This window comes from Roseovarius sp. EC-HK134 (genome assembly GCF_902498815.1).
GTDB classification, from domain to species: domain Bacteria; phylum Pseudomonadota; class Alphaproteobacteria; order Rhodobacterales; family Rhodobacteraceae; genus Roseovarius; species Roseovarius mucosus_A.
This window is the reverse complement of sequence record NZ_LR701543.1, coordinates 1-224,343: the sequence shown is the minus strand read 5'-3', so window position 1 is coordinate 224,343 and position 224,343 is coordinate 1. Positions and strand designations below refer to the sequence as shown.

Sequence of the window (224,343 nt, the reverse complement as noted above, 5' to 3'; positions counted from 1 at the left end):
GACGTTATGACAGCCGCAACCGATCTCCACCCGATCACCAGGGCTTGCATGGGTTTTCACCTCTGGAGTCTGGCAGGCCTCGGACAGTACGGCGACCAGATCGAAGCCGCCGTCACCGCGTCCAGGATCGCGGCCAGCGATGGAAGCGGCGCCGTCTTCGCACCGCTCGCCATGGGCGGGGCAGGGGGGCTGCGTGCCTCGGGTTTGCCAACCGAACGCTTGGCACGCTGGTTAGATGGGATGAACAGCGCAATTCTAACGGCGATGTGTCATCTAGACGATACCGAGAAATGGAGTGCTCGGGCGGAAGGCGCCATGTCTCAGCTTTCGGGGCGAACTCCGGCGGCTCTTCGTTCGGCGTTGACAGAGTGGCCTTTGGTGTCAGCCCCGATGGCAGGGGCCTTAACAGGCGCAAGCCGCGCGGCGCTTCAAAGGAACCTCGCCTGGATGGAAAAGAGAGGCCTGATCCGGGAAGTGACGCAACAAGGACGCTTCAGGATGTGGCGGATCGCCATCTAGAGGCCTTGACGAACCATTCGCCAGCGCGGTTCTGCGGGAAAGCCGCCATTAGTTCTGAATGCGGTGAGCGACGGCAGAGAGCCCAGAGCGCCGGAGGCTGTGTGGAGTGCCAATTTCCGCTTCCACTGAACCGGCCAAAAAAGCGTCAAGACCAAAGCCAGTTCATCACCGATGCGACGGCGGGGCATCTCCCGGCGAACCTGGCGTCGCCTCAGGTGTCAGCCCCGCGCGCGATCAGAAGATCTGTGGGCGGGGTGCGTAGGAGTTCGGCCGTGAACGAGCCGAGACCGGTGAAGGACAGGCTTCGGGTATTGGCCCCGACCGCGATCAGGTCCGGTGCAAAGCTTCGGATTTCTTGGTGGCATCCAGATCCTACCCCACCATGCACCAGATCGACCTTGGGCAGGGACGTGGCAAACCCTTCAGTCCAAGCCGCTGCCTGAGCCGCGGTTTCTCGCCGCACTTCACGTGCGAAGTCCGACGATGGCCCGCCGGTCAGGCCCTCGAACGATGCCATCCATAGATGGAAGAGCCGGAACGCCGCCTGGGGGGCAATGTGGAGGGCAGTCTTGACCGCGTGTCGGCACGCGGATGAGAACGCGACCGGCGCCAGCACACGATTATAGCTGCCATGGACCGGGTCGGTGACGAGCAGCACTGGAGTGAGAGACCGGGCGACCAAGCTCTCCACAGTCGTCGGCCTGAGCCCATCGAGAAAGCCCCTGTCACGGTGCCGGCCGGCGACGACGAGGTCGAACTCGGCGGAATTCACCAAATCAACCAAGCGCGTGATCGGATCGCCGGTCTCGACCAGGACCTCGTAGGAGACCTCCCCGGCCAGGCTCTGTGCGGACGCCTCCAGATGGATGCGATATTTCTCGGCAAGATCCGTCGTCAGGCTTTCCGGAACGCTGTCATCGACGATCGACACGACGCGCACGCGCGCGCCCAACTCGCCGGCAAGGAGGAAGCCGCGTTGTAGGGCGCGATCCGATCGCGCCGAAAGATCCGAGGCAATCAGGATGGACTTGATCTGCATGAATTGTGCTCCTTTCGGTCCGGCGAAGTGTGGTGTCTCGCACCGAAGTGCTGCCTGTCCGTGTCGGCACGGCGTGGGCAGAGGGGCATCTGCGGTCCTGGGACCACGTGGCGCCGTCGCCCCGGCTTCGTCCTGGGCCCCTCGATGACGGCGTCATTAAAACACGACCAAACCGTGCGATATTTGACCTAGATCAAACTCAACGGCCCAAAAGTGGGTATTCTGCATCTATCGAGACCAAACAGGCATATCCGATGCCACGTGAGCTGTATCAGACCGTGAAAGAAATCGGCGACCGCCTGGAGGTCAGCGAGGCGACGGTGCGCGGTTGGATCAAGGACGGGGCCTTGCGCGCGATCGACATCGGAAAAGGTTGGCGAATCGCCGACCGGGATCTCGAAGATTTCCTGACGCGCCGCGAGACCCGCGCGCGCGATGAGGCGTTCGAAGACGGCGCCGCCGCCGCGGACAGCACGCCAGACCACGGCGGCTGATTATGAGCGGACAGACGCGCGCTTCGCGGTGGCGCGTCCGTTCGGCTGCCCCCATCACGCGCGTCGGGATCGGACGCGCGCCAAGGATCCAAGCCGCGATTTGGCACGCTCGGCGCCGGAAAGGAATAGGAGCAAATGACCCACCCAGACATGGCCGCCCGGTATCACGCCCAACATGCCGGCGACGCGCTCGACACGCTCGACACGACCCACGCCGGCCTCTCGACCGAGGAGGCCGCTCGCCGCCTGTCGGAGTACGGCGCCAACCGCCTGCCCGAACCGCCGAAACCCAGTCCGGTGCTGCGGTTCCTCGCCCATTTCCACAACGTCCTGATCTACGTGCTGCTTGGCGCGGCGGTGGTCACAGCGGCGCTCCAGCATTGGATCGACACGGGGGTGATCCTCGCGGTGGTCATCGTCAACGCGGTGATCGGCTACATCCAGGAGGGCCGCGCCGAACAGGCGATGGCGGCGATCCGGGGCATGCTCGCGCCGCACTCCGCCGTGCTGCGCGACGGCAAACGCGTCAGCGTCGACGCAGCCGACCTCGTGCCGGGCGACATCGTGCTCGTAGAGGCGGGCGACCGGGTGCCGGCCGACCTGCGACTGATCGAGGCGCGCGGGCTAAAGGCCGAGGAGGCAATCCTCACCGGCGAATCTGTCCCCGTCGACAAGGGCACCCGGCCGGTCGACGCAGACGCCGATCTCGGCGACCGGACGCCGATGCTGTTCTCCGGCACGCTGGTCGCCGCCGGCACCGGGCGTGGCGTGGTCACCGCCACGGGGGGACACACGCAGATCGGGCGGATCAGCGGGATGCTGGCGGAGGTCGAAACGCTGACGACGCCGCTCGTGGCGCAGATGGACCGGTTTGCCCGCTGGCTGACAGTGTTCATCCTGATGCTGGCCGCCGTGCTGCTCGCTTACGGGTATTTCGTGGGCCACATGGCGTTCTCCGAGCTGTTCATGGCCGTGGTCGGCCTTTCGGTGGCGGCAATCCCGGAAGGTCTGCCGGCGGTGCTCACCATCACCCTCGCAGTCGGTGTGCAGGCGATGGCGCGACGCAACGCCATCGTCCGCCGGCTGCCGGCGATCGAGACCCTGGGCTCGGTCTCGGTGATCTGCTCCGACAAGACCGGCACGCTTACCCGAAACGAGATGACGGTGGCCTCGCTCGCCGCCGCCGAGCACATATATTCCGTGAGCGGCAACGGCTACGCGCCCGAGGGCGCGGTGCGTTGGCGCGAGGCCGACGCCCATCCGGAAGACCACGCGGTGCTGATGGAATTCGCCCGCACGGCAGCGCTGTGCAACGATTCCGTCCTGCGTGTCCGCGGCGAAGACTGGCATGTCGAGGGCGACCCGATGGAGGGGGCGCTGCTGGCGCTCGCGGGTAAGATCACCGGCGACGGAGCTGAGCCATTCCAGAGCTGGTGCCGCGACGACGCGATCCCCTTCGACGCCGCGCATCGCTACATGGCCGTATTGCACCACAGCGAAGAGGGGGCCGCGCGGATCCACGTCAAGGGTGCGCCCGAGGCGGTGCTTGCGCTCTGCCGCGACCAGCGCGCTGCCGGTGGCGGCACCGAGCCGCTCGATCCCGGCTATTGGCACGAGATGGTCGACACCCTTGCGGCCGAAGGCCAGCGGGTGATTGCGGTGGCGGTGCGGATGGTGCCGGGCGGACATGCCGCGCTGAGCACCACCGACCTCGACGGCACGCTCACGCTCATTGGCTTGATCGGCCTGATCGACCCGCCGCGCGCCGAGGCGATTGCGGCGGTGGCCGAATGCCGCGCCGCCGGCATCCGGGTGAAGATGATCACCGGCGACCATGCCGCGACGGCCCGCGCCATCGCCGGGATGATCGGGCTCGAAAACCACGAACGGGTCCTGACCGGCGCGGATGTCGAAGCGATGGACGATGCCGCGCTTACCGATGCCGTGGTCGAGACCGACATCTTCGCCCGCACCTCGCCCGCCCACAAGCTGCGCCTCGTCACCGCGCTTCAGTCCCATGGGCTGACCATCGCGATGACCGGCGACGGGGTGAACGACGCCCCGGCGCTGAAACGGGCCGATGCCGGCATCGCCATGGGGCTGAAGGGCTCGGAGGCGGCGAAGGAGGCGGCCGAGTTCGTGCTGGCCGACGACAATTTCGCCTCGATTGCCGCCGCCGTGCGCGAGGGCCGCACCGTCTACGACAACATCAAGAAGGTGATCAGTTGGACCCTGCCCACCAATGCCGGCGAGGCGATGACCATCATTGTCGCCCTGTTCGCGGGCATGGCGCTTCCGATCACCGCCGTGCAGATCCTCTGGGTCAACCTCATCACCGCGGTGACGCTCGGGATCGCGCTGGCCTTCGAGCCCTCGGAATCCGGCACCATGCGCCGCCCGCCGCGTCCGCGTGACGAGCCGCTTCTGACCGGCGAGCTGGTCTGGCACATCGTGCTGGTCTCGACCCTGTTCCTGACCGCGGTCTTCGGGATGTATTTCTACGCGATCGACAAGGGTTACGACCAGGCGCTGGCGCAGACCCTGGCGATGAACATGCTGGTGGTGCTGGAGATCTTCCATCTGTTCTTCATCCGCAACATCCACGGCACTTCGCTCACCTGGGCTGCGGTGCGCGGCACGCGGATCGTCTGGGCCTGCGTGGTCGCCGTTACCGCCGCGCAATTCGCCATCACCTACGTGCCACCGTTGCAGAGGGTGTTCGGCACGCAGGCCGTGACCCTTGCCGACGGCCTGCTGATCGTCGGCGTCGGCGCTGTGTTCTTCGCCCTGATCGAGACCGAAAAGCAGATGCGGTTGGCGTTTCGGGGGCCGCTGGCGGAACGCGGGAACCAGCGGTGAAACCGGGGCGTCTTGGTGTGGGATGCCGGCCCTTGTGCAAGTCGCGTGTCCCGTCCGCGTTCCAATGTCCCGGGGACACAAAGGAGTCCATTTGTGAAGCTCAGTGGTCTGTCGGTCCGGCTAGGCTGCCCTTTCCCAAATCTCCGATGGCGGGCGGAGCGTGCCCAGGGTTTGTGTCTCCGGCGAAACCCACCGTTCTCGTCAAGCTGCCCAAAGCCGACTTTCGCGTCGATGTGTCCAACGACAGCATAGTCCGCATTGCGTTGGTTCATGTGCCGCGAGGCGAAGGTCTGCTTCGTCAATGCTCGCAGGCACTGTAGGCTGGGAAGATGATGTCGTGGCGGCTGAAATTTCCACGCATGTGACGCAAAGTTCACCGCGAAATCTCCCCTGCCAACACCGCTCTTCCGTGCACCGCCAAAGTTGCTGAAAACCTCTGGCACCCAAACTTGCGGATCACATCGAGCACCCGCGCTTCGTAGGCAGCGTGTCCGATCAAGCGACACAAGTCGGACGCGTGGAACTGGCGGTTCGCAGTTGGTGCGGCTTGCATCTGTCTCAGCAATTCGCGCTCTTTGGGGTCCGTTATTGGTCTCGCGGGCGGCTTGACCGCGGGACGATCTGGAGATCATCCATGCCCGCCGCCGTCCGCACAATCGCTTCGGCTTTGCCCTGCAACTCTGCGCGCTGCGGTATCCCGGGCGGCTGCTGGTGCCGGGCGAGGTCATTCCACTGGCAGTCACGCGCTTTCTGGCAGCGCAGCTTGGGATAAGGCCTGATGACCTGGCCGGATATGCCGCGCGCGAGGAGACCCGGCATGAGCACCTGGCCACCTTGCGCGAAATCTATGGTTACAAGATGTTCGCGGGCCGTGGGGCGCGCGATCTGAAAATCTGGCTTGAAGGTGCGGCCGAAACCGCCCGGTCGAACGAGGATCTGGCACGGCGCTTCGTCGAGCAATGCCGGGCGGCCCAGACCGTCCTGCCCGGAATCACGGTCATCGAGCGGCTTTGCGCGGATGCGCTCGTCGCGGCTGAACGGCGGGTCGACGCCCGGATCGCCAGTCGGCTGGACGATGACATGCGAACGCAGCTCGATGCCCTTCTGACCGAAGATGCGGGCGGCTCGGTTACGCGGTTCGTCTGGCTGCGTCAGTTCGAGATCGGGCGGAACTCGGCTGATATGAACCGCCTGCTGGACCGCCTGGAATACTTGCAGGCTTTGGAATTGGACCGGGGCACTCTGGCGAATGTACCGCCGCACCGGGTTGCCCGCCTTCGCCGGCAGGGCGAGCGATACTTCGCGGGCGATCTGCGGGATATCTCGGGTGACCGCCGTCTCGCCATTCTTGCGGTCTGTGCTCTGGAATGGCGCAGCGCCATTGCCGACGCCGTGGTCGAGACCCACGATCGGATCGTCGGCAAGACCTGGCGCGAGGCGAAATCGCGATGTGACGCCCGGATGGACGATGCCAAATCGGCGCTGAAGGACACCCTGCAATCCTTCGCCACCCTCGGTTCCGCCCTCCTGGAAGCGCATGAGGACCGGGCCTCCCTCGAAGAGGCCGTCGGCAATGCCGGAGATTGGCTATCGCTCAAGGGGCTTGTCGCCACGGCGACCCAGCTCACAGACACCCTGGCCGCCGATCCGCTGGCGCATGTCGGTCACGGTTATCATCGGTTCCGGCGCTACGCGCCGCGCATGTTGCGGGCGCTCGACATTTGCGCCGCGCCCGTGGCGGAACCGCTGCTGGCGGCGAGCGCGATCATCGCGGGCACGGAGACGGCGACGGTCCTGCCACTGACATTCCTTCGTCGAGGCTCGAAATGGTTGCGGCATCTGAACGCGGATGCTGACGAGGCAAGCAGACTCTGGGAGGTCGCGGTCCTGTTCCATCTGCGCGAAGCCTTCCGTTCTGGCGATATCTGGCTCGGGCATTCGCGCAGATTTGGCGATCTGAAGGAAGCGCTGGTCCCGGTCGAGGTCGCACGCGACACGCCAAGGCTGGCCATGCCCTTCGAACCTGAGGCCTGGCTGGCGGATCGTAAGCTGCGCATGTCCGATGCCATATGCCGACTGGCGCGCGCGGCAAAGGCCGGGGCGATCCCCGGCGGCTCCATCGAGGACGGCACCTTGAAAATCGACCGGCTGACCGCGGCGGTTCCCGAGGAAGCCGACGCCCTGGTGCTCGATCTCTATGGCCGCCTGCCGGAAGTCAGGGTCACGGATCTTCTGCTGGAGGTGGACGATGAGATCGGGTTTACCGAGGCCTTCACGCACTTGCGCACCGGCGCGCCCTGCAAGGACAGGATCGGCCTGTTGAATGTGCTGCTTGCCGAGGGATTGAATCTCGGCCTCAGCAAGATGGCCGGGGCCACGAACACGCACGACTTTTTCCAGCTTTCCCGCCTGTCACGCTGGCATGTCGAGAGCGAGGCGATGGCGCGCGCCCTGGCCATGGTGATCGAAGGACAGTCGGCGTTGCCGATGGCACGCTTCTGGGGCGCCGGGCAGACCGCGTCGAGCGACGGCCAGTTCTTCTCGACGACACGTCAGGGCGAGGCGATGAACCTGATCAACGCCAAGTACGGCCATGAACCCGGGCTGAAAGCCTACACCCACGTCTCCGACCAGTTCGGACCCTTCGCCACACAGACCATTCCGGCTACCGTGAACGAAGCGCCCTACATCCTTGACGGCCTGCTGATGACCCGCGCCGGCCAGAAGATCCGCGAGCAGTATGCCGATACCGGCGGCTTCACGGACCACGTCTTCGCTGTCACCGCCCTGCTCGGATTCCAGTTCATCCCCCGCATCCGCGACCTGCCATCCAAGCGCCTCTACCTCTTCGATCCGGCCGCTTGCCCGAAAGAGCTGAAGGGGCTGATCGGCGGCAAGATCAGAGACCGTCTCATCGCCGCGAACTGGCCGGATATCCTGCGCAGCGTGGCAACCATGGCGTCAGGGGCCATGCCGCCGAGCCAACTCCTGCGGAAGTTTGCCTCCTATCCCAGACAGCACGAGCTGGCGGTCACCTTGCGAGAAATCGGACGGGTCGAACGGACGCTCTTCATCATCGATTGGCTGCTCGATGCCGACATGCAGCGCCGCGCACAGATCGGGCTCAACAAAGGTGAGGCCCATCATGCCCTGATGTCGCGTAGCCCTTAATTGGGCTCTGCCTCAATCTGTGTGGCGGAACGGTAGCATTCTCGCCCGCAACAATTCTGGACCGGCTCGACCGTACATGGCGCGTTTGAGCGTCTTCAGGCGATTGATCTNCGCTCGAAAGCATGGCCGCACCCCTGGGCGCCCGCCATTGCAACCCGAGACAATCTCAGCCCTCCAAGATCTCGTCGGCGCAGGTAAATCCGTCGCTCAAGCCGCAAAACACCTCGGCATAGGCAGATCAACAGCTTACAAGGCGATCAGAAATGCCACGCTGTAAGCCATGTTCAGGCTTCGTTCTCCCTTAGCGTGGTTCTACGAAGAAACCTTCCGATGGGGCCAGTGTGCTGTCAAAGCCCTCTGCGGATGGTATGCTGGACATTCGTTATCCTCCTGTTTGCTTTCCCGTGCTCAGGCCCCGTTCAGCCTTTCTGTTCGCGGTGCGGAAGTGGCCCCGAAAGAGCAGTGCCGCTTCGAAGGAAATCACTGCATCCGCGCTCAAAACATCTTTCACCGCTGGATTAGCTGCGGCGCATCCACATCCCCAAGGGACATTTCAGGCAACCAAGTGATAAGCTGAGGGAACGAGATCAGGGCTGCGATCAATACGATCTCGATGGCGACAAGCGGTACCGCGCCGCGATAGATATCGGAAAGGTTGATACCCTTAGGTGCCGCCATCTTGGCAAAGAATAGGGCATAGCCGAAGGGAGGCGTCAGAAAAGACGTCTGCAAGGCCAGTGCTATCAGGCCAGCGATCCAGATTTGCGCAAAGTAGGCAGAGCCGACGTGATCTGCGAAGTCGAGTTCCGAAAAGATCGGCATCAACACTGGTACAAAGACCAGCAGCACCTCGATCCAGTCAAAAACAAACCCAAGTATGATGATCACGCCAAGGAGGATCGCCAACAGTTCCCACCGGGTGAGATCGAATGCGGATATCCACTCGAAGATGACGTCCGGTCCACCGACCAGGTGGAAACTAAGCGAGAATACCGATGCGCCCAATACGATGAAGTAGACCATCGACGTCATCGTGCTTGTCTGCACCGTGACAGAGTTCAACGATGAGAAAGACAAGCGCTTTCGCGCCAGCGCGACCAATAGCGCGCCAAAAACCCCTACTCCAGCCGCCTCTGTTAGTGTCGCAAAGCCCAGAATGATGCTGAGCGGAATGGATGCGATGACCGCGACAGACGCGAGTACAAACAAGAGGTCTGACACAAGATTGGTCTTGGGTGTGTCCAGCGGGATTTCGACCGTTTTTCTCAAGGTGACCGCAAAGTAGACCGCGAAGGCCATGACCATCAGAAGCACAGGTACGATGAGGGCCACATACATCAATCCGATGCGCAGATAGAACACGTTCGAGATGAAGAACAGCATCACGGCTGGCGGGAACACGACACCCAATGCTCCAGAAGCTGCGACAGCGCCTCCTGCGGTTCGCGGTGCGTAGCCCGACGCCATCATCGGGGCATAGGCCACCAACGCCACAGTTATGACGGAAGCACCGATCACCCCGGCGGCGGGCGCAAGAACGAGGCCGATCAGCAAAGTCGCAATGGCGTAGCGACCGGGAACGCCTGTCAGAAGACGCCCCAGCAAGCGAAACATGGTTTCGGCAATCCCGCTGGCATTCAGGATCAGGCCAAGAAAAATCAACATTGGAACGCTGGTGAATTGGACTGATTCATTGGTCAGTACACCACGGGCCCTCAGGTAGATCAGCCCCAGATGCTGAAAATCAGTGATCCCCACCCAAACCGCAGCGACAAACCCCAAGAAGCCTGTCCCCGCGAGCACCAGCGCCACCGGAAAGCCACTGAAAACCCCAATCGCCATCACGACAAGCATGGCAACCGTGAGGACCTCATTCACCATTGTGCAGGCCGCTTGCTTGTTCCGGTGCACCTTGCGCACGTCTCCCTGTCAGAAAGGCGATGTTGCGAAGGGCTACGATCATCCCGGCAAGAGCCAGCAGGATGGGGCCGATGACCCCGGCAATGCGTTGTGCCCACAACTGGGTTTCCGCGTATTTCGTGGTGCGCATCAGACCGTCCCATCCGTAGTAGGTCAGGATGGCGGCGAGCGGCAGAAGGACAAAAAGGCCGCCAATCAGTTCGATCCAAGCAATGCGGCGGGCGGACCAATGTCTGCGAAGAACATCAACGCGCACGTGACCGTCGCGCAGATAGGTATACCCAAAGGTCAAGAAAATTAGGATGAACAGCAGTGACGTGGACAGGTCCGGCAAATAGCTCGACACGCCAAGTTGTAGCTTGCGATCCAGCATCTGAAGCGCGCCATAAGCAGCAATCGAAACAACTGTCAGCCACGCAGTCACGACGCCGATGCCGCGAATGCCACGGTCAATCCAATCCAAAAATCTCAAGCCGAATTCCCTCCCAAAGTTCTTTGCCTGTTAGCTGTTATCCCCCCGTGACATCTCCCTTGCGATTGTCTTGTTCCCGATTTTCCGGCCTGACTTTCGAGGTGCGAAAGCTGTCCCAGAACAGCAATGCTGCCCCACAAAAGATCGCCACGTCAGCCAAGTTGAAGGACGGCCAGTGGTATGACCCGTAATGGAAGTCGAGAAAGTCAGGGACGGCCTGATAGCGCAGACGGTCAAGGATATTGCCAAGCGCGCCTCCGATGATCAGACCGAGCGCCGCACCTGTCAGCCCGTCCGGAGCCTTCCATAGCCAGATCAGCAGCCATGCCACGACCACGGCAGCAAGTGCGACCAGACCCCACCAGGGTACGACCCCGCCGAGCATACCGAAGCTGACCCCATCGTTCAAAACCCGCACGAGGTTGAGAAAGGGCAGAACCTCGACCCCGTTCTCAAGCGCCGGGGAGTTCAGGGCAAGAGCCTTGGTGCCCTGATCAACACCAAACGCGGCGATGGCGCAAAGCCCACCGAGAACGCGGCTGTTCATGCCACCGCCTTCAGATCGGCCCGCGCGTCGCGGATGATCGCCCATGACGAGTGCAGGAACAGTCCGGCGATCCCGAACGCGACGATAAGATCGGGCCAAGCGCTGCCCAGCCAAACCACTAGCCCAGCGGCGATAACGACTGCGGCGTTGCCGATGGCGTCGTTACGCGAGAAAAGCCAGACAGCGCGCATGTTCGCATCGCCCTTGCGGTACCGCAACAACGGCAGCACGGAGATGACATTTATCACAAGAGCAATCAGGCCCAGAATCCCCATCAATGTGGCGTCTGGGGTTGTCGGCTCGAATGCCCTTATGATGGTCGTGCTAAAGACCCCAAGGCCAAGCAGGCCGAGAAAGATGCCCTGGATCAGGGCAGAGCGTGCCCGCCAGAGAAGGCTCCATCCGATGGCAAGAAGCCCCAAGAAAGTGATCGCGCCATCGCCGATGAAATCCAGCGCGTCGGCCTTCACCGCCTGTGACCCGGCAATAAACCCACCAATCATTTCCAGAACGCCGTAACCGACATTTAGAATCACGACGATCCAGAGCGCGCGGCGGTAGCCCGGGTCCTGATGGGCCGCACTTTGCTGAAGGTCCTCGTCGCTCTCGATGCGGTCGAACCCATATCCCGTTGTCTCAACGGCTTTTTCAATCTCCGGCAGGCTTGCTTCAGGGACTTTCAGAGTCATGATATGGGTCGCCGCTGATACTTTCACTGCGTCGGGCGCGACACCCGCAGACTGCGCCGCCCGCTCGATCTGGGCGGCATCCTTTGCGCAATCCATTCCGGAAACCCGGTAACGGACGGGCGACGTATCTGCTGTCGATCCGGTGCTTTCGGTGTTGGCCATCGGTGCAATACTCCTGCTAAAGTGGATCAAGTTCAAACATATCAGCAAGGAGTGATATGATGCAAGTCTTCGCCGACCGCAATGCTGCGGCCGCTGGCATCGAGCGTAGGGCAAAGCTCTTTCGCGGTCTTGCCGACCCGAGCCGACTGGCGATACTGGGCGTGCTGTGTGAAGGACCGTTGGTTGTTCACGAGATCGTCAAACGCACAGGGCTATCGCAGCCCAACGTGTCAAATCATTTGCGATGCCTTCTGGATTGCGGACTTGTCGCCAGCGACCGCGATGGGCGCTTCATTCGCTACCGGATCAGCAGTCCGCGCATAGCAGCTCTTTTAAATGATGTAGACGCCCTGCTTGATGTGGTCGCAGAAGGTGTTGGGGCTTGTGACAATTATCGCGAAGCGTGAACGATAATATCCCAATGCACGTCATCACGACCACTTCCGCGTGAGGCAAAATTTTATATGGGGCTTGCTGCCAAACGTGTTGAAAAGACCCATTATTGAAAGCGCTCAATTTAACTGCTCGGCATAGCGAGTTAAGGATCACAATTGAAGCGAAGATCAAGACGAGGCCCGGCATCGTGGCAGTAGCCTGGTTTCACCCCACAGATCGTGACAGCGCTTAGACTGATAAAGAAACGAACGGGCCCGAAGTATTACCGAGATCGTCTGGCATCAAAATTTCTCTTGAACCTCTAGTAGCTTTAGGAGTTAAGCCACCGACATAGAACGGCACCATGGAGCAAGTTGCCAATAACGCCTCACTCTTTCCCGGGCGAACAACACTGCGTTCGGGGTAAGGTTCGGTTTGCCGTCCAATGCGTGAACGGAGCAATCTATATGCTGACAAGACGACACTTCATCCAGACGACTGCCGCATTGTTCTCGGCGTCTATCTCGAGTCCGCTCCTCGCTGACACCTGGCCCACTGAAGCGGAAAAGGCGGCTTGGGATGCACAGATTACACCGCCGGGCTATAACCCAGCCACATCAAACCCGTGGGGCCTGCACCCGCGCTTTCTGCCGCAGCGGGTTATAACTAAAGATGGGCTTATTCCCGGCGACGTCCACGTGGACGCCGTCGCACGCTATCTGTACCATATCGAGGGTGGTGGCACTGCGATGCGCTACGGCGTAGCGATCGCTCGTGGCAGACTTTATGAGCCGGGCGTCTACACGATCAAGCGCAAGGTCAGGTGGCCACATTGGCAGCCAACACAGAACATGATTGACCGCGACCCGGAGCTCTACGCCGACATCGCTGACGGTATGGAACCCGGACCTGAGAACGCGCTCGGGTCACGGGCGCTTTATCTCTATGTTGGGGACCGGGACACTTATTTACGGATCCATGGCACTCCGCAGCCGCGAAGCATCGGCGGCCGAGCAAGTTCCGGTTGCGTCCGGATGGTCATGGCGCACATAAACGATCTTTACCCGAATGTGGAGATTGGCTCGACTGCGTTCCTGTATTCGGCCGAAGACAGCGTGACCCCGCAGAGTTGATCCAAGCCTCGTCGTCAGTCTGACGCTCGAACGAGCCAATCAGGTTTGGCGCGCGACGCAGATGGGGCTGCCCCCTGTCGATCGCAACGGCACCAAGGTCGTTTCCACCGGGCCACTGTGCTCATACCAATAACATCCATCCTCGGGGCGAAGTCGCGCCGTGGTGAGATCCTGATCAGGCGCGGCAAGGTCGGCGACAGCTTCTGGAACATTGCCGATCCTCGTCGGATCGTTGTTTTTCGTCAGAGGCACCGCGCAGCCAGCCAGGGCCAGTGTTGCAACCATGATCGCCACATATTTTTGATGCATATCTATCGCACTCTCTGGCAGGTCAGCCGCGTTTTCGGACGTGGCGGCGCGGTTCAGATTGCCGAAAGCCGAGCTGGGCGTATCGCCAAAACACGGCGGAGTTGGCTTCATGGGATTGCAGCGGCTATACGCCAAACTCAGCATTAAGCAAACAAGAACTAATAAGAGTGAACAGTTTTCAAAGGATGGAAACGTTGACAGAAGGGTTTCCATGCTACATTTAATTTATCATGAGGATCGCGCTCACCATTTCAAGGCTGCGTCAGATGATGCTCGGCATCATCTGTGTACTTGCATTGGCTACAGTTCCGCCGTCTGCGCTACATGCTCAGATGGGCGGACATGGTGAGCCGATTGGCACAGAGCATACCACCGAAACAATGTCTGACTTAAGCGGTATTGGCCATGATCATTCCATTGCAACTCATTGCGATGAAAGCGGAGGGGTTGCCAACGCGGATGACGAACATGGCGGTATTCAGTGCTGTAGCGGCTTATGCTTTTCGGGTGTTCTTGATGCAAGTGACGTGATCAGGTCGCGTGACGAACCAAACGCGCGTTATGCGGCTATCGACCGCCTGATCGTATCGTTCGACCCGGACAGCCCACAACGCCCTCCACGAGTCTGACTTAGTCGCTGATCCGTGATGCGGATCATCTGAGTGTGCCTGTACTGCATGCTCGAATTGATCAATAAGTCAGGTCCAAAACAATGAAAATTCATATCTCTATGGGCGCTGCTGCGCTCCTGCTTGGGGCGTGCGCCTCTGAGCCCACGCCGCTTCCGAACGTTGCCAGCCAACAGGATACGGTCAATGGCACCATCTCATCTCCATTGTCTTACAGCAATCCTCTGGCCGGATACACGTATCGCGGCCCAACTGGCCCGCGCGACTGGCGCGAGGTCAACGAAGAGCAATCGGAGGCAAACTGATGGTAATGACGAGACTTTCACTCGCGCTTGGCCTGCCACTGACACTGGCAGCGTGCGCCACGGCTATTCCAGATGCCTACACGGATCAGAAGGCAGGGTTTGCAAACGTGTCAAGCCAGACTGCAGCAGCGATCGGCAAAAGAACGACTTTCGCGCAGACCCAAGCGGAGAACGCGGAACTGAAAAAGCAGGTTCATGCGATGGTCCATCAACGTACGATTTCTGCAGACACCGCGGTGCAGGTCGCGCTCTTGAACAACAAAGGGTTGCAAGCGTCCTATGCCGATGTTGGGCTCTCGGCAGCCGAGGCCTGGCAGGAGGCGACGCCGGAAAACCCGGTCGTATCGATCGGAGTATTGGGTATCGGGGCGGCGGAATTGGGGGCCTATCGGGCGATCGAAGGGTTGTTTCGCGCGAACATCCTAGACGCACAAACGCGCAAGCAACGCGTCGCGCTGGCCGACGTCAATTTTCGGACAGCTCAGATGAGCGCGGTGAACGACACGCTCGCACTTGCCAACCAGACCCGAACCGCGTGGATCAACGCCGTGGCTGCGTTCGAAACCGTCACGTATCTCAAGCGTGCCAAGGCCACATCGGACGCCGGGTCAGAACTTGCGGCCCGGTTGGGCGAGACCGGTGCGCTTAACAAGGCCGGGCAAGCCCGTGAACAGGCATTCAACGCCGAATTGGCCGGGCAACTGGCACAAGCGCGCCTCAACGCTGCCTTAGCAAAGGAAGAGTTGACTCGGCTGATGGGGTTGTGGGGCACCGAAGTGAATTATTTCGTGCCCGATGTCCTGCCGACCCTGCCACGGTCGGTTGGACCAATCACCAACCTGGAAGCCAAAGCCCTTCGAAACCGGTTCGACCTGCGGGTCGCGAAATTGGGGCTTGAAGCGCAGGCGGCGGCGTTCGGGTTGACCGATCAAACGCGGCTTGTGACCGATCTCGAACTCATCGCTGGTTTCGAAGCAGAGCGGGAAAGAGAAGACGGTAACCTAGAAACTGAGACTACCCCGCAGATTGAGCTGGAGTTCGCCATCCCGATTTATGACACCGGCAAGGCGCGGATGCGCAAAGCCGAGCTGATGTATCTTCAGGCGGCAAATGTTCTGGCTGAACGCGCAGTCAACGTGCGGTCCGAAGCACGTTCAGCTGAGACCGCTTATCACGCATCTTACAAGATTGCGCGTCACTATCGCGACGTTCTGGTGCCGCTGCGCAAGACCGTCGAAGAAGAGGGACTGCTATCCTATAACGGCATGATTACCAATACATTCGAATTGCTCACGGATGTGCGCGAAAAACTTGGATCCTCGCTTGAGGCGGCCAATGCCAAGCGCGACTTCTACCTGGCCCAGGCGAACTTGACTGCCGCCATCTATGGCGGTGGCGCAGGCGGAATGGGCGATGGAGAGGGCGTATCACTTGCCGCCGGTGGCGGCGCAGGACACTGAAAGGAATATGACATGATCAATAGACGTCAATTACTTGGGGCCGGCGCCGCCGGAGCGGCGCTCGTCTCCTCTCAAGCTTGGGGCAAGACCACAAACATGGGTTTGCCAGAAGCGGCCCAAATGGACAGTGCCGCGACAGCGATTACTCCGCGGCCCTCGGCCGGTCCGGATTACAATCCCGTCGTGACGCTCAACGGCTGGACCCTGCCGCACCGCATGAATGGCGGCGTGAAGGAGTTCCACCTCGTGGCCGAACCCGTCGAGCGCGAGCTTGCCGACGGGATGATCGCGCACCTTTGGGGGTACAACGGTCAATCCACGGGGCCGACGATTGAGGCCGTCGAAGGCGACAGGGTGCGGATCTACGTGACCAACAAGCTGCCGGAGGCGACCTCGGTCCATTGGCACGGCTTGATCCTTCCGTCTGGTATGGACGGTGTTGTTGGACTGAGCCATCCGGGCATCAAACCCGGCAAGACCTTCGTCTACGAGTTCGATCTGATCAAGTCGGGCACCTTCATGTACCACCCGCATGCCGATGAGATGACACAGATGGCAATGGGCATGATGGGTATGTTCGTCGTACACCCCAAGGACCCAACGTTCATGCCAGTGGACCGCGATTTCCTGATCATGCTGAACGCCTTCGACATCGATCCAGGGACATACGTGCCGCGCATCATGACAATGACGGATTTCAACCTTTGGACCTGGAACAGCCGGATCTTTCCGGATATCGATCCGCTGGTGGTCAACCGGGGCGACAAGGTTCGGGTGCGGGTAGGAAACCTCACGATGACCAACCACCCTATTCACATGCACGGCTATGACTTCAAGGTGACCTGCACCGATGGCGGGTGGGTGCCAGAATCGGCGCAATGGCCGGAAGTGTCCATCGACATCCCCGTTGGCGCGATGCGGGCTTACGAATTCGTGGCGGACCACCTGGGCGATTGGGCGATCCACTGCCACAAGTCGCATCACACGATGAACGCGATGGGCCATGACGTGCCCACGTTCATTGGCGTGAACAAGGGGCCGCTAACCCAGAAGATCCGCCAGTTTCAGCCGGAATACATGCCGATGGGCACTGCGGGCATGGGAGACATGGGCAAGATGACCATGGAACTGCCAGATAACACCATCCCGATGATGAATGGCTGGGGTCCGCATGGCCCGCTCGAGATGGGCGGCATGTTCTCGGTCGTAAAGGTCCGCGAAGGCATTGGCACAGACGACTATTCCGATCCGGGCTGGTACGAGAACCCCCCCGGCGAACAGGCATATGAATGGACCGGGGAGTTGCCGGAGTTTGCGACCAACAATAGTCCCAGAACCATCCTGACGCCGAAAACGACTTCGAAGGGCTAAGACAACCCTTCGTTTCCCAAATCAACCAAAACCACAGGAAAAAACAATGAAAAACATTCTTCTGACAACAGCGATGGCCTTCGCCATGACAACTCCAGCCTTCGCGGCTGGCACCCATTCGGGTGGTCACGGCCATGACGAGGCGGAAGTGGGTCACGGTCACGCCGAAATGGCGGCAGGCACGCCAGGCAATGCGGAGGGCGTGACCCGTACCATCGACGTGACCATGCGCGAGACCGACGAAGGCGCAATGATCTTCGAACCCGCTAGTTTCGAATTCGAGAGGGGTGAGACCATCCGCTTCAACGTCAGGAATATGGGCGAGATCGAGCATGAGTTCGTGATCGATGATGTCGAGGGCAACGCCAAGCACAAGGAAATGATGGCGGCCATGGATATGGAGCACGACGATCCCAACTCCGTACGCCTCGACGAGGGTAAATCCGGGGAGGTCATCTGGACCTTCTCAAAGGCGGGCACATTCGAATTCGCGTGCCTGATCCCGGGACATTATGAATCCGGCATGCATGGCCCGATCACCGTGAGTGAAACGTCCGCCCAAGAGGAAGTGATCCAGGCACAGGCCGAGATCGAATACACCCAAGGGACTATCAAGAAGGTCGATGCCGACGGCGGAAAGGTGACCATCAGCCACGGGCCGCTGGTCAACCTCGACATGCCCTCGATGACGATGGTGTTTCGTGCCAACCCTGAGATGATCGCGCGCATGTCCGAAGGTCAGGATATCGAGTTCGTCGCCGAGCCGGTGAAGGGAAAGCTCACCGTAACTCAGATGAGATAGCGCATCTAAACGTTCGGGTGGCGCTGTAGCCACCCGAACGCTGCTACCACCCGAGCGCGAAGGCCTTGATTGGCATCCAGATGCCCATAAGCATCATCATCAGGTTCTCGGTCAGCGAGATGAAGCCGAGCGGCACGTTGCTGTTGCCGCCGACGCAGGCGCATTTAAGCTCGCGCTTGTCGACATAGACCGCCTTGAAAACGCTGACCGCGCCCACCGTTCCGATGAACAGCGCGACCGGTGCCGAAAGCCAAGTGAGCACACCGGCAAGCATGAGGATACCAGCAAAGGCTTCCCCAAACGGGTAGAGATATCCGTAACGGACCCAGCGGCGGGCCAGTAGGTCGTAGTTCAGGAACATGGTCGAGAAGCTCTCGACATCCTGAAGCTTCTGGACCGCCAAGAAGCACATCGAGATCGCGATGAACCATTCTGCGCTCCGCAGCGTCACGATCGAGCCGAACATCGCCCAGCTTAGCCCAAGGGCCATCAAGAACGCGACCACGAAGATGGCGATCACGGGCTGGTAGCTGGTTTTATCCGGATCCTGCGCCTCCTTGCCGAAATGCTCTCGCAATTCGTCGTAGCCTCCGACCCGTTCCTCTCCGATCCAGATTTGCGGCGTGGTCTCGACGCCATGCCTTTCCATGAAGGCATCCGTTTCCTCGCGGGTGGTCAGGTGGTTGTCCTCAACTTCGTAGCCCTGCCTTTCCAGAAAATCTTTGGACTTCAGGCCGTAAGGGCAGAGGTGGTCCGACATAACCATGCGATAGAGCGTCGCCGTTTCTGTGTTTGCTTGCTCGTTCATGTCAGGCCCCGCAATTGTAGAAGCCGCGGTATCCGGCGGAGAGACCGGCATCAAGCTCCAGCGTCATTGTTGCCTCGACCGGTTCGGTTCCGGCGGCTTCAAGTGCCTCACCCTCCTCGGCGGTAGCGAGACGGAGCGCCAAGCCTTTGGTGATCAGTTCACCGGGCGCATTCTGGTCGATGCGGACAAGATCACCACTCAGCTTCACGAGACCGACGGTGTCGCCATCCACTTCGCCCAAGGCCAAAGAAGCCGGACTGCCGGTAGTGTAGTTAAAGGTGCAGGCCACGCCTTCCGGCAACAGCTGCCTGATCTCGTCCTCGGTCAGGAAACCGGGGTCGAGCACAGGTATGTTCGCGGTCGACAGGGCCTCGTCGATGCTAACGATGCGGGGGCTTGCGGGCTTCTCGGGCTCAGACGCGTCACCCGATGCCTCGATTTCGTTGACGAGATAGCGCATCTCGGCAATTTCTTTGTCCTGCGCATAGATGATCTCGTCAGCCAGCTTGCGTACACGGCGGTCGGAAATATTGGCGCGGCTGGAGGTCATAATCGCGATCGAATGGTGTGGGATCATTGCGCGCATGAAGCTGGTGTCCCCGACCGTGGCCTGGCTGCGCACCAGCCAGAGAGACCCGGCGAATGCGATGGCAGCACCTGCGAAGATCGCGGTATTGATCGCCTTGCTGGAATACATTGAGAGCATGAAGCTCAGCATGATGATCGCCATAGCCGCACCCATCAGAAGTGCCATGTAGGCCCGTGTTTCAGACCAGAATATATGCGAAATCAAATAAGTGTTCAGATACATCAGCCCGAACATCACAACCGTGGAGGTCGCGATCATTGCGGCAAATCTCCAATATGACATGTCATACTCCTTTTGCTTTGGCCGTCGCCCGACACGATAAATCGACGGCTTTCTAGCAAGCCAACGACCTTCCAGCGCTGGAATGTTCCAATTTTCGCACGCGAGAATGCAGCGTTCCTATTCTTTCGCTCTCGTAACCACGAGAAAGATGGTGGAGGCCGAGCAACTAATTAGGAGAAAGCCGTTCAGGGCCTCGACACCGGCCAGAAAACGCAGATGGTCCGTAGGATAGATATCGCCAAGGCCGAGGGACGAATAGTTGACCAAGGAAAAGTAGAAAACGTCCATGAACGTGTCGACGTTCTCCTGTTCAAAGCCGCCGATACCCATCAATTCACCAACACTGAAACCGAGGGCGTAAACGCCGACTTCGACTATGTGGGCGGTCGCAAGGGAATAGAGGGCAAACAAAAAACGCACGGGCTTTGCGAACGGCGCGTGCCCGGTACCATTCATCACTAAGGTCATCGCGCGAACATGCACGAGCCCGCTCAGGCCGAAAAGGATGATCGCCAGAAGAAGAGCCCAAGCCAAGGCTGCTGATCCGATTACGCCGATTTCCGGCGCATGTCTTCGTCGCGCCGTTTCATGGACAGATCGGCCAGGATCGGACAATCCGGGCGATGATCTCCGGCACATTCCTCGACAAGATGGGCGAGCGTTGCGCGCATTTCCTTCAACTCTTTGATCTTGCCGTCGATTCGCTCAAGATGTTGCTTGGCGATCTCCTTTACCTCGGCGCTGGCACGCTCTTCGTCTTCGTAGAGCGCAAGAAGATTGCGGCAATCTTCAATTGTGAAACCGAGCGCACGGGCGCGTCCCAGAAACGCGAGCTTGTGCGCGTCACTTTCACGGAACGTGCGATAACCGTTCGAACTGCGCAAGGGCTTGACCAGCCCGATATCCTCGTAATAGCGGATCGTCTTGGCTGGCAGGCCCGAAAGGGTGGCGACATCTCCGATATTCATGTCATGATCCTCCTTATTGAGCGGCGACAGGGGCAGGGGACAGAGAACCCGCCCCTTCAGATTTCAAGCTGCTGGCTTCATCCATGGCTGGGCGGACCCGGCGCAAGCGCAGCGCGTTCGTCAGTACGAAGACCGAGCTCAGCGCCATTGCCCCGGCGGCCAGCACCGGCGACAGCAAAAGCCCGAAGGCCGGGTAGAGCACACCTGCCGCCACCGGGATCAGCGCGACATTGTAGCCGAAGGCCCAGAACAGGTTCTGGCGGATGTTGCGCATGGTCCGCCCGGACACATTGAGCGCGTTCACTACGCCGCGCAAATCACCCGACATCAGCACGACATCGGCAGATTCGATGGCAACATCGGTGCCGGTGCCAATGGCGATGCCCACATCCGCATGCGCCAGCGCGGGCGCGTCGTTGATGCCGTCCCCAACGAAGGCGATCTGTTGGCCGCCTTGCCGCAGTTCATCCAGCGCCGCCACCTTGCCATCGGGCAGGACGCCCGCGATCACGTGGTCGATGCCGATCTCCCGCGCGATGGCCTCGGCCGTTTCGCGCTTGTCGCCGGTGATCATCGCGACCTTCAGCCCGAGACCATGCAGCGCCTCGATGGCGGCGGCGCTGGCGGGCTTCACCGGGTCGGCCACGCCGATGACCGCCGCGACCTTTCCATCTACGGCCGCGAAAAGGGCCGTCCGGCCCTGCTCCGCGAGCCGGCGCTCGGTATCGGCCAGCGCCTCGATGCTCAGTTCCTCGAGGGTCATCAGGCGATCCGCGCCGACAAGCACGTCGTGACCCGCGACCTTGGCGCGCACGCCGTAGCCGGTGATCGAGTCGAAGCTTTCGACGTCACGCCGTGCCGCGCCCTCGGCCTGAGCCGCGCGCATGATCGCCTCGGCAATGGGATGTTCGGACTGCGCCTCGACAGCCGCGACTAGCGCCAGAACCTCGGCCCGCTCAAATCCGTCGGCCAGAACGAGGTCGGTTAGTTCGGGGCGGCCCTCGGTCACGGTGCCGGTCTTGTCGAGCGCGACCATGTCCACGCCAGTCAGCTGTTGCAAAGCGTCGCCCTTGCGGAAGAGCACGCCCATTTCCGCGGCGCGCCCGGTGCCGACCATGATCGAAGTGGGCGTGGCCAGCCCCATCGCGCAGGGGCAGGCGATGATCAGCACCGACACGCCCGCCACCAGAGCGTAGGACAGCGCGGGCGACGGCCCCAACAGCAGCCAGACCAGCACAGCCAAGGCCGCCAAAGCCATGACCGCCGGCACGAACCAGAGCGTGATCCGGTCCACCATGCCCTGGATCGGCAGCTTGGCGCCCTGGGCTTGCTCGACCAAGCGGATGATCTGAGCCAGCGTCGTGTCCGCCCCCACGCGGGTCGCGCGGAAGTGGAAGCTGCCGGTGCCGTTCACCGTGCCGCCGGTCACCGGATCGCCCTCAGCCTTGGCCACAGGGACCGGCTCACCGGTGATCATGCTCTCGTCGACATGCGCGCGGCCTTGCGTCACCTCGCCATCCACCGCGATGCGCTCACCCGGCCGCACGACGAGGGTGTCGCCCACGCGGATGCGCTCGATGGCCACGTCCTGCGTCTCGCCGTCCACCAGCACCCGCGCCGTGCGGGCCTGAAGGCCCAACAGCTTCTGGATCGCGGCCCCTGTGCGCCCCTTGGCGCGCGCCTCCATCCAGCGGCCCAACAGGATCAGCACCACAATGACCGCAGCAGCCTCGAAATAAACGGCGCGAGCCGCCTCGGGCAGTACGGACGGCGCGAAAAGCGCGGTGATAGAATAGACATACGCAGCCCCGGTCCCCACCGCGACAAGGCTGTTCATGTCGGGCGCGCCTTTCACCAGAGCGGGGAACCCCTTGGTGTAAAAGTGGCGGCCGGGCCAGAAAAGCACGATGGTCGTCAGCACGAACTGGATCATCCAGCTGGCCTGATGGCCGATCGTGCGGCCGATCATCTCGTGCATTCCCGGCACGAGATGCGCCCCCATCTCAAGCAGGAACACGGGCAAGGCCAGCGCCGCTGCGAAAGCGGTCCGGCGGGCGAGCGCACGGGCCTCGCCTTCCTCGCGCGCGCCGCGATCCTCCGCGATGCCGTCGTCGGCCAATTCGGCCGGATAGCCCGCCGCCTCGGCGGCCTTCAGAAGTTCGACCGGGCCGGTCGCGCCCTCGACATAGGTGACGGTCGCGGTTTCCAACGCGAGGTTGACATTGACTTCGCTCACCCCTGCCACTGCCGCGAGCGCCTTGTCGACGCGACCGACACAGGAGGCGCAGGACATGGAAGAGACGTTCAGGCGCGCCGTCTGCGTTCGGGCGGGATAGCCGGCATGCTCCAGCGCCCCGATCACCTCGGGGATCCGGGCATCCGAGTCGATCCGGGCCTGCGCCGTCTCGGAGGCGAGGTTCACATTCACCTCGTCGACCCCGGGCAACGCCGAAAGCGCACGCTCGACTCGGCCGACGCAGGACGCGCAAGACATGTTCTGAATAGAAAAACGCAAATCTCTTGAGCCCGGCATGAACGTCTCCTTCATCTCCTGAAAGATATCTAAGGGCTCCCCCCGCTGGAAGGTCAACAACGTCGGGACATTTTTTCGCCCTTGACCTTCCCATGCGGGAAGCAGGCATCTAATGCCGAGAACTGGAGGAAACAGATATGCGCAGCTTCAAGGTTCCGGATATGAGTTGCGGCCATTGCACCGCAACGATCGAAAAGGCGATCAAGGCGATAGACCCAACAGCGTCCGTGACCTGCGATACGGGTACGCGGCAAGTCGAGGTTGATAGCGTGCTGAACGAGCACGCCCTGACGGAGGCGATCCGAAATGCCGGTTACGGTGTCACGGCTGCTTCGACGACCTGAAGATAATCGGTGCCGGGCAATTCCGGCGCCAGTTCTCCATCGTCGCATGAGGTTCATTCCTTTTCGCGGGCCTCATCGACCAAGGCTTCCAGTTGGTCTTGTTCGACCAAACCGGGAACCAGGTTGTCGCCGATCACGAATGACGGTGTGCCGCTGAAACCCAACGCCTGCGCCAGCCGCATCGATTCGTCGATGTGCGCCTGGACCTCCGGCGCCTCCATGTCCGAAAGCAGCTGGTCCACGTCAAGGCCGATTTCTTCTGCGATCCGCAGGACAGAGGCCTCTTGCGCACGTTCCTCCATGCCCATCAACGCCCAGTGGAATTCCTCATACTTGTCCTGATTGCGTGCCGCCAGGGCTGCCTTCGCCGCAAAGACCGACCCGTCGCCGAGTATCGGCCATTCGCGAAAGACGAACCGCACATTCGGGTCGGCCTCGATCAAACCTTCCACCTCCAACATGGCCCTGCGGCAATAGGGACAGTTGTAGTCGAAAAACTCCACAACAGTGACGTCGCCGTCAGGATTGCCCAGCACCGGCACGTTCGGGTCCTGTTCCAAGAGCTGGCGTTGTTCCTTGAGCACGTCCGCCGTGGCCTCGGCCTGCGCAGTCGCTTCCTGCTGTTCGAGAAGCTGCACCGCTTCCATGATGATCTGGGGGTTTTCAAGAATCGCTTCCAGGGCCAGTTCCTTGACGCGTTCCTCGCTCAGCTCCTGTGCGAACGCGGAAAGCGGCAACAGGATGCTCACGGCGAGCACTGCCAATCGAAGCGATTTCATTTTTAGTCTCCTCTTTTCTGCTGTTCCGCTTCGCTGCGGGCGGCCTGGACCTCCCGCTGACGGTCGGGCCATGTGGATTTGATGAAGGCGAGGATGTTCCATATCTGCGCGTCGGTCAGTTCATCACCGAAACCGGGCATGCCGCTTTGGAAATCAACGCCTTGCTTCGCGAGGGTCTTCTTTCCGCCAAGCTTGGTATAGTAGAACAGAACACTATCAGGATGATGCCAGGTGTGACCGGTTTCGTCATGCGGGGGGGCGGGCAGGATGCCATCCTCTCCGGCCGAGCGCCATCCGGCCTGTCCCTCGAGATCGGATCCGTGGCAAGAGGCGCAATACTCCTGATAGAGTTCTTTGCCCTCGGCGAGATCGACAGACTGCGGCGGTTCCAGCGTGGCGGATGTGCCGGATGTCCCTCCCGCCATCATCCAGGCGCCGACTCCAGCCGCGCCGGCCATGAGCAGAAAGAGGATCAGCCAGCGTCGCATCATGTCACCTTCATCCAGGTCATCATGCCCGAGGCCGCGTGGCTGAGCATGTGGCAGTGAAACAGCCAATCGCCGGGATTGTCGGCCACGAAACCGATCGTGCGGGTCTGGCCGCCGAACATCAGGATCGTATCGCGCAAGGGACCGAGCCCGCCATCCTCGTCGATCTCGCGGAAATGCATCCCGTGGAGGTGCATCGCGTGAGGAAAGGAAGTGTCGTTGTAGATCTGCAACTTGACCGTTTCCCCTTTCGCGACATCGACGAGCGGCGCATCGGTCATGCCAATCGTCCCATTGAAAGACCAGAACTGGTTGACGTTCACCAACTCGCGAAAGCTTTTCTTCTCGCCATTCAGGATCGCGCTGTCGAGCCTGCCCATTGCGCCGCCCTGCATGTCGAGCCGCACGGTCCTTGCGTCATTGAGCCCGGTCACGTCCATCCCCGGATTGGGCGGCAGCGCGTCCGGGGCATCCCGGAACATGGCCGAGGCTTTTCCTGTCACGGGGAAAGCCACCTGCGAGGCAGCCTCCTGATCCTCAAGGCGAACGAGATGGGCGGATTCCTCCTGCGCGGCGGTCACGTCGACGATCAGATCGGCTCGCTGGCCGGGGCCGAGGATCAGCACCTCGGCCAACGGCTCGGGCCATGGCAGCGGCATGCCGTCCAGCGCAATCGTCCAGCCCTCCATGCCCTTGAGTGCCAGCACGAAAATCCGGGCATTGGCGGCGTTCACAAGGCGCAGACGCAAACGTTCGTGCTGGCGCACATCCAAGGAAAGATCATGCAGGCCGTTAGTGGCGACAAAATTGCCGCGGCGCCCGGCATGGCTGCGATCATGGCGCGAGGTGAAGTCCGGATCGATCTGCGCCGTTTCGGGGTTGAGCAACCAGTCATCGAGGATCAGCACCTCTTCCCGATCCACGTCCGGCGGCTCAAATTCCTCGACGATCAAAGCGCCATAGAGGCCGCGCGCCACTTGTTCGGTCGAGCGGTTATGCGCGTGATACCAGTAGGTTCCGGCATCCGGCGCGATGAAATCATAGTCGAAGCTCTGGCCCGGCTCGACCGCGGGCTGGGTCAGCCCCGCAACGCCATCCATCGCATTGTCTATGCGAACCCCGTGCCAGTGCACCGTGCTTGCCTGGGGTAGGTCGTTCATGAAGCGGCGTTGTAGCCGCGCGCCCTGCTGCAGACGCAGTTGAGGGCCAGGCATCGCGCCGCCATAGCCCCAGATTTCGGTCTTGGGATAGCCTTGCGGCGCCAATTGAACGCTGGCCGTGCGGGCGTCGAGGGACTGGAGTTCTGACGTCGCGGCATAAAGCCGCTTTGGAAAGGTAAGGCCCGCAGTGGCAGCCGCCCCCTGCATGAGAAAATTGCGTCGCGTCGGCATGGAGAGTCCTGTGTATTAATCGCGGCGATCGCGGTGTCGGCAATCGGGTTCGAAGATCTGGGAAACAGGCCGGAAAGCGACAGTATGCGCCCGGAACCTGCCCAAGGCTCAGTTGATCCCGTTTTCCCTCTGCAGTTCACGCACATAGCGGGCGATCAGCTTGACGTCGCCATCGGTCAACCCTTCAACCGGTGGCATGTTTCCAAATTTCCAGTGATGCGCGCGCACGCCATTTTTCGCGGCCATCACGAACGCCATGTCCGAATGGTGGTTCGGTTCGTAGATCTTGTGAACGAGCGGCGGTGCAACCCCGTTTTGGCCTGCGGCGTTCTTGCCGTGACATTCCGCACATTTCGCCTCGTAGGCCCGCTTACCCATCTGCGCCTGGTCCGAAAGCTCCGCCGGCAGCGAAACTTCGACGATAGGTGCGCCCGATTCCAGATCGCTGGTGTCGGGCGGTACCATCGAATGGCCCATCCTCTGCTGGGGTTGCTGCGCGATGTTCCAGTAGACGACTGCGCCACCGAACACGAAGAAGGCCAGAATGGCCAGAACTGTCTTGTTCATTTGATCCTTACTTTAGATAAGTTTGACTTGGGTGCCGATTGGCGTCCTGTCGAAAACTTCGATGATATGCTCGTTGTAGAGACCGATGCAGCCACTGGAGGATCTGCGACCGATCTTGCGCGTGTCACCGGTGCCATGGATGCGGTAGTACTGCCAGGTCAGATGCATGGCACGGACGCCGAGCGGGTTCTCGGGGCCGGGGGCGACATAGGACGGCAAGGATGGATCGCGCTCGCGCATGGACGGGGTAGGCACCCAATCCGGCGCATCGTCCTTGTAGACGATCTCGCTATAGCCGCGGCGTGTCAACTCATCGCTCATCGGCACTGATGTTGGGTAAATGCGCATCTCCCCGTCCGCAGTCCAGTGCTGAAGAACCCGCGTCGTGGTATCCGACAGCAGAATGCCTTTGCCCAGGGAATCGAAATGATCCTGCCAGTCATGCAACCGGAACGACGAAATGTTCCGACGAACCGGCGCAGCCTCCTGAGCGCGCAGCACGGTTGGTGCCCCGAGCGACACCAGCCCGCTGGCCGAAGCGAACAGAAAAGCCCGCCGACTCACTGCCTTACAAGGCATATCGCCCATGGTCTGCCTCCGTGATTCTGGTTATATAATTGAATGGCTTTAACCACCTTCCCCCACTGGAGGGTCAAGGATGGTTAGGATGACAAGAGCGTGAAGTTCGTATCGGTTTGTAATGTTGACCTTCCCGTTGGGGAAGCCTTTAGCAAGGACAAAACAACCGAGAGTCGGAACCATGAAGAACACTGAAAGGCCGGATTTATACGAAACCACCGGCAAGTTAATGAAATACGGGATGTGGGCTTGCTGCGCGATCATGTTGGCACCCATCGTGCTCTATCTTGCGGCGGGTGGCCTTTCGAGCGATCTGACGAACAACGCAATCTTGTTCGCGCCGCTGGTTGTCTGCCTAGGAGCCCATTTCGCGATGCATCGTGTCTTGGGCAAATCCTGCCATGGTGACGAGAAGAAAAACACCTCCGAGGCCGCGGACAAGCATGCGGCGATTGGCCGGACGATTGCTCCCGAGTAGGCACCTGCAGATGTTCGCCGTTCGCGCCGCGGCACTCGTCTCATTGCTTGCGCTCGGGGCCTGTTCGGAGGCGCTCGGTGCGTGTCGGCAAGATGGTTCAGCGGTGCTGGCAACCCAGGACTTCCAAGCCCATCTTCCAAATGGGTGCACGCTGAACAGATCGCGCCCTGATGGCGTTGCGGCGATTACCTGTTCCGATGGCCGCGAAGGGTTTCTGGTCGTGCCACCAGAGGGCAACTGACACGCCTATGGCGCGGCGCGATAGACGAAAGCATTGGCGAGGGCGGGATACAATATGATGAAAGCGTGCCATACTGTGTGGCTGTTCGGGGGCGTATTGCTGGCCTTGGCAATACTTCTCGTGCTGCCGTCGCAATACGGATTCGCAGCAAGTTCCGATGAATTTTCCAGCACATCCGTCACCGCACGTCTGATCTCGGCCGAGAACGGGGTCAGCCCGGATACCCGTTCGATCTCGGCGGGGCTGCACTTGGAATTGTCGAAGGGCTGGAAAACCTACTGGCGCTCGCCCGGTGAGGTGGGCATCCCGCCGTCGATCGACTGGGCGGGATCGGAGAACATCGAGAATGTCGAGTTTCTGTGGCCCGCGCCGGAGCGCTTTACCGCCTTCGGGATCGAGAATTTCGGCTACTCCGATGAGGTGGTCTTTCCGCTGCGGATAACACTTGCAGACCCTGGCGCCCCGGTCCGGTTGAAGGCCGGCGTGAACGTCCTGACATGTTCGACCGTTTGCGTCCCGGAGGATTTCGAACTGCAGTTGGCGCTACCAAGGGCCAGCGGAATCGATGCCGACGCCGCAACCCTGATTTCGGCCTATGCGGGCCGCGTGCCCGACGAGGGCGCGGCGAGTAGCATTTCTGTCGAAACCGCGTATCTGGACGGTGAGATGTCCGCGCTAACCTTAACCGCCCGCAGCGACCGCCCCTTCGGCGAGCCCGACGTGTTTCCCGAATTGGGCAAGGGCACGGCTTTCGGTAAGCCGGACATTCGTTTGGGCGAGGGAGGCCGATTACTATGGGCCCGTCTGCCAATCCTCTCCGCCGCCGATGACCCGCCACCACTCGATGTGACGGTGACGGATGGAGACCGCGCCGCAACCTGGATGCCCGCCCTGAGCGATAAGGCCGCAGCGCCGCCCTTCACCCTCGATCGCGTTTTGCCGGGGTTGGCCGATCTTGCCTGGATTGCGGCGATTGCCTTTCTCGGCGGCCTCATCCTGAACGTGATGCCCTGCGTGCTGCCGGTGCTGTCGATCAAGCTCTCCTCGGCCATGAAGGCCCACGGTCAGTCGCGGCAACGGGTTCGGGCTGGATTTGCCGTTTCGGCCTTCGGTGTTCTGGCCTTCATGTGGGTTATCGCTGCCGGAACGCTGGCGGCGCGGGGAATCGGGATGACGGTCGGCTGGGGGCTGCAGTTCCAAAACCCGGTCTTTCTTGCACTGATGGCCGTCATTCTGGTGGTCTTTTCGGCAAACCTTTTCGGGCTGTTCGAAATTTCTTTGCCGTCCGCGGCGCACACCCGGCTGGCGAAAGCGGGCGGCGGGCGCGGCTATGTTGGAGATTTCGCAACAGGGGCCTTCGCGGCCGTTCTTGCCACGCCCTGTTCCGCCCCGTTTCTCGGCACGGCCGTGGCGTTCGCGCTGGCTGGCCGCCCGATCGACATCGTCGTGGTTTTCACTGCCCTTGGCCTGGGGCTGGCCTTGCCTTATCTGATCGTGGCGGCTTTTCCGGGCATGGTGGTCCGGATGCCGCGGGCGGGACGGTGGATGATCTGGCTCAAGATCGTCCTTGGGCTGGCCCTGCTGGCGACCGCAGCTTGGCTTTTCTGGGTGCTCGGTGGCGTCGCCGGGACACGGTCGGTCTGGGCGGTTGCCGCGACGAGCGGCGGCATTGTCGCCATTCTGAGCTTGCCGCGCATGTCTTCTGTCCTGCGCGGGTCTGCCGCCTTGGCCCTGACAATCGTTGCTCTTACCCTTTCCGGTCTCCTGTCGCAAAGTGACGAGCCGACAGACCGTGTCGCCGCGAATTGGACCGCATTCGAACGCGCGGCGATCGCCCGGCACGTTTCGCAAGGGGATGTTGTGTTTGTGGACGTCACCGCCGACTGGTGTCTGACCTGCAAGGCCAACAAGACCCTCGTGCTGGACCGCGAACCGGTGGCGTCAGCCTTGCGTGCGCCCGTCGTTATCCCAATGCAGGCGGACTGGACGCGGCCCGACGAGACCATCTCACGCTATCTGGAAAGCTTCGACCGCTACGGCATACCGTTTAACGTGGTCTACGGCCCGGAAGCCCCCGATGGCATCGTTCTGCCCGAATTGCTTACAGCGCAAGTGGTCATGCAGGCACTGGAGGACGCTGCCAATACACGTGTGGCAGAGGATTGATGAGGTTAACAAGAAACCGCAACCTTACCCACTTTTCTGGCTTACGGGCGAATGGCGCGACGCAAGCAGGGGCCTGATGGCTCAACCTTGAAGTTGCTGCTTCCGACGCTGAAACTCGTCTTCGTCGATCTCACCGCGTGCAAAGCGTTCCTTGAGGATATCGATCGCGTCGCGGGTCTCGCCAACGCGGTTGCTGGTGAGCATACGGAAGACGAAGACGGCAACGGCGATAATCAGCCCCCAAAAAAGGATCATTCCCAAGCCTCCCCACCAACCGTGGGCACCTCCCCACATCATGTGCCCGAAGGTGTCATTGCCATTGCTGCCCGGATCCGCGAGCGCCGGAACTGTTCCCGCCAACAGAGCGGCCACGCTGGTTTTGACGGTCATATAGGTATTCATGATCTTGTCCTTTCTTGCTGGTTGGAACTTTGTGAGAACGGCAAATCGAGTCGCACAAGAAGCCCGCCGTCCGGGTGGTTCCGCAATGTGATGTCGCCACCATGCGATCGCAAGATGGTGCGTGCGATTGACAGGCCGAGACCGGTGCCACCTGTCTCGCGTGAGCGTGACGTCTCGACCCGGAAAAAAGGTTCGAAAACCTCTTCAAGCTGAGTATCAGGGATGCCGGGGCCATGATCGCGAACCCAGATCGAGGCTCTGTCGTACTCCCGGGTATAGGTGACCTCGACACCTTCGCCATAGCGCACTGCATTATCCACGATGTTCCGCAGAGCTCGGCGCATGGATTGAGGTCGAAGCCTTATCTGAAGCGGTGCGCCTGTTTCGAGTTGGAAGGCGTCCACCATGTCCCGTTTCAGCTCTGTGAGAAATTTTCCCAACTCTACCGTTTCCGGGGATTCACTGATTGCCATGCCGCGAGCAAACGCCAGCGTGCGTTCGACCATATCCTGCATCTCCTCGATGGATTTCACCAAGGCGTCGCGCGTCTCCTTCTCATCAACCATTTCTGCGTGAACCCGCAAAGCGGTCAGTGGCGAACGCAGATCATGACCCAGAGCGGCCATTATACGCGTCTTGTCCGCAACCGTGCGCATCAGTCGTTCCTGCATGCGATTGAAGGTAGCCGTCAAATCTCTGACTTCGCGCGGACCAGCGACCGGAAGCGGCTCTCTTTCCTCTCCACGACCTAGACTATCAGCGGCTTGGCCTAAACGCCTGAGCGGCCACGTTAGGCGGGCAAGCAGGTACCAGCAAGCCACTCCAATCAGCACGGCTGCCGTTAAGCCAAAGCTCACCGCAGAAAAGACCGGCCATTGCAACGGCGGGCGCTGAAAGCGCGTGTCGACATTCAGCCAGGTGCCATCTGCAAGTGCGATTGAGAGCGTTAGTTCAAGCCCCGAGATCTTGTCGTGCATCATCTGCTTGTGCTCGGCGACCATCTGCGGTGGCATCATCTTCATTGGCGGGAATGCGCGCTCTACCTCATGCAACTCCACGCGAATCTCGCGGCTGTCTTCGTCCCCCAACAACGACCTTATACGCGCTTCAACCGCTCCTCTTGCACGGTGATCAAGATGATCAACACCTGCCTGCGGGTCGACCCGAAACCTTGCAAGCGGGGAGTCAGCGGCCCGGAGGATAGAAGCATGAAGGTTCGATGGTGCCCGTTCGAGGAGAAGCGCAACATTCGCAGCGCGTCCGGCCGCCTCTGCCCCGATCGCAGCGCGCACGGCGAGGCCGCGTTCATCCAAGAACAGCCACAGGCTTATTGTCTGCGCCACAAGAAGGCTGCCTATAATGAGCAGCAAAAGTTGGACACGCAAGCTATCCAGACGCTTGCGGATCACTGCTGCACCTCGACATTCGTTGCAAGGCAATAGCCGCCGTTTCGAACCGTGGTGATGATTCTTGGCCGCCCCGGGTTGTGCTCGACCTTTCGCCTCAGGCGGCTGATCTGATTGTCGATGGTCCGGTCAAAAGCGGCGGGAGTTCCGCCTATTGTCAGGTCAAAAAGCTGCTCGCGGCTCATCACGATGCGCGGACGTTCCAGCAGGATTGTCAGCAATTTGAACTCTGATGTTGTCAGGACGTCCTCTCGGCCGTCTGCCGCGACAAGGCGACGTGTGTCGGTTTCGAGCATCCAATCCGCGAACCTTACAAGGCTGCCTGTAAGACTTCCCGCCAGGACTTCCGGTTTCTGCGCCCGCCGCAGAATTGCCTTTATCCGCGCAAGCAACTCGCGCGGATTAAACGGTTTGGGCAAGTAGTCATCCGCACCGACCTCCAAGCCGATGATACGATCCATTTCCTCACCAAGCGCTGTCAACATCAGGATTGGGACCACCCCCTTGCCGGACAAACGGCGACAGACCGATATCCCGTCTTCGCCAGGCATCATAACGTCCAGGACGATGAGGTCATAGCGGCCGACCTTCAGCAGGTCATCCATCTGGGCTGCATCGACCGCACTCGTGACGCGCATGTCGTTCTTTTCCAGATATCGCGCAACAGCTTTGCGAATTTCGACACTGTCATCGACCAACAGTATGTGGGGCGGGTTTCTCATGACCCTTATCTAAGCGCTCAAAGGATCGTTGCCGAGAAAATTTGTCGCGAAACGTAACAAAGTCAGGCTTTGCGACAGATCGATACATATCCACCATCGATAGCTTCCGGTCGCCGACCTATCGTCTCACGATGCAAAACAAAACAAAAGGAACGAACCAATGGTTCAAACGAGACGCACTGCTGGGAAAAGTTTTCTTATCCAGGGCCGTAGTTGCGAAATCTTCCGGCCAAGGGGCAGGGTGGCAAGTTTGATAGGAGCATGATCCAATTCGGTCGATGCTGGCACCCCACTTGATGTGGGACGCTTCCCCAGGCGGCAGCGCCAAGTAGGACCGCCATTGTTTTATTCTCAGTTTGATAGGGTCGACCGCCGTGGTCTTAGTACGAGATACTCGAATGCATAAGTCGACTGCGGCAAAGTGGGGTGTATTGTCTTGTTGGGTTGCTGTGATAATTTATGCGGCATCCAATTCCGTTGTGACCATGTTGGTGAGCATTGGAGATGCGAACCGCATCAACGGCCACAATGTGATCACTTTTGCAAACCTTTTGGTTCTAGGATCTTTGATCTCGCTCATCCCAATGCTCCTATTCTTTGGTAGGGACTGGAAGCTTGAAAAGCTTCGTGGTCTTTCCTCCCGCGAATGGGTGCTTTTGACCTTATCCGCTGTGCTGTCCTCCGCCGTTACACCTGGGCTGTATTTTTTTGCCTTGGAAAACACCAGCGTAACGAACGTCGTCATAGCTAGCCGGATTGATCCTCCCATTTTCCTTATTCTTGCTGCAACCTTCCTGGGTGAAAAGTTTGACTTCAGAGCGATGGCGGGAAACCTGATCATTCTCTTAGGGGCAGTTGTCATCCTGGCTTTCAAAGATCGCGATATTGGATACGCGATTGGTGTGGGAGAGGTCGCAGCCGTCGCTGCTACCTTGTCGTTTACTCTTTCAACGATCATCACCAGGACAAGTCTCGAGACGGTTCCATTTGGAGTCTTCGCCATTTTCAGAACGGCATTGGGCACCTTAATCTACGTCAGCTTCCAGCTCACCTTTTCTGGTCACCACCATTTTAGCGAAATGTTCCAACCGATACTGCTCAAGTGGATATGGGTTTACGCAATTCTCATCATCATTATCGGACAGCTTGCGTGGAACTTCGGATTGAAACACTCGAAGGCAGGTGATGTTTCGTTAGCCACTTCCTTTTCACCACTGGCTGCTATCGCGATAGCGATGGTGATCCTAAATGAAGACCCTGGATCGGGTTTGATTCCAGGAGGGGTTTTGATGGTTTTTGGTATTTGGGTGGCCAGATCTGGACGAAAAAGCGCAGTTCGCAAAAGGGAAAGTGCCCGAAAGAAGTCCTTGGAACTCGAGAAAGATGTCAACTTTAAGGGCGTATAATTGTAGGCAAAAATGTGTTAACCGGATGAAGTTTGACCCATCGGCTGATCGGTGCGGTGGCAGGTACGTTTACGCCCGCCACCTTGGTTCGCTTCGTCTATGGCATAGGGACGAATTGATGCCCGGTGCTGTCCGTCTCGACAATCACGAGCAGATCAAGCGTTTTCGGATCGAGAACCCATAGCTCGTTCTTGACGGCGCTGCTCACCATAAGCGCGTCGCCGACGCGCGCCATATGATAGGGTTCAGGTCCGACTTTAACTTCAAGGCGTTCACCTGTGTTGCAATCAATGCGCACCACCCGGTCGCGTTCGCGTGCGCTTGACCAGATTGCGCCGTTGTCGGCCGCGACGCCATGAAGGTCGCCGCCAATTTCGAACGTATCAAGAGTTTCGCCATTGTCGGGATCGACTATGGAAACCCTGCCGGTATCAGACTCGCTGACAATCAGTTGACGGGCTTTTGCAAGCAGCAGCATGTGCTTGGGTGGGCCTTGCAATTTGAAGCTCCGAGTTACGATCCCGTCGTCTGGATCGAGTTCGCTGATTGTGTTGTTTCCCGCATTCGAAACGAAGAATCTCCCAGTCTCCGGATCCGCAACCACATATTCGGGGATCGGTCCCGTAGCGATTGTGCCCGTTACGTCGCCGCTGTCGAGGTCTATCAACGATACGGCATCAAGGCCGGGATGCGTCACTGCCGCAAAGCGCTCATCTATAGAAATGCCAACATGGTGAACAATGCCGGGCACTTCGGTGCGGCGCAGTATTTTGTGGCTGTCGGCATCGACCAAGGTGACCAGACTCGCCGCGGTTGGCTCAGCCATTTCTCCGCCGCCGTGATGGGCTTCGTGATCTTCCTCGGAAACTTGGGAGGGCTTGGCCATCTTATCGCCTCGGGTCTCCGAAAGACTGCCGGCCACCAGAATGCCCCGTTTTGGTGCGCCTGCCAGCCCGTGAACATTGTCAAGCCCTTCTATGCGGCCCGCCACCTCGTAATTTTCGTCCAGATGAAGAACCGTTCCGAGCTCTCCCTCAGGAATGTAGACATCGGCTATTGCAGCGCTGCTAGCCACTAATGCAGCCCCAATAGTCATGAGCGGAGTTCTCATAAGATCGTTTCCTCTTTCGGACTTAGCTTTTCTGTGTCGGCGTTGATCCCAGTATGCCGCTAAGACGGGCGCGCAGTGTTGATCGTGCGCCATTCGAACGGAGCCAATGCTTGGAAGACATCATGGTCATTATCCGCTCGATGTCGGCCCTGACTGCGGCGCATATCAAGCGCCGCAGCCATTTCCCACTTGCAGACACGATGGCTCTCGATTTTCAGCCAGAGCGGCTGTTCGGTAGCCTCATTGGCCTCTCTGCGGATTGCCAAAACGCTCTTCGAACATGCTCTTGAACTCTGATGCCGCCTCCATGTGCGCTTCCATTTCCGCGCGCGTGACCTTGCCGTCATCGTTCTGGTCTGCGTGATCGAAATGTCCGCGCATCGTGTCATTCATGTGAACATTGTTGTCGCGGTCGGGCAGTTCGTGATGCCCGGTTACATACCCCATGTCTGCGAGTGCGGCTCCGCCGAGCGCTGTGGAAAACAAGGTTGCGAGGATAAGTGTTGTGTTGCGTTTCATAGAATGCCTCCTTTTGGCTTTTTGCCTGACAAACATGGCAAATCGGATGTGCTATGCAACGGGCTCATGGAGTGGTCGTGTAACGTTCTGTCGCAAAACCCCAACTGGTTACATTTGGTGACAGATTTCCGCGGCAAGCGGCGCTTTATCCTGTAAATGCAGCTGAGGACGAAGGTGTTATTTTTTGACGTTGGGACTACCCATGACACCAGTTGCGACTTTGAAGATTGTCTTTGCCATGGTGCTTTGGGCGTTGTGTTTTCCCGTCATCGTGGCCGGACTCGAATACTCGCCCCACCTGACCTTCGCAGCTATGAGGGCGGCCCTGGCAGGCATTATTCTTACGCTTTTGGCGCTTGTCCTGGGTCGACCCTTTCCGCGCGGATGGCGGGTTTGGATGACGCTTTCAGGAGTTGGCCTAGGTGCGACAAGTCTCGGCTTTCTTGGGATGTTTCATGCGGCAGAGTTCGTCTCGCCCGGTCTTGCTACAGTGATAGCGAATACACAACCTCTCCTGGCAGCTGTTCTCGCGGCGCTTTGGCTGGGAGAAAAGTTGTCTATCCTAGGTAGCTCGGGTTTGTTCGCGGGCTTCGCGGGAATCGTGCTGATTGCGTTGCCAGATTTCCTTGCGGAACGAAACGAGAGTTATGCAATTGGCGTTCTCTACATCATTCTTGCAGCCGCGGGCGTTACGTTCAGCAACGTCATGATAAAATCCATTGCTGGAAAGGTTGATAGCCTTTCGGCGATGGGATTGCAGATGCTGTTGGGTAGCGTACCACTGGCCATTGCGGCTTTGGTCACGGAGGAGCCTACCACAATAAATTGGACGTTCACGTTTATAGCTTCACTTCTTGCCTTGGCCTTGGCAGGTTCCGCTCTTGTTTATTGGTTATGGTTTACGGCGCTTGAAACGGTTCCCTTGAACCGGGCCAACGCCTTCAGCTTTCTCATTCCAGTCTTCGGGTTGACCTTGGGTTTCGTGATCTATGGCGAGCGTTTATCGCCGTTGCAGATCATCGGGATCGTTATGATATTCTTGGGTATAGCGCTAGTTCACCGGCGGAAAGCGATGCTTGGAAATGAAGTTGATAGCGAGCGGCCAGCATCTCAATCAGGAGGCGGCGAAGTATGACGGGCACAGAAAATAATTCGTGCGGAGTCACGCATGACCACGACACAGCCAGAATGGCGCTTTCAGAAGGCAGGTAGGCTTTTGGGGGCTTTCTGATGTGCCGTTTGGGCAACAAAGCGGATGCCGAGGATGTTTTGCAGGAATTCTGCGTCCGCGTGCTTACGCGCAAGGAACACTTGCGCGATGTGGAGCGGGTGGGTTCTTGGCTCTACGCGATATTGCGTTCGACGATGAACGATCATTTCCGCAAGGCGGCACGTCGGGGGCGCCTGACCGAAGCATATGGCGGAGAACCCGAGGAACTAGCTCATGATGCCCCCGAACAGATGGCGCAATTTTGCCGTTGCGTGAACGGTCTGATATCCACCTTGCGCGATTCGGATGCCGATCTGATCCGTCGGATCGACTTCGGCGAGGAGGACCGCGCCGCTGTTGCCACCGACATAGGCCTTACGCGGAACGCGCTTGGAGTACGGCTTCACCGAGCCCGCATGGCCTTACGTGATGCGTTGACGGGCCATTGTGGAAAGTGCTGCAAGACAGGATGGGACGATTGCTACTGCCCTCCGATCGGATGTGAAAGCCCAGAAGACGAGATGCATTGTGCTCCAAGGGACTTAGCCAAATAGGCGAGTACTGACTCGACTACTTGTAATGGTTTACGTCAGGGAGCGTCCACTCCTGTGAAAAGCCCGTTTTCGGGCACCACGACGGGAGACCCCGAAATGATATACCGAGGGGGTATATGTCGGATCCGGCAACGCCCGAGCGTCTCGTCACCTGGGAGGAAATGCTTGGCCTTGTTCAGGGTTTGAGTCGCACATGCGCCGCGAGTTCGCGCCATGTCGATGCGCCGATTTCACAGGAACTGTTTCTGCGGGTAGGAGGCGAAGTCCGGACCTTGGTTGAAGCCGCGATGCTTCTGGGCCTCTGGTCCATAGACGGCGCGTATCTCTCTGCCGGATTACGTCGCGACATAGCGACCGAACTTGTGAGCTGCTGCTGAATTTCCAGACGTCGTAACAGAATTTTGCAGACCACAAGAGCGATTCAAAGCCGCCAGATTGACGCCTTGGCAGCTAAGAAACAGGGTCGCCACGAGGCCTCTGATTGTCGCGGAACCGACCAAAGGCAAGCGAAGGAGAGCACGATGCCCTTTTACAACAAACTGCTGACCGTGTAGAAGCTACCAACCGACGCGACTTTCTTTACTATACAACCGCAGCAGCAGGAACAGTTGCCGGAGGGGCCGCGGTCTGGCCATTGGTCGATTCCATGAACCCCTCGGCCGATGTGATCAGTCAGTCAACGATTGCCGTAGATTTGACCGGCGTACAATTGGGGACGCGGATAACCGTTAAATGGGCTGGCAAGCCAGTCTTCATTTGGCGTCGCACGCCTGAGACCGTCGCAAAGGCAAGGGCCACACTGCTTGATGATCTTCCTGATCCGATTGATGACAGCGAGGGGGATCCCAATATCAGTGAACCCTTGCCTGCCCTTGACGGGAACCGAGCGGCCGATGAAGCTGGCGAGTGGTTGATCGTGATAGGCATCTGCACGCACCTTGGCTGTGTGCCGATCGGTCAAGATGGGTCCAGCGTTGGAGAATTCGGCGGGTGGTTCTGTCCGTGTCACGGATCGCATTACGATCTATCAGGCCGAATTCGAAAAGGTCCCGCACCGCGCAACCTCGATTTTCCGCCTTATAGTCTCGGGTCCGATCTGCTGCTGAAGGTTGGAATTGCATGATCTAGCAGAAAATACGCGAAATCTACAGTTTTCCCTGTAATGGAAGGTCGTGGTGGGCGTCTCCGATCTGAAACCTTAATTGAAGGAGGCCTAAATGGACCAGAAAACCACCCAAAGCGAAAACTCTCAAACCGAAAGCCCAAAATCTGGCGGGTGCTGTGGCAGTAATTCCGTCACCTTGGCCGCCGATGTCAAGCCCGTGGCCCGGGCGACTGCTTCACGGTCCAAGGGATGCTGTTGCAGCAAAACCTGAAGCTAATCGCGAAGAAACCTTACATGGCGAGAAGGTCAGGCCAGTAATTCGGCAATGAAAGGAGATCACAGTCATGATTACGCTAAGCGCAATTGTAGGGCTCTCTACCCTGCTTCTAATCCACTCATCTCGCTCGCTGCGAAATAGCGAAATTGCCATCCCGATTTTCCTCGACCGGCATCCTAAAACGGCCGATTTCCTCGAGGGTTATTGCGACAAAACGATACAGAAAACCTCGTGACACTCGCGCGTCTGTGGGTGCATCCACCTCTATAACAGGATCGCTCCAAGTGGTTTGAAAGGAGAAATCATGTCGGATTTCGCATCTATTCGCATTGTTCCCATAGGCATGGCGCTTGGGACCCTGCTGGCGGTCAGCTTCCTGCTGTGCGTTGTCTTCGGCCTCGTGTTTCCCGGTGCCACAATGTATCAGGCTTGGCTGCCGCTGCTGCCCGGCGTGACCTGGATCAGCTGGTCCAGCGCCGTTTTGGGCTTGGTCGAGAGCTTTGCCTATGGCTGGTATATCGCCGTGATCTTCGTGCCGACATTCAATTTCTTTTCGGCAAAGAAAGGAGCGTGAAGTGCCGATATTGTCCGACCCGCCCCGGCATCGACTGCAACCGAGGAACGGGGCGGCGCGGCAGATGGAAAAGCTGAAAGACACGCCTGTCTGAATACGGGTCAGCGAAGACACCTGATTTCCGCCGGGCGCCGGCACATTTTCGAGTTCTCGGTCCGGCGATAGACAGCATCTCGCCGGAACGGGACAGGAAAGGACGCAAGATGAACGACAGCAAAAGCCAACCAGCCAGGAAGACCGAAGGCCACGAAACCTTGGACACAGTTCCGGAAGGCTACGCCGGGACGGTCTACACCTGCCCGATGCACCCCGAGATACGCAGCACGGAAGAAGGTAGTTGCCCGAAATGTGGCATGTTCCTGGCCCCCGAGGGCGAGTCCATGGACCACGCCCACCACGGCCATGATCACTCCGGTCACAGTCACGCCCACGGGGCCGCGACCGTGGGGGTCAAGGGGGGTGAATACGACACCGTGCCCGAAGGCTACACCGGAACGATTTACACCTGCCCGATGCACGCCGAAGTCAGGCATCCCGGCCCTGGCTCCTGCCCGATCTGCGGTATGGGGCTGGAGCCCGCGACCGTCAGCGCAGAGGACGAAGGCCCGAACCCCGAACTGGTCGACTTCACCCGGCGGTTCTGGGTTGGTGCCGTCCTCACCATCCCGGTCCTGATCCTTGCGATGGGGCCGTTCGTCGGCTTCACCTTTTTCAAGGAACTGCTGGGGGAACGCACATCTCTCTGGCTGGAACTGGTAATGTCGACGCCGGTCATCCTGTGGTCGGGCTGGCCTTTCTTTGTGCGCGGCTACCATTCCTTCCGGACGATGAACCTGAACATGTTCAGCCTCATCGGCATGGGCGTGGGCGCGGCCTATGTGTTCAGTATCCTCGCGGTCGTCGCGCCCCAGATATTCCCCGAGGGCTTTCGCGACGAGAACGGTAATGTCGGAGTCTACTTCGAAGCCGCCGCCGTGATCGTAACGCTGGTTCTTCTGGGCCAGGTTATGGAACTGCGCGCCCGCGAAGGGACCGGAAAGGCGATCCGCGCCCTGCTCGACATGGCCGCGAAGACAGCGGTGGTGATCCGCCCCGATGGAACCGAGGAAGAGATCGAACTCGACCAGGTGCAACTGGGCGATCACCTGCGTGTCCGGCCCGGCGACAAGGTGCCGGTCGATGGGGTCGTTGTCGAAGGGCGCTCGTCGGTGGACGAGTCGATGATCACCGGCGAGCCCGTTCCCGTCGAGAAAGTCGCAGGCGAACCCGTCACCGGCGCGACGATCAACGGCACCGGCAGCCTCGTGATCGAGGCCACGCGCGTCGGCGCCGACACAATGCTCAGCCAGATCGTTCAAATGGTCGCCGATGCGCAGCGCAGCCGCGCGCCGATCCAGAAATATGCCGATCAGGTGGCAGGCATGTTCGTGCCGGCTGTCATAGCGATCGCCATCGTGTCTTTCGTTGCGTGGTCTATCTGGGGACCAGACCCGGCCATGGCCTATGGCCTTGTATCGGCCGTCGCGGTGCTCATCATAGCGTGCCCCTGCGCGCTTGGCCTTGCCACGCCAATGTCTATCATGACTGCGACGGGTAGGGGCGCGCAGTTGGGTGTGCTTATCAAGAACGCTGAAGCGCTGGAGCGATTCGAGAAGGTCGACACGCTGATCGTGGACAAGACGGGAACCCTGACCGAAGGCAAGCCAAGACTGGTCGCGGTGCTGCCCGAGGACGGCCATGACGAGGCTGAGGTGTTGCGCCTCGCCGCCTCGCTCGAACGCGGGTCGGAACACCCGCTGGCCGAGGCAATCGTGCGCGGCGCTGAGGAGCGCGGCGTGGATTTCGCCAAGGCCGAGGACTTCGAGGCCGTCACCGGCAAGGGAGTTAAGGGGCGGGTCGATGGCAAATCGGTCGCACTCGGCAATGCGGCTCTGATCCGCGACATGGGGCTGGACAGCGGTGCGCTGGTGGATGCCGCCAATGCGCGGCGTGACGAAGGTGAGACCGTCATGTTCATTGTGCTGGACGGTACGATCGCCGGGCTGGTCTGCGTGGCCGACCCGGTGAAGGAGACCACGCCCGCCGCACTCAAGGCGCTGCACGAACTGGGGTTCCGCATCATCATGGCCACCGGCGATAACGAGCGCACCGCGCAGGCCGTCGCGAACCGCCTTGGCATTGACGAAATCCGTGCCGATGTCCTTCCCGAGGACAAGGCCCGGATCATCAAGGAATTGCAGGAGCAGGGTCGGAAAGTCGCGATGGCGGGAGACGGGGTCAATGATGCCCCGGCGCTGGCACAGGCCGATGTCGGCATTGCCATGGGCACCGGCGCAGACGTCGCAATCGAGAGCGCGGGCTTCACCCTCGTCAAGGGCAATCTTGACGGCATCGTGCGCGCCCGGAAGCTGAGCCAGGCCACGATGCGCAACATCCGCCAAAACCTGTTCTTCGCGCTGATCTACAACGCCTCGGGCGTGCCGATCGCGGCCGGCGTGCTCTACCCATTCTTGGGTATCCTGATCGGACCGATCTTCGCCGCCTTTGCCATGAGCGCGTCTTCACTATCGGTCGTTGTGAACTCGCTTCGGCTGCGGCGACTGAAATTCTGAACCGCTTATCGCGGACAATTCCACCATTCAACCTGAGTAGGGCCAGACCAAATGACAGAGCAGCATCATGATCAGGACAATCATCACGACAATCGCGAAAAGGGTTTCTGGAAGTCCCGCACGGGCATCTACCTCTTGATTGCTCTCGGGATCGGTGCGGCCCTACTCGCGTTCGAACACCGTGTCCACATTTTCGGAGGCAACGGGTTTCTCGCGCTGCTCCTTCTGGGATGTGTTGTAATGCATGTTTTCATGCACGGTGGCCACGGTGGTCATGGTGGGGGTGACAAGTCATGATGCACGAACCTGGTTATGGGCTATGGTTTTTTGCCCTGCTGAATGCGGCCATTTTCATCATGTTTGCATTCAGCTTCTTCAAGCCGCAAACGGCGCGCGACTGGCGCAGTTTCGGGGCCTTCAGTGCGTTTCTAGTGGCGTTGTTTGCTGAGATGTACGGCTTCCCTCTCACGATTTTCCTGTTGTCCGGCTGGTTGCAAACGACCTACCCGGGAATTGACTGGTTTTCGCACGACGCCGGACATTTGCCGGAAATGCTCTTCGGTTGGCAGGCAAACCCGCATTTCGGCCCGTTTCACATCCTCAGTTTCGTCTTCATCGGTCTCGGCTTCTGGATGATCTCAGCCGCATGGCGCGTGCTCTATCATGCCCAAAGGAGCGGAAGGCTGGCCACCAGCGGTCCCTATGCGCGCGTGCGTCATCCGCAATATGTCGGCTTCGTTCTGGTTTTAACCGGCTTTCTGGTCCAGTGGCCCACACTGCTAACACTGGCAATGTATCCGGTGCTTATCTGGATGTATGTGCGGCTGGCCCGCGCGGAAGAGCGCGAGACACGGGCCGCGTTCGGAAAGGAATTCGACGCCTACGCAGCCAGTGTACCTGCCTTCGTTCCGGCACTGAGACCCACGCAAGACTCCACTCAATGAACACGGAGGGAGAAAACCGATGAGTGATCTGAACACCCATTCGAAGCCCGAGGCAGATGGCATGGCGGCACGGTTTCCCACCGCCTATTCCATCCTGTTCGGGCTCATCATTGTTGTCGCGGCGCTGACCTGGATTATCCCTGCGGGCCAGTATGACCGGGCCATGAACGAAGAGGTCGGACGCGAGATCGCGGTGCCGGGCACCTATCAGACGGTCGAGCCCAATCCGCAGGGTTTCGTCGATGTGATGCTTGCGCCCGTCGCCGGGTTCTACGATCCGGACAGCTATGCGGCCAATGCGATCGACGTTGCGTTGTTTGTGCTCCTGCTCGGCGGGTTTCTGGGTGTGGTGAACGCCACCAAAGCCATCGATACTGGTATCCAAACAGCCATGGGGCGCATGAAGGGGCGCGAGATCTGGATGATCCCGATCCTGATGTCACTGTTCGCCGTGGGCGGCACGACCTATGGTATGGCCGAGGAAACACTGGCTTTTTATGCGCTGCTGATCCCGGTAGTCATAGCCGCGGGATTTGACGCCGTTACCGGCGTCGCGATCATCCTGATCGGGGCGGGCATCGGCACCCTCGGCTCCACGATCAACCCGTTTGCAACCGTAATCGCATCTAACGCGGCGGGGATACCCTTTACCCAGGGCATGGCGTTGCGGCTGGTCATCCTGATCGGCGGGCTTCTGACATGCATCGCCTACGTGATGCGCTACGCCTCAAAGGTGAAGGCCGATCCGTCCCGCTCGGTGGTCGCCAAGCAGCACGATGCACATCGTCGGATATTTCTGGGCGCTGACGATGCCGAATTCACCGAACCGAAGCTGACAGGAACTCAGAAGCTGGTGCTGGTCCTTTTCTTCGCCACCTTCGCGGTGATGATCTGGGGAGTGTCGAGCCAGGGTTGGTGGATGGCACGGATGGGGGCGCTCTTCTTCGGCATGGCCATCGTCGTAGGCCTGGTCGCGCGGATGGGGGAGAAGAAACTGACCTCTGCTTTTGTGGACGGGGCGAAAGACCTGCTTGGCGTGGCGCTGGTGATCGGCTTGGCGCGCGGAATCGTTGTGATCATGGAACAGGGCCTGATCGCCGACACCATCCTCAACAGCGCTGCAGAAACGTTGGGTGGCCTATCCGAGATAGCCTTCATAAATCTGATGCTCTGGATCGAGATCGGGATGAGCTTTCTGGTGCCGTCCTCTTCGGGGCTCGCGGTCCTGTCGATGCCAATTCTGGCCCCGCTGGGGGATTTTGCCAGCGTCAGCCGTGATCTTGTGGTGACAGCATATCAATCGGCGAGCGGCCTTGTGAATCTGATCACGCCGACCTCGGCCGTCGTCATTGGCGGTCTGGCGATCGGCCGCGTATCCTTCGACCGCTGGGTGGTGTTCGTCTGGCCGCTTCTGCTGATGCTCGCGATTTTCATCATGGCCGCGCTCAGCGTTGCCGCGACCCTCTGATCCAAAGGAAAATATCAATGACAGATCATGCCCTTGGCGTAAATTCTGAAACCGGCAAGCTGCGGCAGGTTATCGTCTCGCCACCCGGCCTAGCCCATCGGCGCCTGACCCCAGACAATCGCGAGGAACTGCTGTTCGACGATGTGTTCTGGGTCAAGCAGGCGATCCGCGATCACGATGTCTTCGCGGCGATCATGCGCGAGAGGGGGGTCGAGGTTCTGGACGCCATGACCCTGCTGGCCGAGACTCTGGACGTCGAAGACGCGCGGGCCTGGATTTTGGACCACCGCATCACTCGTAACGATGTGGGGGTCGGCATGCGTGACGACCTGCGCGCCTGGATGGAAGAATTGCCCGGAGAAGAACTTGCTCGCTACCTCGTTGGCGGGTTCACGGTAGATGATCTACCCTTCACCCCTTCAGGCATGTTCGGTAGCTATCTAGGGCAGCACGGTTTTGTGCTCCCGCCACTACCGAATTTCATCTTCACACGCGACAACTCTGCCTGGGTCTATGGCGGCGTGTCACTGAACCCTATGCATTTCGCGGCACGCCGACCCGAGACGCTGCTCATGGCCGCCGTCTACCGGTTCCATCCGACATTCACGGATCGGGTGCGGGTCTGGTTCGGTGATCCGACGCGGGATTTCGGTGCGGCCACGCTGGAGGGCGGGGATATCATGCCGATCGGGCACGGCGTGGTCATGGTCGGTATGGGCGAACGCTCGACGCCCCAGGCTGTCGGACAGCTTGCCGAGGCATTATTCGCCAGCGGCGACGTGCAGCGCGTCATCGCCTGTCAGATGCCGCGGTCGCGCGCGGCGATGCATCTTGATACCGTTTTTACCCATTGCGGGGGGGATGTCGTGACCACGTTCAAGGAAGTGGCTGACGCGATCACCTGCTATGACCTGCGCCCCGGCGAAGGAAAGGCGCCGCTCGATATCCGGCGGGATGCCCGGCACCTGTTCGAGATCACGGCCGAAATCCTGGGCTTCAAGCGCCTGAACCTCGTTCCCACGGGCGGCAGCGACCTGGCCGAGCAGTCGCGCGAGCAGTGGAACGACGGCAACAACGTGCTGGCACTCTCGCCGGGGGTCGTCATCGGCTACGATCGCAACGACGATACCAATGCCGCACTCGAAAAGGCCGGCATCGAGGTGCTGGCCATTCCCGGGGCCGAGCTTGGCCGGGGGCGTGGCGGCAGCCACTGCATGAGTTGCCCCACCATTCGGGACCCTATCTGACGAAAGGAGACCCCATGTCCTACAATCTGCGAAACCGCCATTTCCTGACGCTGCGCGATTTCAGCTCTCAGGAGATCGCCTTTTTGCTGAAGCTCTCAGCCGATCTCAAGGCCGCCAAATACGGCGGCTACGAGGTCCCGCGCCTGACCGGCAAGGAAATCGCGCTCATCTTCGAAAAGGACAGCACCCGCACCCGCGTGGGCTTCGAGGTTGCGGCCCACGATCAGGGCGCGCATGTCACCTATCTTGGTCCTTCTGGGTCGCATCTGGGCAGGAAGGAAACCGTGAAGGATACCGCCCGCGTTCTGGGGCGGGTCTATGACGCGATCGAATATCGCGGTTTCGGCCAGCCCATTGTCGAGACACTCGCGAGATATGCCGGCGTGCCGGTCTACAACGGGCTGACGGACGAGTTCCACCCGACGCAGATCCTCGCGGATTTCCTGACCATGCAGGAGCACTCGGACAAGCCGCTGGGTCAGGTCGCCTTTGCCTTTCTGGGCGACGTGGGCAACAACATGGGCGACAGCCTGCTGATCGGTGCGGCCAAGATGGGCATGGATGTGCGTTTGTGTGCGCCGGAAAACCTCTGGCCAACGGAAGCAATACGCAGCGAGGCCACAGAAATTGCTGATCGAACCGGTGCTCGGCTAATGCTGACCGATGCGGTAGACGACGCTACGCAGGGCGTCGACTTCATTTACACTGATGTTTGGGTCTCAATGGGCGAACCAAAAGAAAAATGGGCTGAGCGAATAGAACTGCTCAAACCTTACCAGGTGACAAAGCAGGTAATGGCGCAAACCGGCAATCCGCACACCAAATTCATGCATTGCCTACCGGCGTTCCACAATGCCGAGACCGAGCTTGGTGCCGAAATCGCCAGCCAATTCGACATCACGGCGATGGAAGTCACCGAGGAGGTGTTCGAAAGCCCGGCCTCCATCGTCTTCGACCAGGCCGAGAACCGGCTCCACACCATCAAGGCAGTCCTCGTCGCCACGCTGGGAAACTAGCCCATGCTTGTCGTTGCAGCCCTCGGGGGAAATGCCCTTCTGCGCCGTGGCGAACCTCTGACCGCGGAGACCCAACGCACCAACGTCGCCACCGCGGCCGCATCGCTGGCACAGATCATCGAGGCCGGCCACCAACTGGTTGTCACTCATGGCAACGGGCCGCAAATCGGCCTGTTGGCACTTCAGGGTGCCGCCTACAAACCCGATGAGGTGTTCCCGCTGGATGTGCTGGGGGCGGAAACCGACGGCATGATCGGCTATCTCATAGAGCAGGAGCTCGAGAACGCCCTGGGCCATGACCGCCCGGTCGCGACACTGCTGACCCAGGTCGAGGTCGACCCCAAAGACCCTGCCTTCGCCAGACCGACCAAGTTCATCGGCCCGGTCTATGACAAGGCCGAAGCCGAACGGCTTGCGCAGGCGCGGAGTTGGAGCATCGCCGCGGATGGTGCGCACTGGCGGCGTGTCGTCCCCTCACCAATGCCGATGGACATTCCGGATTTGCGGGTGCTTCAGCTCCTGCTCGAGCAGGATGTGACGCTGATCTGTGCAGGTGGCGGCGGCATTCCGGTCGTCCGTCGGCCGGACGGATCGCTGATCGGGATCGAGGCGGTGATCGACAAGGATCACGCGACAGCCCTTCTGGCGCACAAGCTGAACGCCGACGCGCTGTTGCTGCTGACGGATGTCGAGGCCGTGTTTCGCGATTTCGGCACCGAGGCGCAATCGGCCATCGACAGGATAACGCCGGAAGACGCCGGGCATCTCGATCTGCCCGACGGGTCGATGGCACCCAAGGTGGCCGCCGCCGCGACTTTTGTCTCGGGCCGAAACCGTTTCGCCTGCGTCGGCCGCCTGGAGGATGCGCTTGCCATGCTGCAAGGCCGCGCAGGGACGATGATCGCCGAGGCGGACTGAGGGCGAACACAGCACCACCGGCGGGGTGGCGGGCGGCTGGGGCAGCCGCGCCCCGAGCCAACACCGACACCGGCCGACCGGAAGGTCAGGCGGTTCGGTCCACCCTCTGCGCGGCGTTCCGTGTCGGCGGTCTGAAAGCCCACCAGATCAGTCCCAACCCGATCAGGACCATCGGAAAAGACAACGCCTGCCCCATGGTCAGACCCCAGTCTCCGAAATGCAGAGCATGCCCAACTGGGTTTCCCACGCTCACGAACTGCATGTCCGGTTGCCTGAAGAACTCGACGAAGGCCCTGGACAGGCCGTAGGCGACAAGGAATATTCCCGTAAGGGCGCCGGGCCTTTTTAGCCAACCTTTTCGCCATGCCAGAACCAGCAGCAGGATGCCCAGCACCAAGCCTTCGAGAAGCGCCTCGTAGAGCTGTGAGGGATGCCTTGCGCACAGTCCTTCAACCCCCGGGCAGGCCTGGGCCATATCGCCGGGAAAGATCACGCCCCAGGGCATCTGCGTCGGACGTCCCCAAAGCTCGTTGTTGGTGAAATTGGCGAGGCGCCCGAGAAAGAGGCCCGGAGGTGTCGCAAGCGCAAGAAGGTCTGCCGTACCAAGCATCGGGCTCTTTTCCCGAATGCAGAATGCAATCGCCGCGATCGCTACGCCAAGAAAGCCGCCATGGAACGACATGCCGCCCTGCCAGACCATCAGGATTTCCAGGGGGTTTTGCAGGTAGTATTGCGGCTGGTATAACAGGACGAAGCCGAGGCGCCCGCCAAGAATCACCCCCAGTATCACCCATGTCAGAAAGTCTTCGAGCTGCTTCGCGGTCATTGGCGGTCCCGACTCCGGCCACAGCGCAGCCCGCCTGACCGCCCGGACGCAAAGCCGCCAACCGATGAGGATACCTACGATATAGGCCAACGCATACCAGCGCAGCGCGAGGTGAAAGCCACCGATATCGACCGAAAAAAGTTCGGTGCCGATATCCGGGAACGGGATAGCAGCGGTCAGCATGTCTTGTCCTTCTAGGTTTTAGCGTGAGAGTCATGGTGGGCATCGCCGTCCCGCAGGTGGCGCAGGTAGAACCGTTCAAAGGCGAAGACAGCTGCCATCAACACGAGGGAGATTACTACGATCAGCGGGTCGCTTTGCCATTTCAGCACCGCGAAGGCCGACAGCACGACGATATCCAGGGTGATCGCTGTCACCAGGACGGCCCCCGCGGCGCCGATCTCGTGCCGGAGATGGCGGAACACGCCCCAGTGAATGATGATGTCCATGACAAGGTAGAAGAACGCCCCCAGCGACGCGATCCGGCTTAGGTCGAAAAATACGGTCAGGAAGCCCGCGATCACCACCGTGTAGATAAGGGTGTGATCGCGGATCGCACCCTTCATTCCGAAATGGCTGTGAGGGATCAGCTTCATGTCCGTCAGCATGGCCAGCATGCGTGACACCGCGAAGATGCTCGCGATCAGACCCGAGGACGTGGCGACGATCGCCAGAAGAACCGTCAGGTAAAAGCCCGTCCGGCCCAAGGTCGGCCCTGCGGCCTCGGCCAGCGCATAGTCCTTGGCCGCGATGATCTCCTCCAGGGTCAGGCTGGAGCCGACGGCGAAGGCGACCAGAAGGTAGACGATCACACAGATGCCGATGGAGGCGATGATCGCCCGGCCGACATTGCGGTTTGGGTCGGTCACTTCCGCCCCGCTGTTGGTGATCGTGGTGAACCCCTTGAAGGCCAGGATCGACAGGGCTACGGAGGCGACGAAACCGCCGATCTGTGTCGATTGACCGTCCGTCGCCGCCTCGAACGAGACGCCACCCGCCCAGAGCGCGGCCGCGCCGAACAACGCGATGCCGCCGACCTTCAGGATGGCCATGACGATGGAGAACAGGCCAACGGATCGGTTGCCTGCCGCGTTGATGAAATAGGAAAAGACGATCAGCCCTACGCCGAGGGCCGGCACGGCCCATCCCGTTCGCTTGAGCCCCATGCCTTCCAGCAGGTAGGTGGCGAAGGTCCGTGCCACCAAGCTTTCGTTGATGACCATTGACAACGCCATCAGAAGCGCGGCGGCCGCGGCGATGGTCGTGGGGCCATAGGCCTTTTGCAGGATCATCGCAATGCCGCCGGCCGAGGGGTAGGCATTTGACATCTTGACATAGGTGTAGGCACTGAACGCGGTGACGAGCGCACCCGCGATGAACGACAGCGGAAAGAGCGGTCCGGCAAGCTGCGCGATCTGCCCGGTCAGCGCGAAGATGCCCGCTCCGATCATCACGCCCGTGCCCATCGCAATCGCGCCAGCCAGTGTGATGCTGTTCGCCTTGTATTCCGACTTCATTTCAATGCCTCCGCCTGATCATGGGTATCGCCGGATCGGGCCGACGGCCTCGCGCCGCGCGCGCGCCAGCACATGTCACAAACCGGATCACCGGCCGAGAGCGTCCTGGGCCTGCGGTAGTGTCCCCGCCGGCCGTCGCCGGCGATGATATCCGCGCCGGGCCAGTCATAGAGGCACCAGCTCTGTCGGAACGCCTCCAGCAGTTCGGGGTCCGCGCGGCGCGTCGCCACCTTGCGCGCGAAACTCTGCGGAGGACAATGGGTGAAATGCGTTTGCAGGTCGTCACCCTCCCGGAAGACGCGCGTTTCGTAGCCGGGTGCGCCGACCGGGCGGAACGGAAAAACCAGCAGGGTTCGAATCGTCCAGCGCAGCCTGCGTCCGGGATTGCGGCTGACGACCCGCGCAGGTAGCGATGACAGGCGCAGCATGCGGCTGTAGAGATCCCAACCGATATCGGCCACGACCGAATGCGCGCAATCCGTTCCGACCCCGTGCCGTCGCAGCGCCGCATCGGCGGCGAGGGTATAGACGGCGAGTTCGACCATCAGACGGCTTCCGCTGTTGGGGAGGGCGTGCAGCCCGGCGATCTCCCGCATCTCTTCAACGACCCGGTCCAAAGTCTCGAGAAACCTGTCCCTGTCCTGCCGCAGCCAGCGCATCGTGCCGCCGTCCTCGTCGTAAAGCGTCCGGTTCGCCAGATGCCAGCGACAGGTCCGGCGCAGTTCCCGCCTCAGGCACCAGCGCACCGTCCTCCAGTGGAACGGCGCGGGTTGCTGCGGTGATGTGCGCGGGTCAGTCATGCGCTGCCTCCTTACGGCGCTGCTCCCTGATTGCCACGACGACAAGCGGGGTCAGGGTCAGCACGCCCAGTCCGACGGCCGCCCAGGCGGCCCGCCCGGGCTCGCCGCTGACCGCTTCGTTGCCGAAATGGGCCAGGATGAAACTGGCCGGGATGATTCCGGCGAGGGTCGCGAGGGCGAACCGCCAGAAGTGGAGGCAGCTCAGCCCGGCGGCGTAGCTCACGATATCGAACGAGATGAAGGGCATCAGCCGACTGGCGAACACCGTGAACGTCAGCGCGTTCTGCGAGCCCAGCCACCCCCTGTCCACGCTGTCGCCGAGCCACCTGGTCAAAACGTCCCGGCCGAGGAGCCTCGCCAGCGCGAAAGCCACCATCGCGCCCAGCTCGGCCCCGATGACGATGTAAATGGTGCCGATCGTATGGCCATATGCCGCACCCGCCGCGAGGGCGATGGGGGCGCTCGGTATCGGCGTCGCGACGATGGCGACCGTCATCAGCAGGATGATGACGGTGGGCCCCCATGCACCTGCGGCATTCACCCAGGCCGAGACCCGTTCGCCGCTCAGGCTTTCGACGAGCCCGGAGAGTGGGCCGAGAAACAGCGCCGCGACGGCCGCAATTAGTACGGTCGCCACGGCGATCTTCACGATGGTTCGGACGGGGATGCCATGCGCCAACAAACGGGCCTCATTCCAGATAAAGTACAAGAAAGAACGCGGCGGCGAGCAGGTCGAAGACGACGCAGAAGGGGATGTACCATTTCGGCACGGGCGCGCCGAACGCCCCGTTGTGGTGCAGCAGGTCCCAGACGGCATGCGCCGCCAGCCCGAGCGGGGACCACAGCAAGCCGGCCAGCGCCATGATGGCGTAGAAGATGGCGACGCCAAGCTCCATCCAGAAGATCCGTGTGGCACCGTCGGACGCGCCGAAGCCGATATAGGTCCCCCCGATCAGGGCCAAGGTCAGGGCCGCGATCGCCACCGAGACGTCCTCGCTCACCAGCAGGTGCACCGGCGCGAAGGCGAGGAACAGCCCTGCCCCGACGGCGCTCGGCCCCAGCGTTCGGACAAGGGTCCAGGTCCGGGTTTCGTCGGTTGTCATCTTGCGGGTACCCCATTTTAACTGGTCGATTCGGCGGTTCCATTTAACCATAGGGATTCCAGCAGCTAGAAGGTCAAGGTCTGATGCCGACGCGCCGTCAGGCGGCGTTGACCACTGCTCGCATCATGTCACGAACTTTACCCGCGACCCCGTGCAGCGCATTGCTTTCGATGGCCTGCATGGATGCCACCGGGTCGATGGCACTGATCTCGGTGCCGCCTTCGACGTCTCGAAGGACGACATTGCAGGGCAGCATCGCGCCGACGCGCGGCTCGATTTCGATGGCCTTGTACGCCATGTCCGGGTTGCAGACCCCGAGGATGCGATAGGGCGCCATGTCGGCACCAATCTTGTTCTTCATCGTCGCCTTGACGTCGATTTCGGTCAGAACGCCAAAGCCTTGTTCGGCCAGCGCCTCACGGACTCGCGCTTCCGCTTCGTCGATATCGGCACCTTGCAGAGTGCGATCATAGGTATAACTCATTGCGATTGCCTTTTCGCTCACTTGGACAGGTATTTAACCAGTGCCAAGACCCCCAGCACAGCCAATACGAAGATGAGCAGCATTCACAGGCCGCCCATTCCAAAACCCATCATGTCGATTTCCTGTTTCGGGAGTGGCGACAGCACCGGCCCGGGGGCCGGCGCCGCTATCCTCAGTTGCTGCCGGTGCCGCCGGAATTGCCCATGCCGGAGCCCATGCCCTGGCCGCTGCCAGCTTGGCCCTGCTGCATCTGGCCCATGCCGGAACGCATCTTCTTCATGCGCTCCATCTTCTTGGCCGGGGCGGTCATTTCATCGCCGGTGATGGCGCCGTCTCCATCCGCGTCCAGATGCTGAAACCGGTCGACCATCTTCTCGCGGATCATCGCGCTGTGCAGCGCCTCGAACTCGGCGATGGACAGCGTGCCGTCACCATCGCTATCATATTCGGACAGTTTGGCCTGCAGCTGTTCCCGCATCTCCTGCGGCGTCACGTTGCCGTCACCATCGGCGTCGAGCATCGGCATCATGGCACCGCCCATCATGCCGCCGCCGTGGCCGCCCATCATGCCGCCATCCATCATGTCGCCATGCATGCGGTGCATCTTCATCATCATCTTCATCATGCCGGGCATGTCGCCCATCCCGGGCATATCGCCCATCATGCCGGAGCCGTCGCCCTGCATCATCATTCCACCTCCGGCGGGTTTGGGTTTGGAACCATGACCATGGTCGTTTTGCGCATAAGCGGCCCCACCGAGCGCGGTTGCAGCTACCACCGACAGGGCGAGAAATGAGTGTCGAAACATGGTGATCTCCTTTATTGCTGAATCACCACCCCGAGGTATGATTTACAAAGGCCCGTGTCAGCTGGTGCCTCCAGACTTTGGTGTAACGTTTTGTATCGAAATGCTGGGCAGAAGTTCCTCACACGGATTTGATTCGCGCTTCCAAAAACAACTCTGGCACTCGAATCCGAATGACCAAACTGGCTTTTCTTGAACCCCCACAATTGCCGGGCCTCGCCTTCACCGAGCGCCAGTGAGAACGTGCACAGCGGGCCAACATCACAGAGCTGACCAATCGCCTGCTTAAACGGCTTAGCGATCTGGTAGGTAGCGAGGGGCGTGGCAGCGGCCTTACTCGTCCAGCTCCACAGCGCGTGTCACTCTGCGCACTGACAGGGATGGGCCGCTATATCGGGCCGGTCACGGGTCATCATCCGCGTCAGCAGAAACCCGGCCAAAAGCAACAGCGCGCCACCATAGATCATGCCCTTGGCCGGGACCTCGGCAAAGACCAAAAAACCCAGTGTACTCGCGACGACAGGTGAGACGATGATGTCGACGAGGGAATAGACGTTCGCATTTAACGTCTTTAGGACGATAGAGATTCCGAAATAGGCAAATCCCGTAGATACCAACCCAAGCGCCAGCGCCCATACACCAGCTGGTACGATAATGCCCAGCCTCTTGTTTTCCGCCATGCCCAGCACATCTCCGGTGCCGTAGATCAACAGCGCCGGCGAGAGGACAATAGCCGCCGTCAGCATCGACCACGCGATATCGTTGCCCGTCTCTGACTTACCCTCGTATCGCATGTAGGTGATCATCGCCGCATAGATCGCGCCGTCGGTAAGCGCGACGAGATTGCCGATCATGTATCCACCTGAGAGGGGTTTGGCGAGCACGATGCCGACGATGGCGATACCGAAAACGAGAACGTGGCCGAAGCCTGCCTTCTCGCCGAGGAACATCGCCGAGAATATGAAGGTAAAGAAGGGTGCCACGCTCCAGAAAATGACGGCATTGGCAATCGGTACCAGCGTCATGGCGTAGTTGAAGACACTGATCTGCGTCGCGATAAGAACACCGATGACAATGGTGTCCTTCAAATTCCCCCAGGGCAGGCGGATCGGTCGACCGGTGGCGACTGGCAACGCGAGCATCAGGAAGGCGGCAGCTGTCAGGATCGCGTAGAAATTTAACGTCTGAATCGGGATTCTGCCGTCGGTCAGCTTAACGAAGACACCGATCGTCGCCTCGGACAAGGTGATCAGAAGGAGAAGCAATATAGTTTTCATATCCGGTTTCCGATCTGGCTAAGAGCATGGCTAGGCGACGCGCAAAGCGGCCCAGTTAATCCAGGAATTTCGCAGCCCGGCAGTCATAGATGCGCATCGGGTGGGGTCAGGCCTGATTGTGGTTCGTGCCCGCAGTTATGTCGATGGCTTCTGCACCGCTTTCATCAATGCAACGGTCTTCGACCTGCAAGGTGACGAAGAAAAAGCCAAAGCGCTCCCGCAACATTTGATGGGCTGCCTTCAGTATCTCCCGCGGATGGCCGCCGTCGCGAATACGCAGGTGGGCTGAAAAGACATATTTGCCGCTGGTCAGCGCCCAGGCGTGGACGTGATGTGCATCAGCCACGCCATCGACGGTCTCCAGGTTCCGCGTGACCTCACCAAGGCTAACATCGTTCGGAGTACCCTCCATGAGCAAGTGCATGGAATCCCGCAGAATCCCCCAGCTTGCCCAAACCAGCACGAAGCCGAACGCCATGCCGAGAATAGGATCGATGAGGAGGAAACCAGTGAATTTTATGACCAGCGCAGTGATGATGATCAACAGACTCCCGACGAACGTCTGGATGATGTGCCAGAGCGCGCCCTTGACGTTCAGATCACTCTGGCTTTGCTTCCAGATCAGCCCGAGCGAGATGAACTCGGTCACAAGACCTCCAGCCGCTGCCCACAGCATTGGACCGGTCGGCAGATCGATAGGAGATCCCAGGCGCATTGCCGCCATCACGATCACCACGATCGCCATGGCAAGCAGGAACCCGCCATTGACCAGCGCGCCGATGATCTCCGCGCGATACCAACCAAAACTGCGATCCTCATCTGCCGGACGGCGGGCGAGTCGTGCTGCAATGATGGCCACAAGGACGCCTCCCACAGCGGAGAAGGTGTGGAACGCATCCGAGATCACCGCGATGGAGCCGGTCCAGAGGCCGATTGCCAGCTCGATGACGAAATAGACGCCCGTTAACCAAGCGGAAATTGCCATTCCGCGTCCGCTCTGCGGCATGTGACCCGCGTGTCCATCTCCATTCATCACGGCTTCCTTTCAGGTTTGGTTCTTAATCTTTAGCGCACCCTCTGGTCGTTCATGAAAGCAGCAGGTCGCCCCGACTTGCCGCCGGGACGACCTATTTTCAGAACATCAGACGCGTACCGATCACGATCGAGAATGCATCCGTATCGTCACCATTGGCGCGGAGAATATCCTTGGTATCGCCAAACGAGGCTTCATAGTTGACGCCGATATAGGGCGAAAACGCGCGGTCGATGACATCGTAGCTGAGGCGTGCGCCGATCTCGACTACCGCACCGCCCGCACCGCGTTCGCGCTCCAGATCATCCTTCAGCGGCAGGTCAACCTCGATGCTCGGCGTGAGAACCAGGCGATTGGTCAATAGCGCCTCATACTCTGCCTCGAAACGGAAGAAGGGGTGATCGGAGACAAAGAGATCAGCATCAATCTCGAACCACTGCGGTGCAAGACCCTTGACGCCCACCACGCCAGCGTAGCGGTCGGGAGCGCCATCAGGCGTGTCCGCATAGGCTCCCACCACGGCGTCGAAGAACGTCGAAATCGGAAACTGCAGACGCAGCTGATTCTCCAGTTTCTCGAAATCATCCGATGTGAGTCCAAGCTCCGCCTCGCTTCGCCAGACGAATTTCAGCTCATCCGACCCTGCCAGGGCGTCGAAATCCCAGACGAAGGCATCCTCGCCATCCATCGCGCGATATTCGAACTGCTCCGCTTGAAAACCCCAGATCAGCTGCTCGGCCTGTGCAACCTGAGCCAGGGGCAGAAGGAGACCGGTTAGTCCGGCCAGTTTGAAACATTTCATCTTGATTTTCCTTTATATTGAATGGCTCAGGCCGGGTGCCCTCTGACCACCACTTTGCGGAACATGCCACCGTCCGCGTGGTAGGAGAGGTGACAATGGAAAGCCCATTGTCCGGGGGCATCGACTTCAACTTCCATGTCGGTCGTTGTGCCGGGTTGGACGCTCACAGTATGCTTGATGGGATTGCGCGAGCCCTGACCGGTATCGACGATCGACCACATCCCGTGCAGGTGCATCGGATGTGCCATCATCGTTTCGTTGATGAACCGGATACGCACGCGTTCGCCATAATTGAGCACGATAGGATCGGCATCGTCGTATTTCACATCGTTGATCGACCAGATGTAACGCTCCATATTGCCCGTCAAACGGAGTTCAATGGTGCGTGACGGAGCACGGTTCCGATAGAGCGGCCGTGCGGCGCGCAAATCCTTGTAGGACAAGAACTTTCCACCATTATAGGCTTTGGGTGTCAGCCCGCTACCGGGTGCGTAGAACGGATCACCTCCGTCTGACATCGCCATGCCGGAATGATCCATCCCTTTCATCGCAGGTTGCGCCGACATCTCCATCTTGGAATGGTCCATGCCTTTCATGGTTGAATTGTCCATAGCCTGCGCTGCCGGGGCGGTCGCGGAACCCATGTTGGAGTGGTCCATGCCCTGCATGGCCGAATGGTCCATACCGGTCATGTCTTGCATGCCGCCCGCGTTCTGCATGACGTGGTCACCCATATCCATGCCGCCCATCATCCCGCTCATGTCGGCCATGGTGAGCAAAGGCTTGGGCCGGAGCGGTGGCACTGCCCCGGCATATCCCTCCTTTGGTGACAGCGTCCCGCGAACGAGGGCGGTGCGCCCCATTGACTCGGCAATGATGCTATAGACCTTGTTTTCCCGTGGCTGGACAATGACGTCATATGTTTCCGCCACGGCAACACGGAGCTCGTCCACCGTAACCGGTTTGACGTCGTTGCCGTCAGCCTGGACCACGGTCATCTTCAGGCCCGGGATACGCATGTCGAAGTAGGTCATGGCCGAAGAATTGACGATCCGCAGGCGGATCTTCTCACCGGGCCGGAACAGCCCTGTCCAGTTCTGCGATGTGCTCCGCCCGTTGATCAAAGCGGTAAATCCCTGCACATCCTCGATGTCCGTTGGCATCATCCGCATCCGCCCCCACATCCCACGATCCTTGAGTGCGGCTTTCAGACTGTCCTGACGCGAGTCCTCGATCAGTGTCTGCAAGGTGCGTTGTGAGCGGTTGTAGTAATCCGGCATCATCTTGAGGTTGCGCATGATCCGGCTGCCGGGATGCGGGTGCTTGTCGGCCAACTGCACGACATAATCGCGATCGGCTCGGACCCGCTCGCCGCCACGCGGCTCGATCACGATCGCCCCGTAGGCACCATCGGGTTCCTGAAAGCCAGAGTGGCTATGAAACCAGTAAGTGCCGGCCTGTTGGATCGGGAACCGGTAGGTGAAGGTTTCACCCGGAGCAATACCGCCAAAGCTGATGCCGGGGACGCCGTCCTGCCGGAAGGGCAGAATCAGTCCGTGCCAATGAATCGAGGTGCTCTCGCTGAGGTTGTTGGTCACACTGATGGTGACTTCCTCGCCCTCCTTGAACCGTAGGACTGTGGGAATCTGGCTTTTGTTGTAACCGACCCCCATTTTTCGAAAGTTCCCGGTATCGATGCGAACCCGATCGACAGTGATGTCATAGGTCCCTTTCGACGTGATCTTAGGTGATTGGTGCGCGCGCAGCGCCGCCGGCATGGCCAGTGCGGCCGCTGCGGTTAAACCGAACTGACGCCGGGACAGACCCCTTGCCAGATGCTCCGACGAGCTGAGCGCTGTATCTGAAAGCGCGCACTGTTTTGCTTTGAAGAGTCGCATACTCTTCTCCTTTGTGATGATTGAGTTGAGGATTCGCGTGACCAAGGTAGGCCTCGAGTAATTTCCGAGGAGTGATCTCGCGAGCACCAGAGGTGCTTCAGGAATTGCCCAACAGGGCAGCCCGTCACACGTTCACGTCGTTTCTTATTTGGACGAGACCGGAAACCGCAGCCGTAAGATGCTGGAATGGGAATCGAAGCGCGTTCAGACTCGGGGAGGGGGCGAAGATGCTTCCAGCTTCAGGCTCTCTGCGTCGATTGCGCGAGATCCATGATAAACATGCACGACAAGGAACTTCGGTTCGGGTAGCGCATGATCGACGTTAGAAAAAGTGACGCAATGCACCATCATGCCAAGGCAACCGGGAATTGTATCGTCCGACACATGATGTGTGCCACATTCACGAACGTCCATCGCGGCAACGTGGCTCCAATCTTCTTGCGGCAAATCGTCTTCAGACACGACAAACGTCATGGCCGCTAGCATCAAGACGATGAGCGACAAGATATGAGCCATCCGTGTCAGTCTGAAAAACCGCATACGTCCCGTATCCTTTCGTGACTTAAAAAAGCGCGATTGCCATCAAAGATCAAGGATACATTTCGTTACATTAATTAGGCTCCTAAGACGTTGATTTTTCTTGACCTTCGAGATCTAAAACGTAGCCTCCCTTCGAAAATTATGGGGTGTTTTGAGGTCGAATATGCGACATTCAACAATGGGTTTTCCTGAAAGGTCCCGGTTCCTTCCAACATCAAAGGTCAAGTGTGACGACGGTCACTGCCCCGTTTTGCAAGAGCCATTGATCGAGAAAATTGACCAGCTAATCCCATCCCATCGCGAAAGCTCTTCGTTCAAATATTGTGAGCTACGGAGCGTCGTCGATTCGGTTATTCCCGCCACCTTTAAAATGGTCGCTGCAACATGAGCAAACTTGGTTGGATCATCGCCGGAGTTCTGGTCGTCGGGAGCGGTGCGCTTCTATGGCAGGTCATGCGTCCTGCACCAAGTCAGACGGGGCATTCCATGACGCCGCCCGACATGTCGGGTATTGCTGAAGGTGCGCCCATCGTCGAGGTGAAACTGCCGGACAACTTGGCGTCCCTCGCACAAATGGGAGAGCGCGCCTTTAACGCGAAATGCGCAGTCTGCCACGGGGCCAATGCAGCGGGTCGTGAAGGGAAGGGACCGCCTCTGGTGCACAAGATTTACGAACCCAACCATCACTCGGATATGGCCTTCGTGATGGCGGCGAAGAATGGCGTCCGATCACATCACTGGCGCTTCGGAAACATGCCGCCGGTGGACGGCGTGACAGACGCCGACGTGAAAGCGATCACCGCCTATGTGCGCGCGCTTCAGAAGGAAAATGGGGTTTTCTGATGAACTTGACGCGACGCTCGGGCGTAATCCTTATCGCTTGGCTCACCATATTTGCGATCTCGGTCGTTCTTTCAGGCGGAACAGAAATGTCGCTTGGGACTACTGATTTCCAGCACGTGCAGATTGCATCAGAAGCCAACGCCTCGGCGCATCATGAATATGGCGAAACCGACCGATCAGAGGACTGTCATCCAGGCATGGCCTGTTCTTTAATGGCAATTGGCACCCAACAGAAAAATATCACCCGGACACGACGTGGCTTTGACGTGAAGCCGCTGACGTTTTCCTTGGTGGCGAACCGTTTCACGCCAGAGTTTGACCCGCCACCTCCGCGACGAGCGGTCTGATTTCAACCCAGAACTCTATACTCGACCAATACAAGGAAACTGAAATGCAACCTTATCTCAAAACGATCACAAGCGTCGTGTTCGCTCTAGCAACATCAGCGGCATTTGCCGGGGCAGGCCACGACGACGGTCACGGTGATGGACACGCAGCCATGATGGGACAACCCGGCGACCCGGCAAAGGCGGATCGCGTTGTCGAAGTCAGCATGACCGAGATGGCGTTCGACCCGTCGAACATTGAGATCATGGAAGGGGAAACCATCACTTTCGTGGTCAGCAACGACGGTGAATTCGTGCATGAGTTCAATCTCGGCACGGAAAAAATGTGGCAGGGCCACTTGGACGAGATGATGAAGATGATGGACACCGGCATGATGACGGTCGACAAAATCAACCACGACAAGATGATGCAGGCCGGCATGATGCATGACGATGCCAACAGCGTTCTTTTGGAGCCAGGTCAAACGGCCAAAGTAACCTGGACCTTCGGCGAAAAGACTGAATTGGGCTTTGCGTGCAACGTGCCCGGACACCGTGAATCCGGTATGGTCGGTGAAATCAGCTTTATGCAGCACTAAGTCATTGACTCGTCTCACAGCGATTGAGTCGACAGCAAAGTCTTCAGAGAAGGGCGCTCATGGCGCCCTTTTTTGTATTTTCAGTTCGCTAGACCAACATGATATCGCTTCATGGCCATCGCCCTAGCTTTGAGAACCGACCGCCCATTTTCAACGACCGGACAGTTTCGTCCACTAGGCCTCCTAGGTCTGCACGAGGTACCCGGTATCGTTCTGCCTGAAAACGACAATCCGGCCTTACGGCCCATTGCGTTTAACACGGCAGGGCGCAGTTGTGACTTTCGGATGCGCGCTGCTTATCTTGCTGGCTTGCTTCCTTGACGCGGTGCGCCCAGGTCACAAGCCCAATGCTTGAGAAAACAAGCACAAAGCCGACCAGGTGGATCGGGTAAAACTTATCCCCAAGCCAGAGGTATGACAGAGCCAGCGCAGACGCTGGCATCGCACTCATATAGCCCGACGCCGTGCTTGCAGACACCTGGCTCAACCCGCGAAACCAGATCAACGTTCCGATTGCGAGCGGGCCCATGCCCCAGACGACCAGCGCGATCCATGCGTTCAGCGAAGGTTCGGCAAAGTCGAAGCTCGTGGCCTGGTAGAGTCCAGGCCCGGCAAAGAGCAGCACGGCCACCCAGACGATGAGCGGCAAGGCGACGACGGGGCTCAATTCCCTGATCATCTGCTTTCCCAGAATCGAATAGAGCGTCTGGCTGGCCACTGCGCAGAAGACCAGCACGCTGCCGAGAACGAGAGTCCAACCCGATGCCTGGATCGACTGGCCGGACACGTTGATCACGAGCACACCGGCGACGGCCAGCGTAATGGCCAAGAGCTTGCGCCAACCCAGGCTGTCACCCATGAAAACCACCGCTGCTGTGGCCATCGCCGCCGGACTCAGGCTCATCACGACCGAACCGACCACACCGTTCACGCGTTGCATGCCGTAGAGCAGGAACAGCGTGAAAGCAACGATGCCCACGCCGCCGATCACAACGATCTTGATCCAGTTCTGCCGGGATATTTGGGGCAGTTGTTTCCGATAGATGAAGAGGAAGGGCGTCAATGCCAGAGCGGCTATTGTCAGACGGAGAAAGGGCCCAAGGAAGACGGGGAAGGCTTCTGACACGATCTTGGCGGACGGGGTGCCGGTGCCGAACAGCGCCATGCCGAAGAAGAGCTGGGCATAAACCAGCAACTGGCGTTTGAAACTCGCGTCCGTCATCTGTGCTCCTACACTCGCCGCAAAGGTTGGCTCCATGGACCATTTCGAAAATTCAGAGAATTCCCTTTAAGTATGGCCCGAGGGCTGCATTGGCCGAAATTGGCGCTCGTCAGGCCTTCCCCCACCAGACGAGCAAGGCAGCAAAAGCGGTCATCGCGAAAATATAAAAAGCAAATATTACAAATGCAAACAATACGGACCCAGATCGTCCCGGAAATGCCTTGGCAAGCTGGCCCAACCCCTCCGAATTCTCGACAGCCGTGACATAGAGCGGCAGCGCGCTCACCAGCGTGGCGTAGAGATAGACGCCCGAGATGTTCTCGAAAAGGAACGAACGCACCAGCGTCGGCGCAACGACTCGCAGGGCCGACGCACGGCTCCCCCCAAAGGATCCGAACCAATCAGCTGACAAGACATAGATCAAGGCATGCAGCCCGACAAAACCGAGCACACGCACGGGCAGGTCTGCAAGAACAATGAAACTGAGTTTGTAGCTGCGACCCGGAGTGGCAACAATCCACGCAAAGAGAAAGAAACTCACGTAGTTCAGCAAGAAGGCAACCGGAAGACCGTTCGTCACGACCTGCCGCAAGAACCTGCTCAGCGGCGGACCACCACCCAGCAGAAGAGTGCCGAAGCCGGGGGTCAGTATCACGTAAGCCAGAAGCACCGGGATCAGGCCGAGGAGGCTGAAAACGAGTGCATTTCGCGCGAAACGCAGGGCCGGCATGTTGATGGCGAAATGTTTCCGCATGAACCGCAATCTGACACGCTTGTTGAATGAAGGTCGATAGCACGATTGTGGTGTAGGAAATGGATGAGCAGCCAGCCTAATTAATGCTCGATGCTTTTTCGCCTTTGGGTCGAACAGGATAGATACCTGTGCGCCTAACGTGCCCCGGAAACAAACAAAATTTTGTGAACGTGTAGGAGCCTTAAGAGCTAGGGCCACAGACAAAGAATGGTGCTTTGGGGCGAGTCACCGATGACTACCCCATGCCGTCGGGTACGAACAAAAATGCGTTCGGGTTCTACTTGGCCCAACGTCCAATTTTTTGGGTTGCGAAACCCTGAACCAGATGGAGATGACGATGACCGACGAGAGAATGGCGCTTTTCGATCTGACCGAAAAGCAGGCCGACAGGGATCTGGTGCGCGAGATGCTGGCCTATGCGGCCGCCCGGATCATGGAGGTGGAAGTGGAACTGCGCACCGGCGCCGCGAAGGGCACGCGCTCACCGCTGCGCGAGGTTCAGTGCATTGGATGCCGGGAACGGGACAGGGGTGTGCTTGTCGGCACCGCGGCGTCAGGCAAAGAGTTCAGGGCACTCACGCGCGCATTTATTGGTCAGGATAATGTAGACCAGATGTAGTGTCGCCAGTCCCGCCAGCAGGCAGAAAAACGAAATGTATGCAAACTGCAGGAAGGCGATATCGACCACGATCACCGCCACCAGCGTCAGGGCGAAATGGCGCATGTGTTTGTAATGCGACAGCGCTGGCGGCAGGGTGATAAGGGTCACGTAGATCGTATTGGTCAGCCAGCGCGGCATCATGTAGTCAAGCCACATTGATTTTTCATAGGCCAGCGACTGGTTGTTGATCTCCACCACGACCATGCTGCTGTTCAGCCCGTGCGGAATGTAGAGCAACAGTCCGAAGGCCAGTCCGATCAACGCCATGAGGCGAAACAACCGCTTGCGGGGGCTGTCGTCCGGTTCCAGCACGTAGACCGAGAATGGCACCCAGATCGGCCACATGAACCAGGTGAAAAAGATGAACCCCATTGCCCCCCATAAAACCGTCAGGGGATCGCTTCCGTTCATGCCGACCCATACAAAACCCTCGGTAAACTGCTGCAGTCCGGCAAAAAGCGGCATCAGGGCAAGCGGGAGATAGCGTTTGTTGCGCCTCCACGCCACAATTGAAATGGCCGTGCCGCCGCCAACAAGAAAAACACTGGCGGCAAAGCTGACTTGCGCGGACAGGCACATTTGACTTCCCTCTGTCCCGTTTGTTCGGATCGTCAGTTATGCAACGCTAAATCACCGGCCACCCAATTGGAAGAAACCAATTGGTGACCTGTATTCTTGAAGTCCCAAGCCCGGATTTTTCGGAGAACTGTAATGATCCGCAGCTCAAAGCGTCTGTGCATAACGGCAGCTTGGGCGCTGGCATTGGCTTGATTGTGCCGCGCTGAGTAAACCCTTAACCTGATCGGGATGCGACAGCCTAAAGGAGTTGCTACAGATGAGCGAGCTTTCCCAATACGCGATCCTTTTCGGGCTGAGCGTCGGTGTGATCGGTTTCGTGCTCAGCCTGTTCGGGCTTGCCCGTGCCATCGGGCGCGCCCGCTCGGAACCTGGCAAGGACGTGCCTGCCACCGCCGGCACCCTGTCGCGCGATCCGGTCTGGGTGCGCTACCACGCGCGTTATGCCGGTTATGCTCTGCTGTTTCTGGCCTTCGATATGGAGATGGCCTTCATGTATCCGTGGGCGGTCGTCTATCGCGAAGAAGGGCTGATCGCCTTGCTCGACATGGGGGTGTTTTTGGCCATCCTGTTTCTCGGGCTGCTCTATGGCTGGAGCCAGGGCGCGTTGAGGCGGCAATGACCATTGCCGGGGCGCACGCGGGTGCGATGACAGGACTGAGAAGGCTGATTTCCACCGCCATGGCGCGCGATCTGACAGCCTTTGTGCTGCCCGGCGCGTCTGTCGCGCGGTCGATGGGGCTTGATCTGGCCGGGTCGCCCCTGCGGATCGTGGGTACCCCGCGCCATGCGAACCTGTTGATCGTCGTTGGCCCCTTGCCCCCCGGTCTGCGCGATGCCGCCGCCGTCACCTACGCGCAGATGCCGCGCCCCCGCGCGATCCTGGCACTGGGCGCAGGCGACATCGCCCCGTTGCCCGATGCGGACGTGTCGGCCCCGCTGACACGGGCCGGGCTGCGATCCGGGCTGGCCGATCTGCGCCGCGTGATCGCCGCGGGCGCGTTTCGCGCTGACAGCGGGGAGTTTAACGCCCCCGCTCTTGAGGTGCGCGTGGAATACACTTGCCCGATGCACCCCGAAATCGTCCGCGACGCCCCCGGAGACTGCCCCAAATGCGGCATGACGCTGGTGCCGCGCGAAACAGCGTCCGATGGACATGGTGGGCACGGTGGCCACGTAATGCCCCGGGAGGACAGGCCAAACCCCGCCGATCACGCACATGCGGGCCACGCTCAAGACGCGGGCGGGTCGGGGGCATACATTTGCCCGATGCACCCCGAGGTGATCAGCGACGCACCGGGCAAGTGCCCCAAATGCGGCATGAACCTGGCGAAGGCGGAGGAGGTGGAAAGCCACGGTCACGGGCATGGGCATGGGCACGCAAGCCACGCGCCCTCGGCGCATGGCGATCATGCCGGTCAAGACGACAAGGCGGGCGGGTCGGGGGCATATACTTGCCCGATGCACCCCGAGGTGATCAGCGATGCACCGGGCAAGTGCCCCAAATGCGGCATGAACCTGGTGAAGGCGGAGGAGGTGGAAAGCCACGGTCCCGGTCACGGTCACGGGCATGGCGATCACGGCGGTTATGGCAAACAGCAGGACCATTCCGGCCACGATGGGCATGCCGGACATGGCGGCCACTCCAAGGCCGCTATCGACGGGATCGAGCCGCATTTCATGTCGATGGTCGAGATGACCAAGGACCAGCCGCGCAGCAGCGACGGGTTACAGATGGACTGGATCAAGGTGCCGTTCGGGCCGTTCTTTCCCGGCCTGCCGGCTGGGCTGCGGCTGACGTTGACGCTGGATGGCGATACCGTTGCGGCCAGCGACGCCACGAGCCTTGTCGGCGCGACGGACTTGATGGATGGGCCGCAGATGAGGGTGGCCGATTTCGTCGAGCGTCTGGCCACCATGATGCCGCTCAGCCCCGTGTCCTATCGCGCGCTGGCTTGCGCTGCGATTGAGGTGGCCGCCGGCGTCGAGCCCGACCATGACGCGCGCCGTGGCCGCGCCGCCGCCGTGGAACGCGAGCGGATCGCCAGCCACCTGAACTGGCTGGCCGAGTTCGGCCTTCAGTCGGGTTTTTTGTGGCTCGCCGCGCGCGCTGGGGCATTGCAACTGGCCGTTCAAGGTGCCGACGTTGCCGGGATCGCCACGCAGGCTGGGGCGATCCGGCGGCTGTCGCGCCGGGTGCAGGCGGCCCCGCTGATGCGGATGCGGCTTAGACGCATCGCGCGCATCGGCAAGGACGCCCCGGCCAGCGGCCCGGTGGACCGGGCGCGAGGTGGCGGATCGGATGCCCGAACGGGTGATCCAACGCTGAAGGATCTCGGGTTCGAAATGCGCGTCCGCAACGGCGGCGATGCGCTGGCCCGACTGCGGCTGCGCTGCGACGAGATCGCCCAAAGTCTCGACGTGATCGCGGCCGCCGGGAGGATTGCTGTGCCGCAGGTGCCGGATGTGGACAGGGTGTCGGGCGAGGGCGAGGCTCGCATCGAAACACCGCGCGGCACGGCGTCGCTGCGCGTGAAGCTGGCCAATGGCAAGGTGGTCGAAGCCGATCTCGACACGCCGACAGACGTGAACATCGCCCTTGTCGAAACGGTGACGGCGCAGCAGGAACTGGGCGATGCCCTGAGCGCCGTCGCCTCGCTCGACCTGTCGCCCTGGGAGGTGCGTGGATGAGCATTCTTGTCGTTCTCCTGTCGCTCGCCGCCGGGGCCTATGCGCTGGCCGTCATCGAACGATGGGCCGTGCATGGGCACCTGAGCCTGACGGGTCCGGCCTGGGCCGCCCTGGCGCTTATGGGGCGGGAATCGCTGCTGGCGCGCAAATCTGACCGGTTGTTCTTTGAGCTTGGGCCGGTGCTGCTGTTGGTGGCGGGGCTGATGGCGGTGGCGGTGATCCCGCTGGCGCCGGGGCTTATCATTACCGATCTGGCCACCGGGGCGCTGTTTTTGAACGCTGCGCTGGCCTATGTGCTGGTGGCGCTGATCATGGCGGGCTGGGGGCCGAACGGGGCCTACGCCATGATCGCGGGCTGGCGGTTCCTGGGCCAGTTCATTGCCTATGCCATGCTGATCGTGATGCCGATCACCGCCGTCGCCATGCGGGCGGAGTCGCTCTCGACGGTTGAGATCGTCGCCTCGCAGGCGCAGCTCTGGAACGTGCTGTACCAGCCGGTGGGGTTTGTCCTGTTCGTCGTGGCGGCGATGGGGCTGGCCTGGCTGCCGCCGCTGGACCTGCCCGATGCGACCGGCGAATTGGCCGGCGGGGTCGAGGCGGAATATACCGGCGTGCGGCTGGCGGTGCTGCGGCTGGCGCGGATGGTCATTATCCTGGCGCTGGCGGGGGCGACCGTGACCTTTTATCTGGGCGGCTGGCTGGGCCCGTGGCTGCCGCCCTGGGCCTGGAGCGCGATCAAGATCCTGGCCGTGGCTGCGTCTATGCTGAGTGTCGGGCGCTACATGCCGCGTATTCGCGAGGCGCGCTATCTGGCGCTGAGCTGGAAGCTGGGGATCTCGCTGGCGCTGGCCAATATCTTTGTCGTGGGCGTGATCGCCCTGGTGGTGCCGATATGACGGTTCAGATGATCTTTCTGGCGTTCTTCGGCGGCGCGGCGGTGTGGTTTGGCGTCGTGGTCTTTCGCACCCATTCAATGGTGCGCTCGGCGCTGGCGCTGCTGTTTTCGCAAACCGCGATCGGTGCGATGTTTCTGGTCATGCAGGCCGAGTTTCTGGGTGTGTTGCAGATCATGATGATGGCCACGGAAATGAGCGTGATGGCCATCTTCATGGTGATGTTCATGATGGATCCCGGCGGCATGGGCAAAATGGACATGACGCACCAGAAACGCTTGTCGCTCTGGGTTGGGGTCATCGGGCTACTGGCCGCCCTCCTGCTGGTCTGGCTGCCCGATTGGGGGCCTGTGGCCCAGTCGGTGCCAGGCGCGCATGAACAGGCCGCCGATTTGGGGCGCGAATTGCTGGGCCGGTCAATGTTGATCTTTCAGTCGGCGGGTCTGACGATTCTGACCGCCATGGTTGCGGCCACGATGGTGGCCATCGTCCCCAACGCGGAGCAGCGCAAATGATTCTGGAACTCATGATCGCCCTAAGCGTCGGCACGGGGCTGTTCGGTATCGGACTTTATGGCGCGCTGAGTCAGACCAATCTGGTGATGATCATCATGGGGGTCGAACTGATTTTGGCCGCGGCACTGGTCAATCTGGTGGCCTTCTGGCGCTACTTGCATCCCGATGAACCGGCCGGTCAGATGTTCGTGCTTATCGTGATGGCGGTGATGGCGGTCGAAATGGCGGTCGGCTTTGCCATCGCCATCGCGCGGTTCCGGGTGCGCGGATCGGTCGAGATGGAAGAAGCGCGGGAGTTGAAGGGATGACGATGCTCGCGCTCATCATCCTTGCGCCGCTGATGGCGGGCCTGGCGGCGCTCGTGCTGCGGCGCGCACCCGAAGCGATTGCGCTCGTCGGCGTCGGCATCGGGTTTCTGGCAGCGACGGGCACCCTTGCGGGGGCCGTCGCGGACGATGCGGTGCAACTGGTCCTGCCGGGCCTACCGCAGATGCCCCTGCGGCTGGTCGCGGCGCCGCTGACGGCGGTGTTTTCGGCCATGGTGGCGACGGTGGCGGCTTTTGTGGTGGTCTATGCCGTGGGTTACATGCGCAGCGACCCCGAAAGGCCGCGCTTTTTCGGCATCCTGCTGCTGTTTGTCGCGGCGATGCAGACGCTGGTGCTGGCGGGCGACTGGATCACCGTGCTGGCCGCGTGGGAATTGATCGGCTTTTCCAGCTATCTGCTGATCGGCTTCTGGCATCGCCACGACGGCGTGCCCAGTGCCGCGACACGGGCGTTTCTGTACACCCGCAGCGCCGATCTGGGCCTTTATCTGGGGATTTTTGTGCTGATCGGCTGGGCCGGCACCTCGGAAATCTCGGCTACATTGGCGATTAGCGGCACGCCCGCACTGGTCGCCGGGTTGCTGTTGCTGATCGGCGCGATGGGCAAGTCGGCGCAGGTGCCGTTGCAGGACTGGTTGCAGCGCGCCATGGCCGGCCCGACGCCGGTCTCCGCTTTGCTGCATTCCGCGACTCTGGTGGCGGCGGGGGCGATCCTGCTGATCCGCGTGACCCCGATGCTGCCCGCAGGCGCGCTGATTGCGGTCGGGCTGGTGGGCGGCGTCACCGCCGTCGTTGCCGGCCTGATCGCGCTGGCCGAGCGGGACCTGAAGCGGCTGCTGGCCGCCTCGACCTCCAGCCAGTACGGGCTGATGCTGCTGGCCATTGGCGCGGGGGTGCCGGTGGCGGCGCTGCTGCACCTTATCGCCCACGCGGCGATAAAGAGCACGCTTTTTCTGGGGGCGGGTGTGTTCCAGCATGATCGCGACAGCACCGACATGGATGCGGTCGCGGGCGCGGGCCGGGCACGACCGCTGGTGCTGGCCGCTTTCGGCATTGCTGCTTTGGCGCTGGCGGGGATCCCGCCGCTGGCCGGGTTCTTTTCCAAGGACGCGATCCTTGCCGCCGCGCTGGCGGCCCCCGGGGTCGTATGGCTCGCGCCGCTGGCGCTGGCAGGCACGGTGCTGACCGGGGCCTATATGGCGCGGGCGCTGCGGGTGCTGTGGCAGGGCGAGGCCCAGCCCGTTCTGGGCAAGGGGATGGGCTGGATGGGTGCGGGCATGGCGGTGCTGACGGCGCTGGCGGCGGGGCTTGGGTTCGCCTTCACGCCGCTGGAACATCTGCTTGAGGCCGAACTGCCGCCGGAAGGAACCGCGATGATCCTCGGGCTTTTGGCGGCGCTGAGCGGCCTGGTGCTGGGCTGGTTCATCCAACCTGCCCGCCTGATGGGGCCGGTTCTGCCGATGGCGCAGCGCGGCTTTGCCGTCGCGGGCGGTATGGACGGGCTGGTGCTGCGCCCGTCGCTGGCTTTTGCCGCCGCCTGTGAAGGTTTCGAACGGCGTCTGCTGGCGTCGCAACTTGGCCTTGTGCGGATCTTGAGCCTTGGCACCGCATCCAGTGCCGAGCGTTCAGACAACCGGCTTTATGCCGCGACCCTTCAGGTGGGCCGGATGAACCTGCGCCTTGGCGACGGCGCCGAAAACACCGACACCCATGGCATCGACGGGCTGATCTTCGGCCTTGTCGCCCGGACAATCGCCGCCGGCCGCCGCCTGCGCCTGCTGCAAAGCGGGCTGATCCACCGCGAACTCGCCCTGACAGTCATGGGCATTGCCGTCATCGCGGCGGTGCTGCTGATCTTACCGATGTCCTCCTGAAGAAAGACGACCCCGCCATGCCCCTTCTCTCGATCTCCGTCTTTCTGCCGCTTCTTGGTGGCGTGCTGCTGATGGCCCTGCCAAACAAGTCGGCGCGCATCGCCCATGGCGTTTCCATCGCCACCACCGGGCTGACCTTCGTGGTGACGCTGGCGATCTGGGCGCGGGGCACGCTACCGGGCGGTTTCGCGCAGGTCGAGGAAATCGCCTGGATCCCGGCCATTGGTGCCGCCTACCGGGTTGGCGTCGACGGGCTGAGCCTGCCGCTGATCCTGCTGACCTCGCTGCTGTTTTTCCTGTCGGCGATCTATGCGGCGCGGATCACCGACCGCCCGGCGGTCTTTGTCGCGCTGATGCTGATGCTGGAAACCGCGTCGATCGGCACCTTCGCGGCGCTGGACGCGCTCTTGTTCTACGTCTTCTTCGAAGTGTCGCTGGTCGGCATGTATTTCATGATCGTCGGCTGGGGCTATGAAGAGCGCCAGCGCGCCGGACTGATGTTCTTCATCTACACGTTGCTGGGATCGCTGCCGCTGTTGCTGGCGATCATCGGGCTGTATCTGGCTACGGGAAGTTTCGACATGCGCCTGTGGATCGAGACCCCGCCGCTGACCGGGCTGGCGGCGATGCTGGCGCTGATCGCGATGCTGTTCACCTTCGCGGTCAAGATCCCGTCCTTTCCGGTGCATACTTGGCTACCGGCCGCCCACGTGCAGGCCCCGACCGTGGGAAGCGTGATCCTGGCCGGCGTCATGCTGAAATTCGGCACCTATGGCCTTGTGCGTTTCGCATTGCAAATGACGCCCGACGCTTTTGCGCAGGCCGGTCGGGTGGTGCTGGCCTTTGGCGTATTCAGCGCCCTTTACGGTGCCTTCGTGGCGCTGGCGCAGTCAGATCTGAAGAAGATGATCGCCTATACGTCGGTGAACCACATGGGCTATGTGGTGATCGGCGTCGCGGTGGCGGCGCTGACGCTGGACCCTGACTTGCGGGCGGTCGCGCTCAATGGTGCGACCTTGCAGATGGTCAGCCACGGCATCGTCACCGGGGCGTTGTTCTTTCTCGTCGGCATGTTGCAGTCGCGCTCCCACGAACGCGAGATGACCGCGTTCGGCGGGCTGCTGGGGCAGGTGCCATGGCTGGGCTGGGCCTTCGTGCTGTCGGCCTTTGCCTCGCTCGGGCTGCCGGGGTTGGCGCATTTCCCGGCTGAATTTCAGATCTTCCTGGCCACACTGAATGCCCAGCCCTGGGCCATCGTGGCGATCATCGCCATCGTGGTGACGGCGGGGCTTTATCTGCGCGCGATCGCGGCGGTATTTCTGGGCGAGCGAAACGAGAAATGGGCGGCGATGCCCGATCTGGACCGGGGCGAGATGCTGGCCATCGTGCCGCTGCTTGTCCTCATCATCCTGATCGGGGTGGCGCCGTCTTGGTTGCTGAACATGATCGACGTGACGATGCGGGCGCTGCAACTCTGATGGCGCGCGACCTGTCCTTTCTGTTTCCCGAACTGATGTTGGCCTCGACGGTCGTGCTGATGCTGGTGGCCGAGATGCTGCGTGCGCCGCGTCTGGCACTGACATTCGGGCTGATCGGGCTGGGCCTGTCCACCGCGCTGACGTTGCCGCTGCTGGAGGCCGACACCAGCGTCTTTGGCGGCACCTACCGAGTCGATCTGCTGTCGGGCTGGGCCAAGCTGATCCTGCTGCCAGGCACCGCGCTGGCGCTTCTGATGACGCGGGCCGAGATTGCCGGGAAGGACCGCGAGGGAAGTGTCTATACGCTGCTTTGTCTTGTGACGCTTGGGGCGCTGATGCTGGCGGGCGATGGCGACATGATGCTGCTGGTGCTGGGCGTGGTGCTGACGGGTCTGGGCTCCTTCGCGATGGTAGCCTGGCCGCGCGACGATGCGGCGACCGAGGCGGCGATGAAATATCTGGTGTTCGGCGCCGTCACCGGATCGGTGATGATCTACGGGCTGACCTTCTGGTTCGGTGGTGCCGGATCGACGCTTTTTTCCGAGCTTGGTGCGCTTCAGGACAAGCCGCTGATCGCGCTGGCGGGGCTGGTCGCGGTGCTGATCGGGCTGGGCTACAAGGCGGCGCTGGTGCCGTTCCAGTTCTGGGCACCCGATGCCTATGACGGCGCGCCGGTATCGGTCGCGGCTTTTCTGTCGGTGATCACCAAGGTGGCGGCGATTTTTGCCTTTGCACAGGTGCTGCGCGATCTGCCTGTCGCTACCGGCTGGCCCGTCGTCGTCGCGCTGATCGCGGCGGTGACGATGTCATTCGGCTATCTGGCCGCCCTGGTGCAGAGCAATGTCGTGCGGCTGCTGGCCTATTCCTCGGTGGCGCAGGCGGGCTATTTCATGCTGGGGATTGTGGCGCTTGGCACCAGTCCGTTGGCCCTGCCTTCGGTGATCGTGTTCGGCGCGGCCTATGTGGCGATGAACCTTGGGGCCTTTGCCGTCATCATGATCGCGGGGCGCAATCTGGACGATTTCAAGGGCTTCGGTCGCGCGCGCCCGGTGGTCGGCGTGGCGATGGTCGTGTTCCTGCTGTCGCTCACCGGCATTCCTCCGCTCTTCGGCTTTGTCGGCAAGGTTCTGCTGTTCGGTGCCGCGATCGAGGCGGGCTATTTGTGGCTGGCGGTGATCGGTATCCTCAACAGTGTGCTGGCGCTGGCGGTCTATCTGCGCATCGTGGTGCCGATGTATCAGGCGCGCGATGGCGAAGCGGTTCGGGCAGAGGTCGCGCTGCCGTTGTTGGTTGTGCTAGGTGCGACCGCGTTGGTCACGGCGCTGATGGGGCTGTTCGCGGGAGTGTTTCCCGGGTGACTTAAGGCGCGGTTTTGTGCCAGTCGGTCAAAGTGGTGATATTGCTATCCTAGCCTGCCAGCGGCTCGGCCATTCGCTCCGCATTCCCGGAATTAAGCAGCGTCTCGATATCAACATAAGCGCGGCGGGTGGCCACGGCCCCAGCCGCGATACAGTGGCGCTTTAGACCGAATTCAAGTGTGCCGATCGACTGTCCGAATTCAGGCTGGATCACAAGGTCCGCCTGCGCGAACCGCAACCGTGCATGTTCATACTGGCAGACTTCAATGGATCGCAGCATCGCCTGCATGCCGTTTTTCGGGCCAATGGTGTTTTCGCTCTGGCTTGGGTCCACGGCGATCACGACCTTTGCGCCAGTTTCCCTTGCAACATCGACCGGCGCTATGTCGGCATAGGCCCCGTCCATCAGCACATGCGGACCATCGACAAGGGGTGGCAATATTCCGGCGAGCGCCGCGCTGGCATAAATGTAATCTGTGGCATTCCCCTTGCCGAAAACCACACGTTTCCCGGTCAGCATATCCGTCGCGCAGACAAAGATCGGGATGCGACCATTCTTAAGATTTTTACCTTGCGTCAGACTGGACAGGACGCTGCGGCCCCATGTCTCGGTAGGCGTGCCAACGCCCCAACCGAAGTACATGTCCCGCGCGGCAAGCAGAGCGGTCCGAAGGCCCCTCATCCTTGCGGCCAGACCTGGCAGTCGAAAGCCCGGGGTTGCCGGAAACCCGCTGGTGTCCATGGCGACCAATGCGTCGAACCAATCGTCATTCAGGGCATAGGTGGCACCCACGACCGCACCCATGGATACGCCCACAATTGCACTTGGAACATAGCCTCGGGATATGAGTGCGCGTAGCACACCGGCATGCGACAGGCCCCTTGCGCCGCCGCCACTGAGTACAAGGGCGAAGGATTTGTGGGTCTTGTCGCTCGGCTTTGCGAGCACCGTCAATGTCTTGTCTCCATTTCAATGTTTCTTTCAGAACTGACGCAGGACGAGACACATCGTTACGCAACTGGACTTGCCGCATACTTTCCAAACTGAAGCGGAGGACACGCCCAGCGGACGTGGCCCGGACAATTCCGCCGATGTGCCGATGTAATGTCTGAAGCCGAACCGCGTCTATCACACAAACACCCAATCGGTAATTCCTGATCGCGATTTATATGGACTGGAGCCAAGCATGAAATCATTGACCCTTGAGGTCCGCGGGCTGTTCGAGGAACTCGATCATCTCGCGGTCGAACGCCATTTGTCAGCTCTCGACGGAGTGCACAGAGCCGAAGCGAACCCGGCATCGGCAAGCGTGACAGTCCAATACGACGAGACGGCAGTGGGCGAGGAAGAGCTGCGCAACACGGTTGAGGCCTGCGGATTCCACTGCGCCGGGGAGCGGGTTCCGAACCATGTCTGCCATGCCGACCATCAAATGTCTGGCGCAGAGGCCCCGGCTGGCCACGACGCGATGGCGCACGAGATGGGCCACGGCGGTGGCATGGACATGGCCAGCATGGTCCGCGACATGCGCAACCGCTTCTGGGTGGCGCTGCTGTTCACCATCCCGATCTTCACTTATTCGCCAATGGGTGGCCTGTTCACGCCACCCGCGCCGCCCTTCGGGCTGGAACTGGATCTGTGGCTGTTCTTCCTGGGTAGTGCCGCGATTATCTGGCCAAGCTGGCCGTTCTTCGTCGCCGCCTGGCGCGCCTTGCGCAACGGCATCCTCAACATGGCGGTCCTGGTCGTGCTGTCGGTTGGCACCGGTTATGTGTTCAGCGTCGGGTCTACCTTCTTCTTTCCGGGCGTGCAATTCTACGAGGCGGTGGCGGTGCTGCTGGTGTTCATCCTGTTGGGTCACTGGCTGGAGATGCGCGCGCGGGCAGGGGCCTCGGCGGCGATCCGGGCGCTTCTCGATCTTGCGCCGCCAATGGCGACCGTTATCCGCGACGGGCAAGACGTCGAGGTGCCTACCTCCGAAGTACTTGAGGGCGAGATCGTGCTGATCCGGCCCGGCAACAAGATCCCTGTGGATGGCGAGGTTGTCGAAGGCGCATCACTGGTCGACGAATCCATGCTGACAGGCGAGTCCATGCCGGTCAACAAGGCCGTTGGCGACACCGTGATCGGCGCCACCATCAACAAGAGCGGCAGTTTCCGTTACCGCGCCACCAAGGTCGGGGCCGACACCGCGCTGGCGCAGATCGTCAAGCTGGTGCAGGAGGCGCAGAACTCCAAGGCACCCGCCCAGCTTCTGGCCGACAAAGCCTCACAATGGCTGGTGCTGATCGCCGTCGTGATCGGACTTGCAACCTTCGCGGTCTGGTTCTGGTGGATCGGCTCGCCGCTTCTCTTCGCGCTGACACTGACGATCACCGTTTTCGTAATCGCCTGTCCTGACGCGCTGGGGCTTGCGACGCCGATGGCGGTGATGGTCGGCACCGGGCTGGGGGCGCAGCACGGTATCCTATTCAAGAATGCCGGTGCGCTGGAAGACGCGACCAAGCTTGACGTGATCGTCTTCGACAAGACCGGCACGTTGACGATGGGCGAACCGCGCGTGGTCGAAGTCGTGGCTGCTGAGGACAGCACCGAAGATGACGCGCTGCGGGCTGCGGCGGCCGTCGATCGCGGCTCGGACCACCCGCTGGCGCTCGCCATTGTAGAACGCGCTGCGGACCTCGACGTCCCGCAGATGGCCGAGTTTCTCAACCTCGAAGGCCGCGGCGCGCGCGCCGAAGTCGCAGGCAAGACCGTGCTGGTAGGCAATCGGCGCCTGATGGACGAGGAGGGTATCGACGTCGGCACCCTGACGGCGGAGGCCGAGCGCCTGAAGGGCGAGGGCCGCACGGTTGTGCATGTGGCGCAGGGCGGACGGATGCTGGGCCTGATCGCCATTGCTGATGCGCCGCGTCCAAGTGCGATGGCCGCCGTGGCCAAGCTGCGCGAACGCGGCGTCGAGGTGGCGATGCTGACCGGCGACAACGAAGGCACGGCGCGCCGCATCGCGGGCGAGCTGGGCATCGACATGGTGCTGGCCGACGTGCTGCCGGGCCAGAAGGCCGAGAAGGTGAAAGAGCTTCAGGCCCAGGGCAAGAAGGTCGGCATGGTCGGCGACGGCGTCAACGACGCACCCGCGCTGACCCAGGCCGATGTCGGATTTGCCATCGGTGCGGGTACGGATGTGGCGATGGAAAGCGCCGATGTCGTGCTGATGAAAAGCGATCCCTACGATGTCGTGGGGGCCATCGAGCTGTCGCGCGCCACCTTGCGCAAGATGCACCAGAACCTGTTCTGGGCCGTGGCCTACAACGTGGTCGCCTTTCCGATGGCGGCAGGGGTGTTTTATCCGTTGATCATCAGCCCCGCCGTGGCAGCACTTGCCATGTCGGGCAGCTCCGCGCTGGTGGCGGTCAACGCGCTGCTGCTGAAACGAACGCGGCTGGAAGGTATTGGTGCGGGCAAGAGTGGGTCCGCCAGCGGCGGCGGTCAGGGCGATGCGCAGGCAGGCCAGGTGCCGCTTCACGCCGCACACTCGCAGAAATCACATTGAAGAAGGGGGACTTGAGATGTCTGACACATCATCGACCAAGACACCGGACGGGAAGGGCATGGCGGCGCGGTTTCCCACCGCGTATTCCATCCTGTTCGGCCTGATCATCTTTGTCGCGCCGCTGACCTGGATTATCCCTGCGGGCCAATAGTCAGCGATTGACGACGCGAGGATCTGGCTGAGCCAGCCACGCACGGCGCGCACATCGCGAAGCTGCCCGGAGCGGCCGATGGCCCGGAGCATGAACACTTGCAGGACTTCTTCGGCGGCGTCTGCGGCCTTGGCGGGTGTGTCGGGCCGATCTTCTGTGGAAGATCGGTGTTTTCGGTCCTCATTCATATCGCACCTCTGTGGAGTACAACGCCGAAGCACCGGAAACGTTACAGCGTCAGGGTGTTTCGCTTGCTCCGATTGCTTGCGGTTCTGTCATTGCATCGCCGGAGCTCGAAGAATCGGAGGCTCGGCCAGCGCCCTCTGGCCTTCCCAGTGTAAGATCTAGGCGGGCGCAACGTCTTTTTACTTCGCCCCTGAGTTGGCACATCGGACATTTTCTGCAATTCCTGCCGCTTCTGATCTAGATAAGGAAATTCGATGTCGCCGACCGTCATATCCAAGATCTTTCTGGCCATGTTCCTGTGGGCGGCGTGCTTTCCGCTGATCACCGCGGGGCTGCAATACGCGCCGCATCTGACCTTTGCGACGATGCGGGCGGTTTTGGCAGGCGCGGCTCTGGTGGGGTTGGCCGTGATCTTGCGTCGGCCATTTCCGCGCGGCGGGCGCATCTGGGTGACACTGGCTGTCGTCGGCCTTGGGGCGACCAGCCTGGGGTTTCTGGGCATGTTTCATGCGGCCGAGTTTGTGTCTCCCGGCATCGCCACCGTCATCGCCAACACGCAGCCCCTGCTTGCAGCGATGCTTGGCGTCGCGTGGCTTGGCGAGCGCCTGCCGATGATCGGCTGGATCGGCCTGTCGGTCGGCTTCGCGGGTGTCCTCGTGATCGCCCTGCCGCAACTGCTGGACAGGGGGCAGGACGGCTCGGCCATCGGCTTTGCCTATATCGTTCTGGCGGCGGTCGGCGTGACCATCAGCAACGTGGCGATCAAGTCCATCGCGGACAAGGTGGACGGGCTTTTCGGAATGGGGGTGCAACTGCTCATCGGCAGCGTGCCATTGGCCATCGCGGCCTTCGCAATGGAAGATCCAACCGCGGTTCAATGGAACGCGGTCTTCACGCTATCCTTGCTGGGGCTGGCCCTTTTCGGCTCGGCGCTGGTGTATTGGGTCTGGTTCTCGGTCTTGGAGGAGGTCGAGTTGAACCGGGCAATCGTGTTCAGCTTTCTGGTCCCGATCTTCGGTCTTACGATTGGCGCGCTGTTCTTCGGGGAACGTCTGTCCGGCATTCAGTTTTCCGGTATTGCGCTGGTCATTCTGGGGATCGTGTTCGTCAATCTCAAGGGCAGACCACAAGGGTAGTCGTACCGCGCCGAAGGGAAACCTGACGCCGGCAGGTTGCAGTGCGACATCCTGGCCATCCCGTCACCGCCGAAAGCCACCTTGCTGCAGACGGACAGAAACCCGATGTCTTTCACACCCGCGCAACGGGCAGCAACGCATTTGATCCATGTCAATGCCCGCCCGCATTGAAACTGCAAGATGCAACAGTCAGACCATCGTTGCATGACAGCGCAAGATACGCGGAAAGGGCAGGGACATCATGGCATCGCAAGACAGTCGCAAGCGGGAGGTGCCCGACACTTCGCCGGAACGCGCGCTGTTGGACGGGCGCGGCGCGTTCATGGGGTTCCTGGTCAAACGGCTCGGCAACCGCGCGGATGCCGAGGATGTGTTGCAAGAGTTCTGCATCCGGGTGCTGACCCGCAAGGATCAGCTCCGCGATGTCGACCGGATGGATGCGTGGCTCTACACGATCCTGCGCTCCACCCTGAACGACCACTACCGCAAGGGAACCCGGCGCAGCCGTCTGGCGGCAGCGGCGGCGCGCGAACCCGAAGACTGGATCGCCGATGCGCCCAGTCAGATGGCGCGGCTATGCACCTGCCATGAGGGGCTGATTTACGAACTGCGCCCGGCGGAGTCCGAACTGATCCGGCGCATAGATTTCGGCGAGGAGGATCGAGAGACCGTGGCGGCCGATCTCGGATTGACGCGCAATGCCCTCGGTGTCCGGCTTCACAGGGCGCGCAGCGCTTTGCGCGAGGCGCTGACGGCGCATTGCGGCTCATGCTGTCGGGAGGACCGCGAGGATTGCTCCTGTCCGCCCGAAGGCTGCGCGAGCGTCGAACACGAAACCGATTGCGAAGACATGGGACAGGCACACTGATCGCCCTGCCGACGGGTCTGTAACGATTTCCATCTTCCGGCGTCTTCTTCTGTGACCAAGCCCGAAGGCTCAACCACAGGAGTCGCCTAGCCATGCCACGCAAGACGATGGATCGTAAATCAGGGGAAACCCGTCACTCATCATCCGACGACGATGATCTTCGCATCTTGTTCTCGCGGATGACCTGTGCCTGTGCCGAGACCTTCGGGCATGCCGACGCCCCGATGGCGCGGGCGTTGTTCAACCGGGTCGAAATGATGAACCAGCCTCCGTCACTCGCGGCGTGCGCATTGGGCATCGAGCCCGGCGATGCGTCCTATCTCCTGACCGGTCTGCGCGAGGATGTTGCGGAGGATCTCGTGCTTGTGATGCTCGCTGGACGACCCTCCGGCACAGACCCCCAGTCAAGAGGAAACCGAACATGAACAAGAGCCTGCGCCTTGCGGTGGAGCCGCCTGAACACGCTCCTGCACCTGTCGCTGACGATGCGAGCACGGGCGCGCGGACGCCCTATGCCCAAGACGCCTTTGAACGCTGGATCCTGTTCCTCGATGCGCTGCGCGAACGCGCCGACAACATGATCGCGCATGAGCGGCAGGGCATGCCGCCGCTGCTGGATTTCGACTACGAGCTTTTGCTTGACGCCCGCAATTTCGAGCGGCCCGCCAACTACGCACTGCTCAGGATCACGCGGGTCGGAGAGGATTGCTGGGACGATTGCGTCGATGCGGCCAAGCCGCCGGTGATCGTGATCGACCCGCGCGCCGGGCACGGGCCGGGCATCGGCGGGTTCAAGCGCGACAGCGAGGTCGGCATGGCGATGCACGAGGGCCACCCGGTCTATTTCGTGATCTTCTTTCCCGAGCCGGTGCCGGGTCAGACCCTGGCGGATGTGCATTATGCCCTGCGCGATTTCGTCTCCGAGGTCGCGCGTCGCCGTCCGGACACGGCCCCCGTGCTCTACGGCAATTGCCAGGCCGGTTGGGCGGCAACGCTGCTGGCGGCGGATTGCGACGGTCTGACCGGTCCAATTGTGCTGAATGGCTCACCGCTCAGCTATTGGTCGGGCGAGGCGGCAAGCAGCCCGATGCGGATGATGGGCGCGCTCTCGGGAGGGGCCTGGTCCGCGCATATGATATCCGATCTGGGCGATGGCCGGTTCGATGGCGCCTGGCTGGCGCAGAATTTTGAGACCCTGCAACCGGAAAAGGCGATCTGGGACAAATACGCGACCCTCTTTGCCCATGCCGACACCGAACGCGAGCGGTTCCTTGAATTCGAACGCTGGTGGAATGGCTACTACACGCTCAGTCGCGAGGAAATCCTCGGCATTACGCAGAACCTGTTCATCGGCAACCGGCTGGAGCGGGGCGAGATGCAACTGGACGCGCATTGCACCATTGACCTCAAACGCATTCGCAACCCGCTGATCATCTTCGCCTCGGAAGGTGACAACATCACGCCGCCCGAACAGGCAATGGGGTGGATCGGCAAGCTCTATCCTGATACCGATGCACTCAAGGCAGCCGGGCAGCGCATCGTCTACATGACCCACCCGCGTGTCGGGCATCTGGGCATCTTCGTCTCCGGCTCCGTCGCGCGGCTCCAGCATCGTGCCATCCTGGAAAGCCTAGACGAGGTCGAGGCACTTGCCCTGGGGCTCTACGAGATGGTGATCGACAACCCGTCGGGCGACCCGGATTGCGAGAGCGGTGATTTCGCGGTGCGGTTCGAGCAACGCGAGGTCGGTGACTTGGGCATCGCCTCGGACGATGCGGCCTTGAAGCAGGTGGCGCAGATGTCGCGGATCAACGAGGCCGCCTATTCGACATTCGTCAGTCCTTGGATCCGTGCGGCCACCACCCCGGTCAGCGCCGAGATGCTGCGCGCCCTGCATCCCATGCGCTGGACCAGAACGATGTTTTCCGAACGGGTGAACCCGTGGATGGCGCTGGCAAAATTCACCGCTGAAACAATCCGCGAGACGCGCGACCCTTTGCCGGAAAACCACCCCGCGATTGTCACCGAGCGCGCGCTGGCGGTACGCACCGGCGAGGTTCTCGGCGCGTGGCGCAAAGGGCGCGATGCATGGATCACCCATGTCTTCGGCGCGATGTTCGGCACTTTCTCCGTCACCACGACACCTGCACAGGCGGACCATCCGGACGCGGCATCACACAAGGAGTGAACGAACATGGAATGGCTTATCGAAAACTGGGTTCTGGTTCTCGTCATCGGCGGAATGGCCGCGATGCACCTTTTCGGGCACGGTCATGGTGGACACAAACATGGCAAGTCAACCAAGCGTCATAGTGCGCGCGACGAGAAGACCAAAGCGACGGCCGATACCGAGGCGGCGTCGAAGGATGCCTGACTTCGACGAATGTTGCGATCCGGCCGAACTGCTTGATCTGTCCGGCCGGAAAGGTCTGGTTGTTGGTATAGCGAATGATCGCAGCCTGGCCTGGCCCGCCGCCCTGCATTTCCGTCAAGCGGGTGCTGAGCTTGCCGTCACCTATGTCGATGAGCGCACCAAACCCTTTGTCGCGCCATTGGCCGAACGGCTGGAGGCCCCGATCCTGCTACCCTGCAACGTGAATGCGCTACACGAACTCGACGCTGTTTTCGACGCCATCACCAAGCGCTGGGGAAAGCTGGACTTCATCTTGCATGCCGTGGGCAGCGTGCCGCCCGCTGACCTTCATGGCCGCCTGACAGACTGTTCGGCCGCAGGGTTTACCCATGCGATGCAGGTGTCCGTCCATTCGCTGATCCGCATGGCGCATCTGGCAGAACCCCTGATGAAGGGCGGCGGCAGCCTGATCACGCTGAGCTATCTCGGCGGCGAGCGCGTCGTGGAGAGCTACAACGTGATGGGGCCGGTCAAGGCGGCGCTTGAGGCCACGGTGCGCTATCTGGCCCACGAACTCGGGCCATCGAACATCCGCGTCAACGCCATTTCGGCGGGACCCGTGATGACCCGAGCGGCGTCCGGGTTGACCGGCTTTGCGGGTCTTCTGGACGCGACCGCGCGAGTTGCCCCCTTGCGGCGCAACGTCACGGCCGATGAGGTGGGCCGCGCCGCCTTATTGTTCGCCAGCGACTATACCGGGGGCATTACGGGCGAGGTGCTGCATGTCGATGCGGGTGTTCACGTCGAAAGCCCTGTCGCCGCAGCCGAGATGAACTCTAAATCGGAGAATTCACGATGATCAAAACCAGTGACAACCCCGGACAATCGCCCGCAACTGAGCGCCGCGATTTCCTGTATTATGCAACGGCCTCAACCGGCGCGGTTGCCGCAGGCGCGGCGGTCTGGCCTTTGATCAATTCGATGAACCCCTCGGCCGACGTGACCGCGTCCGGCACGGTCAGGGTCGATCTTTCCGGCGTCGAACCGGGCCAACGTATTACTGTGAAGTGGCAGGGGCGCCCGGTCTTCGTCTGGCGCAGGTCACCAGCCGCAATCGAGGCTGCACGGGCCGTCGATCTTAACCAGCTTCCCGATCCTGTTGACGAAGCGGGCGAGAATCCGAACGCAAGTGGCGAAGAGCAAGCACTGGATGAAAACCGCGCGGCGGGCGAGGATGGCGAGTGGCTGATCGTCATCGGTGTCTGCACCCATCTCGGGTGCATTCCACTAGGGCAGGATGGGTCGGCGGTGGGCGAGTTCGGCGGTTGGTTCTGCCCGTGCCACGGATCGCACTACGATACCTCAGGCCGGATCCGGAAAGGGCCGGCACCACGCAACCTTGACATCCCGCCCTATAATCTGGGCGACGACCTGCAACTCGTTATCGGCACCTGAAGTGCTGAACCGGCCAAAACTCAAGAAGGAGACTATGACATGCAAGCCAGGGATATCATGACGATATCGGTGATCTCGGTCCCGCTGGAGGGACAAATCGAGGGCGCGGTACGCTTGATGCTCGACCACAATATCAGCGCGCTGCCCGTCGTTGACGCAGAGGGCGATCTGAAGGGTCTTGTCAGCGAAGGCGACCTCATGCGGCGCGTCCGCGAAACAGATGGACCACGCCGGTCATGGTGGCTCGAGGTGCTGGGCGGATCGGGCGATGCTGCCAGGGATTTCGTGAAGCTCAAAAGCCACCGCGTCGAAGACGTGATGACAAGGGATGTGGTTTCGGTAGAAGAAGACACCAATGTCGCAGAGATCGCGCGTCTTCTGGAAAAGCACCGGATCAAGCGCGTGCCGGTGGTGAGTTCCGACAAAGTAGTCGGCATCGTAAGCCGGGCGAACCTGCTCCACGCCTTGTCGGCGCTTCAGGATGGGGCGCTGCCGGAGCCGTTGGAGGACGACCGCGTGCTGCGTGCAAAGATTGAAGAGGCTCTGAAAGAAGTGCCTGGTGCAGCGGTCAACCTCATCAACTACACCGTGCACAAGGGGAATGTCGCCGTCTGGGGTGTCGCCGACAGCGATTTCGAGGAGAATGCGATCCGGGTTGCCGTCGAAAACGTGCCCGGTGTCAGGACGGTTGAGGTCCATATGGGCCGCCTGCCGGCCTGGGCTTACGGGATCTGACTCACGTTGCGGAGATAAACCCGGCCTGTCAGGACGTCGATCGTATCGAGGAGGGTTCGTATGATGGCGCTAACGCCAGGTTCCGCCGACCCTGAAGACAATACGATTGAAATCGTCGGGGCTGGTCCCGCAGGTCTGGTCTGTGCAATCGTTTTAGCCAAGGCCAATCGTCGGGTCGTGGTGCGAGAGTGGCACGAAGATGTCGGCCATCGGTTCCACGACGACTTTCAAGGCCTTGAAAACTGGAGCGACGCGCAGAACGTTCTGGACGAACTGGCTGATGCCGGTGTTGTCGCCGATTTCGATCATCGCGGTGCAACCGAAGGCTTCGTCTTCGACAGCCATGCAAAGGCCCACAGAGTGCATGGATCGAAGCCCCTGTACTATCTTTTGCGCCGGGGCAACGCACCGGGAACGCTTTACCGGTTCTTGCTGGATCAGGCCCGCGCGGCCGGGGCCGAGGTGCGATTCAACGATCGCGTGAAAAAGACCACGACCAACATGGTCCTGGCAGGCGGACCACGGCGGGCCGATATCATCGCCGTGGGCTACGTCCTTGACACCTCTATGGCCGATGGTGCGTGGCTGGCCTTCGGGACCGAGCTTGCCCCGAAGGGCTACGCCTATCTGCTCGTGCACCGGGGGCGCGGCACGGTGGCCAGCTGCATGTTTTCAGGTTTTCGCGATCAAGCGAAATATCTCGCGGCAACCGTGGAATACTTCAAGCGTCACGCGGGCCTGGAGATGAAAACGCCGCGAGGCTTCGGCGGTTTCGGGAAAGTCCGATTGCCGCGCACGCGATGCAGGGTGGAAACCCGGTGATCGGCGAACACGCGGGTTTCCAGGACGCGCTGGCGGGATTCGGGCTGCGCTATGCGATGCGATCCGAGCCCCTGGCGGCCCAAAGCCTGATCAGCGGCGTCGACTACAGGAAAGCCTGGCGTGAGGCGCTGCAACCCGGCCTGCGCGGTGGTGTCGTCAATCGGTACCTGTTCAACCGGACGGGCGCCCGCGGGATCGACTACCTGATCGGAAAGCTGGGATCGACCGACACTGGCATTGCCTTGGGCGAGGCATATCGGCTTTCATTGCCCAAGCGACTGCTGCTGCCGCTCGCCCGTTTTCACTACCGCAACCCTTTGGAGGACCGCAGTTGCAGCCATGAGAACTGCGATTGTGTCGGGTGCCAGCACGGCGCCCATGAAACAGCGAACACCTGACGGATGTGCAGTCTTGCCTTTTCGCGCTGCAAGCATGGCTCCGACATCGTGACATCGATGTTGCGACCGAACCAGTGGGGCGGTAGGCCGCGATCATGAGCACCCCGCGCGCACCTCGCGAAAACTCCCTGACGATGCCACAGGCGCGGGCAGCGATGTGTGTGCCAAATCTGGGCGAAGGGTCGGGCGCTTTCCAGCTCTTTGTCGAGGGGGATGCCCTGTTCGATGCGATGATCACGGAGATCGAGGGCGCGACCGAAGCAATCTGGATGGAATCCTACATCTTTGCCACCGACGAAGTCGGCGCGCGTTTTGTCTCCGCCCTTGCAGCCAAGGCGCGAAGCGGGGTTGACGTTCGGTTGCATCTCGACGCTTTCGGTGCTGGCCAGCGGGATTTCGACAAGTTTCGGCGGGAATTGGAACGAAGCGGTGTGCGGTTTCGCTGGTTCCGCCCCTTCGATCTCCGACACCCGCTGCGATATTTCCAACGCAATCACCGCAAGCTTCTCGTCGTGGATGGCCGGGATGCCTTCCTGGGCGGTTTCAACATTCGCCGGTTAAACTCGCGTCGGCTTCATGGTGCAAGCCGCCAGCGCGATACCCATGTGCGTGTCCAGGGGCCGTTGGCGACGCTTGCCGCAAGTCATTTCATTCGACTCTGGCGGGAGGCCCGCCCGCTTCCGGCAAACGCAATTCCCGAAGAGGCCGACGGCATCGAAGGACTGCTGGTGCCTAGCTATTCGCGCAAGTGCCAGAAAAGGCTCGCCTGTCTGCATGCGGGACTGATCGGGATGGCACAATCCTGTGTCTATTTGACGTCGCCCTATTTCAGCCCGGGCACCGTGGTCGACCGGGCGCTTCAGGATGTCGCGCGTCGCGGCGTGGACGTCCGTCTGCTGGTGCCACGCAGAAGCGATCCCCTGGTCGCCGGCTGGGCGACGCGGGCGGCATATGCGCAGCTTCTCTCGGCGGGCGTGAGGGTCTACGAGTACTTGCCACGTCAACTGCATGCCAAGACTTCCGTCGTCGATAATGGCTGGTCGATCGTCGGATCGGCAAACCTCGATTACCGAAGCCTGTTCATCAATCAGGAGCTGGTCCTCTTTGCGCATGACCGCGTTTTGGCCGGGCAGTTGCAGGCGCAGTATCTGCGAGATATTTCAGATGCCCGTGAAATCACGCTTCGGACCTGGCGTTCGCGCGGCTGGCGCGCGCGTGGTTTCGAGTTGATCGGATGGGCTGCGCGACGGCTGCTGTAATCGGCAGCGATGTGGGAAAGGACTGCGCTCAGGTGCCTGTTCTCGGTGATCGCGGCGTGCGTGACGCGTTGTTGGTGTGGATCAAAGATGGAGCAGGGCAGGGCAACGCCGTTGTGCCGAATCTGAATGCGCCCGTCGGGAAACTCGTAGGTGTCGGCGTATTTGCCAACCAGACCGCGCGTTACGTCGTTGACTTCCAGACGTATGCGCTTGTGATCGTACTTCAGGGTCAGATCCTTGCTGACATAGCGCTTGTTGCGCAGACAGAAGTCTCGGCCGCGATCGTGCTCACCGGCACTTTCGCATTCAGCATGTCTTCGATTGCGCGTCGCTCACGCAAATCCAGCTCTGTATGGGCCATGTCCGTTCTCCTTGCTTTTCAGCAAGATAGGGGATTTGTCGCAACCCAGTTTAGAATGTGCCCAGCGTACAAGTTTTTGGCGCATAATTAGATTTATGTTAAGTATTAAATCCATATTGAATACACTAAGTCTTGCAATAATATATTTTCGTATGTATATTGAATGTGTCTTGCGGAGGTTTGTTTACCATGTATTTCCCGGCCAAGAAACATGTCCTTCTCTTTGTGACCGCCTTGGCTTTTGCGCATATTTTTCTTCCCAAAAGCAGCCGAGCGCAGAGCTATCCCATCGATTGCGCAATACTCCTCTGTCTGTCCGGGGGTTGGCCAGCATCTGTCCCTTGTTCTCGAGCGCGCGCGGAGTTCATCCGCCGGATCACGCCCTGGCCGGTCGAGCCGCCACTGCAGATCTGGCGCTGCCCGATGGGTGCGACTTACGAGATCGAACCTCGGCCGCGCAGAACTGACCGGATCTTCGATGCCTTGTCCCCAAAAGATGATAGTCGGCCGCGCCAGTCCTTTCCCGCGAGCCATCATACACCTGAAGCAATGACAGGAGCGGCCGTTTGGCGCTTTGACGAAACCTCAGACGAGCTCGTCCCAGTGGATTTTGCCCTGCACCTTGTCCAAGAGCGTGCAGACGTCGACATAAGCGGCCCGGAGTTCAATTTCGTGCGCTCTATCCGAGTTTTTGACGTCCGTTTCGCGTCACAGAGACTAGCCGGAGAGAACGATCAGTGCCGACGCCATGCACTGGTCTACCTCGGCACATACAGCACGCAGGGCGAATTTTCATGGGCATTATCTGCACCGGCGGCTCTACCCGACGCTCATATCGGGCTTGAAGGCTGGGGATCGGATTGTCCGAACATCACTAATCGCTCGGTGTTCGTGGACTGGCGCGACTACGCGGGCAACTATGGGTTTGAGCAGGTGAACTACTGACCGGTTAGGCGTGCCACACATCCGGTGCAAGCGCCGCAGGCGCGAGCGATCCAAGCCAACGTCATCGGTTTCTTGCGGCACTTGCGGGCCGGGGTGATATTGAGAAGCCAGCCGTTAATTGCCTAGGTGACGGCTCTCGAAATTCCGTAAGCGTCCGGCGTCACTGCTCTGCCGCACATAGAGGGTGATTGATAGTGTCCACCACGAGATAGTGGACACTATGGTGGCGTTATGGCGCGTCGGACGAAGCGGCTTTGGACGGACGAGGAGAAGCGTTCGATCTGTTTGCAGACGACGGCGCCGGGTGTGTCGGTTGCGCGTGTAGCACAGCGCTACGCGATGAACGCCAACCTGATCTTCAAGTGGCTGCGCGACCCGCGCTATGCGCCGGAGGTCCCGGCGGAGCCGGATGCGGCCTTTTTTCTTCCCGTCGAGATCGTCGAGCGACCCATGCACGAGAATAGCGAAGCCGCCGCAGGTCCGGTGTCCGCGGCAGGCGCGATCGAGATCGATACCGCGGGTGGCCACCGGCTGCGGATCAGGAGAGCACCAAATTCCGTGGGGTGCTGGTAGCAGGCCGAAGCATTTCGGCGTAGGCTTCACCCATGGTAGACGACACATCATCGGAACCGAAAGGCGGTTCGGTCCTGCAGCTGAAGGTCAGGCTGCTGCACCTCAGTCCGATGGTCTGGCGGCGGGTTCTGGTGCCCGAGGTGATGTCACTGCGTGAGTTGCACGGCGTGCTGCAGGCGGTGATGGGCTGGGACGGCATCCATCTGTTCGAGTTCAACATTCGGGGCGTGAGATATGCGAGCCCCGATCTTTGTGGCGAGCCACCGAACGCGGCGATCTCGGCGTTCCGGTTTCGCAAGGGATCGAAGTTCCGGTATATCTATGACATGGGCAATTGGTGGGATCATGAGGTCCGCGTCGAGGATCGGCTGCCCCCCGTGAGCCGCAAGCGATATCCGGAATGCATCGGCGGGGCCGGGGCCTGCCCGCCCGAGGATTGCGGCGGGGTGGAGGGGTATCTCGCACGGCGCGAAGAGGCCGTCGGCTACGACGCCATGAACGACATGTCGGATTTGGCCGATTTCATCGATCAAGCGGTTTTGCAGGGCGACCGGTCCATGCTCGACGATGAAGACGAGCGCTGGCATCTGGAGATGGTGCTGGAGCGGACTGGCTCCCGGCTGCGGTTCCTGGAGGACAAGTTTTCACGCGGCGCGGTAAACAAGGGGCTTCGATCCGATGAACACCGCCGCCTGATGCACCAGCAGCTCATGTGACCGGATCCGGATCGGAAGTCAGCAGATCGGCCGCGAAGGCTCCCACCACGTCGCCATGGCGGTGTCGGACCTGGCCAAGGAGATCGCGCCCTTCGTCCCCGGTGACGCGGTCGAACTTGCGCCGCAGCATGGCGACGCTGGTCTCGGCATAGATGCGGGTCGCGCCGATATCCTCATGGCCGAGGAATTTCTGGATGTCGGTGATGTCCATGCCGTCCGCTAGCAGCCGCGTCGCCATGGTATGGCGCAACAGATGCGGATAGAGACGCTTCCCGATCCCGGCCTTGCGGGCGACGTCGCGCACCATCTGCCCGATGCGCTGGCGGGTGTAGACCCGGCTGCCGGATTTGCCCTTTTCGCGGCTGATGAAGAGCGGTCCCGCCCGGCGCTTGCCGATATGCAGGGCGAGGAGCCGCGCAAGTTCCGATCGGATCGGCACCTCGCGCCGCTTGCCGCCCTTGCCGCTCTCGATAACGACGACGCGCTCGGCGATGCTGACATCCTCGACGCGCAGGGCGACGAATTCCGAGACGCGCGCGCCGGTCTCCAGCAGGGTCTGGACCATCAGCCCGGTCTGGCCGCCGCCGGCATAGGCGGCATCGATGAAGCGCAGGGACTCTTCGATGGTGAGCCGCGCCGGAGCGCCACGCCTTTCCTTCGGGGCCGACAGTCCGGCCTTCGCCCGCGCCGCCTTGAACACCGCCTTGGTCTGCACGTAGTCGATACCCTCGCGGAGGAGGATGTCGGCGATCTCGTCGGAGAGGCGTTCGATATAGCCGGTCATCGGTTTGTATATGCTGTTTCGAGAAACAAATCTTCTTGCCGGATACGCCATCAACGGGCCAGAATCCAGCCTGGCGGGGAGGAAATCACCACACAGGTTTTCCTCTCTGCCAATTCTGGAAAATCGGCCCAGGAGGGGACCATGAAGATCGAGATCAGGCTGCGGATCGATGCCGGGGATGGCGAGGCATGTGACGAGGAGGTGCTCGTCCTCGACAAGCCCCATGACCGGCTCGAACAGATCGGATTGTCCCTCGACGAGGCCAAAGACCTGCTGGGCCGAGTGCAAGAACGGCTCGTCGGCGCGCAAGCCGGGGCCTACGCTGCCGAACATCGCCACTGCGGCGCGTGCGACGCGCCCCTCCGCAGCAAGGGCAAGACGGTGATCCGGTTCCGCACACCGTTCGGCGACGTGCCGGTTGCCAGTCCGCGCCTGCATCGCTGCGCCTGCGATGCCGCCACCACCCGGACCTTCAGCCCACTAGCCGATCTGTTCCACGAACATGTCGCACCAGAGATGCTGTATCTGGAGACGAAATGGGCATCGCTGGTCTCGTTCGGCGTCACCGTCGATCTGCTGAAGGACGTGCTGCCGGTCGGCGCAACCCTCAACGCCGAAACCGTCCGGCATCACCTCCACCGCGTCGCCGCCCGTGCCGAGGCGGAACTGGGCGAGGAGCAGTTTACATTTATCGAGAGCAGTCCGTACCAACGAGCGCGGCTACCCCTGCCCGAGGGCCCGGTCGTCGTCGGTGTCGATGGCGGCTACGTCCGCGCCCGAGAGCCTGACCGCGAGGGCCGGCAGACACATTTCGAGGTCATGGTCGGCAAGTCCATGGCCGAGGATCGCGGCGACCGGTATTTCGGTCTCGTGCAGAGCTTCGACCGGAAACCGAAGCGCCGCGTGCACGAGGTGCTGCGCGATCAGGGGTTCCAGATGAACCAGGAGATCACCTTCCTCACCGATGGCGGCGACAGCGTGCGCAACATCGCCGTCGACATGTCACCCTGCGCCGATCATGTGCTCGACTGGTTCCACATCACCATGCGCCTGACAGTCATGGGGCAGTATGTGAAGGGGCTTGCCCATAACCGGGAAGCCGAGGCCGCAGAGATCGAACGAACTCTCAAGCGCATCAAGGGCTTCCTGTGGAATGGCAATACCCGTGAGGCGCTCATCTGCGCCCGCGATCTGGAAGACGATCTCGACGAAATCGAGACGGATTATTCCGGCATGAAGGCTTTTCGGAAAAATGCCGCCGAGTTTCATGTCTACATCACCCGGAACGCTCACACGATCCCGAACTATGCCGAGCGGCACCGCTACGGCGAGCGCGTCTCCACCGCCTTTGTGGAATCCACCGTAAACACCGTCGTCGGCAAACGCTTCGCCAAGCGCCAGCAGATGCGCTGGTCAAAGCGCGGTGCCCACTTCATGCTCCAGACCCGGACCCGCGCCCTCGACGGCACCCTCAGAGGAAAGTTCGAGCAATGGTATCCGGGGCTCGCTGTTGCCACGTCCGATCAGCAACCTGAGGCCGGCCCAATGGCAGCATAGACCCCACGGAATTTGGTGCTCTCCAGGATCGGCTCAGCTCGTTCTTGGATCGGTCAAAGTCGGTGGAGGTCAAGCAGGAGATCGAAACGTGGGAGCTGGATGATCCCACCTGGGCAAGAATCGGGGGGCGTGATCTCGGTAACGGGGTGGCGGAGCCTGGGACACACCGATATCATGAACCATGATTGCGGGAATTGCGTGCTAAATATCTGTAATCGCTTGCCTTGATCTATCGTACAACTCACACTTAACTAACATTTTTTCCAATTGGAGTGAAAAGGCATGCATCCACTTCTTCATACAACGCGCCGTACACGAGCACAGCCGAATGGTGTTCGCCCCGTGAATGCAACCTACGACTTTTTAAGTGGCCTCTGGATTAGCCCGGAAGGCCCGCTGTGCTGTGATCCGAGTCATATGCCGATGAGCAAGAAGAATGACATTGAGACCGGCGAGGATCAGAAGGGCCAGTAAGTTGTCGCTGGATGTTCAGGTTCTTATCCTTACGAGCGAACTCGATTTCGCTACTGATCGGATTTGTCGTAAACTTTTAAACGATGGAACTGCTTTCCTGCGGCTCAATCGCGAAACTCTGTCAGAGGTAAGCCTCACACTTTTTCCTAAGGAAGGAATGCTTCTCTGTCGAAAGGATGGGCATGAGTGGCGCGTGGGTGAGAAGCTTCGTTCAGTATGGTGGCGGCAAGGTACCTTCGACCGCAATGTTGCTAACGGGTACACATCTGTGAATGAGCAGATGGAGAGGTCGCAATGGTCTGCGTTCATGAGGTCAATTATGGTAGCTGATGGCGCAACGTGGGTTAACGATCCCTCTGCGGTCTATCGAGCAGAGACCAAGGCCGTCCAGCTCAATCAAGCAGCCCGGATCGGTTTTGACGTTCCTGAAACTCTGATGACAAATGATCGTTTTGCGGATGTTGAGGAAAGAATTGGGTCTCAGGTTGCGTTGAAGAGCATAGATACGCTTCTTCTCAGGCAGGGGGATGATCAACTTTTCGGTTACACGACTCTTGCGGATTGGCGGACCGTCGCAACTGAACATCTGCATTTGGCCCCCGCGACTATTCAGGCTCCGCTTCTGAACAAACTCGACCTGCGTGTCACAGTCATTGGCATGCCCCCATCGGGTGGTCCGGTTTGATTGTTAGTGCATTGTCGGCCTCTGGTCCATTGGAACGACGCTCTCCGGTGCGGGTGGCCGATATCCCAGAGCGCTATGCGGCCTGACCGTGTTGTAGTGGACGCGCCATTGCTCGATCAGGATTTGTGCCTCTCGCAAGCTGTAGAAGATTTCGCCGTTGAGCAGTTCATCGCGGAACCGGGCGTTGAAGCTCTCGCAATACCCGTTCTCCCAGGGTGATCCTGGCTCAATGTAGGCCGTTTTGGCGCCGACGGCAGAGATCCAGCGCCGCACCTTCTGGGCAATAAATTCCGGCCCGTTATCGGATCTTATGTATTCCGGCGGGCCGCGCAGGATGAACAGGTCCGTCAACGCATCCAGCACGTCCGTGGAGTTGAGCTTGCGATCGACGCGGATCATCAGCGCCTCCTTGGTGTATTCATCGATGATGTTGAGCGTCCGATAGATCCTGCCATCAGCGGTGCGATCCTGTACGAAGTCATAGGACCAGACGTGGTTGGGCTGCTCTGGCCGCAGACGCACGCACGAACCATCGTTCAGCCAGAGCCGACCCTTTTTCTTCTGCTTTTGTGGAACTTTCAGCCCTTCGCGTCGCCAGATACGCTCAACCCGCTTGTGGTTCACGTGCCAGCCCGCGTTGTTCAGCAAGCCCGTGACCATGCGATAGCCATAACGGCCATACTTGCCGGCCAACTCGATGATGTCGTCGGTCAGTCGCCCTTCATCGGCCCGGCCCTGCGGCATCTTGCGCTGCGTGGATCGGTGCTGCCCAAGCGCGCGGCAGGCGCGTCGTTCTGATACGCCAAGTTCCTGCCGCACGTGGTCGATGCACTTTCGACGGCGTGAAGGGCTCAGAAGTTTCCCCGTGCGGCCTCGGTCAGAATGAGCTTGTCCAGCGTCAGATCAGACACCGCACGTCGCAACCGCTGGTTCTCCTTCTCCAGCTCTTTCAGTCGCGCGAGTTGAGATCGCCCCATCCCGCCATATAGTTTCCGCCACCGATAAAACGTTTGCTGCGTCACACCGATCTGACGCACCGCCTCCGCAATCGTCGCGCCCTGTCCTTGCAGAACTTCAACCTGCCGAAGCTTCGACACAATATCTTCGGGCCTTTCTCGTTTTCCAGCCATCGCTGATCCTCCAATTTACGGGACAATCTATCCCAGTTGGTGGACCACTTTCAGGGGGCTATTCCAAACTAGATGAAAAGTTGCACAAGATGACCACGGTATTATCCGTCGCGGTAGCCATTGGGGGGTTGGTCAGCACCACGATGTTGCAGAATATAAGCGGGTCTACAGCTAAATATGTAGCGATTGGTTTATATCTTGCCGCGACTTCTCTGTTAGTCATTGGAATTGCCTTGGGCTTCAATGGGCTTCTTCCGAAGAAGCGCTATGGATATGGTGCCGCTTACATGCGGTATGTCGCCGCTGGAGGAGAAACTGCCCGACAGGTGATGATTAAGGCAGCGCGAGAATTTGAACGTGACAATCTCATTCGGTCCAACGAAACCACCGCGGCTGTGGTGTCCATTCGAAATGGAGTGCTGGTTTTCGCATTGGGGATCGCGGTAAACCTCTATGCTTTAGCCACGGCCGAACCGGACGCGCCTCAAGAGCCGTCAATCATTCTTGTCGAAGCAGGGGCTGCAAGGGGGAGTTTAGCCACTTTGTGTCGTACCGTTACGGGAATATCTCATCAAAAATGGCGGGCAAGGAGTTCTGATCCGCGAGAAAGGCAGGAAACGTGCAATTTATTCACAACGATCTAGGTTCCCGACAACGTGGTGAGATTGTTGAAGTTACACTTACCAGCGGTGCCAACGTTCGCTTAATGACGAGTTCCAACTTTTCCAACTATAAGAATGGACGGCGGCATCAGTACATCGGTGGATTAGCTAAAAAATCTCCAGTTCGTTTGCAAATACCAAGTAGCGGTCATTGGCACGTCGCGATTGATATGCAGGGACTGCGAGGTTCGACACGTGCGTCCGTTCGTGTTCTGCCGAGTCCGTTGCCGGAAATCCGCGAGGCCCCCCTGAACTCCGTTCCCGGTCTAGTCCGAGACGTGCCTCCGGCGGTTTCGGAGGACGCGGAAGCCTATGATGTCTTCATTTCGCATGCCTCCGAAGACAAGGATTCGATTGTCCGCTCCTTGGCGGAAGCCCTTCAGGGGAAAGGGCTGGCGGTCTGGTACGATGAATTCACCCTTCGCATCGGCGACAGCCTGCGCCGCAAGATTGACGCTGGTCTGGCCAGAAGCCGCGTCGGACTCGTGGTTATTTCCCCTTCCTTCATCAGCAAGGGCTGGACGAACTATGAGTTGGACGGGATCGTCACGCGGTCTGTTTCCGGCGAACAGATTCTGCTGCCGATCTGGCACGAGATCACGAAGCAGCAGGTCATGGATTTCAGTCCTTCCCTTGCCGACAAGGTTGCGCGGAGCACGGCCATGCATACGGTCGATGAAATCGCGAATGAGATCTTCGGACTTCTGAGAGAGTAGGGCGTCATCTCTTGTTCCGGACAATTATCTATGCCGTTCCCGTTTCGGCAGGTATTGATCTTCGATGCTAATTTTCGCGGAGCGGTATTGTGAACCCGGGAGCCATTGAAAAACTGACCTCTGCTAAGAGCGAGCTGGAAGTCCGGACGATTATCGAGAACCGCGACGAGGTTCTGGGGCGGTTTTCTCCGTTCTTTCAACCTGAATCGGTGACTGACCTGGACGAGGGTGTTTTCCGGGATTTCCTGAGTATCGAGCACAATAAGCACTGGACGGGGCTGGAGCGTCAGCCGCAACTCTATGCGGACATGGACGGATTGCGGCAGGTGCTCAGCGTGCTGGTGGACGAGGCGCGCCCGATCCGTGAACGGGTTGATGCCGTGATCGAGGCGCCAGGCATGGGAGTGGCGAAACTCTCTGCCATCCTGCTGGTTGCCTACCCGGAAAAGTACGGGGTGTGGAACGGCACTTCGGAGAAGGCCCTCCGCTCTCTCCGGCTGTGGCCTGCTTTCAGGCGCGGCGCGACAACAGGGGAGCGATATGTTGCGGTCAATCAGGTGCTGCTCGATCTGGCCTGGAAGCTTCAAATCGACTTGTGGACGTTGGACGCCATCTGGTGGGGGATTGATGTGGATGGGGCTGCCCCAAAACCCGCGAGCGGGGCAGGCAAGGTGCGTATCGGCGACGGTAAGGCCAAAGCCCTTGCGAATATGAAATACTCGATCCTGAACACCGTGCAGAATGCCAATGGGCAGAAGGTGGAGGTGACGGTCAAAAGCAAAGATCTGAAGATGCTGGCAAGCGAGCTTGATGCACTGTTGCCGCGTCTTCTGGAGCAGCAGAAGGAGCGCTGCGCGATCACCGGACTGCCCTTTCAGTATGAGGGAGACAGGAACATGCTGCCGTCAGCGGACCGGATCGATAGCGGCGGGCACTATGAGGCGGCAAACCTTCAGCTGGTCTGCCGCTTTATCAACTTCTGGAAACAGGCAATGCCGGACGACGAATTCCGCCGTCTGATCGGGATCGTGCGCGATAGCAGTGGAGCTTGACAAAAACGGTCCTATGTGCCGGTGGCGCAAACATCAGATTTTGACCCGATTTTAAGCTATAGCTGACCCCAATTTGATGGTGATAGAGGTCGGCAGTGCGGAACGAAGCCGTTATTGTCAAAACACACATTTGGCGTTTATCATCTGGCAAAAAGGATCTGTTCCGTGGATTTGGTGCTCTCTCTTGGAACGATAATTCTTGTGAATGTCGCCGCATGGATAACGCCCGGTCCTAATATGCTCGCGGTCATGACTGCATCGTTAACGCTTGGCCGCAGGCACGGCTTGGCAACGGGTTTCGGTCTGGCATGCGGAGCGTTGGTCTGGTCAATTTTCGCAGTTTTAGGGGTAGCGATCCTATTTGATCTGTTCCCAAGAGCCGTGATTGCGCTTAAGCTCGCCGGTGCCACTTATCTCGTCTGGCTCGGTATCAAATGCATAAATGCCGCCAGAAAACAAGATAATGCCATGGGCTTGACCGAGGCACCGGACCGCGCGATCAGGCAATCGTTCAAATCAGGGTTCGTTGTCAGTATGACCAACCCAAAGGCTGCGCTTTTCTTTGGATCAGTTATGACGGCCTTTATACCGGCCACCGCGTCAAACTGGTTCTTGGCCTTAGTCGTTGTGATCTGCGGGCTGCTTGCGGTAGTCCTACATTCGATCACGGCGACAGTATTTTCCACTAGTGTCGCCATGCGTGTGTTTCATAGATTCCAAACAGCGATTTCCTATGCCTTCGGTGCAATCTTTATCGGCTTAGGTGGATCTATCGCCTACGCTGCGCTGCGTCGCACCCCGTAGGTTTAGGTTCAGAAGAGCCAATAGCTGCAATTTGTTTGAATGACCGCTGATGGACATAAACCCCATGACAGAACTTACCTGCCAAAAACGGCCATTTTTGCCGGTCCGCCCTGCCCTATGCAGGATCAACGACTTCGCCGTGACATAAACCCCCGGCAAAACCTTTGCGGTTTTGGTAGGATTTTGTCACAGTGCGGCATGATCATCGGATACGCCAGAGTCAGCAAGGACGACCAGAACCTGGATGCCCAAACCGACGCGCTGACAGCGGCCGGGGCTGGCAAGCTGTTTGCGGACAAGATCAGCGGATCGAAGCGTATCCGGCCCGAGCTGGACAGGATGCTGGACCAGCTCCGCGACGGCGACGTTGTGACCGTCACCAAATACGACCGCTTGGCCCGGTCGCTGAAAGATCTGCTGGAGATAGTGGAGACCATCGGCGAGCGCGGTGCCGGCTTCCGGTCCATTGCCGAGGACATCGACACCACCACGCCGGCCGGCCGCCTCACGTTCCACATTTTCGCATCCATCGCCCAGTTCGAGCGGGAGCGGATTTCCGAGCGGACCAGGGAAGGGCTGGCGTCAGCTCGCAAGCGCGGCCGGATCGGTGGCAGGCCCCCTGCACTGTCGCTCGCCCAAAAGATCGAGGTTCGGCGCATGAGAGATCAGGAGCAGCGGGGCATCCAGGAGATAGCGCGTTTGTTCAAGGTTAGTGAGCGGACGGTGCGGCGGGCCTAGGACCTGCCCTGACAAGCATCTGCATCGCGCAGCCTGAAATGATCTTTTATTACAAGTAAGTGAACAACCTGTGCCATACCCCAAAAAAAGGAGAAATTTGTGTCAGTCTATGCACCGCACCCGTGCCGGGGGATTTCTCGTAAAGGCGCGCATCCGGATCGGTGGTCGAGGCATGGGTGGTGTTGGACCGCATCTCGCCCTTGAAGTCGACCTCGGCATTGCGATGGCGGCGGCTGTTGCGGGGCATCGGGTCTGTCTCGGCTGGGGTCTCGGAAGGCGCGGGCTCAAGGGTGGTATCCGGGGCGGGCGGATCGCCCGGCCCTTCGTCGTCAGGCGGGGTCGCCTCGGCCTTCGGCTGGAAACTTTTCATCGACGCCCAAGCCTTGATGAGCGTTCCATCGACAGAGAAATGCTCGTCCGACAGCAGCGGCGCGACCTCGCGATGCGCCAGGATCGCTGCCATCACCTTGTGCGACATGTCCGTCGTCAGCAGCCGGTCCCGGTTCTTGGTGAATACCGTGGGGACCCAGACCGGATCGTCGATCCCGAGGCCGACAAACCAGCGGAACAGCAGGTTGTAATCCATCTGCTCCATCAATTGCCGCTCCGACCGGACAGAGAACAGGATCTGCAGAAGGCCAGCCCGGATCAAGCGCTCCGGCGGGATCGAGGGCCTGCCGAAATCAGTGTAGAGCGTCTCGAAATCCGCGTCCAAGCTTGCAAGTGCGTCATTGACCACCTGTCTGATCTTGCGCAGCGGATGTCGCGGCGGGATGCGTTCCTCCAGATCGACATAGCTGAACAGCGATCCGCTCGTCTCGTCCAAACCCCGCATGATCACCCCCGCCGTTTCCGTGCCGAGGATGAATCATGTTCTCAAACCGCTGTCGAGGCGGGACTATTTCAGCGGCCTGTTAGTGGAGGCATTCGCCATCCACTGCCGGATTGCATCCCGTCCCGAGTATGTATTGCCCTCGTCGATAACGACAGCACCCGGTGCGAAGTTTTCGGATATCGCTGCGGCATTGCCCTTTCTTTCATTGGCAAAATATGCGGCGATCGTTGGGGGCAGTTGAATGGTCATGAGTCTTGCTCGTTTGGCAATGCGGTCGTGTCGCGGAGTTGGTGGAAATTTAAGGGCGGCGTAATCTCCGGGTGAACTGACACCCACCCAACCGGCGGCGGCAACCGCCAGGGAGATCACGCCATGAACCAGATTACCGACACCGCGAGCTTTGCGCTACTGGCCGGAGAGGCCGGGTTTGATCCGATCGAGGAGCGGCTGCGAGCGAACGTCCGTACGACCATAGAGGCCGTTTTCGAAGAGGAGCTGGCCAGCTTTCTCGGTAGGCTTCGCTACGGCCGGGAAGACGGCGCTGCGAAGGGCTATCGCCACGGGCACCGGGAGCGGCAGCTCACTGGCACCTTCGGCACCGAGACGGTGCGGGTGCCGCGCGCCCGGATCGAGGGCGAGGACGGCAAGGTGACGGAATGGCGGTCGAAGGCGCTGCCCCGTTACCAGCGGCTGACGAAGAAGGCCGAGGCCCTGATCGCGGCGGTCTACCTCTCCGGAACCAACACGCGCCGGGTCAAGCGGGCGCTGTTCGGGCTGTTCGAGGGCGCCGTCAGCAAGGACGTCGTCAGCCGCGCCTGGCGCAAGGTCAAGGTTGACTGGGACGCTTGGTGCGCTCGCGACCTCGCCGGGGAGGACATCGTCCGTCTGATCCTCGACGGCACCGTGATCCGGACGCGGCTGGACCGGAAGGCCACGAACATCTCGGTGTTGGCGGCCATCGGCATCCGCCGCGACGGCCAGAAGGTGTTGCTTTCCATCAGGAACATGGGCGGCGAGAGCACGGCCGCCTGGCGCCAGTTCCTCGACGATCTCGACGCCCGCGGCTTGAAACGGCCTGAATTCGTGATCGTCGATGGCGCCCCGGGCCTCGAGGCCGCGCTCGTGGCGCTGTGGAGCGAGGACCTGCCGATCCAGCGCTGCACGGTTCACAAGCACCGCAACCTCTTGGCCCATGCGCCGAAGCACCTCCACGACGAGCTGACCGAGGACTACCGCGACATGATCTATGCCGAAACCGCCGCCGGGATCGAGACGCGCCGCAAGGCCTTCCTGCGCAAGTGGCGGCTCAAGTGCCGGGCCGTGGCCGACAGCCTGGAAGAAGCAGGCGACCGGCTCTTCACCTTCACCCGCCTCGATCCGTCGCAATGGAAATCGGCCCGGACCACCAACGCCATCGAGCGCCTGAACGGGGAATTCCGCCGCCGCATCAAGACCCAGACCGTGCTGCCCTGCGCCGAGACCGTGCCCATGCTGCTCTGGGCGCTGTTCGCCTCTGGCCAGATCCAGATGCGGAAGGTCGATGGCTGGGAGACCCTGTCTCAGCCCATCGAACCGATGCCTCTTGACCTCGCCGCCTGAGAAACCGAACCTTCATATGCCCGGAGCACGCCGCCAGGGAAATTCCACAGCTTTCGCGACACGACCGGCAATGCGGATTAAAGACTGTCGCCAAGAGACAGTTCACGGTTCGAGCACGAAATAATCTAATTGACAATTCTAGATAGCCATACGTAATAATTCATAAATAGCAAAAGCTTAGGTGGAAGTACGTGACAGAATTTTTTAACTTCTTGCGCGAAATACCTCGTTACAGCGAAACGGCCAATGGCATTAAACGACTCAACCAAAGATATAAACTGATTGTAGAGCCCTTCCTACCGCAAATCAACGGCTCCCGCGTGCTGGATTTGGCATGCCATGACGGCCGCTGGTCCTATGCACTTGCGGCGGCAGGTGCCCGTGAAGTAGTTGGGGTCGAGGCACGCAAAGAATTACTGGACCGATTTGAAAGCTTCCCGGATAACCATTTCAAAGCACGGGTTAATCTCATTTGCGATGACTTATTCAGCGATCTCGAAGCTCGAAACACAAGGGGAGAAAGGTTCGATGTCATTGCCCTTTATGGTATTTTTTATCATGTAATGGACCATTTTCGAGTGCTGTCGCTCGTTTCCAATCTGCGACCTTCTCTCATTATCATTGATAGCGAATTCATTGTCACTGACAACGCGATGATTCAGGTTCTTAAAGAAGAAGTATCGAACCCGCTAAATGCCATTTCCAAGGGCCCGAACCAGACACACACAATTGTCGGAGTGCCAAGTAAGCGCGCGACTGAGTTTATGGCGGATGCCCTGAATTATAACACCTTTTGGGTTGACCACGCGCTTCTTCTGAGGGGTGATCGTGGTGGGATGCACGATTATTTTAGAGACGGGCGGAAAATCCGACACACCTGCGGGTTATTTCCTCAAGACAATCGCCTTTAACAGGGCATTGTTGCAGAAAGGCGGCTTGAGGCGTGAGTTCCCCTTTCCCCTTCTGATTCAGGCCACGCGGACGATCTCGGCGGTGCCGAGGGCGTTGAAGCGGTTCATGAGTGCGATGCGGATGTGGATTTCGGCGGTCTGTCGGTCGGGGTCGCGAGCGGCGATGCGTTCGCCAAAGGATTTGAGGCAGCGCATCTTCGCCTCTATCCGGCTTCGGGCGTGGTATCCTGTCCACCGCTTCCAGAAGGCTCGGCCATAATGTCGCGTGGCCCGCAGGTTTTCGTTTCTGGCGATCGCGGCTGGGCAGTCTTCCTTCCACAGCCGACCATTCTTGCGGATCGGGATGGTTGGGACCGTGCCGCGCGCGAGGATCACGCTGTGGCACCGGCGCCTGTCGTAGGCCCCATCGGCGATCACGTTGCCGATCTCTTCGTACTCGGGGATCTGGTCCAGCAGATCTGGCAGGACGGGGCTGTCGCCTTCTCGGCTGGGGGTGAACTCGACCGCACGGATGTTGGAGGTGGCGGCATCCATGGCCAGATGGACCTTGCGCCATTGGCGGCGGCCCTGCACGCCGTGCTTGCGGGCTTGTCACTCGCCATCGCCGAGAAACTTGATCCCTGTGCTGTCCGCGAGCAGGTTCAGCGGCCCGCCGGTACGGCGATCCGGAATCTGCACCTGCAGGGTCTTCTGCCTGCGGCACAGGGTCGAATACTCCGGGACGGGCCAGTCCAGTTCCGCTAGGCGTAAGAGGCTGGCAACCATCCCTGAGGCTTGCCTGAGCGGCAGCTTGAACAGCATCTTGATCGACAGGCAGAACTGGATCGCCGCGTCCGAGAAAACCGGCGGCCGCCCTCGACGCCCCTCATGCAGCGCGTACCAGGCCATCTCCTTGTCCAGCCAGATCAGCAGTGACCCCCGCTTCCGAAGCGCAGAGTTGTAGACGGACCAGTTGGTGGTGTAATAGCGGGCGGGCTTGGGCTTGCTCATGCCACCCGTCTAACCGGATGGATTCGTGATGTGAATCCTTTACGGCAAGAGTTCTGCAACAACGCCCTCCGCCGCACTGATGGAGGGGGTTTTGGTATACAAATGTGTTTGTAATGGTTATTGAATAAGACCGACGATCGAGACATGCGCCGAGACGATTTACCAACCGACAACTGGAAGCTTGACGAGACTTTGACTCTGCCGTCCTGTTCTCGTCGTAGGACATCCACTGCATCTGTTTACAAAGAAGAACTTGCTACAGATGTAACGAGAGTGTTGAGGTTCCTTGTGCAGACACAGTGGGGCAAGTCGCATGAACGAAAGACGCAGAACAAGGACTTATGACTGGATTCACTCGAGCATAAATGTTGCCATCGGTATATTGATCGTATTAGTGGCCGAAGGCTTGGCGAGGCTCGTCTCGACCGAATTTTGGCCACTTGCATTGGTCATCCCGATCTTGGTCGCGTGCCTTGTCCTATTCGAGAAGGTGTTCAACGGACTGATCGACTGGGAGTTCCCGAAAGAGACGGATTCCCCGCGTAAGTTTGATTCGAAAGGTGATACACCCATTGTGCGGCATCTTAGTCTTCCAATTGGCATCGTCGTCGGTCTGCTCTTTGCACTGCTCGATTGGACTGACCCTGTCTTTTGGTGAATTGAGATCTTGTGTAGACTGGTAAAGCTGGCTGTGGTCGCTCTTTGAGAAACGGAGTCCGAGCGTCTACTTGGTCCCTCTTAACGGCTGAGGAAGAAGCAGCAGCGGCATTTTGTGACTGCAATTGCGTTTCCTGGAATGGCACTGCCTGCGGGGGTGCAAGATTTCTCACAGGAGTCGGAGGTGAAGCCATGGAACCTCTATGCCAAATATCCAGCGCGGTTTGAAGCCAATGCGGTCGATATCCTGTACGAACTGACCGGAGATGGTACTGTCGCAAACTTTCGACGTTTTGAGTGCGCATGATATGTTAGCGTTGTCAGGGAGTTGGCAAGAGGCGGTTGGCGTGATCGCGTTTAAGGGCGTGCACTATCCGAAGTCCGTGATCCTGCACGCGGTTTCTTCTACCTCCGCTACGCCGTCTCCTACCGTGACTTGGAGGAGATCATGGCAGAGCGCGGTGTGAAGGTCGACCATGCCACGCTGAACCGTTGGGTGGTAAAGTTCGCGCCGCTGATCGCGGCCCGGGCGCACGCGAGGAAGCGGCCGACCGCCACATCCTGGCGGATGGACGAGACTTACATCAAGGTGAAGGGCAAATGGACCTATCTTTACCGGGCCGTGGATCGCGACGGCCAAGCCCTTGATTCCCTGCTTTCCGAACGCCGAGATCTGTCCGCTGCCCGGCGCGTCTTCAAGCGAGCGATCGGTACCAACGGCGTGCCGGACCGGATCGTGATCGATAAGAGCGGTGCCAACCTGGCCGGCCTTCAGGCGGTGAACGTGATCCTGAAGTTCACCGGCAACGGGCGCACCATCGAGGTGCGGCAGGTCAAATATCTCAACAACATACTGGAACAGGACTGCTGTGGTTTGCGAGCTCTTGAGGAATCAAATGGTGATTTTGAAGTGTCATAACTGTACCCTAATGCAGTTCTCGCTTAGCGAATGGGAGTTCGGTAAAACGCCATTCTCTGCAGCCTGCACCCTCTGCGACTTCTCGAAAGCGTTCAGTACAAATGACGTTGGACGTCACTTTATCTCGCCAAATCGGAAATTCGGCCACCAACTCACCGCTAATGAAGCGTTGTGTTTGTGCGGCTTCGGTATACTTCGAGCCGTCGCCTCTCTTAAAGTCGTAGAATTTGGTTTTCTCTTTGTCCCAACTATCCTGACGGGCTAGCAGGTTGGTGAGATAGTAGGGACCTCCCGGTAATGGCCCCTGTGTCGTTTCATTCCAGACCTCAGGCAATTCAATAAACTCGAAAACGTTAGGGAACTCATTGTCCAAAGAGCTTTTTAGTTGGCCCGAAAGTAATGGCATCCGGTCCAGCATCACCGCAAAATCTTCAACAACATCTCGGCTCACATTTGCATCCGTCTTGACAACACAGTTAAGAGCCAACAGATGTTCAATTGTTTCTGAAGTCAGTCTGCCGCCTTCTCTCACAGCAGTTTCAGACCACATCCCACCGGATGTAAAAGCGATATCTCGCCCTGGAACCCAAGAGTCTTCCGGATAGGGCTGCTTAATGATTCCTGAGCGATCACGCGTCGTTGACCATGTATAAAAAATTGGGTCACCGAACTCAAAATTCATACCAATCTCATAATACGGACCCGCAAATACTCTATCCGTTTCCAATGTTTTTAACCTTTTCGAAAAACTGTTTCTCAATCTCTGTTCTCTCAGCAAAGGGAGAGACACATTCAACGATGATGATGTTGGAACCAGATCGCCACTCATGCGGCTCAAGCTTCCGATTTCCACTTTCAAAGCGGTCTTTCACCTCATCCGAAACGGAAGCCTATGCAAGGAAGGCAACTGGCTGTTTGTCCTTCATGTAAATCTTGAACTGCTGCAGCAATATCGCTGGCGTGACCAGGTCTTCGATATCGCTGATCTTCAGATCACGATGCGCTTTGCTCACCGTCATAAGCCAAACAGCCTGACCCATGCTCGATGCGAACGTGGCCGTATCGGGGAATTTCTTTTCGCGTTCGTTCATTAGAGATATTCTTTAATCACATGTTTCAGTAGTAAGAAAAACTAAAGTCACCACTGACACTGCTCCTACGCCATTCAAGCCCACCAGCACACTCTTAGCGAGTGTTTTCGGTTTGGCAACTGGCGATGTCCAACAAAATTCACATTCCAGAGTAAACTGGCCGGGAAGGCGAAGAACTGCACCACACCCACAACAACTATGCTGCGCCGACACGCCATATGCTATAGGTCCGATCCGAACGAAACGACTTCTCCGGATTTCTGCCAACGGCTGCTCGTTTCCGATCGAACGGTCGTTGCGCGATCGCGGAAACCTGACAGGGTTGCTGCTTCGTGATACACCGAGCGCATCGCACATCCAACTCACCGGCCAAACCCCTCGGTGCTTCGCCATCGAGCCAGACATTGTGGTTGGTCCTTGGCGTAGCAGGTCGCTGTTCCTAAGAAACACCCGCGGTCTCTGGGATGGGCGCCAATGCGTAACCCATTATTTTGGCGCGCCGTTGGAGGTTTGACAGCACACGTTGCCTATGTCGTTCGTCATAGGCCGCGGCACCCTGATCCTGATAGGTCATGCCATGGCGGATGGCATTGTAGAACAAGACTGCGATCTTGCGCGCCGTGGCCGTTACCGCCTTTTGCTTGCCTATGCGCGATGACAGTCGCCGGTAAAACGCACCCAAGGCCGTGTCGCTTTTACCAATCGTTACGGCGGCCAAGCGCAAGAGAGCGGCCGCACGACTGGACGACCTCCTTGTGCGCGATGACTGCGTATTCCACGGAAGATGGGCATCGATTCCACGGCATTGTGGGCAGCCATTCCACGCCTCGGGCAGTCTGGCCGACGGGTGCATTGAGTCAGGCTCGACCTGTGGGGTCAAGCGGTTTCATCGTGGCGGCGCGCTTCCGCATGCTTTCTCCGGCGAGGGGCAGACGGTGGGCATTGTGGACGAGCCGGTCCAGAATGGCGTCGGCCAGTGTCGGGTCGCCGATGGCGTCGTGCCAGTGCTCGACCGGGAGTTGACTGGTGACGATCGTGGAGCCACGGCCGTGCCGGTCCTCCAGGATCTCCAGCATGTCCCGCCGCTCAGTTGATGTCAGGACGGCAAGGCCCCAGTCGTCGAGAATGAGCAGGTCGGTCCTGGCGAGCGCTTTGAGCATCCGGGCGTGTCGGCCGTCGCCTCGTGCGATGGCAAAGGCCTCGAAGAGACGCCCCACCCGATGGTAGGCGACGGCGCGACCGTCGCGGCAGGCCTTGTGGCCGAGTGCGCAGGCGATCCAACTCTTGCCGAGGCCGGTCGGGCCGGTGATGAGCAGGTTCTCGTGGCGCGTGATCCATGCACCATCGATCAGGTGAGCCATGACGGCGCGGTCGATGCCGCGCGGGGTGCGCAGGTCGAGATCCTCGACACAGGCGGCCTGGCGCAGGGCGGCGAACTTGAGGCGAGCGGTCAGTCGCTTTGCATCTCGTTCGGCGGCCTCCCGGTCAACCAGAAGGCCCAGCCGTTCTTCGAAGCTGAGGCTATCGAAGGTGGCCGGGGCGTGTCGCTGCTCGTCCAGCGCCTTGGCCATGCCGGTAAAGCCGAGGGCGATCAGGCGCTCGGAAGTGGGATGGGTCAGCAAGGTGGGTCTCCTTTCAATGGTAATAGCCCTGTCCGCGGATGTTCGAATGCTGGAGAGGACGCTGTTCGGGGTCTTCTTCGAGGAAGGCAGTGTCGAGCCCGTTCTTCAGGATCGATCTGATGGAAGCGACGGAGCGGGCCCGAATGGATAACCCGCGTCGGCAGGCGGCATCGAGGCGGATGGGCTCATAGCTCCTGGCCAGGGCGAGAACGCCAAGGCAACTTCGAAAGCCTTGCTCGGGATGAGGTCGGTCGGCCATCACAGCCTCGCAAAATGCCGCCACCGACGGACCGAGCTTTTCGGCCTGCGCCAATACTCGGGCTGGCGTCCATTCCGCGTGGCGACGGTGGGACGAGGGCATGTGCTCTGGGACCGTAATGTGGCTGCGTCGGCCGGGGCAGCGCGGATGGCTGGCAACCCGTTGCCCTTTATGGAAGATCTCAACGACCGCTCCGCAGACGCGGACATCAACCTCCTGCCGGATCAGCCCGAACGGCACGGAATACCAGGAGCTGTCAACCTCGACGTGATAGTCGGGCGCGACGCGGGCGCGCTTCCAGCGGGCAAACGTGTAGGGCTCCGGCGGCAGCGGCTGGAGGTTCGGCCGGTCGATCGTGGCGAAGAGGTCGGCGCGGCTGGCGCCATAGCCGCGCATGACGCGCACGTTCAATTCGTCCAGCAACCGCCGGATCGCGGCATTCAGATCGGCCAGAGAGAAGAAGCGCAGGTTGCGCAGCCGCGCCAGAATCCAGCGCTGCGCAACTTGCACGGCGACTTCCACCTTCGCCTTGTCGCGCGGCTTGTAAGGACGCGCCGGCAGTATCGCTGTGCCGTAATGGCTGGCCATCTCGGCATAGGTCCGGTTCAGGCCCGGATCGAAACGATCCGCCTTGAACACCGCCGACTTCAGATTGTCCGGCACCACGACCTTCGGCACGCCACGCAGAAAGGCGAACATTCGGACATGCACACCAATCCAGTCCTCGAGGCTCTCGGACGTCACGGCCTCAGCGTAGGTGTAGTTCGAAGCTCCCATCGCCGCCACGAACAGCTTCATCGCCCGGACTTCCCCGGTCGCAGGATCAATCACGTCAACCGTGTCACCCGCAAAGTCGACGAAGACCTTCTCGCCGCCGACATGCGTCTGTCGCATCGTCGGCCGGACCCGGCCCTTCCAGGCCTCGTAATGCTCGCAGAACCACGCGTAGCCGAAGCCATAGGGATGGGCCGCACGATATTCCTCCCAGAGCAGGGCGCGCGTGACCGATGGGCGCCGCAGCTCCCGATCCACGACGGACCAATCGGGCACAGGGCGCTCCCCGTCCGGCACCGACGGCGCGGCCGGGAATAACAGCAACTCGAGGTCGTCATCGGACAGAGCGCCGGGAAGCGGCCAAGTCAGACCCGCTGTCCGCGCCCGCCCGAGATACGCCCCAACAGTTCCCTTTCCAAGACCAAGCGAGGCGGCGATCGCCCTCTCGCTCATCCCCTGCGCATACTTCAACCGTAGCACATCTCGTATCCGGCGCATTGACAGTCGTCCCGTTGGCATCTCGGCTCCCTCGCTCAAAACGAGGCTCACCATAGCTTCAGACTGTCGGCCAATCCGCCCACGATCGCGTGGAACGGCTGCCCATCATCGCGTGGAAGCGCTGCCCATGATCAGCTGGAATGGGCGCCCATCATCCCGTGGAACACGCACGATGACAGCAACTTGCCGCCCGATATCTTGTTACCTGGGGCCAGACACAGCCACGAGGTGAAGTGCTTGGCGCTCTTCCACGCCCGCAGGTCCGTGCCGCATTCGGCAACCAGCTTCAGCGCGAGTGCAGGGCCAAGCCCGTGGATCTGGGTGAGATCGGTGCCCAGCACGCCATAGAGCGCGGCGCGCACATCGAACGAGGGCGCGTTGGCCTGCTTGCGTTTGGTCCGTGCCTTGGGCAGGGCCGGAATGTGCCCATCGGCCTTTACGGTCAGTGCCGCGACGGCCGCCGCCAGCTTGCGGTCACAGTCCCCGATCTTGGCCTGGTAGACGTCGTAAAGCTCCAGCGACTGGTTCAGGGCGAAGATGTGTTCGGCCCGATCATTGCCGACAAGGGCTGCCTTGATTACCTCGATGGAGGAATGGCAGCGGATGTCACGGTATGCGGCCAGCACTTCGGGGTCGCGCTCACCGGCGACGATGGCACGGATGATGCGCTGCCGGTGGCCCCGGTGATATCCGACACCACGTGGTGCAACTGCAGGTTCATCTCCATCAGCGCCTTCTGCATGTGCTGGATATGGGCGGCAGCATATTCGACCAGCCGTTCCCGCTGACGCAGATAGGCACGTAAGGTGGCAATCTCGGCGGCGGGGCGGAAACTGCCCCGCAAGAGGCCATAAGAATGCAGCTGTAGCAGCCAGCCCGCATCGCTGACGTCGGTTTTGCGCCCCGGCACATTCTTGGCATAGCGCGCATTCACCAAGATTACGTTGAACCCGCGCGCTTCCAGAACTTCGAACGCCGGGATCCAGTAGACGCCTGTGGATTCCATCGCCACGCTCGTCACGCCGCACGCGTCGAACCAATCTGCAAGGTCGTGCAGGTCTTGGGTGAATGTTCCAAAAGCCCTGACAGGCATGTCGCAGGCATCGGGGTTCACCGCAGCCATATGCATGGTCGATCCGATATCGATCGCCGCTGCCGCGGGGTTGACCATCTTCAGGTCCGGGTGGCCACCGGTCGCACTCTTCGTCATGGCATCTCCTCCGACAGGGAAGAAGGGCGTGGGCCATGCAAGTCCGTCATCTTCCTAACCGGGATCGTCACAGAATGGCGTCACCACTCTCAAGTGCGCATCAGCCCATGTGCCACGTTTTTTAACGGGGTCTGACCCTCCAATAAGCGATCGGCAACTGCCCTTCAAGCCGCCGAGGATAGCACAGGCTGTTTATACCGCGCACAGGCGGGCTGCGGCCCGTGACGGTTTTTTAGTTTTTTAGATTTCGTGCTCAGCCTTGAGCTTCGAGACTTCACTCCGAGGGTTTCTGAGTGCTTTCTGCCCTCATGTCAGCTTGCCACGACCTGGAAAAGCCGCCAGACCTTTAGCTTAGGGTCGTTTTGGTGAAACTGAGGCATTGATGGGCGCCCATACTGGTAATGAAAGGGATGCGGAAATGCGAATATTTGGATATCCAACTGTGTCAATGGCGCGGCACCGAGCGGCGGCGCTGTTTGTGACACTTCTTTTGGCTGGTTGCGGAACATCCAGCCCGCAGATTAATCCCACAACCCAGCTTTCCAACGACCCAATTTTGAACAGTGTCTATGCGGTCTTTGAAGACGTTTGCATAAACAGTGCGCCAGGTTTCCGCGAGTATCAAATGAGCGCGGCGTTTAGGAGAAGCCAACTGCTGCTTGCTTCTGGAATGTCTTTCATAGGATCGAGCGAGGACGGTCAAAGATGCCGAGTGACGATCCAGAACTATGGAGCAGGGCGACCGAAACCGACCGTGGGCGACATAAATCGGATGGGGCGCCTCCTACAAGCACATTTGGGGGGCACATTCTCCCCCAAAAGCGCAGATGCCGGCGCAGGCAGTGCAAAAGTAAGTGCCAATGGCCAGATATATAATGTTTTTGCCTTCGTTGGGACTGACGGTGCGCTCACGCTAAGCGTGTTCGGCAGCAAGGGCATACGGCCGCTCCTTGGAGGGAGTGGACAGAACATGGGGCAGCGCTCTCTGTATCAAGCCGCGGCGCAAGCTGACCGCGGATCAGGCCCAAAAGGTTGATGCGTTGAAGACTGGATCACCAAGTTTTGCTACGATGCGACACTTGGCAATGCGGTTCCGGGGCATTTTGCGCGGAGAACACTCCGCCCCGTTGGACGCATGGATCGACGACGCCATCGAGACGGGTATCCCGTCGTTCATGCGGTTTGCCCGGACGCTGCACCGTGACATCGATGCCGTGCGCAATGCCATCGAACTTCCGTGGAGCAACGGTCAAGCGGAGGGTCAAATCAATCGCCTGAAGACCCTGAAACGCGCAATGTACGGCCGCGCCGGACCAGAACTCCTCAGAGCCCGAATGCTGCCCCTCCGTCAACACAGATTGAGGCGGAGCCATGTGCGACTGGGTGGTGTTTCTGACCGTCGGAGCGACCGATGCGGCAGGCTGGCTCAGCCTGTGCTTCGTGCTGGGTTTCTCCACGATCTTCATGATCCTCGGGGCCTCGGCCACCGCCCTCGGGCAATCCTTGCTGCGCTGGCGGTACGAGCTCAATATCGTGGGGGGCGGGATCATCATCCTCTTCGGGCTGTTCATGCTGGGGGCGGCACGCATTCAGGCGATGGAACGCGACCTCCGCCTTCAGCTCGATCTGCCAGGCGGACGGCCCATGGCCTCATATGTGCTTGGCCTCGCCTTCGGCTTCGGCTGGACGCCCTGCATCGGCCCGATCCTCGGCGCGATCCTCACTGCCAGTGCCGCCAGCGCCACAATCGGGCAGGGCGTGGCGCTGCTCGCGATTTACTCCGCCGGGCTTGGCGTGCCGTTCCTGATCGTCGCCGGCTTCACAGATCGACTGACGGGCCGCCTGCGTGACGCGGGTCGTTTGGGGCACCGTCTGCACCAAGGTGCCGGCGTGGTAATGATCCTTATGGGGACCGCCATGATCTCCGGTCAGCTCAGCGCCCTGTCATACTGGTTGCTCGATGTGTTTCCTGTGCTGGGAAAGATCGGGTGATTGATGCGATTTGCCCTTCTTTTTGTCAGGGAAACAAGGCTTCCCCCGATATTGAGAGTTCCAACTCTCGCCCGCCGGATCATTTCGCGCATCAAGCCGCCTGGATTGCGCACAGGATATGTGGGATGATCTCGTCCAGCATCTACCAAAAGAAGGCAGAGTGCCAACCCGTGATCGCCCAAGGTGCTCTGGCCCTCAAGCCAGACTGACGGATGGATATCGAGCATGGGCAATAACTGCCACGCCGCCTCGATGATATCGCGGTCTCTGAGCGGCCAGTTTTCTTGTCTGCGGGCGTCAAGCATCATGCGCAGTCCATCACCCGCGAGATTGTAGAGGTTCTCAGGCGTCAGAATGGGCGACGCGGAGCAGGGCGGTGATGACGGTGCCTCACTCTCTGAAATTTCCTCGTATCTTGCGGCGTTGTCCACAGCAGAAAGCGCTTCTACATTTTGAAATTCTTCTTTGGTTTTCTGTATAAACGGCCGGAAGTTTTCCGCCGGTTCGCCGGAAGAAAGCCCGTGCTTTTCAAGCCAGTCATCGATGCGGCTGCATAGATCAGAACTTGCCTTTAGATGGGCGGTAAGCCGGTCCAGACCGAGACGGATCAAGGCATCACTACGTGGCCAAGCCGCGAATTCGGCGAGAACGTCTGCAATTTCTGGGTCCTGCTCGGCACCGGCGGGTAGAGCGGAGATCGCCCGGTTCATGTGCCGCAGCCGCAGGGACCGAAGATCCTTCAGCGCGCGCAGTTCGGTCCGTTCCGCTCGAAGCCGCTCGCGTAGGGCGATGAACTCGTCCAGCCGCGCGATCAGCGGTGTGAATACCAGGCCGAGCCTGGCACGGCCATAACGGGCCCCGTTCGCCGCGACGCGTTTCACGATCAGGCCGAGCCTGGCCAGTGCGGCCTCATCCGTGCGCAGCTGGCGCGGTGTCTTGCCCAACTCGACAGCCGCCAGGTCTTGCGCCCCAAAGAACACCGGTTCCCGATGCGGGGAGGTCCAGTCGGAGGCGCGGGTCCGCCCGATGATGTAATTCAGCACCGCGAGGCGCGCCGGGCGCAACCCGATATGCGGGGCGATCTCTGAAATTAGCGCGATGACAGCGCCTTTGGTCCAGCCGTCCGGCAGGGCAGGGTGGTCTTGGGTCAGATGCACTATCTTGTCCTTTTCAGCGTGGGACAAGGCCGCAACAGGGCATTCGCATCCCATGGAGAGATGCGTTTTTTCGTTGCCTTGACTGTCGGGACTGCTAGAACACGGTTACAGTGTGGTTTGACCTATCGGAACGCCAATTCCGTTGTTCTTTGAGCCCCTCGCATGGTTGCCGCCTTGCGGGGGTTTCTTTTTTGAGTGTCGTTTCCTTTTGCGCGGCAGGGGTCAGTAATTGACCTGCTCAGATCCGTAGGTGCCCTCGTGATCTTCCCAATCGACAAAGACCGCGCGAACCCGGATACTCGGACAGAGGGTCCCAAAGCCCTGGTCCCCATCAAAAGCCGGGGGTAGCTCGCCCGGTGATGCAATACGCCACCGGAACTGCCCGGTGCTGTCGTATGAACCATGCCGGATCAGGGCCGTGCGACGGCAATGCTCGCCTTCACCGACCACGCCCTGGGACAAGGAGGCGTCGAACACATCAATGGAGCGAATGAACGCAAAGGCAGACCCGCTGACATCAATATCAGCCCCGCGCCCGACCGCTTGCGCGAGATGGAGTGCTTCTGTCTCCGGGGCCAGGGAGACGGCTGGCTTGGGGTTGAACCCCGCCAGTCTGTGAAGGCGCGCGACCGGGTCCGGCGCTGCAAGCGCCGCACGCATCGGGCAGCGCCAGATCTGCAAAGGCGGCTCGACCGGCCAAGGTGTAATGCGGCGGATGAACTCTGCGCGTGCCCGGGCACAGGGAACCGACGCGGGCCAACCGCCGGCAAGGCACAAGAGGATCGCACAATCGATCTGATAGCCTTGTGCAGCGGCGGGTTTGGGCGCAAGCGGCACAAGGCCTATCGCGACGATCGCGGCCGTTGAGAGAAGTCGCTTCATGACAGAGCCCCGCCGCTAACCCGTTGGCGCATAATGATAGTTATGTTAATTGTGTCACAATTACTGACATATTTTGCGCGTCGTTTCATTGGAACATCTCCTGGTAAGCGTCAAGCACAAGACGGACTTCGGCCTGCGCGGAAGCTGATGCTGCGGCGAGGCAATTCAGATAGGTTTGTGCTTCAGGTTCGTTTTTCGGGGAAGTGCTTGAATCTCGTGAATTCCGGTCATCCGACAACAGATTTCTCGGGGTTTTCTGACATGGCGCTGAGCATATTCTTTTATGTCCGATAATGCAAACTTATCGGACATCATGGCAAAAGATAGAGCGAGGCGTTTTCTGTGCTATTTTCTGGAGCAAAGCGCCGCGATGGTTTAGGCTTCAGTCATGACATTTGCCCGACCGGAACACTCCATCGACACAGACACTCTACCCCGGATGCCCGCATGGGTCACCTCGGCACGTCCTGAAGCCTTTGAAGATGTGGCGTTTTTATCAGGCGCGGCGCTGAACCACCTGCATCTTGTGTTGGGACGCGAAGAGGTCCCCAAAGCCTTGTTGCGGGATCGGCTGGCGCTGCGAGCGGCCGAGGCATGTGCCGGGTTTTCTGGTCGTCCGGAAAGAGCCCCAGAGCTGCGCGACGCGATTCATCTTCTGCGCCCTGGCGATCTACCTGGTCCCGCGGGGGAAACTTACCTTGCCTGGCGTCGCGCGGTGGAGCGGCCGGTGTCGATCAAGGCTCTGGGCCGAGCCTTGCCGATCTTGGAGTTGGGCCAGATTGCTACATGGCTCGATACGGGGAAGGGAGCGCCGGTGACCCGTGCCGCGATGGCGCTGGATGCTGTCCTGACGGAGGCACCCCGTGCCGAAGTCCCGGCGTTGATCCTCGCGGACGCCGCCCTCGCCCAGGCGCTTGGTTGGGATCATGTCGTGCCGCTGCTGGCCGCGGGTTTGAAACGCACAGACCTGCGCAAGCGGGGTGACGATTTGCGCCTAGCCTGTCATCGCGCAGTGACCGCATCCGCGGTCGAGGCCGCGCGTCTGGCTGTCGATCTCGCGCGTCGGGCTTCGCTTTTGAAAGGAGTTGCACCAAAGCTTCGGGCCAAGGGGGCAGGGGCGGCGGTGAAAATATTCCTGACGCAGGACGCCGTGGCGCCCAGTGCCCTGCCTTTGCCGGACCGCGCGGCGCGGCGGCTCTGTGACCGGCTTGTCGATCTCGGCGCGGTCCGTGAGCTAACCGGGCGCGACACATTCCGGCTCTACGGGGTGTAGCCATGAGCATGGACAGCGAAAGTGGGAACCGGTTTCGCGGTTCGGACATGCGACCGGAAAGGAAGTCGAAGGATCGACCAGAAGCTGAGCTTGATCGCGAGTTGCTCGACCTGCCACCGGAGTTGCGCTGGCGGGAATGGATGCGCCGGATCGAGGCGGTGCTGTTTGCCTCTGCCTCGCCTGTACCGCGCGAGGATCTGGCGCGCATAGTGGGGCAGGGGACTTCGGTTGATCTGCTGTTGGAAGACCTTGCCGCTGATCTGGAAGGGCGGGCGTTCGAGATTGCCATGGTCGCAGGGGGGTGGATGTTCCGGACGCGGCCTGTTTACGCGCCTGCGATCCGCGCCGCAGCGGATGTCGGAGACCAGTTGCTGGACCTGAACGAGTTCGACGTCGCGATTTTGGCGGCCATCGCCTACCACCAGCCGATCACCCGCGATGGGCTCAAAGACATCTTTGGCAAAGAGATCAGCCGGGACCTGATCGGAAGGCTGCATGCGCAGGGTCTGATTGGAACTGGGCCGCGCGCGCCGCGTCGTGGTGCCCCCTATACCTTCGTGACCACAGACGCGTTCCTCGCAGCTTTCGGGCTGGAGAGCTTGCGCGACCTGCCAGATGCTGAACAGCTGAATGATGCCGGGCTGGCCGCGCGCGCCTGAAACTCACCGGGAATTTTTACAGCGCTTGCCGCTGCTGATCGAGCCGCGCGGCCGCCTGAACGAGATCCGCCAAATGCGGGCCAGCGGTGGTAGAGCAAGGCCCAGCTTTGGGCCGAGGCAGGACGGCATCGCTGAAAGATGTGACCAGTCCGCTCCAAGCTGGCGCAGCCTGAACGACGCGTTTCCAATAGATAATCGCGGAACTTCTTCTCTTTTCGAACGGCGTCGACCGCCCTTCCGCCAATTTCTGAAACAGCTGATAGCGATCCCGATGAGAGAGGCGCGCGATGGACATTGGCCGTCGACTAAATTGAAAGCAGGCTGATCCAAGAAGGTCCGGGAGTGATCGCCCCTCTGCCATTCGATGCCCTGATGCCTGCAGACGAAGCAGATCGTCGATCAGACGCTCAAGACGCCGAACCCCATTGGTGGCAGGACGGATGCGTTTGCAGAGGGCCGCGCCGCACCAGGCGCAGATCTGATGCGGCACAAGACGCTTCTGGCTGAACGGAGCCAATCCTTGTCCGCAGGATGGGCACCTGTCCCGAAGTCGGCAGCCGTGGCGAAAGCAAGAAACGCGTGTCGCGAGGCGCCAGTCTCGGCGAAAATAGGGCGTTTCGTCTTCCGTCAGACAAGCGGGACAGAACTGCAGCCAGGTAACCTGCCTCCTGGGTGCGCAACTCTGCTGAGGCGATGCCCGCAGGGGCAAACGCAGCCGGGCCAAGGGGTCAGGGGCAATGGTCAGAGCCGCGATGTCTTCCACGGGTATGCCGGTATGCTCTCGCAGAAACTGCAGGATGCGATCGGGCAACGCCCGATCAAGCCGCGCCGACCAGTTCTCACCCGGCGCTCCGAGAAGCGTGCCAAAATAGTGCGGAGGTATGCCGTTCGCGTAGGCGAGGCGGTGCAGCCAACTCGACAGAAGTTCACCTGGTGCGGGCATAATGCTCACTGGCCAACGGCTTCCCGCCACACTTTCATACCGCTCTGCAGATGTGACGGATATCTCGGTCGGCCCAAACCTCATGTCATATCGTGACGCAAAGCGGAATTACGGCGCCTCGAGAGAGGCACATAGCCGAGGTCCCACAGGGTTGCGCCCGTGATCCGGCCCTCACCGCGCGAGATTGCCGCCACTGCGGCACGGGTGACGATCTCGACAACCTCGCCGATCAGCCCCTCTGACAGATCATGGATGATCTTCGCCAAGGGTTCGCGCGACAGATCGGAGGTGTCGGCGAGCGGCAGACTGGCTTCCAGGCTGTCGAGAAGCGTCGCGAATTCCTCGTCATACGGCCATCGTGGAATGGGGATCGTATCGAAACGTGAGCCCATTTCGTCGGTGTCATGCACCGCATCGTAGATCGCGATTTCGCCGACAAGGACTGGTGAGATGTCATGCACCCGTGCGATCCGCCGCAAGAACGAGAAGATGGCCTTCACATCCTGGCGCCGCCCGCGCAATGCGCTGTGGAACTCGTCGAAGATCAAAAGGCGCGGCTTCAGGCGCTCCAGAAGATGATCGACCTGATCGCCGGCGCGGGACAGGCTGCGCCAGCCCGCGGCTTGTGGCGCGCGCAATCCGGACAGGATGCTGGCATAGAAATGCGACAGGCCTGCACCTTCCCGGGTCTGGATCACCCACACCTTTTGCTGGTCGGCGGTACGCAGATGTTCGATGGCGAAGCGTTCGGCGATCATGGTCTTGCCGTTGTGGTAGGGACCGGCAAGCAGCAAACCGCGTGGGCGCAGCGATGGCGGTCGCTCGAGCAGCAGTCGCATCGCGTCATGCGCCGCGCCGGCGGCCGGATGGCTGATCCAGCGCGGCGCGCGAACATGGGCGATCCGCACTGCGTCATCGGCCTGCAAGAGCGGGATTATGGCGGGCATGAGGTGATCCGGCACCCTACCAATCCTCGACAGGGAAGACCCGCCGAGGGCGATCCGGATCGAGCTTTTCTTGGGTCGGGACGGAAGGCGCGGCGAAGTCGGCATAAGGCTTCTTTGCCTCGGCGGCATGCCGGGCGCGGGTCATCTCCTTCAACCGGCTTTTGGGGGTTTTGGCGGCGGCAGCAGTGGCTGCGATTTCGCGTCGGATGGCTGATGCCTCCTGCACAGGGCGCCGCTGGATTTCACGCCGCTGCTGTCGATCCGCCTGGTGCTGCCAAAGCGTGATCGGCTCGGCCAGTCCGTCCCGTCGCCTGACCGGCCGCCAGGCCTGCGTATCCGGATCCTTGACGTAGACATGGCTGATGTCGCGAGGATCATAGCACAGATCGAGCGGCTCCAGCCGGTCACGACGCGCAACCAGCGGGCCAAGCCAGGGCTCGAAATAGTCGATGGCGAAGAGACTGATGCCCTGAGGTGAAATTTTCCGCGTCTTGCGTGGCAGGAAATTCAGCAGCACATCGACAGGCGCATCGATAGGCCGGTCCTTCGGCTGGAACCGATCTTCCCACTCTTTCGCCGGAACGGTCAGCCTGCGCGCATTCTGGCTCAGGTTGTGGTCGATGATCGCGAGCGCGATGCAGCGTTCAAGATCCGCGAAGCTGAGCCGTGCCCGCGCTTCCGAGGCATAGTCGCCCCGATCCGCGATGGAACGCCCCGTCTTGCCGGGCAAGGCGCGTAGCGCGGTGTTCACTTTCCCAAGCAGGCGTTCCACGACTCCGCCCCGATGCACGGTGCCCTTGTTCCGCATGCGTATGGCGATGCCATAGTCCGCGCATCCTCTGCTGAAGGTGCTGCTCTGGAACTCCTTGGCGGAATCGACGACGATTTGCTTCGGGCGACCGTGCATCGGCCAGGCATGATCGATACCGCGTTCTGCCAGCCAGTCAATCTTGCAGCACATCGCGTGCGCCAGACAAAGCGCGACAGACAGTCGTGACGGCCGCTCGAGGGTCAGGCAGAAGCCGATGATCGCGCTCGTGGCCACATCTGCAGCGATGGTCAGATAGGGACGACCAACGAAGACACCGTGGTCATCAATCACCTCAACAAATTGGATGTCTGCCGGCGTGTGATCGATCTGGACAACGTCGAGCGCGTGGTTAGCCCGGATGTAGCCCGGTCGCGGCTTCAGCCGGTGCAGGTGTTTACCATCCGACAGGCGGCGGCGGGCAATTTCTTCCGGGGCGAACAGAATGGGGATCCGCCGGGCGACAGTGACATAGGCGGGTGGAGTGTGCCCTTCCTCTGCGCAGCGGGTGCGGATCTCTTCAACGATCGGTGCAAGGTCCGGCTGCTCCGGGCGCAACCACATCTCCCGCAGGGTCACCGCGATGATGTTCTCGACTGCGGGGTTGATCCTTGGTTGTCTTGTTCCACTCCTTCGCGGCAGAAGGGACGATACCCTGCGCTCTTCCCGATACCGCGCCAGATAGTTGTAGACTTGGCGTGTCGAGAGCCGCAGCTCGGATGCCGCGCGCATCACGGCCTCACGCACCGGCGCCGCTCCGTCAAGAATCCGGTCCAACTCGCGCGCGGTACGCGTCGCCTTGGCCCACGCTTCATCCGAGGCATGCGCTTCGCCGGACGTCATCGATATGAAACTTCCGAGACCGGCTGGGTCATGCGCCAACAGGGCGGCCACTTGCTGAAATACGTAGCCAAAATTGAAGCCTTAAGCTGAAAAATGATGTGTGCTTACCCCGTATCATCCAGAAATCACGTAATAATCATGTGCTGAAATGGTGAAGAAAATGCGACATGTGGTTCCTGCCCGGTCCGATAGAAGAGGAGCCGGATTTTCTGCCGCCCAGACCAAGGGCAGAGTTGCGTGAAACTGCAGTCCTCGACGATTGGCGATGCGCTGAGGCGGGCAGTGCCGCCCGTCTTGCCCGCGTGGCTGGCCGGATCGGCGCGCTGGACGACCGGCTGCGCCGTGGCCCGAAAGGTTGGCGGCACAGGCTCGCGCTGATGGAGGCGGCAGACCTCAGCTGGTTTGTAGGCGACCGAATTGGCCCGGATCGGCTGGCGCTCTGGAAATCCATGCGCTTGTCCGGCGTGCAGGACGACACCGCGGCGCTCGCGCGTGTCGGATGGGCAGTGCGGCGTCTTACAGGCGGCCCTGGACCGGAAGTGGACCTGTCCGCCTTCCTCGACCGCCGCGACCCCGAGGACCTCGGCGTTGAAGCCGAACCGTTCGCGGATCGCGCGGGCGGTTGGCTCGATCTCATGGCGCAAGCCGCCGATCTTCACCCAATCACGCGCGCTTGCATGGGCTTCCATCTCTGGAGTCTCGCGGGCCTCGGGCAGCACGGCGACCGGATGGAAGCGGCGGTCACAGCCGCACGGATCGTGGCCAGTGAGGGCAAGGGGGCGCTCTTCGCGCCTTTGGCCATGGGCGGGGCAGGAGGATTGCGCTCCGGTGGCCCACCCGCTGACCGTCTGTCTCGTTGGCTTGACGGGATGGAGACTGCATGCCTGACCGCAATGCGTCACCTCGATGATATCGAGGCATGGTCGGCGAGGGCGGCAGCCGAGATGAGCCCGCTTTCCGGCCGCACGCCCCCGGCCTTGTGCGCGGTACTTACCGAATGGCCGCTCGTGTCCGCTCCGATGGCCGAGGCCCTGATCGGCGCCAGCCGGGCTGCCGTCCAGCGCAACCTTGCTTGGATGGAAGCGCGTGGTCTGATCCACGAGATGACGGGGCAGGGGCGGTATCGGATGTGGAGGGTCGCAACTTAAGCCGTGCTCTTTGTCGGGGGGCCGACAGTTTATGTTAGAGTCAACGCTTCTGTCCGCCAAACTTGCAGAGAATTCGCGCATCGAGGCCACTTTGATGAATTTTGCTCGAAGCACGAATGTCCGCATGGATGAAAACGAACCGCCCGTGTCCAGTCTTCGTCTCTTGCTGCGGCTTATAAATGCGTGGCCCAGCGAGGATGGCTCTCGTCAATGATCAAGGCATGGCTGTGCCTGCGATGTCCCCTTAGGTGGGGATGGTCGAGTGGCAAATTATCGTGGGTGTGCTCAAGCTCAACGGGATCGCCGGACGGCCAGATTTTCAGCGCTGCGAGCATTCCGAAGGCGGCGATGAGGGCCAGTCCGATCAGTGCGGGAACGACACCATAGACCGTCAGCAGCCATCCCGACAGCGGATAGGTCACAAGCCAGCAGGCGTGGGACAGCGCGAATTGCGCCGCGAAGAGTGCCGGGCGGTCCCCGGCGTGTGCGGAACGGCGCAGCAGTCGGCCAGAAGGGGTGAGGACAGCGGAATATCCGAGCCCCACCAGCAACCAGGCTGTCAGAAGGATAGACCAGCCAAGGCCTGCTCCAAGGACCGTCAACGCCAGACCGACCAGAGTAGCCACCATCAGCGCGGCTCCGCCGAACATCACGGGCCGGTCCGGCAACACATCGAGAACACGCGGCAGGACCAGCGCGGCGATCATCGACCCTGCGCCGAAGGCGAACATCGTCCAGGCCAGAGCACTTTCCGAAAGGCCGAGCGAGCCGCGCACAAGAACGACGGTGTTGACCAGCACCATCGCACCTGCCGCCGCCGCCGCGAGGTTCAATGCCAAGAGCCCGCGCAAGCGGGGCGTGGCCAGATAGATGCGGATGCCGCGCGTAGTGCAGTCATAGACACCGCGCGGCTCGGATGGGCGGGGACTGGGCAGCACGATCGAAACAACCAGAAGGGCCGATGCGGCGAAACCGAGGACCGTGCCGAGGAAAAGCGAATTGTAGGACATCACCGCGAGCAGAAGGGCCGCCAGCGTCGGGCTGACGATGTTTTCCAGATCGTAGGCCAGCCGCGACAGCGACAGCGCGCGGGTATAGCGCGCCTCTTCGGGCAGAACGTCCGGGATCGTCGCCTGAAAGGTCGGCGTGAAGGCGGCGGAAGCCGATTGAAGAAGGAAGATCAGGACGTAGACCTGCCAGACCTCGGTCACGAAGGGCAGTGCGAGCGCGACACCCGCACGCACCAGATCGAGCGTCACCAGAAGCGCGCGGCGCGGCACGCGGTCTGCGAAAGCCCCTGCAATGGGCGCGATGCCCACATAAGCAACCATCTTGATGGTGAAGACTGTGCCGAGGACCAGCGCCGCCCCGTCGCCCGAAAGATCAAAGGCGAGCAGGCCGAGTGCGACTGTGGCGAGTCCGGTACCCAGAAGGGCTATGACCTGTGCCAGAAACAGGTGCCGATAAGTGCGGTCGGAGAGAATATCGAGCATGGTCAGCCTCAGAGATATCGGGCGATCGCCCGCAACTCGGCGCGATCAGTTTCAGAACTTTCAACGTCGATACAATGGTCCATGTGATCATGGATCAGCGCACGCTTGGCGTTCGTCACGGCCTTTTCGACCGCTTGCATCTGCTGAGCAATCTCCAGACAGGGTTTGCCCGCCTCGATCATTTCGATCACGGCGCGCAAATGACCGTCAGCGCGTTTCAGCCGGGCGACAAGGGCGGGATGGGTTGCATGGACTGGATGTTTTGTCATAAAGTAGTTCTATCCCCCCCGGGAGGATAGAACAAGATGGTGCCACGACGCACCACGCTAGAGACGGGCAGAAACTATGGATACCTTGAGGACAGTTGTAAACGCCGCGTTTGCGACACTCTTATGTTTGGCCGTACTCCTCTGGTCTGTGGTGCCCGCTACCTCGCACGCGCCCTCAGTCTTCGGCGTCCTTCAAGAGCACGCAAAAATGGTTGCTGAGCACGGTCATTCGCATGGACTGGAAGAAGACCTCGCCTGGGCCATGCATGGACATAGCCATGACAGCATCGATCACGATCACAGTCAGGCGGTCGTGCCTGGCCCCGACCGATCGCCGCACCCGCTCGATATTTACAGAGCCGCATGGCCGTTGAGTTCGGCCACGTCTAACACCTTACAGACATACCAAATCGAACGACCTCCGCGCGTCTGATCGACTGCGCGCCAACAGCGCGCTGCATTCGATCATCAACACATATGCGGAGTCAAATCCATGAATACAGTCCACCGGGGCTGGACCGATCCCGGCATACGCCGGATCGTGATCCTGTCCTTCATTGCCCTTTCGGCGCTCGTCCTGAGTGCGGGCAACGCTCTTGCCCATGCCGTCACAGAAGGTGACGCAGGCTATATCCAGGAAATCTGGGGGGTGAACATCATCCCCTTCATGTATCTCGGTGCCAAACACATGGTGACGGGTTATGACCATATCCTGTTCCTGCTGGGCGTCGTCTTCTTCCTCTACAAGATGAAGGATGTCGGCATCTATGTCAGCCTCTTCGCCCTCGGGCACTCGGCCACGATGCTGGCCGGTGTCTGGTTCGGCTGGGGCATCAACGCCTACATCATCGACGCGATCATCGGCCTTTCGGTCGTCTACAAGGCGCTCGATAATCTCGGGGCGTATCAGCGCTGGTTTGGGTTCCAGCCGAACACCAAGGCCGCAACGTTGATCTTCGGCTTTTTCCACGGCACGGGCCTGGCCACGAAAATCCTAGACTATGAAATCGCTTCGGACGGGCTGCTGGCCAATCTTCTGGCGTTCAACGTGGGCGTCGAGCTTGGCCAGATCATGGCGCTTGCCGTGATCCTCATCGTCATGGGATTCTGGCGGAAATCCCCAAACTTCTTCCGCCAAGCCTACACCGCCAACGTCGTCATGATGTCCATGGGGTTCATCCTCATGGGCCTGCAAATCACCGGCTACTTCGTAGCCACCTGAGAATTTAGGAGACCAAAATGTTTAACGCAAAAAAACCGAGCCTTGATGAGCTTCCCAGCTCCGCGCAGCTTATCCGTTCCACCGCCATTGCGGCGGCCAGCGCCGTTGCGATCCTTGTGACCGTCGTGCTGCCTGCCGAATACAACATCGACCCTACAGGAATCGGCGGCGTCCTCGGTCTGGCAGAAATGGGCGAAATCAAGACCCAGCTCGCAGAGGAGGCCGAAGCCGACAGACTGCTGGAACTTGAGGCAGACGAGCAGTCGAGCCTGATGAACGATATCTTCGGGCTCTTCGTCGGCGCGGCACATGCGCAGGAGGTCGAAGCCTGGCGCGACGAGATCACCTTCACCCTGGCGCCTGGCGACTCGGCGGACTGGAAGATGGTGATGGACGAAGGCCAGACGGCGGAATACAGGGTGATCGTTGAGGGCGGCCGGGTGAATTTTGACCTGCACGGTCATGGTGGTGGCCAAACGGTAACCTATGAAAAAGGCCGTGGTTCCAGTGGCTCCGACGGCGAGGTCACCGCCGACTTCGATGGGCAACACGGCTGGTTCTGGCGGAATCGGGACAGCCAGCCCGCAACCGTGACTGTCCAGGTGCGCGGCGAATATGCCGAGTTCGTGCAGCTCGACTAGACGCTGAAAGGGCAGCCACCCGCATGAAAGGATGCGGGTGGTTGCCTGGCTCCGAAACAGACCTTGGATGAGTCCGCAGTCTCGCCTCAGATTTTCCCCCGAAACCAACCTCGGGCATCCGTTGGCCAATCAGTCAGTACCCGCGTGGCAATGTCACGCCTATGTTACAGGATACTTCTTGACCTCCCCCTACTGGAAGCTTGCATAAGAGCTGCATGATCTGTGTTTTCCGCCTCATTTTGATTCTTGCATTGAGCTTCGGTGCCGTGGTTGCGCCGGATGTATCGGCAGCGAATGCGGCTGAGGCAGCAATCGCTCAGATGGTGGGCGCCGAAAGCGGGGACGACCATTGCGGCGGATGCGATCCGATCGGATTTGCTGACGGGATATCCTGCGAGGGTGGATGTCCTGTGCCTTGCGGCGCGGGAAGTATGGCCGGTATCGTAGCTCGTACGTCAGCGATGCCGCTTGAGATGGCCTTCGGTGTTGTCATCCCGGTCGCGGGACCTGTGATCCCGATTGGCGCGGTTCCTTCCCTTGATCCATTTCCTCCCAAGCTGCCTGTCTGAACCTGATAACGGCCTCGCTTGTTGCGGGGCCTGACCGTTGCCTTGGCCGAAGCTGGCTGAGTGCGACCCTTTCAGATCAAGGCAGAAGTGATGACCCTCAACAGACTGATTTCACGACGGCACGTGCTCCGCACCGGTGCCGCTTTCACGGCCATATCCACTCTGTCACCGGCACGAGTAGCGATGGCAGGTCCGACAGAGGACCCATTCTTGCTACGCGCTGCGGCCGGACAAGCCGCCCTGCGACCGGCACCCTACGGCCCTACCGACGTCTGGAGCTACAACGGATCCCTCCCCGGCCCCGAGATCCGGGTGCGGCAGGGAGACCGAATTCGGGTTCTGGCCCAGAACGGGCTAAATGAAGGGACGACGGTCCACTGGCATGGCATTCGCACACCCAATGCGATGGACGGTGTGCCGTTCCTGACACAGGACCCGATCCCGGTCGGTGGCGAGTTTCTCTACGAATTCGATGCGCTGGACGCAGGTACATTCTGGTATCACCCGCACCAGCGCAGTTCGGAACAGGTCGGGCGCGGGCTTTACGGGCCGCTGATCGTCGAGGAAGCAAACCCGATCCGCGTGGATCGCGACCTGACCTGGATGCTCGATGACTGGCGCATGACCCGGGACGGACAGATTGCCGGCGACTTCGGAAGCCGCCACGACGCGATGCACGGCGGTCGTATCGGCAATTCCGTAACGATCAATGGGCAGATCCCCGAACGCATCGCGGTGCGATCCGGGGAACGCATCCGTCTGAGGTTGGTCAACGCAGCCAATGCCCGGATATTTGGGCTGGATTTCGGGAGGCTTGCGCCGGTCGTGGTCGCTCTGGACGGTCAACCCGTGTCACCTCATGTACCAGACGATGACATCGTGGTGGTCGGTCCGGCCATGCGTGTCGATCTGGTGATTGATATGACCGGCAAGCCCGGAGAGAGCCTGACCATCACCGATGTCTTCTACAGGGATCTGGAATACCGTCTGGTCGATCTCGCCTACGGGCCGGATCGGTTACGGGACGCGGTCCCGGACTGGTCGATGGAACTGCCACCCAACCCGCTGGCCGAACCCGATATGCAAGCTGCGACGCGGCATCAGATCATCTTCAATGGCGGTATGATGGGGCAGATGATGATGGGCGGCGGCATGGGGTCCATGATGGAGCAGATGCGCGAAGGCAACATGTGGTTCATCAACGGCGAAGCAGCAACGGGGCACATGATGGATCCATTGCTGGTCCTGCCGCAGGGCACGTCGCATGTGCTGCAGATGGACAATCGCACCGCGTGGCATCACCCGATGCATCTTCATGGACATTCGTTCCGTGTGATCACACGGAACGGGCAACCGACACGGCATCGCGAATGGCAGGACACCGTCCTGATGGCACCGGAGGAACGGGTCGAGATCGCCTTCGTGGCGGACAATCCGGGAGACTGGATGTTCCATTGTCACATCCTGGAACACCAGGCGGCCGGCATGATGGGGGTCATACGTGTCGATCCCAGCACGACCAAAACCTGAAACAATCTCACGTAACGATCACCACGAAAGGAAAGAACCGATGAAGAAACTAATTGGACTTGCCAGTCTTGGCACCGCAGGTGCTGCCGCTGTCCTTGCAATGAGCCTGAATGCCGCGCCTGCCGCAGCGCAAGAGGCCACGCTCTACAAGAACCCGCAATGCGGATGCTGCGAGAGCTATGCGGACTACCTGCGCGAGAATGGCTTCACGGTCGAGGTAAAGCCGACCCATGATCTGGCTCAGATCAGCCGTGATGCAGGTATCCCGGACGATTTCCAAGGCTGCCATACGACCTTTCTGGGTGACTACGTCGTCAGCGGTCATGTGCCAATTGATGTCGTCAACAAGTTGCTTGATGAGCGCCCGGACATTGCCGGTCTGACACTTCCCGGCATGCCGTTGGGATCGCCGGGTATGGGGGGCGCGAAGCAGGAACCGTTCAAGATTTACACCGTCGAAGAAGGTGTGAACCCGACCGTCTATGCGGTCGAATGATCAATTGCGCGGTCTGGTGCGATCCCGTGCCTGACCGGTATCAAGGGGAAACAAAGGATGAAGTGCATGATGATGGATGGTGGAATGATGGGTGGCGGCATGATGATCGCGATGGGACTGGTTTGGTTACTCATCGTGGCGGTGCTGGTGCTCGCGGCAATCGCCTTGGTCAAATACATCCGCTCGGACAGTGGGAAATAGAAATGCGCCGGGATGCGGAATGAGGGCGCCAGCAGTGGCAACAGTTTGCTGTCGATGGGATTGGTTTGGGCGATTTGCGTCCTGCTTGTCGTGGCATCGCTCGTGGCACTCTTCATCCTTTGTATGTGGATCGCAAGAAGAAGGCACAAGCGACATGAAAAACACCATTAGGCTCGCCGCGGTCTTGCTCGCCACAACGGTCTCTCCCGTTTCGGCGGAGAGCGACTTGCGCATGGGCGAGCGTCTCTATCAGGAGAATTGTGCCAGTTGCCATGGCGCAAACCTGGAGGGGCAGCCCGATTGGCGCTCTAGATTGCCGAACGGCCGGTTGCCTGCCCCGCCGCATGACGCCTCGGGCCATACCTGGCACCATACGGACCGCGTGCTTTTGGACATCGTGAAGCGCGGAACGGCGGCAATTGTCGGGAATGGCTATGAAAGCGACATGCCCGGTTTCGAGGAGGTGCTGACGGATGAAGAGATCGCGGCGATCATCGATTACATCAAGAGCACATGGCCCGATCGGAACCGCGCTTCGCAGGAAAGCCGTACCCTTGCGGATGAGCAGGTGCAGCCATGACGCAAGAGGTCGTCAGCAAAATCGACCCCGTACCGCGGCGCAGGATCTCCGGGTTTGTGCTGGTGCCGCTGATAGCTTTTGCCCTCATGGTCTTGTTCGGCTGGGGGCTTTTCAGGGGTGCTGACGACCTGCCATCGGCGCTTCTGGGCAAGCCGGTGCCGGAGTTTGCGCTTCCCCCGGTTCTCGGTCGCGAGGAAGGTCTTTCAACGCAGGACCTGATTGGCCATGTCTCGCTGGTGAACGTCTTCGCCTCGTGGTGTGTGCCCTGCCGTGCCGAACACCCGCTGTTCATGGATCTGGCAGCGACTGGCGAGGTGCCGCTCTACGGGATCAACTACAAGGACCCACCCGAGCAGGCGCGCGCCTGGCTCGACGAATTGGGCGATCCCTACGCGCGCATCGGGGCCGACATCGACGGACGTGCTGGCATCGAATGGGGCGTTTACGGCGTGCCCGAAACCTATGTCATCACGTCCGACGGCACCATCGCCTACCGCCATGTCGGACCGATCACTCGGGCAATCTTGCTCGAAACCCTGTTGCCGATCGTCCGGGATCTGAAAAACCAATCTTTCAAGGAGCCAACGCCATGAAATATCTCAAAACGGCGCTGCTCGTCTGGGCATTGTCCGTCGGCGCGGCGTTTGCCGGGCCGCAAGGCTTCGCACTGCACGACACGCCGCAGCCGGTGATCAATGTGCGATACGAGACCGAAGACGGCAGCCGTGGGGACATGGAGGATTTTCGCGGCAAGGTGATCCTCGTGAATGTTTGGGCAACCTGGTGCGTGCCATGCCGTGAGGAAATGCCGACGCTGGATGCGCTTCAGGCGGAACTTGGCGGCGACCGGTTCGAAGTGGTCGCCCTGTCCATCGACCGGGCCGGATCGCCCGTCGTGCGGCGTTTCTACGACGAGATCGGTGTCACCAATCTCAAGATATATGTCGACAAGACCATGCTGTCGATGACCGCGCTGCGCACCGTCGGCCTGCCGACAACGATCCTGATCGACGCGCAGGGGCGGGAGCTTGGGAGACTGGTCGGCCCGGCCGAATGGGATGATCCCGAGATGGTCTCCTTCTTGCGAGGCTTTATCGAATAAGCGCCCCTGAAAGAGCGCCGCCCGCCCTTGACCGCCCAGTTATCAGAATGACCAGTACTCAAACTTCAGAAGGATTTTCCGGATGACCGACATATCATCTTCCAACGATGCGGGTGCCGCCGACATCGAAAGCGCAGGCAACTGGCCCCGGTGGTTGACGCGCAGACGATTGCTGTTCGTCGGTGCGGCAACCGTGATGGGCGGCGGCATGGCTCTGAACTGGGGATGGCTCACCGCGATCGGGCTCGCGCCTGTCCTGGTCTCACTGGCACCCTGTGCCGTGATGTGCGGGCTTGGTCTGTGCATGAAGGGCGGGTCCGGCGGGAAATGCAACGATGCGGGTAGTGGCACGCCCGATCAATCCGAAAGGTGATGCAGTTGATTATCTATCTGACCCGGCGCGCCGCCTTGGTCACACTTGCGGCCACGATCTCCTTTCCGGCCTCCGCCGATCATCCGGGTGAAAATCTGGATGCGCGGATGTTCGAGATGGAGCCATACTTCCAGGCCATCGACGCAGCACAGGCCCCGGATTTCGAGTTGCGGAATGCGGAGGGCAATCCTGTGCGCTTGGCGGATTTCAGCGAAAGGGTCGTCATCCTGCATTTCATCTACGCCAACTGCCCGGATCTCTGCCCGCTCCATGCGGAAAAGATCGCGGCGGTCCAGGCTTCGATCAACGACGGGCCGATGAGCGATCTGGTGCAATTCATCTCGATCACGACCGATCCCGTGAATGACACGCCGGACGTTCTGCGCGACTACGCGGACCGGCATGGGCTCGATCCGAGCAACTGGGTCATTCTGACCAAACGGCCCGATCAGAGTGACGACGCGACGCGCCTTGTGGCGCGGGACTATGGGCTCGAGTTCACCACGACCGCCGACAGCGACATGATGATGCACGGTGCGGTCACCCATGTCGTGGATATCGGCGGGCGGTTTGCCGCAAAGTTCCATGGCATGGATTTCAAGAATGTGAACCTGATCCTCTATGTCAGCGAGTTGATCAACAATGCCCAGCATCGACGCCGGGAACGCAGTTGGTGGGACCGGGTGACAGGGGTGTTTCAATGAGTGTCACCGCGACTGGCGTCAGGCTGTCCTCGACAGACGGAATTTCACTGACAGCCCTGCGTCGGTATTTTTCGGTAATCATCCCGGCCAATCTGATCTGGGAGTTCGCCCACATGCCGCTCTACACGATCTGGAACGAGGGCACCTGGGGTGAGATCGTCTTCGCCGCGGTTCATTGCACGGGTGGCGACATCCTGATTGCCATGAGCGCGCTGGTGCTCGCCTTGATGATGTCGGGCCGAGGCTGGCCCATTGTCGCTTCGACGCGACGCTCGGTAACCGTCCTGACGGTGGTGTTCGGGTTGGGATATACGCTGTTCAGCGAATGGCTCAACATCGTGATCCGCGCGGCCTGGGCCTATTCAGACCTGATGCCGATCATTCCGATTCTCGATGCAGGGTTGTCGCCGGTACTGCAATGGATCGTAATCCCGCTGATTGCCTTCTGGTGGGCATCACGGCCCTTTAGCGGACATGGAAACGCATGATGGATATTTCCGGCATCGGCATCTTCGCGGCCTTTCTGGCGGGGGCCATTTCGTTCCTGTCACCCTGCGTCCTGCCACTGGTTCCGGGCTATGTTTCCTACATCGCAGGCCAGCCGGGTTTGCGCACGACACGGTCGGTCGGTCTGCGGGCGCGCGCCGGGGCACTGGGCCTAAGCACCTGCTTCGTTCTGGGGTTTTCGACGGTTTTCGTCGCCCTCGGGGCCGGGGCCAGCGCGATCGGATCATTGCTGCTGACATGGCGCATCGAGCTGAACTATCTGGGCGGCGCGATCATCATCCTGTTCGGACTGGTCATGCTGGGTGTCTTTCGTCTGGATGCCTTCTCGCGCGACACCCGCTTCACACTCGACATTCCGGGGGGTCGCCCGCTTGGAGCCTACGTCCTGGGCTTGGCTTTCGCCTTTGGTTGGACCCCCTGCATCGGACCGATCCTTGGCGCGATCCTGACACTCAGTTCTACTTCCGGCGGCATGTCGGACGGAATCTGGCTGCTGTCGATCTATTCCGCCGGGCTGGGCGTGCCGTTCCTGCTGGCAGCGCTGTTCACCGACGCCATCGCCGCGCGGGTCAGACAGATCGGCAAGGCCGGTCGCTGGCTCTACAAAGGCGCAGGCGTCGCCATGATCATCATGGGCGTTGCCATCATGACCGGCCAATTGTCCCGGTTTGCCTACTGGCTTCTGGGAACGTTTCCATTCCTGGCCTCAATCGGCTAGTTTTCCTTGGCATTTCTGAGGTGAAGCCAGATTAGTACTGCCCCGATCACGAGAAAGATCAGGTTGAGGAAGAACGTGTAGTCGATGCTGAACCGGACCATTTCCTGAAGCGACGGCCGCTCGGTCGGGATCATCCCGACGAGAGCGAACAGGTAATGCACCGTAATTCCCGCCGCGACCATGCACAGGTACAGCGAGCCTGAAAGATAGAGCGCATACTGCGAGCCATAATATTTTGCGTGCACCCAGATCACCGTGGCAGCAACAAGATCGGCTCCGAGAAAGGCGATCACGCCTCCGAACGACGCGTCACGCGACCAGAGCATCGCGGCCAAGGGGACATTGACCATCGACCCGATGAAGGTGAAGAAGGCCACGACGGGTGCCACCAGCGCGTTTTCAAGAACGATCAGGAAGCCCGGCGCGTCCTGCGCACCGCCATCTCCGACCAGGAAGATCGCGTTCCAGAAGCTCTGCGGCACAATGACGGAAATGAAACCCGCGACCGTGAAGCCGAAGAGGATCTCCTTCCAGACTATCTTCCATTCCATGAAGAAAGCGCGGGCGATCCGGTCCCATCGTTCGCGCGACAGCAGCTTGTCGCGGAACGATCCCCCCATGGTCTGGTCCATGTCCATACCCTCGTCGGACTGAGCCTTCGCCGCATGCTCTTTTGCGCTTTCGACAAGCGCCCACGGAAACCATATCAGGGTGAGGGCATAGGCGTAGATCGTCATCAGGACGCCGAGCAGGAAATTCGCCACCATGAATTTCCAGCCCAGCAGGACCAGAAGGACGATTCCAAGCTCGATCACCAGATTTGTCGATGAAATCAGGAAGGCGATCGAATTGACCGGATGCGCACCCTTCACCAGAATCGAACGCGACGCGGCAAGAGCCGCGAAGGAACAGGACGACGACACAAAACCAAAGAAGCCGACAATGCCTGCCTTCCTGGCGCCGCGATCGCCAAGAACACGCGCCATCTGATCCCGTGTCACGAAAATCTGGATGCCTGCGGAGATGATATACCCGAAGATCAGCGCCCAGAGCGCCTTCCAGAGCATGCCCGCCCCGGTCGTGAATGCTTCGATTATCTGGTCCAATCAGCTTTTTTCGCAGTGCTGCCTGACCTGCGCTCCTACCGGGAGAACGAGTCTGAAGGATGTGAAAACGGCACCCGCCTTTCAGCCGATCAGATAGACCCTGATAGGCATCCAAATCCCCACGACCATCATCATCAGATTTTCCGTGAGCGAGACAAAGCCAAGCGGCACATTGCTGTCACCACCGACGCAGGCGCATTTCAATTCACGCTTGTCGATATAGACCGCCTTGAAAACCGATACTGCGCCAACGGTGCCGATGAACAAGGCCACCGGTGCCGAAAGCCAGGTCAGCGCCCCGGCGACCATGAGGATACCTGCGAAAGCCTCTCCGAACGGATAGATTTTGCCATATCGCACCCACCGACGCGCCAGCAGGTCGTAGTTCAGGAACATGGTCGAAAAGCTTTCGACATCCTGAAGTTTTTGTACGGCCAGAAAGCACATCGAGATCGAGATGAACCATTCCAGGGCGCGCAGGGTGAAAATGTTCTCGAAGCTGTACCACGACAAACCGAGCGCCATCAGGAACGCGACGGCAAAGATCGTGATCACCGGCTGGTAGGACGTGTCCGAGCGTTCGTCTTCGGGCGCATCGATGCCGAAATGGACCCGAAGGTCATCATATCCGCCGATCCGCTCGTCCCCGATCCAGGTTTGCGGTGTGGTTTCGACGCCGTGCTCTTCCATGAACGCGTCGGTTTCCTCACGCGTGGTCAAAGGGTGATCCTCGACTTCGAAACCCTTGCGCTCCAGCAGGTCCTTGGATTTGAGCCCATAGGGACAAAGGTGGTCGGGCATCACCATCCGGTAAAGCTTGGCTGTCTGGGTTGTGTCTCTTGGCATGTCATATCCTCCGTTTCAGGGTTCAGGCGTCGCAGCCGTAATAGCCGCGATAGCCTGCCCGCAGGCCGGCATCGAGTTCGAGCACGAGGTTGGCGTCCTGCACTTCGCCACTGTTCTCCAGCGCCGCAGCCCCGTCCGGCGCACTGAGGCTTACGGACATTCCTTCGGTGCTCAGGGTGCCGGTTGCGTCGGTTGAACCAAGACGCACCAGGTCGCCGCTGATCTTTGCCAGCGCCGCCGGGGCACCGTCGATCTGTCCTGCGGCAAGCACAGGTTTGCTGGTCGTGGTATACCTGAAGGTGCAGATGGCCCCATCCGGGAAAAGCTGCGCGATCTCATCGCCGGTCAGGAATTCCAGATCAAGGATGGCGATTTCGGCGGATGAGAGTGCCTCGTTCAGATCGACGATGCGTGCCGGACGATCAGGGCCCTCATTAGACGCGTCACCATTCGTGTCGATGTCATTCACCAGATACCGCATCTCGGCGATTTCCTTGTCCTGGGCAAAGATGATCTCGTCGGCCAGTTTGCGCACCCGCGGGTCGGAAATGTTGGCGCGGCTCGATGTCATGATCGCGATCGAATGGTGCGGGATCATTGCCTTCATGTAGCTGGTATCGCCCACGGTCACCTGGCTCCGGACCAGCCAGAGGGATCCGGCAAACACCACGGCGCCGCCAATAAAGATGGCAGCGTTGATCGCCTTGCTGGAGTACATCGACAGCATGAAGCCCAGCATGATGATCGCCATTGTGGCCCCCATCAGCACGGCCATATAGGCGCGTGTTTCGGACCAGAAGATATGGCTCAGCAGATAGGTGTTGAGATACATCAGGATGAACATCACCACCGTGGATGTGGCGATCATCGCGAAAAAGCGTAGGTATGTCATTGGCGACCTCCAGTCTCGAAAAATTGATGTCCTATATAAGGAACAACATTGCTGCGCTGGAATGTTCCACCGCTTTCCGGGAAGGTACGGTTTTTGCGAACGTCGGAGCTACCGGGAAGCCTTGCCAATGTTGCCCGCCGCCTTTTGTTCCATCGCCAGATCGGCCAAGATGGGGCAATCGGGGCGGTGATCACCCGCGCATGCATCCACAAGATGCGACAGCGTCGCGCGCATTTCGGTCAGTTCGGCGATCTTGCTGTCAATCCGATCAAGATGCTCTTCGGCAATCTGCTTTACCTCGGCACTGGCGCGGTCAGTATCGGCATAAAGCTTCAGCAGGCTCCGGCAATCCTCGATGGTGAATCCAAGGGCGCGGGCGCGGCCTAGAAAGGCGAGCTTGTGCACGTCGCTCTGCCGGAAGCTGCGATAGCCATTTGAACTGCGCAGCGGCTCAACAAGACCGATGTCTTCATAGTAGCGGATCGTTTTGGCGGGAAGGCCGGAAAGATCGGCCACATCTCCGATGTTCATGATCGTTTCCTCCTAAAGTTCATTCAGCTGGAACTGGGGATGCCGAGGCTTCGGAGACGGGGCGCGCCGTCTCGTCCATCGCCGGGCGCACGCGGCGCAGCCGCAGCGCATTCGTCAGCACGAAGACAGAGCTGAGTGCCATCGCACCCGCCGCCAGAACCGGTGAGAGCAAAAGGCCTGACACCGGATAAAGCACGCCCGCCGCAACCGGGATCAGCGCGACATTGTAGCCAAATGCCCAGAACAGGTTCTGGCGGATGTTGCGCATGGTGCTCCGCGACACCTCGAGGGCGTTCACGACGCCGCGCAGATCGCCGGACATCAGCACCACATCTGCGGATTCGATGGCCACGTCTGTACCGGTGCCGATGGCGATACCCACGTCCGAATGGGCAAGCGCGGGTGCGTCGTTGATCCCGTCGCCAACGAACGCGATGCGCTTGCCCGCGCCGCGCAGATCGTCGAGCGCCGCCACCTTACCGTCGGGCAGAACGCCAGCGATCACATGGTCGATGCCGATTTCGCGGGCGATAGCCTCTGCCGTTTCGCGCTTGTCACCGGTGATCATGGCGACCTTCAGTCCCTGTGCGTGCAATGCGCGGATTGCAGCGGCGCTGGACGGCTTCACCGGATCGGACACCGCGATGACGGCGGCGACACGACCGTCGATCGCCACGAAAAGTGCGGTGCGGCCCTGTTCGGCCAGCCGACGCTCCTCGTCGGCCAGATCGCTGATTGTCAGCCCCTCGCGGGTCATCAGGCGGTCGGCCCCGACAAGCACCTCGCGGCCCGCCACTTTTGCCCGCACGCCGTGGCCGGTGATGGATTCAAAATCCTTGGCGTCATGCCGCGCGACGCCCTCAACCTTTGCCGCGCGCACAATCGCCTCGGCGATCGGGTGTTCCGATTGCGCCTCGACAGCGGCGACAAGCGCCAGCACCTCGGTGCGGTCAAAGCTGTCCACAAGCACGAGATCTGTCAGTTCCGGGCGGCCCTGGGTCACCGTTCCGGTCTTGTCCAGCGCCACAACATCAACGCTGGATAGCTGTTGCAACGCGTCGCCCTTGCGAAAGAGCACGCCCATCTCGGCGGCACGTCCCGTGCCGACCATGATCGACGTTGGCGTGGCAAGACCCATCGCGCAGGGGCAGGCGATGATTAGTACGGATACGCCAGCCACCAGCGCAAATGACAGCGCGGGCGAAGGACCGACCAACAGCCAGACAATCACCGTCAACAGCGCCAATGCCATGACCGCGGGCACGAACCACAGGGTGATCCGGTCCACCAGCCCTTGGATCGGCAGCTTGGCGCCCTGCGCCTCTTCGACCATCCGGATGATCTGGGCCAGCGTCGTGTCGGCACCCACACGCGTCGCGCTAAACCGGAAGGCACCGCTGCCGTTGACGGTGCCGCCGGTGACGGGATCGCCCACGGATTTGGCGACCGGCACCGGTTCGCCGGTGATCATACTCTCATCCACACGGGCACTGCCTTCGGTCAGTTCACCATCCACTGCGATCCGCTCGCCAGGGCGCACGATCAGAATGTCGCCAGCGACGATGCGGTCGATGGCCACATCCTGCGGCTCCCCGTCAACCAGCACACGGGCCGTCTTTGCCTGAAGGCCCATCAGCTTCTGGATCGCAGCCCCGGTCCGGCCCTTGGCGCGGGCCTCCAGCCAGCGGCCCAGAAGGATCAGCACCACGATGACGGCCGCTGCCTCGAAATAGACCGCGCGCGATCCCGCGGGCAGCAGCGTCGGTGCGAAAAGCGCCACAAGTGAATAGATGTAGGCCGCCGATGTGCCAACCGCGACAAGGCTGTTCATGTCCGGCGCGCCTTTCAACAGTGCCGGGAAACCGCGTGTGTAGAAAGCACGTCCTGGCCAGAGCAGGACTGCCGTGGTCAACACGAACTGGATCATCCAGCTGGCCCGATGGCCGATGGTGTCGCCGATGAGACCGTGCATCCCGGGGATCAGATGTGCGCCCATCTCGAGCAAAAACACGGGCAGGGCGAGGGTCGCCGCCACGACAGTCCGGCGAGCCAGAACCCGTGCCTCTTCGTTCTTGCGGGCTCCTGCGTCTTCCGATGAACTGTCTTCGGCCTGCGTGGCGGGGTAACCCGCGTCGCTGGCCGCCTTGATGAGGTCGGCAACCGCGACTGCGCCCTCCAGATAGCTGACAGTAGCGGTTTCCGAGGCCAGGTTGACGTTCACGTCCAGCACGCCCGGCAGCACTGCCAGTGCCTTGTCCACCCGACCGACGCACGAGGCACAGGACATGGATGAAATGTTCAGACGTACGCTCCGGCTCCGGGCCGGATAGCCGATCTCCTGAAGGGTCGTGGCGATTTCGGCGATGCGCTCCGGTGCGTCGATCTGCGCCTGGGCGGTCTCGTTGGCGAGATTGACACGGACATCGCTGACCCCCGGCAGAGCCGTGAGGCCACGTTCCACGCGCCCGACGCAGGAAGCGCAGGACATGTTTTGCAGGGAAAGCCGAAGGGTGCGCGGATCCGACATGAGAATCTCCTTGTTCTGATACTCCTGCAGATAGGGCCTCCAGTTACTGGAAGGTCAACAGGCATGTAGAATAAAATTCTGGCCATTGACCTTCCCGCGCCGGAACGCCTTACATGCATGTCGTCAAAGGAGATTGCGATGTTCAAATTCAGCGTACCGAACATAAGTTGCGGCCATTGTACCGCTTCCATCCAAAAGGCCATTATGGCGGCCGACCCAGATGCAACGGTTTCGTGCGATCTGACTGCACGTATCGTCGACGTCGACAGCACTCTGGATGAAACTGCATTGGCCGCAGCGATCAGCGATGCGGGCTACAGGTCTGAGAAGCTGGCAGAGGTTCAGTAGCCAAGATGCGTCAGCAACGCTCCGCTGGACGGAGATAGTGGCTCTCTCTCTATGTCGCTGATATGCAACACTCTCTGACAGCAGCGGCCAAAACTCGCCTGTTTAAAAAAAAGCGACAAACCTTCCTGCGCAGGACGGATTGACTGTACTGCATCGCTCTCCGATATTCGCGGCATGAGCCTCCGAGTTTTCATGTCAAGCTGGTTAAGGGCGTTTACGTGCATTGCGTTTGCGCTGGCGTTGGTATTGTCACCACCTTCTGCCGCTCACGCGGCGTCCGGCATGCATGACGGACATCAAGCCAAGTCTGTTGGTGTCGTTGGTGCTGCCATGACTCATGACACCGGAAGCGATGCGCATCACGCGCATGAGAAGCTTGGGGTCGCAAGCGACATCGACATCGCAGCGTCCGACAAGGATGGCAAAGAGCAACAATCCCAAGAGTGTTGCAACGGCATCTGTATTTCTGTCGTCTTCATCGAAGACACCAGGATTAGAGCAGAGCCGGTTGGTACAAGTGAATATGTCATTCTGGACGGTCGAACGTATTCGGTAGAAACAGCAGGGTTTCTTCGGCCCCCTCGATTCCTGATCTGAACCGGCGCCCAAATCGGGTGTGAGCCTTGCGCAGATTCTGCGTGAGACAACGTTCACCAATCAGGTTACTTTCATGAAAATTCATCTACTTATGGGGGCTTCGGCCCTCGGGCTTGGCGCATGCGCCTATGAGCCCACCCCGTTGCCGTCCGTCGCGACCCAACAGGCCGTCGTCAACACGGCAGTTTCATCGCCGATCAGCTATCAGGACCCCTTGGCGGGCTACACCTACCGCGGCCCCACAGGTCCCCGCGACTGGCGTTCCGTCAATCAAGAACAGACGGAGGGCAACTGATGCGGGTATCGAAGTTTCCGCTGGTTTTCGGCTTTCCGCTAATCTTAGGTGCCTGTGCTACAGCTGTACCAGGCATCTACACGGAACCAAAAGCTGGCTTCGCCAATATTTCCAGCCAGGTCACACCAGCCATCGGCAAACGGACAGCCTTCGCCGAAACCCAGGCCGAAAACGAGGCCTTGAAGAAGCAGGTGCACGCAATGGTGCACCGCAAGACCATTTCGGCGGACACCGCCGTTCAGGTCGCGCTTCTGAACAACAAAGGGTTGCAGGCGTCCTATGCGAACGTTGGCCTATCGGCCGCAGAGGCCTGGCAGCAATCGACGCCGGAAAACCCGATCGTGTCGATTGGTATACTGGGCATCGGTGCGCCCGAACTGGGTGCCTACAGGGCGATCGAGGGACTGATCCGGTCGAACGTGCTCGGTGCCACCACTCGCAAGCAGCGTACGGCCATTGCAGACGCAAACTTCCGGCAGGCTCAACTGAGCGCCGTGAACGACACACTCGCACTGGCCAATCAGACGCGGAAGGCATGGGTCGATGCCGTAGCCGCCTTCGAGGCTGTGAGTTATCTCCGCCGTGCGAAAGCGACGTCTGACGCCGGATCGGAATTAGCGATGAGACTGGGCGAGACCGGCGCGCTTAACACAGCCGGGCAGGCCCGTGAACAGGCATTCAATGCCGAACTCGCCGGACAACTTGCCCAGGCACGCTTGAATGCTACCCGGTCCAAAGAGCAGCTGACCAGGCTCATGGGGCTGTGGGGCACCGAAGTCGACTATTATGTGCCCGATGCCCTTCCTGCGCTGCCGCGTTCCGTCGGCCGTGTGACTGACATCGAAGCGAAAGCATTGCGAAATCGGGTTGATCTGCGCGTTGCCAAACTTGGCCTGGAAGCACAGGCCAAGGCTTTTGGTCTGACTGATCAGACTCGCATTATCAGCGATCTCGAATTCATTGCCGGGTTCGAAGCGGAGCGGGAAATTGAGGACCGAGAAACGGAGACCGTGACCACCCCTCAGGTGGAGGTGGAGTTCGCAATCCCGATCTACGACACCGGGAAGGCACGGATGCGCAAGGCGGAATTGTCGTACCTGCAAGCAGCCAACGTGCTGGCAGAAAGAGCCGTCAACGTCCGGTCCGAAGCGCGTGGTGCTGAAGCCTCCTATCACGCCGCGTATAAGATCGCCCGCCACTATCGCGACGTTCTGGTGCCGCTACGCACGACCGTCGAAGAAGAGGGGCTGCTGTCTTATAACGGCATGATCACCAACACTTTCGAGCTGCTGACAGACGTGCGCGAGAAACTGGGCGCATCACTGGAAGCGGCAAACGCAAAACGCGAATTCTACATGGCACAGGCTGATCTGACCGCTGCGATCTATGGCGGCGGCGAAGGCGGTGGCGGTGCTGGTGGAGAAGGCGCGACACTTGCCGCCGGTGGCGGCGCAGGACACTGAAAGGAACTGACATGCTAAATAGACGTCAATTACTCGGAGCCGGCGCGGCAGGTGCAACGCTGGTCTCTTCGAAAGCCTGGGGTCAAACCCTGAACATGGGCCTGCCCGAAGCTGCCCAAATGGATAGCGCAGCAACGGCGATCACGGCGCGTCCTAGTACCGGGCCGGACTACACACCTGTGGTCACATTGAACGGGTGGACCCTGCCGCACCGGATGAACAACGGGGTGAAAGAATTTCACCTCGTGGCCGAACCGGTAGAACGCGAGCTTGCCGACGGCATGATCGCGCATTTGTGGGGCTACAACGGCCAATCCACCGGCCCGACGATCGAAGCAGTCGAAGGCGACCGGGTGCGCATCTACGTCACCAATAAGCTGCCGGAAGGCACAACGGTGCACTGGCACGGGCTCATTCTTCCCTCAGGCATGGATGGGGTCTCCGGGTTGAGCCATCCAAGCATCCCGCCGGGCAAAACCTTCGTCTACGAATTCGACTTGGTGAAGTCCGGAACGTTCATGTACCACCCCCACGGCGATGAAATGACCCAGATGGCGATGGGGATGATGGGCATGTTCGTGGTCCACCCCAAGGATCCCACATTCATGCCGGTGGATCGTGATTTCCTGATCATGCTGAATGCCTTCGACATCGATCCGGGTACCTATGTACCCCGCATCATGACGATGACGGATTTCAACCTTTGGACCTGGAACAGCCGGATCTTCCCCGACATCGATCCGCTGGTCGTGAACAAGGGCGACCGGGTGCGAGTACGGGTTGGGAACCTTACGATGACGAACCACCCGATCCATATGCACGGCTATGACTTCAAGGTCACCTGCACGGATGGCGGCTGGGTGCCGCCTGAAGCACAGTGGCCGGAGGTCAGCATCGACATTCCCGTAGGTGCGATGCGCGCCTACGAATTCGTCGCCGATCATCTGGGAGATTGGGCGATCCATTGCCACAAATCGCACCATACGATGAACGCCATGGGCCATGACGTGCCGACGTTCATCGGGGTGAACAAGAAGCCGCTGACCCAGAAGATCCGTCAATTCCAGCCGGAATACATGCCGATGGGCATGTCCGGCATGGGGGACATGGCAAAAATGGAAATGCCGCTACCCGACAATACCATCCCGATGATGACGGGTTGGGGCCCGTACGGACCCATCGAGATGGGCGGCATGTTTTCGGTCGTGAAGGTGCGGGACGGCATCGACGCGGACGATTACTCCGATCCCGGCTGGTACGAGAATCCTCCGGGCGAGATGGCCTACGAATGGACCGGCGAATTACCCGAATTTGCCTCCAACAACAGCCCCAAGACCATTCTCACACCGAAACCAACCTCGAAGGGCTGAGCGGCCCTTCGTCATCCCCAACCGAACCAACCTACAGGACAATAAAATGCAAAAGATACTTCTCAGCACGGCCATCACTCTCACACTTGCCACGGGCGCTTATGCATCTCCCGGGCATACCAGCAAAGCTGAAACGGCGGCACCGCAGATGGACATCGGTGTCCCTGGTGACGCCGCCAAGGTGGACCGCACAATCGACGTCACTTTGCTCGAAAACGATGAGGGCCAGATGCTGATCGAGAGTGAGCCGATGAATATCAAGGAGGGCGAAACCATCCGCTTCAACATCACCAACAAGGGTGAGCTGGAGCATGAATTCGTCCTCGACACGGTAGAGCGGAATGCCGAGCACAAGATCGAAATGGCCAAGATGGATATGGAACACGACGATCCGAACCGTATCCGTCTCGATGCGGGCGCGTCGGGTGAGGTTGTCTGGACTTTCGCGAATTCTGGTACGTTCGAAGCGGCGTGCCTGATCCCTGGCCACTACGAATCCGGCATGCACCGTGAGGTCGCAGTCGGTGACCAGATGGCCCAAGCTGACGTGGAATACACGAGCGGGACCATCAAGAAAATCGACGCCAAGGCCGGCAAGGTCACAATCATCCACGGCCCTCTGGTCAACCTCGATATGCCCGCGATGACCATGGTGTTTCGCGCCGACGAAGCAATGATGGCCAAGATGGCGGAAGGTCAGGGCATCGAATTCGTCGCTGACCGGGTCAAGGGTAAACTGACCGTCACGCAGATGAAGTAACTACAAACAATGGGGTCGGGGGTAAACACTCCGGCCCCATCGCCTTGATCGCTTGGCCCAACAAGAAGATCCCATAAAATCAAGCGCTACGGAGGTAGCCGAGCATGACGAATTTCCTGAGAACCTGCACCATCGCCCTTGCGCTCGTCCTTCCGGCTTTTTCAGTGGGCGCTTCCAGTGGCAAGGGCCAGCAGCCTCACGCCCGAGCCTTCGAAGTGCCTGGCCATGATCCGATCGGGAAACCCGGTGATGGCTCCTCAATCGACACGACGATTGAATTGTCCATCAGGGAGACAGAAAGCGGCTACATGCTTTTCGAGCCGGACGCACTCCACATCGAGAGCGGTTCAGTTATCCGCTTTTTGATCAGCAATCTGGGCGGACTGGATCACGAGTTTTTTCTCGGCTCCTTTAACGAGGTTGCAGAACACCAGCAGTGGATGCGCGAACATCCCGATATGCAACATGACAACGCCAATTCAGTTTCGATCCCTAGTGGACAAAATGCCGAGTTGATCTGGGAGTTCTTCGATATGACCGTAAGCGCGATCTGGACCCCACCTTCTTCTGATCCATGATTTCTGTGAGTCCGTCCCTGTCTTGGAACAGGGAAGGAGTTTCTCCGTGGAGGATATGCTGGAGTTTTTCCGGTCGGGTGGAGTGGATAGCTCCGCTGTGGGTCGGCGGCGGTGGCCTGACGCGCTCAAGGCGCAAATCGTGGCGGAGACGCTTGAGCCGGGAGCGACGGTTCGCGGTGTTGCCGCGCGCCATGGGCTGCGCGCGAACCGGCTTTCGGAATGGCGGCGTCTTGCGAAGGACGGCAAGCTGGTTCTTCCGGCGGCGGAAGGGCCACCCGGGTTCGCGCCGCTGATGCTGTGCGATGATGGGCATCCCGACGCGCCGCCCGAGGCCACATCGACCGCGGGCGCGCCTTTGATCGAGATCGCGGTTGGCGAGGTATCGATCCGTCTGGACGCGGGCACTTCGGCGGCACGGATTGCCGAGATCGTGCGGGCGGTGGGATGACGGACATGATCATGCCGACGCACAGGGTGCGCATCCTGGTGGCGACGCAGCCGGTGGACTTCCGTAAGGGCCATGACGGGCTGGCCGCTCTGGTGCAGTCGGTTTTGCGGGAGGATCCGTTCACGGGCACGGTGTTCGTGTTCCGCGCGAAGCGGGCCGACCGGTTGAAGATCCTGTTCTGGGATGGGACCGGTTTGGTGATGGCCTACAAGCGCCTGGAGGAGACAACGTTCACCTGGCCTGCGATCAAGGACGGCCTCATGACGTTGAACCGGGCGCAGTTCGAAGCCCTTTTCTCTGGCCTGGACTGGCGCCGGGTGAAGGCGCTGGAGGCACGCCGGCCGGCTGCGGCAGAATGAATCAGGCGACTGATTTGGCGCGCATTTCCAGCCGGTTCGGGGTATGTTCGGGGCATGTCGGCTCTGCCTCATATCGACCTTTCGGCCATCCCCGAGGACCAACGCGATGCAGTCGCCGCGCTGTTGCACGAGACGGTCAGCCTGAAAGAGGTCGTCAAGCGTCTCGAGCACCTGGTGGCCGAACTGAACCATGTCGTGCATGGCAAGACGTCCGAGAAGCTCGACGAGGACGACCGGCAATTGGCGTTCGAGGACCTCAACGTTGCAATCTCCGAGGCCGAGGAACAGAAACAGGATCAAGCGCCCGGCGATGACACGCCGAAACGCAAACGGGTGGCCAGGCGCAACCGTGGCAACCTGCCCACGAACCTGCCGCGGATCGAGCAGGTCGTCGAGCCCGAGAGCCTCGTCTGCCCGTGCGGCTGCGGGCAAATGCACAAGATCGGCGAAGACCGCACCGAGCGGCTGGACATCGTGCCGGCGCAACTGCGCGTGATCGTGACCGTGCGTCCCAAGTATGCCTGCCGCGCCTGCACCGATGGTGTGAAACAGGCTCCGGCCCCGGCGGCCCTGATCGAGGGTGGCCTTCCGACCGAGGGCGCCATCGCCCACGTGCTGGTCAGCAAATATGCCGACCACCTGCCATTATACCGCCAGAGCCAGATGCTCGCCCGGTCGGGTGTCACCATCGACCGCGGCACCCTGGCCGATTGGGTGGGTGTCGCCGCGTTCCACCTGCGGCCCGTCGTTGATCGGCTGGCCGAGCACCTGAAGGCGTCCACCAAGCTGTTCATGGACGAGACCACGGCGCCGGTGCTGGATCCGGGGCGGGGACGGACCAAGACCGGCTATCTCTGGGCACTGGCCCGTGACGACCGCAACTGGGGCGGCGCTGACCCGCCCGGCGTGGTGTTCTTTTACGCCCCGGGTCGGGGCGGGCAGAACGCGGAAACCTTCCTGCGCGGCTTCGACGGGATCCTCCAGCTCGACGGATATACAGGCTACAACCGCCTGACACGCCCCTCCCGCAAGGGCGGCGACCCGATCCGCGTGGCCCATTGTTGGGCGCATGCCCGGCGCAAGCTGAAGGAGGTCTTCGACCGCGATGGCTCCGAGATCGCCGCCGAGGGTCTGCGCCGCGTCGCCGAGATCTACAAGGTCGAGGCCGACATCCGCGGCTGCGCTCCCGGGCAACGCCTCTCGGCCCGACAGGCACGAACGGCCCCGCTGGTCGCGGCGTTCGGCGACTGGCTACAGGAACAGCGGCTTCGGGTCTCGGCCAAGTCCCGCCTCGGCGAGAAGCTGGCCTATATCCATCGCCACTGGGAGGGCCTGCAGACCTTTCTCCGTGACGGCCGCGTCGAGATCGACTCCAACGGCGTCGAAAACCTGATCCGCCCGATCGCTTTGAACAGGAAAAATGCGTTGTTCGCCGGTCACGACAAGGGCGGCAAGGCCTGGGGCCGCATCGCGTCCCTGATCGAAACCGCCAAGATAAACGGCGTCGAGCCCTTCGCCTATCTCAAGGCCACACTCGAGGCCATTGCCGACGGCCATCCGGAAAACCGGATCGACGAACTCCTCCCTTGGAACTTCCAGCCGTCAAGCTGAAAAGCCCGTGGGGCCCAGCTGGCGCTTACATATGACCAACCTGGAGTTCGTATGCTTGATCCCCGGCCACCGGGAAGCGGGCATGTGGGGCGTCATCATCGTGCACGATCACCTTGCGCCGAAATCCAAGGGCTAGACTTTTCAATGTCACTCTTGGACAGGTATCACCTGCTTGTACACGACGTAGCTGCCGCCTTTGGGTACGACTACAACGATGCCACGCCAGACTGGGTTCATCCGTTCATTCATCTCATACTGGTCTTGGCCCCCGCGCTGCTGATCACCGTTGGCTCATATCTTGCTATTCGCGGCATTCTGAAGCTTTGGAAGTACCGCTGCACGCCTGCGATCCACCCAGAGCCCATACGAGGGCTCGAAGGAAGTCTTTTCAGCACCGTCTTGCGCTATTCAAGAAGGCAGCAAGCGTTGATGATCATGGTTAGCCTCATCGCGATGCCTATTCTCTATCTGACCCTGGAACTGCCAAAACAGATCGTGAACAACGCTCTGGATTCCGACCGTTTCCCGATTGTCGTTCTGGGACGAGACCTCGACCAGGTCGTTTTCCTCATACTTCTTTGCGGTCTCTATCTTCTGGCGATCATCCTGAATGGGTTAAACAAATATGGCCTAAACGTCTTCAAAGGGTATGTCGCGGAGCGTTTTCTGCGGCGCTTCCGCCTGCTGGTCTATCGGCAATGGCGCAGCGATGCAGACTCCGGAAACCAAAGCGAGATCGTCCCTATTCTCGCACAGGAAGTCGAGCCCATCGGTGGCTTCGCGGCGGACGTCCTTACGCTGCCAATCCTGCAAGGCGGTACGCTTTTGACGATCCTGTTTTTCATGTTCGTTCAGGACCCTGTCTTGGGTGCCGCAGCACTGACCGTACTGCCGATTCAGCTTGTGCTGCTTCCCAAGCTGCAACGCCGGGTCAACGCGCTTTCGCGCACCAGGATCAAGGAAGTCCGACAACTTGGCAGGCAGCTCAGCGATCAATTGCGCGAACGACAGGTCAATTCGGCCGGGCTGCTGCCAGTGAGTGCAAGTTTTAGAGAGCTTGAGCACGTGCGCAGGAAGATTTTCCGTCTGAAGTTCTTCATCAAGGCCCTCAACAATTTTCTGACCGCGCTAACACCGTTCTTGTTCTATTCTCTAGGCGGATACTTCGTCATCGAAGGTCGCATTACACTCGGCGCGCTGGTGGCCGTCCTGGCAGCACACAAGGACTTCTCGGCACCGCTGAAAGAGCTCTTCAATTACTATCAGACGCTGGAAGACACGCGGATCCGGTACCAGGAAATCACGACCTTTTTCACTGGATCGATTCAGCGATCGGGGAAAGCTCGGGCAGACGATCACAAGCCGGAAAAGGTCCGCGAATTCGAGGAAGCTACACTGAGATACCCGGCTTTGTCTGTGAAGAGACAGGGGGCGATCGCAACATCATGAAGGAGTCCGATAGAATGAGATGGGCCGCGATATTTTTTGCTCTGGTCGCCATTGCTGCGGCGGGATGGTATTTCAAGCAGCAAACAGACTCCCAAACGGGCACCCGGACGGAGGAGCGCAGGGTGCTCCCTGCAGGTGCGCTTGCAACTGTCAAGCTGCCAAGCAGCTTGACCGAGCAGGAGCAAATTGGCGCAAGTGCTTATGATGCGGTCTGTGCCGCCTGCCACGGCCTGAATGGACAGGGTCAGGATGGCGTCGCTCCACCGCTCGTACACAAGATCTATGAGCCGAGCCATCACGGCGACATGGCGTTTGTCCTCGCGGCTCAAAATGGAGTTCGGGCGCATCATTGGAAATTTGGTAACAAGCCAGCGGTTGAAGGCGTGACGCGATCAGATATTCTCGATATCGTGTCTTACATTCGTGCATTGCAGCGTGCCAACGGGATATATTGAGCCGTTTCGACGGTCAAAAGGGTGGAATTGGTTCGCGGGTAACTACCATTCTGTTCGCTGCGACATGGCGACAACTGTTGGGGAAAATTCTCTAGATGAGTAAGTGTCTCGCTGCATCGATCCTGATCCTTGCTGCATTTTTCGGATCTTCCACCGCAACTCATGCCGAGGAAACCGGCCTCTTTAGATTGACCGACCGCGCAGCACCGGTCGGCATCGGCGCCCGTGAACCATCACTTGCAACCTTGCCGGATGGCCGGATCATATTGAGCTGGACAGAAGAAAAAGGAGCCGAATCTGAAGTTCGCATGGCCATCCTCGATGGCAGTGAGTGGTCGGACGCTCGCACAATTCATAAATCGTCAAAGATTTACATCAACTGGGCCGATTTTCCATCGGTAGCGGTGCTGGCTGATGGCGGCCTGGCGGCACAATGGCTTAAACTGAATGGGGAGGGTGATTACCAATATGACGTCAATATCGCTTTTTCTGAAGATGAAGGCAGAAGCTGGACGGAACCGCTTGTTCCCCATGATGACAGATCACAACGCGAGCACGGTTTTGTTTCGTTGGTTCCCGATCAGTTTGGCGGGTTGACGGCGCTGTGGCTGGATGGCCGGGAGTATGACAGTCAAACAGAAGGCGAAAACTTCGAGAATGCGATGCAGCTGCGCGCACGACAGATCAACTCTGATGGAACGATGAAGCCAGAAAGCCTGTTGGACGCGCGCGCTTGTACTTGTTGTCAGACGTCCGCAGCGCGGACCGCTTCGGGCGATATCGTGGTGGTCTATCGTGATCGAACCGCCGATGAAATCCGCGACATTTCGATTGTTCGATCTACCGGAGGGGACTGGACGCAACCCCTCACTGTTCACGACGACGGATGGGAAATTGCCGGCTGCCCCGTAAATGGCCCAGCCGTTGATACGATGGACGACAAGGTGTCCGTTATCTGGTTCACTGCAGCTGGGAATAAACCGGAGGTTTATATCGCGTTTTCGGACGATGGCGGTGCGCAGTTTGACGAACCGCTCCGCATTGACCTCGGCACAGCCGCGGGACGGGTGGATGTTCTGCAAATGCCGGATGGAAGCGCATTGGCGCTCTGGATTGAATATGTGGGAGGCGGTGAAGCGATCGTCATGTGCCACATATCGCGAAGTACCGGATGCGCAGCGCCTCAGGCGCTCCATATCAATCGGGGCGGCGGATCGATCGGTTTTCCCCGAATGGCGCGCGGAGACGCCGGTACGTTTGTGGCCTGGACGCAGCCGACCGGCGGCGGGGATGGGGACACTACAATCCGCATGGTCGAAGTCGCGGTGACTCCATAGGTTTCGAGCATACATCTCAATATCCTATTGCTTGCTTGACGCCGTTGCCCTTATTCTGCGGCCCACCCGAGGGCCAAATCAGGCACTGTACCGGCTTGCTTCAGGCTCCACCCTTTGATGATGGCATAAACCGCCGGAATGACGATCAGGGTCAGCAAGGTTGACGACACCATTCCCCCGATCATGGGCACTGCGATGCGCTGCATGATCTCGGACCCGGTGCCATGCGCCCAAAGGATCGGCATCAGGCCGGCCATGATTGCGACAACTGTCATCATCTTGGGGCGCACGCGGTCTACTGCACCCACCATGATCGCGGCGTAGAGCTCGTCGCGGGTCAGGTCCCTGTCGCCCGCGCGGGCACGCGCTTCATTCAACGCCTGATCGAGATAGATCAACATGATCACTCCGGTTTCAGCCGCCACCCCGGCCAGCGCGATAAACCCGACGGCCACCGCAACCGACATGTTGAAGCCCATGAACCACATGAGCCAAATGCCACCGACCAGAGCGAAAGGCAGCGACAGCATCACGATCAAGGTTTCCGTCAGGCGGCAGAAGTTTAGGTAAAGTAGCAGAAAGATCAGCGCCAGCGTCAGCGGCACAACAGCGGCCAGCCGCTGTTTCGCGCGTTCAAGGTATTCGAACTGACCGCTCCAGCCCAAAGAATAGCCGGGTGGCAGAGTGACGGAGGCCGCGACCGCCGCCTGAGCTTCGGCCACATAGCCGCCAAGATCGCGTCCGACGATATCGACAAAGATATATACGGCAAGCTGTCCGTTCTCGGTGCGGATCGACGTAGCTCCGCAGGTGCGTTCAATAGTGGCCACGTCCCCCAGCGGAATGGTGCCACCGCCCGGCAGTGCAACCTGAACCTCGCGTCCAATCGCCTCCGGATCAGACCTCAGTGTCGCCGGATAGCGCATTGCGACGTCGTAGCGCTCGCGCCCCTCGACGGTCTGCGTGATGGCCTTGGCCCCCAACGCCATGCCGATTACCTCTTGCACATCCTGCACCGACAGACCGTAGCGGCCAAGCGCTGTACGGTCCGGGGTGATGTCGAAGTAATAGCCGCCGATCACCCGTTCGGCATAGGCGCTGGTCGTTCCGGGCACCGTTCGTACCACGGCTTCGACCTCACGGGCGACCTTTTCCATCTCGGTCAGGCTGGTGCCGAAGACCTTGATCCCCACAGGCGTGCGGATGCCGGTGGACAGCATGTCGATGCGCGGCCGGATCGGCATCGTCCAGGCGTTCGATACGCCGGGAAATTGCAGGGCGGCATCCATTTCCTGCCGAGGCTGTTGATTTCCACTCAGAAGCGACCCGGGCAGGCATATAATTTCCATTGAGGGGGCATCGTTGAGTGAACCCCAAATCGACTGGTCAACTCGCTGACCGTCTCTTCGCCATTCAGCGCCTCTAATGCGACCTTGGTCTTAAATTCTGGGCGATGCTGCTTCCGTTTCGACATGTCAGATCTCCTTCGTGTTGAAGATCAGCAGACTACAAATCGCAGCTTACGCCAGTGTCCGAATTTCGGGGAGAATCTCAGACGCTATCACTCGCCTGTCGAAAATCTCAAAATTACTGACCTCACATTTTTGTGATATTAAATTGGTTGAACCTCCAGTGGGTGAAGGTTGTATGAACCGGAAAAGTTTAGTTTGAGGGTAGTGGAATGAAGTTTGTAAAAGATGCGGCTATCTCGCGGCGCAGTATCCTGCTTGGAGCAGCGGCGAGCGGCCTCACTCTGAAAGCGGGCACCGCATTTGCCCAAAACACGCCTCCGCTAGCATCACCGGTTGTACGTAGGAACTCGTCCGGTTTTGCTGTCGCGAATTGGGAGGATCACTTCGACAACCTGAAACATGGGGTAATACTCTGCGATATAGATTCCCGAGCGGTGCAGTATTGGTCCGAAGACCAAAGCGTTTATAAGCTTTATCCTTCCAGTGTGCCTGAGTCCGAAGATCTTACCAAACGCGGGTACACTAGCGTGATCAAAAAAGTGGAGGGACCAAGCTGGCGCCCAACTCCTTCAATGAAAATCCGCAATCCTGAATGGCCCGACTACTTTCCACCTGGTCCTGATAATCCTTTGGGCACGCACGCTCTCTACCTGTCATGGCAGTATTATCGCGTCCACGGGACAGGAGATACGCGGAAGATTGGCCGCCGATCATCAAATGGGTGCATTGGTCTTTATAACGAACATATCAAAGAATTGTTCGCTTTGGCCGAAGTAGGAACACAAGTCAAGCTGTTTTGATCCCGCACTTCGCATGACTTGTTAAAGTCTGATCTCGTGTACCAGCGCTCATTCTACGTTCACTACTCGAAAGCCATAGTTTCATGAAACGAAGAAAATTTCTCCTTGCCACCGGGGCTGTCGGTGCTTTGTGCAGTCAGCCCGTTTCAGCTCATGTAGTGCTGCCAAAGTATGATTTGCCGCCGGAGTATTTGCCTCAAGTAGTAAGCATCCCAGGAGGCGCTGATCCCTACGAAATTCATGTTTTCCCAAGCCAGTTTGCCCTCTTCTGGACCCAACCTGACAACACTGCAATTCGCTATACCGTTGGGATCGGTCGCCCGGGTCTTTATGAGGCAGGCGAATTCTATGTTGGGGCAAAGAAGGAATGGCCCAGCTGGACACCGACCCCGGGCATGTTGCGTCGTGAGCCTCAGAAATATGGTCCCTTACGAAATGGAATGCCTGGCGGTCTGAGCAATCCTCTAGGTGCGCGGGCCCTCTACCTTTTTCAACCGGGTCGTGGCGATACCTTTTTGCGTGTGCATGGCACAAATGACCCAACCACTATCGGCCGTGCAGTCTCGAACGGGTGCGCCAGATTGGTGAACGATCAGATTGTCCAATTTTATGATAAAGTCCCGCTGGACACCCGTGTGATCCTATACCCCGCAACTTAGAACACTGCCTTGGCGAGATCAGCGTGTTTTGGTAGCTTTTCAGCAGAAGATTTCCTAGGGAAGATAACTCAATCACCCCGGATCTCTCTCAATCCTAGGAAGGATTTAAGATGTTATTAGCGCGACGCGGCCTGTCGAAAATTGTTCTTGCAACAGTATTAGCAGCATTTCCTGTTACTACTGTGGCCGCACAAGAGCTCAATGAAGCAGATATCAAGCGTCTCGCACTTGAAGCGATCTTGGAAAAACCCGAAATTCTGATCGAAGCGCTTTCAATCCTTCAGGAACGTGAAAATGTAGCGCTCGCCGAAGCGCAGACTGACGCCCTGTCTGAGTTGCGCGATGATTTCGAACAGAATGCTCCGATCTTCGGGAACTTGGATGGCAGCGTCACGCTAGTCGAATTTTTTGATTATAACTGCGGATATTGCCGCCGCGCGGCACCTGAGGTCAAAGCGGTACTGGAGGCAAGCAAGGATGTCCGCATTATTTATCGTGAATTCCCAATCCTAGGGCCCGGTTCCGAAGTTGCGGCGCGCGCGTCACTTGCCTCGAGAAATCAAGGTAAATATCAGCAGTTTCACGAGGCAATGATGGCATTGAACGCGCAAGCCGTTGAAGCAAGCGTTATGAAAATTGCAGGCGATGTGGGGCTCGATCTCGAAATTTTGAAAACAGATATGCAATCTGATTCAGTGAGTGATCACATTGCTGACTCTCTGCGTTTCGCAGAAGCTTTGGGTATAACTGGAACGCCGACGTTCGTATTGGGTGACGAAATAATCCCCGGTGTGATTGAGCGTGGCACACTTCTTGAAAAGATAGCAGAACTCGTCCCCGAGTGAAAGGGGGGACGATTATGAGATCGGCCCTTATAGCCCTTGATCTTCCACCCGCTGGAACCCCTATCTCCGAAGTTATCTGGAGCAAGAGGTCTCACTATGGAAAACGAAAAGTCATTAACCTTCGGCGGCTATATGATCGAAGGCCACGTCCCGGTCGCCGACATTCGCCGTCTGTTGGATGAGCGCCCAAACGCTGTTGGCCTTGAAGTCCCCGGTGTGCCTTACGGATCGCCAGGGCATGGGCCAGAATCGGAACGTGAGGCCTATGTTGTACATTTGGTCAATCGAGAGGGGACCACGGAGCCGTTCACAAACTACGAGGCAGCCTGAACTCGAGACGGTGACAATGAAGGGCGGTTGAGGTCAGAGGTTTTTGAACTGACCTAGGCACCAAGGGTTGTCCATACGTAAGTTGCGAAAACACATGCCCGTGCGGGATCAATATTTTTCTTGAACCTCTAGGGGCTGTTGACGTTCAGGGTTCCTATTTGTTGTGAGTTCTGATTCAAGGTTGCAAACAGAGGAGAGCAGCCTTGACCCGTCATGTCTTGACCGACGCCCAATGGGCGGTCATCGAACCTTTCTGCCTTGGCAAGACCACAGATCCCGGCCAAACCGGACGCGATCCACGTCTGTTCATAGAGGCTGTGTTGTGGATTGTGCGAACCGGTGCGCAATGGCGGGAACTGCCCGTCGAATTCGGGAAGTGGAATTCTGTCTTCAAGCGGTTCCGGCGGTGGGTGAAAGCTGATGCTTTCTACAACATGTTCAGAACCTTGGCTGCGGACGCCGACTTCGAATACGCGATGATCGACGGCTCCATCGTCAAGGTCCACCGCTCCGGCCAGGGCGCAAAAGGGGGACTCAGAGCCAGGCCATAGGGGCCTCGCGCGGCGGCATGACGACTAAGATCGTTGCCCTGACCGACGCGCTTGGCAACCTTGTCGACTTCCGCCTGTTGCCGGGGCAAGCGCATGACCTGCGCGGCGTGCCTGAGCTGATCGACACGCTCGCCGCAGATCACCTGCTCGCGGATCGCGCCTTCGATGCCGATTGGCTCCGAACCGCGCTGTCCGAACGGAGCATTACACCAGTCATCCCGCCGAAATCCAACCGCCGCTTTCCTGCCGAGTTCGACAAGGAAACCTACAAATGGCGGCATCTGATCGAAAACCATTTCGGAAAGCTCAAGGAAAACAGAGGCATCGCCATGCGCTCGTGCAAGACCGACCAGAGCTTCAAGGCCTTCATTTCACTGGCCGCATCAATCATTCAACTCAGATGAACGTCAACAGCCCCTAGTAACTTTAAGAGTTAAGGCATCGATAACGGTCGGCCCCATGGAGCATAGTCGTCTGTAATAACTTGACTCCTTCCTAGGCAAAAAAATTCGGGATGTGGGTTGGATCGCCGCCAATAGCGTGAAAGGAACAAGAAAGATGCTGACAAGACGACATTTCATCCAGACGACCGCTGCACTTTTCTCCGCGTCTATCTCAAGTCCGCTCCTCGCTGACACCTGGCCCACTGAAGCGGAAAAGGGTGCTTGGGATGCACAGGTAACACCGCCGGGCTATAACCCAGCCACATCAAACCCGTGGGGCCTACACCCGCGCTTTCTGCCGCAGCGGGTTGTAGCTAAAGATGGTCTTGTGGCCGGTGACATTCATGTCGACGCCGTGGCGCGCTATCTTTACCATATCGAGGAAGGCGGCACTGCGATGCGCTATGGCGTCGCGATCGCTCGCGGCAAACTTTATGAGCCTGGTGTCTACACGATCAAGCGCAAGGTCAGGTGGCCGCATTGGCAGCCAACTCAGAACATGATTAACCGCGACCCGGAGCTCTACGCCGACATCGCTGACGGTATGGAACCCGGACCTGAGAACGCGCTCGGGTCACGGGCGCTTTATCTCTATGTCGGGGACCGAGACACCTATCTGCGCATCCACGGTACACCACAGCCGCGAAGCATCGGCGGACGAGCAAGTTCCGGTTGCGTCCGGATGGTCATGGCGCACATAAACGATCTGTACCCAAACGTGGAGATTGGCTCGACGGCGTTCCTATATTCGGCCGAGGACAGCGTGACTCCGCAGAGTTGACCCAAGGCGCGTCGTCAGTCCGAAGCTCGAACGTGCCAATCAGGATTGGCGCGCGACGCAGATGGGATTGCCGCCCGGCGATCGCAACGGGACCAAGGTCGTTTCAACCGGCCCATTATGCTCATACCAATAGCAATTATCTTCGGGACGTAGCCGTGCCGCGTTAAGATCTTGGTCGGGTGCAGCGAGGGCTGCGACAGACTCTGGAATATTCCCGATCCTGAATGGATCGTTGTCTTCCTTCGGAGGCACCGCACAGCCAGCCAGGGCCAATGTTGCAACCATGATCACCGCATATTTTTGAAGCATATCTATCTCACTCTTTGGCAGGTCAGCCGCGTCTTCAGACTTAGCGGCGCGTTTGAAGGTTCCGCAGGTCGGTGTCCTTATTTGACCAAGTTTTGGTTTTAGCTCTTGAAGCTCTAGTTACTGTAGGGGCTATCTCAATGTGGAATGAACGAATCCCGAGGTCAATCCCATGTCTTCCAATGGCCAACGCCACGACCACAAGCACAGCTCTGACTGCAGTCACGATCATGGTGATGATCACAAACATGCGAGCGGAGTTTCCCACTCTAATGGAGAAGGTGCTGCGTGCTGCGGTGCTGGAGCCAACACGGGACCGGCACAACCCATCCCGTCGAATGGACGAAGTTTTCAAGTCTCCGGTCTGGATTGTGCCGAAGAGGTGGCGATTCTGAACAGGGTTGTCGGTCCAAAAGTTGGCGGAACCGAGCATCTTGCGTTCGACGTCATCAACGGACGGATGACCATCCTCGACAGCGCCGAGAGGATACCAGACGACGAAGTCACGCAGTTGGTCGCGACGACCGGCATGAGCGCGAAGCCGTGGGATGCCGACAACGCAGCAGAGGACCAGGCGGCGCATCTGGCACGTCAGAAGCGCTTTACCTCGTTGAGCGGCGGCTTCTGGGCAGCGGGATTCCTTTTCCACATTGTCGAGACCGGCATGGGCGGCGCGCTCGGGCTCTTTGCGGGGCATGGCGAGGTGCCGATGCCTATGGCGGAAGCAGGGCTCTTCGCCGTCGCAATTCTTTTTGGCGTCTGGCTTGTCGCGCCCAAGGCCTGGTCTTCGGCGCGAAGGCTTAGCCCCGACATGAACTTGCTCATGGTGGTGGCCGTAGCGGGCGCCATCGGCCTCGGCGAGTTCTTCGAGGCCGCGACGGTCGCCTTCTTCTTCTCGCTCTCGCTTTTTCTGGAGAGCTGGAGCGTGGGGCGGGCGCGTAATGCGGTTTCCGCGCTCCTCGATCTGGCGCCGCCAACGGCGCGGGTTCTTTACGACGACGGATCGGAAGCCGACGTTCCGGCCGCTGCCGTGGCAGTCAATGCAAGGTTTATCGTGCGCGGCGGCGACCGGATTCCCCTCGACGGTGAGGTCGTGGACGGGGCAGGGGCCGTCGATCAGGCCCCGATTACTGGGGAAAGCGCACTGGTACCAAAGGAACCCGGCGACGAGGTCTATGCCGGCACGATCAACGGCGAGGGCACACTGACGGTGCGGGCGACGAAGGCCGCCTCGGACACGGTGCTCGCAAAGATCATCCGAATGGTGGGCGATGCTCATGCCCGCCGAGCGCCGGTCGAGCAGTGGGTCGCGAAGTTCGCACGCATTTACACACCGATCGTGATGGCGATGGCGATCGCCATCGCGTTGGTTCCACCTCTCCTGTTGGGCGGTGCCTGGAACTACTGGTTCTACAATGCGCTGGTTCTGCTGGTCATCGCCTGCCCCTGTGCCCTTGTCATCTCGACACCGGTCTCCATCGTCGCGGCGCTCACCGCTTCGGCGCGTGCTGGCGTGCTCATCAAGGGAGGCGCCTATGTCGAAGCGCCAGGGCGCACCACGGCACTGGCGATGGACAAGACCGGAACGATCACCATGGGCGAGCCCGAGGTGGCGGCAGTTCACCCACTGGGCGGCACCTCCGCACGCGATCTCATGATGCTGGCAGCAAGTCTAGAGGCGCGGTCCTCGCACCCGCTTGCGCGCGCCATCCTCGCCCGCGCCGAAGCCGATGGTGTTTCTGTGTCTGCCGCAGAGGACACACGCACCGTGCCCGGGCGCGGGCTCGAAGGGCGCGCCGATGGGTGCGCTATCTGGCTCGGTTCGGATCGGTTCGCCGAGGAGAAAGGTTTCGGCAATTCCATTCCGTCGGATCTGCGGGAGCGGATCGAAGGGGCAGGGAACACCCTCGTTGCCGTGGGTGACGAGACCGGCGTGACCGGCGTACTAGAGCTTCGCGACCGCATCCGCCCCGATGCCAAGGGAATCGTGGCGCGGCTGCACGCGCAGGGAGTGAAAACGATTGTGATGCTGACAGGCGACAACGAACGCACCGCGCGTGCCGTGGCGGCCGAGGTCGGCATTGACGAGGTGCGCGCCGAGCTCTTGCCAGAAGACAAGGTGACAGCCATCGAAGAACTCGTCGCGAACCACGACATGGTCGCGATGATCGGTGACGGTGTGAACGACGCACCGGCCATGGCGCGGGCGCACTATGCCATCGCCATGGGGGCTGTAGGATCGGACGCGGCCATCGAGACGGCCGATATCGCGCTGATGACCGACGATATCGGCAAAGTGCCGTGGCTCATCGGCCACTCTCGCCGGACAATGACAATCATCCACCAGAATATCGGCATATCGTTGGCGACCAAGGCGCTGTTCGTCGGGCTGACCGCGTTTGGCATGGCCTCGATGTGGGGCGCCATCGCAGCGGATGTGGGCGTATCCCTGTTGGTGGTCGCCAATGCGCTGCGGCTTTTGAACGGCCATCGGATCAAGGACGGGCCCTCGGGCGGTGAACCGGTGGGCGAGCAAATAGCGAAGGAAGCACTGGCGCACGGTCATTGATCCGACGTCTTCGGTAGAGTAACGTCTGTTATCAAGCAGACCTCGCAAAAAGGGGCGTCGAGCAGTGACAAACACCAAATTTCCGCGGCGTGCCTTTCTGATGGGCGGATTGGTTGCCTTTCTATCAGGCTGTGCCAGCAAGTTCCGGTCGTACAACGGACCCGAAGTGACCCGGCTGCGCATGTATAAGGCACAGCGGTTTCTGGTTCTGGACGGAACGGATGACGTCTTGCGGACCTATCCCATCGGATTAGGCTTCGCGCCCGAAGGTCACAAGCAGTTCGAGGGGGATGGCCGTACGCCGGAGGGCTCCTACGTGATTGACCGGCGCAACCCAGACAGCCTTTTTCACCTCTCCATCGGCATCTCATATCCCAACGCCGCAGACATCGCTTTGGCGCAGGCTGAAGGAAAGTCGCCCGGTGGCGACATTTTCATCCACGGCGGACCGCGCAAGGGGATCGACCCAATAAATGTCCGCGACTGGACGGCAGGCTGCATCGCCGTCACTGACCGCCAGATCGAGGAAATCTATGCCATGGTCAGGGACGGGACGCCGATCGACATTTACGCCTAAGGATCAGGTGAAGCGGCGCCGCATCGCGACGTTAATCGCCTCAATGGCGATGACCATGACGACGACGGCAACCGTGACGCTGGCCGCCTTGTCATACTGGAAAGAGCGCACGTAGGTCTGGATGTAAAAGCCGATCCCGCCCGCGCCGACAATCCCGAGGATCAGCGACTCGCGCAGGTTCAGTTCGAACCGAAAGATCGTGTCGCGGGCGACGACCGGTGCCATCTGCGGCCAGATCGCATGTCTGAGCCGCACGAGCGGTCCAGCGCCCGCGCTTTCCAGTGCGGCGATAGGCGCGCGGGACACGCCGTCGATCGCCTCGGCATAGAATTTGGCGAGCATCCCCGTCGCATGAAACGCGACCGCGATGATGCCGGGCAGCGGCCCGAGCCCGACAGCGCCCACCATGAGCATGGCCACCAGGATCAGCGGAATCGCCCTGATGAAAGCAAGCAGCGTTCGAACCGGCCGAAAAACTGCACGCGCTACCATCGTCTCGGACGCCAGAATGCCGAGTGGGATTGACAGGATCACCGCGCCGAGAGTGCCGAGGATCGCGATCCTCAGCGTTTCCGCGCTGCCCTTCTTGATCTCGGCCATCACCGTCGGGTCAGGCGGAAACATCCGACCAAGAAAATCGGCGATCCGCGGACCGGCGGACATGAGACGCGACAACTCGACGTTGGCCGTGGCGAAGGACCACAGGATCGCGCCGGCGATCAGGGCGCTTGTCGCGTACCCGCCGAATTCGCGAAACCGCATCAGGACACCGCCCGGAGGCCGGTACCGGGCATTGGTTCTGTCTCCCTGTAGAGATCCGCTGTTGCAGCCTCGTTCAACTCGGGGGTCGGCACGTCAAAGACGATCCGCCCGCCGCGAATGCCGATGATACGCTGCGCGAAACGCCGCGCCAGGTCAGGCTGGTGCGAGGAAAACAGCGCCGTCGCTCCGCGCGCCCGCGCCGCCCCGGTCAGCAGCGAGAGGATTTCGCCGGCGCGGGCGGGGTCGAGACTGCTCACCGGCTCATCGGCGAGGATCAGACGCGGTTCCTGGGCCAGACAGCGCGCGATGGCCACACGCTGCCGCTGACCGCCGCTGAGACTGTCGACCCGGCGCCCGGCGAGATCACCAATGCCGCAATCGGCAAGGGCTGCGCGCGCAATCTCCAGATCATGCGCGGTTGGTGATCCCAGCAGGGCCCGTAGGGGGGGCATGCGTCCCAGGCGACCATTGAGGACGTTGCGCAGAACCGTGGAGCGTTCGACCAACGCAAACTCCTGAAACACGAAACCGCTATCCGGACGGCGCACACGCGGCGGCGGCTGGTCGGGATCGAGCGGTGCCCCCAGAACCGATACCCGCCCGCTCCAGCCCCGGAGCCGGCCGTCGAGCAGTGCCAGCAGGGTCGTTTTCCCTGCCCCGGATGGGCCCAGCAAAGCGACGCTTTCACCCGCCGGAATCGTAAGCGAAACCCGTTCCAGCGCCGGGAGGTCCGTTCCCGGATGGGTAAAGCTCAGGTCGTCGATTTGGGCGGCAATGCTCATTCCAACAGCCCGTATCGGCGCGCCATGTCGCGCACGCCGTCGTAGGCGGCGGAGTCGGACCTGACATAGCCGTCCGGGCCGTAGAGATAGCGCAGCTTTTTGCGGTTCTCTGGTGCGTTGAGCCGCAGCATCGCGTCGATGAACCGGTCCTGAAGGCCGGCGTCGAGCCCCGGGCGTGCGATCACGAGGTGACTCGGGATTGGCTCGCTTTCCACGATCCAGGTTACTTCTGCCTGCTGCCGCGGCGTCAGAAGCAGATCGGCGTATTGGCTGGCGCCTGCGGCATCGACCAGACCCTCGGCCATCGCTTGCATCGCCTGCTGGTAGCCGCCCGCGAAGAAGACGCGGCCGAAGAACGCATCCGCCGCGGTGGGGCCTTCGATCAGCCCGGCCTTAACGAATTCGGCGAGCGGATAGAGATAGCCCGATTCCGAGATTGGATCAGCGAAGGCAATGTTACGCCCGCGCAGGTCGGCGAGCGAGCCGATGCCGCTGTCGCGGCGCACGAAGATGCGGCCCGTGTAACTCGGCGCGTCGCGGTAGACCTCGGACAGAAGCGGCACGGCACCGATCTCGGCCTCGGCCAGAACGAAGGGCAGGGCGCCCATGAAGGAAATATCTGCATCGCCGTTTCTCAGTGCCTCGACCGCGGCGGCGTGGTCGATGGTGACGAACCCTTCGACGGGGACGCCGACCTCACTGGCCAGCCAGCCGGTGATGGCCTCGATATCGCCCAGCAGCTTTTCCGGGTTCTCTTGCGGGATGAAGGCTAGCCGCAACCTGACGTCCTGCGCGGTGAGCGGGGTCGCCAGAGACATAGCGCTCGCGCTGGCCAGAAGCAGGGCCGTTCTGCGGTTCACGTGCATCGCCATCAAAAGGCCCTCGCTTCGACTGTATCGGCCTCGGTCTGGAACGCGCTCCAGCTTGCTTCGGCGGCTGCCCAGTCGCCGTCACGCACGGCGGCGCCGACATCGGCCAACCGCCCGGCCAACGCGTAGACCTCGGGACGCGCAGCAAGGTTCGACATGGTACTGGCGTCGGCTGCAAGGTCGGCGGCCACGGTGTCGGTCAGCAGCAGGATATGCTCCGCGTCCCGCCGCGGAAGCAGCGTATCGAGTGTCGAGGCGAAGGTCGTCAGTTCGGAGAATGCCAGCCGGAAGGCGGTGTTCTCGGCGTCGAAAGCTTCATAGGGCTCGTCCGCCGCGCCCACGGTCTCCAGATAGGCGGTCAGGTCGGCGCGTTCCTCGTCGGTCAACTCAAGAGCTTTCGTCTCGTCGAACCAGTCTACGACTGCCGCCAGGGTCGGCAGCGATCCGTCATGGAAATAGGGCGCGGTATAGGCGGTGCCGAGCAGGGTGGGGGTGTCCAGCGCACCAGCACGGGCGCCTTCATAGGCCGGCGCAACGGAGCCGATGTCGTGCGCCTGTCGGTCCAGGAAGTTGGCGTCCGGCATATGGCAACTGGCACAGGAGCGGTCGCCGAGTCCCGCGAAGGGCGTGTTGAAGATCGCTTCGCCGCGTTGCGCGGCCTCTGGGGCCGACTCGGTCAGTTGGCCGTCCGGTGTCAGCATGGAGTTGGGTAGGAAGTCGAACTCGAGCATGTAGGCGACCAGCGCGTCCATCATGAAAGGCGTCGGCTCCGCGCCGCCGAACTCGTTGACGACAACGTTGCGGGTGAAGTCGCGCAGGGAGGCAAAACGACCGTCGCGGCCATAGGGCCCGGTGAAACGCAAGCCGCGAAGGCTCGGGATGTCGAGCGGGTCGCTACGCCGGTCGTTGAAGATTGGGTTGAAAAAGGCGCCGTCGACGTCGATCGCGCCCGGCTGGTGACTGGCACCCGGAATGAACAGCCGTTGGTTGACGTCCGAACGGTTGTGACAGGTCGAGCAGGCGAGACCGAGATCGCGCGCCGGGCTTCCGAAGATTTGCGCGCTGTCGAACAGCATGTCGCCGTAGGCCACGAGCGGCAGATCGGTCTCGTCAATGCCCTGTTCCTCGAAATTGAGAACAAGCCGAGGCAACGGATCCTGGTCGAATATGTCGGAGCCGGGCGGCAGGCTTGGCGGCACCTCGATGGCGCGACCGCTGAGTATCGCAGTTTCCGGCAAGGCGCTCAGTGTCTGGCGAGGAGCAAAATCGGCAATGAGGTAGTTCTCCGCAATGTAACCGGAGATGACCCTGCGCGCGGCTGCCATCGTGTCGCGGTCAGCGGATGTGACGCCCGCGCCCAGGACCCCTGCGGAACCCGTACTGCTGTTCAACTCCAGCCAGGCAAGGCCGATCTGCCGCGCAACATCAGGCTCGGCGGTGGCGATACCGTCCGCAAACGCGCGATAGAGTTCCCGAGCTGTCCGCACGGCCTGCTGCGCATGCGCCGGGTCTTCGGCCGCAACAGCCCGGTTCAGTTCCTCTTCGATCCTGAGCGCTATGAGCCGCGTCGCCTCTGCAAAGACCGCCTGCCGGTCTTCATGCGTGATCGCGTTCAGAAGCTGGGCAGCGTCAATGTCGCTTTCGCGATCCAGCCACGCCAGGGCACCGATGGAGAATTCCGAACCCCGGTAGGGTTCCCTCCAGGCGGTCTCAATATCATCCCAGGGCAACGGCTCGAGATTTCCAAGAAAGAGCGTCAGCCGGTAGGCCCCCGCCTCGGGAAGCCAGGGGGTCTCCTTAGCAGGTGTTGCGGCCGCAGGTCCGGACAGGACGAGCACACTGGCCAACGTGGCGAGCAGCACTCCCAGGAAATTTCGTATCACCATAACCTCCAGAGACAAAAGTTAGACATGGCTAACTTATCTACCCTCAGCAAACAAGTTGTCAATCCCGCTGTTTCGCTGCAAAGTCCCAAGTATGACAAAGCTGCAATCACATGGGCGTGAACCGTTTGAAACTGTCGACAGAGCTCCCGAAGCACAGGCCGAGGGGTTTGCGACCGTGCGTCAGGCGCATGAGAGCGAAATGGCGGAGGACTACGTCGAGTTGATCGCGGAACTCATCGAGACGCGCGGAGAGGCCAGACCGGTCGAGATTGCAGAACGACTTGGCGTGAAACCGCCAACCGTGACGAAGAACATTTCGCGGCTCAAGGCCGCTGGCCTTGTTCGGAGGGAGCCATACCGCGCGATATTCCTCACCGATTCTGGCCAGGAGCTGGCGGAGGCCTGTCGACAGCGCCACCGGATCGTCGTTGCGTTTCTTTGCAGCCTCGGGATCGACGAAGAAACCGCGGAACGCGATGCGGAAGGGATCGAGCATCACGTCAGCGAAACAACGCTGGAGGCTTTCGGACAAGCGCTGAAGCAATCCTGGAGGCATGAATAGCGCCTCAGCGGGCTCTCGCGATAATGATGAGATCACAACGACCAGGGAAGCGAGGCCAGCGGTCAAAGTCCGGGACGAGGCTTGTATGCTGACTCCGAACTCTGGCGCTAAAAGCCGATTGGGTCTTTAGTACCCAGGTAAGCCGGAGGTGGTGCGTACCTAATCCTCTCTTTACGACTGACTGCTGGCCGAAGTTTCCGGTCGTTGGGACATGCCGTGGGCGCTACCCTGAATTTTTGTCGATCGTTCAGAGCGCGTAGACGATCGTCACCAGCGTGATCATGACAATCGAGAACATGGCGAATGCGCCCAGAGCTAGTGTTCGGCCCATGTCGCGATTTGGCTTTTTCACTTTCAGACGCAACTCCGCGGCGGTTTCCGGAAACTCGAGCGCCGCCGCATTCGAACCCCGCATCAACTCGTATCGGGTGTTCCATCGGCGCACTTCCGCCGCGTTCCAGCCGTTCAGCACAAGGATAATTGCCGCAATCAAAACCATCGAGGACGGGACCCAGATTGTGTAGCCACCGATCGTCTCGTCAGCCAAGGCGCTAAGTCCGCTACTGTTCCTTGCCGTTTGGTAGGACGCATAGAGACCTACCTCTTTTAGCGTCGTGAGGGCGCCCAGAAAAATATTCGAAACGATCACTACAAAACCGGATATCAGCCGCGCCCCTCGCCGCGCACCATCAGGCGGATCCCTGGGGTCGAACAGCATGCCGAAATACCAGATCCCTGCCAACACCATCGACAAGTGCGCGAGCATCTCGATCGCCGCAACGCGCTGCGCAAGTCCGTAAAGGACAGGAACCTGCCAAACGTATAGCGCGGCAACAAGCAAGGCAGTGGCGATCGCGGGATGCGCCATGAACCGCACGATGCCACGATTGCCAAGCGCATTGAGGTGCCGTCGCCATTCTCTTGCCAGACCAGCTTGCAGTATGCGCCATGGTTGGGACACCGCGAAAAGCAGCGGTCCGGCAAGGCGGAGAAGAAGATGCTCCACTTGGTGCAGGGAGAAGAGACTGTGTCCCAACGGGGCCAAGGGCGCGTTCGTGGCGACGAGGAGGCAGGCAATGCCGGTGAAGAACTGAACCTGTCGCCAGACAGTAATCCTTCCGAGAATGCGAGAGGATCGCGCGAGGCCGCGCATGTAGACCCATGCGGCCAATCCGACGGAAACAAACGACACCGGTGAAATCGCATAGCCAAACGGATCGTAGTGGATGAGATATGTGATCATTGGCTCCTATCCTCTATCGTACTCGAGCTGTCCTCTGATTTGGGTGACAGTCGAGATGTTCCTGCGGCGCCACCGCGGGCCAAGGACAGATCCGTGCTCATCATTATGTATTCACCCTGCATCCACTTCGGAAAGAGGTTTTCGTAGAACTTTGAGAGAGGGTGCCCGGACTGACCGGCGGGCGTGATGAAATAGGAACCGCTTTCGTCCGAAAGCGACATGACCGCCTGAAAGTTGGTGCCCGCGTTGGAGACAAATGGCCGAGCATCGTCCGATGCAAATACTGTCGACATCAGAGTAAAGGGATCGCCCGGCGTTGGTGCTTCGAGAGACAACAAGTCGCTCACCATCCCGCCCGGTCTGATCGGCGACCACTGCATGTTCAAAGTATGCGCCTCACCCCAGGACCAGTCGGAGGGATCGGATCCGTAGCGGTCGACCAGCCAGCCGAGGGCATCATCCAGAGCCGCTCGAACCTGATCTTCGCAGGTTTCCATGCGTGCGGAAGGGCGGATGTCGCACCAGACAGCGCTCCCGCCGCGACCGGAAAGGACCGCGTAAAGGAAATCTGGATTCGGTCTGGTCCAAAACGCGTTCGCCGCCGGAAATTCGTCCTGAAGAATGCGTCGTTGCAAAGCACTGACCCATGCCCAGAACACGAGCGGCTCCTGTGAATAGCGATCCATGTCGCCATTCCATTGCGCAAGCTTGTCCAGTATTTCGTTGCGAAGCCTTTCGGTGCGGGTCTCTTCGATGCCGCTTGCGGACCTCACGAACCAAAGCTCTTTTGCCATCAGAGGAAGAAGGGCGCGTGCGGCTGCGCTGACAGTGTCGCGTTGAACCGCAATCGCGCCCTCGACCGAGATTATCAGCTGTCGATCATCAAGCACAGCCAAACGGGCGTCTCGAAACGATGCAGGGCGCTCGACCTCCCGTTCGGGCCAGCGGGCCAAGGTTTCACGGTCGATCGCTAGAACCTCCATTCCGGCCGATAACATTTCGGAGGTTCCGCTAAGGGCGTTGTTCGCATCGGTGGACCTCGCGAGACGGTCAAGCATCATCAGATAATCGCCAGCACCCCTGCCTGTAGGAGCTTCTGGCTCTCTGACGGCTTTTTGGGGAGTTGATCCAAACGCCCATGCGACGCGCTCGTTGCGGCCGATGACAACGAACGGCACGCCCGGCAACGTGGCGCCAATCGCGGCCCCTGTCGGAAGCTGAAGATCCGCCAGGTACCATTCAGAGGGGAGCGACAAAGGGCCAACGATGTCCGCGGCGAGAATTGGTGCCCCTGTGGCCGTTCGGTCGCCGGACAGCGCCCAAGCATTGAGGCTGACTTCGGGCGGGGTCGCAAACAACTCGGGTGTGACGGGGCGATCTGACGGGACCCGCAAATCTGACGAGACTGACAATTCTTGCCGGCTCTTGGGTCGAAGATCGCTCAAAAATGCATGGGCTATTCTGAGGCTATCGACAGGTCTCCAGGCCGCTATCATTCTCTCGTCAGCGATCAACAGTTCGGGTGAGCCCCTGCCGCGCCCGCCTTCGGAAACCAGCCCAAGCCACGCGTTGACACCGGCGGCGTATGCTTCGAGCGCATCGGATGTCGAAGAGTCAATTTCGGTCGTCGGCTCCAGTGGCAACAGGTCTTTCGTTGCACGCCTTGCCCTCAACAACTGACCGAGCCTGTCTTGCGCGTGAACGAAGCCGATGGCGAAATAGACATCCTCGGCGGACCCCGCCGTGATGTGCGGTAAGGCTGAAGAATCCCGCAGGATATCGACCGGGCTATCTATGCCTGCAACGCTGAAGTCCTCGTCATAGTCGGGAACGGAGGCACGCAGCAGAAAGTAGACGGTACCGGAAACGGCCAATCCCGCTGCGCAGACCGTCAGGAAAGTGTAAAGCAATATGTTGAACAGTCGTTTCAATTCGTTGCCGATGCTGAAGCATTTTCAGGACGTGATGCGCAACAGGATCACCGAGGCGAAAAAGGCGAGGAGGCCGAAGGCAATGCCGAAGCTTGTCGCATATTGAAGCATATCCAGGCGGTTTCCTTTCCGCCGCCGCGCCAGATAGCCACCCCAGATCGCACCTCCGACAAAACCCGCGAGTACCAGCATCACCATTCCTCCATTCTTGAATGCTCCGCACTGGGCTGTCGTCCGGCCAAGCCGACGGCATAGACCAGGGTCCAGGCCGCACCGATGAGCATCAGCAATGTCCAATCGCCGAAACGTGCGTAGGGCGTGGGAGCGCGCGCGCCGGGCAGGCTGGCGTCAATGACGCCTGTTTCCCCGGTATCGAGACGCGCGACGACATCTCCATTGGCGTCGATGATCGCGGATATCCCGGTGTTGGCCGCGCGGACCACGGGAAGACCTTCTTCGACCGCGCGCATGCGCGCGGCCGCGAGGTGCTGCTCGGGCCCGATGCTGGTTCCGAACCAGGCATCGTTGGTGGCGTTGAATATCCAGTCGGGGCGGAAAAGATCATCGACCACGTGGCCCGGAAAGATTATCTCGTAGCAGATCGCGACCGCGACCAGCGGCGCACCCGCGAGCGCGAGCGTGCGTGGTCCCGGTCCGGGCGTGAAATCGCCCAATCCCTCGGTCAGCCGTGCGAAAGGCAGCCAGCCCCGGAAGGGAACGTATTCCCCGAACGGCACGAGATGATGCTTTGCATATCCGGTCAGTATTTCCCCGCTGCTGTCATAGGCCTGGACCGTATTGAAATAGCGGGTACCCGCAACGCTCTCCACTCGATCGGGCACTCCCGTCAGAAGCAGCGTACCTTCGGGCAGAGAACCGGTGATCCGGGTACGGGCTGCCGCGTCCTCGTCGAGAAAACCGGGAAAGGCCGTCTCCGGCCAAAGCAGAAGATCGACGTTGCCGGGACGAGATGAGAGGTCGAGGTAGAGCTCAAGGGTCGCGTCCCGGTTTCCGGGCGCCCATTTCTCCCGTTGCGGCACGTTGCCTTGCACGATGCGCAAGTCGACGCGAGGCAAGGGCGCCTCTGATCCAAGGCGGAACGTACCGGCACCCCAGAGTCCTATGATGGCCATCGCGCACAAGACCAGAACGGCTGACCGTTGACGTGGCACGGCGGAATACGCAGCTCCCGGCATGACGCCGACAAGGACGGTGAGAAAGCTCAACCCGTAGCTTCCGACCCAGGCTGCCGGCTGTCGCAGCGCGGCGTGATCGACCAGAGCATAAGCGGCCAGGTTCCACGGAAAACCTGTCAGGACATGACCTCGCAACCATTCCGTCGCCACCCAGCAGGTTGCGAGAAGCAGACTTGCGGCAATGCTCCCGAGGGGTCTGCGCTGCGCGATGACGGCATAGAGCGCCGCAGCCATGGCCGGGAAAATGGCTAGGCCCGCTGACAACCCCGCGACGGCCGGGATCGCCAGCGCGGCGAAACGTTCGGCATCGACGTAAAAACTCTCGGCGATCCAAGAGATTCCGAACCCGAACTGGCCAATTCCGAAGACCCAGCCGATAAAGAAAGCGTGCGCTGTGGAAACCTGTCGGAGTATGAGAAAGAGCGCCGAGAAGGCAACCGGAACGGCGATGAGCCATGAGAACGGCGGAAGGGCTAAAACCGTCAAACCGCCCGCCACAAAACTAATTCCGGAACGCAGAGGAATGTAATGGCCCCAGACAGACATGTGCGCCAAACCCGTCATCATGTGCCATTCTGAAACTTGGCGCTCAACCAAGGAGCTATGAGCAGTAGGCCCACCCCGCCGACCACGAAAACATCCGCCATGTTGAAGGCGGGCCAATGCGTGGATCCGGCGTAGAAATCGAGGAAGTCTGTCACACCCCGAAACCGGATGCGGTCGAGGACGTTGCCGAGCGCGCCACCGATAATCGCACCATAGGCGATAGCCTCAACCGGGCTGGCAGTGCGCACCAACATGACCGTCAACCAGCCACAGACAGCGAGGGCCAACACTGTAAGGCTCCACCATGGCGCTCCACCAAGTAGTCCGAATGTCACGCCATCGTTGCGCAGGTAGATGAGATTGAAACCGGGAAAGACCGGAATTCCGGTGCTCAAATCTGCCGCATTGGCGACGACAATTGCTTTTGTCACCTGATCGACAAGAAAAGCAGTTCCAGCCGCAATGAAACCTTGGAAATGGGACTGTTTCATCTCATCCTCCCAGCCATACATCGAGGAACAACATGATCACGAGGCCGACCGCGAGACCGAGTGTCGCCCTGTTTTGATGGCCGGAACGGTGGGTTTCGGGAATGATTTCGTGGCTGATGACGTAGAGCATCGCCCCGGCGGCGAAGGCGAGGCCCCATGGCAACAGCGGCTGCGAGATGCTGATGATCCCAGCCCCAAGAAGCCCGCCTACCGGCTCGACAAGACCTGTCAGTGCGGCAATCCCCCACGCACGACTCCTGGAATATCCCTCACCAAGCAATGAAACCCCTACGGCGAGACCCTCGGGAGCGTTTTGCAGTCCGATACCGATCGCAAGTGGCAACCCGCCCGAGAATCCATCAGCCCCGAACCCGACACCAACGGCAAGCCCTTCGGGGAAATTGTGGATCGTGATCGCGATGATGAAGAGCCAGACGCGACGCAGAGAGTCTGCATCAGGGCCCTCGCGTCCGGACTTGAAATGCTCGTGCGGTAGCTTTTCGTTCATCAAAGCAACCGCGCCCATACCGAGCAGGATCGCAAGGCAAACAATGGCTGCGGGGGCGGCAGCATTCTCGAACTGCCCTTCGGCCGCGTCGAGGGCCGGGATTATCAGCGAGAAGAACGAGGCCGCGAGCATCACACCCGCCGCGAAGCCGAGCAAGAGATCGCGTGTGGACCGGGACGGGATGCGCCCGAAAAGAACGGGGATCGCCCCGACCGCGGTCAGCGATCCGGCTGCCAGGCTTCCAAGAAAGCCAAGCGCTATTGGGGAGAGGGTTTCCAATTGCTAAAGTCTTGCTGCGAGTTCAGTCAGGAACCGGGGTAGCTGGTGTAGACCTCGGTCGATCCATCGCCGCGGATCAGGAAGACGTCATAAGCCTCACGATCATCCTCCGGTCCCATGCCCGGCGAGCCATAGGGCATTCCCGGCACCGCCAGCCCCACTGCATCTGGACGCTCATCCAACAAACGCTGAATGTCTGATGCCGGTACATGACCTTCGATCACGTAGCCGTCGACCAAAGCCGTATGGCAGGAGACCATGCGCTGAGGCACGCCATTGTCGAGTTTGAAGCGCACAAGAGATCCCCCGAACATGTCCTCGCCTGTCGGCGCGAATCCGTTCTCCTCGAGGTGCTTCATCCAGGACAGACAATAGCCGCAGCCGTTTGTCTTCCGGACGTCAATCTGGATCGCATCGGCGACAGCTTGCGCCGCGGGAAACAAGGCCAGCGTGACTGCAAGGGCGGGAGCCAGTCGTTTCATGGATTAAAGCCTTTCGGTTGTTGTTTGCACAAATTCGCTGGTGAGCCTCTCGGCCAGTAGCGAGCGTGCCTCAGCCAGTCGCTCAAGCGCAGCCGTGTCGTCCGCTTCACGCTCGGCCGCCTCTGCCAAACGGTCGTCAGAGAGAGGGTCGGTCGGGCGACCGTCCACCAGCACTTCGTAATGTAGGTTGGGGCCTGTCGCGGTACCCGTCGCACCGACCCGCCCGATCATATCTCCGGCCATCACGCGTTGCCCTTGTGTGAGGCCGTCCGTTACAGCGCTCAGATGTGCGTATCGTGTCAGGGTGTCGGACCCATGCGCTATCTCCACCACCCGGCCATATCCACCACGACGTCCGATGAAGCTCACGCGTCCTGGCGCCGTCGCTTTCACCGGCGTACCGCGGGCCGCAGCAAAGTCGACGCCGGTGTGCATGCGCACATTCCCATAGACCGGGTGTGTGCGACGGCCAAAGACGGAACTCAGCCGCGCTCCTTCCACCGGTTGGGCAAAGACACGCAGGACCTCTCCATCAACATAGATCGTCGCTTTACCGCTGCCGTCATCCGGCCAGACGATCTCGTAGACCGTTTCACCAAGATTCAGTGCGGCAAAGGCAAGTTCCGGCTGACCGATCCTCTCGTTTCCGTCGCGCGCTTCGCGCCAAAGAAGACGCATCGTCTCGCCACCGGAAAGGTCGCGTCGAAAATCCACTGTGCCGCCCAGCATCTGCGCCATGTCGACCGCAAAGCGAGCAGGGATGCCCGCCTTGTCCAAAGCCGCGAAGACAGAGCTTTCGATCACTGCCTCGCCCGCGAACGTCACCATTTCAGGGTCTGGCTCCAACACGCGTGTGACAAGTTCTTGACCAAAGACCGTTTCAATCCGCACCCCATCGTCAACTGACAGTTCCACGCGGCTCGGATTTCCGTCCACCTTTGAGATCACAGTGATCTCATGGCCCGGGCGCAATCGGCGCAAGTCATATTCTGCACCAAGCGCGAGCGCGATTTCGGCACGCGCAGGCGCAGCGATACCCGCGTTCGCCAGGACCGCATCCAGCGTCTCGCCCGCCGCAATCTCACGCGACCAGGTGATCAAAGGCTGTTCAATCTCGGGCAAGGCGGTTTCAGTGAAGGCAGGCTGCAAGAGAGGGGTAGGTCGAATTGAGCGTGCCACGTCGATCTGTATCGCTGTGGGCAGCGTCACAACTCTGTCGGCAAGTCGTGGTGCCGAGAGCGGATCGGGGGTCCAAAGCGCCGCTTTCGCAATCGCCAGAGGCACCGGCTCTTTGGACAGCATCCCAGAGATCGCGATGGCAGTAACCGAACATGTGCCTGCGATGGCCACGGTCGCTAAAACAATTCTAATCTTCATGTTGCCCCCTCTACGTCTTCTGTCAGTGCACGCCGGATCTTCGGCACCGCGAATTCTCTTGGCTCGTGATAGTCGATCATGGTGACGAGCTCACCCTCGACATCGAACAGGAATACGCTTGCCGTATGGTTCATCGTATAGCCGCCGCCCTCAGTCGGGACGCGCTCATACGAGGCACGAAATCCTTCTGCAGCGCGGGCAACCTGGTTTGCCGGCCCAGTCCAGCCGCGAATAGCCGGATGAAAATAGCCGACATATTCGGCCATGGCCTCGACCGTGTCCCGCTCCGGATCGACTGTGATGAAGACCACGTTCATCTGCGCGGCTCCGTCTCCGAGATCTTCAAGCCAGCCTGAGATATCCGATAACGTCGTGGGGCAGACATCCGGGCAGTAGGTGAACCCGAAAAACACCATGGTCGGGCGTCCGATCAGGGTGTCCGGGCCTACTTCATTGCCTTCATGATCGGTCATACGGAAATCCATCGCCGATAGGGGTAGGGGCCGTTGGCCAGCAGGTTGGGGGGCACCGGGCCCGTCGACGCGCCACCAGCCGACCCCGAGCATCAGACCGAGAGCGCCAACACCGGCTGCACCGTATCCAAGCAAATGCCGACGCTGCATCAGCCCTCCGGCCCGCGCGCGGCAATGCCCAGGATCGGGACCTCGACAGTCACTTCGCCACCGTCCGAGAAGGTCAGCGTCAGCGGGAAGGTCTCGCCTTCGATCATCGGGTTTTGCAGCTTCATGAGCATGGCGTGCAGTCCGCCCGGTTCCAATGCCACGCTTTCCCCTGCGTCTATCGTCATCTCGCCAACAGGCGCCATAGAACTGACGCCGTCGGCGTTGGTTTTCGTCTCATGGATCTGGGGCATCACGGCCAGTGGTGTTGTAAGCCCGGTCAGCGTGACCGCTTCGTTACCCGTGTTTCGCACGGTCAAATAGGCAGCGCCCGGTCGGTTGACGCCGATTGAAGCACGGGACCACGCGTTTTCGACGACCACATCCTCCGAACCGGCAAATGCTGGAATCGACATGCCCGAGAGCAGTAAGACAAGGGTCAAACCATTGATGTAAGGTAGCTTTTTCATGATGAATTCTCCTGTATCTGGCCGAGCGTCAACTTTGGCTGGCCGCAACTTCCGCCGCCACTAGTCGCCGCAGTTCGGCCTCACCGAACGGGTCTAATGGCTTGGCGTTGACGAAGAACGTGGGCGTTTGTCGTACGCCAACCGCTTCGACATCAGCGCGGTCCTGATTGAGTACCGCCACGACACCGGGGGACAGCATCTGTGTCCGGGCAGCTTCGACATCCAGACCACCGCTTGCGGCAATCTCAAGGATCAAACCCGGTGCCGGAGTGCCATGGGACGCCCATCGGGGCTGCTCGCGCAGGACCGCTTCTAGCACGGGTTCGAACACATCCTGCATCCGCGCAGCTTCGAGAACACGGATCGCTTCTACCGACGCGTCCCCGTGAAACGCGGTATATCGAATGACGACACGGACCGCATCACCGTGCTCAGCCATGACCTCTTTGACCACGGGATAGAAGGCGCGGCAGGCCTCGCAAGCTGGATCGAAAAACTCGACAATCGTGACAGGTGCCGTTTCGGGGCCGAGGATCGGGGAATAAGGCCGGATCAGCACATCGTTCACTTCCGGCGCGACAGGGACTGCCTCTGCCATGGGTTGGGGGCGGGTGGCATACCAGGCCGCGCCGCCAAAACCTGCGGCACCAACAGCCAGAACGGATAGAATAAGGCCGCGTCGATTCATGTTTGTTTTTCCTTCAGTGAAAGGGCTGACAGCATCCCGATCATCGTGAAGGCGACAAGCGCCATCAGCGGAATCGGAATGCCGAAGATCACCTGGTTGTCGTCGGTACAAGAGGGGCCGGTCGCCGTGCAGGGCTGGATCGCCTCGGGGATCACCCCGACATAGAGGCCGATGTGATACAACGCCACTGCCGCCCCCCCAAGCGCCAGCGCAACGCCATAGCGCCCCACGCGGGGATCCTGCCACCACAGCCCGAGCCCAAGAACGATAGCCAGGGGGAACATGAAGGCGCGCTGGAACCAGCAAAGAACGCAAGGCGTTTGACCAAGAACCTCGCCAATGAAGAGCACGGCAAGCGATGCGATAAGCGCAACGCCCCACGCCAGGCCAAGTGCAGTTTCTCCAGAAAGTCGGGTCATAACGATCAGATCCTCTCTCTCAGATCGGCGAGGATCTCTTCGGCGGGCGTGCCATAGGGCCAAGAGTCCGCGAAGCCTGCCTGCGTATCGAAAAGGAAAAGATGCGACGTGTGACCCATCGTGTATCCATCCGGCGCAGTGGCCTCCTCGATCCGCTCAAAGAAAATTGGGAAGGTCTCGGATGTTGCGGCGATCTGCTCCGGCGTGCCGGTCAGCCCGATGATCCCTGCGTCGAACAGGGGCACATACTCGGCAAGTGCCATCGGCGTATCCCGCTCCGGATCAATCGTTATGAAAATCGGCTGGACCTTTGCCGCCTCGTCGCCCAAGCCCTCCATCACGGCCGCGACTTCGGACAGTGTTGTCGGACATACGTCGGGGCAATTGGTGAAGCCGAAGAAGACCAACATCCAGCGACCTTTGAAATCTTCCTCCGTTTGGATCATGCCGCGATGATCGGTCATTTCGAAATCAGCGAAGAGCGGTGGTTCATCTTCGGCTCGGGCAAGGTCGGCACGGTAGTCGGACCATAGCAACAGCCAGATGAAAGCGAACGCTGCCACGCCCGCAAACACCCACAATACCTTTTGAAGACCTGAAAGCCTCACGCCGCTCCGCCCGAAATTGATTCTATGTTTTGTGTGTGTTTACATCCTCTAGCTACTGTAGGTTCAAGCATGATTCTGCATCTGCGACAGCGCGTCACGCACCTGTGAAGTCAATGTTCACTATTCAGCGCTTCAAAACCTGCCAACACTCAGTTTTTCCCTATTTCGTCCGACTCTAAGGGTGGCCATCAAGGGAAGATCCGAGCAGATTCCACTGAGTCAGATGCTTGAGGAAAACGGTCCCGCAGACATTAAGCTGCCAATCAGATGCACTGCAAGCATGGGTCATTTTCAAAGTTATCAGTTCAAAATAATGCTTGAACCTACAGCTACTGTAGGAGCTAGAAATGTTGCGAATCGTTGATGGGGTCCTGCTCACGGCATGCAAGCACGAAATACTTCAACCCGCTTGGTTTTCCGCCCGCTTTCACCCCATTTGCAATCCACCGAAGCGCAATGGGATACTCGAAGATCATGCTGAATTCAGCCGATGCGGGAACTTTGTCCGGCTAGGATGCAGAAGCGCTACTCAGGGAGATAGAAAAATGACGCCTGAAATCGGACAATTTGCACTGATCTTGGCGCTTGCTGTCGCGATGGTCCAAAGCATCCTGCCGATTGTCGGGGCAAGCACTGGGCGCGTGCTTTGGATGGAAAGCGCCAAAACGACTGCCGCGCTTCAGGTGACGCTGGTTGCCATAGCGTTCGGCGCACTCATGCGATCTTTTGTTGTCAGTGACTTCACAGTCCGCAACGTAGTGGAGAATTCCCACTCGCTGAAGCCGATGCTCTTCAAGGTTGCGGGCACCTGGGGCAGCCACGAAGGGTCTCTACTTCTATGGACTCTTATTCTCGTTATTTTCGGGGCGGGGGTCGCGCTGCTGGGCAGAAACATTCCGACGGGTCTCAAGGCACGAACGTTGTCCGTTCAAGCCTGGATCAGCGTCGGCTTCCTGAGCTTCATGCTTTTCACGTCCAATCCGTTTGATCGGGTTTTCCCGCCGCCTCTAGATGGCACGGATCTCAACCCGCTTCTGCAGGACATCGGGTTGGCGATGCATCCCCCACTCTTATATTTCGGGTATGTCGGCTTCTCTATCGTATTTTCCTTCGCAGTCGCGGCTCTGATAGAGGGTCGGGTGGATCCTGCGTGGGCACGTTGGGTGCGGCCCTGGACATTGACGGCCTGGATCAGCCTCACTGCAGGGATCGCCCTCGGCTCTTGGTGGGCTTACTACGAACTTGGCTGGGGCGGCTGGTGGTTTTGGGATCCGGTTGAAAACGCATCCTTCATGCCATGGCTTCTGGGCACTGCACTTCTGCACTCCGCTATTGTCACGGAAAAGCGGGATACGTTCAAAAGTTGGACTATACTTCTGGCGATCCTGACCTTTTCACTGTCACTTCTGGGGACATTTATCGTCCGGTCCGGCATTTTGACATCTGTTCACGCGTTTGCGGTTGACCCTGCGCGCGGCGTGTACATTCTCGGCCTTCTTGGTGTGACAATTGTGGGATCTCTGACGCTCTACGCATGGCGCGCGCCTCAGCTTGGATCGGGTGGCGTCTTTCGGCCAATCAGCCGCGAGGCTGGGCTTTTGCTCAACAACCTTCTGCTTGCGACCGCAGCAGCGACGGTTCTTTTTGGAACACTCTATCCATTGTTTGTGGAAGCGGTGACTGAAGAAAAAATATCGGTTGGTCCACCATATTTCAACGCGACGTTTATTCCGTTCATGCTGCCCCTCGTCATCATCATGGGAGTTGGCCCGTTCCTTTCCTGGAAACGCGCTGATCTGCCCGGAATCTGGCAGCGGCTGCGTTGGGTTTTTGGTGTCGCGATTGGCGTTGCAGGGATCGTTTGGTACTTTCAAACAGACGGGCCACTGCTTGCTGTGGTCTCAATAGGGATTGCCGCCTGGGTTTTTGTTGCGACGTTGCGCGAATGGGCAATGCGCATCAAGCTCTTTGATCTACCGCTTTCTCAGTCTCTGCGTCGCGCGCGCAACCTGCCGCGCGCTGCGCACGGTATGACCCTCGCGCATCTTGGCGTTGCAATGCTTGTGCTTGGGTTCGTAGGTTCAACTGCTTGGAAGGAAGAACGTGTGCTATTCGCAGAACCGGGGACGACCGTGGAAATTGCCGGTTTTGAGGTGATATTCGACGGCGTCGAACAGTTGCGTGGTCCAAACTACATCGCACAACGAGGCCAGCTTCGCGTCTTGAAAGATGGGAGTGAGATTGCGAAGCTGCATCCGGAGCGCAGAAGTTATCCGGTCGCGGGCACTTCCACAACCGAATCTGCAATCCGATCAACCCTCGTCGGAGATCTCTACGTCACCATCAGTGAGCCCGCGGCCGATACGGCGTCGGGCGAATGGAATTTGCGCATTCTCTACGAGCCACTGGTCAACTGGATATGGATCGGAGCCACGATGCTGGTGCTTGGCGGGTCCCTTTCGCTATCGGATCGCAGATTGCGGGTGGGTGCGCCGTCGCCAAAGAGCCAGTCGTCTGCGCTTCAGCCGGCGGAATGATATGATGAAGAAAATCCTTCTCGCGACACCTGCGCTGGTCGCAGTAGTCTTGGGTGGTTTTTTGTTCTGGGGACTCAACCCTGACCGAGATCCTAATGCAATTCCTTCCGCTTTAATCTCCGATCCAGTACCGAATTTTGAACTGCCACCAGTAGATGGCACGAAGACACCTGGCCTGTCAGCCGCAGCCCTTCGCAGCATTGGCGAGCCGTTTTTGGTCAATGTATTCGCTTCATGGTGCGTGCCATGCCGTGCTGAGCATGCGGTGCTCACCCGGTTTGTCGAACAGGACGGTATCCGGCTGATGGGGATCAACTACATGGACAAACCAGCAGATGCAGCCAATTGGCTGGATGAACTTGGCAACCCCTATGAGAGGATCGGATCAGACAGCGAAGGCCGCGTCGGGATTGAGTGGGGTATCTCCGGCGTGCCGGAGACTTTTGTGATCGATGGAATGGGGATCGTTGTCTATCGCTATGTTGGTCCCATCGTGACGCCAGAGGCACAGGCTGAAATTCGTGCTGCGTTGGCCGCAGCAGGTGGTCAATCATGAAAGGTTGGCTCGGTTCACTGGTGCTGGTGCTAGCGCTTTCCGCGACATCATCTGTGTGGGCAGTTGAACCCGATGAGCTGTTGGATGATCCGGTGCTGGAAATGCGCGCCCGGGAGCTCTCAAAGCAACTGCGCTGCGTTGTCTGTCAAAATCAAGATATCGACAGCTCAAATGCAGGTGTTGCCAGAACAATGCGCACGTTGCTGCGCGAACGCCTGATTGCAGGTGATACAGATGGCGAGATCACCGCATTTTTCGTTGATCGCTATGGTGATTTCGTCCTGTTCCAACCAAGGCTCAAACCCGCTACGTATCTGTTGTGGTTCGGACCTGCAGTTCTTTTTGCCATTGGGATTGGTGTTGTTCTAATCACACTCCGGCGCCGAAGCACTGCGGTTCTTGATGGCGCTACTGATCCACTGAGTCCCGATGAAGAGCGTGAGTTCGAGGCCATTTTTCATGAAGATGAAGGACAGAAATATCCATGATTTGGTTGGTGTTTAGCGCGATGGCATCCATCACTGCCCTCCTGTTCTTGTCCGGTCTCTTTCGAACGGGCGAAGGCCTGAACAGAAAGGATGGGGCGTTGGCAATCCTCAAGGATCAGCTTTCCGAAATTGATGCTGATCAAGAGCGGAACCTGATTTCCGGTACCGAAGCCGCCGCGGCCAGGGTTGAAATCAAACGGCGCATTCTGGCCACTGGTCGGCTTGCGATACGCAGGTCGTCGCGCGCAAGTGGGCGAAGCACCATCCTCGCATCGGCCATTGTCGTACCGTTGGTCGCCTTCGCTCTGTATTCGCAAATCGGCTCTCCGCACATCGAAAGCCAGCCTCTGGCGTCTCGCGCATCTGAAATCCTGGAAGCCGCAAACCTCGCAGAGTTGACCCAGAAATTAAAAACTCGTCTTGAAGCAGACGAGTCTGGTGGACCAAGCGATGGTTGGCTTCTGCTCGGTCAGACCTACATGCGCATGGCTCGCTACAATGATGCCGTGGATGCATTCGAACACGTCGCCGTTCGCGATAATGCGGGTATTGCTGCTCTATTACAGTTTGCCGAGTCTCTGATCGCAGCCGAGAACGGAGTGGTGACGCCGCAAGCGGAAAGAGTGATCGAACGGGCACTAGAGATGGACGCTGACGATCCGGGCGCGATTTTCTTCAGGGCCCAAGCCCTCGAACAGAATGGGGTTCCAGATGAAGCTCGGGCGCTTTTGATCGATCGTCTCAAGAGAGCGGATCGCGCCTATCCGTGGATGGAGGTTTTCGTCTCTTTCGCCAACCGGTTGGGAGAACAGGTCGAGAAATATCCTGTAAATCTCGCTGACTTTCTGCCAGAACCGCAGGATGTGCGTGGTCCCAGTGCGGCCGACATCGAGGCCGCCCAGGATATGTCAGTCGAGGAGCGCAGGGCTTTTGTCCGCTCCATGGTTGACCGCTTGGCGGCGCGATTGTTGGATGACCCTGACAATCTTGAAGGATGGCTTCGGCTTGCGGAGGCGTACAGTGTATTGGGCAACATTGATGCTGCTCAGAACGCTGCCAACAAAGCGCGCAACTTGGCAGAAAGCCTTCCGGAAACCGATCCTACGCGTGCCGCTATCACGGCCCGATTGGATCAGATCAAAAAATAGATTTGGGCCACGAGGTCACCGATACAAGAGCACTTTCTCCTCTCCCAAAACCAAACCGTTGCAATTTCTGCCTCTCTTGAACAATGCAACGGCGCCGTTTCATCGTTTTGGGACAGCGCTGAGATTAGCAGTCGACAGCGCTTCGAGAACGGCATCCACGGATAGCAATTCGGATAAAATGATACCTTCAGGCGCATCTGGACCGTAAACGATGTTGAACGGAATTGCGTATCGGCCGTGCGCCTCGAGATAGGATTGGACTGTCGCGTCCGGTCGCGTCCAATCCGCGCGCATCGCAATCACGCCTTCCCCGCCAAGTGCTCCAAAAACTGGTTCACGATCCAGGACCAGCGTCTTGTTTGCTTTGCAAGTAATGCACCAATCCGCAGTAACGTCCACGAATACAGTTTTGCCCTGCGACACTTCACGCGCGATCCGGGACCGATCGAACTCGACCCAGTAAGAAGCACTTGAGTTTGTTGCGTCAGCGGGCCTATTCGGCAGCAGTGCAGGGGCCGCCAATGTCATGCCTACAATTGCGGTCATCCCCCACAGCAAACCTCTACGGGGCTGGACCTGATAGGCTCTTGCAGTCGGTACGATAAGCCCAAGGCCCAACAGCACCAAGCCTGTGAGGGTTGGCGACGTTACACCAATCAAGACCCAGCATAGCCATACAACGGTTCCGGCAAGCAACAATCCGAGAACAATCTTTAAGCTCATCATCCAGGGTCCCGGTTTGGGCAGTCGGGAGAGGAAACCAGGCCAAACGGCAGTCAGAATATATGGCAGTGCAAGCCCAATCCCCATCGCCGTGAAAACCGCAAGTATATCTCCTGCCGTGCCGGAAAGGGCGAAGGCAATGGCTGTTCCCAGCAAAGGGGCGGAACAAGGCGTTGCAAGTACCGCAGTCAGTGCGCCGGTGGAGAAGTCTTCGACATACCCCCGCCCAAAGCGGCCAGATAGCAGAGCCATCCAGCTACTTGGCAAGGACACTTCAAAAATTCCGAACAAGTTTGCTGAGAAGAGTCCGACAACGAGGATGAGTGCGATCAGAAAATATGCATTCTGAAATTGCATACCCCATCCAACGGCATATCCGAGCGTCTGAAGCGTTATGATCGAAAAGGCCAGCACCCACATGAAAGCAACAGTTCCGCCAGCCGTGGCGAGAAATCCGGCGCGCAATTGTGAGACGGAGCGATCCTCATTTCGGAGCGCCGATCCGAATTTAATCGATAGAACCGGCAAGACGCACGGCATTATGTTCAGGATCAAACCTCCCAGGAAAGACAGCAGTATAATAAGGAAGAACTTAACGTTATCCTGACTGGTTTCGGATACGTAGGGTGGAGAAGGCGCCAAGTCGGTGGTGTTCACATCATCGAATGTCACCGCGACGTCCTCGTCTACTACGGTAATTCGAAGGGAGGATTGTTCCTCGCTCAACGCAAGAATTGGGAAGCTTGCCCAAAGACCTGTTCGATCATCTGTGAGTCGGATATCGGGCGCGCCGAATACAGTGCCTGCACCAAATTCTGGAAAAACATCGGGATTGTTCCAGCCAGAAGGCCGCGTCATCTGAATAACCAAAGCTTGACCCTGCTTCAGCGCTGCGCCCGAGATCGCTATTGCACTTTCTGTTCCTGCGACAGGTACGCGAGCGGCCCATATCGCGATTTCGGTCGCGGCTTTAGCGTCGACGCCGGATCCCAATGGAACAGGGAGAGTCAGTTCAAACCTTTCCGGAACGCACACATTGGAGCAGATCAGCAGATTGACGATTGCCTTCAGCTCGGCTGACCTATCAGAGTTCACAAGCTGCAGTTGCAACGGAAATGTCACTTGCTTGGCGTAGCCGAAGTTTTCAATTCCGAAGGCTCGGAACCGCGTGGGTGCAGGCCAAAGGATTTCGACGTCTTCCAGGTTTGTGGACTCCTCCCAATCGATCTCCGGCGGCAGGCCAACCTCGCCCGGCGACCGCCAGTACGCTTTCCATCCTTCCTCCAGTTCAATCTTCAAACCCGCCGAAAGGAACCGCGACCCTGGGGCGATTCCCGCTTCCGCGACGATCAAGCGCGCAGTCAGTGCTTCGGAACGATATGCATTGGATTCCAAGGCGCGAACAGGGCTTGCCACTAAAACAAGAAAGAGTGCGAGACTGACAAGCAATCCTGACAAGGCTATACGCATATTCTGACCTCTTTTTTCTTCGCGCTCGGTCTCGGGAAGTTCCTGTAACGTGCTATTTCCTAATGCCTTTTGACGCCGTCAACCCCTTGTGCAGTGAGCCCATCCAAGAGTCCGAGTAACTGGGCAACAGCGCTGTTCGTTTGAACCTCCTGTACAACAGCCGTTCTTTTGAGAACAAATTTGATCCGCTCTCCATGTGGTCGCATTTGTAGGCTAGGGGCCCCTTAAAGTTCAGTCATCAACCAGCTGTTCACGGTACTTCCGATAGGGAGCCTGTCGAGAGTCGAAGCTGGGCGATACAATAGTCAGCCCACAGGAACAGCCAGATGGAAACGAACGCGGCCACGCCCGCAAGCACCCACAATACATTTTGAAGACCTGAAAGCCTCACACCGCTCCGCCCGAAATTGATTCTATGTTTCTGTGGGTCTACATCCTCTAGCTACTGTAGGTTCAAGCGCGATTGTCATCGATCGGCCAACAATCACCGATCTGTGAAACTCAGGTGAAGCTTGTGATGCGCACTGCATAAAGCTACACCCACTGTAGGTAATGTGGAGAGCCTGAAATGCTGACGATTGGGACGCTTGCGAAGAAGACCGGAACGAAAGTGCAGACCATCCGATATTACGAGCAGATCGGGCTCATGCCTGAGCCCGGCAGGACCGAGGGGGGCCAACGCCGCTATGGCAATGCCGAACTCGACCGTCTTTCGTTCGTGCGGCACGCACGGCAACTGGGGTTCTCGCTGGATGCGATCCGCGAACTGCTTGATCTCAGCGACCATCCAGGAAAGTCCTGCGCAGAGGCGGATGCAATTGCCCGTCGACAGCTTAAGCAAGTGGAGCAACGACTGGCTCGGCTAGAGGCGCTGCGCACGGAATTAAAGCGGATGGTGCATGAGTGCAGCGGCGGACAGACTTCTGATTGCCGTGTGCTCGAGGTGCTGCGCGACCATTCCGAATGCCTGACAGAGCATGAGGACATTGGCGCCTGAGCTATTTTGACCACCTTTGATCGGAACACAAAAAGCCCGGTGTTAGTTACTCATTGGCAATTCACTGAAATGGGACACCCGGCATGGCGGAGCAGAAAAACGCATCGGAAAGACGCACACTCTGGATCGTGCTGGGTCTCAACATCGGGCTGGCAATCGCTTTCTTCGCCTCGGGCGCATTCGGCGATTCAAGCGCGCTTATCGCCAATGGGCTCGACAATCTGTCGGATAGTTTCGTCTATGCAATCAGCCTCTTTGCACTGTCTCGTTCCGCCACATGGAAGCGCGGAGCGGCTAATGTTTCGGGCGGCCTGCTGATCCTCTTCGCCCTTGGCATCCTTTATGACGCCTGGCGCCGCTACGTTGGCGGATCGGATCCTATTGGCACTATCATGATCATCATGGCGCTGGTAGCGGCGGCGATCAACGCACTTTGCGTCTGGTTGTTGGCGCGGCTTCGCGATCCAGACGTGAACATCCGAGCGGCGAATACGTTCAGTTGGAACGACTTCGCGGCCAATCTCGGAATCGTCGCCGCAGGAGGGCTCGTGGCCTGGCTCGGTACGAACTGGCCGGACCTTGTGGTGGGCGTGATTGTCGCCGGTATCGCGGCCTGGGGTGGCGTCGGAATCCTGAAAGACGCGCATGGTGAACACCACAAGGCAAAGCACAATGACGACCAGGTGACCAAGGACACGACCTGAAATTGGGGCTTGAAGCTACAGTGACTGTAGCAACTACATTGTCTTGTGAACGATTCGAGGAGATATTCCGTGAACCCCGCCGACCCTCATTTGGCCAAAACCCGGCTGCTGGATTTTGACGCGCCTTCAATAGCAAAACTGATCGAAGAGCGCGGCTGGGCAGAACTTCACCGTTACAACCGAATTGGGGCCATCTACGATTTCGTCCGAAACGAGATTGCCTTCGGCTACAACCGCGCCGACGACATTCCTGCCTCTGCGGTACTGGCGGATGGTTACGGGCAGTGCAACACGAAAGGTACGCTTCTCATGGCACTGTTGCGCGGCTTGGGCATTCCCTGCCGACTGCACGGTTTCACCATCCACAAGGCGCTTCAGCGCGGCGTGGTGCCCGAATTGGTCTACCCCCTCGCACCGGCCGAAATCCTTCATTCATGGGTCGAAGTCGAAACCGATGAGGGATGGATCAATCTGGAAGGCTTCATTCTGGACGCGCACTTCTTGCAGACGCTTCAGAAGGAGTTCAGCGATACAGAAAGCCTTTGCGGCTACGGGGCCGGAACGGATTGCCTGAGCGCGCCACCAGTCAGTTGGAGCGGCGGCAGCACTTACATTCAGAAAACAGGTATCATTAATGATTTCGGAACCTTCGATGCACCCGACGACTTTTATTTGAAATATCGCCAGAGCTTCGGATTCGCGCGTGACCTGCTCTATCGCCATGTCCTTCGGCAATGGATGAATGCACGGGTGCGTGCGATTCGCCGGGGAGTTTTGCCACGGGTCCCGGGTCTCAGTCGGCCCAATCATAGCCACGAGGAGACAAATCGTGCCGCATGATCACGGCCACGCCCACATCGATCCTGAATCTGGTGATCAACGGGTCGCCATCGCCATCTGGGCCAACGGCCTTCTGACAGTCGCGCAGATCGTCGGCGGCATTCTGTCAGGGAGCTTGGCGCTGATCGCGGATGCGCTGCACAATTTCTCGGACATGGCGTCATTGGTGATCGCCTTTGCCGCCCGGAAAATCTCGCGACGGCCCGCAGACGAGCAGATGACCTTCGGCTATGGGCGAGTCGAAATCGTTGCAGCCCTCATCAACTACACGACCCTGATCCTGATCGGCTTTTACTTGATCTATGAGGGTGGCATGCGCATGATCGACCCGCCCGCAGTGGCGGGATGGACCGTCGTGATCCTAGGCGGCATCGCGCTTTTCATCGACACACTGACGGCGATGCTCACCTATTCGATGCAGAAGGGCAGCGTGAACATCCGCGCTCTCTTCCTACACAACCTATCGGATGCTTTGGCCTCCGTGGCAGTCATCATTGGCGGATCGCTTATCCTCCTCTACGACATGCGTTGGGTCGACCCAGCGATCACCATCGGCATCGCCCTTTACATTCTCTATCTGGCTTTCACCGAGATCGGCGGTCCGATCCGGACGTTGATGCTCGGCAGCCCACCCGACATCGCCAATGAAGCCGTCGTTGAGACGATGCGGGGCGTCGATGGTGTTGCGGACGTTCATCACGTGCATCTGTGGCAGATGCAGGAGCAAGAGGCGGCGCTGGACTGCCACGTTGTGCTGACAGCTGACGGCTGGGGTCAAATCGAAAAGGTCAAGGCCGCGATCAAGGACCAGCTGAAGGACGATTTCGGCATCGGCCATTCGAGTTTGGAATTCGAACACGAAGACCGCGCGCATGAAAATGCCGACCTCTACGGTCACGGCAAGCCCGAAGAAGAGGAGGAAAACCATGTTCACCGAGACACTGACAGATCATGATGAAGCGATTGGCCTCGCCTGTCAGGGCAAGCTCAGCGAGAGCGACCTGAAAGAGATGCACGCCCTGCTTCATGAGCGCTTTCAGGAGATGAGCAAGCCCGGCCTGGTTCTCGATCTCACAAGGTTCGAAGGCTACGATGGGCCGTCTGCTCTGCTTGAAGATCTGAAGATCGACACAGCTCATAGGGATGACTTTCGTCGGGTCGCTGTGGTTAGCGAGGGAGCTTTGATGGAGTGGGGCACTAGATTCGCCGATCTGCTGACCAAGGCCGAAGTCCGCCATTTCGACACGGCGGAAATGGATGTGGCAATCGCTTGGGTACGCAACAGGTGATTGCAGCGTCATTTTCTTATTCTGTGCCCTCGTTAGCGCTCTAGCTATAATTGCAATGGTCTTCCGCGGCATTTACGGAAGAGCCGCGTCTGGGAGATTAGTACCGTGCGAAGTTTGACGCATACCCTGAAGCCATGCGCCGGATTCTCTGAAATCCCTCACAAAAACGTCATGTTTGGGGAGTTGACCCTCTAGCTACTAGAGGTCCCAAAACGCAAAAAATCTGAGGAAAGTGAAAGTAAGGTTATGCAAAATCGCAGACAGTTTCTATTGACGGCATCTGCTGCTGTTATCGGTCTTCCTTCATTGGTGAATAGCCCAGTCTTTTAATGAGCCAGAAGGAACTGCGGTGCGCAGAAACACCTCTGCGTTCCAGGTCCAGCCATGGCAAGACCATTTTGAGGACCTCACACATGGGGCGATCCTATGAGATATTGATTCGAGGGCGGTGAAATACTGGTCTGAAGACGAGAGCGTATACAAACTCTACCCGTCGAGCGTACCTGCTTCGCAAGAATTGACCCGACGAGGATACAAGAAAGTTGTTCGCAAGGTCGAAGGACCGAGTTGGAGACCGACACCATCCATGAAAGAGCGCAACCCTGAATGGTCTGACTACTGGCCGCCCGGGCCGGATAACCCTCTTGGCATGCATGCGCTTTATCTGTCATGGCAGTATTATCGTATCCATGGAACCGGTGACACGCGCAAGATCGGGCGGCAGTCTTCCAACGGCTGCATCGGTTTGTACAACGAACACATTGCGGAGTTGTTCGATCTCGCAGAAGTTGGCACCCAGGTCAGGATTTTCTAATCCGCGCAGTGAACACAACAACAGGAAAATGACTTACATAATTAACGTTATGAGTTCATCATCTGTACGCGCAAAGTTAGAATGTCCCACATCTGCAAAGTAGAAGTGTCACACTTCCCTGTTGATCTAGCAGGATTGGAGTGTGGCTGTGGGACTGGTGATCATGAGCGAGCGCGAGCTGAACCGGATCGAGGTGCTGAGCCAGGTGAGCCAAGGCAGGATGACGGCTGTGAGCGCGGCAAATGTCCTGGGATTGAGCCGCAGGCAAGTTCACCGGCTTCTCATGGCGTTTCAGGCTGACGGTCCGGCGGCGATCCGGCACAAGGCGCGCGGCCTGGCGTCGAACAACCGGATCGATCCGGCGGTTCGGGAGTTCGCGGTGATGTTGGTGCGAGAGAATTACATCGACTTCGGGCCGACCTTCGCGGCCGAGAAGCTTGCCGAAGATCACGGGCTGAAGGTTTCGCGCGAGACGTTGCGCAAATGGATGCAGGACGCGGGGCTTTGGCTCTCGCGCAAACAGGCCCCATCGGAAGGTTTCTTCGTAGAACCACGCTAAGGGGGAACTTTCAGAGAACATCTTCACGTTCCCCAGTCTCTGGCTGGCCTGATGTTCAGCGGTCGCGCAATTTTGCGGTCAGCGGCTCTTGCTTGGCGACAGGTGGTTCGCAATCCACAGTTCGAGCGGCTGCCCCTTCTCCTTCTTCACTGTCGGCTCAAAAACCGTGCCGACAGCCGCATGATCACCGTCTCGCACCCCCCAGACCACATAGGCGAAGTGCTGATCGGCCAGCCGTGCGGCGTTGGACAAAGCCGAGATCAGCTTACCGATCAACGGTCCGTCGGCGTTGTTTTCCTTGAACTCGATCCAGGTGGTTTCTGCCGGTTTGGCGCGCAGATCGTCCACCAGCCTGCGGGTGCGTTCCGCGCTCATGACAGGGTCAAGCGTCATGGTGTGTTCACTTTCTGACCCATCTCGCCCGACCGGCGCTTTTCATAGGCGCCCTCCTGCATTTCGCGCATGCCAAGCTCGTTCGACTTGGTCGAGCTGCCGTTGGCGGCGTATTTGACGGAGACGGAGGGAACCGATTGAATCACGATACTCACCCCTTCAGCATGAGCTGAATGGCAGTAGCAACGACAAAACCCGGTGCATTCTTTAGACCTGACGCACCAACACCCTTCAAATACGTTTTGATCTGACCCATTATTGTTTGATTTCGAAGACCTTCGAGGAGCTGATACCCCGTCATCGAAAGTTCATAGGTCGCCCCACGGATAGGGGTCCGGGGACCACTGGCGTAGCTAGCAAAACCATCATCATGGCTACACACCAAAAGGTCAGAACGTATAAGCAACCTAACGTGCCCAACATAGGCGTCATAAGCTGCATCATCTTTCGTTGCGCCTAGCACGCTTTGCTTTAGATCGAGCGCGTCAATTTGGTGAGACGGGCAATTCTCTACAGCGGCCAAGATTTCTTTCAGACTCTCCAAGTTCAATTTCATTCAACTCACCTTAGTCGTCATCTTCGTGTACATCTCGAACAGCTTTTCCAGCCGTTCGGTGTCGTTGCGGAAGCGGCGGCCGATGTAGATGCGTTCCAGAACCTCGTCGTTGTGGTCATGCGCGGCGCGGAGGTTGGCGGGCATTCTTTCGGGGTCGTAGAGGTCGGCGATGGTGGCGGGGAAATGCGCCTCGCGGGCCAGAAGGATGCCTTCCGCCGCCGCTGTCAGGTCGGCGCGGTTCTTTTCGGTCAGTTTGGGGACGGGGAAGGTGTTCCAGCCGAGGGTGTTGGAGTAGCGGAAATCGGTTTTCATTTTGCCGCATACCGTGGCGATCCAGACCAGATGCAGGCGCGAGGCGATCAGGGCCATGTTCCAGAGCGGGGCGTCGTAGAAGGCGAAGGCAAGATTGGAGACGATTGTTCCAGGGGCAGAATACCCGCAAGGCAAGTACTCACGGCTTTCCGAAGACACACTTGGGATAACGATTACGGTTTCTGAGCCGGATTGACGCAATTCTCCGAATTTGTGAGGCGTCTTTGCAGAATCAACTGTCGGCTGTTTTGTGCTATCTAGACGCATAACTCGCACGCCCTCGATCCGTGCGCGAATTGGCTCAATACTCATCGCTTCTTGCAGATGCGTGTTCTCAATCCACAGGCAATAACGCTCCAGACCTCGAATAAACTCAGCGGAACCGTAAATCCGGCGGATGAATTTCTGATGTTGCTCGGGCGTCAAGCTAAGGGCGCTTACTTCATCTGCACTCAGGAGCAGATTCCCACCATCCACAGGTTTATTTCCAAAGCTCATTTCTGCGGTGCCGTTTATTGGTTTGGAGGCTTTGTTGATCACGACATTCGGCGCAGCCACCAAATAAGCATTGATGTTGTCCGTTTCCTTCACGACTGACCCACCATCATCTGCCAGCGTGAAAAGCTTACGCACTGGCCCCGCGTGATTGGAAATCGCCACAATCGCCACGGTTACGCCTGCATTGTGGCTGGCAAGGTTCGCCCATTTGAAACTGGTATGGGCAAAAGCAATCTCGTGCCCTGTCTTGAAAATCAGCGGCCAGAGGATCGGCACCTGCTGCCCCTGACAAATCGAGTTGGTGGACACAAAGGCCGACACGGTGGGCGTGTGCAGCCCGTAATCTGCGGCCTTCATGAACCAGCCCGCGACATAGTCGAGCGATTTCCAACTTTTCGTGCGCCCTTCGAATATGCGCTGCAAATCTTCTTTCTGTTCCGTGCTTTGCCAGGTTGAGCCCAAATAAGGTGGGTTCCCGCAGATATAGGTCTCGCCCCCTTCGTTCGCGAAGTCGATCTGCGCCTGATCCAGCGGTGACATGAACAGGTCATCGGCCTGAAACTTCACCCCCGTCCCCGTGGGCGGGCAGACCGACAGCCAGTCCAGCCGCAGGGCGTTGCCACAGGTGATCCAGTTCTGCGCGTCTAGCGGCAGGAACTCGGCCAACGCCTCTTTCTGGCCGCGATAGGTCACGTCGCATTGATATTCCGCGATGATCAGGGCCAGCCGCGCGATCTCGGCCGAAAAATCCCGCAGTTCGATCCCGCGATAGTTGGTCAGGGGAATGTCGGTGCGGCGCAGCGGCTCGCCCCGGCGCTTGTTGATCTCGTGCTCGATGGCGCGCATTTCCTTGTAGGCGATGACAAGGAAGTTACCCGACCCGCAGGCGGGATCGAAGACGCGGATCTTGGCCATCCGGGCGCGCAGATTGGCCAGCTTGCGGGCGTTGTCGCCCGCCGCCTCCAGTTCTGCCCGCAGATCATCTAGGAAGAGCGGGTTCAGCACCTTCAGAATGTTCGGCACGGACGTGTAGTGCATGCCGAGGACCGAGCGTTCCTCCTCATCCGCGACGGCCTGGATCATCGAGCCGAAAATATCGGGGTTGATCTGTGTCCAGTCGAGGCTGCCGATATGGGACAGGTAGCGCTGCGCGATCTTGGAAAAGCGCGGCACATCGGTGCTGCCCGAGAAGAGGCCACCGTTCACATAGGGAAAGGTGTCGGCCCAGCGGGGCAGCTTGGCCTCGGCCCGTTTGGGGATGGCGGTGTTCATCGCACGGAAGATCTCGCCGATGACTTCGTGCGTGTTCGACCCGTCGCGGTTCGCCATCTGGTCGATGGTGGCGGTGAACAGGTTGTCGCTGACGAAGATGTCGGTGTCTTCGGCGAAGAAGCAGAAGATCAGCCGCGCCATGAAATGGTTCATGTCGTGGCGTTTTTCGGCGCTGCCCCAGTCGGGGTTGTCCTTGATCAGCTCGACATAGAGCCGGTTGAGGCGGCTGGTCGCGCGGATGTCAAAGGCGCTCTCTCGGATCTGCTTGACGGTGGAGATGCCAGCGAGCGGCAGGAAGAAGCCGAAATGGTCGGGGAAATCGGTGTAGCGGCAGGCGATGGTTTCGCCGGTGGTGATATCCTCGGCTTCGAGGTCGATGCCATCGGTGGCGAGGATGAACTTCGCCTTGGCACGAGTGGTGGCGGGGCTATCACGAAGGGCGGTCAGGGTCGCCGCGATGTCTCCCGGGGCGCAGGTCGCAAGATGGATGTTGTTGGTCTGCAGAATGCCGCCGATATCGGACTTGTTCGACGCGCCGGTACGCAGGCGCTTGATGGTGGTGTCCTTGTTGCCGAAGGCCATGAGGAAGGCATAGGGAAACTCGGCCGCGTCAAAAGGCTGCTCGGCGAGTTCGGAAACGGCTTGTTCGATTTCAACGGCGTTCATTCGGCTGTCCAGGGGTTGATCAGGTCGATATCGCAACCCTCGAAGTCAGGCGTGTTACGCGTGGCGACGGAGGCACCACGGGTGTGGGCAATTGAGGCAATCTGGCAATCGGCCTGGGCGATCGGTCGCCCGGCGGACCGTCGTGCGGCGGAGATGGCGGCATAGGACTGCGCGGCGTTGCTGTCGAAAGGCAGAATGCGCCCCGCAAGGTCCTCACGCAGGATGCTGTCCACTGCATCAACCAGCGCGGCGCGCCGCTTGCCGTTCCCCATGATCGCGAGGCCGTAGCGCAGTTCCGCTTCCGATATCGAGGTCAGGTAGACGTTGAGCCCGTCCTGCGCCGACAGCCATTGCTCGACCTTGGGCTCCGGGGCCGGGCGCAAAAGCTCGGAGATGACATTCGTGTCGAGGATGATCATGCGTCAGGCCTGGTCGAACATGGGCGGTTCGCGCATGGCTTCACGCTGCGGAAGGTCGAGATCAACGCCGCCCAGAGGCGCGACCCGCGCACGGATCGCCGCGGCAAGATCGTGGGAGGGCTTCGCTTCGCCGACGGCATGGCGCAAGATCTCGCGCGCCTCCTCTTCCATCGAACGGCCGTGCTCAGCCGCACGGATGCGAAGGCGGCGCTTCACGTCATCGTCAAGGTTCCGGATGGTAATGCTTGCCATGATCTCCTCCTGATAGGAGTGTAATCATCGCAATCAATGCGATCAAGGCTAATCGCTGGAACGCATGGTTTCCTCAGGGTGGGCAAGCCGACGCTGTCAGCTCGCGATCTTGCTGATCACCGCAACTGTCATACGCATCATCAATGTTGCAATAGTATATTTTCGTATGTATGCTGGGTGAAGATCGTCAAGGGTCCTTGCCATGCGCTTCGAATTCAAAAATCTCCCTCTGGTGGCCTTTTTAGCTCTCGCCTTGATCGGCCCAACAGTTCCGACGCAAGCACGCGCCCAAACCTATCAGATCGATTGCGCCATCCTGCTGTGTTTGTCCGGTGGGTGGCCGGCTTCCGTGCCATGCGCACGCGCGCGGGCCGAGTTCATCCGGCGCATCACACCATGGCCGGTGGAGCCGCCGCTGCAGATTTGGCGCTGCCCCATGGGCGCGTCTTTCGATGGGCCTGCCAGGTCGCGCCCCACGGACCGGATCTTCGATGCCCTATATGGTGGTTCAGGAACCCCACCAAACTCTTCAGCCCCGCTCTTCGATCAGGCAGCCGAGGCTGGCGGAATGCTCGGGCTGAAAGGCTCCGACGCTGTCTGGGGGAACCTCGTGCGGGCTGATTACGCCCTCCAGCTCGTAGAAGACCACGCCGATATCGATATCAGCGGGCCGGAATTCAATTTCGTGCGCTCCATCCGCGTCTTTGACGTTCGTTATGCCCGCCAGCACGAATCCGGGCGAGATGGCGACTGCAACCGCAGCGCCGTCGTTGTCCTCGGCACCTACGGGATCCAGGGCGATTTTTCTTGGAGGGCGTCGTCACCCGCAGCGCTTCCTGCTGCGCATGCCGGTCTCGAGCGGTGGGGCGAGCACTGCCCGAACATTTATCACAGATCCGTCTTCGTAGAGTGGCGTGACTATAGCGGGAATTACGGCTTCGAGCAGGTCAATTACTGACTGTTGAGCCGCAGCGAAGTCGCGCAGGGCCTTGTACGAAATCAAACCTGCAACGCAGGCACACGCACACAATCGAGGGCCATAAAGGCCATATTCCACCATGTCAGTCGTCGCGTCAGGGCAGCTGCGTGAGAGACGCGAAGTCGATTTCAGCTTTATCGGCATCGCAGAGATCCGGGTAAATCTTTGAGACGCGCTGTGGGCCATGCATGTCCCACCGGATTGCCAGAGCACCTGTGTTCCATCGATAAACCCAGCCAACAATGGTTTCTTCATCGGCTGCAATCAAATTGGCGATGGCGACACCTTCGACCTCATTTTCGTTCACTGTTTACTGACTTCCTGCAATTTGGCGTTGCGGATAGCAGCTCAGATCCAAAGCGTTTGCTGCAACCGTGTGCCGGGCCTCGTTAAAATCGGTTACTGTTCGTCCTCGCGGTAACGAATTCACAACGGGAGAAGTCAGCTCCCGTGTTCTCGAAATATGAAATCGCTTAAATCCTGTGGTCGGGCTCCGTGGCGGCTTTGACGATCGCCAAAACCTCGAAGGGGTCAAAGCCGATGGCGCGCGCAAGGACGACCAGCTCGACGACGTCGATCCGGCGTTCGCCGCTCTCAATGCGTGCCACGAGAGATTGATGGCACTTGAGCCTGTCCGCCAAGTCGTCCTGGCCCAAGCCTGCGCTTTTGCGCGCGTCGACCAACGCCTGGCAGAGTGCCACCTGCCCTTTGCTTCTGATTGTTTTTGCCACGCGTCACATACCTTTTGTGACGTCGCTAGCGGATGAAATCTGTTATCTAAAAAGTAGATATATGAGGGTGTTATCGGCGTCTGGTTTCCATGGGCTGCAAGTCTGATGCTCCCGAGGTTGCCCATCAATCCCCTACCAATTGCAGGAACCGGCCATAGTCCTCGCTGACTTCGCGCGCTTCCTCGAAGGCGCGGGCGCGTTCGCTGTCGAGGCAACGGAAGTAGCTCTGGATATCCTGGATGTAGTCTTCGAAATCGCCACGGATGATGTCCGCATAGTCCCGCGCTGCCTGCGAATCGCTTGGCAGGAAAGGACGGGCCGGGGCGAGGCAGGATTCCGCCAAGACCGGCCCGGGAACGCAGATCAGAAGGACCATAGCTTGCAATGGGAGCAGGCACGTCAACCGTGGGTTTCTCAAACCTGTTATCTCCTTGATCGCAGACACTGGCCGTGACTAGTGTTTGCGTGACCAAACTACAGCTAAAGCACGATATTACATCTTGCGGTTGATAGTATACTATCGTAACTCTGGGCTTCAAGTGGGAATGCCTGGGGTCGCGCCATTGGAGAAAGCGTGAGCCGGGCCATGAACTGGGACATCGAAGCACCAAATGTGGTTACGGAAGCCAGGTTCCGCGAGCTCGTGGAAAGCGGCTATAGCGCAGAAATCCTGTGCCAGGAGTCGGCACATAAGAAAGGCCCCAGCTATTACGGGGTCTGGATCATGCGCGTTGTCTCTGATGACGGGGTGGAAAAGCTCCTGGTCACCGCCCGCACGCGGACGACCTACAACGATATCAAGATCCGCGAGTTCAAGACGATCTCCGGCGTGGTGTCTTTCTTCATTGGCCTTGGTTTTGCGCATGTCGACCTGCCGCTTGAGGCGGGGACAAGCCGTACGCACAAACTTGCGCCGCCAGACAAAGCCCCATCAGACAAGGGCGCTGGCAGCTAACCTCGTCTGTCTCTGGCTGGTCGCAGCACCTGCCTCAGCTCAAATGGTCCTGGTCATGGAGAGCGACGGCTCCCTGATCCCGTCACGCTCCCAAAGCAGCTTTGCTCGAAACTACAATGACGGCATTGGTCAGGGATCGGCGTCCGATGGTTTGGCCATTCTTGGCGAGACTGAAGCAGCTTCCGAACCTGACGCGCTGAGGTTTGCGGCACTCGCCCAGCCAGCACCCCTGCCCCGCGCAGACGTTCTCTTAGGCATCGAGGCAACGGCCCTGCGCTATGCCGGCCATCCGGGCCTGCGGCGCGCAGAGCTCTCCGTGAGGGATTGGCTGGCTCTCTACCGCGCCAATATCGAGGTTGAGAGCGCCTACCGGCAGGATGCGATCTCACATGCGGGCGCCATTGGCCTTGGTCAGCTGATGCCCGACACCGCGCGCGACCTCGGCGTTGACCCGCGTGACCCTCAACAGAACCTCGACGGCTCTGCCCGCTACCTCGCGATGATGCTGGAGCGCTTCGGCGATCCGCATCTGGCGCTGGCGGCCTACAACGCCGGTCCCGACGCCGTGCGCCAACACGGTGGCATTCCCCCTTACCGAGAAACCCAGAACCACGTGGCCCGCGTCATGGCTGTCGTAGCCCGATTGGAAGGATCAAATTCATGAAACAGATTTCAAACCTCTTTGTCGCCTCGCTGGCGCTATTCCTGCTCATTGCCGAACCGGCCCTTGCTCAAAGCATCGATCTCTCCCCGATCCAGAGCCTGTTGCAGGGTATCGTCGATGCGCTGACAGGTCCGCTCGGTGTTGTGATCGCGACGCTCGCGGTCCTCGGCGTTTTCTTGAGCTGGTTCTTCAACATCATCGACCTGCGCCAGGCGCTTTGGGTGCTTGTCGGGATCGCTGGTGTCGCCGCCGCCCCCACCATCGTTGCCGCGGTCTTTGCCGGTGGCTGAGCGCGCGCCTCTCTTCCTCGGCCTCGTGCGTCCGCCGAAGCTCCTGGGCCTGCCCATCATGTATGCGATGGTCTGGCTCTTCGGCTCGGTGCTTCTCTTCGTCTGGGTCCAGCATATTGCGATGCTGGCTGTCGCGGCTCTGCTCTATCCGGTGCTTTGGAAGGCCGCAGATTGGGACCCGCGCTTCATCGATGTGATGATGACGTCGCTGCAGGAGACACCGCCCACGCGCAACAGGTCCATCCATGGCGGGGACAGCTATGCCCCGTGATGAAGCCCCTGATGCTGCGCTCGATCCCCGCACGATGACGCCGGAATGGTATGCGCGCGAGACCCGCCTTGCGCATATGCTGCCCTATGTGAGCCTCGTCGATGGCCAGACCGTGCGCACCCGGGTTAATGAGCTCTTCCGCTGCATCCGGCTCGAGGGGATCAACAGCTACACGACGGACGATGCCTATCTCGACAAGGTGACGGCGCTTTTTGCCCGCATCGTCGCGCAACTTGGGCCGGAATTCAGCTATTACGTCCACAAGGTCTCCAAGGCCATCAAACCTGATCTCGACCCCATCCGCGAGGACAGCTTCGCAGGCGAGGTGGACCGGCGCTGGCGCGCGAAACTCGAGACCAGCGGGCTCCGCGACAAGACCCTGACGCTCACCGTCATTCACCGCCCGCCCCCGAAAAGCCTCCTGCCGTTCCTGAGCCGCAGCGCGCCGGACCGACTGAAGGAGGAGACCCGCAAACGCCTGCAGCGCCTCGGTGAGGCTGTGAACGTCTTCCTCTCGGGGCTGACCGAGCTCAGGCCGCGCCTGCTGTCAGCCGGATCGGGAGAGTTGGTGGGATTTTTGGGCGCGCTCAACACGGGCACCGAGCTGCCGCTCTACCCGGCCAACACCTACGGCTTTCTGTCCTTCAACGTCGCCAATACCCGCGTGACGTTTCACGGCGACCATTTCGAGCTTTCCGAGGGCGTCGTGGGCCACCGCTACGGCAAGAGTTTCACCATCGGGGAATACTCGGAAGGCACCTCCTGCACCATGTTCGACATGCTGAACCTGCCGGTCGACATGATTGTCACCCATTCCTTCACGCCGATCAATTCGAACCTCATGGCGGGCCGTATCAAACGGCAAAAGCGCCAGATGCAGGCGAGCCAGGACGCAGCCCTCTCGCTCCTGGAAGCCCTCGACATCGCCGCCGATGATCTCGAGGCCAAGCGCCAAAGCTTCGGCGAGCATCATATGGTCGTGACGCTCTTCTGCGACACGCTTGAAGAGCTGCAAGCGCTCAGCGCTGAGATCGTAAATGCCGCCGCGACCGAAGGCGTAAAGATGATCGGCGAGCGGGTCGCGGCCAAGGCGCATTACCTCAGCCAGCACCCCGGCAACCAGCCAAAGCGCGTCCGCGCCAGCGCCGTCACCAACCGCAACTTCGCGGATTTTGCGGCCTTCCACCGGACACAGCTCGGCAAACCTGCAGCACTTACCCCCTGGGGCCGGGTCGTCACATATTTGCCCACGCCGGAGCAGAGCGCCTACCGGTTTTCCTATCACGAACAAGGCTCGCCCGACAAAGAACCGACCAGCGGCCATACCCTGATCATGGGACGGCCCGGGTCGGGCAAATCGGTGCTTTCGGCCTTCCTGATGACGCAAGCCCGTCGCGCAGGCGCACGGATCTTCGTCTTCGATTACCGTCTTGGCATGGAGATGGCGGTGCGCGCCAATGGCGGGCGCTACGCCTCCCTGAACGCAGGCCAGCCCACGGGTCTCAATCCGCTCTGGACCGAGACCGATGCGCGGGGCACCGCCTGGCTCTCGGACTGGCTTGCCACGCTTCTTTACCGCGCCGACAAGCCGCTCACACCGGCACAGACCAATCGCATCCAAGAAGTCGTGCGCCAGAACGCGCAGGCCTCCAATCCGGCCCTGCGGAACTGGCGGGATTTCGCATCGCTTTTTGTGTCCACCGATGATGGCGGCGATCTGCACCAGCGCCTGCTCGAGTGGACCGAGGACGGCCGCTATGGCTGGATCTTCGGGCAGAGCCTCGAGGACACTTTTTCGCTCAAAGGCGATGTCGTGGGCTTCGATCTGACCGGCATTCTCGACAGCGAGGCCGACAAGGAACGGATGGCGGTCCTGTCCTATCTCTTCCGCCGGGTCGAACGCGAGATCGAGGATCGCCGCCCCACCATCATCGTGATCGACGAGGCTTGGAAGGCGCTCGACAACGCGTATTTCGCCGAACGGCTGTCGAACTGGCTGGTGACCGCGCGCAAGCAGAACACCGTCGCAGTAATGATGACGCAATATGCCAGCCAGCTTGAGCGCACCCGGACCGGCAAGACCATCGTCGAAGCCGTTCCGACGCAGATCCTGCTGCCCAATATCCGCGCGCAGCCTGCGGACTACGCCATGCTGAACCTCACGGAGAAGGAGCTCGACGTCCTTCTCAACACGGGCAGCAACAGCCGCCTCGCACTGATCCGCGACGATCAGGGCTCAATCGTCGTCGATGCCGATCTGAGCGCGCTTGGACCCAATCTCACCATCCTTGGCGGCATGGAGAAAGGCGAAGCGCTTGTTGGGGCCGACTACCGCGACCGCCCAGACTTCTGGAGGCTTTCATGATTCGTATATGGCGTATCGAGATTTCACCAATAAATCCTGCATCGTTTTTCGCGTTCGAGCGAAGCGAGAGGCAGCGAACAAACGATTCAAGACAATCTCGAAACGCCAAATTGTTGGCTTTGGCTGCGCTCGGCGCGCTTGCCTCCTGCACCCAGTATCGGGAGCCGCAGGCGAACTGCTTCACATTCCTTGCGTCCACGGCACCCGTCGCGCCTGATTGTGACTTCACGCCCCTTGGCACCCCGGAGGGCGACATTGAAGTCTAGCCTGCCCCATATCCTCGCACTTTGCCTGCTGCCCGGTCTCGGCTTCGCCCAAGGCGTGCCGACCAATGACAATGGGCTGACCGCGCGTGACATCGTCGAGACCGGTGATCGCGAGGCTGACTTGGCCGTTCAGGCCGACAAGCTCGCCGTGCGCGAACTCATCGCGGAGATCGAACGGGAGCAGCTGGAAACCCTGCAACGCATCCTTGATGCCCAGACCAGCTTCGGCGGTCAGGGCTTGCCGGCTATGGTCTCGGGGCTGGAAAGCGGCAGCGGGGATCCGGCCCGGTCAGTCGAGGCGGTCTATGGCACGGGCGAGATCGATCCCAATCCCGGCGGTGAACAGATGTTTGGGGATGCGTCTGAGACCATCGAGCAGCTCATCATCCGCGTGGCTCAGGAGACCAGTGGCTTTGCGGGTGTTGGCCGCGCGGGTCTTTCCCCCGTCCAATGGCGCGCGCTGCTGCAAGCGCTGATCTGGCAGGAGAGCCGGTTTACGATTGGGGCACGGTCTCCCGTCGGCGCCTATGGTCTCACCCAGATCATGCCGGGCACGGCCAGCGATCTGGGCATCAACCCGGAATATTACGACAGCCCCTACCTTCAGGTGCATGGCGGCGCGCGCTATCTCGCGACCCAGCTCAACACATTCGATGGCAACATCATCAACGCCCTCGCGGCCTATAACGCCGGACCCGGCCGGGTTTTCGAGTATGGCGGCGTGCCCCCCTTCCGCGAGACACAGCACTACGTGTCGGTCATCCCTGAACGCTACAATCTCTATCTGACCCGTATCGGCGGGATCGAAGCGCTTGGCACGATCGACCCCGCGCTTCTCGCCAATGCCAACCTCTCGCTCACGGGTCATGGGGCGGCCTTCTATGGCAACAACTCGCCCGCCGCGATCAGGCAAGCCGCCCTGCGTATTGCGGATATCGTCGAACGGATTTCCGAAACCGAGGACGTGCAGGAGAGCGTCGCACTCAACACCTATGCCCGCGCCGAACTGGTGCGTCTCGTGGCCGCCCGCATCCGACTTCAGGCGGCACGCACCCGCGTCCTTTCTGCCGAGGAGCTGGCCCAGGCCAGCGCCCGCATGGCCGAAGGCGCGTTCATGGATTTTACGATCAGGGAGATTGAATGATGGGACATCTGCTCTTGAGGACAGCTTTGGCCACGACACTTGGCGTTGGCTTGCAGTTCAGCGCCCTACCCCCTGCCGCAGCACAAGGTGTACCGGTCGTCGACACCCAGAACATCGCGCAAAACATCCAGCAGCTGCGGCAGATGATCGAAGACGAGATCCTGCAAAACGAGCAGCTGACGCAGCTCCGCGAACAGCTCGGCCTTCTCACGGATCAACTCGCCGAGCTGCAAAGAACCTATGAAGCGCTCACCCGACTTGCCGAGCTGCCAGAAATCATTCGCACCGAGATGGAAGACGAACTCAATGGCCTGCTCGACCAGGAGTTCGGGGACATCCTCGCCACGATTGAGGCGATCAAGACTGGGGATTTCTCCGGCCTGTCCGGTTCTGGCGCAGGCGAGATCGAAACCCAGATGGACCGGGTGCTGGCCGACCTCGGCTTTGACGAGGACACCCTCTCGGAAATGGCCACGAGCGGCAATCCCGGGGCCAACCGCGTGGCGACGCAGGCCACCACCGGTGCCCTTGTCTCGGCGGCGGCCCAGAACAGCTATGAGGATGCCGGCCAGTCGCTCGAGCGGGTAGACCGCCTTGTCGGGCTCATCGACGACATGGACGAACTCAAGGAAAGTATCGATCTCAACACGCGCGTGACTGCGGAGCTCGCCATTGCACTGGTCGCCATGTGGCAACTCGAAGCCATCCAGACCGTGGGCGATGGCACCGGCGGCGTGATCGATGCCGCCACCATCGCCGAAGAACAGCGCTTCATGGATTTCACCTTGCCGGACCTGCGGGCCGAGTAATCGCGGGGGCATGAATGGTGGCGACTGAACAAGAAATCATCGAGGAAGAACTGGTCTATGGTGCCCTGCGCCGCGAACGGCTCTGGCAACGCCTTGGCCTGATAGGCCTTGTCTTCGGTATCATCGGCTGTCTGAGTGCCGCGGCTGTCTCGATCCTCGATGTCGACCCGCCCCCCGTCGTTGTCCCCTATGATCCCGCCACCGGCTTTGCACTCCCCGAAGCCTCGGTGGGCGCCTCCTCGGTGACCGCCAACCAGGCGATCATCGAGGCGGAGGTCTTCCGCTATGTGACCGACCGGGAAGTCTATAACCAGCTCGACAACGATCTACGCATCCGCAGCGTTCTGCGCCGCTCGGACGGGGCCGCCGAGAGCGGGTTGCGGCAGATCTGGAACAGCGCCAACGAGAATTACCCGCCAACCGTCTATGGCCCCAACGCCAGGCTCGACGTGGAAATCCTCAGCATCAACCGGATCGGAACCAACCGCGCGACGGTCCGCCTGCGCAAGCGCCTGACGTCCATTAACGGCACCCAGACCGGCCTCTTCACTACGACGCTTCTCTTCGAGTTCCGCCCGGAGACCCGCCGCTCCATCGATGAGGTCTGGACCAATCCATTCGGCTTCACCGTCCTCGAATATTCCATCCGCTCCGACAGATTGGAGAACTGACGTTGTTGTTTATAAGATCGCTTATTTTTGTCATTGCCCTGTTGCCCGGCCTCGCCTCTGCCGAAGCCATCCCGCGTGGCGGTCCCAACGACAGCCGCGTGCGCTTGGCCACCTACCAGGAGGGTCAGGTCTACCGTCTCAGCGTCTCGCTTACCCATGTCACCACGGTCGAATTCGGTGAGGGCGAAAGCATCCGCTCGATCATCGCGGGCGACACCGAGGGCTTCGAGATCGATGGCGTGCCGGGCGGGCAGGCCTTCGCGATCAAGCCCGTCGCGCGCGGTGTCCATACCAATGTGACGGTCTACACGAACAGGCGAAGCTACTATTTCAACGTCGAGGAGGTCCGCAGCCCGACCTTCTACGTGGTGCAGTTCCGCTATCCGGAGGACGATGCGCGCCCGACCCGGGCCATCGCCGCCCAAGCACCAAACTACAATTACGGTGCCAGCGCGCGGACCGAGTTTGAATCGTCCCGGTTTCACCGGAGACCTATAGCTTCATTTCACGCGACCATATCGAGCACGTCGCGCTGTGCATAGAAGTTCTCCTCAGCCTCCGCTGGCGGGATGTTTCCGATGGGGCCAAGCAGGTGCTCAAAAACCATCCGGACCGCACGTGCGCGGACCTCTGGCGAGTAGCGATTTGCCATTTTGCTTTTTGTCATAACCATCATCCTTACTTAAGTTGACGGTCTCCGACAAACTCGGGGCGATTCAGTTCACGCCAACCCGCATCTGGGATGACGGGACGTTCACGTATTTCGCTTTTCCAAGAAACGCGCCTGTGCCCGCGATCTTTCGCTACGCGGGCGGCCGTGAGCGCACGGTCAACACGCAAGCCCCTGAGGACGGCGTGATCCGCGTCAGCGGCGTGAACCGCCAATGGGTCCTGCGACTTGGCGAAGAGGTGGTCTGCATCGAGGCGATCCCGCCCGCGGAGGCCACCTCATGAGCGATACCGGGAACACCGAGCTGGAAAGGCGCCTCGCCGCCCTTGAGAAAGGCAGTGCCCGCGCCCCCACGGCGTCGCAGCGCCGGTCGCCCCTTCTCGCGCTGATCGTGGTCCTCGTCATCGGCGCGGGTGGTGCCCTGCTCTATCTCCTCTCACAGCCCGACGAAGAGGAAGCCTTGCCGACGGCCACCCCGGACGTCTTCCAAAACGAGGGGGACGGCTTTGGCGCTATCGAGACCTTGCCCCCGCCCGAGCCCGAGGTTGTGTTTGTCGGACCGGATCCAGTCGAGCCCAACGCGGAGCTTCTGGCGCAGATCACCGCGCTGCAGGCTCAGATCGAGGAATTACGCAACGCCCCCGAACCGGTCGTCGAGGAAGACACCGCCGCCGCAGAGGCGATCGACGCGCTGACCGCTCAGATCGCTGCGCTACAAGCCGCCTCGGAAGCCGCACAGCAACGATTCCAGGACGAACTGACGGCGCGGGATCGAAGTCTTGAACAACTCCGCATGGATCTGGAACTGGCCCAACTCGAGGCCAGCCGGCCCCAACCCGCCCCAGCGGGCCCCACGGAGGATGACCTGCGCGCACGCGAGCAAGAGCGACTGCGCCGCGAGGAAGAAGCCCGGCGCATGGCCGAGCTGGAGCGCCGCGCCGCGGAGGAACGCGCCTTCCAGGAGCGGCGCATCGCCTCGCCCACCATCGCGTTTGGCGGCACGTCCGGAGCGAATGAAACGGCTCTGACCGAACGCACTTTTGGCGAGGTGACGGATTTCGTGCTGAACGGTGCGCTGCCCTCCACCGTGACGCAGGCCGAGGTGATCGCCAATCCTTCCAACACCATCATCCAGGGCACCATGATCCAGGCCGTCATGGAAACCGCCCTTGACAGCTCCCTGCCCGGCCAGACCCGTGCCGTGGTGTCCGAGGATGTCTACAGCGTCGATGGCGCGCGCCTCTTGATCCCCCGCGGATCCCGTCTCGTCGGGCGCTACCGCGCTGGCGTCGATATCGCGCAGCGCCGCGTCACGATCGCCTGGGACCGGATCATCCTGCCCGCGGGCCAGACCGTCCAGATCAGCTCATTCGGGGGCGATGAACTGGGACGTTCCGGTGTCACGGGTTTCGTGGACACGCGCTTTGCCGAGCGTTTCGGGTCTGCCGCCCTGATCTCGCTGATTTCCGCGGCACCCAGTGCCGCCGCCTCCGAGGTCCAGGATGAGACTGCCGCCGACGTTCTCGAAGACGTAGGCGATGATCTGGCAGATGCGACGGACAGCGTCATCGGCGATTACCTCTCTATCGGCCCCGTCATCTATGTCGACCAGGGCGCCCGCGTCACGGTCATGGTCGACCGCGATCTGGAGATATTCTGAGCCCATGTCGCTGAGCTATCTCGAAACCTCGCTCGACCGGATCGACGCCGCCGCCCGCGACGATGTCATCGAGATCTGCATCAACCCCGACGGGACCTGCTGGGGAGAATTCCAGGGCGATCACTTCATGCGCGCGCTGGATCAAAGGCTGACGGGCGTTCAGGTCAGGGACCTCGGCAACCAGATCGCCTCCTCTGCCAATACCACGATGAGCAAGGACCGCCCCATGGTCTCGGTATCGATCACCTACAAGGGTCGCCCGATCCGCGCACAGGTCATCACCCCGCCCGCCGTGCTCTCGGCCATGTCGATCAGCTTGCGGTTCTTCTCGAGCCTGCCGCTCGAGGGCATTGCGCTCGATTTTCTTTATGGCAAAGAACGCAAGCTCGAAGACCTGCGCGTCGAAAAAAAGCGCGCCTTGCGCGCAGTGGTGGCCGCGGGTTTGATCGATGATGCGCTCGCCTTCTGCGTCGAGAACAAACTCAACATGATCGTCTCGGGTGGCACCTCCACTGGCAAGACCGTCGCCGCGCGCAAGATCCTATCTCACGTGCCATCCGAGGAACGCATCGTGACCATCGAAGAAGCCGCCGAGCTGCTGCCGACCCAGCCAAATGCAGTGACCCTCATCGCCAATCGCGACGCGGAATTCCAGACCGCCGATGTGCTTCTCACCGCCACGCTGCGCATGCGCCCCGACCGGATCATCCTGGGCGAAGTGCGCGGCAAGGAGGCCATGACCTTTCTGGAAGCCATCAACACCGGCCACGGCGGGTCCATGACCACGCTGCATGCCGAAACCCCGCAATTGGCCGTGCAGCGGCTTGCGATCGCAGCACTGAAGACCGAGATCCCGATGACCTATGCCGACATGATCCAATACATCGAGAATTCGATCGATGTGATCATCCAGGCAGGCCGGCATGACGGCAAACGCGGCATCACGGAATTCTACCTCCCCGGCGCTAATGAGATTGGAACTTCCCTATGAAGACCTTTGAATACGTTATCCTGTCCTTTCCCATGACCCGCAAAAGCAGCCTTGCCGACATGCAAGCCAGCCTGAATGCCAAAGGTGCGGAAGGCTGGGAGGTGGTGTCGATCAGCTCCTCGGAATTCGCCAATGTGGGACACACGGTCTTCCTGAAGCGTGAGACCACAGCCGCTGGAGTCACGGCATGAGAGTGACGCGGTTTCGCCTCATCCTGGCTGCGCTCGCCCTCGGCCTCAGCCTGACGTTCACCCCCGCGTTCGCCGAGCGCGACCTAGTCCCTACCTTGGAGCGCCGCTTCGATGTCTGTCCGGACCGCCCCACTGAACTCAGCTGGATGCAAGAAATCCCCCTGCGCCAAGCCTATCAGCGCGTGCTGGTCCAAGACATCTACCGTGCCCAAAACCTTGAGCGCATCGTCGAGACTGGCAGCTGCGATTGCGAGATCCGGTTCCCGTCCTGGGACGATGCCGAGGCGATGTTTCGCGAGGTCCACGCGAGTGACGAACGATGGGAGATGCTGCAGGCCTCGGACGCCTACAACCGCCGCGCCAACGCCGCCCGCCCTGCCGCCAAGGCCATCTGCGAAGCCGCGGGCAATTGGTAAGGCTGATCCCCGATGAGCGTCGTCACCTATTTCGTTGAAACCTCCCAATCCTATCTCGATACCGCTGCCGAAACCCAGTTTGGTGCGGTTGCGGCAACAGTCGGCACGCTCCTGGTTTTGGGGACAACGCTGGTGGTGATTCTCGTCGGCATCAACATGATCTATCAATATCGGGCCATGGATGGGCACACGGCCTTCTGGCTCGCGGTCAAGATCGGGCTCATCGGGATATTCGCGACCAATTGGATGCAGTTCAACGCGTTCTCGTCTGCCATTCTCTATGGGATCGACAGTATCGCGGGCGCGCTGGTGGCCTCGGTCGGCGGCGGCAGTCCGGGACCCTCTGGAACTTTCGCCGAAGAATTCGACCGGCTGATCGCGGAGCTGGGCGACTATCTGAACGCTGCCGGGTCCGAGCTGAACTGGATGGCTGGCGCCATGCTCGACATCGTCGGTGTGCTTCTGCTCTCGATCCTCGGCGGACTGGCCGCCTTCATCCTCGTGGCCTCCCGATTGATGATCGCGCTTCTGATCGGGATCGCCCCGGTGATGATTTTCCTGACCCTCTTCGAGGTCACCAAGGATTATTTCGCGCGCTGGTTATCCGCGCTTATCTCATTCGCGATCTACCCTATCGTGGTCGCAGGGGTCTTCGCAACGATCACAGGCGTCTCTTCCGCTCTGATCGGTGAGCTTGGCGACCCGGAAGGGGCCTCAAATATAGGCGCGCTCATCCCCTTCTTCATGATGGTGCTCATGGCCAAGGGCTTCATTGTCGCCACGCCATTCATCGTCCGCGCAATCTCCGGCAACATCATGATGCCAGCGCTCTCCGGCGGCCTCGGTGGCGGCTACAGCTTTGCCCGCGCCGCCATGGGAAGCCAGCAGGCCTACAATCGCTACCTGATCGGAGGCGCAAGTGGCGCAGAATACGCAGCCCTCAGGGCGCGGCAGTTCTTTGGCGTGCAGCAAATGCCAGTGCGGCAAGGCATGGGGCAGACGGGTTCCGGAGGCGGCACAGGATCCGCAGACTCAGGATCAAAAATGCTAGCGCAGCTGGCGAGATTGGGGCGACTTGGGCGGCGATGACGGCCTTGAGCCGCCGCCCAGTTGCCAAGGATGCCGCACCGCCGCATTCTCCAAAGTCGGCCTTCGAACTGTTCCGTAGGAAGACTCGGGATGGTGTCGCGCGCTGCAGACGAAACAGCCGTTTCCCTTACAAGACGGGGACGTGCTACAACTCGATTCCTCGGCGACAGGAGAGATAAGAGAGTGTGGCGGTCGCTCAGAGATCAGCCGACCGCAAGCGATGAAATCCGTCATCCTGCAAGCCGCTTACGTTGAGGACATTTTGCGGTGATGGGAATAAGAGTGACTCGATGAGCAGAAATAAGATCGACGCTTAGGGCTGGTCGGCGGCGAGATCGGGAAAATTTCACTCGACCAATCAAAGGCGCTTGATTTAGGCAGGCATTGTGCGCTCTAACATTGATATTTTCGCAAAAAGGATGCCAATTTGCCTTTAGAGCTTGGACTTGTCGATGAGCTTATCGCTGCCAGAAGAAGCCTTCACGGCGGTGCAAGGGGAGCCCCAAGGAGGCTCGAAGACGGGAATCACGAGGGGCGTGCATTGAACCGAGCCTGTGTCGTCATGTTGACGTCTACTTTGCAAGCCTACATCGGCGATGTGTTCCTTGCGTGCTCCGAAAAAGCATTCGGCCGGCAGTTGACCGAAGATGAGCGGAAGGACTACGCCAAAACGTGGTCGAGATGGGGAAACCCGAGCGACGAAAATATCATCGCTCTGTTCAGACGCCTCGGCATAAACGACGTGTTCAACGGCCTTTCTTGGCAGGGCCAGTCGACCACAACCTTGAAGAAGAAACTGAGGATTATGAATCAGGTCCGAAATAAAATCGCGCACGGTCAGGATATCATGGTTGATGGGCAGCCTTATGCGCTCACCCTCAATTCGATACAGGGATGGAGACGTGTAGTGCAGACGTTCGGAGAGCGGTTTGAGGTGCACGCACTATCTAAGATCATCAGAGACTAACTGTCGCCGTTCTGGGATTTAGGCTATCTAGCGGAGTGCAGATGGGGATTTGAGGCGGCCGGGAACCCTGAAGACGATGAGGTGCCGGCCGAGAGCGCCACCTTCGGGAATATAAGCGCTGTGCCAGAGACACTCCTCGATGCTTGGAACCGGCCCTGAGCGATCGACGAGTTCGAGAGCTCCAAGGAAACCAAGCTTGACATTGGTGGCTTGATAGCTGGTTGCCTGCGCCACGTAGCGTTTAGCGGCCTCGGGTGAAAACTCGCCAATATGCTTCTTGAGCTCGATAACGAAAGCCGGGCCACCCAGACTGATGTAGATATCTGTTCGCCCGGTAGCGACCCCGCGCACTTCGGTCAGCACTTCAGCGCCCACGAGATTACCCTTAAGGAAGTCGCGGAGGTCAGACTGGAGGTCAGCCTCGCTTGGATCCCTAACACGCAGATAATCTCCGCGCGTGCCTAGATCGCGAATATCAGCATTCTGCCGGTCAGCACAGAAAATCAAAATCTGTTGCAGGACGGCGTCGAACGAACGTTGGACTTCGCCTTTATATTCGCTGCTGTCTGACAGCTGATCACGTAGCAACGCCAGCATACGTTGAAGGATCGGATTGGCAAGCTCGGTGCTACGCGCAGCATGGCTTGCTAACCCGGCTTCGAGAGCTCGTACCATGTCGGAGGGAATCTGCTCGGTCGAAGTTCCCTTAGGGAGAATGCGCGCGAGCAGCGGATATTGCTCATTCTCCCCGGCTTTTCCCGGTAAGGCACCGGCACGGTAAGCCTCATCCAATCGACAGCGGAGATGTTGCGCGATCGTTCGCTGTGTATCCGACCATTGGCCTTCGCTAAGTAGATCGTCGAGATGTGCAGCGAGGCCGCGTTCGCGTAAGAAAGAAGCTTCTACCCGGGGCCGCAACATGGACCGCAGACCGTCGCCGTGTGCAATAGTGCAGCTTGCGTCATAGACGGCTAGGATGCGATCCATGGTCGTGGCGGCATTGATCCAGCTCGGACGGGCAAGATCGTCGGCCGCACGCTGGACCGTGCGTGCAAGCTCGAACCATTCAAGATCCACGTCCTGACGGGGCGCGAGCCATGGAGTCACGCAGCCAGTGCGCAGTACCGCTGCACGATCCCGAGCGGCAGCGACCAGGTCGGCCAGCGTCTCTTGCATATCAGCGGCACTCCGGTTCGCCGCAAAGCCGAGAACGAGATCAATCGCTGATCGATAGGCCCGCGCGTCCGAACGATCATCATCTGCCTCGCAAGCGCGCTCGAAGAGCAGCCGCGCCGTGCCGAGACGGGCATGGATGGTCGCCATATCTTCGCCTTCGAGCGCGCGGGCCAGATGTGCCAGCCCGAGTTCGAAAGCCGCTTCGCCTTCTGCTTCCTCATTGTCGAGCAGCCGGTGGAGCATAGTCAGCAGATCGTCATCGCCCCATGCATGGAAGGCAGCTCCGCCAATCTTCGCGACATGCTGGGCGAAGGGGCCTGGCGCATCGGGTGCGACTTCGGCGAGTTCGAGCAGGGGCCGGTGACGGCTCACATCGCCTTCCAGCGCGAGACGGAAAAGGCCTTCGAGCGAATAGGCAGCGATCAGCGCCTCGCGCTCGGTAGCGTGTTCCCGAATCCGTCGCGTGAATATTGCGACGACCGCCTGCGCCATGGCAGCACGCAGCGTTGCACTCCTAATGAGTTGGTCAATCGCGTCACGGAACGATTGCGGGTCGCGTGCCGCATCAAAGCCGTCAACCAAGAAATCATGCAGGCGTGCACCTTCCGTGGGCGGGGCCGCACTGATCATGTAGGCGAGAATGTCGAGGAAAGGTGCTGCATAGAGTCGATCAGCGTCAGCGAGGATTTCATCCACGCCGCCGAGATCGTCGATCGTGATCGGCTGATTGCTAGCCAGACGCGACTCGAGAAGATCAAGCGCGCTCATGCTGAAGAATGCGCTGGCGGCTGCGCTACCATAGATAATCGTCTCCCGTCGCGGAGCGGCACCATTGCTCGCCAAGCTGATCGACAATCGCACTGGCATTGGCGCTCCCGATGATGATCTGCAGCCCCACGGTTTCACGCGAAATCGCCTGAAGCTCGCTCAATACGGCGGTCAGATCATCGGGGCTCACTTCTTCAGCAGCAGGAGAGTCAACTATGAGGAGGCCGGGATGACGACCGAGGCCCCGTTCTTGTCCAACCCGAATCAAAGCCACCGCAGCCGCTCGCCTGCAGTCACCTTGCTGAAGCTGGTCGACTCGCCACCCTTGGTAAGCCGGAGAGAGGCGTTGGTATTGAGCTTTACCTCCTCGAGCATCTGCACACCGAGCCGTTGCCCCAGCGCGAGAATCTCCGTGTTCAAGCGCTCGAGTATGTCGCCGCGACCAGCGTTGTAGGCTTTATCTGCCTCGGCATGAGCCGCGTTGATAAGCGTAACATCGGAAGAAACAATGACGGGTCTCGCGGGTGTCTGGCGCTCCTTCAATGCGCCCTCCAGTCGCGCAACATCAAGTTCTGCCTTTCGACGCTCTTCGAATGTGGCACTCGTTGCCGCCTTGGTCAGTTCCCGCCGTGCATTCTCGAGCTCGTCGCTGCTCGACTTCGACTTCACACTCAGCGCGTTGGTGTTGGCGCGCGCACGATCGGCGGCAGCTTTGGCGGCCGCGAAACGCTGTTCGATCGCGTCCAACCCGTCGTCCGCGCCCTCCATCTCATCGATCGGGATTTCCTCAGCGCAGAGCGAACAACTCAGATCAGCACTTTCGCGCTTCAGCCGTTCGTTCGACACCCGCGTCTCGCAGCGCGGGCAACAAACAGGTTTCAGGCCGTTGAAGAACTGCGTCGCAACGATGTTCTCGCGCAGATCACGCACAGCACGCTCGTCCCCGGTCGCGAGGCGTTCCAATTCGGTCGTTTCGGCCTCGGCACGGGCCAGGCGCTGCGCGAGATCGAGCGCAATTGGCGAAAGGCGAGCGACTTCGCCGGCCAGGCGCTCGATTTCGGAGGCTGTTCCGGTCACTTGTGCGAAGCCGTCCAGAATCTTCTTCGCTGCCTGAAGTTCACCGTCGATTCGTGCGCGGGCAATCTCCGCGTCCTTCGCCGCTGCCGTCGCAGCCTTGGACGCTTTCTCGGCTTCTTGTTCAAGCTCGCGCTTGACGGTGCTCGCCTGCATCACCGTTGTCGCCCAAGGTATACCAATATACATCTGCAACATGCGTGCTGGCAGACCCCCCATCTGGACGTCACCTAGTAACTGCTTGTGGTCGCCGCCGAAGTAGAGGCCGCCCGAAAGCGCGGCCCAGCCATGCTCAACAACTTTGCGCTCGTCCTCTTTGCCCTGCATCGCCGTGACCGGGTCGAGATCGAGCGTATTCATCATGAAGCGCGACATCGCTGCCTCGAAGCCCTCGTCCGACATGAAGCGATCCAGTTCGTCCGTCTCTCCTGACGGGCGGCGGCGCGCCAAGCTGCCGCGCGGAACACGCTCATCGACCGCGAACTCCACCACGTAACGCTGATCATCGACGTCAAATTCGACGCACACCGAGGACAACCACCGGCGCACGTCGTCCTGCAGGCCCTTCGGCCTGCCTCGCAGCGCCCACAGCAGGATTTCCAGCACTGTTGATTTGCCCCGGAGGTTCCTCTGGCTCGTCACTGCCCAGACGCCGGCGGTCAGTTCCGACCAGTCAAAGTCGATCGCACCCTGTGCGGTTCCGCGCTTTTCACCCCTGAACGCGATACGGCGTATCGTCAACGTGGGCGCGGGTCGCAGCGGCCGGTCTGCCACAATTCCTCTCTTGCGCAGAGCCAGTTCCGCTACTGTGAGGCTCATACCTGCCTTTTCTGCGACTGCCTCTAGCCAACTACCGGTCATTCATCGAGCCTTTCCAAGATTGCTGCGAGCCGTGCCAGCACCCGATCTGTGATTGGCTGGATCGTATGGCTAAGTTCCGTTCCCGCATATTCGGCCTGAAGATACTGTCGGTCCTTCAGCGCCTTGCCACCCTGTGCGCCCGCCACTCGCGCCACGATGCAGGCACGATCACGATACCAGCTGAGTTCGGGGGCCGCAGCAGAGATCCGTCCCAACGCGTCTTCGCCTGCAGTGGTCAATAGATAGAGATGCTCACGGATCTTGACGCCAGGAACACCGTCGCGCTTGATGCGAATGAGGTCTGCAGCCCGCAGGATCGCCAGTGCATTGTCGAGCGGTTCAAATGCCCCAAAAAGATAGCGCACCATCGGTAGGCGCCTGAGATCGGGCTCACGATCATCGAATATCCGCTGTGCGATCGTAAGTAGATCGCGTTCACCAGACGACTCGAACTCCGTTAGGAGCTCGTTGGCGAGATAGTCTGGATTGCGCATCCAGAAGTCGAGTGCCTGCAGGCGCGACTGAGAGCGCAGCACGCAAACAATATCATGTCCCCAGCGAATAGGATTGATTGTGTCGCCCGCCGCCTGAATGCAGGCAAGTAAGCGTATGGCTGTCTGTCTCTCGCTGGCAAAAGCTATTTCCGCCACTTTGAATTTATCCTATTGTCGACCTTCGCCAAATTGTCCCTCATTATCCTCTCATTACCAAATTGCTTCATAAATATTAGATGACGCCGCTGTAATCTTCGCGAAATCCACTAGACGTTAGGCTAAAGGCTCGATGTATCGTCCGCCTAGCTTTAATTTTCTTGCATTCCATTTTTGTGAGTTCCAACGGGGTTCTATACCCAAACAAGACCGCCCTAAAGGCAATCAGCTCCCCGATTTGGCGCAACTTCGCCAGCTTGGCGGCATCGCGGTAATCCGTCTTCACGCGGCCTTCTAAGTGATCCGGCGAGTTTCCCGCTACAGTCTGCCCGACAGACAAGCCATGCTCGCCACCCTATCGAGCAACCAGCTTTTCGCCATCCCCCTCCTGCAAGATCGCTTCCATTTCGTCCAAGCCATCGACGGCGGAGCGCACCTGTGCCTCATCATCCACGCCCACTGTCTCGGCATCCGCAACTCGGCCCCCAAAATCCATCTCCATCTGTCGCTGTTCCTCCGCGACGACGGCGTAAACGACAGGCGCAGTCTTTTTTGGTGCGACGTCGGTTTGCCCTGACGTTTGACTACCCGCTTCTTGGCGTGTGGTCTCCACAACGGCGTCAGACCCACTTGGTCCGTTCGCTGGCGGAGTCATCGGCATGGCGCGCACACTCAGCGGCAGGTTCCCCTGCGGTCCCCCTCCCCCCGGCTCCGGAAACGGCAACTCGCCCGTCTGCGTCGCATGGATCGCCTTGAACAGCCGATCGTCAAAATATTGGATCCGCTTTGCACGGACGGGCATCTGGGCATCGATGACCATGACGATCTCGTCGAGCGGCAGGCGGCGCGCCTCATCTTCGGGCAACAACGAGCTCTCTTCAGTCCGTGTGGATTGGCTGCGCCCTTCAAAGGGGTTCTTGCCGATGGACTGGGATCGCGTGATGACGGTCTTCGTGGTCTTGCCGACCGCCTTGCTCAGCTCCTCGACGGTCTTTTCATCCGAAGGTGTCAAGTAAAGCTTCACGCCCGCGTTGCCCTGCAGGGCGCGGCGGGTGTTCTCGCCGTAGATTTCATCGAGGGCGGGGATGGTTTGGGTGACCACGGCAAGGTGACCTCGATAAGTGCGCAGGGTCTCGATGCTTTCGACCACGATGGGCATTTTTCCGAGACGGTTGAACTCGTCGAGCATGATCATCACTGGCCACGGCTCGTCTGGCCCGGGATCCTTTTCCTGCATGGCCGAGAGCAGGTCGGAGAAAAACAGCCGGATCAGCGGCGCGAGCGGCTTCACCATGAGAGGCTGGACCACGAGATAGACCGAAAAGGGCTTCTTGCGGATCGTGCGGAAATCAAAATCCGACACGGACGTCGCCTCATCGATGGCCGGGTTCTGCCATTGATCGAGCCCCGAGGTCATCAGGAGCGAGACATAAGAGGTCAGTGTGTCGTTGTTGGTCGAGGCCAGCCGCGTGAAGATCAGCTTGGCCGCTCTGTTGTCGACCTCGTGGCCCCGCGCAAAATACTCCTTCTGCTTGTTCCCGCCCGAGGCGGCGATGCGGTAGATCTCGCCCAGGGTCGGACGCTTGCGCTGGAAGGCCAGAAGCCCCGCCGCCACGAAGAGATCAATCCCGCCTTTGAGCAGCCCCTGCACCCGGTCATTGTCGCTTTGCAGGAAGAGCGTCGCCAGGAGCTGCAATTCCATCTGCTGGCGCGCGGGATCTTTCAATTGATAGATGCGCAAGAGCGGGTTGTAGCGATGCGTGCGCTTGCCCTCCCAATCGGTGGGTGCAAAGCGATAGACCTTGTCGCCTTGGGCGGCGCGGTGCCGGGCCGTGGCCTCGAAACACTCGCCCTTCACATCGAGCGTCACGGCGGAGCCTTGCCAGGTCAGCAGGTTCGGAATGACGAAGCCCGTGGTCTTGCCGCGGCCCGTGGGCGCCACGATCAGCGCATGCGGGAAAACCTTCGAGCAAATGTAATTGGCGCGGGAGCCCGGCGTCCCCAGCTTGCCGAGGATGAACCCGGTCCCGGGCACCCCGAAGAACCCATTGGCCTTCATCTCGCGCGCGGTCTGCCAATGGGTCTGGCCAAACCGTGTCAGAGCGGACCCCGAGAGGGCGAGGCTCAGCATCAGGCCGGCGGCGGCGAAGCTGCCGATGATCAGGTGAATAAGTTGCGCGTCCTCCGGGCGGTGATCGAGGATCGCCAGATAGTTCTGCGCGATATAGGCAAAGTCGATCTCGGCACCGAACCCGAGATCCTGGTAGGTCAGCACCGCCGAGGCGATGGTATAGCCCATGGCCCCGGTCACCAGCGTTACCAGCAAGACCCCTGTTGCGATCCGCGCTTTTCCCATGGCGGCGCTCAATGGACCTGACCCCTCTCGGTCTCGCCATCCACGTCAGCGGTGCGGTGTTTTTCATATTCGGTGTCGGCAAGATCATCGACCACCTGGCGCAAGGCCTCCGTGTTGGCCGTCGCGGCATCGGATTGCAGATAGACCTTGGCGACATAGAGCCGGTCGAGGCGGTCCTCGAGAACCTTCTCCAGCGCATCGGCATCGCCAGATGTGAGCCGGTCGAGTTGGCGAACGTCCAGTACCCGCGCGATCTCGTCGCGGAAGGCGTCCCGCTCCGCCTCGGTCTCGAAGGGCGCGGACAACTCCCCCGCCCGCTCATGCTCCAGGACACGCGCAATCTCGTCTGCAAGGCGGTCGGCACGGTCAGACTGCGAAGCAGTTTCACCGCGGGCTGCGAGGAGTGCGTCGCGCGTTCCAGACCCAAGCCCATCGCGCATCTCGGTTTCGCGGCGGACCTGATTGATGGCCTCCGTGTCGCGTATCTCGACGACGGCCGCATAGGTCGCACCGAGCCCACGGGCAAGGTGGGACGGCATGTCCGGATAGCGCGTGCGCAAGTCATCCGTGACAGCATCTGCAACGGGCGTGCGGACGTCGCGTCCCTCCATGATCCGGTCGACCTCGCGGGTGATCGCGCTGGCGCGGGCCGCATCGGTGATGGTCTCCCTGTAGGGCTCAGACCGGTCGATCACATCGCCGGGACGTACGAGCAAGTCCGGGTGTGCCTCGAGATATGCGCGCTGCTCGGTCTCGATCCGGCGCTCCGCCCTTGAGACAACCTCCCAGTCCCGGTCCTCGATCTGCTGCGCTGTCAGGCCCTCTGCGCGCATCTCCTGACGGATTGTTCCTTCCATCGCCCGCACCGCGCCCTCATGATAATGGAACCGCTCGCTGACCGCTTCCGCTTCCATGACACCATCCCGGCGCAGCACGTTCTCCCGTTCCAGCAGCGTGCCAAGCGCGACATGCACATCGTTGAGAACGTCGCGCGCCTGTTCCAGATCAGCGCGGCGTTCAAGGTTCAGATCCCGCGCCTCGGCCACCTTGGCGAGATCATTGGCAATCCATTGATGCTCGAGCGCTGCATTTGAGGCGCCCGTCTCGATCCGGGCCACCACTTCCGATGTGCTGATCCCGGTGCCCCGTAGTGCCGCGTCAATGCGCGATCTCAGGTCGGGCTCGGCCAGTCGCTCGCGCTGGCTGGCGTCAATATTGGCTTCGGAATAGATCCCGCCCTCCGAGGGGGTCTCTGAAAGCGTGGATGATCGCAAACCGAGAGGCTGCATGTGCTGGACCTGCGTCTGGATCTCGATGAGACGTTTTTCCAGCACGGGACGTTCCGTGTCGGACTTCTCGGCGATCATGCCCTGCACCCGCGCCAGCTTCTCCGCATAGAGGCTTCTCAGGTCCTCGAAGCTTTGATCCTCGGCCATATACACATCTCCTGTTCGGTCCACCTGCCCGCCGCGCGCCAGCACCTCGCCCGCGCGGAAGAGTGCCGCGGCAATATCCTCGCGGGCCTCCCGGGAGGCCTCCGCGGCAAGCGAATGGTAGACGGTTCTGGTGTTGGCGATCTCCGCCAGCGTCCGGGTCAGGTCCTGCCCCACGCGTTCGCGCTCGCGGGGCGCGCGACCCTCGTCTTTCGCCGCGTAGACCTCGCGGGTAGGGGCTGGGTAATGCACAACCCCGCGATCCACCCGGCGCGTGGCTTCCAGCCGCACGCCATACTTCTCGGCCTCCTCGACCATGGCGAGGCGGAAGTCGTCATAGTTGAAGCGGTGATTGCGGCCGAGGAAGAAGAACTCGCCTTCTTGCGAGCGGCGGTTCAGCACCAGATGCGCATGGGGGTGATCGCGGTCCTCATGCACCGCGATGATGTAGTCGAAATGCCCCGCGTCGGTCTGGAAGAACCGCTCGGCCACATCCGTCGCGATGTCGCGCACATCCTCCCCGCGCGTGCCGATGGGGAACGACATGAGCATATGGGTCGTCTGGCCCAGCTTGGGCTTGAAGCCCGCATCCCAGCGCTTGGCAAAGCGCTCGGTCAGATCCTTGATGTCACCCGCCTCGAGCTTGGCCTTGCCATCCAGGAACCCGCTACTGTCCACGATATGGGTGGACTTGGTTGTGAGGTAATCGAGCTGGTTTGCGAGCTGCGATTTGGTATGCGTCCCCCCGCCCCGGATCGCTTTGAAGACCGCCGGCCGATGCCCGGCTGCCGCGCGCACAAGCTGGCTCTGCTTGGCGACATGCAGCCCCTGCATCGAGCCCCGGATGCGGCTCCAGCCGTCCCGGAAGACCTCGCCCGTGACGGCATCGACCGCATCATTCAGCCGCATGGGCAAACTCCCTCAGCGCGGCTGTGGCCTCGAGCTGCATCGCGTCCCGACGGCGGCGCAGCAGTAGGTCGATCTCGTCAGCGGAATCCAGGATGAACCGCGCCAGCCCGCGCATCTGCGCCAGGCGCAATTCGGTGAACTCGGCATTCGTGCCGCCCACGGCCCCCTGCCCCTGCCGGTTGGCCTGCGTCATCTGCTTGGCGATCTGCGCGACCCCATTACCGACCTCGTGCAGCGAGGCGCGGTAGCGCGCCATCTCGGCCGCCATCTGCGCGTCCGGAACGAACACCCCGCCTGCCGCCTGAATGAGCCGCCGAAGCCCCTCGGCCCGGCTCTCGATCCCGGCGGCGGCCAGCACTTCGTCGAGCGCCGCAAGCTCGGCGGCCGTGACCTTCACACTGACCGCTGAGACCGGAATTGCGGCATCCGTCTGGCGCTCGGCATCGGCTTTCAAGGTGTATTGGATTGCCCGAGGCGACACACCAAACCGCTCCGCCAGCACAGATGTCGAGACACCTTCCGCAGCCTCGCGAACGATCTTCATGCGTTCCGCATCTGAGAGACGTTTTGAGCGCGACATGCGAAGAAAGACCCCCTATTTCCTGCCACCTTCCACCAAGGCTGCCCCTACCTTACGATAATATACCGAGCTGTCAATTATATACTTACGTCGCCTTCAGTCTCAGGCAGCCTTGGTGTCCGCTTCACGCCGCGGCCCGCAGGGACGCGGCTCTGCCGCCCTCACCACCGGGCGACCCACCTGTCCTAGGGGTCCCGTCCGCCAGCACCGCCCGAGGGTCTGGACGAACACGCATGTGTTCGGACCGAACCGCGGGCGGGCGCAAACCCCACCGACAGGGCGGACAGGCAGGGTCAAGGAGGGCCAGATTTGGGTCCCCAAATCTCTGCCGCAAAAACCGGGAGGCCCTGGCCGATAGGTTTTTGTGGATGGCCCCCTTGAGGCTGACTGGCCGGTCTGTCGCGGCCTGATCATTCCGGGGAGAGTGCGTCCGTTGAACGCGCAGGGACCGGCATCCCTGGAACAGGGATCGGGCCGCCCCAAGATCATCCTGGGGCGGCCCATCCTCGTCAGAGGATTTAGTCCTGGGGATCTTTCGCGCTCGGCGGGAACATCACCAGCTCCGAGACCGCGACCGGGAAGTCGAGCTTGAGGCTGAAGAACTCCGAGCCGTCCCCGTTGCGGGTGTTGCGGAACATCGCACCCACGCGCTGAAAACGAGTGCGCTCCTGGCCATCGGTATCGGTGAACTTGACGGGGACTGTGGCGACGTAGTGGTTGGTCATTTGGGTTACTCCTTGTTGCGATGGGGATCACCCGGCACGGGGGCAAGAGGCCCGATCGCAAGCGCAAATGCGGAGGGTCCGCGGCTAGCCGTGGAAGCCGTATTTGTGCTTGCCGAAGCGTGAGCTGAGGGCACGAACGGGCCGACCCCGTGCGATCCACATCTATGAGCAAAAAGGAGAGACCCGAATGACCCTTGCCATCACGCAGCCGCCACCGTCCGCGTCCTCGTCCCGCCAAGCCTGGCCGGGGTGCTGACGGAGCCCGTCCGCGTGGGTGTGATGTTCCGAAACGCCACCCGGGGGTTGTGCTGGTCTTCAGCCTCAAGTGCGACGTCTCGACCCCTCGCGTCTTGCTCTGCTGACGATGCGCGTGACATGCGCACCATCCCCAGCCCGTACCGATGCGGATGAGCCGCACTCTGACGGACCGGGTAGAGAGATAACGGTGCTGGCCGCCGCAGACTGCCGATCACGCGTGACCGATCGCACGCACTATGAGTGCATGACGAAAAGGCCGCGCCAAGCGCGACCCCCTCTCTTCAATCTTGCGCAGCCTTATTCGCCGGGTCGGCAACCCGTATGACCGTCAGGCCATTCGCTTCCGCCTTCTGCCCGAGGTTCAGGGAACCCCATTTCGGCATTCACACTCCCAACCCGTCGAGGATTAGTTTCGTCTCAGGCATCCGGATCAGTGAGTTCCCAATATGCTCCCGCCAGCGCGGGCCGACCTCCAGAGCAGCGGCATAGGCGCGGGCTAGATCATCAGGGCGGTCCTCGGCCATCGCCTCGATCAGGAAGGCCGCCTGCTCGCGGTCCTTGGCCGACTTGAGGCTGCCTGCCCCGTCGCGTCGCCGATCGGAGATGATCAGTTTATGGACTGCGTATCTCTCCGGACGTGGCACTTGGACCAGAACGCCGGATCGATAGATCGCCGCCGCATGGATCGGCTCAGCGATCAGGAAGTTGAGGTAGTTCAATCCTTGGGCGTTCACGCCCAATGCTGGCAAATCACGGATGGTCTCATCTCCGAAGGCCGGCGTGAGAAACTCAACCAACTGGCCACTGCCACCCTGGGCCCACCGCCAGGTCCGCCCCTGATCAAGAGCCGGTAAGGGATCAAATTTGAGCGCCGAGAAGGTCTCGGCGAGCCCCGGGTCAACCTGATCCTGCAGCGCCACGCTGAGCTTTTCGAACTGGGCGATGTCGATGTCGCCGGTGTTGGCCATACCGCCAATGGGCAGGCGGATACCAAGCTCGCCTTCATAGAGGCGAAATGCATTGGTTCCGACGATGGTGCCACCCAAACGGAAAGTCCCAGCAGCCGCCATCGCCGACAGGATGGACCCCGTTGCCCGATCGGTGGGCGTCATGCCTTCCGCACGCAAGAGCCGAACAAGCCGCGACCGTTCCGCCTGCCGATCCTTGGCCGTTGCGCGCAGCTCTTCGATCCGGTCGATACGTGCACGTGTCTCGTCACTGTCCTCGCCGATATAGATGAACCGCATCTCCGTTCCGACGCGTCGCGCGGCGTACCAATAGGCCTTGTCGCCGCGCTCTTTGAGTGTCGGTTTTCCCTCCACACTGGATAGGGCGTCATCCTTGAGGAGCCGCACCAGATCGGTGTAGGCGCTCATCGCGATGCTGCTGAGTGGGGTCATGCCAATCATTTCCAAGTTTTGCTTGGCATCCATATACCTATCAAAACATGAAATTGCTAGGCAAAAGGACAAGAGGGCACCACCACGTCCATGAGAAACGACGAAAGGGCCGCCCGAAGGCGACCCTCTATGTTCACGTCTCCGCGGTCTTCTTCGCCGGGTCCGCAACCCGCATGACCGTCAGGCCTTTCGCTTCCGCCTTCTGGCCGAGGTTCAGCGCGACCCCGTTGCCGCCGAAGAGGACAACCCCCGTCGCCGCGAACTTGTCGTCCAGCATTTCGTCGTTGCACTTGAACGGTGCCGCTCGCCCGTGCGCGGACCAGCGCGGATCAAAGCGCGCTTGTGCTATCCCGCGTGCCCGGGCCCACCGAGCCGCGATCATCTCCGCCCCGTGCTTGCCACCTTTGTGGCAGAGGAAGATCTCCTGGTTGCGGTTCTGTTTGATCCGTTCGCGAACCTTGTCGAGCGTGTTGAAGATCACATCGACATCGGTCCAGTCGGTGGCGCCTGAGACGATCAGCGGCACCCCCTCGACTTTCGACTTCTCGGCAGTCTCGCGGTCGTGCTGCTCCAGAAGCTGCCGCGCCTCGAAGACTGCCCCGGTCTCCTGCGCCCGGACGCTTGCGCGCGACCCGGCTGCCGGGATGAAAGCGTGGCCCGTCTCGATCTCGTAGCATTCCGCCGCCGCCTCGCTCATCACCTCGATGGCGCCAACAATCTCGCGCAGCTGCAGAAAGCGCGCCTGCGCCTCTTCGAGCGCGGTCTCGGCGATTTCCGATCCGTCATGGGATTTTGCCAGCGCGCCGATCTTGTCGGCGGTGCGGTCGACCTCCTTGCCAAGCGCCACCTTGCGGCGCTGCAGGATCGTGGCGAGCCCATGGGCCAGCGGTTCGATTTCCGCTTCAAGCCCGGTCCCGCGCAACTGCCCGAGCAAAGCCTCGAAGCTCTCGCGGATGATGTGGTCGGTCAGGATGTGATCTTCCGGGATCGGCAGCTGCGCGTCCTTCTCGGTCAGCCCGAAAAGTTCGATCGTCTCGTAGGTGTTTGCGGTGTCGTAAGCCATGTCTGGTCTCCAGTGTTCGGTTCCTAGGCCACCACGTGAGTGTGGGGGCATGGCCGAATGCCTGGTTTCCGAATCTGCCCGGGTCAGGGACGGCGCAGCCGCCGGCTCGCCGGGCGCAAAAGTTTTCTGCGCGCAGCACCGGACACATGCGCGCCCTCACGCACGGGACCATCCCGCGCCACATGCCCCGCCCCCGCCGAAAAGTTTTGCGATCCTTGACGCGGGCTGATTTGGGGGCCATCCGGAGGATATGCTTCCGCGCTCATGTGTGTGTGTTTTGACGGTAGGTTTGCCCGACCCGAGCAGGCAAACGGCCAGACCGGACGCGTGAGACGGATGGAGCGGCGGGATCGTTTTGCCCCGCAAAACAGACCAGAGCGCAATCCGGCGGAGCGGCCGGGGAGGGACGTGCTCGCGAGGCGGGCAAGCCGGGGGCCTGGGTGCAACGCCGCGGGGAGGCCGCATGGCCGAATGCGCGACGGCCCGAAGGGCCGTTCTCTTCTGCGACACGCGAAGCCGAGCAGGGGAGGCCACAAGGCTGGGACTCAGGTCAATGATCAAGTCATGCCGCTTCTAAGAAGCGGTCGCGTCGGAAACGTTAATGTCATATATGGGACGTCCGGCAGGATGGACCAGAAACAATCATTCGCTATTTAGCGGCACGGAAGCGCTCACTATTTGAAAGTGGGTCAACTCGACAGCCTTCAGTCAGCTTGGCGACAAAATGACCAATGCTAAGCCGCCAGAATATCTTCGTCTTGGCCAAGGTCGCGGGGATCGATCGAATTGTCCTCGTCACCTCCAGAGTTGTCGAAAGCATAAAGCGACGAAACCTTTTCACCATCCCATGAGTACCTGAAGTGCTCACCTTGAATTGCACGGTCAAGCACATTGCCATCGAGCACGCAAATGCGAGTGCCGCTTGGTCGTTCGAATGACCGGAATAGCACGCCTGACAAACCTTCGGTCTTGGCGCGCTCCCAAAGCAACTTTCCAAGTTTACGCCGTTCTGATTGACAAAGCTCAACAGGCAACGCTCGTAGGTCTAAGAACGCGCCAGACACCTTTCGGCTTAGCATCCGCATGTCAAGCCCGATTGGAGCTTCCGCCGTGCGGCTAAGGAACAGCGCTCTTTTCGCAACCGAGACCGCCAAGGCTGTCTGTTTGTCTTGCGACATCTCTAGGCATCGTACGAACCGGTCGAAGAACCAACTACCTTCCGGATTTGAATAGGCGAACGGGGCATGGTTCCAGTTCTGAAAACGTGGAGACACATCATCTGCGGTCACACAACCTTGCCCTAGCAGGCGCTGCTTTTCCATAACACGAGGGTTATGAAGATCTGCGACAGCCGCGACCTGGTCGTCGCGCCCACCCGCGATGCGCTGATAGAGCGGCACAGGTGGAAATCGAGACGGGATAAGCACATAGAAAACGCCATTGATCTGCTTTACGTCGAAGTCATCCACCGCGTTGTGCATCAAGATATTCTCTTACTTTGTAAATATCGACAACGTTACCACCAAGCATCACGTCGAGTGCGCTTCGATCATCAAAAAACGCGTTCGGCTTTTTTATCCACCCATCCGCCGCTTCAGGGTTCGGCAACACAATTTGCAGAGACTTGTAGATGCCGAGCAGGTGAGAAATGCGTTCGATAGTGTCATGCGGAAGATTGCCACCGGATTTCTTCCACTTGAAGAACGTCGAGCGCCCCGGCGAGCCAAGCAGCGTTATCTGCTCATCAGTCGAGAGCTCCCAGTCTTCGGCAAGTCTCGAAAAAGCATCCATAATGGCTGGAATCCTGATGTTGTCCGCGCCGGGTTGAAGCGCAGAACCTATATGTGGTTGCATTGATCCTCCTATTATCCGCTTTTGGACTTGACGTCCAAAAGAGTCCCTATGTAGACTGTCCATATGAGGACTCAAATCTTAGTTTAGTCCGAATTGGCGAAGATGCAACAAAAAGGAGCAGTGCAGTGGCAGGGAAAAGAAAGGTTGGCGGTAGCTACCGAAGCGCAAAATCAGGACGCTATGTTACGCAGGCGCATGGGAAGTCGCACCCGCGAACAACCGTGAAAGAAGCTCGCGGGAAGAGCGGGTCAACCGGCGGCAGCTATCGAAGCGCCATCAGTGGTCGGTTTGTCACCGCGAAGCACGGCAAGTCAAATCCGAAGATCACCGTCCGTGAGAAATAACGACCGGATAGGGCAAAGCGGCTGACTAAACCAACCATCTAATCGCCCATTGAGGGCAAAAAATCGTGAGGCTTCAATGGGCATCTCAGACGACTTCAAGACCTTTCTCGATAATATCAAGATCGACAATGCCGCGACTATTGCCTTGCGATACGGCGAAGTCACTGCTTCTCTTAACAAGGAGTTTCGCGACACAGAGTCAAAAACGGCTAACAGCCTTCAAGTTGGCTCCTATGGCCGTTGGACGGCGATCAAGGGCATTTCCGACCTGGACATGATTTACATCATGCCCGCCGGGAAGTGGGACACCTACAAGGAAGAGGGCCAAAATAGGCTTCTTCATGATGCTAGGGATGCGATCAAGAGGCGATACCCTTCGACAACCGTCAAGGTGGATCGTTTGGTTGTCCGCGTGCTGTACAACGATTTCCACATCGAAGTGATGCCGGCCTTCAAGCTGGCTGATGGGAGCTACAAGTACCCTGACAACGCAAAAGGTGGGTCGTGGAAGATTACCAAGCCGCAGGCTGAACTCGATGAAATGAGAGAAGCCAATGAGCGCAAGAACCGAAACCTTCGCCACTTGTGCAAGATGGCGCGCGCCTGGAAGAACAAGCAGGGCGTCGCCATGGGCGGCCTTCTGATCGACACTCTCGCCTACAACTTCCTCGAGTCAACCGACGAATACGATACCAAAAGCTTCCACTACTACGATTACATGTGCCGGGATTTCTTCAAGTTCCTGGCTGATCAGCCCAAGCAATCCGAGTATGCAGCTCTTGGCAGTCGTCAACGCGTTCGTGTCAAGAAGCGGTTCGAGCGGAAGGCGAAGAAGGCATACGATCTATGTGTGAAAGCCATCGACGCGAGCGGACAGAAGAATGAGCGCCAGAAATGGCGGGATGTGTTCGGGAACGCCTACCCAGCACCGGTAAGGAGTGCTGCGGGAGAGGCCGCGGCATTCGCGCATGTCTTCAAAAATACTGAGCAGTTTGTCGAAGAAAGGTTTCCGGTCGATATTCGATACCACCTTCGCATCAACTGCGAAGTGACGCAGGATGGATTCCGGCCGGGAATGCTCCGTGACCTTTTGGAGCGGCATGGCGTCCTGCTTCCGAAGAAGAGCCTTCGATTCTTCATCGCAGATGCAACCGATCTTCCCGATGATGCCGAGGTGTTCTGGAAGGTCTTGAACCGTGGCGAAGAAGCCGAGCGTCGAGACATGATCCGGGGGCAGATCGTGCGCGACGAAGGTCGCGGTGAGCGCCGAGAGACCACAAATTTCCGCGGTGATCACCTCGTAGAATGCTACGCGGTCAGTCGGGGCGTGGTCGTTGCGCGCGACACCGTCCGGGTTCCGATTCGTGTCCGGGATGCCGAGGATGAAGACTATGCCGCCTGACTACGATATCGCGTTCGAGGATCAGGTCCGTGAATGCTTCGGACGGGTGGTCTATACCCACAAAACGCACGAACGTATGGCCGATCGCTCTGCCGACACACTTCGCCGGTACAAGATGGCTCAGATTGCGCTTTCAGCCCTAACGAGTGCTGGCGCAGTCGGCGTCGTGGTGGGAGACGAGACATGGGTCGAGATTGTAACCGTCGTTATTTCTTTCCTAACGCTGTTCGTGGCCGCTTACCTGAAGAACTTCGATCCCGGCGCCATCGCCCAAAAGCACCGTGACGCGGCCGCGAAACTCTGGAACGTCCGAGAATGCTACCTCTCGCTTCTAACCGACCTTCCAAGACTCTCACATGAAGTTGCAGTTGAGCGTCGCGACGAATTACAGGCTATGCTTGCAGCCCTTTATGAAGGAGCCCCTCAGACTGACGGAAAAGCCTACAAGGAGGCCCAAAGACAGCTGAAGGAGATGGAAGACATGACCGTCACAGATGACGAGATAGACTGTTTTCTTCCGCTCTCGCTAAAGCGATCCGGCGGACGACCTAAACAGAAATAAGTCAATCAGACTGAAGGCAAAAGGTAAATAATGACAAAGAATATCTGTATTTTTTCCGATGGAACCGGGCAAATGGGCGGATCTAGGCCAGACCAACGCCTTTCGAACGTCTACAAGATGTATCGCGCCATGCGTCCCGGCCCAGACTCACCAATTAACCCAAAGGATCAAGTCGCCTTTTACGATCCTGGGCTGGGTACGGGCGAGAGCGGGGGGCTCTTTGGCCGCGTCAAACCTATCCTCGAAAGTGCAGTCGGCACCGGCATCGATCACAATATCATCGATTGCTATGAACAAATCATCGCCCATTATGAGCCCGGCGACCGCGTGCTGTTGTTCGGCTTCTCGCGCGGGGCTTACACGGTCAGGGCACTGGCGAATGTCATGAACCTTTGCGGAATCCCAACAGAAATGCCCGATGGCAAACCCGTTCCGCGACACGGGCCCGGTTTACGCAAGATCGCCAAGGATGCAGTGAAGTTCGTCTATAACCACGGTGCCGGAAAGCCTCGCGGGCAGAACCCTTACTTCAAGCACCGCGAAGAGCTTGGTCGCAGGTTTCGCCAGAAGTATTCGAGTGCCCCGCAGGAGGGCGATGAAAACCAAGGCAACGTCCAGCCGACCTTCATCGGGGTTTTCGATACGGTGGCGTCACTCCGGACGGCAGTCGTGCGCACTCTCGTCTGGGGTATTACGTTTGCAACCGGCGCCGCCTTCGTCGCCGGTCTTGTTCTAGGGTGGTCATTGCTTCTGGTCATCCCTCTCGGTGCCTTACTCGGAGCCCTCATTTGGCAGCTTGGCTCTCTACTACTGGATAATTTCAAGTACTTCGCGGATGATCCTGATCGCAAACTGAAGATTTGGCGCCTTACAGACTGGCCGCAGATACTGAAGACCGGGCATTTCGCCGCTTGGAACAAGCGCAACTACGACATGTGGCTGGATCCCGACGTTAACCACGCCCGCCACGCAATGGCGATCGACGAAGACCGCGCAGACTTCCCACGAGTTGGATGGGCGTCCAAAAAAGCCGCGATTGAGACCAAGGATCGAGAACCGGCTTGGCTCAAGCAGGTCTGGTTTCCGGGTTGTCACAGCGATATCGGTGGCAGCTACCCCGAGGCCGAATCCCGTCTCAGTGATATCGCCCTAGACTGGATGATCGATGAGTTGAAGGAGTGTGTGCCTTCAATCAAAATCAACGAGAATTATCTCAACCGCGCTCCTGACCCCTTGGGCCTGCAGCATCGCGAGGACGCGATCGTGAGATTAGGACCAATCAGCATCCCATGGAAAAAAGGAATCCGAGAAGTTGGCGATGATTTCCCTCTCCACCCATCCGTACAAGAACGCATGCAGGCGACCGCGGTCGCTCAATTCGGAGAGGTCAAACCATATCGACCGCAACAGCTGAGCAAGCGACGCGATCTAAAGCGTTTCTATGAGACGTAAAATGCGTCTTCGGGCCCTTTCCGCAACAACTCTTTCGGCGCACCTTAATGTTGGACTGACCACGTCGCATTAGGAACAGCAAGTGAGAGAAGACCATAGTGCCGCGCGAAAGGAGCCCCCTGAGACCACGCTCTGCGCAGCAATGTGCGAGTTCATTTGACCCGGCACCCAACGACCACAGCGAGTGATTCATTTGCCAAGCTGCAGTGTAACATACCGAAATTGCTGTCAATCTCAACTTCTGGTAGTATATGGATGGTGTAGTTTCAAGGATCGTAAGATATGTCTCGCTGCGACATCGAGCCAAGACTAAAGGGGAACCGTGATCCCACGGCTCCCCTTTCGGTGCAAATCGTCTAATCTTGCGCGTTGATCATGCGACCAGCGAGAGCCCCGCGCCCGCGTCCTGCGGCTGCTCACCGCTGTCGATGAACGGGATGATCGAGAAGGTCTGCCCGCCGCGCTGTTCTTCGTTCTGCACGGCGTTGACGCGCAGGTCGCCATCGGGCGTGTTGATCAGCAGCGACAGGTAGTCATTGCCCGTGCGGCTGCTTTTCGCCATCCAGGCCGAGCCGACGCGTATCGGTGTGCCCCGGGGCGAGCTGACCTCGATGCGGTAATCGGGGTGGGTCTCTTCGGATTTGTAGCTGTTCTCGATCAGCATGAACTCCAGATCGAACATCATGTTCGCGATGTAGCCGGTGAAGGCGTTGTCGGCGTCCATGGCGGTGAGCTCGCCCGAGATCGAGCCGGATTTCATCAGGCCGTTCGAGACCAGCGGGATGATCTCGAATTCGCCGCTTTGGGCCGCACACGCCTCTTTCGTCTGCACCGCGTTGACCCGGAACGGGCCCAAGCCGACATCAATCTGCATCGAGATGTAGGGGTTGCCGCTGGTATTGCCGGTCTCGTTCCAGGCCGTGCCGATGCGCACCTTGCGGCCTGATTTGTTGACTGCCGTCACGTCAAAATCCGGGCTGCGTTCGGACATCTTTGCCCGCGCTTCCAACTGGATGGCGATGTCAAAACGCGTCGAGTGGATCATGCCGGTGTACTCGGCGGCTGCGGTCTCGACATTGCGGGTGAGGGTTCCTGCGAACATGGGATGGTTCCTTTTGGATTGGCCGGTGTCTGACGTCCTTGCCAGCGCATCCGGGATTGCTTTCTCGACCCCTTGAGGGATCACAAATCAGAAAGCTTGCTTTCCTTTTCAGCCCCGCCCACGGGTCAGAGCTGCCGTCCGAGTGGGAATGCCCCCGCGCCTCCTGGTGCTACGCCCCTCCCCTGCCCGTCTGGTCTTGATTGGCTGCCCGGATTTTCCGCGCCGTCCTCCGATCGCGCGATGAAGAACTCCGCCTCTTTTCCGTTCAACCCGTGCCCGCCCCGGTCGGTCAGACCGATGCAGCTACCGTTCGGCACATAGGTGATGAGGTACTGACCGAGCCGGTCTTTGTGCACAACGTAGCCGGTATTGGCCCAATGCACGGTCTGGCCGGCATCGACGGCCGCCTTGATGTCTTCGAGTGTCATGCGATCCTCCTCAAGAAGAATGGTGGGGAAACGACGCAAGAAGCCCGATCTTCCAACCGGGCTTCCATGCAGTATTCGTTTGGCAAACAGTCGAGAGCTGTCAGGCGCTTTGCGTGGCTTGCGTCGCGCGCGCCGCCATCCAATCCTTCAGGCCAAGAACCGTTCTTCCGGCGGCGACTTCAGATGCCCAGGCGACCCTTGGGTCGCCGCAGGGCTCATCGCCAGCATGCCGGTCGATGTGGCCATTGGCCATCCATGGCTCGGGCTGGATCCGTCGCAGCCAGTCCGCCATGCTCGGAATACGGCCCTGGCAGTCTTCACGGATATGCTGCTCGCCGATCCAGCGCACGGGAATGTCCCGACCTGCGCTATTGGTCAGGGTCAGGCCGAAAACCCGTTCGGCCTCGAACAGGCCCTGGGCATGGTGGCGCATGGCTCGGTGCGTGAAGAGCGCGAGGTGCTCTTTCGAGGCGTCAATTATCTGGACACTTGCGATTTCACCTCCAAGGCTGAAGTTTTCACCTTTTTCCGAGGGCAGATTATGCAAGTCACCAGAGCTCGAGAGGGGACTGTCCCTCGCTATTTTGTCCGCGATGATGCAGG

General features: G+C 59.9%; 232 protein-coding genes and 14 pseudogenes (1 of these 246 only partly in view). 138 read left to right on the top strand and 108 right to left on the bottom strand.

Going from position 1 to position 224,343, the window contains the following annotated elements:
- Positions 1-519 carry the 3' portion of a hypothetical protein gene (locus tag GC127_RS03900; RefSeq protein ID WP_254699988.1) on the top strand. Its footprint begins 480 nt before the window's first position, so the window shows 519 of its 999 coding nt (coding positions 481-999); its start codon lies beyond the left edge, outside the window; its stop codon occupies positions 517-519.
- A 211-nt stretch (positions 520-730) separates the two neighbouring features.
- Here the strand turns inward: GC127_RS03900 and GC127_RS03895 are convergent, their stop codons facing one another.
- Positions 731-1,558, bottom strand: a complete 828-nt coding sequence (locus tag GC127_RS03895; RefSeq protein WP_009574212.1) for a universal stress protein — start codon at positions 1,556-1,558, stop codon at positions 731-733.
- A 254-nt stretch (positions 1,559-1,812) separates the two neighbouring features.
- Here GC127_RS03895 and GC127_RS03890 point away from each other — a divergent pair, with 254 nt between their 5' ends.
- Entirely contained in the window at positions 1,813-2,052 is a 240-nt protein-coding gene (locus GC127_RS03890) for a helix-turn-helix domain-containing protein (RefSeq protein ID WP_009574213.1), read from the top strand.
- 135 nt (positions 2,053-2,187) lie between these two features.
- On the top strand, positions 2,188-4,911 hold the full coding sequence (locus GC127_RS03885; RefSeq protein ID WP_054540548.1) for a cation-transporting P-type ATPase: 2,724 nt from the start codon (positions 2,188-2,190) through the stop codon (positions 4,909-4,911).
- A gap of 373 nt (positions 4,912-5,284) precedes the next feature.
- Here GC127_RS03885 and GC127_RS23095 read toward each other — a convergent pair.
- Positions 5,285-5,539, bottom strand: a pseudogene (locus tag GC127_RS23095) (hypothetical protein); the annotation flags it as partial.
- Here GC127_RS23095 and GC127_RS03875 point away from each other — a divergent pair.
- Positions 5,527-8,064: pseudogene (locus GC127_RS03875) on the top strand (Tn3 family transposase); the annotation flags it as partial. The pseudogenes GC127_RS23095 and GC127_RS03875 overlap by 13 nt on opposite strands.
- A 525-nt stretch (positions 8,065-8,589) precedes the next feature.
- Here GC127_RS03875 and GC127_RS03865 read toward each other — a convergent pair.
- Genes GC127_RS03865 through GC127_RS03850 form a run of 4 tightly spaced genes read right to left on the bottom strand, consistent with a single transcriptional unit; the run spans position 8,590 to position 11,872 of the window.
- A complete protein-coding gene (locus GC127_RS03865) occupies positions 8,590-9,936 on the bottom strand; it encodes a TRAP transporter large permease subunit (RefSeq protein ID WP_254903794.1) in 1,347 nt (448 codons plus the stop codon).
- A 16-nt stretch (positions 9,937-9,952) separates the two neighbouring features.
- Positions 9,953-10,474 carry a TRAP transporter small permease subunit gene (locus tag GC127_RS03860; protein WP_232279250.1) on the bottom strand — a complete coding sequence of 174 codons (522 nt, stop codon included), beginning with the start codon at positions 10,472-10,474 and terminating at the stop codon, positions 9,953-9,955.
- 37 nt (positions 10,475-10,511) lie between these two features.
- Complete coding sequence (gene lspA, locus GC127_RS03855; RefSeq protein WP_009824417.1) at positions 10,512-11,021, bottom strand: signal peptidase II; 510 nt, start codon at positions 11,019-11,021, stop codon at positions 10,512-10,514.
- The gene (locus tag GC127_RS03850; protein ID WP_037275508.1) at positions 11,018-11,872 is read right to left on the bottom strand and encodes a cation transporter; all 855 of its coding nucleotides are present in this window, start codon (positions 11,870-11,872) and stop codon (positions 11,018-11,020) included. Before GC127_RS03850 ends, lspA (GC127_RS03855) begins: the two co-directional genes overlap by 4 nt.
- Positions 11,873-11,928: 56 nt before the next feature.
- On the opposite strand from GC127_RS03850, the gene GC127_RS03845 reads away from it, so the two are divergent.
- Both GC127_RS03845 and GC127_RS03840 read left to right on the top strand, forming a co-directional pair.
- Positions 11,929-12,279, top strand: coding sequence for a helix-turn-helix transcriptional regulator (locus GC127_RS03845; RefSeq protein ID WP_005613345.1), 351 nt, complete (start codon positions 11,929-11,931; stop codon positions 12,277-12,279).
- A 435-nt stretch (positions 12,280-12,714) separates the two neighbouring features.
- Positions 12,715-13,380, top strand: coding sequence for a L,D-transpeptidase (locus tag GC127_RS03840; RefSeq protein ID WP_151976559.1), 666 nt, complete (start codon positions 12,715-12,717; stop codon positions 13,378-13,380).
- A gap of 39 nt (positions 13,381-13,419) precedes the next feature.
- Here GC127_RS03840 and GC127_RS03835 read toward each other — a convergent pair whose 3' ends face one another.
- Positions 13,420-13,689, bottom strand: coding sequence for a hypothetical protein (locus GC127_RS03835; RefSeq protein WP_151976632.1), 270 nt, complete (start codon positions 13,687-13,689; stop codon positions 13,420-13,422).
- A 266-nt stretch (positions 13,690-13,955) separates the two neighbouring features.
- Between GC127_RS03835 and GC127_RS03830 the strand changes: the two genes are divergently transcribed.
- The 5 genes from GC127_RS03830 (at position 13,956) to GC127_RS03810 (ending at position 18,256) form a co-directional block, all read left to right on the top strand.
- A complete protein-coding gene (locus tag GC127_RS03830; RefSeq protein WP_151976557.1) occupies positions 13,956-14,318 on the top strand; it encodes a hypothetical protein in 363 nt (120 codons plus the stop codon).
- Positions 14,319-14,401: 83 nt separating this feature from the next.
- Positions 14,402-14,623 (top strand): hypothetical protein, encoded by a 222-nt coding sequence (locus tag GC127_RS03825; protein ID WP_151976555.1) that lies wholly within the window; start codon positions 14,402-14,404, stop codon positions 14,621-14,623.
- A complete protein-coding gene (locus GC127_RS03820) occupies positions 14,623-16,083 on the top strand; it encodes a TolC family protein (RefSeq protein ID WP_151976553.1) in 1,461 nt (486 codons plus the stop codon). The genes GC127_RS03825 and GC127_RS03820 overlap by 1 nt, the downstream gene beginning before the upstream one ends.
- Positions 16,084-16,095: 12 nt before the next feature.
- Positions 16,096-17,454: a multicopper oxidase family protein gene (locus GC127_RS03815; protein ID WP_151976551.1), complete on the top strand. Its 1,359-nt coding sequence runs from the start codon at positions 16,096-16,098 to the stop codon at positions 17,452-17,454.
- A 46-nt stretch (positions 17,455-17,500) separates the two neighbouring features.
- The gene (locus GC127_RS03810; RefSeq protein ID WP_151976549.1) at positions 17,501-18,256 is read left to right on the top strand and encodes a copper-binding protein; all 756 of its coding nucleotides are present in this window, start codon (positions 17,501-17,503) and stop codon (positions 18,254-18,256) included.
- 43 nt (positions 18,257-18,299) lie between these two features.
- Here the strand turns inward: GC127_RS03810 and GC127_RS03805 are convergent, their stop codons facing one another.
- The 5 genes from GC127_RS03805 to GC127_RS03785 form a co-directional block, all read right to left on the bottom strand.
- A complete protein-coding gene (locus tag GC127_RS03805) occupies positions 18,300-19,064 on the bottom strand; it encodes a MauE/DoxX family redox-associated membrane protein (protein WP_199861183.1) in 765 nt (254 codons plus the stop codon).
- A 1-nt stretch (position 19,065) separates the two neighbouring features.
- The gene (locus GC127_RS03800) at positions 19,066-19,935 is read right to left on the bottom strand and encodes a DUF305 domain-containing protein (RefSeq protein ID WP_151976547.1); all 870 of its coding nucleotides are present in this window, start codon (positions 19,933-19,935) and stop codon (positions 19,066-19,068) included.
- A gap of 117 nt (positions 19,936-20,052) precedes the next feature.
- Positions 20,053-20,469, bottom strand: a complete 417-nt coding sequence (locus GC127_RS03795; protein WP_085818146.1) for an ion channel — start codon at positions 20,467-20,469, stop codon at positions 20,053-20,055.
- 14 nt (positions 20,470-20,483) lie between these two features.
- Positions 20,484-20,903 carry a Cu(I)-responsive transcriptional regulator gene (gene cueR, locus GC127_RS03790; RefSeq protein WP_085818147.1) on the bottom strand — a complete coding sequence of 140 codons (420 nt, stop codon included), beginning with the start codon at positions 20,901-20,903 and terminating at the stop codon, positions 20,484-20,486.
- Between the two features lie 13 nt (positions 20,904-20,916).
- Positions 20,917-23,436: a heavy metal translocating P-type ATPase gene (locus tag GC127_RS03785; protein ID WP_151976628.1), complete on the bottom strand. Its 2,520-nt coding sequence runs from the start codon at positions 23,434-23,436 to the stop codon at positions 20,917-20,919.
- Between the two features lie 137 nt (positions 23,437-23,573).
- Here GC127_RS03785 and GC127_RS03780 point away from each other — a divergent pair, with 137 nt between their 5' ends.
- Positions 23,574-23,780, top strand: a complete 207-nt coding sequence (locus GC127_RS03780; RefSeq protein WP_057821727.1) for a heavy-metal-associated domain-containing protein — start codon at positions 23,574-23,576, stop codon at positions 23,778-23,780.
- Between the two features lie 53 nt (positions 23,781-23,833).
- On the opposite strand, the gene GC127_RS03775 is transcribed toward GC127_RS03780, so the two are convergent.
- The 5 genes from GC127_RS03775 to GC127_RS03755 all read right to left on the bottom strand — a co-directional run bounded on the left by GC127_RS03775 (position 23,834) and on the right by GC127_RS03755 (position 27,593).
- The gene (locus tag GC127_RS03775; protein ID WP_151976545.1) at positions 23,834-24,559 is read right to left on the bottom strand and encodes a DsbA family protein; all 726 of its coding nucleotides are present in this window, start codon (positions 24,557-24,559) and stop codon (positions 23,834-23,836) included.
- Positions 24,560-24,561: 2 nt separating this feature from the next.
- Positions 24,562-24,987: a cytochrome c gene (locus tag GC127_RS03770; protein ID WP_254699991.1), complete on the bottom strand. Its 426-nt coding sequence runs from the start codon at positions 24,985-24,987 to the stop codon at positions 24,562-24,564.
- 59 nt (positions 24,988-25,046) lie between these two features.
- Positions 25,047-26,438 carry a multicopper oxidase family protein gene (locus tag GC127_RS03765; RefSeq protein WP_151976541.1) on the bottom strand — a complete coding sequence of 464 codons (1,392 nt, stop codon included), beginning with the start codon at positions 26,436-26,438 and terminating at the stop codon, positions 25,047-25,049.
- A gap of 108 nt (positions 26,439-26,546) precedes the next feature.
- On the bottom strand, positions 26,547-27,005 hold the full coding sequence (locus tag GC127_RS03760; RefSeq protein ID WP_151976539.1) for a cytochrome c: 459 nt from the start codon (positions 27,003-27,005) through the stop codon (positions 26,547-26,549).
- Positions 27,006-27,017: 12 nt separating this feature from the next.
- Positions 27,018-27,593: a L,D-transpeptidase gene (locus GC127_RS03755; RefSeq protein WP_151976537.1), complete on the bottom strand. Its 576-nt coding sequence runs from the start codon at positions 27,591-27,593 to the stop codon at positions 27,018-27,020.
- A 172-nt stretch (positions 27,594-27,765) separates the two neighbouring features.
- On the opposite strand from GC127_RS03755, the gene GC127_RS03750 reads away from it, so the two are divergent.
- Together GC127_RS03750 and GC127_RS03745 are read left to right on the top strand one after the other, a co-directional pair.
- Positions 27,766-28,062 (top strand): DUF2933 domain-containing protein, encoded by a 297-nt coding sequence (locus GC127_RS03750; RefSeq protein ID WP_139837417.1) that lies wholly within the window; start codon positions 27,766-27,768, stop codon positions 28,060-28,062.
- A gap of 295 nt (positions 28,063-28,357) precedes the next feature.
- Positions 28,358-30,469, top strand: a complete 2,112-nt coding sequence (locus GC127_RS03745) for a protein-disulfide reductase DsbD (protein WP_306372209.1) — start codon at positions 28,358-28,360, stop codon at positions 30,467-30,469.
- Between the two features lie 81 nt (positions 30,470-30,550).
- Here GC127_RS03745 and GC127_RS03740 read toward each other — a convergent pair whose 3' ends face one another.
- The 3 genes from GC127_RS03740 to GC127_RS03730 are packed head-to-tail and all read right to left on the bottom strand — an operon-like array spanning position 30,551 to position 32,999.
- On the bottom strand, positions 30,551-30,871 hold the full coding sequence (locus GC127_RS03740; protein WP_254699986.1) for an SHOCT domain-containing protein: 321 nt from the start codon (positions 30,869-30,871) through the stop codon (positions 30,551-30,553).
- The gene (locus GC127_RS03735; protein WP_199861182.1) at positions 30,868-32,280 is read right to left on the bottom strand and encodes an ATP-binding protein; all 1,413 of its coding nucleotides are present in this window, start codon (positions 32,278-32,280) and stop codon (positions 30,868-30,870) included. Before GC127_RS03735 ends, GC127_RS03740 begins: the two co-directional genes overlap by 4 nt.
- Positions 32,277-32,999, bottom strand: a complete 723-nt coding sequence (locus tag GC127_RS03730; protein WP_151976535.1) for a response regulator — start codon at positions 32,997-32,999, stop codon at positions 32,277-32,279. Before GC127_RS03730 ends, GC127_RS03735 begins: the two co-directional genes overlap by 4 nt.
- 398 nt (positions 33,000-33,397) lie before the next feature.
- Here GC127_RS03730 and GC127_RS03725 point away from each other — a divergent pair, with 398 nt between their 5' ends.
- Positions 33,398-34,405 carry a DMT family transporter gene (locus GC127_RS03725; protein WP_151976533.1) on the top strand — a complete coding sequence of 336 codons (1,008 nt, stop codon included), beginning with the start codon at positions 33,398-33,400 and terminating at the stop codon, positions 34,403-34,405.
- Positions 34,406-34,502: 97 nt separating this feature from the next.
- Here the strand turns inward: GC127_RS03725 and GC127_RS03720 are convergent, their stop codons facing one another.
- Together GC127_RS03720 and GC127_RS03715 are read right to left on the bottom strand one after the other, a co-directional pair.
- Positions 34,503-35,516, bottom strand: coding sequence for a YncE family protein (locus tag GC127_RS03720; RefSeq protein ID WP_151976531.1), 1,014 nt, complete (start codon positions 35,514-35,516; stop codon positions 34,503-34,505).
- A gap of 240 nt (positions 35,517-35,756) precedes the next feature.
- Positions 35,757-36,035 carry a hypothetical protein gene (locus GC127_RS03715; RefSeq protein ID WP_151976529.1) on the bottom strand — a complete coding sequence of 93 codons (279 nt, stop codon included), beginning with the start codon at positions 36,033-36,035 and terminating at the stop codon, positions 35,757-35,759.
- Positions 36,036-36,237: 202 nt separating this feature from the next.
- On the opposite strand from GC127_RS03715, the gene GC127_RS03710 reads away from it, so the two are divergent.
- The 12 genes from GC127_RS03710 (at position 36,238) to arcC (ending at position 47,960) form a co-directional block, all read left to right on the top strand.
- The gene (locus tag GC127_RS03710) at positions 36,238-37,170 is read left to right on the top strand and encodes a DMT family transporter (RefSeq protein WP_151976527.1); all 933 of its coding nucleotides are present in this window, start codon (positions 36,238-36,240) and stop codon (positions 37,168-37,170) included.
- Between the two features lie 95 nt (positions 37,171-37,265).
- A complete protein-coding gene (locus GC127_RS03705; protein ID WP_254699985.1) occupies positions 37,266-37,799 on the top strand; it encodes an RNA polymerase sigma factor in 534 nt (177 codons plus the stop codon).
- A 116-nt stretch (positions 37,800-37,915) separates the two neighbouring features.
- Positions 37,916-38,176, top strand: a complete 261-nt coding sequence (locus GC127_RS03700; protein ID WP_121143692.1) for a hypothetical protein — start codon at positions 37,916-37,918, stop codon at positions 38,174-38,176.
- Positions 38,177-38,280: 104 nt separating this feature from the next.
- Entirely contained in the window at positions 38,281-38,922 is a 642-nt protein-coding gene (gene petA, locus GC127_RS03695) for a ubiquinol-cytochrome c reductase iron-sulfur subunit (protein WP_085818063.1), read from the top strand.
- A 563-nt stretch (positions 38,923-39,485) separates the two neighbouring features.
- Positions 39,486-39,755: a DUF5676 family membrane protein gene (locus GC127_RS03690; protein WP_085818064.1), complete on the top strand. Its 270-nt coding sequence runs from the start codon at positions 39,486-39,488 to the stop codon at positions 39,753-39,755.
- Positions 39,756-39,958: 203 nt separating this feature from the next.
- A complete protein-coding gene (locus tag GC127_RS03685) occupies positions 39,959-42,367 on the top strand; it encodes a copper-translocating P-type ATPase (RefSeq protein WP_176236605.1) in 2,409 nt (802 codons plus the stop codon).
- A gap of 51 nt (positions 42,368-42,418) precedes the next feature.
- A complete protein-coding gene (locus GC127_RS03680) occupies positions 42,419-42,664 on the top strand; it encodes a DUF2933 domain-containing protein (protein WP_085818066.1) in 246 nt (81 codons plus the stop codon).
- Complete coding sequence (locus tag GC127_RS03675; RefSeq protein WP_199861181.1) at positions 42,661-43,311, top strand: isoprenylcysteine carboxylmethyltransferase family protein; 651 nt, start codon at positions 42,661-42,663, stop codon at positions 43,309-43,311. Before GC127_RS03680 ends, GC127_RS03675 begins: the two co-directional genes overlap by 4 nt.
- Before the next feature lie 19 nt (positions 43,312-43,330).
- On the top strand, positions 43,331-44,779 hold the full coding sequence (locus tag GC127_RS03670) for a YfcC family protein (protein WP_085818067.1): 1,449 nt from the start codon (positions 43,331-43,333) through the stop codon (positions 44,777-44,779).
- 17 nt (positions 44,780-44,796) lie between these two features.
- Positions 44,797-46,026, top strand: a complete 1,230-nt coding sequence (locus GC127_RS03665; protein WP_085818068.1) for an arginine deiminase — start codon at positions 44,797-44,799, stop codon at positions 46,024-46,026.
- Positions 46,027-46,040: 14 nt separating this feature from the next.
- Positions 46,041-47,042, top strand: coding sequence for an ornithine carbamoyltransferase (argF, locus tag GC127_RS03660; protein WP_085818069.1), 1,002 nt, complete (start codon positions 46,041-46,043; stop codon positions 47,040-47,042).
- Positions 47,043-47,045: 3 nt separating this feature from the next.
- Positions 47,046-47,960, top strand: a complete 915-nt coding sequence (gene arcC / locus GC127_RS03655; protein WP_085818070.1) for a carbamate kinase — start codon at positions 47,046-47,048, stop codon at positions 47,958-47,960.
- An 85-nt stretch (positions 47,961-48,045) separates the two neighbouring features.
- On the opposite strand, the gene lgt is transcribed toward arcC, so the two are convergent.
- The 12 genes from lgt to GC127_RS03600 all read right to left on the bottom strand — a co-directional run bounded on the left by lgt (position 48,046) and on the right by GC127_RS03600 (position 59,009).
- Complete coding sequence (gene lgt / locus GC127_RS03650; RefSeq protein WP_085818071.1) at positions 48,046-48,969, bottom strand: prolipoprotein diacylglyceryl transferase; 924 nt, start codon at positions 48,967-48,969, stop codon at positions 48,046-48,048.
- Between the two features lie 11 nt (positions 48,970-48,980).
- Positions 48,981-50,303 (bottom strand): APC family permease, encoded by a 1,323-nt coding sequence (locus tag GC127_RS03645; protein WP_085818072.1) that lies wholly within the window; start codon positions 50,301-50,303, stop codon positions 48,981-48,983.
- On the bottom strand, positions 50,300-51,103 hold the full coding sequence (locus GC127_RS03640; RefSeq protein ID WP_139837412.1) for a hypothetical protein: 804 nt from the start codon (positions 51,101-51,103) through the stop codon (positions 50,300-50,302). Before GC127_RS03640 ends, GC127_RS03645 begins: the two co-directional genes overlap by 4 nt.
- Entirely contained in the window at positions 51,096-51,707 is a 612-nt protein-coding gene (locus tag GC127_RS22735) for a TVP38/TMEM64 family protein (RefSeq protein ID WP_245962868.1), read from the bottom strand. The genes GC127_RS03640 and GC127_RS22735 overlap by 8 nt, the downstream gene beginning before the upstream one ends.
- A gap of 85 nt (positions 51,708-51,792) precedes the next feature.
- Complete coding sequence (locus GC127_RS22730; RefSeq protein WP_199861180.1) at positions 51,793-52,206, bottom strand: hypothetical protein; 414 nt, start codon at positions 52,204-52,206, stop codon at positions 51,793-51,795.
- 97 nt (positions 52,207-52,303) lie between these two features.
- A complete protein-coding gene (locus tag GC127_RS03630) occupies positions 52,304-52,690 on the bottom strand; it encodes a DUF302 domain-containing protein (protein WP_085818075.1) in 387 nt (128 codons plus the stop codon).
- A 172-nt stretch (positions 52,691-52,862) separates the two neighbouring features.
- Positions 52,863-53,498, bottom strand: a complete 636-nt coding sequence (locus tag GC127_RS03625) for an EF-hand domain-containing protein (protein ID WP_176236606.1) — start codon at positions 53,496-53,498, stop codon at positions 52,863-52,865.
- Between the two features lie 356 nt (positions 53,499-53,854).
- A complete protein-coding gene (locus GC127_RS03620) occupies positions 53,855-54,772 on the bottom strand; it encodes a DMT family transporter (RefSeq protein WP_151976525.1) in 918 nt (305 codons plus the stop codon).
- A gap of 106 nt (positions 54,773-54,878) precedes the next feature.
- Complete coding sequence (locus GC127_RS03615; protein ID WP_199861179.1) at positions 54,879-55,805, bottom strand: cation diffusion facilitator family transporter; 927 nt, start codon at positions 55,803-55,805, stop codon at positions 54,879-54,881.
- A 100-nt stretch (positions 55,806-55,905) separates the two neighbouring features.
- Positions 55,906-56,607 carry a copper resistance protein B gene (locus GC127_RS03610; RefSeq protein ID WP_151976521.1) on the bottom strand — a complete coding sequence of 234 codons (702 nt, stop codon included), beginning with the start codon at positions 56,605-56,607 and terminating at the stop codon, positions 55,906-55,908.
- Between the two features lie 26 nt (positions 56,608-56,633).
- On the bottom strand, positions 56,634-58,505 hold the full coding sequence (locus GC127_RS03605) for a copper resistance system multicopper oxidase (protein ID WP_151976519.1): 1,872 nt from the start codon (positions 58,503-58,505) through the stop codon (positions 56,634-56,636).
- 204 nt (positions 58,506-58,709) lie between these two features.
- Positions 58,710-59,009 (bottom strand): hypothetical protein, encoded by a 300-nt coding sequence (locus tag GC127_RS03600; RefSeq protein WP_199861178.1) that lies wholly within the window; start codon positions 59,007-59,009, stop codon positions 58,710-58,712.
- 420 nt (positions 59,010-59,429) lie between these two features.
- Here GC127_RS03600 and GC127_RS03595 point away from each other — a divergent pair, with 420 nt between their 5' ends.
- The 3 genes from GC127_RS03595 to GC127_RS03585 are packed head-to-tail and all read left to right on the top strand — an operon-like array spanning position 59,430 to position 60,813.
- Positions 59,430-59,888, top strand: coding sequence for a cytochrome c (locus GC127_RS03595; protein ID WP_085818079.1), 459 nt, complete (start codon positions 59,430-59,432; stop codon positions 59,886-59,888).
- A complete protein-coding gene (locus tag GC127_RS03590; protein ID WP_151976514.1) occupies positions 59,888-60,235 on the top strand; it encodes a hypothetical protein in 348 nt (115 codons plus the stop codon). Before GC127_RS03595 ends, GC127_RS03590 begins: the two co-directional genes overlap by 1 nt.
- 44 nt (positions 60,236-60,279) lie before the next feature.
- A complete protein-coding gene (locus GC127_RS03585; RefSeq protein ID WP_151976512.1) occupies positions 60,280-60,813 on the top strand; it encodes a plastocyanin/azurin family copper-binding protein in 534 nt (177 codons plus the stop codon).
- A 253-nt stretch (positions 60,814-61,066) separates the two neighbouring features.
- Here the strand turns inward: GC127_RS03585 and GC127_RS03580 are convergent, their stop codons facing one another.
- On the bottom strand, positions 61,067-62,035 hold the full coding sequence (locus GC127_RS03580) for a DMT family transporter (protein WP_199861177.1): 969 nt from the start codon (positions 62,033-62,035) through the stop codon (positions 61,067-61,069).
- Between the two features lie 109 nt (positions 62,036-62,144).
- Positions 62,145-62,789 (bottom strand): hypothetical protein, encoded by a 645-nt coding sequence (locus GC127_RS03575; RefSeq protein ID WP_151976508.1) that lies wholly within the window; start codon positions 62,787-62,789, stop codon positions 62,145-62,147.
- 337 nt (positions 62,790-63,126) lie between these two features.
- On the opposite strand from GC127_RS03575, the pseudogene GC127_RS03570 reads away from it, so the two are divergent.
- Positions 63,127-63,315, top strand: a pseudogene (locus GC127_RS03570) (IS256 family transposase); the annotation flags it as partial.
- A 27-nt stretch (positions 63,316-63,342) separates the two neighbouring features.
- Here the strand turns inward: GC127_RS03570 and GC127_RS03565 are convergent.
- Positions 63,343-64,029 carry a DUF6629 family protein gene (locus GC127_RS03565; RefSeq protein ID WP_151976506.1) on the bottom strand — a complete coding sequence of 229 codons (687 nt, stop codon included), beginning with the start codon at positions 64,027-64,029 and terminating at the stop codon, positions 63,343-63,345.
- Between the two features lie 256 nt (positions 64,030-64,285).
- Between GC127_RS03565 and GC127_RS03560 the strand changes: the two genes are divergently transcribed.
- The 8 genes from GC127_RS03560 to GC127_RS03520 are packed head-to-tail and all read left to right on the top strand — an operon-like array spanning position 64,286 to position 73,161.
- The gene (locus GC127_RS03560) at positions 64,286-64,648 is read left to right on the top strand and encodes an NADH-quinone oxidoreductase subunit A (RefSeq protein ID WP_151976503.1); all 363 of its coding nucleotides are present in this window, start codon (positions 64,286-64,288) and stop codon (positions 64,646-64,648) included.
- Between the two features lie 26 nt (positions 64,649-64,674).
- Positions 64,675-66,717, top strand: coding sequence for a heavy metal-binding domain-containing protein (locus tag GC127_RS22725; RefSeq protein WP_199861176.1), 2,043 nt, complete (start codon positions 64,675-64,677; stop codon positions 66,715-66,717).
- The gene (locus GC127_RS03545; protein ID WP_151976501.1) at positions 66,714-67,613 is read left to right on the top strand and encodes an NADH-quinone oxidoreductase subunit H; all 900 of its coding nucleotides are present in this window, start codon (positions 66,714-66,716) and stop codon (positions 67,611-67,613) included. Before GC127_RS22725 ends, GC127_RS03545 begins: the two co-directional genes overlap by 4 nt.
- A complete protein-coding gene (locus GC127_RS03540; RefSeq protein ID WP_151976499.1) occupies positions 67,610-68,125 on the top strand; it encodes an NADH-quinone oxidoreductase subunit J in 516 nt (171 codons plus the stop codon). Before GC127_RS03545 ends, GC127_RS03540 begins: the two co-directional genes overlap by 4 nt.
- The gene (nuoK, locus tag GC127_RS03535) at positions 68,122-68,433 is read left to right on the top strand and encodes an NADH-quinone oxidoreductase subunit NuoK (protein WP_151976497.1); all 312 of its coding nucleotides are present in this window, start codon (positions 68,122-68,124) and stop codon (positions 68,431-68,433) included. Before GC127_RS03540 ends, nuoK begins: the two co-directional genes overlap by 4 nt.
- Positions 68,430-70,325, top strand: a complete 1,896-nt coding sequence (locus GC127_RS03530) for an NADH-quinone oxidoreductase subunit L (RefSeq protein WP_151976495.1) — start codon at positions 68,430-68,432, stop codon at positions 70,323-70,325. The genes nuoK and GC127_RS03530 overlap by 4 nt, the downstream gene beginning before the upstream one ends.
- A gap of 17 nt (positions 70,326-70,342) precedes the next feature.
- Positions 70,343-71,803 carry a NuoM family protein gene (locus GC127_RS03525; RefSeq protein ID WP_151976493.1) on the top strand — a complete coding sequence of 487 codons (1,461 nt, stop codon included), beginning with the start codon at positions 70,343-70,345 and terminating at the stop codon, positions 71,801-71,803.
- Positions 71,803-73,161: an NADH-quinone oxidoreductase subunit N gene (locus tag GC127_RS03520; RefSeq protein WP_151976620.1), complete on the top strand. Its 1,359-nt coding sequence runs from the start codon at positions 71,803-71,805 to the stop codon at positions 73,159-73,161. The genes GC127_RS03525 and GC127_RS03520 overlap by 1 nt, the downstream gene beginning before the upstream one ends.
- A gap of 49 nt (positions 73,162-73,210) precedes the next feature.
- Here the strand turns inward: GC127_RS03520 and GC127_RS03515 are convergent, their stop codons facing one another.
- The gene (locus GC127_RS03515) at positions 73,211-74,110 is read right to left on the bottom strand and encodes a patatin-like phospholipase family protein (RefSeq protein WP_254699990.1); all 900 of its coding nucleotides are present in this window, start codon (positions 74,108-74,110) and stop codon (positions 73,211-73,213) included.
- A 238-nt stretch (positions 74,111-74,348) separates the two neighbouring features.
- Here GC127_RS03515 and GC127_RS03510 point away from each other — a divergent pair, with 238 nt between their 5' ends.
- The 17 genes from GC127_RS03510 to GC127_RS03425 all read left to right on the top strand — a co-directional run bounded on the left by GC127_RS03510 (position 74,349) and on the right by GC127_RS03425 (position 88,673).
- Positions 74,349-76,715, top strand: a complete 2,367-nt coding sequence (locus GC127_RS03510) for a cation-translocating P-type ATPase (RefSeq protein WP_151976489.1) — start codon at positions 74,349-74,351, stop codon at positions 76,713-76,715.
- Positions 76,716-76,731: 16 nt separating this feature from the next.
- Positions 76,732-76,866, top strand: a complete 135-nt coding sequence (locus GC127_RS23225; RefSeq protein ID WP_257898314.1) for a hypothetical protein — start codon at positions 76,732-76,734, stop codon at positions 76,864-76,866.
- 440 nt (positions 76,867-77,306) lie between these two features.
- Positions 77,307-78,188, top strand: a complete 882-nt coding sequence (locus GC127_RS03495) for a DMT family transporter (RefSeq protein ID WP_151976485.1) — start codon at positions 77,307-77,309, stop codon at positions 78,186-78,188.
- A gap of 241 nt (positions 78,189-78,429) precedes the next feature.
- Entirely contained in the window at positions 78,430-79,056 is a 627-nt protein-coding gene (locus GC127_RS03490) for an RNA polymerase sigma factor (protein ID WP_151976483.1), read from the top strand.
- 92 nt (positions 79,057-79,148) lie between these two features.
- Positions 79,149-79,481, top strand: a complete 333-nt coding sequence (locus tag GC127_RS03485; RefSeq protein ID WP_254699984.1) for a hypothetical protein — start codon at positions 79,149-79,151, stop codon at positions 79,479-79,481.
- On the top strand, positions 79,478-81,244 hold the full coding sequence (locus GC127_RS03480) for a DUF3141 domain-containing protein (RefSeq protein WP_151976481.1): 1,767 nt from the start codon (positions 79,478-79,480) through the stop codon (positions 81,242-81,244). Before GC127_RS03485 ends, GC127_RS03480 begins: the two co-directional genes overlap by 4 nt.
- 6 nt (positions 81,245-81,250) lie before the next feature.
- Positions 81,251-81,430, top strand: a complete 180-nt coding sequence (locus GC127_RS03475; protein WP_151976479.1) for a hypothetical protein — start codon at positions 81,251-81,253, stop codon at positions 81,428-81,430.
- A complete protein-coding gene (gene fabI, locus GC127_RS03470; RefSeq protein WP_151976477.1) occupies positions 81,423-82,268 on the top strand; it encodes an enoyl-ACP reductase FabI in 846 nt (281 codons plus the stop codon). Before GC127_RS03475 ends, fabI begins: the two co-directional genes overlap by 8 nt.
- Complete coding sequence (petA, locus tag GC127_RS03465) at positions 82,265-82,864, top strand: ubiquinol-cytochrome c reductase iron-sulfur subunit (RefSeq protein ID WP_151976475.1); 600 nt, start codon at positions 82,265-82,267, stop codon at positions 82,862-82,864. The genes fabI and petA (GC127_RS03465) overlap by 4 nt, the downstream gene beginning before the upstream one ends.
- A gap of 39 nt (positions 82,865-82,903) precedes the next feature.
- Positions 82,904-83,599, top strand: a complete 696-nt coding sequence (locus GC127_RS03460; protein WP_151976473.1) for a CBS domain-containing protein — start codon at positions 82,904-82,906, stop codon at positions 83,597-83,599.
- Between the two features lie 60 nt (positions 83,600-83,659).
- Positions 83,660-84,421 (top strand): NAD(P)/FAD-dependent oxidoreductase, encoded by a 762-nt coding sequence (locus GC127_RS03455; RefSeq protein ID WP_151976471.1) that lies wholly within the window; start codon positions 83,660-83,662, stop codon positions 84,419-84,421.
- Positions 84,418-84,819, top strand: a complete 402-nt coding sequence (locus GC127_RS03450) for a hypothetical protein (RefSeq protein WP_151976469.1) — start codon at positions 84,418-84,420, stop codon at positions 84,817-84,819. The genes GC127_RS03455 and GC127_RS03450 overlap by 4 nt, the downstream gene beginning before the upstream one ends.
- A 95-nt stretch (positions 84,820-84,914) precedes the next feature.
- The gene (locus GC127_RS03445; RefSeq protein WP_151976467.1) at positions 84,915-86,078 is read left to right on the top strand and encodes a phosphatidylserine/phosphatidylglycerophosphate/cardiolipin synthase family protein; all 1,164 of its coding nucleotides are present in this window, start codon (positions 84,915-84,917) and stop codon (positions 86,076-86,078) included.
- 32 nt (positions 86,079-86,110) lie between these two features.
- Positions 86,111-86,530 (top strand): hypothetical protein, encoded by a 420-nt coding sequence (locus tag GC127_RS23340; protein ID WP_199861175.1) that lies wholly within the window; start codon positions 86,111-86,113, stop codon positions 86,528-86,530.
- A 98-nt stretch (positions 86,531-86,628) separates the two neighbouring features.
- Complete coding sequence (locus tag GC127_RS03435; RefSeq protein WP_254699983.1) at positions 86,629-87,384, top strand: hypothetical protein; 756 nt, start codon at positions 86,629-86,631, stop codon at positions 87,382-87,384.
- Between the two features lie 231 nt (positions 87,385-87,615).
- On the top strand, positions 87,616-87,957 hold the full coding sequence (locus GC127_RS03430; protein ID WP_151976465.1) for a transposase: 342 nt from the start codon (positions 87,616-87,618) through the stop codon (positions 87,955-87,957).
- Between the two features lie 32 nt (positions 87,958-87,989).
- On the top strand, positions 87,990-88,673 hold the full coding sequence (locus GC127_RS03425; RefSeq protein WP_151976463.1) for a plasmid pRiA4b ORF-3 family protein: 684 nt from the start codon (positions 87,990-87,992) through the stop codon (positions 88,671-88,673).
- Here GC127_RS03425 and GC127_RS03420 read toward each other — a convergent pair.
- Positions 88,666-89,457: a tyrosine-type recombinase/integrase gene (locus tag GC127_RS03420; RefSeq protein WP_151976461.1), complete on the bottom strand. Its 792-nt coding sequence runs from the start codon at positions 89,455-89,457 to the stop codon at positions 88,666-88,668. The genes GC127_RS03425 and GC127_RS03420 overlap by 8 nt on opposite strands.
- Before the next feature lie 141 nt (positions 89,458-89,598).
- On the opposite strand from GC127_RS03420, the gene GC127_RS03415 reads away from it, so the two are divergent.
- Both GC127_RS03415 and GC127_RS03410 read left to right on the top strand, forming a co-directional pair.
- Positions 89,599-91,014 carry an ISKra4 family transposase gene (locus GC127_RS03415; RefSeq protein WP_151976459.1) on the top strand — a complete coding sequence of 472 codons (1,416 nt, stop codon included), beginning with the start codon at positions 89,599-89,601 and terminating at the stop codon, positions 91,012-91,014.
- A 475-nt stretch (positions 91,015-91,489) separates the two neighbouring features.
- Complete coding sequence (locus GC127_RS03410) at positions 91,490-92,173, top strand: hypothetical protein (protein ID WP_151976457.1); 684 nt, start codon at positions 91,490-91,492, stop codon at positions 92,171-92,173.
- A gap of 3 nt (positions 92,174-92,176) precedes the next feature.
- Here the strand turns inward: GC127_RS03410 and GC127_RS03405 are convergent.
- A protein-coding gene (locus GC127_RS03405) for an IS3 family transposase (RefSeq protein ID WP_151976455.1) occupies positions 92,177-93,303 on the bottom strand; the annotation gives its coding sequence in 2 pieces (ribosomal slippage) (positions 92,177-93,039 and positions 93,039-93,303; 1,128 coding nt in all).
- An 89-nt stretch (positions 93,304-93,392) separates the two neighbouring features.
- Here GC127_RS03405 and GC127_RS03400 point away from each other — a divergent pair.
- The 5 genes from GC127_RS03400 to GC127_RS03380 all read left to right on the top strand — a co-directional run bounded on the left by GC127_RS03400 (position 93,393) and on the right by GC127_RS03380 (position 97,275).
- Complete coding sequence (locus GC127_RS03400) at positions 93,393-93,947, top strand: hypothetical protein (protein WP_151976453.1); 555 nt, start codon at positions 93,393-93,395, stop codon at positions 93,945-93,947.
- Positions 93,923-94,681, top strand: coding sequence for a DUF1883 domain-containing protein (locus GC127_RS03395; protein ID WP_151976451.1), 759 nt, complete (start codon positions 93,923-93,925; stop codon positions 94,679-94,681). Before GC127_RS03400 ends, GC127_RS03395 begins: the two co-directional genes overlap by 25 nt.
- Before the next feature lie 89 nt (positions 94,682-94,770).
- Positions 94,771-95,733 carry a hypothetical protein gene (locus tag GC127_RS22715; protein WP_199861174.1) on the top strand — a complete coding sequence of 321 codons (963 nt, stop codon included), beginning with the start codon at positions 94,771-94,773 and terminating at the stop codon, positions 95,731-95,733.
- A 165-nt stretch (positions 95,734-95,898) separates the two neighbouring features.
- Positions 95,899-96,537 carry a LysE family transporter gene (locus GC127_RS03385; protein WP_151976449.1) on the top strand — a complete coding sequence of 213 codons (639 nt, stop codon included), beginning with the start codon at positions 95,899-95,901 and terminating at the stop codon, positions 96,535-96,537.
- 198 nt (positions 96,538-96,735) lie between these two features.
- Positions 96,736-97,275: a recombinase family protein gene (locus GC127_RS03380; RefSeq protein WP_151976447.1), complete on the top strand. Its 540-nt coding sequence runs from the start codon at positions 96,736-96,738 to the stop codon at positions 97,273-97,275.
- Between the two features lie 115 nt (positions 97,276-97,390).
- Here GC127_RS03380 and GC127_RS03375 read toward each other — a convergent pair.
- Positions 97,391-98,110 (bottom strand): annotated as a pseudogene (locus tag GC127_RS03375) (transposase); the annotation flags it as partial.
- Between the two features lie 63 nt (positions 98,111-98,173).
- The gene (locus tag GC127_RS03370) at positions 98,174-98,359 is read right to left on the bottom strand and encodes a nuclear transport factor 2 family protein (protein ID WP_199861173.1); all 186 of its coding nucleotides are present in this window, start codon (positions 98,357-98,359) and stop codon (positions 98,174-98,176) included.
- A gap of 123 nt (positions 98,360-98,482) precedes the next feature.
- On the opposite strand from GC127_RS03370, the gene GC127_RS03365 reads away from it, so the two are divergent.
- Together GC127_RS03365 and GC127_RS03360 are read left to right on the top strand one after the other, a co-directional pair.
- Positions 98,483-99,709: an IS256 family transposase gene (locus GC127_RS03365; protein ID WP_151976445.1), complete on the top strand. Its 1,227-nt coding sequence runs from the start codon at positions 98,483-98,485 to the stop codon at positions 99,707-99,709.
- Positions 99,710-99,900: 191 nt separating this feature from the next.
- Positions 99,901-100,620, top strand: coding sequence for a bifunctional 2-polyprenyl-6-hydroxyphenol methylase/3-demethylubiquinol 3-O-methyltransferase UbiG (locus GC127_RS03360; protein WP_151976443.1), 720 nt, complete (start codon positions 99,901-99,903; stop codon positions 100,618-100,620).
- 57 nt (positions 100,621-100,677) lie between these two features.
- On the opposite strand, the pseudogene GC127_RS03355 reads toward GC127_RS03360, so the two are convergent.
- A pseudogene (locus tag GC127_RS03355) lies at positions 100,678-101,610 on the bottom strand (IS5 family transposase).
- Between the two features lie 313 nt (positions 101,611-101,923).
- Between GC127_RS03355 and GC127_RS03350 the strand changes: the two are divergent.
- A complete protein-coding gene (locus GC127_RS03350) occupies positions 101,924-102,268 on the top strand; it encodes a hypothetical protein (protein WP_151976441.1) in 345 nt (114 codons plus the stop codon).
- Positions 102,269-102,614: 346 nt separating this feature from the next.
- Positions 102,615-103,132, top strand: a pseudogene (locus GC127_RS03345) (IS6 family transposase); the annotation flags it as partial.
- Positions 103,133-103,193: 61 nt separating this feature from the next.
- Here the strand turns inward: GC127_RS03345 and GC127_RS03340 are convergent.
- The 7 genes and pseudogenes from GC127_RS03340 to GC127_RS23075 form a co-directional block, all read right to left on the bottom strand.
- Positions 103,194-104,015: a DUF1629 domain-containing protein gene (locus GC127_RS03340; protein ID WP_199861190.1), complete on the bottom strand. Its 822-nt coding sequence runs from the start codon at positions 104,013-104,015 to the stop codon at positions 103,194-103,196.
- Positions 103,900-104,205, bottom strand: a pseudogene (locus tag GC127_RS03335) (toxin-activating lysine-acyltransferase). The gene GC127_RS03340 and the pseudogene GC127_RS03335 overlap by 116 nt, the downstream one beginning before the upstream one ends.
- Before the next feature lie 306 nt (positions 104,206-104,511).
- Positions 104,512-104,718 (bottom strand): annotated as a pseudogene (locus GC127_RS23085) (IS3 family transposase); the annotation flags it as partial.
- Between the two features lie 416 nt (positions 104,719-105,134).
- A complete protein-coding gene (istB, locus tag GC127_RS03325; protein ID WP_199861172.1) occupies positions 105,135-105,899 on the bottom strand; it encodes an IS21-like element helper ATPase IstB in 765 nt (254 codons plus the stop codon).
- A gap of 13 nt (positions 105,900-105,912) precedes the next feature.
- Positions 105,913-107,451, bottom strand: a complete 1,539-nt coding sequence (istA, locus tag GC127_RS03320) for an IS21 family transposase (RefSeq protein ID WP_151976437.1) — start codon at positions 107,449-107,451, stop codon at positions 105,913-105,915.
- Positions 107,452-107,561: 110 nt separating this feature from the next.
- A complete protein-coding gene (locus GC127_RS23080) occupies positions 107,562-108,056 on the bottom strand; it encodes an IS110 family transposase (protein ID WP_254699982.1) in 495 nt (164 codons plus the stop codon).
- The gene (locus GC127_RS23075) at positions 108,008-108,640 is read right to left on the bottom strand and encodes a transposase (protein ID WP_254699981.1); all 633 of its coding nucleotides are present in this window, start codon (positions 108,638-108,640) and stop codon (positions 108,008-108,010) included. The genes GC127_RS23080 and GC127_RS23075 overlap by 49 nt, the downstream gene beginning before the upstream one ends.
- A gap of 977 nt (positions 108,641-109,617) precedes the next feature.
- Here GC127_RS23075 and GC127_RS03310 point away from each other — a divergent pair.
- Together GC127_RS03310 and GC127_RS03305 are read left to right on the top strand one after the other, a co-directional pair.
- Positions 109,618-109,983 (top strand): annotated as a pseudogene (locus GC127_RS03310) (transposase); the annotation flags it as partial.
- Positions 109,984-110,011: 28 nt separating this feature from the next.
- Positions 110,012-110,632: a cytochrome c biogenesis CcdA family protein gene (locus tag GC127_RS03305; protein WP_151976435.1), complete on the top strand. Its 621-nt coding sequence runs from the start codon at positions 110,012-110,014 to the stop codon at positions 110,630-110,632.
- Here the strand turns inward: GC127_RS03305 and repC are convergent.
- Entirely contained in the window at positions 110,569-111,789 is a 1,221-nt protein-coding gene (gene repC, locus GC127_RS03300; protein WP_254699980.1) for a replication initiation protein RepC, read from the bottom strand. The two genes, GC127_RS03305 and repC, sit on opposite strands and share 64 nt — an antisense overlap.
- 222 nt (positions 111,790-112,011) lie before the next feature.
- On the bottom strand, positions 112,012-112,671 hold the full coding sequence (locus tag GC127_RS03295) for a hypothetical protein (protein ID WP_151976433.1): 660 nt from the start codon (positions 112,669-112,671) through the stop codon (positions 112,012-112,014).
- Between the two features lie 388 nt (positions 112,672-113,059).
- Here GC127_RS03295 and GC127_RS03290 point away from each other — a divergent pair, with 388 nt between their 5' ends.
- On the top strand, positions 113,060-113,944 hold the full coding sequence (locus GC127_RS03290; protein ID WP_037239259.1) for a DUF1403 family protein: 885 nt from the start codon (positions 113,060-113,062) through the stop codon (positions 113,942-113,944).
- Between the two features lie 47 nt (positions 113,945-113,991).
- The gene (locus GC127_RS03285) at positions 113,992-114,603 is read left to right on the top strand and encodes an SMC-Scp complex subunit ScpB (protein ID WP_037240140.1); all 612 of its coding nucleotides are present in this window, start codon (positions 113,992-113,994) and stop codon (positions 114,601-114,603) included.
- Positions 114,604-114,619: 16 nt separating this feature from the next.
- Here the strand turns inward: GC127_RS03285 and GC127_RS23335 are convergent, their stop codons facing one another.
- The 3 genes from GC127_RS23335 to GC127_RS03270 form a co-directional block, all read right to left on the bottom strand.
- Complete coding sequence (locus tag GC127_RS23335) at positions 114,620-115,546, bottom strand: TniQ family protein (protein WP_368074209.1); 927 nt, start codon at positions 115,544-115,546, stop codon at positions 114,620-114,622.
- A gap of 80 nt (positions 115,547-115,626) precedes the next feature.
- A complete protein-coding gene (locus GC127_RS03275) occupies positions 115,627-116,472 on the bottom strand; it encodes a TniB family NTP-binding protein (protein ID WP_233128167.1) in 846 nt (281 codons plus the stop codon).
- 37 nt (positions 116,473-116,509) lie between these two features.
- Positions 116,510-118,144 carry a Mu transposase C-terminal domain-containing protein gene (locus tag GC127_RS03270; RefSeq protein ID WP_199861170.1) on the bottom strand — a complete coding sequence of 545 codons (1,635 nt, stop codon included), beginning with the start codon at positions 118,142-118,144 and terminating at the stop codon, positions 116,510-116,512.
- A 167-nt stretch (positions 118,145-118,311) separates the two neighbouring features.
- Between GC127_RS03270 and GC127_RS03265 the strand changes: the two genes are divergently transcribed.
- Entirely contained in the window at positions 118,312-119,292 is a 981-nt protein-coding gene (locus GC127_RS03265; protein ID WP_151976429.1) for a hypothetical protein, read from the top strand.
- A 173-nt stretch (positions 119,293-119,465) separates the two neighbouring features.
- On the opposite strand, the gene GC127_RS03260 is transcribed toward GC127_RS03265, so the two are convergent.
- A complete protein-coding gene (locus tag GC127_RS03260) occupies positions 119,466-120,785 on the bottom strand; it encodes an MFS transporter (RefSeq protein WP_151976427.1) in 1,320 nt (439 codons plus the stop codon).
- A gap of 8 nt (positions 120,786-120,793) precedes the next feature.
- Positions 120,794-121,054 (bottom strand): metal-sensing transcriptional repressor, encoded by a 261-nt coding sequence (locus GC127_RS03255; protein ID WP_007120627.1) that lies wholly within the window; start codon positions 121,052-121,054, stop codon positions 120,794-120,796.
- A gap of 493 nt (positions 121,055-121,547) precedes the next feature.
- On the opposite strand from GC127_RS03255, the gene GC127_RS03250 reads away from it, so the two are divergent.
- The 13 genes from GC127_RS03250 to GC127_RS03195 all read left to right on the top strand — a co-directional run bounded on the left by GC127_RS03250 (position 121,548) and on the right by GC127_RS03195 (position 129,697).
- Positions 121,548-122,276: a HupE/UreJ family protein gene (locus tag GC127_RS03250; RefSeq protein ID WP_151976425.1), complete on the top strand. Its 729-nt coding sequence runs from the start codon at positions 121,548-121,550 to the stop codon at positions 122,274-122,276.
- Between the two features lie 17 nt (positions 122,277-122,293).
- Positions 122,294-122,917, top strand: a complete 624-nt coding sequence (locus tag GC127_RS03245) for a transmembrane anchor protein (RefSeq protein WP_151976423.1) — start codon at positions 122,294-122,296, stop codon at positions 122,915-122,917.
- A 215-nt stretch (positions 122,918-123,132) separates the two neighbouring features.
- Positions 123,133-123,486 (top strand): hypothetical protein, encoded by a 354-nt coding sequence (locus GC127_RS03240; protein ID WP_151976421.1) that lies wholly within the window; start codon positions 123,133-123,135, stop codon positions 123,484-123,486.
- 210 nt (positions 123,487-123,696) lie between these two features.
- The gene (locus GC127_RS03235; protein ID WP_254699979.1) at positions 123,697-125,016 is read left to right on the top strand and encodes a multicopper oxidase family protein; all 1,320 of its coding nucleotides are present in this window, start codon (positions 123,697-123,699) and stop codon (positions 125,014-125,016) included.
- Between the two features lie 40 nt (positions 125,017-125,056).
- On the top strand, positions 125,057-125,512 hold the full coding sequence (locus tag GC127_RS03230; protein ID WP_009820203.1) for a DUF411 domain-containing protein: 456 nt from the start codon (positions 125,057-125,059) through the stop codon (positions 125,510-125,512).
- Positions 125,513-125,578: 66 nt separating this feature from the next.
- Positions 125,579-125,713, top strand: a complete 135-nt coding sequence (locus GC127_RS23220; RefSeq protein WP_007121580.1) for a hypothetical protein — start codon at positions 125,579-125,581, stop codon at positions 125,711-125,713.
- A gap of 154 nt (positions 125,714-125,867) precedes the next feature.
- Complete coding sequence (locus GC127_RS03225) at positions 125,868-126,293, top strand: cytochrome c (RefSeq protein WP_151976417.1); 426 nt, start codon at positions 125,868-125,870, stop codon at positions 126,291-126,293.
- Positions 126,290-126,886, top strand: coding sequence for a DsbE family thiol:disulfide interchange protein (locus GC127_RS03220; RefSeq protein WP_151976415.1), 597 nt, complete (start codon positions 126,290-126,292; stop codon positions 126,884-126,886). The genes GC127_RS03225 and GC127_RS03220 overlap by 4 nt, the downstream gene beginning before the upstream one ends.
- Positions 126,883-127,395 (top strand): TlpA disulfide reductase family protein, encoded by a 513-nt coding sequence (locus GC127_RS03215; RefSeq protein ID WP_037275463.1) that lies wholly within the window; start codon positions 126,883-126,885, stop codon positions 127,393-127,395. The genes GC127_RS03220 and GC127_RS03215 overlap by 4 nt, the downstream gene beginning before the upstream one ends.
- Before the next feature lie 82 nt (positions 127,396-127,477).
- A complete protein-coding gene (locus GC127_RS03210; protein ID WP_151976413.1) occupies positions 127,478-127,768 on the top strand; it encodes a hypothetical protein in 291 nt (96 codons plus the stop codon).
- Positions 127,768-128,472 (top strand): SCO family protein, encoded by a 705-nt coding sequence (locus GC127_RS03205; RefSeq protein WP_151976411.1) that lies wholly within the window; start codon positions 127,768-127,770, stop codon positions 128,470-128,472. The genes GC127_RS03210 and GC127_RS03205 overlap by 1 nt, the downstream gene beginning before the upstream one ends.
- Positions 128,469-128,960 (top strand): hypothetical protein, encoded by a 492-nt coding sequence (locus GC127_RS03200; protein WP_114276290.1) that lies wholly within the window; start codon positions 128,469-128,471, stop codon positions 128,958-128,960. The genes GC127_RS03205 and GC127_RS03200 overlap by 4 nt, the downstream gene beginning before the upstream one ends.
- Complete coding sequence (locus GC127_RS03195; protein WP_199861169.1) at positions 128,957-129,697, top strand: cytochrome c biogenesis CcdA family protein; 741 nt, start codon at positions 128,957-128,959, stop codon at positions 129,695-129,697. The genes GC127_RS03200 and GC127_RS03195 overlap by 4 nt, the downstream gene beginning before the upstream one ends.
- Here the strand turns inward: GC127_RS03195 and GC127_RS03190 are convergent.
- The 5 genes from GC127_RS03190 to GC127_RS03170 all read right to left on the bottom strand — a co-directional run bounded on the left by GC127_RS03190 (position 129,694) and on the right by GC127_RS03170 (position 135,599).
- Positions 129,694-130,803, bottom strand: a complete 1,110-nt coding sequence (locus GC127_RS03190; RefSeq protein ID WP_151976409.1) for a permease — start codon at positions 130,801-130,803, stop codon at positions 129,694-129,696. The two genes, GC127_RS03195 and GC127_RS03190, sit on opposite strands and share 4 nt — an antisense overlap.
- Before the next feature lie 81 nt (positions 130,804-130,884).
- Positions 130,885-131,649: a MauE/DoxX family redox-associated membrane protein gene (locus GC127_RS03185; RefSeq protein WP_199861168.1), complete on the bottom strand. Its 765-nt coding sequence runs from the start codon at positions 131,647-131,649 to the stop codon at positions 130,885-130,887.
- A gap of 22 nt (positions 131,650-131,671) precedes the next feature.
- Positions 131,672-132,541 carry a DUF305 domain-containing protein gene (locus GC127_RS03180; protein ID WP_151976407.1) on the bottom strand — a complete coding sequence of 290 codons (870 nt, stop codon included), beginning with the start codon at positions 132,539-132,541 and terminating at the stop codon, positions 131,672-131,674.
- Positions 132,542-132,649: 108 nt separating this feature from the next.
- Entirely contained in the window at positions 132,650-133,072 is a 423-nt protein-coding gene (cueR, locus tag GC127_RS03175; RefSeq protein WP_151976405.1) for a Cu(I)-responsive transcriptional regulator, read from the bottom strand.
- A 19-nt stretch (positions 133,073-133,091) separates the two neighbouring features.
- A complete protein-coding gene (locus GC127_RS03170; RefSeq protein ID WP_151976403.1) occupies positions 133,092-135,599 on the bottom strand; it encodes a heavy metal translocating P-type ATPase in 2,508 nt (835 codons plus the stop codon).
- Positions 135,600-135,737: 138 nt separating this feature from the next.
- On the opposite strand from GC127_RS03170, the gene GC127_RS03165 reads away from it, so the two are divergent.
- The 13 genes from GC127_RS03165 (at position 135,738) to GC127_RS03100 (ending at position 146,669) form a co-directional block, all read left to right on the top strand.
- On the top strand, positions 135,738-135,947 hold the full coding sequence (locus GC127_RS03165) for a heavy-metal-associated domain-containing protein (protein WP_151976401.1): 210 nt from the start codon (positions 135,738-135,740) through the stop codon (positions 135,945-135,947).
- A 282-nt stretch (positions 135,948-136,229) separates the two neighbouring features.
- Entirely contained in the window at positions 136,230-136,544 is a 315-nt protein-coding gene (locus tag GC127_RS03160) for a hypothetical protein (protein WP_151976399.1), read from the top strand.
- 73 nt (positions 136,545-136,617) lie between these two features.
- Positions 136,618-136,839 (top strand): hypothetical protein, encoded by a 222-nt coding sequence (locus tag GC127_RS03155; protein WP_226892491.1) that lies wholly within the window; start codon positions 136,618-136,620, stop codon positions 136,837-136,839.
- The gene (locus GC127_RS03150; protein ID WP_151976397.1) at positions 136,839-138,302 is read left to right on the top strand and encodes a TolC family protein; all 1,464 of its coding nucleotides are present in this window, start codon (positions 136,839-136,841) and stop codon (positions 138,300-138,302) included. The genes GC127_RS03155 and GC127_RS03150 overlap by 1 nt, the downstream gene beginning before the upstream one ends.
- A gap of 11 nt (positions 138,303-138,313) precedes the next feature.
- Positions 138,314-139,672, top strand: coding sequence for a multicopper oxidase family protein (locus tag GC127_RS03145; protein WP_151976395.1), 1,359 nt, complete (start codon positions 138,314-138,316; stop codon positions 139,670-139,672).
- Positions 139,673-139,718: 46 nt separating this feature from the next.
- Entirely contained in the window at positions 139,719-140,432 is a 714-nt protein-coding gene (locus GC127_RS03140) for a copper-binding protein (RefSeq protein WP_008282872.1), read from the top strand.
- A 104-nt stretch (positions 140,433-140,536) separates the two neighbouring features.
- Positions 140,537-141,010 (top strand): copper oxidase, encoded by a 474-nt coding sequence (locus GC127_RS03135; RefSeq protein WP_151976393.1) that lies wholly within the window; start codon positions 140,537-140,539, stop codon positions 141,008-141,010.
- A gap of 55 nt (positions 141,011-141,065) precedes the next feature.
- Positions 141,066-141,458 (top strand): transposase, encoded by a 393-nt coding sequence (locus GC127_RS03130; RefSeq protein WP_151976608.1) that lies wholly within the window; start codon positions 141,066-141,068, stop codon positions 141,456-141,458.
- A gap of 5 nt (positions 141,459-141,463) precedes the next feature.
- Positions 141,464-141,817, top strand: coding sequence for an IS66 family insertion sequence element accessory protein TnpB (tnpB, locus tag GC127_RS03125; protein WP_151976606.1), 354 nt, complete (start codon positions 141,464-141,466; stop codon positions 141,815-141,817).
- Between the two features lie 54 nt (positions 141,818-141,871).
- On the top strand, positions 141,872-143,428 hold the full coding sequence (locus tag GC127_RS03120; protein ID WP_151976391.1) for an IS66 family transposase: 1,557 nt from the start codon (positions 141,872-141,874) through the stop codon (positions 143,426-143,428).
- 51 nt (positions 143,429-143,479) lie between these two features.
- Positions 143,480-144,877: an ABC transporter transmembrane domain-containing protein gene (locus GC127_RS03110; protein WP_254699978.1), complete on the top strand. Its 1,398-nt coding sequence runs from the start codon at positions 143,480-143,482 to the stop codon at positions 144,875-144,877.
- 14 nt (positions 144,878-144,891) lie between these two features.
- A complete protein-coding gene (locus GC127_RS03105) occupies positions 144,892-145,332 on the top strand; it encodes a cytochrome c (protein ID WP_254699977.1) in 441 nt (146 codons plus the stop codon).
- A gap of 95 nt (positions 145,333-145,427) precedes the next feature.
- Positions 145,428-146,669 (top strand): sialidase family protein, encoded by a 1,242-nt coding sequence (locus GC127_RS03100; RefSeq protein WP_254699976.1) that lies wholly within the window; start codon positions 145,428-145,430, stop codon positions 146,667-146,669.
- A 50-nt stretch (positions 146,670-146,719) separates the two neighbouring features.
- Here the strand turns inward: GC127_RS03100 and GC127_RS03095 are convergent, their stop codons facing one another.
- Positions 146,720-147,958 carry an efflux RND transporter permease subunit gene (locus GC127_RS03095; protein WP_254699975.1) on the bottom strand — a complete coding sequence of 413 codons (1,239 nt, stop codon included), beginning with the start codon at positions 147,956-147,958 and terminating at the stop codon, positions 146,720-146,722.
- A 26-nt stretch (positions 147,959-147,984) separates the two neighbouring features.
- Positions 147,985-148,143 carry a transposase gene (locus GC127_RS22710; RefSeq protein ID WP_199861189.1) on the bottom strand — a complete coding sequence of 53 codons (159 nt, stop codon included), beginning with the start codon at positions 148,141-148,143 and terminating at the stop codon, positions 147,985-147,987.
- A gap of 207 nt (positions 148,144-148,350) precedes the next feature.
- On the opposite strand from GC127_RS22710, the gene GC127_RS03090 reads away from it, so the two are divergent.
- From GC127_RS03090 to GC127_RS03065, 6 genes and pseudogenes are all read left to right on the top strand, one after another.
- Positions 148,351-148,941: a L,D-transpeptidase gene (locus GC127_RS03090; RefSeq protein ID WP_151976384.1), complete on the top strand. Its 591-nt coding sequence runs from the start codon at positions 148,351-148,353 to the stop codon at positions 148,939-148,941.
- A gap of 83 nt (positions 148,942-149,024) precedes the next feature.
- Entirely contained in the window at positions 149,025-149,600 is a 576-nt protein-coding gene (locus GC127_RS03085) for a L,D-transpeptidase (RefSeq protein WP_151976382.1), read from the top strand.
- Between the two features lie 110 nt (positions 149,601-149,710).
- A complete protein-coding gene (locus GC127_RS03080; protein WP_254699974.1) occupies positions 149,711-150,445 on the top strand; it encodes a DsbA family protein in 735 nt (244 codons plus the stop codon).
- Positions 150,446-150,571: 126 nt separating this feature from the next.
- Positions 150,572-150,775, top strand: a pseudogene (locus GC127_RS03075) (DUF411 domain-containing protein); the annotation flags it as partial.
- A 203-nt stretch (positions 150,776-150,978) separates the two neighbouring features.
- Positions 150,979-151,730, top strand: a protein-coding gene (locus GC127_RS03070) for an IS5 family transposase (RefSeq protein WP_199861167.1) whose coding sequence is annotated in 2 segments (ribosomal slippage) — positions 150,979-151,309 and positions 151,309-151,730 — 753 coding nt in all. Because the reading frame shifts where the segments join, the coding sequence is not laid out codon by codon here.
- A gap of 154 nt (positions 151,731-151,884) precedes the next feature.
- A complete protein-coding gene (locus tag GC127_RS03065; protein ID WP_151976599.1) occupies positions 151,885-152,550 on the top strand; it encodes a L,D-transpeptidase in 666 nt (221 codons plus the stop codon).
- 39 nt (positions 152,551-152,589) lie between these two features.
- Here the strand turns inward: GC127_RS03065 and GC127_RS23070 are convergent, their stop codons facing one another.
- Positions 152,590-152,859, bottom strand: a complete 270-nt coding sequence (locus tag GC127_RS23070) for a hypothetical protein (protein WP_151976380.1) — start codon at positions 152,857-152,859, stop codon at positions 152,590-152,592.
- 379 nt (positions 152,860-153,238) lie between these two features.
- On the opposite strand from GC127_RS23070, the gene GC127_RS03050 reads away from it, so the two are divergent.
- Positions 153,239-155,425 (top strand): cation-translocating P-type ATPase, encoded by a 2,187-nt coding sequence (locus GC127_RS03050; RefSeq protein WP_151976376.1) that lies wholly within the window; start codon positions 153,239-153,241, stop codon positions 155,423-155,425.
- 100 nt (positions 155,426-155,525) lie between these two features.
- Positions 155,526-156,002 carry a murein L,D-transpeptidase family protein gene (locus GC127_RS03045; RefSeq protein WP_037929730.1) on the top strand — a complete coding sequence of 159 codons (477 nt, stop codon included), beginning with the start codon at positions 155,526-155,528 and terminating at the stop codon, positions 156,000-156,002.
- 3 nt (positions 156,003-156,005) lie between these two features.
- Here GC127_RS03045 and phnE read toward each other — a convergent pair whose 3' ends face one another.
- Genes phnE through GC127_RS03025 form a run of 4 tightly spaced genes read right to left on the bottom strand, consistent with a single transcriptional unit; the run spans position 156,006 to position 160,301 of the window.
- Positions 156,006-156,764, bottom strand: coding sequence for a phosphonate ABC transporter, permease protein PhnE (gene phnE, locus GC127_RS03040; RefSeq protein WP_037929575.1), 759 nt, complete (start codon positions 156,762-156,764; stop codon positions 156,006-156,008).
- Complete coding sequence (locus tag GC127_RS03035; protein ID WP_037929578.1) at positions 156,764-157,546, bottom strand: phosphonate ABC transporter ATP-binding protein; 783 nt, start codon at positions 157,544-157,546, stop codon at positions 156,764-156,766. The genes phnE and GC127_RS03035 overlap by 1 nt, the downstream gene beginning before the upstream one ends.
- Positions 157,543-158,418 carry a phosphate/phosphite/phosphonate ABC transporter substrate-binding protein gene (locus GC127_RS03030; RefSeq protein ID WP_151976374.1) on the bottom strand — a complete coding sequence of 292 codons (876 nt, stop codon included), beginning with the start codon at positions 158,416-158,418 and terminating at the stop codon, positions 157,543-157,545. The genes GC127_RS03035 and GC127_RS03030 overlap by 4 nt, the downstream gene beginning before the upstream one ends.
- A complete protein-coding gene (locus GC127_RS03025; protein WP_254699973.1) occupies positions 158,418-160,301 on the bottom strand; it encodes a cytochrome c peroxidase in 1,884 nt (627 codons plus the stop codon). Before GC127_RS03025 ends, GC127_RS03030 begins: the two co-directional genes overlap by 1 nt.
- Positions 160,302-160,392: 91 nt before the next feature.
- Between GC127_RS03025 and mntR the strand changes: the two genes are divergently transcribed.
- Entirely contained in the window at positions 160,393-160,863 is a 471-nt protein-coding gene (gene mntR / locus GC127_RS03020) for a manganese-binding transcriptional regulator MntR (protein ID WP_151976370.1), read from the top strand.
- Between the two features lie 247 nt (positions 160,864-161,110).
- On the opposite strand, the gene GC127_RS03015 is transcribed toward mntR, so the two are convergent.
- From GC127_RS03015 to GC127_RS02960, 13 genes are read right to left on the bottom strand one after another with little or no spacing between them, the layout of a single operon-like run.
- Positions 161,111-162,106: a cytochrome c oxidase assembly protein gene (locus GC127_RS03015; protein ID WP_151976368.1), complete on the bottom strand. Its 996-nt coding sequence runs from the start codon at positions 162,104-162,106 to the stop codon at positions 161,111-161,113.
- Entirely contained in the window at positions 162,103-164,037 is a 1,935-nt protein-coding gene (locus tag GC127_RS03010) for a penicillin acylase family protein (protein ID WP_151976366.1), read from the bottom strand. Before GC127_RS03010 ends, GC127_RS03015 begins: the two co-directional genes overlap by 4 nt.
- A gap of 24 nt (positions 164,038-164,061) precedes the next feature.
- Entirely contained in the window at positions 164,062-164,229 is a 168-nt protein-coding gene (locus tag GC127_RS22705; RefSeq protein WP_088652261.1) for a hypothetical protein, read from the bottom strand.
- Positions 164,229-165,800: an apolipoprotein N-acyltransferase gene (gene lnt, locus GC127_RS03005; RefSeq protein ID WP_151976364.1), complete on the bottom strand. Its 1,572-nt coding sequence runs from the start codon at positions 165,798-165,800 to the stop codon at positions 164,229-164,231. Before lnt ends, GC127_RS22705 begins: the two co-directional genes overlap by 1 nt.
- Positions 165,797-166,270 (bottom strand): signal peptidase II, encoded by a 474-nt coding sequence (gene lspA, locus GC127_RS03000; protein ID WP_151976362.1) that lies wholly within the window; start codon positions 166,268-166,270, stop codon positions 165,797-165,799. Before lspA (GC127_RS03000) ends, lnt begins: the two co-directional genes overlap by 4 nt.
- A 1-nt stretch (position 166,271) precedes the next feature.
- Positions 166,272-167,057, bottom strand: a complete 786-nt coding sequence (locus GC127_RS02995; protein ID WP_151976360.1) for a ZIP family metal transporter — start codon at positions 167,055-167,057, stop codon at positions 166,272-166,274.
- Positions 167,058-167,083: 26 nt separating this feature from the next.
- Positions 167,084-167,539 (bottom strand): DUF411 domain-containing protein, encoded by a 456-nt coding sequence (locus GC127_RS02990; protein WP_151976358.1) that lies wholly within the window; start codon positions 167,537-167,539, stop codon positions 167,084-167,086.
- A 3-nt stretch (positions 167,540-167,542) separates the two neighbouring features.
- Complete coding sequence (locus GC127_RS02985; protein ID WP_151976356.1) at positions 167,543-168,916, bottom strand: M23 family metallopeptidase; 1,374 nt, start codon at positions 168,914-168,916, stop codon at positions 167,543-167,545.
- The gene (locus GC127_RS02980) at positions 168,913-169,539 is read right to left on the bottom strand and encodes an SCO family protein (RefSeq protein WP_151976354.1); all 627 of its coding nucleotides are present in this window, start codon (positions 169,537-169,539) and stop codon (positions 168,913-168,915) included. Before GC127_RS02980 ends, GC127_RS02985 begins: the two co-directional genes overlap by 4 nt.
- On the bottom strand, positions 169,539-170,006 hold the full coding sequence (locus tag GC127_RS02975) for a copper chaperone PCu(A)C (RefSeq protein ID WP_092838916.1): 468 nt from the start codon (positions 170,004-170,006) through the stop codon (positions 169,539-169,541). Before GC127_RS02975 ends, GC127_RS02980 begins: the two co-directional genes overlap by 1 nt.
- Before the next feature lie 28 nt (positions 170,007-170,034).
- Positions 170,035-170,694: a thioredoxin domain-containing protein gene (locus GC127_RS02970; protein ID WP_092838919.1), complete on the bottom strand. Its 660-nt coding sequence runs from the start codon at positions 170,692-170,694 to the stop codon at positions 170,035-170,037.
- A complete protein-coding gene (locus tag GC127_RS02965; RefSeq protein WP_092838922.1) occupies positions 170,691-171,113 on the bottom strand; it encodes a disulfide bond formation protein B in 423 nt (140 codons plus the stop codon). Before GC127_RS02965 ends, GC127_RS02970 begins: the two co-directional genes overlap by 4 nt.
- A 5-nt stretch (positions 171,114-171,118) precedes the next feature.
- Positions 171,119-171,721: an SCO family protein gene (locus tag GC127_RS02960; RefSeq protein WP_151976352.1), complete on the bottom strand. Its 603-nt coding sequence runs from the start codon at positions 171,719-171,721 to the stop codon at positions 171,119-171,121.
- Between the two features lie 545 nt (positions 171,722-172,266).
- Between GC127_RS02960 and GC127_RS02955 the strand changes: the two genes are divergently transcribed.
- The 4 genes from GC127_RS02955 to ccmI are packed head-to-tail and all read left to right on the top strand — an operon-like array spanning position 172,267 to position 176,450.
- Entirely contained in the window at positions 172,267-174,258 is a 1,992-nt protein-coding gene (locus GC127_RS02955; protein ID WP_151976350.1) for a heme lyase CcmF/NrfE family subunit, read from the top strand.
- A 4-nt stretch (positions 174,259-174,262) separates the two neighbouring features.
- Complete coding sequence (locus GC127_RS02950; protein WP_037929742.1) at positions 174,263-174,814, top strand: DsbE family thiol:disulfide interchange protein; 552 nt, start codon at positions 174,263-174,265, stop codon at positions 174,812-174,814.
- Positions 174,811-175,302 (top strand): cytochrome c-type biogenesis protein, encoded by a 492-nt coding sequence (locus tag GC127_RS02945; protein ID WP_151976348.1) that lies wholly within the window; start codon positions 174,811-174,813, stop codon positions 175,300-175,302. Before GC127_RS02950 ends, GC127_RS02945 begins: the two co-directional genes overlap by 4 nt.
- Positions 175,299-176,450 carry a c-type cytochrome biogenesis protein CcmI gene (gene ccmI / locus GC127_RS02940; protein WP_151976346.1) on the top strand — a complete coding sequence of 384 codons (1,152 nt, stop codon included), beginning with the start codon at positions 175,299-175,301 and terminating at the stop codon, positions 176,448-176,450. The genes GC127_RS02945 and ccmI overlap by 4 nt, the downstream gene beginning before the upstream one ends.
- Positions 176,451-176,549: 99 nt before the next feature.
- Here the strand turns inward: ccmI and GC127_RS02935 are convergent, their stop codons facing one another.
- Positions 176,550-178,643, bottom strand: coding sequence for a protein-disulfide reductase DsbD (locus GC127_RS02935; RefSeq protein ID WP_151976344.1), 2,094 nt, complete (start codon positions 178,641-178,643; stop codon positions 176,550-176,552).
- A gap of 568 nt (positions 178,644-179,211) precedes the next feature.
- Between GC127_RS02935 and GC127_RS02925 the strand changes: the two genes are divergently transcribed.
- From GC127_RS02925 to GC127_RS02895, 7 genes and pseudogenes are all read left to right on the top strand, one after another.
- Positions 179,212-179,640 carry a helix-turn-helix domain-containing protein gene (locus GC127_RS02925; protein WP_009820106.1) on the top strand — a complete coding sequence of 143 codons (429 nt, stop codon included), beginning with the start codon at positions 179,212-179,214 and terminating at the stop codon, positions 179,638-179,640.
- A gap of 83 nt (positions 179,641-179,723) precedes the next feature.
- Positions 179,724-180,344 carry a cation transporter gene (locus GC127_RS02920; protein ID WP_151976342.1) on the top strand — a complete coding sequence of 207 codons (621 nt, stop codon included), beginning with the start codon at positions 179,724-179,726 and terminating at the stop codon, positions 180,342-180,344.
- Positions 180,345-180,413: 69 nt separating this feature from the next.
- Complete coding sequence (locus GC127_RS02915) at positions 180,414-181,184, top strand: transglutaminase family protein (RefSeq protein ID WP_151976340.1); 771 nt, start codon at positions 180,414-180,416, stop codon at positions 181,182-181,184.
- Positions 181,174-182,139, top strand: coding sequence for a cation diffusion facilitator family transporter (locus GC127_RS02910; RefSeq protein ID WP_151976338.1), 966 nt, complete (start codon positions 181,174-181,176; stop codon positions 182,137-182,139). The genes GC127_RS02915 and GC127_RS02910 overlap by 11 nt, the downstream gene beginning before the upstream one ends.
- A complete protein-coding gene (locus GC127_RS02905) occupies positions 182,111-182,473 on the top strand; it encodes an STAS/SEC14 domain-containing protein (protein ID WP_037929640.1) in 363 nt (120 codons plus the stop codon). Before GC127_RS02910 ends, GC127_RS02905 begins: the two co-directional genes overlap by 29 nt.
- A gap of 246 nt (positions 182,474-182,719) precedes the next feature.
- A pseudogene (locus tag GC127_RS02900) lies at positions 182,720-183,287 on the top strand (L,D-transpeptidase).
- Between the two features lie 148 nt (positions 183,288-183,435).
- Positions 183,436-183,810, top strand: a pseudogene (locus tag GC127_RS02895) (helix-turn-helix domain-containing protein); the annotation flags it as partial.
- 114 nt (positions 183,811-183,924) lie between these two features.
- Here GC127_RS02895 and GC127_RS02890 read toward each other — a convergent pair.
- From GC127_RS02890 to GC127_RS02870, 6 genes are read right to left on the bottom strand one after another with little or no spacing between them, the layout of a single operon-like run.
- Positions 183,925-184,221, bottom strand: a complete 297-nt coding sequence (locus GC127_RS02890) for a helix-turn-helix domain-containing protein (RefSeq protein WP_254700815.1) — start codon at positions 184,219-184,221, stop codon at positions 183,925-183,927.
- 14 nt (positions 184,222-184,235) lie between these two features.
- A complete protein-coding gene (locus GC127_RS22700) occupies positions 184,236-184,385 on the bottom strand; it encodes a hypothetical protein (RefSeq protein WP_199861188.1) in 150 nt (49 codons plus the stop codon).
- A gap of 5 nt (positions 184,386-184,390) precedes the next feature.
- Positions 184,391-184,795, bottom strand: a complete 405-nt coding sequence (locus tag GC127_RS02885) for a DUF2513 domain-containing protein (protein ID WP_151976336.1) — start codon at positions 184,793-184,795, stop codon at positions 184,391-184,393.
- Positions 184,796-187,543, bottom strand: coding sequence for a DNA methyltransferase (locus GC127_RS02880; RefSeq protein ID WP_151976334.1), 2,748 nt, complete (start codon positions 187,541-187,543; stop codon positions 184,796-184,798).
- Positions 187,540-187,962 (bottom strand): type II toxin-antitoxin system VapC family toxin, encoded by a 423-nt coding sequence (locus GC127_RS02875; RefSeq protein ID WP_151976332.1) that lies wholly within the window; start codon positions 187,960-187,962, stop codon positions 187,540-187,542. The genes GC127_RS02880 and GC127_RS02875 overlap by 4 nt, the downstream gene beginning before the upstream one ends.
- Positions 187,963-187,965: 3 nt before the next feature.
- Positions 187,966-188,214 carry a plasmid stabilization protein gene (locus tag GC127_RS02870; RefSeq protein ID WP_151976330.1) on the bottom strand — a complete coding sequence of 83 codons (249 nt, stop codon included), beginning with the start codon at positions 188,212-188,214 and terminating at the stop codon, positions 187,966-187,968.
- Positions 188,215-188,416: 202 nt separating this feature from the next.
- On the opposite strand from GC127_RS02870, the gene GC127_RS23065 reads away from it, so the two are divergent.
- The gene (locus tag GC127_RS23065; RefSeq protein WP_254699972.1) at positions 188,417-189,172 is read left to right on the top strand and encodes a hypothetical protein; all 756 of its coding nucleotides are present in this window, start codon (positions 188,417-188,419) and stop codon (positions 189,170-189,172) included.
- Positions 189,173-189,287: 115 nt separating this feature from the next.
- On the opposite strand, the gene GC127_RS02860 is transcribed toward GC127_RS23065, so the two are convergent.
- The 3 genes from GC127_RS02860 to GC127_RS02850 form a co-directional block, all read right to left on the bottom strand.
- Entirely contained in the window at positions 189,288-189,500 is a 213-nt protein-coding gene (locus tag GC127_RS02860) for a hypothetical protein (protein ID WP_151976328.1), read from the bottom strand.
- Positions 189,501-189,666: 166 nt separating this feature from the next.
- Positions 189,667-189,924 (bottom strand): helix-turn-helix transcriptional regulator, encoded by a 258-nt coding sequence (locus GC127_RS02855; RefSeq protein WP_151976326.1) that lies wholly within the window; start codon positions 189,922-189,924, stop codon positions 189,667-189,669.
- A gap of 124 nt (positions 189,925-190,048) precedes the next feature.
- Positions 190,049-190,300, bottom strand: a complete 252-nt coding sequence (locus GC127_RS02850; protein WP_099913115.1) for a hypothetical protein — start codon at positions 190,298-190,300, stop codon at positions 190,049-190,051.
- 210 nt (positions 190,301-190,510) lie between these two features.
- Here GC127_RS02850 and GC127_RS02845 point away from each other — a divergent pair, with 210 nt between their 5' ends.
- From GC127_RS02845 to GC127_RS02800, 9 genes and pseudogenes are all read left to right on the top strand, one after another.
- The gene (locus GC127_RS02845) at positions 190,511-190,879 is read left to right on the top strand and encodes a hypothetical protein (protein WP_009807505.1); all 369 of its coding nucleotides are present in this window, start codon (positions 190,511-190,513) and stop codon (positions 190,877-190,879) included.
- A gap of 43 nt (positions 190,880-190,922) precedes the next feature.
- The gene (locus tag GC127_RS02840) at positions 190,923-191,543 is read left to right on the top strand and encodes a lytic transglycosylase domain-containing protein (protein WP_058243498.1); all 621 of its coding nucleotides are present in this window, start codon (positions 190,923-190,925) and stop codon (positions 191,541-191,543) included.
- Complete coding sequence (locus tag GC127_RS02835; RefSeq protein WP_009503803.1) at positions 191,540-191,833, top strand: TrbC/VirB2 family protein; 294 nt, start codon at positions 191,540-191,542, stop codon at positions 191,831-191,833. Before GC127_RS02840 ends, GC127_RS02835 begins: the two co-directional genes overlap by 4 nt.
- Positions 191,826-192,104 (top strand): type IV secretion system protein VirB3, encoded by a 279-nt coding sequence (locus tag GC127_RS02830; RefSeq protein WP_058243499.1) that lies wholly within the window; start codon positions 191,826-191,828, stop codon positions 192,102-192,104. The genes GC127_RS02835 and GC127_RS02830 overlap by 8 nt, the downstream gene beginning before the upstream one ends.
- On the top strand, positions 192,094-194,469 hold the full coding sequence (locus GC127_RS02825; protein ID WP_151976324.1) for a type IV secretion system DNA-binding domain-containing protein: 2,376 nt from the start codon (positions 192,094-192,096) through the stop codon (positions 194,467-194,469). Before GC127_RS02830 ends, GC127_RS02825 begins: the two co-directional genes overlap by 11 nt.
- A 255-nt stretch (positions 194,470-194,724) precedes the next feature.
- Positions 194,725-195,879 (top strand): lytic transglycosylase domain-containing protein, encoded by a 1,155-nt coding sequence (locus GC127_RS02815; RefSeq protein WP_232279259.1) that lies wholly within the window; start codon positions 194,725-194,727, stop codon positions 195,877-195,879.
- On the top strand, positions 195,879-196,688 hold the full coding sequence (locus GC127_RS02810) for a type IV secretion system protein (protein WP_037298780.1): 810 nt from the start codon (positions 195,879-195,881) through the stop codon (positions 196,686-196,688). Before GC127_RS02815 ends, GC127_RS02810 begins: the two co-directional genes overlap by 1 nt.
- A 14-nt stretch (positions 196,689-196,702) precedes the next feature.
- Positions 196,703-197,359, top strand: coding sequence for a virB8 family protein (locus tag GC127_RS02805; RefSeq protein ID WP_151976322.1), 657 nt, complete (start codon positions 196,703-196,705; stop codon positions 197,357-197,359).
- A 2-nt stretch (positions 197,360-197,361) separates the two neighbouring features.
- Positions 197,362-197,826: pseudogene (locus tag GC127_RS02800) on the top strand (TrbG/VirB9 family P-type conjugative transfer protein); the annotation flags it as partial.
- A 38-nt stretch (positions 197,827-197,864) separates the two neighbouring features.
- Here the strand turns inward: GC127_RS02800 and GC127_RS22695 are convergent.
- Positions 197,865-198,026: a hypothetical protein gene (locus GC127_RS22695; RefSeq protein WP_199861187.1), complete on the bottom strand. Its 162-nt coding sequence runs from the start codon at positions 198,024-198,026 to the stop codon at positions 197,865-197,867.
- Positions 198,027-198,076: 50 nt separating this feature from the next.
- On the opposite strand from GC127_RS22695, the pseudogene GC127_RS02795 reads away from it, so the two are divergent.
- The 7 genes and pseudogenes from GC127_RS02795 to GC127_RS23330 all read left to right on the top strand — a co-directional run.
- A pseudogene (locus tag GC127_RS02795) lies at positions 198,077-198,313 on the top strand (TrbG/VirB9 family P-type conjugative transfer protein); the annotation flags it as partial.
- A complete protein-coding gene (locus GC127_RS02790) occupies positions 198,310-199,689 on the top strand; it encodes a TrbI/VirB10 family protein (protein ID WP_151976320.1) in 1,380 nt (459 codons plus the stop codon). The pseudogene GC127_RS02795 and the gene GC127_RS02790, both read left to right, overlap by 4 nt.
- A 4-nt stretch (positions 199,690-199,693) precedes the next feature.
- Entirely contained in the window at positions 199,694-200,680 is a 987-nt protein-coding gene (locus GC127_RS02785) for an ATPase, T2SS/T4P/T4SS family (protein WP_099911251.1), read from the top strand.
- Entirely contained in the window at positions 200,677-200,871 is a 195-nt protein-coding gene (locus GC127_RS02780; protein ID WP_099911250.1) for a DUF4177 domain-containing protein, read from the top strand. Before GC127_RS02785 ends, GC127_RS02780 begins: the two co-directional genes overlap by 4 nt.
- Positions 200,868-201,287: a hypothetical protein gene (locus GC127_RS02775; protein WP_099911249.1), complete on the top strand. Its 420-nt coding sequence runs from the start codon at positions 200,868-200,870 to the stop codon at positions 201,285-201,287. Before GC127_RS02780 ends, GC127_RS02775 begins: the two co-directional genes overlap by 4 nt.
- A 12-nt stretch (positions 201,288-201,299) precedes the next feature.
- Positions 201,300-202,376, top strand: a complete 1,077-nt coding sequence (locus GC127_RS02770; protein WP_151976318.1) for a type IV secretion system protein — start codon at positions 201,300-201,302, stop codon at positions 202,374-202,376.
- A 562-nt stretch (positions 202,377-202,938) separates the two neighbouring features.
- Positions 202,939-203,343 (top strand): HEPN domain-containing protein, encoded by a 405-nt coding sequence (locus tag GC127_RS23330; protein WP_008282950.1) that lies wholly within the window; start codon positions 202,939-202,941, stop codon positions 203,341-203,343.
- Positions 203,344-203,370: 27 nt separating this feature from the next.
- Here GC127_RS23330 and GC127_RS02760 read toward each other — a convergent pair whose 3' ends face one another.
- From GC127_RS02760 to GC127_RS02705, 12 genes are all read right to left on the bottom strand, one after another.
- Positions 203,371-205,287, bottom strand: coding sequence for a hypothetical protein (locus GC127_RS02760; RefSeq protein WP_008282949.1), 1,917 nt, complete (start codon positions 205,285-205,287; stop codon positions 203,371-203,373).
- Between the two features lie 25 nt (positions 205,288-205,312).
- Positions 205,313-205,477 carry a hypothetical protein gene (locus GC127_RS22685; RefSeq protein ID WP_008282948.1) on the bottom strand — a complete coding sequence of 55 codons (165 nt, stop codon included), beginning with the start codon at positions 205,475-205,477 and terminating at the stop codon, positions 205,313-205,315.
- Between the two features lie 74 nt (positions 205,478-205,551).
- A complete protein-coding gene (locus tag GC127_RS02755) occupies positions 205,552-207,180 on the bottom strand; it encodes a hypothetical protein (RefSeq protein ID WP_199861166.1) in 1,629 nt (542 codons plus the stop codon).
- A gap of 38 nt (positions 207,181-207,218) precedes the next feature.
- Positions 207,219-207,872, bottom strand: a complete 654-nt coding sequence (locus GC127_RS02750) for a hypothetical protein (protein WP_037298756.1) — start codon at positions 207,870-207,872, stop codon at positions 207,219-207,221.
- Between the two features lie 355 nt (positions 207,873-208,227).
- Entirely contained in the window at positions 208,228-210,228 is a 2,001-nt protein-coding gene (locus GC127_RS02745) for a type IV secretory system conjugative DNA transfer family protein (protein ID WP_151976312.1), read from the bottom strand.
- A gap of 8 nt (positions 210,229-210,236) precedes the next feature.
- Entirely contained in the window at positions 210,237-212,570 is a 2,334-nt protein-coding gene (locus tag GC127_RS02740) for a relaxase/mobilization nuclease domain-containing protein (RefSeq protein ID WP_151976310.1), read from the bottom strand.
- Positions 212,557-213,150, bottom strand: a complete 594-nt coding sequence (locus GC127_RS02735) for a helix-turn-helix domain-containing protein (RefSeq protein ID WP_151976308.1) — start codon at positions 213,148-213,150, stop codon at positions 212,557-212,559. Before GC127_RS02735 ends, GC127_RS02740 begins: the two co-directional genes overlap by 14 nt.
- A gap of 518 nt (positions 213,151-213,668) precedes the next feature.
- Entirely contained in the window at positions 213,669-213,875 is a 207-nt protein-coding gene (locus GC127_RS02730; protein ID WP_007120662.1) for a hypothetical protein, read from the bottom strand.
- Positions 213,876-214,516: 641 nt separating this feature from the next.
- The gene (locus GC127_RS02720; RefSeq protein ID WP_254699970.1) at positions 214,517-215,533 is read right to left on the bottom strand and encodes a GSU2403 family nucleotidyltransferase fold protein; all 1,017 of its coding nucleotides are present in this window, start codon (positions 215,531-215,533) and stop codon (positions 214,517-214,519) included.
- Between the two features lie 133 nt (positions 215,534-215,666).
- On the bottom strand, positions 215,667-216,596 hold the full coding sequence (locus GC127_RS02715) for a DUF2493 domain-containing protein (protein WP_151976302.1): 930 nt from the start codon (positions 216,594-216,596) through the stop codon (positions 215,667-215,669).
- 734 nt (positions 216,597-217,330) lie between these two features.
- Positions 217,331-218,077 carry an RES family NAD+ phosphorylase gene (locus GC127_RS02710; protein ID WP_008282939.1) on the bottom strand — a complete coding sequence of 249 codons (747 nt, stop codon included), beginning with the start codon at positions 218,075-218,077 and terminating at the stop codon, positions 217,331-217,333.
- A complete protein-coding gene (locus GC127_RS02705; RefSeq protein ID WP_037298748.1) occupies positions 218,058-218,450 on the bottom strand; it encodes an antitoxin Xre/MbcA/ParS toxin-binding domain-containing protein in 393 nt (130 codons plus the stop codon). The genes GC127_RS02710 and GC127_RS02705 overlap by 20 nt, the downstream gene beginning before the upstream one ends.
- A gap of 420 nt (positions 218,451-218,870) precedes the next feature.
- On the opposite strand from GC127_RS02705, the gene GC127_RS02695 reads away from it, so the two are divergent.
- The 3 genes from GC127_RS02695 to GC127_RS02685 are packed head-to-tail and all read left to right on the top strand — an operon-like array spanning position 218,871 to position 222,210.
- On the top strand, positions 218,871-220,196 hold the full coding sequence (locus GC127_RS02695; protein WP_008282937.1) for a nucleotidyltransferase: 1,326 nt from the start codon (positions 218,871-218,873) through the stop codon (positions 220,194-220,196).
- Positions 220,186-220,758 (top strand): SLATT domain-containing protein, encoded by a 573-nt coding sequence (locus GC127_RS02690; protein WP_254699969.1) that lies wholly within the window; start codon positions 220,186-220,188, stop codon positions 220,756-220,758. Before GC127_RS02695 ends, GC127_RS02690 begins: the two co-directional genes overlap by 11 nt.
- 30 nt (positions 220,759-220,788) lie before the next feature.
- Complete coding sequence (locus tag GC127_RS02685) at positions 220,789-222,210, top strand: DUF2235 domain-containing protein (protein WP_037298746.1); 1,422 nt, start codon at positions 220,789-220,791, stop codon at positions 222,208-222,210.
- Positions 222,211-222,583: 373 nt separating this feature from the next.
- Here GC127_RS02685 and GC127_RS02680 read toward each other — a convergent pair whose 3' ends face one another.
- From GC127_RS02680 to GC127_RS23055, 3 genes are all read right to left on the bottom strand, one after another.
- Positions 222,584-223,312, bottom strand: a complete 729-nt coding sequence (locus GC127_RS02680; protein WP_151976298.1) for a DUF736 family protein — start codon at positions 223,310-223,312, stop codon at positions 222,584-222,586.
- Between the two features lie 125 nt (positions 223,313-223,437).
- On the bottom strand, positions 223,438-223,740 hold the full coding sequence (locus GC127_RS02675; RefSeq protein WP_027263637.1) for a hypothetical protein: 303 nt from the start codon (positions 223,738-223,740) through the stop codon (positions 223,438-223,440).
- A 100-nt stretch (positions 223,741-223,840) separates the two neighbouring features.
- Positions 223,841-224,338 carry a hypothetical protein gene (locus tag GC127_RS23055; RefSeq protein ID WP_254699989.1) on the bottom strand — a complete coding sequence of 166 codons (498 nt, stop codon included), beginning with the start codon at positions 224,336-224,338 and terminating at the stop codon, positions 223,841-223,843.
- Between the last annotated feature and the right edge of the window lie 5 nt (positions 224,339-224,343).

What these genes read in the sequence shown, in the direction of transcription:
- GC127_RS03895 (WP_009574212.1), bottom strand. Translation starts at nt 1,558, where the DNA reads ATGCAGATCAAGTCCATCCTGATTGCCTCGGATCTTTCGGCGCGATCG.
- GC127_RS03890 (WP_009574213.1), top strand. Translation starts at nt 1,813, where the DNA reads ATGCCACGTGAGCTGTATCAGACCGTGAAAGAAATCGGCGACCGCCTG.
- GC127_RS03885 (WP_054540548.1), top strand. Translation starts at nt 2,188, where the DNA reads ATGACCCACCCAGACATGGCCGCCCGGTATCACGCCCAACATGCCGGC.
- GC127_RS03865 (WP_254903794.1), bottom strand. Translation starts at nt 9,936, where the DNA reads ATGCTTGTCGTGATGGCGATTGGGGTTTTCAGTGGCTTTCCGGTGGCG.
- lspA (WP_009824417.1), bottom strand. Translation starts at nt 11,021, where the DNA reads ATGAACAGCCGCGTTCTCGGTGGGCTTTGCGCCATCGCCGCGTTTGGT.
- GC127_RS03850 (WP_037275508.1), bottom strand. Translation starts at nt 11,872, where the DNA reads ATGGCCAACACCGAAAGCACCGGATCGACAGCAGATACGTCGCCCGTC.
- GC127_RS03845 (WP_005613345.1), top strand. Translation starts at nt 11,929, where the DNA reads ATGATGCAAGTCTTCGCCGACCGCAATGCTGCGGCCGCTGGCATCGAG.
- GC127_RS03840 (WP_151976559.1), top strand. Translation starts at nt 12,715, where the DNA reads ATGCTGACAAGACGACACTTCATCCAGACGACTGCCGCATTGTTCTCG.
- GC127_RS03835 (WP_151976632.1), bottom strand. Translation starts at nt 13,689, where the DNA reads ATGCATCAAAAATATGTGGCGATCATGGTTGCAACACTGGCCCTGGCT.
- GC127_RS03830 (WP_151976557.1), top strand. Translation starts at nt 13,956, where the DNA reads ATGATGCTCGGCATCATCTGTGTACTTGCATTGGCTACAGTTCCGCCG.
- GC127_RS03825 (WP_151976555.1), top strand. Translation starts at nt 14,402, where the DNA reads ATGAAAATTCATATCTCTATGGGCGCTGCTGCGCTCCTGCTTGGGGCG.
- GC127_RS03820 (WP_151976553.1), top strand. Translation starts at nt 14,623, where the DNA reads ATGGTAATGACGAGACTTTCACTCGCGCTTGGCCTGCCACTGACACTG.
- GC127_RS03815 (WP_151976551.1), top strand. Translation starts at nt 16,096, where the DNA reads ATGATCAATAGACGTCAATTACTTGGGGCCGGCGCCGCCGGAGCGGCG.
- GC127_RS03810 (WP_151976549.1), top strand. Translation starts at nt 17,501, where the DNA reads ATGAAAAACATTCTTCTGACAACAGCGATGGCCTTCGCCATGACAACT.
- GC127_RS03805 (WP_199861183.1), bottom strand. Translation starts at nt 19,064, where the DNA reads ATGAACGAGCAAGCAAACACAGAAACGGCGACGCTCTATCGCATGGTT.
- GC127_RS03800 (WP_151976547.1), bottom strand. Translation starts at nt 19,935, where the DNA reads ATGTCATATTGGAGATTTGCCGCAATGATCGCGACCTCCACGGTTGTG.
- cueR (WP_085818147.1), bottom strand. Translation starts at nt 20,903, where the DNA reads ATGAATATCGGAGATGTCGCCACCCTTTCGGGCCTGCCAGCCAAGACG.
- GC127_RS03785 (WP_151976628.1), bottom strand. Translation starts at nt 23,436, where the DNA reads ATGCCGGGCTCAAGAGATTTGCGTTTTTCTATTCAGAACATGTCTTGC.
- GC127_RS03780 (WP_057821727.1), top strand. Translation starts at nt 23,574, where the DNA reads ATGCGCAGCTTCAAGGTTCCGGATATGAGTTGCGGCCATTGCACCGCA.
- GC127_RS03775 (WP_151976545.1), bottom strand. Translation starts at nt 24,559, where the DNA reads ATGAAATCGCTTCGATTGGCAGTGCTCGCCGTGAGCATCCTGTTGCCG.
- GC127_RS03770 (WP_254699991.1), bottom strand. Translation starts at nt 24,987, where the DNA reads ATGATGGCGGGAGGGACATCCGGCACATCCGCCACGCTGGAACCGCCG.
- GC127_RS03765 (WP_151976541.1), bottom strand. Translation starts at nt 26,438, where the DNA reads ATGCCGACGCGACGCAATTTTCTCATGCAGGGGGCGGCTGCCACTGCG.
- GC127_RS03760 (WP_151976539.1), bottom strand. Translation starts at nt 27,005, where the DNA reads ATGAACAAGACAGTTCTGGCCATTCTGGCCTTCTTCGTGTTCGGTGGC.
- GC127_RS03755 (WP_151976537.1), bottom strand. Translation starts at nt 27,593, where the DNA reads ATGGGCGATATGCCTTGTAAGGCAGTGAGTCGGCGGGCTTTTCTGTTC.
- GC127_RS03750 (WP_139837417.1), top strand. Translation starts at nt 27,766, where the DNA reads ATGAAGAACACTGAAAGGCCGGATTTATACGAAACCACCGGCAAGTTA.
- GC127_RS03745 (WP_306372209.1), top strand. Translation starts at nt 28,358, where the DNA reads ATGATGAAAGCGTGCCATACTGTGTGGCTGTTCGGGGGCGTATTGCTG.
- GC127_RS03740 (WP_254699986.1), bottom strand. Translation starts at nt 30,871, where the DNA reads ATGAATACCTATATGACCGTCAAAACCAGCGTGGCCGCTCTGTTGGCG.
- GC127_RS03730 (WP_151976535.1), bottom strand. Translation starts at nt 32,999, where the DNA reads ATGAGAAACCCGCCCCACATACTGTTGGTCGATGACAGTGTCGAAATT.
- GC127_RS03725 (WP_151976533.1), top strand. Translation starts at nt 33,398, where the DNA reads ATGCATAAGTCGACTGCGGCAAAGTGGGGTGTATTGTCTTGTTGGGTT.
- GC127_RS03720 (WP_151976531.1), bottom strand. Translation starts at nt 35,516, where the DNA reads ATGAGAACTCCGCTCATGACTATTGGGGCTGCATTAGTGGCTAGCAGC.
- GC127_RS03715 (WP_151976529.1), bottom strand. Translation starts at nt 36,035, where the DNA reads ATGAAACGCAACACAACACTTATCCTCGCAACCTTGTTTTCCACAGCG.
- GC127_RS03710 (WP_151976527.1), top strand. Translation starts at nt 36,238, where the DNA reads ATGACACCAGTTGCGACTTTGAAGATTGTCTTTGCCATGGTGCTTTGG.
- GC127_RS03705 (WP_254699985.1), top strand. Translation starts at nt 37,266, where the DNA reads ATGTGCCGTTTGGGCAACAAAGCGGATGCCGAGGATGTTTTGCAGGAA.
- GC127_RS03700 (WP_121143692.1), top strand. Translation starts at nt 37,916, where the DNA reads ATGTCGGATCCGGCAACGCCCGAGCGTCTCGTCACCTGGGAGGAAATG.
- GC127_RS03690 (WP_085818064.1), top strand. Translation starts at nt 39,486, where the DNA reads ATGTCGGATTTCGCATCTATTCGCATTGTTCCCATAGGCATGGCGCTT.
- GC127_RS03685 (WP_176236605.1), top strand. Translation starts at nt 39,959, where the DNA reads ATGAACGACAGCAAAAGCCAACCAGCCAGGAAGACCGAAGGCCACGAA.
- GC127_RS03680 (WP_085818066.1), top strand. Translation starts at nt 42,419, where the DNA reads ATGACAGAGCAGCATCATGATCAGGACAATCATCACGACAATCGCGAA.
- GC127_RS03675 (WP_199861181.1), top strand. Translation starts at nt 42,661, where the DNA reads ATGATGCACGAACCTGGTTATGGGCTATGGTTTTTTGCCCTGCTGAAT.
- GC127_RS03670 (WP_085818067.1), top strand. Translation starts at nt 43,331, where the DNA reads ATGAGTGATCTGAACACCCATTCGAAGCCCGAGGCAGATGGCATGGCG.
- GC127_RS03665 (WP_085818068.1), top strand. Translation starts at nt 44,797, where the DNA reads ATGACAGATCATGCCCTTGGCGTAAATTCTGAAACCGGCAAGCTGCGG.
- argF (WP_085818069.1), top strand. Translation starts at nt 46,041, where the DNA reads ATGTCCTACAATCTGCGAAACCGCCATTTCCTGACGCTGCGCGATTTC.
- arcC (WP_085818070.1), top strand. Translation starts at nt 47,046, where the DNA reads ATGCTTGTCGTTGCAGCCCTCGGGGGAAATGCCCTTCTGCGCCGTGGC.
- lgt (WP_085818071.1), bottom strand. Translation starts at nt 48,969, where the DNA reads ATGCTGACCGCTGCTATCCCGTTCCCGGATATCGGCACCGAACTTTTT.
- GC127_RS03645 (WP_085818072.1), bottom strand. Translation starts at nt 50,303, where the DNA reads ATGAAGTCGGAATACAAGGCGAACAGCATCACACTGGCTGGCGCGATT.
- GC127_RS03640 (WP_139837412.1), bottom strand. Translation starts at nt 51,103, where the DNA reads ATGACTGACCCGCGCACATCACCGCAGCAACCCGCGCCGTTCCACTGG.
- GC127_RS22730 (WP_199861180.1), bottom strand. Translation starts at nt 52,206, where the DNA reads ATGACAACCGACGAAACCCGGACCTGGACCCTTGTCCGAACGCTGGGG.
- GC127_RS03630 (WP_085818075.1), bottom strand. Translation starts at nt 52,690, where the DNA reads ATGAGTTATACCTATGATCGCACTCTGCAAGGTGCCGATATCGACGAA.
- GC127_RS03625 (WP_176236606.1), bottom strand. Translation starts at nt 53,498, where the DNA reads ATGTTTCGACACTCATTTCTCGCCCTGTCGGTGGTAGCTGCAACCGCG.
- GC127_RS03620 (WP_151976525.1), bottom strand. Translation starts at nt 54,772, where the DNA reads ATGAAAACTATATTGCTTCTCCTTCTGATCACCTTGTCCGAGGCGACG.
- GC127_RS03615 (WP_199861179.1), bottom strand. Translation starts at nt 55,805, where the DNA reads ATGAATGGAGATGGACACGCGGGTCACATGCCGCAGAGCGGACGCGGA.
- GC127_RS03610 (WP_151976521.1), bottom strand. Translation starts at nt 56,607, where the DNA reads ATGAAATGTTTCAAACTGGCCGGACTAACCGGTCTCCTTCTGCCCCTG.
- GC127_RS03605 (WP_151976519.1), bottom strand. Translation starts at nt 58,505, where the DNA reads ATGCGACTCTTCAAAGCAAAACAGTGCGCGCTTTCAGATACAGCGCTC.
- GC127_RS03595 (WP_085818079.1), top strand. Translation starts at nt 59,430, where the DNA reads ATGAGCAAACTTGGTTGGATCATCGCCGGAGTTCTGGTCGTCGGGAGC.
- GC127_RS03590 (WP_151976514.1), top strand. Translation starts at nt 59,888, where the DNA reads ATGAACTTGACGCGACGCTCGGGCGTAATCCTTATCGCTTGGCTCACC.
- GC127_RS03585 (WP_151976512.1), top strand. Translation starts at nt 60,280, where the DNA reads ATGCAACCTTATCTCAAAACGATCACAAGCGTCGTGTTCGCTCTAGCA.
- GC127_RS03580 (WP_199861177.1), bottom strand. Translation starts at nt 62,035, where the DNA reads ATGACGGACGCGAGTTTCAAACGCCAGTTGCTGGTTTATGCCCAGCTC.
- GC127_RS03575 (WP_151976508.1), bottom strand. Translation starts at nt 62,789, where the DNA reads ATGCGGAAACATTTCGCCATCAACATGCCGGCCCTGCGTTTCGCGCGA.
- GC127_RS03565 (WP_151976506.1), bottom strand. Translation starts at nt 64,029, where the DNA reads ATGTGCCTGTCCGCGCAAGTCAGCTTTGCCGCCAGTGTTTTTCTTGTT.
- GC127_RS03560 (WP_151976503.1), top strand. Translation starts at nt 64,286, where the DNA reads ATGAGCGAGCTTTCCCAATACGCGATCCTTTTCGGGCTGAGCGTCGGT.
- GC127_RS22725 (WP_199861176.1), top strand. Translation starts at nt 64,675, where the DNA reads ATGACAGGACTGAGAAGGCTGATTTCCACCGCCATGGCGCGCGATCTG.
- GC127_RS03545 (WP_151976501.1), top strand. Translation starts at nt 66,714, where the DNA reads ATGAGCATTCTTGTCGTTCTCCTGTCGCTCGCCGCCGGGGCCTATGCG.
- GC127_RS03540 (WP_151976499.1), top strand. Translation starts at nt 67,610, where the DNA reads ATGACGGTTCAGATGATCTTTCTGGCGTTCTTCGGCGGCGCGGCGGTG.
- nuoK (WP_151976497.1), top strand. Translation starts at nt 68,122, where the DNA reads ATGATTCTGGAACTCATGATCGCCCTAAGCGTCGGCACGGGGCTGTTC.
- GC127_RS03530 (WP_151976495.1), top strand. Translation starts at nt 68,430, where the DNA reads ATGACGATGCTCGCGCTCATCATCCTTGCGCCGCTGATGGCGGGCCTG.
- GC127_RS03525 (WP_151976493.1), top strand. Translation starts at nt 70,343, where the DNA reads ATGCCCCTTCTCTCGATCTCCGTCTTTCTGCCGCTTCTTGGTGGCGTG.
- GC127_RS03520 (WP_151976620.1), top strand. Translation starts at nt 71,803, where the DNA reads ATGGCGCGCGACCTGTCCTTTCTGTTTCCCGAACTGATGTTGGCCTCG.
- GC127_RS03510 (WP_151976489.1), top strand. Translation starts at nt 74,349, where the DNA reads ATGAAATCATTGACCCTTGAGGTCCGCGGGCTGTTCGAGGAACTCGAT.
- GC127_RS23225 (WP_257898314.1), top strand. Translation starts at nt 76,732, where the DNA reads ATGTCTGACACATCATCGACCAAGACACCGGACGGGAAGGGCATGGCG.
- GC127_RS03495 (WP_151976485.1), top strand. Translation starts at nt 77,307, where the DNA reads ATGTCGCCGACCGTCATATCCAAGATCTTTCTGGCCATGTTCCTGTGG.
- GC127_RS03490 (WP_151976483.1), top strand. Translation starts at nt 78,430, where the DNA reads ATGGCATCGCAAGACAGTCGCAAGCGGGAGGTGCCCGACACTTCGCCG.
- GC127_RS03485 (WP_254699984.1), top strand. Translation starts at nt 79,149, where the DNA reads ATGCCACGCAAGACGATGGATCGTAAATCAGGGGAAACCCGTCACTCA.
- GC127_RS03480 (WP_151976481.1), top strand. Translation starts at nt 79,478, where the DNA reads ATGAACAAGAGCCTGCGCCTTGCGGTGGAGCCGCCTGAACACGCTCCT.
- GC127_RS03475 (WP_151976479.1), top strand. Translation starts at nt 81,251, where the DNA reads ATGGAATGGCTTATCGAAAACTGGGTTCTGGTTCTCGTCATCGGCGGA.
- fabI (WP_151976477.1), top strand. Translation starts at nt 81,423, where the DNA reads ATGCCTGACTTCGACGAATGTTGCGATCCGGCCGAACTGCTTGATCTG.
- petA (WP_151976475.1), top strand. Translation starts at nt 82,265, where the DNA reads ATGATCAAAACCAGTGACAACCCCGGACAATCGCCCGCAACTGAGCGC.
- GC127_RS03460 (WP_151976473.1), top strand. Translation starts at nt 82,904, where the DNA reads ATGCAAGCCAGGGATATCATGACGATATCGGTGATCTCGGTCCCGCTG.
- GC127_RS03455 (WP_151976471.1), top strand. Translation starts at nt 83,660, where the DNA reads ATGATGGCGCTAACGCCAGGTTCCGCCGACCCTGAAGACAATACGATT.
- GC127_RS03445 (WP_151976467.1), top strand. Translation starts at nt 84,915, where the DNA reads ATGAGCACCCCGCGCGCACCTCGCGAAAACTCCCTGACGATGCCACAG.
- GC127_RS03435 (WP_254699983.1), top strand. Translation starts at nt 86,629, where the DNA reads ATGTATTTCCCGGCCAAGAAACATGTCCTTCTCTTTGTGACCGCCTTG.
- GC127_RS03430 (WP_151976465.1), top strand. Translation starts at nt 87,616, where the DNA reads ATGGCGCGTCGGACGAAGCGGCTTTGGACGGACGAGGAGAAGCGTTCG.
- GC127_RS03425 (WP_151976463.1), top strand. Translation starts at nt 87,990, where the DNA reads ATGGTAGACGACACATCATCGGAACCGAAAGGCGGTTCGGTCCTGCAG.
- GC127_RS03420 (WP_151976461.1), bottom strand. Translation starts at nt 89,457, where the DNA reads ATGACCGGCTATATCGAACGCCTCTCCGACGAGATCGCCGACATCCTC.
- GC127_RS03415 (WP_151976459.1), top strand. Translation starts at nt 89,599, where the DNA reads ATGAAGATCGAGATCAGGCTGCGGATCGATGCCGGGGATGGCGAGGCA.
- GC127_RS03400 (WP_151976453.1), top strand. Translation starts at nt 93,393, where the DNA reads ATGACCACGGTATTATCCGTCGCGGTAGCCATTGGGGGGTTGGTCAGC.
- GC127_RS03380 (WP_151976447.1), top strand. Translation starts at nt 96,736, where the DNA reads ATGATCATCGGATACGCCAGAGTCAGCAAGGACGACCAGAACCTGGAT.
- GC127_RS03370 (WP_199861173.1), bottom strand. Translation starts at nt 98,359, where the DNA reads ATGACCATTCAACTGCCCCCAACGATCGCCGCATATTTTGCCAATGAA.
- GC127_RS03365 (WP_151976445.1), top strand. Translation starts at nt 98,483, where the DNA reads ATGAACCAGATTACCGACACCGCGAGCTTTGCGCTACTGGCCGGAGAG.
- GC127_RS03350 (WP_151976441.1), top strand. Translation starts at nt 101,924, where the DNA reads ATGAACGAAAGACGCAGAACAAGGACTTATGACTGGATTCACTCGAGC.
- GC127_RS03340 (WP_199861190.1), bottom strand. Translation starts at nt 104,015, where the DNA reads ATGAGTGGCGATCTGGTTCCAACATCATCATCGTTGAATGTGTCTCTC.
- istA (WP_151976437.1), bottom strand. Translation starts at nt 107,451, where the DNA reads ATGCCAACGGGACGACTGTCAATGCGCCGGATACGAGATGTGCTACGG.
- GC127_RS23075 (WP_254699981.1), bottom strand. Translation starts at nt 108,640, where the DNA reads ATGACGAAGAGTGCGACCGGTGGCCACCCGGACCTGAAGATGGTCAAC.
- GC127_RS03305 (WP_151976435.1), top strand. Translation starts at nt 110,012, where the DNA reads ATGTGCGACTGGGTGGTGTTTCTGACCGTCGGAGCGACCGATGCGGCA.
- GC127_RS03295 (WP_151976433.1), bottom strand. Translation starts at nt 112,671, where the DNA reads ATGAAGCGACTTCTCTCAACGGCCGCGATCGTCGCGATAGGCCTTGTG.
- GC127_RS03290 (WP_037239259.1), top strand. Translation starts at nt 113,060, where the DNA reads ATGACATTTGCCCGACCGGAACACTCCATCGACACAGACACTCTACCC.
- GC127_RS03285 (WP_037240140.1), top strand. Translation starts at nt 113,992, where the DNA reads ATGCGACCGGAAAGGAAGTCGAAGGATCGACCAGAAGCTGAGCTTGAT.
- GC127_RS23335 (WP_368074209.1), bottom strand. Translation starts at nt 115,546, where the DNA reads ATGCCCGCACCAGGTGAACTTCTGTCGAGTTGGCTGCACCGCCTCGCC.
- GC127_RS03270 (WP_199861170.1), bottom strand. Translation starts at nt 118,144, where the DNA reads ATGACGTCCGGCGAAGCGCATGCCTCGGATGAAGCGTGGGCCAAGGCG.
- GC127_RS03265 (WP_151976429.1), top strand. Translation starts at nt 118,312, where the DNA reads ATGTGGTTCCTGCCCGGTCCGATAGAAGAGGAGCCGGATTTTCTGCCG.
- GC127_RS03260 (WP_151976427.1), bottom strand. Translation starts at nt 120,785, where the DNA reads ATGCTCGATATTCTCTCCGACCGCACTTATCGGCACCTGTTTCTGGCA.
- GC127_RS03255 (WP_007120627.1), bottom strand. Translation starts at nt 121,054, where the DNA reads ATGACAAAACATCCAGTCCATGCAACCCATCCCGCCCTTGTCGCCCGG.
- GC127_RS03250 (WP_151976425.1), top strand. Translation starts at nt 121,548, where the DNA reads ATGAATACAGTCCACCGGGGCTGGACCGATCCCGGCATACGCCGGATC.
- GC127_RS03245 (WP_151976423.1), top strand. Translation starts at nt 122,294, where the DNA reads ATGTTTAACGCAAAAAAACCGAGCCTTGATGAGCTTCCCAGCTCCGCG.
- GC127_RS03240 (WP_151976421.1), top strand. Translation starts at nt 123,133, where the DNA reads ATGATCTGTGTTTTCCGCCTCATTTTGATTCTTGCATTGAGCTTCGGT.
- GC127_RS03230 (WP_009820203.1), top strand. Translation starts at nt 125,057, where the DNA reads ATGAAGAAACTAATTGGACTTGCCAGTCTTGGCACCGCAGGTGCTGCC.
- GC127_RS23220 (WP_007121580.1), top strand. Translation starts at nt 125,579, where the DNA reads ATGATGATGGATGGTGGAATGATGGGTGGCGGCATGATGATCGCGATG.
- GC127_RS03225 (WP_151976417.1), top strand. Translation starts at nt 125,868, where the DNA reads ATGAAAAACACCATTAGGCTCGCCGCGGTCTTGCTCGCCACAACGGTC.
- GC127_RS03220 (WP_151976415.1), top strand. Translation starts at nt 126,290, where the DNA reads ATGACGCAAGAGGTCGTCAGCAAAATCGACCCCGTACCGCGGCGCAGG.
- GC127_RS03215 (WP_037275463.1), top strand. Translation starts at nt 126,883, where the DNA reads ATGAAATATCTCAAAACGGCGCTGCTCGTCTGGGCATTGTCCGTCGGC.
- GC127_RS03210 (WP_151976413.1), top strand. Translation starts at nt 127,478, where the DNA reads ATGACCGACATATCATCTTCCAACGATGCGGGTGCCGCCGACATCGAA.
- GC127_RS03205 (WP_151976411.1), top strand. Translation starts at nt 127,768, where the DNA reads ATGCAGTTGATTATCTATCTGACCCGGCGCGCCGCCTTGGTCACACTT.
- GC127_RS03200 (WP_114276290.1), top strand. Translation starts at nt 128,469, where the DNA reads ATGAGTGTCACCGCGACTGGCGTCAGGCTGTCCTCGACAGACGGAATT.
- GC127_RS03195 (WP_199861169.1), top strand. Translation starts at nt 128,957, where the DNA reads ATGATGGATATTTCCGGCATCGGCATCTTCGCGGCCTTTCTGGCGGGG.
- GC127_RS03185 (WP_199861168.1), bottom strand. Translation starts at nt 131,649, where the DNA reads ATGCCAAGAGACACAACCCAGACAGCCAAGCTTTACCGGATGGTGATG.
- GC127_RS03180 (WP_151976407.1), bottom strand. Translation starts at nt 132,541, where the DNA reads ATGACATACCTACGCTTTTTCGCGATGATCGCCACATCCACGGTGGTG.
- cueR (WP_151976405.1), bottom strand. Translation starts at nt 133,072, where the DNA reads ATGAACATCGGAGATGTGGCCGATCTTTCCGGCCTTCCCGCCAAAACG.
- GC127_RS03170 (WP_151976403.1), bottom strand. Translation starts at nt 135,599, where the DNA reads ATGTCGGATCCGCGCACCCTTCGGCTTTCCCTGCAAAACATGTCCTGC.
- GC127_RS03165 (WP_151976401.1), top strand. Translation starts at nt 135,738, where the DNA reads ATGTTCAAATTCAGCGTACCGAACATAAGTTGCGGCCATTGTACCGCT.
- GC127_RS03160 (WP_151976399.1), top strand. Translation starts at nt 136,230, where the DNA reads ATGCATGACGGACATCAAGCCAAGTCTGTTGGTGTCGTTGGTGCTGCC.
- GC127_RS03155 (WP_226892491.1), top strand. Translation starts at nt 136,618, where the DNA reads ATGAAAATTCATCTACTTATGGGGGCTTCGGCCCTCGGGCTTGGCGCA.
- GC127_RS03150 (WP_151976397.1), top strand. Translation starts at nt 136,839, where the DNA reads ATGCGGGTATCGAAGTTTCCGCTGGTTTTCGGCTTTCCGCTAATCTTA.
- GC127_RS03145 (WP_151976395.1), top strand. Translation starts at nt 138,314, where the DNA reads ATGCTAAATAGACGTCAATTACTCGGAGCCGGCGCGGCAGGTGCAACG.
- GC127_RS03140 (WP_008282872.1), top strand. Translation starts at nt 139,719, where the DNA reads ATGCAAAAGATACTTCTCAGCACGGCCATCACTCTCACACTTGCCACG.
- GC127_RS03135 (WP_151976393.1), top strand. Translation starts at nt 140,537, where the DNA reads ATGACGAATTTCCTGAGAACCTGCACCATCGCCCTTGCGCTCGTCCTT.
- GC127_RS03130 (WP_151976608.1), top strand. Translation starts at nt 141,066, where the DNA reads ATGCTGGAGTTTTTCCGGTCGGGTGGAGTGGATAGCTCCGCTGTGGGT.
- tnpB (WP_151976606.1), top strand. Translation starts at nt 141,464, where the DNA reads ATGATCATGCCGACGCACAGGGTGCGCATCCTGGTGGCGACGCAGCCG.
- GC127_RS03120 (WP_151976391.1), top strand. Translation starts at nt 141,872, where the DNA reads ATGTCGGCTCTGCCTCATATCGACCTTTCGGCCATCCCCGAGGACCAA.
- GC127_RS03110 (WP_254699978.1), top strand. Translation starts at nt 143,480, where the DNA reads ATGCTTGATCCCCGGCCACCGGGAAGCGGGCATGTGGGGCGTCATCAT.
- GC127_RS03105 (WP_254699977.1), top strand. Translation starts at nt 144,892, where the DNA reads ATGAGATGGGCCGCGATATTTTTTGCTCTGGTCGCCATTGCTGCGGCG.
- GC127_RS03100 (WP_254699976.1), top strand. Translation starts at nt 145,428, where the DNA reads ATGAGTAAGTGTCTCGCTGCATCGATCCTGATCCTTGCTGCATTTTTC.
- GC127_RS03095 (WP_254699975.1), bottom strand. Translation starts at nt 147,958, where the DNA reads ATGGATGCCGCCCTGCAATTTCCCGGCGTATCGAACGCCTGGACGATG.
- GC127_RS22710 (WP_199861189.1), bottom strand. Translation starts at nt 148,143, where the DNA reads ATGTCGAAACGGAAGCAGCATCGCCCAGAATTTAAGACCAAGGTCGCA.
- GC127_RS03090 (WP_151976384.1), top strand. Translation starts at nt 148,351, where the DNA reads ATGAAGTTTGTAAAAGATGCGGCTATCTCGCGGCGCAGTATCCTGCTT.
- GC127_RS03085 (WP_151976382.1), top strand. Translation starts at nt 149,025, where the DNA reads ATGAAACGAAGAAAATTTCTCCTTGCCACCGGGGCTGTCGGTGCTTTG.
- GC127_RS03080 (WP_254699974.1), top strand. Translation starts at nt 149,711, where the DNA reads ATGTTATTAGCGCGACGCGGCCTGTCGAAAATTGTTCTTGCAACAGTA.
- GC127_RS03065 (WP_151976599.1), top strand. Translation starts at nt 151,885, where the DNA reads ATGCTGACAAGACGACATTTCATCCAGACGACCGCTGCACTTTTCTCC.
- GC127_RS23070 (WP_151976380.1), bottom strand. Translation starts at nt 152,859, where the DNA reads ATGCTTCAAAAATATGCGGTGATCATGGTTGCAACATTGGCCCTGGCT.
- GC127_RS03045 (WP_037929730.1), top strand. Translation starts at nt 155,526, where the DNA reads ATGGGCGGATTGGTTGCCTTTCTATCAGGCTGTGCCAGCAAGTTCCGG.
- phnE (WP_037929575.1), bottom strand. Translation starts at nt 156,764, where the DNA reads ATGCGGTTTCGCGAATTCGGCGGGTACGCGACAAGCGCCCTGATCGCC.
- GC127_RS03035 (WP_037929578.1), bottom strand. Translation starts at nt 157,546, where the DNA reads ATGAGCATTGCCGCCCAAATCGACGACCTGAGCTTTACCCATCCGGGA.
- GC127_RS03030 (WP_151976374.1), bottom strand. Translation starts at nt 158,418, where the DNA reads ATGGCGATGCACGTGAACCGCAGAACGGCCCTGCTTCTGGCCAGCGCG.
- GC127_RS03025 (WP_254699973.1), bottom strand. Translation starts at nt 160,301, where the DNA reads ATGGTGATACGAAATTTCCTGGGAGTGCTGCTCGCCACGTTGGCCAGT.
- mntR (WP_151976370.1), top strand. Translation starts at nt 160,393, where the DNA reads ATGACAAAGCTGCAATCACATGGGCGTGAACCGTTTGAAACTGTCGAC.
- GC127_RS03015 (WP_151976368.1), bottom strand. Translation starts at nt 162,106, where the DNA reads ATGATCACATATCTCATCCACTACGATCCGTTTGGCTATGCGATTTCA.
- GC127_RS22705 (WP_088652261.1), bottom strand. Translation starts at nt 164,229, where the DNA reads ATGCTGGTACTCGCGGGTTTTGTCGGAGGTGCGATCTGGGGTGGCTAT.
- lnt (WP_151976364.1), bottom strand. Translation starts at nt 165,800, where the DNA reads ATGATGACGGGTTTGGCGCACATGTCTGTCTGGGGCCATTACATTCCT.
- lspA (WP_151976362.1), bottom strand. Translation starts at nt 166,270, where the DNA reads ATGAAACAGTCCCATTTCCAAGGTTTCATTGCGGCTGGAACTGCTTTT.
- GC127_RS02990 (WP_151976358.1), bottom strand. Translation starts at nt 167,539, where the DNA reads ATGAAACGACTGGCTCCCGCCCTTGCAGTCACGCTGGCCTTGTTTCCC.
- GC127_RS02985 (WP_151976356.1), bottom strand. Translation starts at nt 168,916, where the DNA reads ATGAAGATTAGAATTGTTTTAGCGACCGTGGCCATCGCAGGCACATGT.
- GC127_RS02980 (WP_151976354.1), bottom strand. Translation starts at nt 169,539, where the DNA reads ATGCAGCGTCGGCATTTGCTTGGATACGGTGCAGCCGGTGTTGGCGCT.
- GC127_RS02975 (WP_092838916.1), bottom strand. Translation starts at nt 170,006, where the DNA reads ATGAAAAAGCTACCTTACATCAATGGTTTGACCCTTGTCTTACTGCTC.
- GC127_RS02970 (WP_092838919.1), bottom strand. Translation starts at nt 170,694, where the DNA reads ATGAATCGACGCGGCCTTATTCTATCCGTTCTGGCTGTTGGTGCCGCA.
- GC127_RS02965 (WP_092838922.1), bottom strand. Translation starts at nt 171,113, where the DNA reads ATGACCCGACTTTCTGGAGAAACTGCACTTGGCCTGGCGTGGGGCGTT.
- GC127_RS02955 (WP_151976350.1), top strand. Translation starts at nt 172,267, where the DNA reads ATGACGCCTGAAATCGGACAATTTGCACTGATCTTGGCGCTTGCTGTC.
- GC127_RS02950 (WP_037929742.1), top strand. Translation starts at nt 174,263, where the DNA reads ATGAAGAAAATCCTTCTCGCGACACCTGCGCTGGTCGCAGTAGTCTTG.
- GC127_RS02945 (WP_151976348.1), top strand. Translation starts at nt 174,811, where the DNA reads ATGAAAGGTTGGCTCGGTTCACTGGTGCTGGTGCTAGCGCTTTCCGCG.
- ccmI (WP_151976346.1), top strand. Translation starts at nt 175,299, where the DNA reads ATGATTTGGTTGGTGTTTAGCGCGATGGCATCCATCACTGCCCTCCTG.
- GC127_RS02935 (WP_151976344.1), bottom strand. Translation starts at nt 178,643, where the DNA reads ATGCGTATAGCCTTGTCAGGATTGCTTGTCAGTCTCGCACTCTTTCTT.
- GC127_RS02925 (WP_009820106.1), top strand. Translation starts at nt 179,212, where the DNA reads ATGCTGACGATTGGGACGCTTGCGAAGAAGACCGGAACGAAAGTGCAG.
- GC127_RS02920 (WP_151976342.1), top strand. Translation starts at nt 179,724, where the DNA reads ATGGCGGAGCAGAAAAACGCATCGGAAAGACGCACACTCTGGATCGTG.
- GC127_RS02905 (WP_037929640.1), top strand. Translation starts at nt 182,111, where the DNA reads ATGTTCACCGAGACACTGACAGATCATGATGAAGCGATTGGCCTCGCC.
- GC127_RS02890 (WP_254700815.1), bottom strand. Translation starts at nt 184,221, where the DNA reads ATGAGCGCGGAACGCACCCGCAGGCTGGTGGACGATCTGCGCGCCAAA.
- GC127_RS02885 (WP_151976336.1), bottom strand. Translation starts at nt 184,795, where the DNA reads ATGAAATTGAACTTGGAGAGTCTGAAAGAAATCTTGGCCGCTGTAGAG.
- GC127_RS02880 (WP_151976334.1), bottom strand. Translation starts at nt 187,543, where the DNA reads ATGAACGCCGTTGAAATCGAACAAGCCGTTTCCGAACTCGCCGAGCAG.
- GC127_RS02875 (WP_151976332.1), bottom strand. Translation starts at nt 187,962, where the DNA reads ATGATCATCCTCGACACGAATGTCATCTCCGAGCTTTTGCGCCCGGCC.
- GC127_RS02870 (WP_151976330.1), bottom strand. Translation starts at nt 188,214, where the DNA reads ATGGCAAGCATTACCATCCGGAACCTTGACGATGACGTGAAGCGCCGC.
- GC127_RS23065 (WP_254699972.1), top strand. Translation starts at nt 188,417, where the DNA reads ATGCGCTTCGAATTCAAAAATCTCCCTCTGGTGGCCTTTTTAGCTCTC.
- GC127_RS02850 (WP_099913115.1), bottom strand. Translation starts at nt 190,300, where the DNA reads ATGGTCCTTCTGATCTGCGTTCCCGGGCCGGTCTTGGCGGAATCCTGC.
- GC127_RS02845 (WP_009807505.1), top strand. Translation starts at nt 190,511, where the DNA reads ATGAACTGGGACATCGAAGCACCAAATGTGGTTACGGAAGCCAGGTTC.
- GC127_RS02840 (WP_058243498.1), top strand. Translation starts at nt 190,923, where the DNA reads ATGGTCCTGGTCATGGAGAGCGACGGCTCCCTGATCCCGTCACGCTCC.
- GC127_RS02835 (WP_009503803.1), top strand. Translation starts at nt 191,540, where the DNA reads ATGAAACAGATTTCAAACCTCTTTGTCGCCTCGCTGGCGCTATTCCTG.
- GC127_RS02825 (WP_151976324.1), top strand. Translation starts at nt 192,094, where the DNA reads ATGCCCCGTGATGAAGCCCCTGATGCTGCGCTCGATCCCCGCACGATG.
- GC127_RS02810 (WP_037298780.1), top strand. Translation starts at nt 195,879, where the DNA reads ATGGGACATCTGCTCTTGAGGACAGCTTTGGCCACGACACTTGGCGTT.
- GC127_RS02805 (WP_151976322.1), top strand. Translation starts at nt 196,703, where the DNA reads ATGGTGGCGACTGAACAAGAAATCATCGAGGAAGAACTGGTCTATGGT.
- GC127_RS22695 (WP_199861187.1), bottom strand. Translation starts at nt 198,026, where the DNA reads ATGACAAAAAGCAAAATGGCAAATCGCTACTCGCCAGAGGTCCGCGCA.
- GC127_RS02790 (WP_151976320.1), top strand. Translation starts at nt 198,310, where the DNA reads ATGAGCGATACCGGGAACACCGAGCTGGAAAGGCGCCTCGCCGCCCTT.
- GC127_RS02785 (WP_099911251.1), top strand. Translation starts at nt 199,694, where the DNA reads ATGTCGCTGAGCTATCTCGAAACCTCGCTCGACCGGATCGACGCCGCC.
- GC127_RS02780 (WP_099911250.1), top strand. Translation starts at nt 200,677, where the DNA reads ATGAAGACCTTTGAATACGTTATCCTGTCCTTTCCCATGACCCGCAAA.
- GC127_RS02775 (WP_099911249.1), top strand. Translation starts at nt 200,868, where the DNA reads ATGAGAGTGACGCGGTTTCGCCTCATCCTGGCTGCGCTCGCCCTCGGC.
- GC127_RS02770 (WP_151976318.1), top strand. Translation starts at nt 201,300, where the DNA reads ATGAGCGTCGTCACCTATTTCGTTGAAACCTCCCAATCCTATCTCGAT.
- GC127_RS23330 (WP_008282950.1), top strand. Translation starts at nt 202,939, where the DNA reads ATGTTGACGTCTACTTTGCAAGCCTACATCGGCGATGTGTTCCTTGCG.
- GC127_RS02760 (WP_008282949.1), bottom strand. Translation starts at nt 205,287, where the DNA reads ATGAGCGCGCTTGATCTTCTCGAGTCGCGTCTGGCTAGCAATCAGCCG.
- GC127_RS02755 (WP_199861166.1), bottom strand. Translation starts at nt 207,180, where the DNA reads ATGAGCCTCACAGTAGCGGAACTGGCTCTGCGCAAGAGAGGAATTGTG.
- GC127_RS02745 (WP_151976312.1), bottom strand. Translation starts at nt 210,228, where the DNA reads ATGGGAAAAGCGCGGATCGCAACAGGGGTCTTGCTGGTAACGCTGGTG.
- GC127_RS02740 (WP_151976310.1), bottom strand. Translation starts at nt 212,570, where the DNA reads ATGCGGCTGAATGATGCGGTCGATGCCGTCACGGGCGAGGTCTTCCGG.
- GC127_RS02735 (WP_151976308.1), bottom strand. Translation starts at nt 213,150, where the DNA reads ATGTCGCGCTCAAAACGTCTCTCAGATGCGGAACGCATGAAGATCGTT.
- GC127_RS02730 (WP_007120662.1), bottom strand. Translation starts at nt 213,875, where the DNA reads ATGACCAACCACTACGTCGCCACAGTCCCCGTCAAGTTCACCGATACC.
- GC127_RS02720 (WP_254699970.1), bottom strand. Translation starts at nt 215,533, where the DNA reads ATGACCCCACTCAGCAGCATCGCGATGAGCGCCTACACCGATCTGGTG.
- GC127_RS02715 (WP_151976302.1), bottom strand. Translation starts at nt 216,596, where the DNA reads ATGGCTTACGACACCGCAAACACCTACGAGACGATCGAACTTTTCGGG.
- GC127_RS02710 (WP_008282939.1), bottom strand. Translation starts at nt 218,077, where the DNA reads ATGCACAACGCGGTGGATGACTTCGACGTAAAGCAGATCAATGGCGTT.
- GC127_RS02705 (WP_037298748.1), bottom strand. Translation starts at nt 218,450, where the DNA reads ATGCAACCACATATAGGTTCTGCGCTTCAACCCGGCGCGGACAACATC.
- GC127_RS02695 (WP_008282937.1), top strand. Translation starts at nt 218,871, where the DNA reads ATGGGCATCTCAGACGACTTCAAGACCTTTCTCGATAATATCAAGATC.
- GC127_RS02690 (WP_254699969.1), top strand. Translation starts at nt 220,186, where the DNA reads ATGCCGCCTGACTACGATATCGCGTTCGAGGATCAGGTCCGTGAATGC.
- GC127_RS02685 (WP_037298746.1), top strand. Translation starts at nt 220,789, where the DNA reads ATGACAAAGAATATCTGTATTTTTTCCGATGGAACCGGGCAAATGGGC.
- GC127_RS02680 (WP_151976298.1), bottom strand. Translation starts at nt 223,312, where the DNA reads ATGTTCGCAGGAACCCTCACCCGCAATGTCGAGACCGCAGCCGCCGAG.
- GC127_RS02675 (WP_027263637.1), bottom strand. Translation starts at nt 223,740, where the DNA reads ATGACACTCGAAGACATCAAGGCGGCCGTCGATGCCGGCCAGACCGTG.